Consider the following 230,686-nt stretch of genomic DNA (forward strand, 5'->3'; position numbering starts at 1 on the left):
TGTTCGGCAACAGCGAAGTCGTCGCGAGCGAGCCGAAGTTCGTGGTCCTGCGGGCGGTCAAGCAGGATCGCCCGCGGCCCATGTGACCTGCCCGGGGCACTGCCCCCGGCGGTGGCCGGGGGCGTCCTACACTCTGGCGCGTGAGCAGCCAGGTGGAGGACGGAAGCGGTGGCGGTCGCTACCGCCGCGAGGACGTGGCCCGGGCGGCGGGCGTCAAGGTGCGCAACCTGCGCTACTACCAGGAGCGCGGGTTGCTGCCGCCGCCGCGCCGGGAGGGCCGGATCGCCTGGTACTCCGACGATCACCTGACCCGGCTGCGGCTGATCAGCGATCTGCTGGGGCGCGGTTACACCGTCAAGGGCATCGCCGAGCTCCTGCACGCGTGGGAGCAGGGCGGCGGCCTGTCTCGACTGCTGGGCCTGGAACGGGAGATGACCCGGGACTGGGTGCAGGAGGAGCCGGTGACGATGACCCGGGCCGAGCTGCGGGAGCTGTTCGGGCCGACGGCGACCGCCGCTGACACCCGGCGTGCGGCGGAGCTCGGCTATGTGACGGTCGACGGGGACCTGGTCACGTACCCGAGCCGGCGGTTGCTGGAGGCGACGCTGACGCTGGTGCGGCAGGGGGTGCCGCTCACGGAGATCCTGGATGCCGGCGCGTTCGTGCAGGCGCAGGCGGCGGCGGTCGCGGACCGGTTCGTGGGGCTGTTCCGGCGCTATGTGATCGACGCGGCGGGCTTGGACGGCCTGGAGGGTCTGGAACGACTTTCGGCCACGCAGCTACGGCACATCACGGCGGCCGTGGCGGCCCTGCGACCGGTGGCCGGTGAGGTGGTGACGTCGGAGTTCGCGCGGGCGATGGCCCGGCGGGTGGACGCGGAGGTCGCCGAACTGCTGCGTACGGAGAAGTAGGAGTCGGCTCAAAGGGTGCACTCGCACAACCTTGCCAACCCCCATTGGCACTCTTACATTCAACTCGTCGGTAACAACGGTGCACCGCCGAAATAAGGGACACCCTCATGACCGGTTCCCCCCATTTATCCGACCGTTTCGATCCTTCCGATCCTTCGCATCCCTCCGACCTTTCCGGCGATGATTCCGGCCGCGTCCGCTGGCGGCGGTTCGCCGTTCTGACCCTCCCCGCCGTCGCCGTGACCGCCGGTCTCGGCCTCGCCCTCGCGCAGGGCGTGCTGGCCGCCTCTTTCGCCGTATCGGGACAGCAGTTCAAGGTGTCGGCGAGCAGCCTGGAGGGCGAGGGCTTCGCCCAGTACGGCAGCGTGGACGTCAACGCCCGCGAGGAGCTCATCCCGGTGGCCGTCACCGCCATCAGGGAGGCCAAGCTCCACAGTCTCTGCCAGTCCGTGGTCACCACGCTTCCGGTGATCGGGGACATCTCGCTCAACCTCACCGCCGGTCGCAAGGCCCCGGTGGAGGCGAGCAACCTCTTCGTCGACGCGACCCAGCTCTCGGGCGACGCCGTCTTCAGCAACATCGAGATCGGGCGCGACGCCTCCACCCTCGACAAGGGTCCGGCCGACGCCCAGGGGATGCAGGACCTCTTCGCCCAGCAGGCCGACACGGTCAGCATCACCGATCTCCAGCAGACGGCATGGGCGACGAACGCCGGCACCTTCAAGCTCACCGGGCTCAGCATGAACGTCAGCAAGGGCAAGAAGGAATGCTTCTGAGCCTGCGTCGGCGCTGGCGGCGGTGGCGGCGCAGCAGGCCCTTCTGGGGCGGGCTGTTCGCGATCCTGGCCGGGTCGTGGATCTGCGTCCTGCCGCTGGCACCGCTGAAGATCATGCTCCAGCAGGGGGTGGCGGGGATCCCGTCCGTCCTGATGGGCATCGTGATGATCGTGCTCGGGCTCACCGCCTGGTTCTCTCCGGCTCAGCGCTCACTCGCGGGTGTCCTCACCACCCTGATCGCCACTGCCGCACTGGTCCTGTCGAATCTGGGCGGGTTCCTGATCGGCACCCTGCTCGGCATCCTCGGCGGCGGCCTGATGTTCGCCTGGCAGCCGCACGCCGTCCGCCGCGCCCAGAACGCGGAGTCCGCCCCGGCCGCGCCACCTCCCCCCACCCCGCACCACGATCCCCAAGGAGCACAGCCATGAGCCGTACGCGCACCGCGCTCGCCCTCGGGACGGCCGCCGCCGGAGCCATCGCGCTCGCCTCGGTCACCGCCTCCGCCGCGCCCTTACCCCTGGCCGGGTCGACCACCGTCACCCCGGCCGGGCACGCGTTCCGGGCCACCCTCAGCGGGAAGGCCACCCTCAAGGCCGGTTCGGTCACCGTGACCTGTACGGTCTCCGTCGCCACCGGCAGCGTGCCGGGAGCCCCCGGCAACAACAACCCGGCCGGGCCCGTGTCCGCGCCGATCTCGGCGCCCACCTACAGCTCGTGCACCTCCAGCATGTGGGGGGTGACGCCCACGGTCACCACCAGCGGTGCCTGGTCGGTGTCGATGCAGGACGGCGCCCCGATCAGCGCCACCATGGGCCTGCCGGTCGGCGGTCTGGTGGTCCAGACGAGCGGGCTCGCCTCCTGTACGGTCACCGCCGCCCCCACCGCCCCGGCGTCCGTCGGCGGCACCTGGGCCAACGGCGCTCCGTCGACCCTGACCTTCACGAACGCCTCCGTACCGGTCACGGTCACCGGCGGCTTCGGCTGCCCGACGAGCGCGACCACGTCCACCTTCAACGCGGTCTACAAGGTCGCCGACACCACCGATCCGGCGCAGCAGATCACCGTCGGCCCCTGAGCGGCCCGGCCCGACCGGCCGGCCAGGCCGGCTTCCGGCCCGCCGGCCCCCGGAGGAATCCGGGGGCCGGCGGGCCGCCGTGCGCGGTGCGACCTCGCGCCGCTGCGCCCCGCACCGTCAGCGGTGTGCGGCGAACTCCGTCACCTGCTGGTAGGTGGGCCGGTTCTGCCAGTTGATCTGCGGATGCGCGAGCCCGCCGACCGGGCGCTGCACGATCGAGTCGGCGCACCACTGGTTGCCGGCCGCGCAGGTCCCGTCGGCCGGGTAGACGGCCGCGGGGGTGGCGGCGGCCGCCTGCTTCAGTGTCGTGGCCACGGCGTCGCGGCACGCGGGGAGCGAGCCGCCCCCGCAGTAGACCTGGGACGGCGGATCGGCGACCGGCCGCCCGAGCACCATGCGCAGGTCCTCGTCGGCGTAGCCCCACCAGCCGTACTGGAAGGCCGATCCGGCATGGGACCCGGTGGGCCCGTGGCCCGCGTTGGGTGCCTCGTCGACGGTCAGCGAGGCCCGCAGGGCGTCGTAGAGCGGTGCCCCGAGACCCGGCTCGAACTCGGCCTCGATCAGCAGCGGCCACCAGGCGTCCATGATCCGGACGGCGTCCGCGTGCGCGTACGTCCGGGAACCCTGGGCGGTCTCCTTGCGCTTGGCTCCGCTCGCCTGCCAGGCCTCCAGTTTGCCCATCGCCGCGCTCACCGCCGGATCGGTGACCGGTGCGCTGCGCAGGACGGCGAGCAGCTCGGGCAGCAGGTTCTCGGCCCGCAGGTCGGTGACGGCGGCCTCGGCCATGGCCTGGGTCAGCGTGGCCCGGGTCACCCCGCCCGCCGCGACGAGTGCGCGGACGCGCCGGTCGAGGAGGTCGCCCCGGTGCACGGCGCCCATGCCGAAGCCGGCCGCCCCGTAGTCCTTGGCCTGCTTGTTGTTCCAGCTGATGTAGTAGTCCTGGCCGATGGACCGCGGGTGCTCGGCGAAGGGGGTGTAGGCGGCGGTGTTCGCGGCCGGGTCGAAGCCCTGCCACTCGTACTGCTGCCGGGCGAGCACGGGCAGGGCGGCGTCGACTCCGGGCGCCCGGACCGGGTTCGACCCGCTGTTGTAGTACGCCGCTTCGCGCGAGTCGGCGTAGAACCAGTTGAAGGCGTAGCCGATGTGTTCGGCGGCCTGCTGGAAGGTGCGGGCGTCCTTGACGTAGGAGGGGTCGTTCAGCATCTGGAAGCCGATGATCGAGTCGGCCTCGTGGCGGTACGTGGAGCGCAGCGCCGCGTAGGCGACGGGTTTGCCCGCGACGGTGGCCCGGTGCGTGACGATGCCGTAGTGGGTGCGCCACACCTGCATCCGGTAGGAGCCGTCGGGGGTCGGGTCGGCGACGGACTTCTTCCAGGTGTTGGTGCGCTCCAGCTTCTCCATGGGCGTGCAGGTGCCGCGGTAGAGGTAGTGCGCACTGGCCTTGGTGGGCGCCTGCCCGCCCGGTTCGCACAGCTCCACGGCGAAGGTGTCGGTGATGTCCTGCCCGGCGGAGGTGGCGCTCCACGCGTAGTCCTGGCCGCGGCCGAGCTGGACGTACATGCTGACGCCCGCGAAGGAGGCGCCGCGGGCGCTGATCCCGGGTCCCTGGAGCTCCTGGAGCATGAGGAGCTGGGGTGCGAGGTAGCCGGTCTGCGGGCCGAACACGGCCACCGGGTGGCCGCTCGCGGTGTGCGCTCCGGAAACGAGCAGGGCGTTGGACATGCTCTGCTTGACCGGCTTCGGCGGGTCGGCGGCCTCCTTGGCGGTCGCCGCGCCCGTACGGTCGTACACGAGCTGCTCGGCGACGGCGGATCCGGCGTCCGGGAGCGCCGAGCCCTGCGGGTTCGCGGGCTTCTGGGCGTAGGGGAAGCTCGTACCGTCGTGGACGGTGAGCACGGCCTCGGGGTCGTTGCGCTGGCGGAAGGACTCCCAGACCCGGGTGCCCTCCTCCAGACCGTACTTCTGCTGGGCGGCCAGCAGGGACAGCGCGGCCTGGACCTCGCCGCCTCCGCCGCCGCCGAAGAGGCCGCCGACGACGGAGGCGAGGGCGATCAGGTCGGTGATCCTGAAGGGCTGGATCTCACCGGCGTTGGTGATCGAGTCGATGTGCCCGGTGAGGACGTACTCGCCGGGGAAGTAGCGGCCGCTCTTGGACTGGGTGCGGTAGAGGTTGATGCCGTCCACGTACGCTTGGGCGTCCTCCATCGCGAGGCGTCCGCGCTCGCCCTCCGTGGTGCGGATCCGGTCCACCTGGGCCTGGAGGTCGGCCTCGGTGTACGGGGCCTGCGGCCAGAACTGCTGCTCCAGGCCCTGGTTGGCGAGGGCGCCGCCGGCGAAGGGGGTCAGGTCCCCGCGGCCGACGTGCCGGAAGAGGTCCATCTGCCAGAGGCGGTCCTGGGCCGCGGCATAGCCCGCGCCGAAGGAAGTGCCGTAGCGGGTGGTGCCCTTGATGTGGGGGACGCCGGTCTTCTTGTCGCGGGTGATGGTGACGTCGGGGCGCGGGCTGCTGGTGGACTCGACCTGATCGGCGGGAACTCCGAAGGAGGCGTTGTTGAAGAAGTCGTTGACCTTGGCGTCGGTGAGCCCGGGATAGCCGGCCACCAGGGAGTCGTAGCGGGCCAGTTGGTCCGAGGCGTGGGCCGGCATGGTCCCGAAGGCCTTGTGCAGCAGGATCTGGGTGAGCGTCGCGTTGCCGTTCTGGCCGGGCGGCAGGATGTCGGAGCACTGGTTGCCGCAGTAGTCGGCGACGGGAAGCGGTACGGGGTCGTCGGCGGCGGCCGCGGCCGCGGGGGCGAGGGGGGACACGAGGGCAGCGCCGAGGGCGATCAGCCCGGCGGCGACGGCGGTTCTCATGCGTGCGGTGGGACGTCGCATACGTGCTCCTCCGTGGGGGGCAGGAACCGGTCACGGGGAGGGTACTGGCGGGACTACCACTCAGTAAGATGAATGACCGTCACTTTTTGTGGACGGGGTCCCCGATCGCCCCCGGTGCCGAAAATCCGTTGCCGCTGCGGCGCGGGCGGGCGAAGCTCGCCGACATGGACCAGAGCACCGAACACCAGCCGTCGCAGCCCGCGGCCACCCCGCGCCCGCCGCGACGGGACGTCTCCGACCTCTTCTCCGGCGGCCGCCTCACCGTGATCCCGCGCAAGGCCGCCCGGCGCGAGCAGTTGCTCGCGCACCTCACGGAGACCCTCTTCGCGGTGGGCCAGGACTACACGGAGCCCGAGGTGAACGACGCACTGCGCACCGTGCACGAGGACTGCTCGGCGCTGCGGCGCTATCTGATCACCTCGGGCCGGCTCACGCGGACCCGTGACGGTCGGACCTACCGGCGGTCGGCGATCACCCTGTAGTGGGTCGTCAACCGCCCGTCGTCACCGATCACATGGAAGGCGACGGCCGGCGGCTCGTCGAGGTGCACGTGCTCGGAGGACCCGGTCGGCGCCTCCCACGGAAGCCGCAGCGTGGAGACCACCCCGGGCGCGACCAGCACCGGCCGGCCCGCGAAGGTGGTGGCCGCGGCGGTGTGCGCGTGCCCGCACAGGAAAGCGGTCAGGTGCGGGTGGCGCTCCGCGAGGGCGGCGAGCCGCTCCTCCCCGAACTGGCGGATCCCGTCCACGTACGGAGTGTTCAGCGGCACCGGCGGGTGGTGGAAGGCGACCAGGACCGGGGTCTCCGGCGGGGTTTCGGTCAGCACGCCGTCCAGCCAGGCCAGGGTGGACTCCTCCAGGAAGCCGTGGTCCTCGCCGGGGACGGACGAGTCGCACACGGCGAGGACGAATCCGTCGCCGCGCAGCACCTGGTCGACGGGCTCCGTGGAGGGGGACGTCTCCCCCAGCAGTCCGCGGCGGAACGCCGCGCGCTCGTCGTGGTTGCCGGGGCAGACCACCAGGGGGTGGCGCGAGCGCAGCAGCTTGGCGGCCTCCTCGTACTCGGCGTCCGCGGCGTGGTCGGCTATGTCCCCGCTGACGAGTACGGCGTGCAGGTCGTACGGGAGCGCGTCGAGGTACTCCATGACGGCGCGGGTGCGGTCGGCCGCGCGCCGGTCACCGTCGAGATGGACGTCGCTGAGGTGGGCGATCACGATCACGTGCGGTGTCTCCTTCGTCTCTGGTCAAGAGAGGGGTGGACACCCATTCAACATGCCGAACCGCCCTCCGCCCGGGCCGGGTTGTCCCCGGTCAGCGCTCGGTGCGCTGCCGCCGCGCGCGGCGCGTCAGCACCCACCCGGCCGCCGTGAGCGCGACGGCGCTCCCGGCGAGGGGGGCCACGGCGGCTCCGGTGGAGGCGAGCGCACCGCCGGCGGGGGTGGCGTTCGCAGCACCTCCGCCCACAGCGCCTTCGTTCACGGCACCCCCGACCGTGGCGCCCCCGACCGTGGCGCCCCCGACCGTGGCGCCGGCCGAACCGCCGCCTCCGGAAGCAGGGGTGCCGGAGGTGCCGGAAGCGTCGGAGGAACCGGAGGAACCGCCCGCAGCGGCCGAACCGCCGCCGGAGCCTGCTGTCGTACCTCCCGTGGAGCCGGTCGGTCCGGCCGAGCCGTCGCCGCCCGTCGTGGCGTCCGCGAGGGTGACGGTGAGGGTGGCCGCGGCGCTGTGGGCCGTACCGGCGTCATTGGTGAACTCGGCGCGGTAGCGGCGGCCGTTGTCGGCGGCGGCGGCCGTGAAGGTGTACGTCGGCGAGGTCGCGCCCTCCACGGACCGCCAGGTCCGGCCCGCGTCCGTACTGGCCTGCCAGGCGACGGTGGGCCGCGGGGTCCCCTCGGCCTCCGCCGTCAGCGAGACCCGGGTACCGGCCGCGACCGACCGGTCCGCCGGGTTCCTGGTGACGTGAGGGGACGTCACCCGCTCCAGCCGGTCGATCTTCCCCGCGACCGGGTCCGACACGAAGACGACCGCACCACCGGGTGCGACGGCCACGGCCGCGCTGCCCGACTGCGCGTGCATTCCGCGGAGTACGAGCGGCTTCGCCACCTCCTGGAGGTCACGGGTGCGGTGGACGGTGAGCGCTCCGTCGTCGTCGCTGCCCGGCTGCGAGGTGTCCCCCGCGTCCTGCCACACGACGAACGCCTCGTGCATCGTGGCGTCGAAACCCACCGCGCGGGGCATGTCGGTGCCCGCGCCCCGCAGGGTGCCCAGCCGTTCGCCCGTCGCGTCGTGGACGACGACGGTGGTGCCCAGCCCGACCCACACGGCACCGGTCTCGGGATCCACCTCCGTGAAGCCGCCGAACCCTTCACCGGCGGGGAGCGCGACCGTCGCGGTGACCTGGAAGGTGGCCGCGTCGATCCGGTACATCCGGCGGTCGGCCGTGTCCGTGAACCACACCGTGCCGCGCGCCGCGTCGACCGCGAACCCGTCCCCGCCCTCCAGCGTGACGGAGCGCTTCACCACCGCGGTCGCGATGTCGACCTCCGACAGTACGGGGCCCTGCGCGACCAGCACCGTCGAGGGGGTGAGCCCGGCGGTGGCGTGGGTGACGGCCGCACCCGGCACTCACGCGCCCGCCGCGGCGGCGTCGCCGTCCTTCGCGGTACCGATGCCGCGCAGCGGATAGAGGAAGACCGCCCCGTCTCCGGGAAGCGGAGCGAGCAGCTGCCGTACCGCCCGCCGGCCGAGCGCGCCCGTGGGCCCGGGAGCCTGGCCGACGGTGCTGCGCACCCGGCCGTCGGCGGGGTCCAGGACGTGCAGCCCGCTCTCGTTGACGTCGGCCGTCTCGGTCAGGTCGTCCGAACCGACGTACAGCTTCTTCGAGTCCGGGTGCAGCAGCAGGTCACGGGGTTTGCCCGCCGCGCCGAACCGCGCCACCGACCGGTACGCGACGGTGGCCTGCGCTCCTTCGGCCCCCTCGCCCCCGGCCGCCGATACGGGACTTCCGGTGGCGGCCGAGACCAGCACGAGCACCAGGGCGGCGGATGCGGCGCCCGCGCGAGCGGGGGTGAGGGGGTGTCGCGGTGTCATGGCTTCCTCGTCGAAGGGGCGGGAATCTGGCCCGGAGCGGGGTCAGTTGAAGGTCACCGGGACATGGACGTCGTACGTGCGGTTCGCGGAGTTGAAGTGGTCGGCGCGCGTGACGACGGCGCACTCGACCGTCTCGCCGCAGATCTGACCGCCGCCGAGGTCGGCCTTGACGTGGATGGTGACGCTGAAGGTGCCGCCCGGGCCGAACCTGGAGGTGTTGGCCAGGGTCCCGCCGAAGGTGTTGTTGACCCAGTGCGAGGCGCCGGTGGTGCCCGACTGGTCCGAACCGCCCAGGCAGGGGGTGGGCTTGCTCGCGCCCGGTGCGCCGCTGACGGCGCACAGGCTCACGTATATGCCCTTGGCGGGGTTGTAGCCGCTGCCGGTGACGGTGACGTTCTGACCGGCCGCGGCGGCTGTGGACGGCGCGGTGAGGCTGAGGGCGAAGGTGCTCGCACCGTCCGTGACCGTACGCGTCGACGTGGCGGCGGAGGCGGTTCCGGCCGCGCCGACCGCGAGCGCGACGGCGGCGGAGGCGGCGACGGCCGCGCGGACGGCGGTACGGGGCAGGAAGGCAGCACGCATCACTGGAACACCTTTCAGACACGGGAATTCGCAAGAACTGAGGTAAGGCTAACCTAATTTCGATCAAGGCGGCACTCCTGGTTCGCGCCATCTCCCCCGCCATGACGTCCGGTCAACTCGCCTTCCCCGCCGGCCTGTCGGTGGCACCGGACAACAGAACGGCCCGGCCGCGCCGTGCAGCGCGACCGGGCCGTGTCAGGGCACCCCTGGGGGGCAGGTCCTCACCCCCGGTAGGTCTCCAGCAGCCGCAGCCAGACCTCACTGATGGTCGGGAACGACGGAACCGCATGCCACAGGCGCTGGATCGGGACCTCCCCCGCGACCGCGACGGTGGCGGCGTGGATCAGTTCGGCGGCGCCGGGGCCGACGAAGGTGACCCCGAGGAGGACCTCGCGGTCGAGGTCGACGACCATGCGGGCCCGGCCCTTGTAGCCGTCGGCGTACAGACCGGCGCCGGAGACCCCGGACATGTCGTAGTCGACCGCGCGCACCCGGAGCCCGGCCCGTTCGGCCTCGGCCAGGGTCAGGCCCACGGCGGCGGCCTCCGGATCGGTGAAGACCGCCTGCGGGAGGGCGCGGGTGTCGGCGGTCGGCGTGTGCGCGCCCCAGGGCGCGGTGTCCAGCGGGGTGCCGGCCGCGCGGGCGGCGATCACGGCGCCCGTGATCCGGGCCTGGTACTTGCCCTGGTGGGTGAGGAGCGCACGGTGGTTGACGTCCCCGACGGCGTACAGCCAGTCGTGCCCGGGCACCCGGCACGTGTCGTCCACGTCGATCCACCGGCCGGCGGGCAGGCCCACGGTGTCCAGCCCGATGTCCTCGGTCCGCGGCGCGCGGCCCGTCGCCATCAGCAGCTCGTCGCCCTCCAGCATCTCGCCGCCTTCCAGGACCACCCGGACGGGGCCGGTCGAGCCGTCTCGTACGACCGCCTCCACGGACACTCCCGTACGGACCACCGCCCCGGCCTCGCGCAGCGCGTCGGCGACCAGTTCTCCCGCGAAGGGCTCCATCCGCGGCAGCAGCCCGGAGCCGCGCGCGAGGACGGTGACCTGCGAGCCCAGGGCCTGCCAGGCGGTGGCCATCTCGACAGCCACCACCGAGCCGCCCACGATCAGCAGCCGGCCGGGGGCCTCCTGCGCGGAGGTGGCCTCGCGGCTGGTCCAGGGGCGGGCCCCGGCGATTCCGGGGAGGTCCGGGATCACCGCCCGGGTGCCGGTGGCGACGACCACCGCGTGGCGGGCCGACAGGATGTGGTGCTCGCCCTCGGGGCTGGTGACGGCGACCTTGCGGACCCCGTAGAGCCGGCCGTGGCCCCGGTACACGTGGGCGCCGATCGAGTCGATCCAGTCGATCTGGCCCTGGTCCTTCCAGTCACCGGTCCAGTAGTTGCGGTGCGCGAGTACGGCCGCCGTGTCCAGGGGCCCCTGGACCGCCCCGGCGAGGCCCGGCACCCGGCGGGCGTCGGCCCGGGCCAGCGCCGGGCGCAGCAGTGCCTTGCTGGGGATGCAGGCCCAGTACGAGCACTCGCCGCCCACCAGCTCGCTCTCGACGAGCGCCGTGCTCAGCCCGGCGGCGCGGGTCCGGTCGACGATGTTCTCACCGGCCGGTCCTCCACCGAGGACCACTACGTCGTACTCCACCGCTTCCGACACAGGCACCTTCCAAGGGTTCCAGAGGGTCCACCAGGACCCGTGGGAATCCCGGTCAGGGGCTCATGCCCTGTCACTCTACGTGTGCTCTGGAGGACATGCCTGAGATGACGGGCGGCCTCGGCGTGGTGACGCGGCCGCTGTTCCTGCTCGGTCGCCGGTCCGAGGCCGACGCGGCCGCGGGCCCGCGGCGGACCGGCCCGTCCACCCGGTGGCGCCTGGTCGCAAGACGCCGCGGCCATGCCGGGACGCGAGTGAACTGCCGTCCCGTGAACGGCTCCTGCCGGGGAACCCGGAGTCGGGGCACTCTTCCCGCTCGTGCGATGCACAGCCCCGTCAGTCGGCGGCCCGGCGCCTGCCCCGTCGGCGGCGCGGGTACGGAAAGAGCCGTGGCGAGCGTTTGGCGGCCAGGTCCTCGACCCAGCCGAAGGTCAGCACCAGCAGGCCGAGCAACGGAATCGCCACCAGCAGCGTGAACCACGGGCTGGCCAGCAGCCACTGGAGGTTCGTGTAGAAGAAGTGGACGCTCCAGAGGGGGTCGATCAGCGGAACGGCGACCACCAGCGCCGCCTCGTGCCAGAGGTACACGCTGACGGCGCGTGCGTTGAGCAGGCGGACCAGGCCGTTCCAGCGTTCGAGCGGTCTGGGCCACTCCGCCCAGGACGGGCTGACGTGGAGCAGGATGGCGACGAAGCCGAGGGACCACAGGGCCTGGGCGACAGGCCAGGACTCGATGTCGGTCGGTTCGGTGGGATCGACCGGCCGGGTCTGCAGGTACCAGAGGCCGGCCACCATGACCAGCGGTGCGATGGACGGCAGTACGTACTGCGGGATCTTCTTGAGCAGCCCCTCCTGGTGGGCCATGCCGAGGATCCAGCAGGAGCCGAACATGGTGAAGTCGTTGGCGGTCTCCCACACCCGGCTGTAGATGAACTCCTGGTCGGCGAAGAACGTGTTCATGACGATCGTCAGCGCCAGGGGCGTGAACAGCGTCACCACCGGAAACCGTCGCAGTGCCCGGAGCATCAGCGGTGAGAGCAGGACGTACCACAGGTAGGCCCGGAGGTACCACAACGGGACGACGATCTGCGCGGCCCAGGTGTGTTCCACGTGATGGTGGAAGCCGGCCAGCTCGTCCGCGTAGGGCGGGGTGCTCAGCGGCAGGATCCAGAAGCCCAGCTTGGCCCACCACCAGCTGGGGTGGCCCTCGGAGTGGGGGCCCCAGCCGTCGAGAATCTGGAGGGCGATCACGACGGCGCCGAACAGCCACATCGGCGGCAGCAGCCGACGCAGCCGGCTGCGGATCACACCGAGAGCGGGACGGCTGAGCGAGCGGGCCATCAGCGAGCCGGCCAGCGCGAACATCACGCCCATCGACGGGAAGGCGAGGGGCAGCCAGAACCAGCCGAAGTTGTGGTAAAGCACCACGCGGCCCAGCGCCAGCGCTCGCAGAAGGTCGAAATAGAGGTCCCGGCCGCCCTTGCGCTCGGGCGGTGCCTCCGGCTCCGGCTCCTGTCGCAGCACGGCGGGGACCCTCAGCCGGACGGTGTCGCAGGTGCGCCCGAGGTCGATGGGTGCGGTCACGGTCGGGCCTCCACGGGTACGGCGACCTCGCCGGTGCGGCGGAGTTTCTGCCACCGCAGCCGGCCACCGGTCATCGCCGTGATCGCGGACTGCAGCAGGACGATGTACATCAGCTGCCGGTAGACGAGTTGCTGGATCGGCAGGCTGATCAGATGCCAGGGCTTCTCGCCGTCAAGCCGGAAGGCGTACCAGGACAGTGCGGCCTGGAGCAGAATGAAGCCGCCCCAGCTGGTGAGGGTGATCGGGGCGTCCCCGAACAACACGCCGTACAGCAGGAACATGTCGACCAGCGGCGCCAGCAGCGGGGCGACCACGCCGAACAGCACGACGAGCGGCAGCCCGATTCGGCCGAAGCGCCCGGCCGGGCCGCGGGAGGTCACGGCGCCGCGGTGCTTCCACATCGCCTGCATGCTGCCGTAGCTCCAGCGGTACCGCTGGGACCAGAGCTGCTGGAGGCTGGCGGGAGCCTCGGTCCAGGCGCGGGCGCGCTCGGCGTAGACGATCCGCCAGCCGTCGCAGAGCACCGCGATGGTGATGTCGGTGTCCTCGGCGAGGGTGTCGTCGCTCATCCCGCCGACCTGCCGCAGGGCCTCCTTGCGGAAGGCACCGACCGCGCCGGGGATGGTCGGGATGACGCCCAGCATGTCGTACATCCGGCGGTCCAGGTTGTGGCCGAGGACGTACTCGATGTGCTGCCAGGCACCGATCAGGCTCTCACGGTTGCCGACCTTGGCGTTGCCCGCGACCGCGCCGATCGCCGGGTCGCCGAAGGGCTGGACCAGCTCGCGTACGGTGGACGGCTCGAAGACGGTGTCGCCGTCCATCATCACGATGATGTCGTACGAGGCTGCCGCGATGCCGGTGTTGAGCGCGCTGGACTTGCCGCCGTTGACCTGGCGGATCAGCCGGACGAACGGCAGGTCCATCTCCTCGACGATGTCCGCGGTGCCGTCCGTGGAACCGTCGTCGATGACGATCACCTCGATCGGATGGTCGCCGGCGGCCAGGGATTTGAGGGTGTTGGCTATGCACTCCCGCTCGTTGTAGGCCGGGACCAGTACGGTGACCGGCTCGGTCACCGGCGGTCCCCAGGCATCCCGCCGCTTGGAGCGGCGGGCGTGGATCGGTGCGAGAACCAGCATCAGCGCGAACCGGCCGAAGTTGAGGAAGCCGACGAGGGCCAGCAGCGCGACCAGAACCGGCAGCGTGTGCACGGCGAACTGGGTACCCCAGATGAATCCCTTGCCGGCCCACAGCTGGAAACCGTGCACCGGCACGGTGGCGCTGGGGGCGCCGAGCGCCTCGGAGATGGTGGTGAAGCGGTAGCCCTGGGCCTGCAGCTTGTCGATGATCTGTACGAGCGCGGCGATGGTCTGGGTACGGTCGCCACCCGCGTCGTGCAGCAGGATCAGCGCTCCCGCGCCGGGCTTGGACGGCATCGCCGTCTTGACGATCGCATCGACGCCGGGACGCTTCCAGTCGTCGGTGTCGCGGTCGATGAACGCGGTGAGGTAGCCGCGCGCGCCCACGTACTTGATCACCGGGTAGTTCCAGTCGTCCAGCGCCGAGGCGTCGGAGGAGTACGGCGGGCGGAACAGCGCGCTGTGCACGCCCGCGACGCCGGCCAGCGCCAGCTGCGTCTGCGCCAGCTCCCAGCTGACCCGGGCGTGGGACTGGTACACGAGATCGGGGTGGGTGAAGGTGTGCACGCCGAGCTCGTGGCCGCCCGCGACGATCTGCCGGATCAGCTCCGGGTTGCGCGTGGTCATCGCGCCGGTCACGAAGAAGTCCGCACGGATGTCGCGGGCCGCGAGCACCTCGAGGATCTTCGGAGTCCACTCCGGCGAGGGACCGTCGTCGAAGCTCAGGACCGCGGTGCGGTCGGGGATGTGATAGCTCACGGGGTGCTCGTTCCTGGCACCCCGCGCGTCGATGATCGGGCCCCCCTTGAGCAGGTTGTCCGGCACGGTCGTCTTGTCGACCGAGATCGCGATCCGGGAGTCGTGGAACGCCTCGTTGGTGGCGAGGCCGCGCAGGACGAGGAGCGCGAGCAGGCACGCCAGCAGGGACAGCGGCATGAAGAAGCGCAGCGGTGGCGCGGCCAGTCGGCGCGGCCTGAGCAGGGACTGCCGGCGGCGCTGGTGGCGGGACAATGACGCTCCTGGAGATGGGTGGTGCGGACGATCAGGGGTGCTTCGCCGGTCGGCCGGGGGGCGCCGTGCCGCGCGGCGCGGTGGTCACGGCCTTCGATGTGGTCGTCGCGTTCTTCGGCGTGGCGGCCATGGTCTTCGGCGTGGCGGCCGCGGTCTTCGTGGCGGTGGCCGGCGCCTTCGCCTGGGGTGTCGCAGACCGCACGGCCGTCCGGGGCGCGGACGGTGGGGACGACGGGCCGGGCGACAGCGACGGCACGGGTGGGGGCACCGGGGCGGCCGGCCACGAAGGCTGTACGGGTATGCGCATCGGCGGGGCGTCCGCCTGCACACCGATCAGGCTGCTGCCCATGGCGACCGCCAGGACCGCGCCGACCACCGAGACCGGCCAACCGAGACCCCGCAGCAGACGGCCACGCAGACCCGACTGGTCGACGAATACCGGTGCGGGAGCGGACTCGCGAAAATTTGGCTCAGACATGTCAGGCTCCGCCCGGTGCGCCGGTCAGCGGTCGATGGAATTGATGATTGCGCGCACCTCGCGAGGCCTTTCAGCGCAGGGTACGCAGACCGCGGGACAGCAGGGCGAACGCTAGTACACCGGCCTGAATCGAATTTGGCCCGATGTATGCATTTGGAGTGATCTGCTCAGGTGTCGTAATCGGATCGCAATGCCAATGGGACGTACCGATCAGTAGGCGAGACGAGGAGTCGCCGGATAGTGATCGACCGCTTGCGAGACACCCTCCGAACCGGAGCTAAGATTCCCCCTCGCGTGATCAGTCATTTGATCCTCATTTGCAAAAGGGCGTGTCCAGGTACCGCCTCTACGCCCCAAGGAGCCCGTGTGAGCCAGCCCCGCCGCACCTCTCGCAGCCGCGCGTGGACCGCGCTCACGCTGCCCGTGCTCCTGTGCGTACTCGCCGCGTGTTCCGGCGGCCCCGCATCCGGCCGGGGTGCCGATGCCGCGGCCCCCGGCGCCTCGCGGACCCCGTCCGGACCGCCGGGAACCCTGTTCGACAACTTCCACTACAGCGGCCCCGACGACCCCTCGCTCACCGCCAACGGCTGGGAGGTCCGCAACGGCGCGGGCAGCCCGGGAATCAAGGACACCTGGTCCAGCGCCGGCGCCGGCTTCCCCTCCGACGCGACAGCCCAAGGGGGCAGGGTCCTGCAACTGCGGGCCTCCACCGACGGCACCAAGCAGGGCACCAGGCAGGTCGAGGTGCAGAGCACCGGCACCGCCCTCTTCACGGGAACCTACGCCGCTCGGGTCCACCTCAGCGAGAGGCCCACGAGCGGCCGCGACGGCGACCATGTCGTCCAGACCTTCTTTCCCATCTCCTCCGCGGAAGCCTCGGCGGACTACAGCGAACTCGACCACGAATACCTGCCGAACGGCGGCTGGGGTTCGGTGGGTTCGCAACTCGACAACGTCAGCTGGTACAAGGCCGATCCGCCGGACCGCGTCAGCCACACGTCCAAGCAGCACCTTGAGGGCTGGCACATCATGATGATCACCGCCGTGAACGGAAAGGTCACCTATTCCCTGGACGGCAAGGACCTTTTCACCAGCTCCGGCAAGTACGTCCCGCGCGAGAAGATGGACATCCATTTCAGCAACTGGTTCATCGACCTTCCCTTCACCGGCGGTCCGCGCACATGGGACATGAAGGTCAACTGGTTCTACTACAAGGCCGGTGAGGCTGTTTCCCAGGCGGAGGTACAGAAAACGGTGGACGGCTTCTACAGTGCCGGGACCGGCTTCATCAACACCGTGCCGAAGTCCTGACTACGCCGTCGAGGTACCGGAAGATCTGGGCACACCCGGGGCAGTGACACCCGTGTGACCACGTCGGCGATCCGTTGGACGGCGCCACCGGAACAAGGCCGCCCTCCCACGCGCCGGCCGGGTCACTTGCCGACCGACCGCCAGATGCGGTCGGGCAGTTCACGGGCGGCTTCCTCCAGATCGAGGTCCCCCACGGTGAGCCAGCGCCGGACGACGGCGACCACCGGGCCCATGGCGAGGGACTCGATCAGAGCCGGCGAGAGTTCGGCGAGCTCGCCCGACTCCTGGTGCGCCCGGATCCAGAGGGTGATCGGTGTCAGCCGGGCCTCCTGGGTGTCGCGGATCTCGTGCGCGCGGGCCATGCCCTGGCGATCCGCGGTGACGGAATGGATGAGGCGGGCCGCGCGGGGATGGGCCTGTACGAAGTCCAGGTAGGCGAGGACGACGGCCCGGATGCCGGAGCGGGCGTCGGCCGCCTGGAGCAGCGCTGCCGCCAGTTCCTTCAGCAGCTGCTCCAGGGAACGCAGTGCGAGCGCGGCGACCACTCCGTCCAGGCTGCCGAAGTGGTGGTAGATGCTTCCGGAGCTGACCGCGCTGGTACGGGTGATGGCCCCGAGGGTGAGACCGGCTTCCCCGGACGCGGCGTAGAGGCGGAGCGCCGCGTCCAGGACCTGTTCGACGGTGGCTTCGCCGCGTTGTTGCTTCGGCATCGGGCAGGCGTCCTCGGTCTCGTAACGGCGGTGGATCACCTCGATCCTCGCCGGGTTCAGCCTAAAGCACCATTATTGGATTCTTTTCTAGAAAGACTTTCAATTTGCCGAGTGGGGGGCCCACACTGGTCCGGGTCCGGGCCCGGGAATCACGTGCAGGCGGCTCGGCAACGAGGGTGCGGGCGAAGGCGGTTCGGATACCAGGAGGGGGAGACGTGGTGTACCACGTGGAGTTACCGATCGGTGGGGCGGCCGAGCCGCAGGACGTGGTGCGGGTCGAGGTCGTGGAGACCGGCGAGGACGGCCTGGTCCGGGTCGCCCGGCCGGGGCAGGTGATGGCGCGCGCCTCACGGTCGCTGGCGGAGATGGTGACCGGGATCCGGCCGGTGGCACAGAGTTTCGTCGACGGCTTCCGCGGCATACCCCAGGCTCCCGACGAGCTCAACCTGGAGTTCGGGCTGTCGATCTCCGCCGAGGCCGATGTCGTGATATCGAGCACGGCGGCCGAGGCCAACTTCAAGATCTCGCTCACCTGGACCCGTTCCCCGGCCGACGCCCCGGCCGACGCCCCGGCCGCGGGCCCGGCCGCGGACACAACCGCCGGGCCCGCCGGCGACTCCGCTGTCGGCCCCGTCGCGGCGGAGCCGGCGCCGTGACGGAGCCGCAGGCGTCGCAGGGCGTCGGCCCGAAGACCCTCAACGCGGCGGTCCTGCGGATCCGCGACGGGCGCGGGGATCCCGTCGGCCTGGGCTTCCTGATCTCCCCCGAACTCGCGCTGACCTGTGCCCACGTGGTGTCCGCGGCGCTCGGCACGCCGCAGGACGAGGAGCCCTCGCCCGCCTCCCGGATCCGCGTCGACCTGCCCCTGGCGTCCCCCGTCGCCCCGGACGGCGTCGGGGTGACCGCGAGCGTCGAACGCTGGCTGCCGCCGCGCGAGGAGGGCGGCGGGGACATGGCGGTCCTGCGGCTGGACGCCCCGCTGCCCGGCGCCCGCCCCGTGCGGCTGATCGAGGCCGAGCAGGTGTGGGGTCATCCGGTACGGGCCTTCGGCTTCCCCACCGGACGCCCGGGCGGAGTCTGGCACTCCGGGGTCCTGCGGGAGGCGCAGGCCCACGGGTGGATCCAGGCGGACCTGGCCGGCGGAGGCTATCCGGTCTCGCGGGGCTTCAGCGGTACCCCGGTCTGGGACGAGGACCGCGTCGGAGTGGTCGGCATGATCGCCGTCGCCGAGGCGGGCCGGCCGCCGGTCAGTTACCTGATCCCGACGGCCGGCATCCTTCAGGCCTGGCCCGAGCTGCGCCCGCTGACCCTCCCGCCGTCGCCGTTCCGCAGCCTCACGGCCTTCCGGGAGAGCGACGCCCCGCACTTCCACGGCCGGCGGGCCGAGAGCGAAGAGCTGGACCTCGCGCTGGCGGGCGAACCATGGGTGACCATCGTGGGCGCCTCCGGATCCGGCAAGTCGTCCCTGGCCCTGGCCGGGGTCGTCCCCCGGCTCCGGCGTTCGGGGGCCGCGGCGGTCGTCGTACGGCCGACCCACGGCAGCAGTCCGCTGGCCGTCCTCGCGGCCGCGCTGCTGCCGCTGCTGGAACCCGAGCTGTCCGAGACGCAGCGCCTCGCCCGGATCTCCGACCTGACCGGGGTGCTGCGCGGCGGTGGCCTCGCCGATGTCGTGGCCCGGGTGCTCGATCTGTCCGGCAGCCGTCGACTGCTCGTCGTGGTCGACCAGTTCGAGGAACTCCTCGCTCTCGCCGCGGAAGCCGTCGACGAACTGGCCGATGTCCTGTTCGGCGACACCCTGCCGCGGCCGGTCCGGGTGCTCACGACGTTGCGGGCCGACTTCCTGGAGACGGCGCTGGCGCATCCCCGGCTCGGGGCGGTCATCGGCCGACGCGTCCACGCCCTCGGCCCTCTGGGACCCGAGCGGCTGCGCGAGGTCGTGACCGCCCCCGTGGACGCCGTTCCCTCGGTGCGCTACGAGACCGGCCTCGTGGACCGCATCCTGCAGGACACCGGCACCGAGCCGGGCGCACTGCCCCTGCTGGGCTTCGCCCTCGACCTGTTGTGGCGCGAGCAGCGCGGAGGACTGCTCACCTACGAGGCCTACCAGGACCTCGGCGGTGTCACCGGGGCGTTGAGCCTGCACGCCGACCGGGTCTGGGCCGAGTACGTCCCCGAAGCGGACGCGCCGGTCGCCCAGCGGCTGTTCACCCAGCTCATCCGGGTCCCCGTGGGATCACCGGCCGCGACGCGCCGACTGGCCCTGCGCGGCGACCTGAGCGAGGAGCAATGGCAGGTCGCCCAACGGCTCGCCGCCACCCGGCTCCTGGTGACCGGCCGCAGCGCCGAAGGCGGCGAGACGGTCGAGCTCACGCACGAAGCTCTCATCGGCGGCTGGGAGAGACTGGCGCGGTGGGTCGAGAGCGACCGTTCCTTCCTCGTGTGGCGGGAGTCCCTGCGCCATGACATGGACCGCTGGGAGCGGGCGGAGCGGGCCGCCGAACTGCTGCCGACGAAAGTGACCCTCGCGGGTGCCGGGCAGTGGGTACCCCGACGGGCCGGCGATCTGAGCCCCGCCGAACGCGCCTACCTGGAGGCCGGACGCGCCCACCAGCGCTCCCGGGCCCGCCGGGTGCGCGGCGCCTGGTCCGCGGTCTCCTTCATCGTGGTCCTGACCGTCCTGCTCGGATCACTGTTCCTGGTCACACGGCAGGAGAGCCGCGACCGCGACGCGCTCGCCACCTCACGGTCCCTGACCCAGGCGTCCCAGGACGCCGCGGCCACCGACCCCGCCCAGTCCGTGATGCTCGCGCTCGCCGCCTACCGGACCTCTCCGACCCAGGAGGCCCGCAACCAGCTGCTGCGCCTGCACCTGGCGTACGCGGACAAGAGCCGGGTCGTCTCGGGCCTGCTGGGAACGGTACTGAGCATGCAGGGCAGCCTCGACGGCAACGTGGTGCTGGCCACCTCCAAGAACGGCAGGGCGACGCTCTTCACGGGCGTCACCACCGGCCGTATCCGCAGCGCGCAGGTGCCCTCGGTCGGACAGGTGAAGTACCCGTTGGTCTCGGCCGACGGAAAGCGGGCCGGCTACGTCCAGGAGGACGGGGTCGCCGCGTGGTTCCCGGTGCACGCCGACCGTGAGGAGCCGATGGGTGAGCTGCACAAGCTGGCCCCGGCCCCGGCAGCGGCCGTCGGAACGGACAAGGGGCTGGCCCCCACCATGTCGGTGGACGGGACGCTGATCGTCCAGCGGGTGCAGGACCACCTGGTCTGGTGGGATCTGGACAGCGGCGCCATCGCCCGCTCCACGCGTGCGCCCGAGGACCACCCCGACGGCAGTATGGATGACCTGTGGATCGGCGCGGACAACCGGACCCTGCTGCTGCGGCGACACCGAGCGGGCACCAACAACACGACCCTGCTCGCCTACGACCCGGCGACCGAAGCGACGCGTGCCATCGCCGGCGGAGTGGACGTCATCGAGCTCTCCGGAGACAGGACGGCAGCCGTGGCCTGCACCGAGCAGGGTGGCGGCGCGGCGGTGACCCTCCTGCGGATCTCCGACGGCGCCCCACAGGGGAAGCCCTACGTGGAGACGGAAAAGCGGTACAGGTCCGAAATATGCCTTCCGCATGCGGTCGACGCGGACGGCACACGGGGGGCGCTGTGGGCCAACGACTCGCTGCGGCTGGTCGACCTGCCGCGGCAGAAGGTGCTCTCCACCGTCCCCTCGGCCTTCACCAGCGGGTCGAACCTGCTGGCATCGGCCGACGGCAGGCTCTCCCACGTCAAGTGGCAGGACTCCGTGATCACCTACACCGAACTGCCCGTCGGAGAATCAGTACTCCAGGTGGGCCAGCAGATCCTCACCCACGACGGCGGCAGAACGATCAGCCTGCTCGGCGACGGCTCCGCGCTGCAGGTACGGCCCACGGCACCGGGCGCCAACGACCAGCTCATCGCCGAGGCCCCGCGCCGGACGCCGTACCGGAAGCCCGGCAGCACCGACCTCATGAGGCTGAGCAAGGACGGCCGTCTTCTGGCCGACCTGGAGGGGCCCAACGTGGTGTCCGTCCTCGACGCCTCCACCCTGCGCCGGCTGGCCACCATCACCGCGGCCGAGCCGCCGGCCCAGGACACCACGCCATCGATCCTGCGAACGGGCGAGGAACCGGACTTCCGGCACTTCTTCGACGTCGCCGGCAACGTCCTGACGGTATCCGGGACCATGGTCCAGCAGTGGGACGCGCGTACGGGACGGGAACTCGCCCACTACGACGCGAAAGCCCTGCTGCCCACCACGGGATCCGAGCCGCGGACCAACATCGGCCCCTACCCGGCCCCGAACAAGGTCACCGTGACCGTCTGGGGCGACCCGTCGGTCCGCATCGTCGACATCACCACGGGCACCGTCACGGAGACCGTCCGCACCACCGAGGACGTCCTCGCCGTGCAGTTCGACCCCAGCGGCCGCTACTTCGGGCTGATGCGCCGGGGCTCGGTCGTCGAGCTGTGGCGGCGCGACCCGCTGCGCAAGGAGATAGGTCCGCTGCGCAGCACCGCCGAGGACTCCGACACCCCGACCGTCACCCGGTTCCGAGACGGCGACGGCCACTTCCTGATCGCCGCCGACAACGCCGTGCGGACCTACGGCATCGAGGAACGCGCCCTCCTGGAGTCGTACGAATTCGGTCAGCCGCCGAACCCGATCCCGACCTCCGTCTTCGGCTCCGGCATCCGTCCGTACTCCTTCGTGGACGTCTCCAGGGACGCCTCGACGGTGATCTACGCCGACCCCTCCGGCCCCGGCGGTGTCCTGTCGCTCGACCCCGGGGCGTGGCAGCGCGACCTGTGCAAGACCATCGGCAACCGGACGTTCACCGCCGAGGAGCGCAGGGGCCTCCCGGTCCGTGTCCCGGCGCGGCCGGTGTGCCCGGCGGGCTGATGTGCCCGATCCACCGGGCCCGATGGCCCGGCGGATCCTCGGGCCTCGTACCGCGGGCCTCAGGCCTCCGCGGTGCCGGGGGCCCCGCTGCCGGAGCCCTGGGAGCCCTGCTGCTCCGCGGCGATCTTCGCGCGGACCTCGTCCATGTCGAGGGCCCGGGCCTGGCCGATGAGGTCCGTCAGGGCCGCCTCCGGCAGCGCGCCGGGCTGCGCGAAGATGGCCACCTGGTCCCGGACGATCATCAGCGTCGGGATCGAGGTGATCTGGAAGGCCCCGGCCAGCTCCTGCTGCGCCTCGGTGTCCACCTTGGCGAACACGAGGTCGGGATGGGCCTCGGAGGCCCGCTCGTAGACCGGGGCGAACTGCAGGCACGGCCGGCACCAGCCCGCCCAGAAGTCGATCAGCACGAACGGGTTCTCGCTGACCGTCTGGTCGAAGTTTTCCTTGGTGAGCTCGACTGTAGCCACGGTGTCCAGACCTCCTGATTGAGCCGTCTGCTCCTTGAACGAACGTCGTGCCTTCCGCATTCCGCCCGCGCGGGGGCGGAGCCGGGACCTCCCCGGACACCGCCTAGAACGGGTGGCCGGCGGGGGTGCTGCGGAGCGTGGTCCAGCGCAGTTCCGTGAAGGCGTCCAGGTTCGCCTCGCCGCCGAAGCGGGCACCGGTGCCGGAGGCTCCGACTCCGCCGAACGGGGCGACGGCCTCGTCGTTCACCGTCTGGTCGTTGACGTGGGCGATCCCGGTCGGGATCCGGTCGGCCAGGTCGAGCCCGCGCGCCGCATCCCGGGTCACGATGCCGAGGGAGAGGCCGTAGGGGCCCGCCGACGCCAGCGCCACCGCCTCCTCCTCCGTCGCGAAGGACCGTACGGGCGCCACCGGACCGAAGACCTCCTCGGTGTAGGCGGGGGTGTCGTCGGCGACGCCGGCCAGCACGGTCGGCCGGTAGAACAGGTCCCGGTGCGTGCCGCCGGCCACGAGCTTGGCCCCCTGCCCGGTGCTGGCCTCCACCAGGGCGTGGACCCGGTCCAGCTGGGCGCGGTCGATCAGCGGGCCCAGGTGGACCCGCTCGCGGAACGGGTCCCCCACGGCCAGTTCCTCGGCGCGCGCGGCGAGCCGCTCGACGTACTCGTCGTAGAGCGAGGCGTGCACGAGGTGGCGCCCCGCGGTCATGCAGATCTGGCCCTGGTGGAAGAAGGAGCCCCAGGAGGCCTGGGCGACGGCGGACTCGATGTCGGCGTCGCGGAGTACGACGAGGGCCGAGTTCCCGCCCAACTCCAGGTGGACTCGCTTGAGGTGACGCCCCGCCAGTTCACCGACGGACCGGCCCGCCGCGGTGGATCCGGTGAAGGACACCACCCGGACGCCCGGGTCGGCGACCACGGCGGCGCCCGTCCCGGCGCCGCCGGGCAGCACCTGCAGCAGCCCGCCCGGCAGCCCGGCCGCGGCGAAGACCGCGGCGAGCGCGAGACCGCCGCAGACGGCGGTGCGCCGGTCCGGCTTGAGCAGCACCGCGTTGCCGAGTGCCAGCGCCGGCGCGACCGAGCGGATCGCCAGGATCAGCGGGGCGTTGAAGGGGGCCACGACCCCGACCACCCCGGCCGGCACCCGGCGGGTGAAGGACAGCCGGGGCGCCTCGCTCGGCAGCACCTGCCCCGCGGGGCGGGAGGCCAGCGCGGCGGCCTCGTAGCACTCCTGCGCGGCGACGTGCAGCTCGAAGTCGGCCTTGCCGGGTATCGAGCCGGACTCGCGGACCAGCCATTCCCGCAGCTCGTCGGCGTGGGCGGCGAACAGGTCCCCGGCGCGGCGCAGCACGGCCGCCCGCTCCGGGTGGGTGGTGCGCGCCCAGTCCCGCTGCGCCGCGCGGGCCCGTACGGCGGCCTCCGCCACATCGGCGGGTGCGGCGAGGTCGATGGTGGCGAGGGTGCGGCCGGTGGCGGGTTCGACGACCGGGGCGGAGCCGCCGGTGAAAGTGGGTCCGTCCTGCCAGAGCGTCGGATCGAGGAGCGGCATGGCGCGGGGCCTCCGGGTGGGGATGGGCGGGGCGGGGGGGGCGGCAGCACGCGCCATCGTGCCAGACCGGAGGCTCCACATCTGTTCAGTTATTGGGCAGTTGACGCCGAGCGGTGACCGGAAACGATCGACGCCCGGGGGGCACCGGCCCGGGTCAGCGCTCCAGGACGAGGGCGATGCCCTGCCCGACGCCGATGCACAGGGCCGCCATGCCGGTGCCGGATCCCGCCGCCGCCAGCTGGTGCGCCACGGAACCCGCCAGCCGGGCGCCCGAGGCGCCGAGCGGGTGGCCGATCGCGATGGCGCCGCCCCGCGGGTTGACCACGGCCGGGTCGAGCTCCGGCCAGGCCGCCAGGCAGCCCAACGCCTGTGCGGCGAAAGCCTCGTTCAGCTCGAAGGCGGTCAGATCGGCGAGCCCGCGGCCGGACTTGGCGAGCGCCCGCTGGACGGCGTCCACCGGGCCCAGTCCGAAGAGCTGGGGCTCGATTCCGGTGACGGCGGACGCGCTGATCCGGGCGAGCGGCTCCCGGCCGGTGGCCGCCAGGCCCGCCTCGTCGGTCAACAGCAGTGCGGCGGCTCCGTCGTTGAGCGGGGAGGCGTTGCCGGCCGTGACCGTGCCCGTGCCGTCCGTGCGGAAGGCCGGCTTCAGGCGGGCCAGCGCCTCCGGAGTGGAACCCTCCCGGATGCACTCGTCCCGCACCAGGTCCGCGCCGGGGTACGGGACGACCTCGCCGTCGTAGAGCCCGGCGGACCAGGCGGCCGCCGCCTTGCGGTGGCTCTCCAGGGCGAAGGCGTCCTGCGCCTCGCGGGTGATGCCGTGCTTGTCCGCGACGAGTTCGGCGCCCTCGCCGAGCGAGCCGGTCCACTCCTCGGGCATGCGCGGGTTGGTCATGCGCCAGCCCAGGGTGGTGGACCACATCTGCTGGTGCCCGGCCGGGAAGGCCCGCTCCGGCTTCTGCACGACCCAGGGGGCGCGGCTCATCGACTCGACGCCGCCCGCGATGGCCACGGAGGCGTCACCGAGCGCGATGGCGCGGGCGGCCTGGATCACGGCTTCGAGGCCGGAGCCGCACAGCCGGTTGACGGTGACCCCGGGGACGCTCACCGGCAGCCCGGCCAGCAGCACCGCCATGCGGGCCACGTCCCGGTTGTCCTCGCCCGCGCCGTTGGCGTCGCCGAAGACGACGTCGTCGATGCGGGCCGGGTCGAGGTCCGGCGTACGCTCCACCAGCGCGCGCACGACGTGCGCGGCCAGGTCGTCCGGCCGGACCCCGGCGAGGGCGCCGCCGAACTTGCCGATCGGGGTGCGGACGGCGTCGACGACGTAGACGTCGCGGACGGTGCGGATGCTCATGGGGTCTCTCCTGCGCGGATCCGTACGGGCGGTGGCGCGTCGGTGCCGGTGTGGACACCGGGGCACGCCGCCGGGCACGCCCGGTGGGGCGCGCCCGCAGTCTCCGTCCGTACGTCACCGCCTGTCAACGGCCCTCCAGGGGCGGCCCGGCTTCCGGCCCCGCGCCCCGGGCCGTCCGGGCACCGTCAGGTCGACTCCCGGTGGATGGCGGCCGCCGCCATCAGGTCGTGCCGCTCCGTGACCTCCGACGGCTCGCGCACCGCGTGGTCCACCAGCGAGGCCAGGTGGGCGCCGGTCGGCATCTCCAGGCGGACCGTGCTCAGCCGGGGCCGCAGCAGCCGCCCTATGAGCAGGTCGTCGGCGCCGATCACGGCGACGTCCTCGGGGACGCGGAGCCCCTCGTCCTGGAGGGCGCGCATCAGCAGCATCGCGTACTCGTCGTTGTACGCGAACGCCGCGTCCAGCCCGAGCCCGCGCCAGCGGGCGGCGAGATCCGCGGCCGATTCCTCGGAGTAGGCCATCGGGAGGGCCACGACCTCGGCGCCCGGCACCGAGCGGGCGCCCGCGAGGCGGGGCACGGAGAACAGCTCCAGGCCCTCCTCCTCCGGAACGACCACCCCGATCCGTGCGCGCCCGCGCTCGACGAGATGGGCGGCGGCCCGGACGCCGACCTCCTGCTGGTCCATGACGAGGGCGTGCGCCCCGGGTACGCCGACAGGCCCCATCGTGATCACCGCGCGGGCTCCGGCCCGCTTGAGGGTGGCGACGTTGCGCGCGGAGAGGGAGATCTCGCCGAGGGAGATCACGGCCACCGGGCGCAGCTCCGCCCAGGCCCGCACGGCCTCGTCGCCGCTGAGCCCGAGGCTCCCGTACTGCACCACGGTGTAGTCGAGGCGGCGCAGCGCCCACTGGAGTTCGTTGAGGAAGGTGCTGTAGAGCGGCCCGATCGGCACGTGGGAGGTGGGCAGCAGCACGATCCTCGTGTGTCCGGCGCGCAGACTCCGGGCGGCGGCGTGCGGGACGTAACCGAGCTCCTCGGCGGCCTCGCGGACCTTGCGGCGGGTCGGCTCGCTGATGCGTACGGCTTCCGCGTTGTTCAGCACGTACGAGACCGTCGCGCGCGAGACCCCGGCGAGGCGGGCCACGTCGGCGCTCGTGGGAACGGGGGGCGGCGGCGGGGCGGCCGATCCGGAGGCCGGGGCGGGAGGCTTCGGCGTTTTCGATGACTGAGACATTGCCGTGGCATCCTTCCAGACCGATTGCGCCCGAGGGCTAGCGGATGGCCGGAAACGAATGCTACACAGTGGTTACACGAGTCATTGACACGTGTAACCACTGCGTCACATCCCACAACGTCCGATGTGTCGACGCCGTACCCCGCCGTGCCGCCGTCCTGTCGCGCTCCGTCGCACCCCCGCCGTCGCGACGGGGCGGCGCGCACTCCCGCGTATCCCTGCGCGCCCCACCGCGCCTCCCCCTCCCCTCATCCGCCCGCATCTGCCCAGGAGGGCATCGTGGCCCTTTCCTCCCCCGGCGCCGACTCCGCCGCCGCCACCACCGGCGCGAGCCCGGAACCCGACACCGCGCCCGCGGGCGGCGCCGGACCCGGCCCCGCACGCCGCGGTCTGCTGCCCCTGCTGCTCCTCGGCAACAGCGCCATGTACGCCCTCTACATCGGCGTGGCCGGCGTCCTGCTCGCGCTCCAGGTCGAGGACATCGATCCGGCGAACAAAGTGGCGAACTTCGGCCTGATCGCGGGGGTCTCGGCGATCTTCGCCACGGTCTTCAACCCCGTCGCGGGCGCCCTGTCCGACCGCAGCGGACGGCGCAACCCCTGGATCCTCGGCGGTGGACTCGCCGCCGTACCGGCGATGTTCCTGCTGGGCCTAGCCGATACGATCCTGCTGATCACGATCGCCTGGTGCCTCGGGCAGGCCGTCATGAACGTCTACCAGGCGGCCATCACCTCCGTGGTCCCCGACCGGGTGCCCCTGGACGCCCGCGGCAAGGCCTCCGCGGCCGTCGGACTCGGCCTGCCCTTCGGCTCCACCCTCGGCGCACTCATCGGGGCCGCCTTCTCCGAGGACTACCGCACCGGATACCTCGTCTTCGGCGCGCTGGTGGCGGGCGCCGCCGTGCTCTTCACCGCCTGCGGCCGCGAGCAGCGGCTCCCGGCCCGCGCCCCGATGCCCGTCAGGGAACAGTTCGCCGCCTTCACCAGCGCGCTGCGCGACCACGACTTCCGGTGGGCCTTCATCGGGCGGGCGCTGCTCGTCCTCGGCTACTTCGCGGTGAGCGGGTACCAGCTCTACATCCTGCAGGACCACACCGTGCTGCCCGACGGCATGAAGCCGGAGGCCGCGGTGGCGGTGCTGATGCCGCTGACGAGCGTGGCGATGGTCGTCTCCACGATCCTCGGCGGGTACCTGTCGGACCGGTTCGACCGCCGCAAGCTCTTCGTCGGCGCCTCCGCGCTGCTGTCGGCCGTCGCGCTCGTCATCCCGGCCGTGTCGACCAGCTGGACGGCGATGCTGTGCTTCGCCGCGGTCAACGGGCTGGCGTTCGGGTGCTACATGGCGGTGGACACCGCCCTGGTGACCATGGTGCTGCCCAAGGCCGAGGACGCCGCCCGCGACATGGGCGTGCTCAACATCGCCAACGCCGGGCCGCAGATCATCGCGCCGTTCGTCGCCTCGGTGATCGTCTCGTTCAGCGGCGGGTACACCGCGCTGTTCGCCGTCGCGGCCGTGCTGGCCGTGGCGGGAGCCCTGGCCGTGAAGCCGATCCGCAGCGTGCGCTGACGTACCGCGTACCGCGTACCGCGCACCGCGTACCGACGCGCTGACGTACCGGCCGGCGCTCCGCACCGGCGACCCGCACCTTCCACCCCTCGACCGACATCCACCACCGAGAAAGGCACACCGTGCACCTGCACACCCAGACCTGGGGCGAGGGCGACCGCGTCGCCCTGCTGATCCACGGCATCATGGCCGACCACCGGACCTGGCGCCGGGTCGGCCCCGCCCTCGCCGACCACGGCTACCGCGTCATCGCCGTGGACCTGCGGGGCCACGGCGCCAGCGGCCGTGGCGAGTACAGCCCCGAGCTCTTCGCGGACGACGTGGTCGAGACCCTCCCGGCCGGCGCCGAACTCGCCATCGGCCACTCCCTCGGCGGCCTGACCCTGTCGCTCGCCGTGGACCGGCTGCGGCCGGCCCGGGCCGTGTTCTCCGACCCCGCGTTCCACCTGGCCGCCCCGGCCGAGGGCTTCGGCCCCGAGCTCCTCGCGCAGTTCAAGACGGCGACCAAGGAGCAGATCCGGGCGATGAGTCCGCGGTGGGACGAGGTGGACGTGGACATCGAGCTGGAGACCCTCGCGGTGTGGGACGAGCGGACCGCGCTGAGCCTCGCGCCGCTGGCCGGCGCCGACCTGATGCCGGCCGCACCGGTTGTCCCCTCCCTCGTCCAGCTCGCCGACCCGAGCACCCTGATCACGCGGGAGCGGGCGCAACTGCTCAAGAGCCGCGGTTTCGAGGTGCGTTCGGTCGCCGGAGCGGGACACACCATCCACCGGGACGACTTCGACGCCTTCATGGCCTCGTTGGAGGGCTGGCTCTAGAAACCCCCGGCCACTCCCCGTTACGGTCTTCCTACCGACCGGTAATGGGGAGTGGTACGCGATGTCCGAGTCAGCTGTTCCGACGGCCTCCGGCCTGGTCGACATGGTCGGCGCACTCGCCGAAGGGACCGTGTCGGCGCGGCGGTTGACCGAGGAGGCACTGCACCGGATCGCCGCGGCCCAGCCGGAGCTCAACGCCTTCCGGACCGTACGCGCCGAGGCCGCGCTCGCGGAGGCGGACGCGGCGGACCGGCGGCTGGCCGCGGGCGAGCGGCTGCCGCTGCTGGGCGTACCGCTGGCGGTCAAGGACGACATGGACGTGACCGGGGAGCCGACGGCCTTCGGCTGCGCGGGAGCCTTCGCCCCGAAGACCGCCGACAGCGAGGCGGTACGACGGCTGCGAGCGGCCGGCGCCGTGATCGTCGGCAAGACGCAGACCCCCGAGTTGGGACAGTGGCCCTTCACCGAGGGCGAGGCCTTCGGCCGGACCCGCAACCCGTGGAACCCGGCCTACACGCCCGGCGGCTCCTCGGGCGGCTCGGCGGCCGCCGTGGCGGCGGGCCTGGTCCCGGCCGCCCTGGGCTCGGACGGGGCCGGATCCGTCCGGATCCCCGCGGCCTGGACCCATCTGGTGGGTGTGAAACCCCAGCGGGGGCGCATCTCCACCTGGCCGGAGCCGGAGTCCTTCCACGGGCTCACGGTCAACGGCGTGCTGGCCCGCACCGTCGCCGACGCGGCGCTCCTGCTGGACGCCGCGAGCGGCCCGCACCCCGAGGACCTGCACCGCCCGGCACGCATCTGCGCCGTCGAGGCGGTCCGCCGCACGCCCCGCCGGCTGCGCATCGCCCTCTCCTTCGCGATGGCCTTCACGGCAACGCCCAAGTCCCTGGATCCTGAGGTCCGTTCCGCCGTGGAGCGGCTGGCCGCGCGGCTTGAGTCGCTGGGCCACGAGGTGATCCCGGAGGACCCGCGCTACGGCCCGATCGGTCTGACCTTCGTACCCCGGGCGACCAGCGGCGTACGGGACTGGGTGGCGCGGGTGCCCGATCCCGCGCTGCTGGACCCGCGCACGCACGAGGCCGTACGGACGGGCCGCGCCCTGGGCGGGCTCGCGCTGCGGGCCTCCCGGCGGGCGGAGACGGTCCTGCGGAGGCGGGTCGGCGAGGTCTTCGGCCGCTTCGACGTGGTGCTGACCCCGACGACGGCGACCCCGCCCCTGCGGATCGGGGCGCTGGCCGGGCTGGGGGCCATGGCCACGGACCGGGCGATGATCGCGGCCTGCCCGTACGCGTGGACGTGGAACGTGCTGGGCTGGCCGGGGGTGAACATCCCGGCGGGCCTCACGGCCGGCGGACTGCCGATGGGGGCCCAACTGCTGGGTCCGGCCGACTCGGAGCCGCTGCTGCTGGGGCTGGCCGCGCAGGTGGAGGCGGCGGAGGACTGGGCGGCGCTGCGCCCGGGCCGGTAGCGGCCGGGGCGGACGGTCGCGGGTGGTGTCCGGTGGGGCGCCGCCCCGTCCCTTCATGTAAGTTCCCATAAGGAACTAACAAGCGCCGAACCAGCAGGCACCACATCACCGGAAGGGGCGACACGACCCATGGCTCAGCAGACGTGGACGGCCGTTGACCACTACTTCGACGGACTCCTGGTCGAGGAGGACGAGGCCCTGCTCTCCGCGGCCGCCGCCACCGAGGCCGCCGACCTGCCCGCCCATCAGGTGGCCCCCAACCAGGGCAAGCTGCTGAACCTCCTCGCCCGCGTCCGCGGCGCCCGCCGCATCCTGGAGATCGGCACCCTGGGCGGCTACAGCACGATCTGGCTGGCCCGTGCGCTCCCGGCCGACGGGCAGTTGGTCACGCTGGAGGTCGACGAGCGGTGTGCCGACGTCGCGGCCGCCAACATCTCCCGGGCCGGACTGGACCAGGTGGTCGAGATCCGCCGCGGCCGCGCCGTCGACCTGCTGCCGGGACTCGCCGGCGAAGCGCCGTTCGACCTGGTCTTCATCGACGCCGACAAGCCGTCCAACCCCGAATACCTGGAGTGGGCCCTCAAGCTCACCCGGCCGGGCAGCCTCATCATCGGCGACAACGTCGTCCGTGACGGCGCCGTCGTCGACGCGGACAGTTCCGACCCCCGCGTCCAGGGCGTGCGCCGCTTCACCGAACTCATCGCCGGGCACCCGCGGTTGACCGCCACCGCCCTGCAGACGGTCGGCAGCAAGGGCTACGACGGGCTCGTCCTGGCCCTGGTCACCGGCTGACCCGTGGCGCGGGCGCGCGTGCCCGCCTCCTCCACCACCACGACCGCAAGCAGTAGCCTCACCCGGATGACGGCACTTTCCCACCACAGCAACGGCCACACCGAGCAGCCCGGGCAGGGCGGAGCCACCGCCACCACGGAAGCCGATCCGCACGCCATCGGCCCCGTGCGGACCGAGTACGCCCCGGACCCCGACGGCGATCCCGACCCCGGCGAGATCGTCTGGACCTGGGTCCCCTTCGAGGAGAACGACGGGCGCGGCAAGGACCGTCCCGTGCTGGTCGTGGCCCGGGAGGCGGGCGGGCGGACCCTGCTCGCCGTACAGCTGTCGAGCAAGCGGCACGACCACGACCGGGAGTGGGTGCCGATCGGGACGGGGCCGTGGGACGGCGCCGGGCGCGAGTCCTGGGTGGACGTGGACCGGGTGCTCCGGGTGCACGAGTCGGGGATGCGCCGCGAGGCCTGCGCGCTCGACCGCCGCCGCTTCGACCTGGTCGTGGACCGGCTGCGCGAGCGCTACGGCTGGCAATGACCCGTGTCCGGACGGCGGCCGTGCTCGCGGCCGCCGTCGGGGTCCCGCCCCACCGTGTCCCTGGCCCGGAGGGTCGTGGTGATCTCCTAGGGTGAGGCCCGTACGCGGACACAGGGAGTAGCGGGCATGCGAATAGAACGACACAGGGTGAGCGAGGCCGCCCTGGCGGCGGTGCGCGAGGACTTCGCGAACCGGATGATCTCGGACGTGTACTCCAGGTCCAGGGCCGGCCGGATCGACGCCTACGACTGGTGGGACGTCACCCTGGCGTTCCTCGACGGCCTCGGCGCGTTCTCGGCGGTGACCCCTGACCTCGACACCCCGGAGGCGAAGGCGATCCTGGGCGACGCGGCCGAAACGGCGGCCGGCGTCGTGTCGTTCGCCGCCTACCCGACCGCCCCCTTCCACATCTTCCTCAACTACGTCAACTTCGGCCGCGACTACGATTCGGGGGCGGACGGCAACCCCCAGGCGGTCACCGCGGCGCGCTGGATCGACGCGTTCTGCGTGGCGGTCCTCGCCGACAAGGCCGAACGGCACGGCGAGGCCTTCTACTTCGCCCGCCTGACACCGCAGCGGGCCGGCGGGCCCGGGCTCCCGTCCGTGGAGCTGATCAACGGCCTGCTGGCCTACGTGAACGGGGACCTCGGGGTCGGCGGCCAGAACTTCCCGCCCTCCGCGCAGGAGAAGCTCGCCGCTCTGGATGCCGCGCTCGCCCGGGTCGCCGAGCGACGGGCCGGAGCCCGGGCCGGAACGGGAGGCGGATCCGGAGCCGGGGCTGGAGCCGGGGCTGGAGCCGGGGCTGGAGCCAGGCCAACCGCAGCCGGGGCCGCGGCCGGGGCCGACGTGACCGGGGTGGCCGACCCCGCCACCGGCGCGCTCCGCGCCCTGCGCGCACTGGCCGCCCGGGACCGCGAGGCCTTCGGCGCCGAGCTGACCGCGCTGCTGCTCCCGCACTCCCGCCTGGAGGACCCCCGGGCAGCGCCGCGCACCCTGTTGCCCCTGCTGCCGCTGGCGCTGGCCGCGCTCGGCTACCGCCGCGAGGGCTGGCAGCCGCCCGTCGAGTCGGGGTACCTGCCGCGGGCTCTGGTCACCGGCTTCGAGACCCGGCCGCCGCGGGTGGGCCCGTACGGGCGCGAGCGGCGCCCGGACGCCGTCGCGGCGCTGGCCGCCGGTCCCCTCGTCGTCGAACGCCCCGAGATGCCGCAGTGCGTGGAACACGCCGACTGGCTGGTGCGCGAGCTGTACGAGGCCATCCGCGCGGGGGTCGGGCCCGAGGACCGCGCCCGCCCGGACCGCCCGCTCGACCCCGGGTCCTGGTACGCGGCTCTGCGGCACGCCCTGATCACCGGCAGCCGGGCGGAGCTCGCCCCGCTGGTGCTCAGTGGCCCCAACGCCCTGCAGGAGGACCGTTCCGCGTACGCCTCGTACCGGCAGGCCCTGCACGACTACCTGCGGGGTGAGGACCCCGAGCCCGCCACGGACCGGGCCGTCGCCGACGTCCCGCAGATCGAGGAGTGGGGCTTCCTCCCCCCGCCGGCCGTGCTCTTCTCCCAGCTGGTGGAGGGTGACGAGGAGAGCTTCAACCTGGCCCTGGCCGATGCCCTGGAGGCCCACCGCGACCACCACGCGGTGGGCGACCGGGCCGAGGGCGCGGGGGCCGATGCCGCGGTCTGCTTCGACGTCCTGGCCCTGGCCTGCCATGCCCGCCGCCGGGGCTGGCGGATCCGCGTCTCGTCGCCCTACCTTCCGGAGAGCCTGCTGGGGTCGGCGCGGCCGTTCTGAGCGCCGCGGGCCCCGCCGCCCCCGTACCTCAGGCCGGGAAGGCCCGGTCGAAGGCCTCGCGGGTGGTGGGGTCGCGGTCGAGGATGCCGAACACGACCCGCTCGAAGACTCCGGCGAACCGGTCCGCGAGCAGCCCCCGGAAGGCTTCGGCCACCTGCGCCGGGTCGTTGCGGAACACCCCGCAGCCCCACGCCCCCAGGACCAGCTGCCGGTACCCGTGCAGTACCGCCACCTCCAGTACGCGCTCGGCGCGCCGGGACAGCGCCGCCGGGATCTCGGCGGTCCGCTCGGGCTCCTGCCGGCGGATCGTGCCCGCGTTCGGCGCCGGAGAGGTGAGGAAGCCGACCCGGAACGGGGTCTCCAGCAGCCCGCCGCGGTCGTCCCGGAAGACCGGGACCCCGGGTGAGTGAATCACCCGGTCGGTGTAGAAGGTGCTGCGCTCCGCGCGGTGGACCTCGTAGTACTCCGGGGCTTCGAGCAGCGTCTCGTACAGGGCCGAGGCGCGGCACAGCGCCTCCTCCTGGGCCTTGGCCCCGCGGACGTAACCACCCCCGGGGTTACGGGCCGAGGCGAAGTTCAGGGCCGCGACCGGAGCCGGATCCGGGTGCTCCGGGGTGGCGGTCGCGAGTCTGCGGGCGGCGACCGTGGTGCTCTCGCCCGTGACCTCGACCAGGGTCGCGGCGCCACCGGAAGGGACCTTTCCACCTGGAATGATCAGGTTTGGTCCATATATCCTGGTTCCGGCCTTGGCTTCCGCCAGGGCGGCGGCCAGCGGAACCTGCCGTCCCGACCGCGTCCGGTACCCCCCGGCCGCCAGGATTTCCGCGTTCTCCCGCGCGATCTCGCGCAATCTGCTGCTCACGCGGACATCCTCCGTCCCGCCATTCCCGGCGGCAAAGGATTTTGCGCACCGAGGAGGGGTAGGCACGGGTGATGTCCCGACCGACGACAGGAGACGAGGACCCGGTCATGTCCCAGGACTCATCCGCTCACCCGCCTGAATCCGTTCCCCCACCCGCGTCCGGTCCGCCCCCCGCGCCCTCGCTCAGCGAGACGCAGGCCGAGGACCTGATCCACGGCATCTGTTTCAAGACGGGCCCGCCCCGCCTCATCGGTGCCGAACTCGAATGGCTGGTCATGGACGCCGAGCGCCCGGACCGGCACGTACCTCCCGAGCGGCTGCGGGCGGCCCACGCCGCGGCCCGCGCACTGCCCCTGCACTCCCGGGTGACCGTGGAACCGGGAGGCCAGCTCGAACTCAGCTCGGCCCCCGCCACCTCCCTCACCGGCTGCGTGGACGACCTGCAGGACGACCTCACCGCCGTACGCGCCGCCCTGCTGGCCCAGGGCCTGGTTCTGCGGGGCCTGGGCCGCGACCCCCGCCGTCCGTACCGCCGGCTGCTGAACAGCCCGCGCTACGACGCCATGGAGGCCTACTTCGACCGCACCGGCCCGGCCGGGCGCGCCATGATGTGCGCCTCCGCCTCCGTGCAGGTCTGCGTGGACGCCGGATACGAGGAGCCGGGCGTGCTCGGCCACGGCCGGCGCTGGCGGCTGGCGCACCTGCTGGGCGCGGTCCTGGTGGCCGCCTTCGCCAACTCCCCCGCGCACGAAGGCCCGTACGCCGGCTGGCGGTGTGCCCGCCAGGGGATCTGGAGCGATCTGGACACACGGCGCGCGCTCGCCCCTCCGCTGGACGCGGACCCGCGCACCGCGTGGACCCGGCAGGCCCTGGACACCGAGGTGATGTGCGTCCGGTCCTACGAGGGCGAGGACGAGGGCCGGGGTGCGGGAGGGGGCGACGGCCAGGGGCACTGGGAGATCCCGCCCGGTACGACCTTCCGCGACTGGCTGCGCACGGGCGGGTACCCCTCGCTGCGCCCGCCCACCGCCGAGGACCTGGACTACCACCTGACCACGCTCTTCCCGCCGGTCCGGCCGCGCGGCCACCTGGAACTGCGCATGATCGACGCGCAGTCCGGCGACGACGGCTGGCTGGTCCCGGTGGCCGTCGTGCACGCGCTGTTCGACGACCCGGAGGCCACCGAGACCGCGTACCGGGTGGCCAAGGGGCTGGCCGACTCCTACGGCACCCAGCCCGCGCCCCGCAATCCGCTCTGGCGGTCGGCGGCCCGGCACGGTCTGGCCGACCCGGAGCTCCGGGCGTCCGCGAAGGCCTGTTTCAGGGCCGCCGCCGAGGCCCTGCCCCGGCTCGGCGCGAGCACGCACGTCCGGGACACGGTCGGCGCCTTCACCGAACGCTACGTACTGCGCGGCCGATGTCCGGCCGACGACGAGTCCGCACAGGTGCTCACCGGAAAAGAGGCCCGCCGATGACCACCGAGTCCCCCTCCGCCTCCCCCTCCCTCCTGCGGGAGCGGGCGGCCGCAGCCCTGACCGCGGCGCGCATACGCACGGCCGGCCTCACCGACGCCGTGACCGACGAGGACCTCACCGCGCAGCATTCCCCGCTCATGTCGCCACTGGTCTGGGACCTGGCGCACATCGGGAACCAGGAGGAGCTCTGGCTGCTCCAGCGCGTCGCCGGACGCGCGTCGATGCGCCCCGAGATCGAGCCCCTCTACGACGCCTTCCAGCACCCCCGCGCCGAGCGGCCCAAGCTGCCGCTGCTCGGGCCCGCCGAGGCCCGCCGGTACGCCGCCGAGGTGCGCGGCCGGGTCTTCGACCTGCTGGAGAGAACGCCGCTGGAGGGCAGCACGCTCCTCGACGACGGTTTCGCCTTCGGGATGATCGCCCAGCACGAGCAGCAGCACGACGAGACCATGCTGATCACCCATCAGCTCCGGCGGGGCGCGCCCGTGCTGACCGCCCCGGAACCGGACGGCCCCTGCGAACCGCCGCTCGCCGCCGAAGTCCTCGTACCCGGGGGCCCGTTCACGATGGGCACCTCGGCCGAGCCGTGGTCGCTGGACAACGAACGGCCGGCTCATGTGCGGGACACCAGGCCCTTCTGGATCGACACGGTGCCCGTGACCAATGCCGCGTACCTGGCGTTCATCGCCGACGGCGGCTACCGCGATCCGCGCTGGTGGGCGGCGCCCGGCTGGGAGCAGATCCGCGAGCACTCCATCGAGGCCCCGCTGTTCTGGCACCGTGAGGCCGGACAGTGGCTGCGCCGCCGCTTCGGCGTGATCGAACCGGTGCCGGACGAAGAACCGGTTCTGCATGTCAGCTGGTACGAGGCGGACGCCTACGCCCGCTGGGCGGGGCGGCGGCTGCCCACCGAGACGGAGTGGGAGAAGGCGGCCCGGCACGACCCGGCGACCGGCCGCTCCACCCGCTACCCGTGGGGCGACGCCGACCCCACCCCCGCCCACGCCAACCTCGGGCAGCGGCACCTGCGCCCGGCGCGCGCGGGCAGCTACCCGGCCGGCGCCTCCCCGCTCGGGGTACGCCAGCTGATCGGCGACGTGTGGGAGTGGACCTCCTCCGATTTCCTGCCGTACCCGGGGTTCCGGGCGTTCCCGTACCGGGAGTACTCGGAGGTGTTCTTCGGCCCGGAGCACAAGGTGCTGCGCGGCGGCTCCTTCGCCGTGGACCCGGTGGCCTGCCGGGGCACCTTCCGCAACTGGGACCTTCCGGTGCGGCGGCAGATCTTCGCCGGTTTCCGGACCGCGAGGGACGTCTGATGTGCCGTCATCTCGCTTATCTGGGGCCGGTGGTGACGCTCGGGGAACTGCTGAGCGAGCCGGAGCACTCGCTGGTGCGCCAGTCCTGGGAGCCGCGCCACCAGCGTTCCGGGACGGTCAACGCCGACGGCTTCGGCGTCGGCTGGTACGCGCAGGACGACCCGGTGCCGGCCCGCTACCGGCGGTCCGGGCCCGTCTGGGGCGACCTGACCTTCGCCGATCTCGCCCGGGTGGTCCGGACGGGGGCCGCGCTGGCCGCCGTACGGGACGGCACGGTACCGGGGGCGGACGGGGAGGCGGCGGCCGCTCCGTTCGCGGACGGGCCGTGGCTGTTCAGCCACAACGGCTCGGTGCGGAACTGGCCGGAGTCAGCCGCCCCGCTCGCGGCCGGGCTGCCGCCCGCGGAGCTGCTCCGGCTGGCCGCGCGCACGGACTCGGCGCTGGTCTGGGCGCTGGTCCTGCAACGGCTGCGGTCCGGGGACGACCTGGGCACCGCGCTCGCCGAGCCGGTCCGGGAGCTGGCCTCGGCCGCCCCGGGCTCCCGGCTGAACCTGCTGCTCACGGACGGCGTGACGATCGCCGCGACGGCCTGGGGCGATTCGCTCTGGTACCTGGCCGACGCGCGGTCGCGGCGCACCGTGGTGGCCTCCGAGCCGTACGACGACGACACCCGGTGGCGCGAAGTGCCCGACCGGACCCTGCTGACCGCCACCCGTACCAGGGTCGAACTGACCCCGCTCAAGGAGAACTCCCCGTGAACGACTTTCAGTTGACCCGGACACTCGACGAGCACGCCGCGGAGACGGCGCTGCGTACGGACGTGCTGCACGGGCTGACGCACACCCCGAAGATCCTGCCGCCCAAGTGGTTCTACGACGCCCGGGGCAGTGAGCTCTTCGAGGAGATCACCCGGTTGTCCGAGTACTACCCCACGCGCGCGGAGCGGGAGATCCTGCTGGAGCGGGCACGGGAGATCGCCACCGAGAGCGGCGCCCGCACCCTGGTGGAACTGGGCTCCGGGTCCTCGGAGAAGACCCGGCACCTCATCGAGGCGATGCCCGCGCTGGACACCTACGTACCGGTGGACGTGAGCGAGAGCGCGCTGCGGGGGGCGGCCGAGACGCTGCTGGCGGAGCACCCGGGACTGCGGGTGCACGCCCTGCTGGCCGACTTCACGCGCGCGCTGCGGCTGCCGGAGTCCCCCGGGCCCCGGCTGGTGGTGTTCCTGGGCGGCACGATCGGGAACCTGCTGCCGCCCGAGCGGGCGGTGTTCCTGGCGTCCGTCCGGGCGATGCTGTCGCCCGGGGACGCGCTGCTGATGGGGACGGACCTGGTGAAGGACGAGGCCGTGCTGGTGTCGGCGTACGACGACGCGCGGGGGGTGACCGCCGAGTTCAACAAGAACGTACTGGCGGTCATCAACCGCGAACTGGGGGCGGACTTCCACACGGCCGACTTCGCGCACGTGGCGGTGTGGAACAAGGAGCGGGAGTGGATCGAGATGCGGCTGCGGGCCCGGTCGGAACTGGTGGTGAAAATCCGGGCGCTGGACCTGCTGGTGCCGTTCGCGGCGGGTGAGGAGATCCTGACGGAGATCTCCGCGAAGTTCCGTCAGGAGGGCGTACGCGCGGAGCTGGCGGCGGCCGGACTGGAGCTGACCCAGTGGTGGACGGACGCGGCGGGCCGGTTCGCGCTGTCCCTGTCGGTGGCGGACGGCGTGGCCCGCTGAGCGGGAATGCCCGGTAGCGCGGTCGGGGTGGCGGCCGGGATCCCGGCGACCGCCCGCTGAGCCGCCGCCGCGAGATCCCGCCGGTGCGCGTACCGGCCCGGCGGGATCCGCGGCAGCAGCCTCACCTCGGCCCGCACCCCGCGGGCCCGGGCGATCCGCCACAGCGAGGCGGTCAGCGGGTCGTCGCCGACGAAGGCGGGCGCCCCGGCCGGACTCCCGTCGCACCGCAGGTACGTGAGCCGCAGCGGCTGTACGGGGACCCGCGCGTCGAGGGCCGCCTGGAAGGCCGCCCGGCGGAAGGTGCCCTGGGCGCGCCCGCACCACGTGGAGCCCTCGGGGAAGACGGTGACCCGGTCCCCGGCGAGCAGCGCGCCCGTGATGGTCCCGACGGTGACGGGCAGGGCGCGGATCCGGTCGCGCTCGATGAACAGGGTGCCGGCCTGTCCGGCGAGGCGGCCGAGCACGGGCCAGGCCCGGATGTCGCTCTTGGCCAGCATCCGGCAGGGCAGGGCCGCGGCCACCAGCGGGATGTCCAGCCAGGAGATGTGGTTGGCGACCAGGAGGCGGCCGCCGCCCGGTCCCGGGCTGCCGTGCACGGTGACCCGGATGCCGAAGGCCCGTACGAGCGCGGCCGACCAGACCCGTACCACCGTGTGCCGGGGGCCGGCCGGCAGCAGCCGGACCGGCGGGGCGCCCAGGATCCCCAGCAGGATCAGGGCGACGGCGGCGGTGAGTCTGAGCACCGCCCGGGCAACGCTCGCGGTGGCCCCCTCGTGCCCGGCACAGGCCTCGGGGGTACAGGGCGAGGTGGGCAGCCAGACGCTCATGCGCCCGGGACGAGCGAGCGGAAGTGCTTGAGGTAGCGCGGGTTGGTCCGGCGCAGCGAGAGCAGTACGTACAGGTCGGCGCAGCCGAACCCGGCGTCGAGGGCGGGCTCGCCGCAGACCCAGGCGCCGAGGCGGAGGTAGCCGCGCAGCAGCGGGGGCAGTTCCATGCGGTCGGGGAAGGTGATGCCCTCGGGGCTCCAGGGGAGGTGGGGGGTGACCCGGTACTCCTCGGGGGCGAGGCTGCGGGTGAGCGCGGTCTCCCGGGTGGCGGCGGCCAGGACCCCGCCGTCGGCGAGCGGGATCGAGCAGCAGCCGGCCAGCCAGTTGTGCCCGGTGCGCTCCATGTAGTGGGCGAGGCCGGCCCAGATGAGGGCGATGACGGCGCCGTTGCGGTGGTCGGGGTGGACGCAGGAGCGGCCGACCTCGACCAGGTCGGGGCGGATGGGGGCGAGGGCCGAGAGGTCGAACTCCCCCTCGGAGTAGAGGCGGCCGGCGACCGCGGCACGCTCCGGGGGCAGCAGCCGGTAGGTGCCGACGACCTGCTCGGCCTCCTCGTCGATGACGAGGAGGTGGTCGCAGTACGCGTCGAAGGCGTCGGCGTCGAGGCCGGGCTCGGGCCCGTCCAGGCGGGCACCGAGCTCGCCGGCGAAGACCTGGTGGCGCAGGCGCTGGGCGGCGCGCACCTCGTCCTCGTCACGGGCCAGGCGGACGGCGTAGCGCGGCCCCGGTTCGGAAGGGGCGCCGGACGCCGCGGCGGGGTTCCTGGCGGGGGCGAGGCGGGTGGCGGGCGCGGGCGCGGCGGCGGGCGCGGCGGCGGGTGCGGGGGCCGGCGCCGAGGCGGGGAGGGGGGACGGGGACAGGGGTGCGATCGTCATGGCGGCTCCTGATCCGGGCACGGAGGGCCAGGTCCGCAGGTGCGTGGCCTGGCTCCTTTACTTCTTCCGTGACCGGCTGGATTCGACATGACCGCTCAGCGGCCCGCGGATGTGCGGACGCTGAACTCGGCGGTACCCCCTGCCCCGGCGGTGGCTCAGCGGTCGGAGCTGAGGATCTTGCCGATCTGCTCGGAGGCGGCCTTGGCGGCCTGTCTGGGGTCCCGGCCCGTGAGCACGGCCGTCATGTAGGGCTTGATCGGGTTCTTCGCCTCGACCTCGGCCCAGAGGGCGGAGGTGGGGGTGGCCCGGCCCTGGGCGGCGCCGGGGGCCATGTTGGCCGCACCCTCGTTGCCCTCGACGACGTGCGCGAGGGTGGTCTTGTTGGGTACGTAGCTCATCGTGCGGGCGAGTTCGGTCTGCCACTCCTCGCTGACGAGGGCCGTGATCACGTCCACGGCGGCCTTCCGCTGTCCGGTCCGCGCCGGGATGATCAGGTCGGAGCCACCGGTGAAGACGGCCCCCGGCTTGTCGGAGGTCTTGCCGGGGATCGGGAAGAAGCCGAGCTTGCCCTTCAGGGCGGGGTTGGCCGCCTCGATCTCGGCGGCCTGGCCGGGCGGGGCGATGATCTGGGCGACCCCGCCGCGGGCGAAGACCTGCGACTGCGGGGGCGTCTCCTCGTCGGCGCCCCTGGGGCCGTCGCCGAGGGCCTGGAGCTGCTTGTAGAAGTCCATGCCGGCCAGGGCCTTGTCGTCGTCGAGGGCGCCGACCCACCTGCCGCCGGTCTCGACGGCGAGTTCGCCGCCCTCGTCCCAGACGAAGCCGGCGAGGACGTACCAGTTCTGGCCCGCGAGGTAGATGCCCTGCTGGTCGCCCTTGTCGAGCTTCTGGGTGGCCTGGATCCACTCCTGGCGGTTCTTGGGCGGGGTTTTGATCCCGGCGCTCGCGAAGAGGTCCTTGTGGTAGATGACCACCCGGTTGGCGGCATACCAGGGGACTCCGTACAGGGCGCCGTCGATGGTCGCGGGTTCGGCGAGGCCCTTGAGCCAGTCCTTGCTGCCCCATGTGCGCAGGCCTTCGAGGGTGAGCTCTTCGAGGCCGCCGGTCTCGATGTACTTGGCGACCTGGGTGTTGCCGACCTCGATGACGTCGGCGCTCTCCTTGCCCGTGCCGTCGAGGACGGCGTTGACCTTGTCGCCGATGCCCGTCCATTCCTGGATCCTGACGTTCAGGTCGATGCCGGGGTGCTCCTTCTCGAACGCCGCGGTGAACTTGCCGATGAAGTCCTCCGAGGCACTGCCCTTCATCAGCCAGAGCGTGACCTTCCGCGACCCTCCGGCTGGGTCGGCCGACTGGCTGCAGCCCGTGAGGGCGGTGACGGCCGCGAGGGCGGTGCACGCGGCGAGCAAGCGCATCTTCAAGAGGGTCACCTTCTGGCTCGGTCTCGGATGGCTCGAAATTGGCATAGACCAATAGGCCGGTCAAGGGCCTTTCGCTCACGACTGTTCGCCCAAAGTTCGCGGACCGGGACTTACTGGGGCACCGTAGAACCAGGCAAAGCCACCCACCGTCGGGAGACCTCCATGTCCAATCACACGTACCGGGTGACCGAGATCGTCGGCACCTCCCAGGAGGGCATCGATCAGGCCATCCGCAACGGGATCGCCCGCGCGGGCCAGACCGTGCGGAACCTGGACTGGTTCGAGGTCGTTCAGGTACGCGGTCACATCGAGAACGGGGAGATCGCCCACTACCAGGTGGGGCTCAAGGTCGGCTTCCGCCTCGACGGCGAGGACTGAGCCCCCGCGACGGGCCCCGGAGCCGGAACCGGCACCCCGGCCTTTCGGCTCCCCGGTCCTCCGGCCCTGCGGCCGCCCGGCTCCCCGGTCAGGTCCGGCCGTCCACCTCCTGGGCGGACTCCAGCTCCGGCGCGTCCGCCGCCCAGTCGGCGAGCACCACCCGGAAGCCGGCGGCCCGCGCGGACTGGCAGACGAGCTCGTCGTCGTCGACGAGCATCCGCACCTCCCGGCCCCGGGAGATCCGCCGCAGCACCTCCACCTTGGTCGTGCGGGCCGGCCGCCGGTCCTGGTTTCCGCGCATGAACAGCCGTCCGTCGGGCAGACCGTGCCGGGCGAGCCAGTCGAGCGTGTCCGCGCGGCACCTTTCGGGGCGCCCGGTCAGGTACACCACCTCGCAGTCGGCCGCGCTCTCGACGGCCAGCGCCACCCCGCGCCCGAGCGGCGGATCGGCCGGGGCCGCGGCGAAGAAGCCGGTCCAGTCCCGGGGCCGGCGCTCCAGGAAGTGCTGGCGATGGCCGGTGTCCGCCAGGGTGTTGTCGAGGTCGAAGACGGCCAGCGGCCGGGTGGTGTGCTCACTCATGCCGCCAGCGTAGGAGAGCCGTGCCGGGAATCCTCACGGCCGCCGGACGTTGAGTCCTGTGTGATCCGAAAACTCTCGATACTCGACCGGTCGCGCACCCGTCAGGGCCACCCGGCCCCGCAGGCCCTGCGCGACACCGTGGCGCTGGCCCGGACGGCCGAGGAGCTCGGCTACCACCGCTTCTGGGTCTCGGAGCACCACAGCGTGCCCGGTGTCGCCGGCGCGGCACCGACGGTCCTGGCCGCCGCCGTCGCCGGAGCGACGCACCGGATCCGGGTCGGCACGGGCGGGGTCATGCTGCCCAACCACCAGCCGATGGTGGTGGCGGAGCAGTTCGGGGTCCTGGAGTCGCTGTTCCCCGGCCGGATCGACATGGGCCTCGGCCGTTCGGTCGGCTTCACCAACGGCATCCGGCGGGCGCTGGGCCGCGACACCGGGGACGCCGACCGCTTCGAGGAACAGCTGGCCGAACTGCTCGGCTGGCTCGACGGCACCCAGCGGGCCCACCCCGAGGTCCACGCCCACCCCGCCGAAGGACTGCGCGTCCCGGCCTACGTCCTGGCCACCGGCGAGGGCGCCGGGATCGCCGCGCGGGCCGGGCTGCCGCTGGTGGTGGGCGACCTGCGGGCCCGCGGCCGGGTGGGCGAGATCGTCGACGTGTACCGCAAGGAGTTCCGGCCCTCCGCCCTGGGCGCGGAGCCGTACGTCGTGGTCTCCGGGACGGTGGCGGTCGCCGCGACCACGGAGGAGGCCCGCCGCATCCTGGTCCCGGAGGCCTGGGCCCTCGCGTACTCCCGTACCCGGGGCAGCTTCCCGCCGCTCCGGCCGGCCGAGGAGGTGGAGGCGCTGGAGATGACCCCGAAGGAGCGCGAGCTCTACGCCAGCGCGCTGGCCGGTCACATCCACGGCACGGAGGAGCGGGTGGCGGCGGAGCTGTCGGACGTCGCGGAACGGACCGGCGCGGACGAACTGCTGGTCACCACCTCCACGTACGACCGCAGGGCGCTGCTGGACTCCTACGCGCGGCTGGCCCGGATCGCGGGCCTCTGAGGACGAGCCTCTAAAATAGGACGAATGCACCAGGCCGCCGGTACCCCCGCCCCTCCCCCCAAGCCCCTCGACCCCTGCGTACGGGTCCGGGGCGCCCGGGAGCACAATCTGCGCGGCGTCGACGTGGACATCCCGCGCGACGCGCTGACCGTGTTCACCGGGGTCTCCGGCTCCGGGAAGAGCTCGCTCGCCTTCGGCACGCTCTACGCCGAGGCCCAGCGCCGGTACTTCGAGTCCGTGGCCCCGTACGCACGGCGCCTGATCCACCAGATCGGCGCACCGAAGGTGGACTCCGTCACCGGGCTGCCGCCGGCCGTCTCGCTGGAGCAGCGGCGCTCCTCCCCCGGCTCGCGCTCCTCCGTCGGCACGGTGACCCTGCTGTCCAACTCCCTGCGGATGCTGTACTCGCGCGCCGGGAGCTATCCGCCGGGTGCCGAACGGCTCGACTCCGACGCCTTCTCGCCCAACACCGCCACCGGGGCCTGCCCCGCCTGCCACGGGCTCGGGCGGATCCACCGCACCAGCGAGGAACTCCTCGTCCCCGACCCGGAGCTGTCGATCCGCCAGGGTGCGATCGCCGCCTGGCCGGGCGCCTGGCAGGGCAAGAACCTGCGGGACATCCTGGAGACGCTCGGCCACGACGTGGACCGGCCCTGGCGGGAGCTGCCCGCGAAGGACCGCGAGTGGATCCTGTTCACCGAGGAGCAGCCGGTGGTGACCGTGCACCCGGTGCGGGAGGCCGAGCGGATCCAACGGCCCTACCAGGGCACGTACATGAGCGCCCACCGCTACGTCATGCGGACCTTCGCCGACAGCAAGAGCGCCACCCTGCGGGCCCGCGCCGAGAAGTTCCTCGCCGACTCGCCCTGTCCGGTGTGCGAGGGGCGGCGGCTGCGCCCGGAGGCCCTCGCCGTCACCTTCGCCGGGCGGACCATCGCGGAGCTGGCGGCGCTGGCGCTGACCGACCTGGACGCCGTACTGGCCTCCGCGCCCCTGGACGGGGAGGCGGCGCGGGTGCTCGCCGAGGACCTGCGCTCCCGGATCGGGCCCGTCACGGAGCTGGGGCTCGGCTACCTGAGCCTGGACCGGACCGCGCCGACCCTCTCCGCGGGCGAGCTGCAGCGGCTGCGGCTGGCGACGCAGCTGCGGTCGGGGCTGTTCGGGGTCGTGTACGTACTGGACGAGCCGTCGGCGGGCCTGCACCCGGCCGACACCGAGGCCCTGCTCGGCGTTCTGGACCGGCTGAAGGAGGCCGGGAACACGGTCTTCGTCGTGGAGCACCATCTCGATGTGGTGCGGCACGCGGACTGGCTGGTCGACGTGGGTCCGCTGGCCGGGGAGCACGGCGGGCAGGTGCTGCACAGCGGGCCGCCGCAGGACCTGGCCGGGGTGGCGGGGTCGGCCACGGCCCGGCACCTCTTCGCGGAGCGGGAGCCGGCCGGTGCGCCCAGGCCGGTGCGCCCGGCGACCGGGAAGGTCCGGCTGAGCGGGGTGGACCGGCACAACCTGCGCGGGCTGGAGGCGGAGTTCCCGCTCGGCGTGTTCACGGCCGTGACCGGGGTGTCGGGTTCGGGCAAGTCCACGCTGGTGGGGCAGGTGCTGGCCCGGGAGGTCGGCGAGCGGCTCGGGGAGGCCGACTGTCCCGTGCGGCGGCTGGTGGAGGTGGACCAGAAGCCGATCGGCCGGACACCGCGGTCCAACCTGGCCACGTACACCGGTCTGTTCGACGTGGTGCGCAAGCTCTTCACGGCGGCCCCGCAGGCGCGGGCGCGTGGCTGGAAGGCGGGCCGGTTCTCCTTCAACGTACCGGGCGGCCGGTGCGAGACCTGCCAGGGCGAGGGCTTCGTCTCGGTGGAGCTGCTGTTCCTGCCGAGCACGTACGCCCCGTGCCCCGAGTGTGCGGGGGCCCGCTACAACGCCGAGACCCTGGAGGTCCGGTACGAGGGGCTGGACATCGCGGAGGTACTGGGCCTGACGGTGGAGTCGGCGGCCGCCTTCTTCGCGGAGGTTCCGGCGGCGGCGCGCAGCCTGCGGGCGCTGGAGGAGATCGGGCTGGGCTACCTGCGGCTGGGGCAGCCGGCCACCGAGCTGTCGGGCGGTGAGGCGCAGCGGATCAAGCTGGCGACCGAGCTGCAGCGGCTGCGCCGGGACCACACGCTGTACCTGCTGGACGAGCCGACGACCGGGCTGCATCCGGCCGATGTGCGGGTGCTGCTGAGGCAGTTGCACGGGCTGGTGGACGCCGGGCACTCGGTGGTGGTCGTGGAGCACGACATGGAGGTGGTCGCGGGCGCGGACTGGGTCATCGACCTGGGCCCGGGCGGCGGCGCGGAGGGCGGCCGGGTGGTCGCCGCGGGTACGCCGTCGGAGGTGGCCTCCGCGGCGGGCAGCCGTACGGCTCCGTACCTGGCGCGGGCCCTGGGGGCCGGTCGGCGGGAGGAGGCGCGGGAGCCGTTCGGCCCGGCGCCGGCCGCGGCGCGGCCGCGGCCGGTCGGCGAACCGGGGTGATCCTCGCCCCCGGGGTCAGCGGGGGCCCTTGCGCACCGCCCGCAGCCACTCCTTGTTCATCGCGGCGATCGACGGCAGCGGGATGCCCTTCGGGCAGGCCGTGGCGCACTCGCCGGTCAGGGTGCAGCCGCCGAAGCCCTCCTCGTCCATCCGCGCCACCATGTCCAGGACACGGGTCTCGCGCTCCGGCGAACCCTGCGGGAGGACGTTCAGGTGGTTGACCTTGGCGGAGGTGAAGAGCATCGCGGAGCCGTTGGGGCAGGCCGCCACGCACGCGCCGCAGCCGATGCACTCGGCGTGCTCGAAGGCGAAGTCGGCGTCGGCCTTGGGCACGGCGGTGGCGTGCGCCTCCGGGGCGGCGCCGGTGGGGGCGGTGATGTAGCCGCCGGCCTGGATGATCCGGTCGAAGGCGCCCCGGTCGACGACGAGGTCCTTGACCACCGGGAAGGCTGCGGCCCGCCAGGGCTCGACGTCGATGGTGTCGCCGTCGGCGAACGACCGCATGTGGAGCTGGCAGGTGGTGGTGCGTTCCGGACCGTGGGCGTCGCCGTTGATGACGAGGCTGCAGGCACCGCAGATGCCCTCGCGGCAGTCGTGGTCGAAGGCGATCGGGTCCTCGCCGCGCAGGATGAGGTCCTCGTTGAGGGTGTCGAGCATCTCCAGGAAGGACATGTCCTTCGAGATGCCGTCGACCTCGTAGGAGGCCATGTGGCCGGGGGCGTCGGCGCCGCGCTGGCGCCAGACGCGCAGGGTGAGCTTCATGCGTAGCTCCGCTGGGTGGGGTGGACGTACTCGAAGACGAGGTCTTCCTTGTGCAGGACGGGGGCGGCGCCGGTGCCCTGGTACTCCCAGGCGGCCGCGTATCCGAACTCCTCGTCGCGACGGGCTGCTTCACCGTCGGGGGTCTGGGACTCCTCGCGGAAGTGGCCACCGCAGGATTCGGCGCGGGCGAGCGCGTCGAGGCACATCAGCTCGGCGAGTTCGAGGTAGTCGACGATGCGGTTGGCCTTCTCCAGCGACTGGTTGAACTCCTCGCCGCTGCCCGGGACCTTGATCCGGCGCCAGAACTCCTCGCGGATCTCCGGTATGCGGTCGAGCGCCTTGCGCAGGCCCTCCTCGCTGCGGGCCATGCCGCAGTACTCCCACATCAGTTCGCCGATCTCGCGGTGGAAGGAGTCGGGCGTGCGGTCGCCGTCGACGGCGAGGAGTTTCGCCAGGCAGTCGCGGGTCTCGCGGATCGCCGCCGCGGCCTCGGGGTGGCTGTCGTCCACGGTGTCCTGGTGCGGATGGCGGGCCAGGTAGTCGTTGATCGTGGAGGGGAGCACGAAGTAGCCGTCGGCGAGGCCCTGCATCAGTGCGGAGGCGCCGAGGCGGTTGGCGCCGTGGTCGGAGAAGTTGGCCTCCCCGATGGCGAAGAGGCCGGGCAGGGTGGTCTGGAGGTCGTAGTCGACCCACAGGCCGCCCATCGTGTAGTGGACGGCGGGGTAGATCCGCATGGGGACCTCGTACGGGTTCTCCGCGGTGATCCGCTCGTACATCTCGAAGAGGTTGCCGTACTTCTCGGCGACCCTGTCGCGGCCCATGCGGCTGATGGCGTCGGCGAAGTCGAGGTAGACGCCCTGGCCGCCGGGGCCGACGCCGCGGCCCTCGTCGCAGACGTTCTTGGCGGCGCGGGAGGCGATGTCGCGGGGCACGAGGTTGCCGAAGGAGGGGTAGATCCGCTCCAGGTAGTAGTCGCGCTCCTCCTCGGGGATGTCGGCCGCGGCGCGGGTGTCGCCCTTGGCCTTGGGGACCCAGATGCGTCCGTCGTTGCGCAGGGACTCGCTCATGAGGGTGAGCTTGGACTGGTGGTCCCCGGTGCGCGGGATGCAGGTGGGGTGGATCTGCGTGAAGCAGGGGTTGGCGAAGTACGCGCCGCGCCGGTGCGCCCGCCAGACGGCGGTCGCGTTCGAGTTCATGGCGTTGGTGGAGAGGTAGAAGACGTTGCCGTAGCCGCCGCTGGCCAGGACCACGGCGTCGGCGTAGTACGTGGAGATCTCGCCGGTGACCAGGTCGCGGGCGACGATGCCGCGGGCCACCCCGTCGACGACGATCAGGTCGAGCATCTCGGTGCGGGCGTGCATCTCGACGTTGCCCGCGGCGATCTGCCGGGAGAGTGCCTGGTAGGCGCCGAGCAGGAGCTGCTGGCCCGTCTGGCCGCGGGCGTAGAAGGTGCGGGAGACCTGGACCCCGCCGAAGGAGCGGGTGTCGAGGAGGCCGCCGTACTCGCGGGCGAAGGGGACGCCCTGGGCCACGCACTGGTCGATGATCTCGACGGAGATCTGCGCGAGGCGGTGGACGTTGGACTCGCGGGCGCGGAAGTCGCCGCCCTTGACGGTGTCGTAGAAGAGGCGGTGCACCGAGTCACCGTCGTTGCGGTAGTTCTTGGCGGCGTTGATGCCGCCCTGGGCGGCGATGGAATGGGCGCGGCGCGGGGAATCGCTGAAACAGAACTGGACCACGTGGTAGCCCTGCTCGGCGAGAGTCGCGCCGGCGGCACCGCCCGCCAGGCCGGTGCCGACGACGATCACTGTGTGCTTGCGCCGGTTGGCCGGGTTGACCAGCTTCGCCTCGAAGCGGCGGCGGTCCCAGCGTTCGGCGATGGGGCCCTCGGGGGCCTTGGTGTCGGCGAGGGGCTCGCCGGTGGTGTAGCGGGTGTAGGCGTTGCTCATGTCAGCTCACCACTCCGGTCATGACGGCGACGGGGACGGAGACGAAACCCGCGAAGAGGACGAGGGCCAGGCCGTTGGCCAGGAACTTCAGCGTCCGTTCGCGTCGGGCACTGCCCGCGCCGAGGGTCTGCGCGGCGCTCCAGAAGCCGTGGCGGACGTGCAGGCCGAGGGCTGTCATGGCCACGATGTAGATGGTGTTCCCGTACCAGGTGGAGAAGGTGGACAGGACGTTCTCGTACGGGTGGCCGGACCAGGCGCGCTCGTTGACGGTGAGCGTGGTGAGGTCGAGCAGGTGCCAGACGATGAACAGGCCGAGGATGATGCCGCCCCAGCGCATGGTGCGGGTGGCGTAGCTCGCGCGGCGGCGCTTGTGGGCGTACTTCACCGGGCGGGCCTTGATGTCTCGGCGGCTGAGCTGGTACGCGGACACGGCGTGGGCGACGACCGCGGCGAGCAGTCCGACGCGGACGAGCCACAGGGCCCACTCGTGGTGCAGGAAGGGCGAGCCGAGGGTGCGCAGCCAGTGGGCGTAGCCGTTGAACTCCTCCGGCCCGAAGAAGATCTTGAGGTTTCCGAGCATGTGCACGACGAGGTAGCCGAGCATGATCAGGCCGGACACGGCCATCACGGACTTCTTGCCGACGGAGGAGTCCCAGATCGTGCGTGTGATGGACGGCCGTCGTTCCGTCCGCGTTGCCAGAGCCATGTCCTCGACGGTAGGGAGGGAGGCACCGAAAGGTCCAAGACATGATAGAGCTGATATCGATAGAGAACAGCTATCGAGGGCGCTAGCCTGGGCGGATGCAGTTCCAGCAGCTCCTCTACTTCGTGGCCGTGGCCGAGACCCGGCACTTCACCCGGGCCGCCGAGCGCGTGCATGTGGCCCAGCCCTCGCTCTCGCAGCAGATCAAGGCGCTCGAACGGGAACTCGGGGCCGAGCTGTTCAGCCGCGCCCGGGGCAACATCACGCTCACCGACGCGGGCGAGACGCTGCTGCCGCTGGCCCGGCGGATCCTGGCGGACGCGGACACCGCGCGGCTGGAGGTGCAGGAACTGGCGCAGCTGCGGCGCGGGCGCGTCCGGCTGGGCGCCACGCCCAGCATCTGCACGGGCCTGCTGCCGGACGTACTGCGGGCCTTCCACGACGCGCATCCCGGGATCGAGCTGCTGATCGAGGAGAGCGGCTCGCTCGACCTCGTACGGGAGCTCGCGCGCGGGGCCCTGGACCTGGCCCTGATCGCGCTGCCCCTCCCCCCTTCGGCCCCGGCACTGACGACGGTGGAACTGCTCACGGAGGACCTCGTGGTGGTCTCCTCGGCGGAGCGGCCGGCGCCCGGCGGGGGCGGCGAGCTGACCATCCGGGGGCTGCGGGAGGAGCCGATGGTGATGTTCCGGCACGGCTACGACCTGCGGGAGCTCACGGTGGCGGCCTGCCGGGCGGAGGGCTTCGAGCCGGTCTTCACCGTGGAGGGCGGCGAGATGGACGCGGTCCTGGGCTTCGTCCGGGCCGGGCTCGGCATCGCGGTGGTCCCGGCGATGGTGGTGGAACGCGCCGGCACGGGCCTGCGGGCGACCGCACTGGCCGGCTCTCCGCTGCGCCGCACGATCGCGCTGGCGCACCGCACGGACGTGGCTCCCCCGCGCGCGGCGCGCGAGCTGCAGCAGATGCTGACCGCGTGAGGCTGCCGGGCCCTCGGGCCCGGCGTCTCAGGCGGGGGTGGGCGGGGCGGCGGAAAGGGTGCGGTCGAGGCCGTCGGCGAGCATGCCGAAGGTCAGGTCGGCGTCGGCGACGGCGGCCGGGTGGGCCTCGTCGGCGCTCTGCCCGGCGTCGAGCCGCCGCCAGTTCTCCCGCCCCAGCTCGTGACGGACCGCCACCAGGTGGATGGCCGCCATCCGGGCGGCGAGCGGCGGCACCGACTCCGCCTCCAGGGCGGCCGCGAGCAGCTCGACCTCCCGGTCGCTGTAGTGGGACAGACGGGACTCCAGGCTGGCGGTGGTGAAGAGCAGCCGCTGGAAGGAGAGGACCTCCGGGTGGTCGCAGAGCCCCGTGATCGGGTCCCGCTCGGCGAGGGCCGCCAGGAAGTGCTCGTGCACGGCCGCCACCGGGGTCCGGCCCGCGGGCCGGTCGCGGACGATGCGCGCCACCTCGTCCTGATGGTCGGCGAACCGGTCGAGGAGCAGGTCCTCCTTGGTCGGGAAGTACCGGAAGAGGGTCGGTTTGGACACCTCGGCCGCCGCCGCGACATCCGCCACCGACACGGCGTCGAAGCCCCGCTCCAGGAACAGTTCCAGCGCCGTGGCCGCCAGCTGCATGCGCGTACGGAGCTTCTTGCTCTCGCGCAGACCCGTCGTGTTCTCCATGCGCACAGCGTAGCACGAACGAGAGACCGGGTAATTTTTTTAACCGGGTTGCTTTTTCTGTCGGAAGCCGCTTTCCTTGAGGCATCGACGAGGAGAGGACTTCCGATGAGCCGCACCGATGTACTGATCGCCGGATCCGGCCCCACCGGGCTGACGCTCGCCTGTGCTCTCGCCCAGCGCGGATTCGCCGTCCGCGTCATCGAGCGCCGCACCGCACCGCACCGCGAGTCCCGGGGCAAGGGGCTCCGGGCCGGCAGCATCGCGATCTTCAAGGAGCTCGGCGCGGCCGAACCCCTGATCGCCGCCGGCACCGCGGGGGTGGTCCTGCGCAAGTACTTCGACGGCGAGCACGTCAACGACACCCCGACCCCGGCGGACGCCGGCCTGCTGATCGGCCAGTGGCAGACCGAAGAGGCGCTGCGCGACCGGCTCGCCGCACTGGGCGTGCACGTCGAGTACGGGGCCGAGCTCGTCGGCATCACCCAGGACGAGGAGGGGGTGCGCGTCGAGCTGGCAAACGGCGGCGTGATCGCGGCCCGCTACCTCGCCGGGTGCGACGGGGGGCGCAGCACCACCCGCAAGCTGCTCGGCATCCCCTTCGAGGGGAACGGGGACAAGGAGCCCGCGATGGTCATCGGTGACGTCAGGGCGCCGGGGCTCGGCCGAGACGTCTGGCACCAGTGGTTCACCTCGGAGGGCGGCGGGATGATGCTCTGCCCGATGCCGGGGACGGACTCCTTCCAGCTGCAGGCCTCACCCGAGCAGGACGAGCACGGCGAGCCTCTGCCGCCGTCCCTGGAGAGCTTCCAGCGGATCTTCGACCGGTGCGCCCGGGTGCCGGGCATCCGGCTGGAGGACCCCACCTGGCTCTCCTCCTGGCGGGTCAACGTCCGCATGGCCACACGGGTACGGGAGGGCCGGGTCCTGCTCGCCGGGGATGCCGCGCACGTGCACCCCATAGCCGGCGGGCTGGGCATGAACACCGGTATCGAGGACGCGGCGGCGCTCGGCCGGGCCCTGGCCGCCGCCCTCGCCGGGCCGGACGCCGATGCGGCGCTCGACGCGTACGAGGCGGAGCGGCTGCCGGTGGCCGCGGGGGTCCTGGCCGACACCGCCGAGCGGTACGAGCGGGTCATGGAAGCCGTCCGGACCCCCGGCCGCGGGACGGAGGTCGGCCTGGACTGACGTGGCGCCGGCCGGCGGTGCCGGCCGCGACCGGCCCGCGCGGCCCGTGGCGGCCCGGGCCGCCAGGGGCCCGGGCAGCGGTCAGGAGGGTGTGGGCACGGCGTCCGAGAGGGAGAGCGTGTGGATGCGGTCCGGGGCCCCGGGCCGCGCGTAGTACCAGCCCTGCGCGGTGTCACACCCGAGGGCACGCAGCTGGGCGGCCTGGGCACCGGTCTCCACCCCCTCGACGGTGACGGCGAGTTCGAGGCTGTGCGCCAGGGCGACGATCCCCTCCACGATCTTGACGTCGACCGGGTTGGCGGGCTGCTGCTGCATCCCCTGGGTGAAGGAGCGGTCGAGCTTCAGGACACTGACGGGCAGCCGCCGCAGGTTGGCCAGGTTCGAGTAGCCGGTGCCGAAGTCGTCGAGGGCGATGTCCACGCCGAGGGCGGCGAGTCGGCGCAGCGGTTCCAGGAGTTCGTCGTCGGCCCCTATCAGGGCCGATTCGGTGACCTCCAGGCACAGCGCGCCCGGAGCGAGGCCGGACTTCTCCAGCACCGCCACGGTGTCGGCGACCAGGCCCGGGTGGTGCAGCTGGGTCGGCGAGAGGTTGACGTTGATCCGCAGGGCCGCGCCGCCGTGCTCGCGCTGCCAGATGCGGGCCTGGCGGACGGCCTCCTCCAGGACCCAGCGGCCGAGCGGCACGATCAGCCCGGTCCGTTCGGCGAGCGGGATGAAGCGGTCCGGACCGAGTACCCCGTACTGCGGGTGCGACCAGCGCACCAGCGCCTCGGCCCCGTGCACGCTGCCGTCGCGCATGTGGACCAGCGGCTGGTACTCGATGAAGAACTCGCCCCGTTCCAGTGCCGCGGGCAGGGCGTTGGTCAGGCCGTGGCGGGTGATCGCGCGGGCGTCGGCCTCGGCGTCGGCGAATTCGAAGCGGTTGCCGCCGGCCGCCTTGGCCCGGTACATCGTGATGTCGGCGCTGCGCAGGACCTCCGCCGGGGTGCGTTCCTTGGCCCGGCCCTCGACGATGCCGATGCTGCCCCGGACCGTCAGCTCCCGGCCCTCCAGCCGGATCGGCGAGGACAGGGCGGTCAGGATCCGCACCGCGAGGTCGGTCACCTTCTCCTCGGTGTCGGAGCCGGTGGTCAGGGCGACGAACTCGTCACCGCCGAGCCGGGCGACCACCTCGCCGGGGCCGGTCGCACAGCTCTGCAGCCGGTCGGCGACCTCCACCAGCAGCCGGTCCCCCGCCGAGTGCCCGAGGCTGTCGTTGACCGCCTTGAAACCGTCGAGGTCGAGGTAGCACAGGCCGTAGCGGTCACCGCCGGCCCCGCCGAGGGCCTTCTCCAGCCGCTCGAAGAACAGCGTCCGGTTGGGCAGGCCGGTCAGGGCGTCATGGGTGGCTTCGTAGCGCAGGCGCAGGTTCAGCAGCCGGCGTTCGGTGGTGTCCTCCATCAGCGCCAGCTGGTACTGCGGCTTCCCGTGGGCGTCGCGCAGCAGCGAGACCGTCAGGTTGGTCCAGAGCACGGTCCCGTCGTGCCGGTAGTACGGCTTCTCCACGCGGTAGCTCTCGCGCTCGCCGCGCACCAGCTCGCCGTACATCCGCCAGACGTGCGGGGTGTCGTCGGGGTGTCCCCACTCGCTGACGTTGCGGCTGCGGACGTGTCCCTCCAGGCCGCCGAACATCTGCAGCAGGGTGTCGTTGACCTCCAGGACGTTCCCGTCGAGGTCGGCGATGCCGATCCCCACGGCCGCGCCCTCGAAGACCGCCCGGAAGCGCTCCTCGCTCGCGTGCAGGGCCTGCTGCGCGTCGGTGCGCGCGGTCAGCGCGGAGCGCGCGATGGCCTCCTGCTCCCTGAGGGTGCGCTCGCGCAGGGCGCGGGCGTATCCCGCCGCGATGCCGTGCTGGAGCCGGGCGCAGCGGGAACGGTACTCCTCGGTTCCCTCCACGCCGGAGCCCTCGGGTCCGTCCGGACCGCAGTAGAGCACCAGGTACGACTCGATCACCCCGAGGGTGCCGGCCAGGGCCTCGGGGTCGGTGCAGTGCACGGCGACGAGTTCCGCGCCCACCTGCTGGGCGACGGAGGCGTCGAAGGGCCGGGCGCGCAGGGCCTCGGTGAGCGTGCGGGTGAGGGGTACGAGGTGCCGTTCGAACTCGGTGCGGGTCAGCGAGGTCGCCGTGACCGGGAAGATCGCCCGGCCCCAGATGGTGGCGAAGCGGGCGATCCGGTCCTCGATGCCGCCGTGCGGGGCCGCCGTGGACCCGGTGACCGGTGCCGCGGCGGGCGCCGCGGCGACTTTCGGCGCGCCCGCCGTCTGTGCCGGAAGTCTCACGCCTTGCGTCCCACGCCGCCGAAGCCCGAGAAGGCGTAGGGGTCTTCCGGTGTCTCGCCGTCCTCGCCGTCCTCGGGCCGGTCCGGCCGCCAGTCGGGCATGGACACGAGGCCCGGTTCCAGCATCTCGAACCCGTCGAAGAAGCCGCTGACCTGTTCGCGGGTACGCATGACGAGGGGGTTGCGCATGTCCCGGTAGACGCTCACGGTGCCGTCGGCGACCTCCTGGGTGAGCGGGATCCCCTCGTACGAGGCGTGCGTGAGGATCAGCAGGCTGCCGGGGGCCAGCGCGTCGCGCAGTTCGGCGACGGCGCCGCACGGGTCGTCCGCGTCCTCCAGGAAGTGCAGGACCGCGACGAGCAGCAGGGCGACCGGGCGGCCGAGGTCGAGCAGCCGGCCGACCTCGGGGGCGGCCAGGATCTCCCGGGGCTTGCGCAGGTCGGCGGCGACGATGCCGCTGCGGTCGTCCCCCTCGAGGACGGCGCGGCTGTGCGCGACGGCCACCGGGTCGTGGTCGACGTAGACGACGCGCGCCTGCGGGCTGGCGGCCTGGGCGATCTCGTGGACGTTGCCGAAGGTGGGGATGCCGGAGCCGATGTCGAGGAACTGCGTGACGCCCTCGGCGACGGCGTGCCGGACGGCACGGCGCATGAATGCCCGGTTGGCCTGCATGATCTTGGGCAGTCCCGGGATGAATTCCATGGCGCGGCGAGCGGTCTGGCGGTCGACCTCGAAATTGTGGGACCCGCCCAGGTAGTAATCATAGATGCGGGACACGCTCGGCACCGATATGTCGATGCCTGGCGGGGCCCAGGCGGGGCGCTCCATCGGGGTCTCCAAGCGTTGGTCCTGCGGTCGGCCGTGTGAGGTCGGACTCCTGTCCGAGCCGAATGTACTGATCATTTCCCAACAGGGCGAGCAAAAGCGGAAATTGGCGATCCGTTCTTCGTCACACACCAAAGCCACCGCCGCGCCGGGCGGCGGAATGACCGATACCGACAAGTCCCTTATGGGAATTGGCCGAGAGTCGATCGTGGTCACCACACTACCGACCCACGAGTGGCTCAAACCTCGCTGGTCGGCAGTCCACCCGTTCAGGCGAACCGGGGCTGAGCCTCGCGTGCCCGGGCGGGCGCGGGCCCATGCTCCCGGGGTGAACAGAGCCTGTGCCAGGCGCCTGCTGGCAGTCCCGGTCCTGCTGTGGGCGGCCTTGTCCGTCACGCCGGCCGTGGCTGATAGCCGCGCCTACGCGACGACCGACTCCGGCGACGGCCCGGCCGCCACGGCGGTGGCCGCGGTGGCCGCGGCGGCCGGCGGCAACGACCGCGGACGAGGCCCGCGTGGCGGACATCACGGTGACGACCAGGGCTCCGACCACGGGAAACGCCACGGAAGCCGGCCCGGCGGGGGCCGTCACGGCCACCCCCACTGCCCACCGCCGCCGCCCCCTCCGCCGTGCCCGCCGAAACCGCCGAAGCCCACGCCTCCTCCCGAGCCGACTCCCCCGCCACCGCCCCCACCCTTGCCCACACCGCCCCCGAAGCCCGCACCGCCGAAACCGCCGCCGCCTCCCGCGCCGGCGCCGAAGCCCGTACCGAAGCCGGTCCGGCCGGCGCCGCCCCCGTCGAAGCCGGCGCCCCCGGCACCCCGCGTGGTCAGGGCTCCCGCACCGCCACCACCAGCACCTCCCGCCCCACCGCCACCACCCGCCCCAGAGGTGAAACCCGTACCGCCGAAACCGGTGGCGCGACCCGCCTATCACGCAGCGGCCCGCAAACCCGTCGAGCACCACATCTCGCCGGTGACTTTCACCTTGATGACCGCCGCTCCCGCGGTGCTCGCGATCGTCGCGCTGCGCCCGCGCTAGCGCTTCTTCCGCCCCACCAGTAACCGATTGGGAGTCATCTTGTCGGAATGGCTCGTCCTGTCCATCGCGATGGCCGCGGCCTGTGCCGTGGTGCTGTCCATCGCCTTCTTCAACCACAGGAGGATCGGCGACGACGACGATCCGAACGAGACCCCGGACGTCATCGAGTACATGACGATGATGATCGGGGTGATCTACGCGATCGTGCTGGGTCTGGCGATCGCAGGCGTCTGGGAGGGCCGCGGGGCCGCCCAGGAGTACGTCCGCCAGGAGGCCCAGGCCCTGCACGAGATCAGCGTCCGCTCCGAGGTCTACCCGGCCGAGGTGCGCAAGAGGATCCGGTCCGATGTCGACGCGTACGTGACCTACGTCGTGGACACCGAGTGGAAGCGGATGGCCGAACACGGCGAGCTCACCGAGCGCGGCGGGGAGCTGCTGGAACGCGTCCGCCGGGACGTCACCGACTACGAGCCGCAGACCGACCACGAGGGGCAGGCCTACCAGCCGCTGGTCGACCAGGTCGCGGTGGTCGACGACGCCCGCAGCGCGCGCGGTTCCAGTGCCGGCGCCACCATGCCGGGGGTGGTGTGGTTCGGACTGATCGTCGGCGCCCTGGTGACCGTGGGTCTGATCTTCACCCTGCAGATCAGGCGGTCGTTCCGCGAGATGCTGCTGGCGGGCCTGTTCAGTGCCCTCATCGCGTTCCTGCTGTTCCTGATCTGGGACTTCGACGCGCCGTTCGGGCGGGGCATCTCCGCCACCGCCGAACCGTTCCTCGCCCAGTTCCCCCACCTGGACCTCGGCGGCTAGGCGGCGGCACATGCGCGCGGGCCGCCCGTAAACCGGGGACGGGCCTTCCGTCCCCGGTTCGGCCCACGGCCATGCCCCATTCGCCCGTTCCTGATCGCGGGTCACCGGACCCCGACCTAGCGTGTCGGACATCGAGGCGCACGACCCCCCACGTGCGGAAAACCGTTCCGCGGCTGCTCCTCGGGGATCCGGAGAATCAACCATGGGTGCGATACGTACCTCCGCCACCGCCCTGCTGAGCGCCGGAGCCACGGGCGCCGTCCTTGCGCTCGGCGTCCTCGGCGCGCCTGCCGCGACCGCTGCCGAGGCCCAGCCCATCACCTCGTTCGGCTTCACCCTCACACCGTCGACCGTCGCCCCCGGGGGGCAGACGGTCCTCGCGGTCAGCCGCTGCAACGCCGCCTACGCCACCGCCTCCTCCGGGGTCTTCGACACCGTGAGCATCGCGCGCGGCCAGACCGTACGGGTCACCGTGGACCGGGACGCCCGGCGCGGAGCCGTCTACTCCGTCTCCTTCACCTGCAACGGGGAGACCGGCTCGGCCGATCTGACGATCGCCGGCGGCACCACGAGACCCACCACGAGTTCCACGCGGACCGGCACCGGCACCGGCACCAACACCGGCACGACCCTCTTCCCGACCCCGTCCTCCGCCCTCGGTGTCCGCGGCGGTCTGGGCGGCAGTGTGGCCGGAATGGATCCGCTGGAGCTGGGCGCGGGGGCCGGCCTGTTCCTCGCCGCCGCGGGCGGCACCGTGTTCGCCCTGCGCCGCAGGGGGTCCGGCCGTAGCCACTGACCCCCGCCGGACCTCCCCCGCTACCGCCGATCGCCCCGAGTCCTGATCAGGACTCGGGGCGATCGGCGGTAGCGGGGGATCCGCGTCCGGGGCGACCGGTCAGACCCGGCTGCTGAGCGGACGGCGACGGCGCACCACGTGGGCGCCGGCGCCGATGGCCGCGGCACCGACGAGGCCCGCGCCGATGACGGTCTCGGCGGTGGACGGGCCGAAGGATCCGCCGATGCCGCCCTGCGAGGGGTTGCCCTCAAGGATCGTGAAGCGGTGGGTGGCGATGAGGTTGCTGTCGTTGCACTTGACCGACAGCGTGTGGTGGCCCGGTGAGGCGTGGTTGAAGACCCGGACGGTCGCGAAACCGATCGAGCCCGCGGACAGGTTGGCCGGGGGAAAGTTTCCGGGCGAGGAGACGGTACCGCCGTGACCGCAGCCCGCCGCGCTCACCTGCATCGTGGAACCCTGGTGCACGGAGTACGGGTTGACGGAGATGTTGCTGGGGCCGTTCCCACCCCCGTTCCCACCCCGGCCCCCGGGATCCTGGTTCGCGGCGGCGAATGGGGTACTGAGGCCGATCGCGGCGCAGGCCGCCGCCGCCACGGTAAGAGCGCGCAAGACACGCATGGTGGAACCTCCAGCGGGAAGCGCCCCGGAGCGTCGGCCCCGGATGATCGACGAGAACGCCTCCCACGTCGAACCCTCAGGTCGGCCCGCAATCTCCGCATTTCCGGCTTTGGGCCGCCCGGTTGAGCGACACGCCGAAGCGCGGACGACGCGGCTGACGGATCCGCAGGTCACGACCCGTCAGGCATTTATGTGACGATTACCTGGATGGGCGCACCCCTTCCGGCCCCCTCCGGGTGGCGGCCACCCGTTCGCCCTTCCCCCCTCGCCGTCCTGCCGACTCAGCCTTAGCGTGCGTGAAGTAGGGCGTACAGGGGCGGGACAGGAACGCGGGTCGGGACCCCCGCGTCGGGAAGGGAGAACGATGGGCGACGACGAGACCGGGCAGAAACGCAGACGCTCACCGTGGGGCGCACTCGCCCTGGTCATGCTCACCGGCCTCGCCATGGTGCGAAACGGTGTGAACGTCGGCGACGGGCCGCCGCAGCCCACCGCGGCCTCGGCCGTCGCGGTGACGGCCGACCAGCTGCCTGCGGATCCACCCACGCCCCCGGCGGACATGGAGGTGCTGGAGCACTCGTCGGTCCAGCGCATCCGGATTCCCACGATCAACGTGGACGCGCCGGTGATGACCGTCGGGCTGGACGCGGAGGGCTGGATCGACGCGCCGCCCCCGCAGGACCGCAATCTCGCCGGCTGGTACCTCAACGGCATCTCGCCGGGCCAGCGGGGCTCGGCGGTGATCGTGGGTCACGTGGACAACGCGCAGGGCCCCGCGGTCTTCTACGGGCTCGGCTCGGTGAAGCCGGGCAACCACATCGAGGTGGAGCGGTACGACGGCCGCACGGCGGTGTTCGAGGTCTACGGCGTGGAGGTGTTCTCCAAGCAGGCCTTCCCCGGCGCCCGGGTGTACGGGGACACCGGGCACCCGGAACTCCGGGTGATCACCTGCGGCGGCGGGTACTCGAAGGCCCGCGGCTACGACGGCAACGTGGTCGTCTTCGCCCGCATGGTGCGGACCCGCTGAGCCCGGGAGCATCCGCCGCGGCGGTTCCCGGTCCAGCGGGGCTTTCGAGCGGGGCGGTTCAGCGGGGCGGCAGCACCGGGAGCGTCATCCGGTGTCCCTGTGCGAGCAGTCGGGGCAGGTACGAGGAGATCGCCTGGACGCTCTGCGACCGGTTGCCGCCGGCGTCGTGCGAGAGGACGATCACGCCGGGGGCCGCACCGTCCAGGACCCGGGAGATGATCGTCGGGGTGCCCGGCTCCTTCCAGTCCAGGGTGTCCACGGTCCATGCGAGCGGCTCCATGCCCCACTCGGCCCCGATCTCGAAGGCGGCCCGGTTCCACGCCCCGTAGGGGGCCCGGAACCACAGCGGCGCCTCGCCGACTGCCTGCTGTACGACCTCGCTCGTGCGGCCGATCTCGGAGGCGAGGGCGGGCCGGCTGAGCTGGGGGATGAGCGGGTGGGTCCAGGTGTGGTTGCCGATGACGTGGCCCTCGTCGACCATCCGGCGCAGCAGGTCCCGGTTCTCGGTGGCCATCTCCCCGCAGACGAAGAACATGGCGCGCACACCGTACCGGGCGAGGGTGTCGAGGATGGCGGGGGTGTAGCGGGGGTCCGGGCCGTCGTCGAAGGTGAGCACCATGCCGCCCGACGCGGAGGTGCCGGCGGGGAGTTCCAGGATGGGCCGGGTCCGTACGGCGGGCTTCACGACGGCCGGGCGCGCCGGCGCGCCGGCGGTCATCGGCCGCAGCCGGTACGACTTCTCGGGCAGCGCCCGCGCCCGCAGCCCCGGCGCGCCCGCCGCGGGGGGCGCCCCCGGACCGGCCGGGGCCCCGGACCCGCCCGGTCCCGGCGCCGGGGTACCGGTACCGCTCTCACCCTTCATGCTGAGCAGTCCCGAGGCGGCGGCGACTCCGAGGAAGACGGCGGTACGCAGGACCGTGCGCCGCCCTACTGTCGGCTCGTCATTTTTCATTATTACTACGTATCAACGACATCGCCGAAGTTGTCGAGAGGCACGGACGCGCCCCCTCCCCCTCACCCGGTCGGCGTATTGCGGCTGTGCCCGGTCAGCCGCGGCGGACCAGGGGGAAGGGAAGGGTCTCGCGGATCGTCAGGCCCGTGAGGAACATGACGAGCCGGTCCACGCCGATGCCGAGGCCGCCCGTGGGCGGCATCGCGTACTCCAGGGCGTCCAGGAAGTCGTTGTCCAGTTCCATCGCCTCGGGGTCGCCGCCCGCCGCGAGCAGGGACTGGGCGGTGAGGCGGCGGCGCTGTTCCACCGGGTCGGTCAGCTCCGAGTAGGCGGTGCCCAGTTCGGTGCCGAAGGCGACCAGGTCCCAGCGCTCGGCGAGCCGGGGGTCCCGGCGGTGCTGCCGGGTGAGCGGGGAGACGTCCGTGGGGAAGTCCTTGTAGAAGGTGGGCAGCTTGGTGCGCTCCTCGACGAGGCGCTCGTACATCTCCAGCACCACGTCGCCGCGGGTGTCCTCGGGGGCGTGCGGGACGGACGCCCGGTCGCACAGCCTGCGCAGCACCGCCTCCTCGGTGTCGGCGTCGACCTCCTCGCCGAGGGCCTCGCTGATGGCTCCGTACATGGTCTTGACCGGCCAGGTCCCGGAGATGTCGTGGACGACGAGCTTCCCGTCCGGGCCCGCCTTGTGGGCGATCGGCGACCCGAAGGCGGCGGTCGCGGCCCCCTGGATCAGTTCGCGGGTGAGGTCGAGCATCACGTCGTAGTCGGCGAAGGCCTGGTAGGCCTCCAGCATCGTGAACTCGGGGTTGTGCTTGTAGGAGACACCCTCGTTGCGGAAGGTGCGGCCCATCTCGAAGACCTTCTCCATGCCGCCGACGCACAGCCGCTTGAGGTAGAGCTCGGGCGCGATGCGCAGGTACAGGTCGAGGTCGTAGGCGTTGATGTGGGTGCGGAAGGGCCGGGCGTTGGCGCCGCCGTGGATCTGCTGGAGCATCGGGGTCTCGACCTCCAGGTAGCCGCGGTCGAGGAGCCCCTGGCGCAGGGCCTGCACCGCGCTGGAGCGGGCCCGTACGACGTCCCGGGCCTCGGGGCTGGCGACCAGGTCGAGGTAGCGGCGACGGACCCGGGCCTCGGGGTCGGCGAGGCCCTTGCGCTTGTCGGGGAGGGGGCGCAGGCACTTGCCGGTGAGCTGCCAGGAGCGGACCACAAGGGACGGTTCGCCCGCCTTGCTGGCTCCGGTCTCGCCGCTCACGAGCACGTGGTCGCCGAAGTCGACCTGAGAGGTGAAGGAGTCCAGTACGTCGGCCCCTGCCTCGTCGCGGGTGAGCATCAGCTGGATGTCGCCGGACCAGTCGCGCAGGACGGCGAAGACCACACCGCCGAGGTCGCGTACGAGCATCACGCGCCCGGCGAGGGTGGCCTGTTCACCGGTTCGGGCGCCGGGCGGCAGCACCGGATGGCCGGGGGAACCCCGGTGGGTGGCCTTCAGCTCCGCGACGGTGTGGGTGCGCGCGGGGATGCCCACCGGGTAGGGGTCGGTGCCGGCCGCCCGGATGCGGTCCAGCTTCGCGTGGCGGACGCGGACCTGCTCGGGCAGCCGCTCGGCCGGGACTCCCGGCGCCTCCTGCGTGACGGCGTCCAGGCCGAGGGATTCGATGGAGGGCAGTCCCTCGGTGGTGGTGGGGGCGACGAGGCCCTTGGGGTGGCCGTTGCCCCACAGGGTGCGCAGGCTCGGTACGGAGACGAAGCCCTCGGCGATACCGGAGGCGAGGCTGACCCGGGCGAGCGAGCCGGCGTCCTGGTAGCAGAGGAAGCGCGGGTACCACTCGGGGCCGTACTTGACGTTCGAGCGGTACAGCGCCTCCAGCTGCCACCAGCGGGAGAAGAAGAGCAGCAGCCTGCGCCACAGTTTGAGGACGGGGCCGGCGCCGATCCGGCCGCCCTCCTCGAAGGCGGAGCGGAAGACGGCGAAGTTGAGGGAGATCCGGTGCACGCCGAGGCCGGGAGCGGCGGCGCAGAGCTGGGCGACCATGAACTCCATGACCCCGTTGGGGGCGGTGCGGTCGCGGCGCATCAGGTCGAGGGAGATGCCGTCCTTGCCCCAGGGGACGAAGGAGAGCAGGGCGATCAGTGCGCCCTTGCCGTCGAAGGCCTCGACCAGCAGACAGTCCCCGTCGGCGGGGTCGCCGAGCCGGTCCAGGGCCATGGAGAAGCCGCGCTCGGTCTCGGTGTCGCGCCATTTGTCGGCGCTTTCCACGATCATCCTCATCTCGTCCTCGGAGAGGGCGGAGTGGCGGCGGATGACGGTGGTGGCCCCGGTGCGCCGGACCCGGTTGACGGCCTGGCGGGTGACGCGCATCTCGCGGCCGTCGAGGTCGAAGTGGGCGACGTGCAGGATGGCCTCGTCGCCGAGCTGCAGTGCGCCGAGCCCGGAGCGCCCGTAGGCGGTGGCGCCGTCCTCGGAGGCACCCATGACGGCGGGCTGCCAGCCGTAGCGCCGGGCCACGGCCAGCCAGGCGTCGATGGCGGCGGTCCAGGAGGCGGGGTCGCCGACCGGGTCGCCGCTGGCGAGGCAGACGCCGGCCTCGACGCGGTAGGTGACGCCGGCCTTGCCGTTGGGGGCGAAGACGACGGCCTTGTCGCGCCGGGTGGCGAAGTAGCCGAGGGAGTCGTTGCGGCCGTAGGCGCCGAGGAGGGCGCGGATCCGGGGCTCCTCGTCGCCGTGCAGGGCGGCGGTCAGGCGCTGGGAGCGGAAGAGCGTCATGGCCGCGTTCAGCAGGGCGACGGCGCCGAAGAGGCCGAGCAGGAAGGACAGCGGACGAGGCGGGTGGCCGTCGAACTCCCGGGCCGAGAAGAGACCGCCGAAAACCTCCTTGGCGGCCCAGTCCAGCCACTGGCCCCTGGGCAGCGAACCGGGGAAGAGGGCGACGAGCGCCCAGCCCGCGAGTACGGCGGCGAGCAGGCCGAGGCCGAGCACGAACAGGGCGTGCCACAGTGCCCCGGGCCGGGAGGCGGCGTAGAACTCGTCGCGGGCGGCGATCAGCACGGCCATCGCGGCGACGGCGACGACCATGGAGGAGATGCCGACCCCGTACTCGCCGACGGCCATCTCCAGCACGTCGTCGACGATCAGCAGGGCCAGATAGGTGATGACGATCCACCAGGCGACCTTCTTGCGGGTGCCGAGGGCCGCGGCGAGGAGGAAGAGGAAGACGGCGTAGGCGAGGTTCGCGCTGACCGGTACGACGATCAGGTCGAGGAACCGCACGATGGGGCGCAGGAGCCGCCGCAGTGTGGGGGAGAGCGCGAGCAGGGCGCACAGCAGGCCGAGCGCTCCGAAGAACGCGCCGAACCCGTCGGGCACCCGGTTCAGGAAACGGTTCCGGGTTCCGTGCTTCTCCTCCACGGTGGCACTCATGGTTCGCACTGTAGGGAGGGAGGGGCCGGGGCGCGCGCCGAGCGGAACGGGTCGCCCGGGTGCACGCGCGGCCCTGCCCCGGGCACCGGCCGGGGCACGGCCTATCCTCGGCAGGGTGACGGAGCACGTGAACACGGGATTCGAACGCGGCACCGACGGCCCGAAGGTGATCCTGGCCGGGGTGGACGGTTCGGAGTCCTCGCTGCGGGCCGCGGCCTACGCGGCGGGGCTGGCCCGGCGGCAGAACGCCCTGCTGGCGCTGGTGTACGTCCAGCCGGTGATCCCGGCCGGGGCGGCGCTGGGCGCGCCGGTGGCGGACACCACCGGGGAGATCGCGGAGGGCCTGGTCGCCGAGATCCGCGCGTCGGCGGAGCGGCTCAAGGGCATCTACGAGGTGCGCTGGCAGTTCCACACCTTCCGCGGCGACCCGTACGCCGGCCTGGTGAGCGCGGCGGACGAGCTGATGGCGGACGCGGTCGTGGTCGGCGCCTCCGAGCAGGCGGGCCACCGGATCGTGGGGTCGGTGGCGATTCGCCTGGTCAAGGCGGGCCGCTGGCCCGTCACCGTGGTTCCGTAGCGACTCCGTAGCTACCCGGTCCGCCCGGTCCGCCCGGTCCGCCCGGTCCGCCTGCTCTACCAGCCCATGGTCAGGCCGTCCTTCGCGGCGCCGCGGCTGAGGACGGCCTCGCTGATGGCGTCGCGGGCGCGCTCGTAGTCCTCGCGGCCGGGGTCCTTGGCGAGGGCGTCGGCGAGGTGGACGACCCGGCCCGCGGACAGGTCCATCATCTGCGGCACGAACTCGGCCTTGGTGACCTGCCAGCGCTGCCCGGCCGCGGCCGGCGGGGCGAAGGTGAACCGGCCGATCGAGCCGTAGTTGCCCCGCATGTCGCGGGCGCCCGTGTGGTTGAACATCTCGCCCGCGACCTGGTCTCCCATGCCGTAGACGATCCAGGTCCCGTTGACCTTCTCGTAGGGTTGCGGCACGTGCGCGTGCGTTCCGATGATTGCGTCGATGTCGGGGCGGCCGCCGGTCTGCGAGGCGGTCAGGGCTCTGCCGAGCGAGAGCTGGGTGTCGTCCGGTTCGGTCTCCCACTCCGTGCCCCAGTGCACGCTCACCAGCACCACGTCCGCGCCCGCCTTCCGGGCCGCCCGCGCATCCGCGATGATCTTGTCCTGCTTCATCAGGTTGACCGCCCACGGCTGGCCCTCGGGCAGCGGGTAGCCGTTGGTGTCGTAGGTGTACGCGAGGTGGGCCACCTTGGCGGAGCCCGCCTTGTACATGGTCACGGTCGCGGCCTCGGCGGCCGTGCGGGCCGAACCGGCGTGCTTCAGACCGACCTTGTCGAAGCGGTCCAGTGTGCGGCGCAGTCCCGCGGCCCCGTCGTCGAGGGTGTGGTTCGAGGCCGTGGAGCAGCCGTCGTACCCGGCGTCCTTCAGCCCGTCGGCGACCTCGGGCGGCGACGTGAAGGCCGGATAGCCGGAGAAGGGCCCGCCCTCCTCCCCGTAGACGGTCTCCATGTGGCAGAGGGCGAGGCCGGCCGCGGAGACCACGGGCTTGACCCCGGAGAACATGGGCCTGAAGTCGTACCCGTCGCCGTCGGCGTCGTTCGCCGCACGCTGGATGACGGAGGTGTGCGGCAGTACGTCGCCGCTCGCGACCAGGGTGAAACCCTCGGCGGCGGACGATCCGGCGGCGCTGGAGGGGGCCGGCGGTCCGCCGGAGTCCCCGAGTCGGGCCGGTGCGGGGCTTCCGGTGGCCGAACATCCGGCGGCGGCGGACAGCAGCACGGCCGACAGGAGGGCGAGCACGTGCGGGCGGATTCGCGGCTTCATGCGCCTGCTCCCATTTATACGATTATCTGACATGTGATCACATGTAATCCATATAACTACACGCCGTAAGTCAAGGAACGGATCCGCACCGCGGGCACACGCCCACCCGGACGGCGGACACGGACGAGTGCGGGTGCCTGCCGTTCGCCGCGCCGTTCGACCGTTCACCGACCCGCAGGGCCGCCCGGCGGACGACCGGGGTGCTTGGGCGCAACGCCCGGGCCGGACGGTTCCGGGTCGGCTCCGTGCAGGTCAGGGTGGACGGGTCGCCACCTCCGCGGCCCCCCGCGCATCCCGGAAGGAGCCCCTCGTGCCGCTCTCCCCCACCCTCCCCCGTACGGATCCCGAGGCACTCGCCGTGCTCCAGCGCGACCACGGGCGGGCCCTCTTCGGATTCCTGGTCGGCCTCACGGCAGGAGACGCCCAGCGCGCGGAGGACCTTGTGCAGGAGACCCTCGTACGGCTCTGGCAGCACCCGGAGGCCCTGTCCAGCGGGCACGAATCCATGCGGCCCTGGCTGTTCACGGTGGCCCGGCGGCTCGCGATCGACGCCCGGCGGGCCCGGCTGTCACGGCCCCTGGAGGTGGATCCGGAAGGGCTGGAACACGCACCCGAGCCCCAGGACGCGGTGGCCGGATCGGTCACGGCGATCGACGTCCGGCGGGCCGTGGGATCCCTGGGGCCCGAGCACCGCGAGGTCCTGATGCAGGTCTACTTCCGCGACCGCTCGGTGGCCGAGGCGGCCGCCGAGCTCGGCATCCCGGCCGGAACCGTCAAGTCCCGCACGTACTACGCGCTTCGGGCCCTGAGGAAGGACCTCCAGGGGTACGGGTACGGCCTCGGCGCCTGAGCCGGAGGCGCGGCGAGGGGTCGGGTAACGCCGTGAATGGATGCGGATCGGACATAAAACGCGCCGATTTCGGCATCAGAGCGTGCAAGTTGAGTAAACATCCCCCGCTCCGAGAGCCGCTCGGTGAAGGCTCAGGACCGACGACGGGACGCTCGAAGCGCGGGAGAAGGTGGAACGGTGCAGCCCGAGGGTAGTAACGGCACCAGTGACGGCGGGCTCGCGGTGCCCATGGCCTGGCTGTACGCCGAGTACATCGCCGACGAACTGCTGCGTACGGGCCGGCTCATCCCGGTCAGCACCCTGGAGTTCAGGGCCGGACGGGACACGCTCGCCCTGACGATCTACCTCTCGGACGCGGCCGGCGAGCTCTCCGGCATCCGGGTGGTCTCGCAGCTCGACGAGTGGCTGTCCCTCACGGCGTACGGGCACCCGTGGCGCGACTGGGTGCACACCCGGTTCCTCGCGCTCGGCGAGGAGGCCCGGGAGCGCGGCGACGGCGGGGACCCCGACCTGGAACTGGCCCGGGCGGCGTGGCGCTGGCTGGACAGCACCGAGCTGTTCGCCACCAACCTCGACCCCGGACGGCCCGACCACACCGACATCCCGCCGGGACTGGACGAGAACGCGCGGGTGTGGACCCCGGCCTGGCAACTGGGTCTGCCGCTCGGACACTTGGCGATGCACCTGTTCTGACCGGGCCACGAGCACAGGCACAGGACGCTGAACTCATATGATCAGCGCACTCCTTACCTGGCTTGAAAGGCGCTCATCAGTTCCATGGACAGCAAAGCGATCGAGCACGCGCGGCGGGTGGCGGCGCGGGTGACGGCCGACGCCGATGGCGATGGCTGGAAGGAACACCACTGGGCCGTGGCCCGCTTCCTGTCCGGTTCCCGGACGGCCGTCGAGGAGGAGCGCTGGCGAAAGCAGCTGCACGACTGGAGGGAGCGGATCGTCGCCTCCCTCGCGGCGGACGCCTACGCCGCGGTCGCCGAATCCCAGGACCTCCTCCTGGACTGGCTCCTGACGGAACTCCGGCGCGGCGAAGACGCCCTGGGCTCGCTGCTGGCGCTGTATCCCCTGCCCGGGCCGGAGCGGGAACCGCTCTCCGTCTCCGCCACGCCCGCATCGGAGGTCACCGGCGACGGCCCCGAGTTCTACTTCGCCGACGTCTTCACCTTCGTCACCGACTACCTCGCGGTCATGATCCGCCGTCCCCTCGACGGTACGTCCGCGACCTGGTGTCCGCACTGGTGGGAGCACCCCGAAGCGGGGGCCCGGCTGTCCGCGCTCTGGCTGGCCTGGGAGCACCTGCGCCACGACGCGGCCCTCGGCATGACCACCTGGTGGATCCAGCACGCCGATCCGCACCTGCGGGTCCTGATGGACCCCCGGCAGGGCCCGTTCGCCGCGTGTTCGCCCGAGGGGCACGCGCAGGAACCGCTCGGCCCGCTCCCGGTGGACCCGTACGAACCGACGTAGGCGGCCCGGGACCCCACGACACCGGGCCGTGTCCGGCCTACCCCCGGTCGGCCGGGTCCATCACCAGGCCGGTGAAATCCGCCTCGTTGCGCTCCGCCCGGGTGATGTACCACCGGGCGATGAGCCACATGACCGGATACACGAGCAGGCCGAGCGCCACCCAGACCAGTGGCCCCGACGCGTCGCCCGACAGCGCGAACACCAGGGGCAGGGTTCCGATCAGCGACACCAGCGCCGCCAATGCCCCGAGTGCCGCGCGCAGTTGGCTGCGCATGAGGGCCCGGACGTAGGTGGCCCCGAGGGTGGTCTGCTCGGAGATCTCGGACCGGGCGGGGGTGTGCGCGGGCGGGCGGCGGCGGGCGCCCCGGGGGATCCCGGTGACGGTCTCGCGCCGGGGCGGCGACTGCTGCTGCTCCTCGGGCATGGCGTCGCAGTCTACGCGGCGACCGGCTACTTGAGCAGGCGCGAGAGCCTTCGGTCGGCGAGCGGCTTCCCACCGGTCTGGCAGGTGGGGCAGTACTCCAGCGAGGAGTCGGCGAAGGACACCGAGCGCACGGTGTCCCCGCACACCGGGCACGGCTCACCGGCCCGGCCGTGCACCCGCAGGCCGCTCTTCTTCTCGGCCTTGAGTCGTCCCGCGGCCACCCCGTGGGCCCGGCCGACGGCCTCGCCCAAGGTGCTCCGCACGGCTTCGTAAAGCTGGGTGAGCTGCTCCTCGGTGAAGGAGGAGGCGAGTTTGAACGGCGAGACCCCGGCCGCGTGCAGGATCTCGTCGCTGTAGGCGTTGCCGATGCCCGCGATCACGCTCTGGTCCCGCAGCACGCCCTTGATCTGGCGCCGCTCCCCCGCGAGCAGCGCGGCGAAGGCGTCCCGGTCGAAGGCCTCGGCGAGCGGATCGGGACCGAGGCGGGCGATGCCGGGAACCTCCTGCGGGTCGTGGACCACGTACACGGCGAGGCGCTTCTGGGTGCCGGCCTCGGTGAGGTCGAAGCCGCCCTCGCCGACGAGCCGGACGCGCAGTGCGAGCGGCCCCTTGCCGGGGCGCGGCGGCTGCGCGGGCAGGGTGTCCTGCCAGCGCAGCCAGCCGGCCCGGGCCAGGTGCGTGACGAGGTGGAGCTCCCCGACCGGCAGGGCCAGGAACTTGCCGAACCGGGCCGGGGTGCCGGCCTGCTGCCCTTCGAGGGCGGTCAGCGGCGGGTCGTAGGTCTTGAGCACGCTCACCGCGAGCGGGAGGACACGCTCGACCACCCGCCCGGTGAGGTGCTCGTCGAGATACTCCCGCAGGGCCTCGACCTCGGGCAGCTCCGGCATGGTCCCAGCCTGCCTCCGCCTCAGGCGAAGCGCGAGCTGGGCACCGGGCCGGGCGAGGCGACGCGGTCGCGGGGCGCCGTGAGCCAGCCGTCGCGGACGGCGGTCACGAAGGCCCGGAAGGCCTCGTCCGGGTCGGGCGGGGTCGCTCCGTCGCCCTCGTCCGGGTCGGCGGCGGCCCGCGCGATGTCCCGGGCGATCTCCTCCTCGGGACGCCGGTCGTCCTTCCACGGCGGGGCGACGAACTCACACAGCAGCGTGCTGAAGTCCGCGCTCACCGCGGGCGGATCGGTCCAGCAGGTGGCGTGCTCGGACAGGATCTGACCGTCGGTGCGCGTGTGCAGGGTGCGCAGCAGGTCCGGGTCGGTCGCGTTCAGGTCGTAGGCGACGACGAGGGTGTCCGTACGCGCCGGGTCGTACGGTACGGCGGGCAGCCCCAGCACCTGTGCGGCGGCGAGCCCGAGGATCCGGTCGGACCGGCCGGGCAGCAGCGAGACCGTGGCGGGGCGGCGCCCGGCGGCCTCCAGGGCGAGCGCCAGGCGGGTCAGGCCGTGGCGGCACGTCTCGTAAGTGTCCCCGAGATAGGCGAAGCGGCCGGTCATCCCGGCGTCCCAGCCGTACGGGGAGAGGGTGCCCAGCAGTCCGCCGGTCAGGCCGTAGTGCCAGCCGCGCAGGTCGGCGCCGCCGAGCGGATCGGCATGGCCGGCCTCGCGCTGGGCCCGGCGGGCCCGGTCGGTGCGGTGCAGCCGGTGCGTCTGGCGGTGGTGGGCACCGGCCCACTGCGGGTCCTCGGGCGCGGGGAGGGCGCCGCCGATGCGCGCGGCGGTGTCCAGGTCCCCGGCCAGCAGGGTGTGGTGCACCAGGAGGTAGGTCTCGGGCCAGGCGGGCAGTCCTCGGCCCCGGCCGGAGAGCAGGGCGACGGCTTCGGTGTGCCGGTGCTCGTCCTCCAGGGCGGACACCAGCTCGGCGAGGAGCGGCCGCGAGTCGGGGAGCAGCCGGAGTGCCTCGCGCAGGGGGGCGACGGCGAGGAAGGCTATGCCGTGCTCGACGCAGGCGTAGCCGAAGTCGTAGAGGGCCTGGGGCTCGCCGGGCCGCTTGGCGGCGGCCTTCGCGGCGCCGGCCAGGTCCTTGAACCCGGCTGCTTCGGCCAACGCCCTTGCCGCCTTGGCGAGTTCGGAGATCGGTGCCGTCTCGGCGTGCGGGCGAAGGGACCGCACCGCTCCGGGCAGGTCGTCCTTCTTCAGGAACCGGCGTACTTCATCCATGGTGTTGGTCATCGCCCCCGATCCTCACGGAGCCGCGCCCCGCCCGCAACGGACTTTCCCGGGCGCAGGCCCTGCCACGGGGCCCCGCTCTCGCCGGCTTCCCGGGTGGGCCTCAGCCCATCACGAACTCGCACCAGACGCACTTGCCGCCGCCCCGCGGCTCCACGCCCCAGACGTCCGCCAGGCGGTCCACCAGCATCAGGCCCCGTCCCGAGACGCCCGACTCCCCCGCCTCGCGGCGGCGCGGCAGCGCGCTGGAGCGGTCCTCCACCTCCACCCTCAGTCGGCGCTGGGGGCCCGCCAGGACGCGCAGGGTGACGATCGCCGGGCCGTCCGTGTGCATCAGGGCGTTCACGATCAGCTCGTCCGCGACGAGTTCGATCTCGTCGGCCCGTTCCCGGGCGCCCCACGAGCGGACCGCCGCCCCGATCATGTGCCGGGCCGCCACCAGGGCCTCCGGGTCTCCCGGGGCCACGTGCTGCTGGAGGCGTCCGCCGCCCTCCTGGGCGGCCACCACGTTGCGGTGCAGCAGGAGCAGTGCCATGTCGTCGTCCCCGCCCCGTTCGTCGACGATCTCGCACAGCAGGTCCGCCAGGTGCTGGAGGTCCGCCGGTCCGCGGCGGATGTGGGCGGTCAGGAGCTGGATCCCGTCGTCGAGGTCGGCGCCGGGCTGTTCCACCAGGCCGTCGGTGCACAGCAGGATCGTCTCCCCCGGGTCCAGCTCCACCGTGGTCACCGGGTACTCCAGGCGGCCGAACTCCGCCGAGAGGCCGAGCGGCATCCCGCCCGCCACCGGAAGCCGGTTGCAGTCCCCGTCGCGGGTGCGCAGCAGCGGGTCTATGTGGCCCGCGCGGACCACCTGGAGGACGCCCGTCGAGAGGTCGGCCTCGACGTACGTGCAGGTCGCGAACCGGTCGGTGTCCAGCTCGTGCAGGAAGACGGAGGCCCGGGCCATGACCGTGCCGGGCGAGTGCCCCTCGGCGGCGTAGGCGCGCAGCACGATCCGCAGCTGGCCCATGACGGCCGCGGCGTGCGTGTCGTGGCCCTGGACGTCGCCGATGACGGCGCCGACCCGGCCCCCGGGCAGCGGGATGACGTCGTACCAGTCGCCGCCGATGTCCTGGCCCATCCGGGCGGAGCGGTAGCGTACGGCGATCTCGCCGCCGGCCACCGACGGTATCCGCCGCGGCAGCATGGCCTGCTGGAGGCCCTCGGCCAGGTCGTGCTCCTGCTCCAGCAGCATGGCCCGCTGGAGGCTCTGCGCGATGCTGCTGCCCAGGGCGACGAGCAGGTTGCGCTCCTCCTGGGTGAACCCGTCCTTGTCCTGGTAGAGGAGTCCGATCGCGCCGATCGGGCGGGCCTGGGCGATGAGCGGCAGGTAGGCGGCGGCCGAGATCCGCATGTACGAGATCTTCGCCCAGAGCCCGGGGTAGTCCCGGGCGAATTCCTGCGCCGAGTCGAGGAAGCGCGGCTCCAGCGAGCGGACGACCTCGCTCATCGGGTACTGCTCGTCGACGCGCGTGTAGCGGGTGCCGGGCACGAAGCTGTCCTCCGGGCCCTCGGCGACCAGGTGGATGCGGCCCGCTTCGACGAGGCCCATCACCATGCCCATCGAGCCGAGTCGTTCCAGGCCGTGGGCGTCGCCGATGACGTCGATGACGTCCTGCACGGTCCGGGCGTGCGCGAGGGCGGCGGTGGTGGACTCGACCACCGACGTCTGGCGGCGCCGCTCCTCGTCCAGGCCGAGCCGCTCCGCCGAGTGGCTGAGCTCGTCGGTGGCGTCCCGGACGATGCCGATGATCCGGTACGGGCGGCCGTCCTGGCCGCGCATGACGCGGCCCTGGGTGTGCGTCCAGCGCAGCCGCCCGTCGTGGCAGCGGATCCGGAAGTAGGCACCGTAGCTGTCCTCGCCGCTCTTGAGGGCGGAGGACACGAGGGCGTCGAGCCGGGTCCCTTCGGTGGCGGGGACGCGCGGGTTGAGCGACTCGGGCCGTCCGTCGTACTCGTCGGGAGTCGTGTCGAAAACGTCCAGGGCGGCTTCGTCCATGTGCATGAGACCGGTGACCAGGTCCCAGTCGAAACTGCCCATGCGGTTCAGCGAGAGCGACCGGTCCGGGTGTGCGGGCCAGTCGTCCGGCAGCGATACGGTGGTCGGCACCGATCCACCATGACACACGGGCCGGTCAGGCGCTCTCCAGCGGAGGGGCCTCGACCGGGGGCTGCGGCTGCGGGTCCGCGTCCGGGACCGCGAAGGGGTCGGACGGGCTGTAAGGGGCGTAGGGGTCGGACGGGATGTCCGGGTTGAACGGGTCGACGGGGTCGGCGGGCAGCGGGGCCGTTCCGCCGGGGTCCAGCGGCGGCAGGTCGGCCGGGAACTCCGGGCGATGGGCGGACGGCGGCAGCTGCGGCTGCTCCGGTTCCAGCGGCCGGGTGGACGGGTTCGACGGCGCGGCCGGGTTCTGCGGCGGGTTCCCGCCGGGTGCGCTCTGCGAGGCCTGCGAGTCCTGCGCGCAGTCCGCCGCTCCGGGCTGCGGCGCCGCCGCCGGAGCGTTCGGCGAGGCGGGTGAGGCCGGTGCGGCCTGGCTCGGCGGGCAGGGGTCGCCGGACGCGGATCCGGACGGGGTGACCGGCCCGTCCGGGATGCCGGCGGACGGGTCGTACGGGGGCAGCGCCTTCGGCGTCCGGTCCTGGGCGCCGTCGTCGCCCCGCTTGCGCTCGATCCAGGTGTTGTCGGCGATGTTGACGATCACCAGGCTGTTGATCACGTGGGTGGTGGGTTCGATGACGACGACCTGGTTGGCCTGGTAACCGCTCCACGGGTCGCCCTTGTGCACGGGAGATCCCTTGGCCGTGCGCGGGGAGGCCAGCGGGTTTCCGCAGCCGCAGCGGACCCGGGGCATGCCGTGCTCGTCCACGAGGACGGCGGTGCCGGCCTGGAGGACGGACTGGAAGGCGTCGGCCGCGCCGTCGCGGAAGGCGTGGTTGGTGACCCGGGTGTCGGCTCGCAGGACGACGGGCGTCAGGCCGCGCAGGAACTCGGGGATCTTCTCCTGTTCGATGTCGATCGCGTCGGCGAAGGCACGGGCCTTGCCCTCGTCGTCCGTCAGGAAGCGGACCTGCTGTTCCACGTCGCAGCTGCCGAGCCGCTGGGTTCCTCCGTACAGGCCGGGGGTGGCCGCGTTGACGGTGCGGATGCCCTGGCCGGTCGGGTTGGGCAGCGGGGGCTGCACGGGGGCGGACTCGGCGGTGGCCGAGGAGGCGGTGAAGGGGTTCGGGCCGGCGGACGCCACGGGCTGGAGGTAGACCTCCTGGCTCTCGGCCCCGGGCGCGCCCTTGGGCTCCTGCGGGCTGCCGCAGGCCGCGGCGAGGAGGCCGAGGAGGGCGAAGAGGGCGGCTCCGGCGGGTGCATGACGACGCGATGCCTGACGCGGTGTCGGAAGTGACGGACCGTTCACTTGAATCTCCCTTTCGCCCCGGTTGCTCCCTCTTGTCTGCCGCATCCACGCAGGAGTCGCAACCGGAGCACATCTTGAACATGTTCAAGGAACGGCGTAGGCTCCACACCGTGAGTTGAACGCGTTCAAGGCGTTCGGCCGCGTTTTCGGGGGAGTCCAGGGTGACGGTACTGGTGAACATGATCGTCACCCTGGGCATGATCTACGTGGTCCCGGCCGGCCTTCGGCTCATCCACCCGGCCCGGTTCCTGCGGACGGCCAGGCTCTGGCCGCTCGCGGCCGCACCCGGGGCCCTGTGCCTGTGGCTGCCCCGCGGAGCACCCGCCGCCGCGCTGGCCGCGCTGTACGCGGCGGCCTGCCTGGCCCTCGCCGCCCGGGCCCCGGTCCGGCTGCCGCGCGCCCCCTCCCCCTCCACCGCCCGGCCCGCCCCGTCCGAGATCGCCGTCGCCACCGCGCTGGTCTCGCCGTCGATCGCCGCCACCGCCCTCGTCGCCGAGCGTGCCGGGTACCGGCTCTTCGGCTTCGACCTCGACATCCTGGCGCTGACCGTGCCCCACTTCCACTTCGCCGGATTCACCGCCGCCCTGGTCGCCGGGCTCGTGTGCCGCGCCGTGGGCGGCCGTGCCGGGACCGGCCGCCTCGCGCGCTGGGCCGCGTACAGCGTCCCCGCGGGGACGCTGCTCGTACTTCTCGGCTACTTCGTCGACGACTGGGCCGAGCTGCTGGGCGCGGTGGTCCTGACCGGCGGGATGTGGGCCGTGGCACTGCTCACCTGGCGGGAGATCCGGCCCTCCGGCGCGGACCGGACCGCACGGGCACTGCTCGCCACCTCGGCGGCCGTCCTCGTGGCCACCATGCTGCTCGCCCTGTGGTGGGCGGCCGGCGAGGCCACCGGGATCCCGCACCCCACCCTGACCTGGATGGCCGCCACGCACGGCCTCGGCAACGCCCTCGGATTCGCCCTGTGCTCGGTGCTCGCCTGGCGCCGACTGGGCGCCGACCGCCTCAAGACCGGCACCGGCACCGCCATCAGCACCGGCACCACCGATCGACTGGAGACCTCGCGATGACCCGCCTCATCAGCGCCGGCCAGGACACCGTCAACTACCCCGACCGGGGTGCGACGGCCCACCGGGCGCTGCCCGCCGGATACAACCACCTGCACCACCGCACCCGCCTCGGACACGGCCGGGCCGTCTTCGAGGCCGCCGGCACCGCGGTCACCACCTTCCACGCCCACCGGACCTCCGGCATGCGCGTCCAGGCCGATGTCGGCGCGGTCCGGCCCGGCAGCCGGGTGATCGTCGGGATCGGCCTCGGGCCGCTGCGGATCGATGCTCCGTGCCAGGTGATCTGGACCGCGTACGAGCCCGCCCGCATCGGTTTCGCCTACGGAACCCTGGCCGGGCACCCCGAATGCGGCGAGGAGTCCTTCATCGTGGACATGGACCCCGACGGCACGGTGTGGTTCACGGTCACCGCCTTCAGCCGCCCGAACACCTGGTACACCCGCCTCGCCGGCCCGGTGGTCCCCTTCCTCCAGCTGTCCTACGCCCGCCTGCTCGGTCACCACCTGCGCAAGCTGGCCACCACCGGCTGACGGGTCCGATACTGGAGGGGATGGACTGGTTCACGGCGCCCGGATACTGGCTCGCCCGGCTGGTCTTCCAGCGGGCCCTGGCCGGGGTCTACCTCGTCGCCTTCCTCGGGGCCGCCCTGCAGTTCCGGGCCCTGATCGGGGCGCACGGCATGACGCCCGTACCGCGCTACATACGGTACGTGCCCTTCCGGCGCGCCCCGAGCCTCTTCCAACTGCGCTACTCCGACCGGCTCTTCGCCGGCTGCGCCTGGGGCGGCGCGGCACTGGCCGCGGCCCTGGCCGCCGGGGCCGGGGACGAGGTGCCGCTGGGCGCGGCCATGGCCATGTGGGCCGTGCTGTGGCTGCTCTACCTCTCGATCGTGAACGTGGGGCAGACCTGGTACTCCTTCGGCTGGGAGTCGCTGCTGCTGGAAGTGGGCTTCCTCGCCGTGTTCCTCGGCAACGCGCGGGCCGGTCCGCCCGTGCTGGTGCTGTGGCTGCTGCGCTGGGTGCTCTTCCGCGTGGAATTCGGGGCCGGGCTGATCAAGATCCGCGGGGACCCCTGCTGGCGCAAGCTGACCTGCCTGTACTTCCACCACGAGACGCAGCCGATGGCCGGGCCGCTGAGCTGGTTCTTCCACCATCTGCCGAAACCGCTGCACCGGGTGGAGTGCGCCGCCAACCACGTGACCCAACTCGTCGTCCCGGTCCTGCTGTTCACCCCGCAGCCGGTGGCCTCGTACGCCGCCGGGATCATCATCGCGACGCAGCTGTGGCTGGTGCTCTCGGGTAATTTCGCCTGGCTGAACTGGCTGACGATCACGCTGGCCGTCTCGGCCGTGGACTTCACCGGACTGGTGGGCGCTCCCCCGGCGGCCGCCTCGCGCACGGGTCCGGTGTGGTTCGTGGTCCTGGTGTGCGCGGTGACCGCACTCGTCCTGTTCCTCAGCCGGCACCCGGTGCTCAACATGATCTCGCGCCGTCAGGTGATGAACCGCTCCTTCGACGCGCTGCACCTGGTCAACACCTACGGGGCCTTCGGCTCGGTCGGCCGGGTCCGGATGGAGGTGGTGGTGGAGGGCACCGCGGACCGGGTGCCGCGCGCGGACGGGGACTGGCGCGCGTACGGCTTCAAGGGCAAGCCGGGGGAACCGCGCCGGGTTCCCCGCCAGTTCGCCCCGTACCACCTGCGCCTGGACTGGCTGATGTGGTTCGCCGCGATCTCCCCCGACTACGCGCGGGACTGGTTCGGCCCGTTCGTGGAGCGGCTGCTGGCGGGCGACCGGGACACGCTGCGGCTGCTGCGCGAGAACCCGTTCCCGGACGCCCCGCCCGTTCATGTCCGCGCCCTGCTGTACCGCTACCGGTTCACCACCTGGCGGGAGCTGCGCGAGACGGGGGCCTGGTGGCACCGCACGCTGGTGCGCGAGTACCTCCCGCCGACCCGCCTCGCGGACGCGCACCGCTCAGAGCCCGAGTAGCGCGGCCTCCCGCTCCGCGGAGATGCCGTTGGCCGGCCGGTCGGGGCGCTGCGGGGCGGCCCCGCCGAGCGAGCGCAGCCAGTCCCAGGTGTCGGCCACGGTCTCCTCGACCGGCCGGCACGTCAGGCCGGCCGCCAACGCCTTGGAGACGTTCCCGCGATGTATGTGGTCGTAGGCCTCGCCCTCGGGGACCCAGACCGGGAGCTCGGTCCAGGGTTCCACGCCCGCCTCCAGGAGCCGGGACGGGTCGGTCCAGCGCAGTTCGGCGCCGCCCCCGGTGACGGCCGCGCAGGCGTCGAGGAGGCTGCCCATCGTGGCGTGCCCGGCCGGGCAGACCAGGTTGTACGCGCCCGCGCGCCCCTCCGCTCCGGCGTCCAGGGTCCAGCGTGCGAGGTCGCGTACGTCGATGTACTGGATCGGGAGCGCGCTCGGTCCGGGGGCGAGCACCGGGCCGCCGCGGGCGGTGCGGTTCAGCCACCACGGCAGCCGGCCGACGTTCTCGTAGGGGCCGAGGATCAGCCCGGCGCGAGCCAGCAGGGCGCGGTCCCCGAAGGCGTCGAGGGCGGCGAGTTCACCGCCCCGCTTGTCCTCGGCGTAGGCGTTCGCCCCGGCGTCCGGCGAACCTCCGACCAGCTCGCCGTCCTCGTCGAGGCCGGCCGGAGCGGGGTAGGCGTACACCGAGCGGCTGGAGATGTACGCGTACCGTCCGGCCCGTTCGCGCAGCAGGCGGGTGCTGTCGCGTACCGCGGTGGGGGCACCGCCCCAGGTGTCGACGACCAGGTCCCACTCCCCCGCGCCGAGGGCGGCCAGGCCTCCCGGGGCGGTACGGTCGCCGTGCAGGGCGGAGGTGCCCGGCGGGGGCGCGTGGTGTCCGCGGTGGAAGACGGTCACCTCCCAGCCCCGGGTGAGGGCGTCCTCGGTGATCGCGCGTCCGACGAATTCTGTACCACCCAGCATCAGAAGCTTCATGCGCACCACCCTGCCGGGGCGGGTGGGCCGGCGGAAGCGGTGATCGCCGTCAGCGATGACGCTCAGGGCGTAGCCGGGAGGGGAACTCGGCAGGACCGGGCGGAGACCTCCGGGCACGGCAGCGCCCCCGGTGCGCATAGGCACGAGGGGGCGCTCGGCACCGCTCTGCGGCTAGTCGATACCGGGCAGGATGTGCGCTTCCGCCAGGTCGTCCTCGTAGCCGGCCAGCCGGATCGGGGCGGATCGGGCCCAGACCTCAAGGCTTCCGAGTTCGTCGGTCCGGGCCTTCGCCCGTGTTCCCGTCCGCTCCATGACCGTCGGTTCGGGCTTGGTCTTCTCAGTCACCGCGCACTCCTTTGTGTCGCGCAACCCGGCAAGCGGACCGCGAGCCGGGCAAGGGATGAAAGGTTTCCGGACGCGGTGGCGCCTTGGTGGAGCGCGGCCCGGGTGGGGGCCGTCTTGATGCCCAAGGTTACACATATGAGCGGACCTCCGCTCGATAGGAAGGCAAAATCCGCTGCGCCCTCTTACTTTCGCTCCTAGTTCAGCAAGTCGTGGGCCTGCGGGTACGTGGCGGGTGATCTGCTCGACCCCGGACGCGCGGGGCGTGACGGAGGGGGTCGGCGGTGGCGAGGTCCGAAGTGCCCGAGGGTCAAGTCCCTTACGTCACAAGCGTGCTGGAGCTGATGGAGCTGCTGCGCACCGACCCGGAGGACCAGGGCCTGCGCACCGCGGCCCTGCTGCGCCGCTCGCACCCCTTCGACAAGGAACTGCAGATCGCGGGCCTGGTGCACCGGCTCGGGCGTTTGCTCCGTCTGAGTGACGAGTCGGTTACCGTCGGGGTGGCGGCGGAGTCGATCCGCCCGCTGCTGGGCGAGCGGGTGGCCCGGCTGGTACGACTGCAGTCGCCGCGGCACCGGCCCACCAGTGAACACGGCGGACACGGCGGACACGGCGGACACCGCGACAGCGTCGACGCCGAGGCGGTGGCCACCCTGTGCCAGGCCCGGGACTCGGCCGCGGCGGCCGGCCTGGACGCGGGCGTGCTGGAGGACTGGCAGCCGCTGCTGGAACTGGTCGCCGCCGGTTCCTGCCGGGTCGCACCCTCCGGAAAAGCGCTCGACCCCCTCGGTGCACCGAGGGGGTCGAGAAGGCGCTAGGAGGCTCCGGGGTTACCAGTTCGCCGGGGCGTAGTCCTTGAGGAAGACGCCGAACAGGTCCTCGCCGGCCTCGCCGCGGACGATCGGGTCGTAGACGCGGGCCGCGCCGTCCACCAGGTCGAGCGGGGCGTGGAAGCCCTCCTCGGCCAGGCGCAGCTTGTCGAAGTGCGGGCGCTCGTCGGTGATCCAGCCGGTGTCGACCGAGGTCATCAGGATGCGGTCGGTCTGGAACATCTCCTGGCCGCTGGTCCGCGTCACCATGTTCATCGCGGCCTTGGCGGCATTGGTGTTCGGGTGCCCCGCGCCCTTGTATCCGCGGCTGAAGACACCCTCCATCGCCGAGACGTTGACGATGTGCGCGCGCCCGCTGCCGGCCTTGCGGGCGGCCTCGGCCATGGCCGGCCGCAGTGCGCTGATCAGGATGAACGGCGACGTGTAGTTGCACAGCTGGGTTTCGAGCAGCTCCACCGGGGAGATCTGGTCGATGGTCTGCACCCAGGTGTTGCTGTCGACGACGTCGGGCAGCAGGCCGCCCGCGTCGATCGCGGTCCCGGCGAGGTGCCGCTCCAGGCTGGCGTTGCCGGCGACCAGGGCCAGGTCGGCGACCTTCTGCGCCTCCAGCCCGCTCACGCCGACGGGCAGCGCCGCCAGGCCGTCGACCGCGCCGGAGTTGAAGGCGCCGATGACGTGGTGGGCGGGCAGCTCACCGGCGGGCAGCGGGGCGGACTCCCCCTCGACCAGCGCCGCGTAGGCGCTGGGCAGGCGGCGCACAGTCTGCGTCGCGTTGTTGATCAGGATGTCGAGCGGGCCGGCCGCGGCCACCTGGTCGGCGAGGGCCACGGCCTGGGCCGGGTCGCGCAGGTCGATGCCCACGACCTCCAGGCGGTGCATCCACTCCGCGGAGTCCTCCATCGCCTTGAAGCGGCGGATGGCGTCCTTGGGGAAGCGCGTGGTGATCGTGGTGTGCGCGCCGTCGCGCAGCAGCCGCAGCGCGATGTACATGCCGATCTTGGCCCGGCCGCCGGTGAGCAGCGCGCGCTTGCCGGTGAGGTCGGCGCGGGCCTCCCGCCGGGACCGGTTCTCGGCGGCGCAGCCCGGGCAGAGCTGGTGGTAGAAGTAGTCGACCTCGACGTACCGGGTCTTGCAGACGTAGCAGGAGCGCGGGCGCTGGAGTATCCCGGCGATCCGGCCGGCCTCCGTGACCGAGGAGGGCAGGATGCCCTCGGTCTCGTCGTCGATGCGTTCGGCGGAGCCGGTCGCGGTCGCCTCGGTGACGGCCTTGTCGTTGGCGGTCTTGGCGGCGCGGCGCTCCTGGCGGCGGCGCTGCTTGACCGTCCGGTAGAGGCCGGCGGTGGCACGGCGTACCGTGATCGCGTCGGGGTGGTCGACGTCGAGCTTGTCCAGCTCGTCGAGCACGCTGAGGCAGAGGGCCAGCCGGTCGGGGTCGATACCGGGCCCGTAGGCGTGCCCTTGGTCCTGGCTGTCTTCGGTCACCGTCATCGCCGCTGCCGTTCCTTGATCACTCGTCCGCATCCGCCTGCTGCGGAAGTCCTCAAAAGGGCAACTGTACGGATGCCACGCGCCCGCAGCCAAACCCGTTCCCGGTGGCCTCACCTACCGCGAGCACACCGTCACCGTACGCGGCGAAGCTGCGGCGCCGGGGTGCCTCGGGAGTCGCTCTGCGCCGCCGAAAGGACCACGCTGCGTACTCCCGTACTACGTCGGGAGTATGACCCATCACCCCCTGTGGACGGAGGAATAGCGCAGGTGGGTCGGGCATTGTGGAGCTTATGAGTGCACTGGCGCTGTCGGTCCTGCTCTGCCTCGTGTCCGCCCTGGCGTACGCGGGTGGCGCGATCGTTCAGGAACGGGTCGCGGCGACGACGCCGGACCGCCCGTACGCCCCGCTGCGCCGGGGCGTCTGGTGGGTGGCGGTGGGACTGAACGGCCTCGGTGCACTGCTGCACGTGGCGGCCCTCGCGTACGGTCCGCTGAGCCTGGTCCAGCCGCTGGGCGCGCTCACCATCGTCTTCGCCCTGCCGATGGCCGCCGTCTTCGTACGGCGCCGGGCGGGCGCGGCCGCCTGGCGCGGGGCGGTCCTGGCCACGGTCGGCCTGGCCGGTCTCCTGGCCCTGACCGGCGGGAACGGGCGGGCGGAGCAGTCGCTGGCGACGGACGAGCGGCGCATGCTGCTGATGGTGACGGGGGCGCTGGTGCTGGTGCTGTTCCTGGCGGCGCACCGGATGCACCGGGCGGTGCTGCACAGCGTGCTGCTGGCGGCGGCCGCCGGTACGGCCTTCGGCATGGCCTCGGTGTTCACCAAATCGGTGGCCGAGGACTTCGGGCCGGGCGCGCTGTCCGGGCTGTGGCCCGACCTCGTGGCGATCGCGGCCCTGGCGGCCTTCGGGCTGCTGCTGTCTCAGGCGGCCTACCGGGGGGCCGGGCTGACCGCGCCGCTGGCCACGGTGACGGTGGTCAACCCGGTGGTGGCGGCGACGGTCGGCATCGCCCTGTTCGACGAGGGCTTCCGGTACGGGGCCGCGGGCGCGACGGCGGCGGTGGCCAGCGCCGTGCTCGCGGCGGCCGGCCTGATCCTGCTCACCGTCGTGCCCTCGCACGTGCGCGGGTCAGATGCGGACCCCGTGGCCTCGGAGGTACGCGAGCGGGTCGATGTCGGAGCCGTAGCCGGGTCCCGTGCGCATCTCGAAGTGCAGGTGCGGGCCCGTGGTGTTGCCGGTCGAGCCGGAGCGGCCGATGCGCTGGCCGCCGGAGACCTGCTGACCGGCCTTGACCCCGAGGGCGGAGAGGTGGGCGTACTGGGAGTACCGGCCGTCGGTGTGCCGGATGACGACCTGGTAGCCGTAGGCCCCAGCCCAGCCGGCGGAGACGACCTGGCCGGGTCCCACCGACTTGACGCTGGTGCCGGTCGCCACCGGGAAGTCGACGCCCGTGTGGTAGCCGCTGGACCAGGAGGATCCCGAGACGCGGTACGCGGTGCCGAGGGCGGCGTCGACCGGGGCGGAGAAGCCGCCCGCGGCCGGCTTCTCCTGCGCTGAGGCGGGCTGCGTCACCGGCTTCTCGGCCGGCTTCTCGACCGGCTTGGGCGCGGGCTTCTCGGCGGCCGGTTCCACGGGCTTGACCGGGTCGGCGGTCCGCGGCGGCTTCTCGGGGTCCTGCCGGGGCGGCGGCGGCAGGGCCGGCGCCGTGGTGACCCGCAGGGTGAGCCGCTGACCGGGGAAGATCAGGTTCGGGTTGCCGCCGATGGTGGTCCGGTTGGTCTCGTACAGCGCCTGCCAGCCGCCGTCGACGTGCTGGTCGGTGGCGATCGCGGAGAGCGAGTCGCCGGGCGCGACCACGTACGGGTTCGGCAGGACGGAGGTCCCCGTCGGGCGCGGTGCGCCGCTCTGCTCCGGGGCGGTCCGCGCCGCGGGCACCACGGGGGCCGCCTGCACCACGGGGGACTGCCCCTGCGTCTGCGGGGTGACGGCGGGCGCCGGGCCGCTGCGCGTGAGTCCGGCCCGCTTCCCGCAGTCGGGCCAGGCACCGGGCCCCTGTCCCTTCAGCACCTTCTCCGCGACCGCTATCTGCTGGTCCTTGGTGGCCAGGTCGGCGCGCGGCGCGTAGGCGGTGCCGCCGAAGGCCCGCCAGGTGCTCTGGCTGAACTGGAGGCCGCCGTAGTAGCCGTTGCCGGTGTTGATGCGCCAGTTGTTCGTCGACTCGCAGGCCGCGACCTTGTTCCAGGTGTCCACGGAGGCCCCGTGGGCGACTCCGGCACCGATGAGCGGGAGCGCGATCCCAGCGCCGCCGGCGGTGACGGCCAGCGAGGCCCGGTTGATGCTGCTCGGCTGATACCGGCGGTGCCGGCCCCGTACACCCATGGGAGCCCCCATCGAAGACATCAGGAACCGCACAACCTAACGTCGCGATCAGAGCATGACAAGAGGCGCAACGGGGCGCATGCCAAGGGAACTTGACTGTATCTCCGTGAGCAAAAGATCCAGCGGCGGCCGCGTGGGGGTAGCTTCGGTGTTCCCCGCCCACCGAAGGCACACCGAAGCAAGCAGGAGCGCACCGATGAGCACCAGCACAGCCCAGATCGGCGTCACCGGACTCGCTGTCATGGGCAGCAACCTCGCCCGCAACTTCGCCCGCAACGGATTCACCGTGGCCGTCCACAACCGCACGGCCGTCAAGACCATCGCGCTGGTGGAGGAGTTCGGGCACGAGGGCGCCTTCGTGGCGGCCGGGTCGGCCAAGGAGTTCGTCGACGCGCTGGAGCGCCCCCGGCGCATCGTCGTCATGGTCAAGGCCGGGGAGCCGACCGATGCGGTGATCCGCGAGTTCGCCCCGCTCCTGGAGGAGGGCGACGTCATCATCGACGGCGGGAACGCGCACTTCGAGGACACCCGGCGCCGCGAGCGGGAACTGCGGGAGCAGGGACTGCACTTCGTGGGGGTGGGCATCTCCGGCGGCGAGGAGGGCGCGCTCCTCGGGCCGAGCATCATGCCCGGCGGCTCGGAGGAGTCGTACGCGTCGCTCGGCCCGCTCCTGGAGAAGATCGCGGCGAAGGCCGCCGACGGCACGCCGTGCACCTCGCACGTGGGGCCCGACGGCGCCGGACACTTCGTCAAGATGGTGCACAACGGCATCGAGTACGCCGACATGCAGCTCATCGCCGAGGCCTACCACCTGCTGCGCGAGGTCGCGGGCTACTCCCCCGCGAAGATCGCGGAGACCTTCCGGGCCTGGAACCGGGGGCGGCTGGACTCGTACCTGATCGAGATCACGGCGGAGGTGCTCGCGCACACGGACGCCGCGACCGGGCGCCCGTTCGTCGACATCGTGGCCGACGCCGCCGAGCAGAAGGGCACCGGCCGCTGGACCGTGCAGATCGCCCTCGACCTCGGGGTGCCGGTGTCGGGGATCGCCGAGGCGGTCTTCGCCCGCGCGGTCTCCGGCCACGCGGACCTGCGGACGGCCGCGCGCGGGCTCGCGGGCCCGACGGCCACCGCGCTCGCACCGGAGGCGGCGGAGGCCTTCGCCGCCCAGGTGGAACAGGCCCTGTACGCCTCGAAGATCGTCTCGTACACCCAGGGCTTCCACCAGATCCGGGCCGGCAGCGAGGAGTACGGCTGGAACGTGGACCTGGGCGCCGTGGCCTCGCTGTGGCGCGGCGGCTGCATCATCCGGGCCGCGTTCCTGGACCGGATCCGGTCGGCGTACGACGCCCGGCCGGACCTGCCGAGCCTGCTGGCGGACGCCCACTTCGCCGAGGAGATCGCGGCCGCCCAGGACGGCTGGCGGTCGGTCCTGGCGGCGGCGGTGGGCCAGGGCATCCCGGTGCCGGCCTTCGCGGCGTCACTGGCCTACTACGACGCGCTGCGCGCGGAGCGGCTGCCCGCGGCACTCACCCAGGGGCAGCGGGACTTCTTCGGGGCGCACACCTACCGGCGGACCGACCGCGAGGGCTCGTTCCACACCCTCTGGAGCGGCGACCGCTCCGAGGTCCGCTCGTAGGCCCTCACGCGGTCAGCTGAGGGGCCCGGGCTGCGGGATCGGCGCGGGCCCCGGCGGCGGCGGGACCGGGTCCGGCTCGGGCACCGGCCCGGGCACCGGCGGTACGGGCCGCGGCATGGGCTCGGGGTCGGGGAACGGGCTGGGGCCCGGCGCGGGGTCGGGCCCCGGGACGGGCGGCTGCGTCTCTTCCATGTCTCGTGAATCTCGCTCTCGCACCATACGGCCCACCTTCCCGCGATTGCGCGGGGTACGCCTGCCCTACGCGGCCGAACGCAGCGCGAGGCCCGCGGCCAGGCCCGGAGCCGGGCTGGAGAGTACCGGGACCGGGCTCGTGACCAGGCCCGCGGCCCCGGCCATGGAGGCCTGGGCCAGCACGATGACGTCCGCTCCGGTGACGGAGTCGGCCGCGTCGGCGACGCGGGCGAGGTAGCCGGCGGTGTCCCCGGCCTCGAAGCGCTCCCAGGCCCCGGCGACCAGGTGCGTACGGATCGACACGGGGCGCCCGGCGGCCTCCTCGGCCAGCAGCTCCCCGGTCGGGGCGAGGGTGGACCCGAGGGCGGCCAGTACGGCGATCCGCCTCCCCGCCCGTACCGCGGCGGCCGCCATCGGCCGGTCCACCCGGAGCACCGGGGCGCCGAGCGCCGGCGCCAGGGACTCCGCGATCGCCCCGATGGTCGAGCAGGTGACCAGTACGGGCGTCCCCGGCGGTGCCGCTTCGGCGAGCAGCAGCCCCCGAAGGGCCGGAGCCACCGACTCCGGCCCTTCGGCGCGCGCCCGGTCCAGCTGCTCCGGGACCACCAGGTGCCGCAGTACGGCCCCGGGATGGTTCCGGTCGCGCAGGGCCTCGAAGACCGGGACGTGCACGGGCGAGGTGTGCAGCAGGAGCAGGTCGGTCACCAGAGGTCGGGTGCCGCGGCCAGCTGCGCCTTGGCCGCCGCGACGACCTCGGCGGCCGGCTCGGGCGCCTCGTCGGGATGTTTGGCGGCCCAGCTCGCCGCATACGGGCAGAGCGGTACCACGGGCACCCCCGCGGCGGCGGCGATCCCGTAGAAGGTCCTCACCAGCCCGCCCGCGATGCCGCGGCCCTCGTGCCCGGGATCGACGACGGTGTGCACCGCGACCAGGGCGTGGGGCGCGTCGGCGAGCGCGAAGTACGCGATGTGCCCGACCACCTCACCGTCCTCGACGGCGAGCAGCCGTCCGGCCTCCCGGTCGTCCTGGAACTCGATCGGCATGCTCCCCGACTCCCCTCAGACTGCCACGGCGTGCGGGCTGCGCCGCTGATCCGTACCCGGCACCGGAGCGGACGGATCCGCACCCAGCTCGACGATCCGGTTGTCGCCGTCCACATGCACGACGCGGGGCTCGAACACCCGGGCCTCGGCGTCCTCGACCTGCGCGTAGCTGATGAGGATGACCAGGTCCCCGGGGTGCACCAGATGGGCCGCGGCGCCGTTGATGCCGATGACCCCGGACCCGCGCTCGCCCTCGATGACGTAGGTCTCCAGTCGCGCCCCGTTGGTGATGTCCACGATGTGGACGAGCTCCCCGGGCAGCAGGTCGGCCGCGTCCAGCAGATCGGCGTCGACGGTCACGGAGCCGACGTAGTGCAGGTCGGCCTGGGTGACGGTAGCCCGGTGGATCTTGGACTTGAACATGGTACGAAGCATGAGGAAACTCCCGATGTGTCTGCTCCCTGCCTGCTCATCGCAGGTCAAGGGCGGTCTCCGGAGCCTACAACGATTCGCTGGTTCGGTCAGCTTTCCCCACGTATTTCAGGACTCACGCTGACCCGTTGCTGATCTTTCCGACGCCCCATCAAACAACCCGGAATGCTTCCAGTGGCGTCTGCCGCGCAGTCGAGCCGGGCCTCTCGACCTGGCCGGAAGCGAAGGCGGCCACGACCCATCGTCACGTCCACCCACTCCCCCGCAGCAGAATGTCCGATGCCGATGACGAAACGGACCTGCGCTGGCGCCTTCATCGAGCACTCGAGCACGAACTCTTTCGGGTATTCGCCGTACGGGCAGGAGGCGCACACGTCAGCTGGGAGAGCGGCGCTCCTGCTCCGCTTGCTGCGCCGCGAGACTGCGCAGGACCGCCATATCCCTATTCGGCACGGCCTCCAGCAGCTCCATGAACCAAGGCGCAATCCACGAGGAGTCGCGGTGCAGCCATTCGCCTGACGACAGGTCCGTACCCGGCCTCCAGCTCGGCGACGGCGGCTCGTTGCCCCTGCATGCCGCGGCGATGGCCACAGGCGGCTCGAACTCTTCTGCAGCGCGCCGCCCGAGCTGCGCCGTAACGCCGATCAGCCACCACTGAAACAGCCACTGCGACGGTGAGGATGACTCTACGGCCGCGCGCAGGAGCGCGGAGGCGATGCCAATGGATTCCAGGGCCGCAAGTGCGAGCCCTTCCGGGGGAGCGAGGAAAGGGGCTGTCTCCTCGGTGACCGGAAGCCGGTCCTGCGGGATCCTCAGCTCGAAAGCCTCCGACACCCTCTCGATCTCTGCGTAAGTGTCCTCGGCTAGTTCAGCATCCAGGAACTCCTTGATCCCGCCATAGAAGCTGAGCGGCGTCTCAACCCTCAGGTCCGCGCCGGCCCTGCGCTTCAGTTCGTCCACGAGGCTTGGCCACGGACGCGCGCTGCGCGATCCGAGTTCGGATTCGTACCAGTCTTCTTTCGTATCGTTCGATACGAACAGGACCTGGCGGCTCCCGCCAGGCATCTTGCTAACGTGGTCGATGAGCTCTTCCCAGAGCAGGAAGTCACCGGCCGATCTCAGCGGTGTTTCCTTGCCGGAGTCGGCAAATCCTGGAGGAATCTTATTCGGGAACCGGAAGTTGGTCGCCTCCTCGATTCTTTCGCGCAGGACTTGGTCCTCTGGCTGCTCGCCAACGCCTTCCCCGTAGAGCTCTGCGATGCAGGCGAGGATGGGGTCGGACGCGTCAGCGGTGTTCAAAGCTAGGCTGTGATCGGCCTTGAGCATGTCCAGGTGGCGCTTGAACTCGCGCCGGTAGAGGTCCAAGTGCGCATCGACACTGGTATCCGCTGCCAGTGCCTGGAGCTGGGCTATCTCCTCGTGGGCTCTGGCGTACTTATCGAGCTGGGCGCACACGAGGGTCTTCGCCTCGACGATCGCTTTACGGGCCGCCATAAGCTTCTTGTTCACGTCCGAAGCTGCATCCGCCAGCGCCCTCTTGCGCGACTCCAGGGTGCTGCGGCGACCACGCACGAATTCCAGGCCCACTTGGTAGGGCATCCACAGACGCCCCGCAGCCTGCTCGAGAGCCGACAGAACCTCCTGTCTAGAGGTCTCTGTGTACTCGTACAGGCTGAGCAGGACGTTCGTGTCGAGGACGATGATGCCGTCGTTGAAGAAGGCGCCGCGCTCCGCATCCTCAGACGACGGACCGGGCTGTAGCCAGGCTGCGAACCGCCGCAGTAGTACCGGGTCGCCCGTGGTCTCTTCCAGCTCGGCCATCCTCATCCCTTCGGTGATCGTTTTGGCACAAGCGGCTGGAAGCCGGCGACGGGGCAGGTACGTGCGGCGTTGCCTCTGCTTGTGCAATGCCCCTTCCGGCTCCTGGAGCCGCAAGGGGCAGGTTTCTACAGACCGTCGAATTCAGCAAGCATGACCGTCACCCGGGCCGGGGCTCTGTCGAGAAGGAAGTCGTCCACGAAAGCCACCTCGTGGACACCTCGGTCGTCAGCTACAGCAGCGTCGCGCACGGTGCTGATGCGAGGAGAGTGCAGCAGACTGTCGGCGGCCTCGAACGGGCTCTTGGCGGCGACCCAGACTCGATCCTCGAACAGGACCGCTGGCCCAGTGCCACCCAGGTCATCCACGAACTCCGCGTCACCGGGCGGGAGGTCAGACGCCCAGTTCCGCAGCAGCCCTGCGGCATGGCGGCCTCGTCGGCCGCTCGCGGCGCCTGAACCCTGGAGAACTTCCAGGAGCTCACCGGCCAGCCGCCAGTCCAGCAAACTGTGGTACGCCATGTTCGTATAGTCGCGCAGGCACTGGTAGCACGAACCACGGCAGTCTCGCCCGTGCGCTCCTGCAGCGAAGGCCTTCAGCATCTGCCCTGCAGTCGTCATGAGCTTCTCGAACACGTCCGGTTCGGCGAGATGGGTGCAGTAGCCAGCGCCATTGTCCAACGTGTCAGAGAGGAAAGCGAAGGTACGCGCCTGACTGTTGCCCGCACCAGCGCCGTAGATGCCGGATGCGATCTCGTTGGGCTGCACCTGCAAGAGGGAACCAGCAGCTGTTCGCAGCAGCGCTGCCAGCGAGTACCAAGCCGCCCGCCTGCCCGAACGGTCGTCCGGGAAGCCAGTGCTCTGCGAGACAGCAGTGAGGTTGAGGCGCAACCCGAGGCTCGGGATCTCACCTGCGTTCGGTCCGAGGAGGAACAGATCCGTGTGCTGGGTGGCGCCGATGGCGGTGACAAGCGGCTCTTCGCCGTCTGTGTCCCTCGCCAACCAGGGAAACAGCTCTGCCGCATGGGCTTCCAGGTAGGCACCTGCCCAGTGCGCGGTCGGACGCACCTTCGAGAAGTGGAAGAGCCGGCCGCCGTTGTCGTTGACCGCGTACCGCTCTCCCTTGCCGGAGTGAACGACCAAGCCCGGGGTAGCGATCCTCTGAGGCGCGCCCTGCTCGAGATCCGCAGCAGTGCGCGGGGCGAGCGACCTGGCCCGCCAGGCGAAGTTGCCGTCGAAGTCCCGGGCTTTCCCCGCCGAGTAGAAACCGGCCGGCTCACGCAGCTCAATTTCGCGATAGGACCCGTCAGTGGTTCCACAGGCGCGGCAGGGCTGCGGCGGCGTGTCTTCCTCCACAGGTGCCGCCTGCACGTTCTCGGCCAGGTGGCCGCATGCGCGGCAGATACCGATGAGGACTGGCTCTCCGAGTGGCTCGCCGACGGTCCGGGGGACTCGGCCGGTCGGCTCGAATGCAACGACTCCGGCCGCTGTGTGGACTTGCCCGTCCTTGACCGTTTCGGCGCCAGGCGCGAACTGCGAGACGGCGATGTCCAAGGACCGGTCGACTACTCCTCTTGGAGGCCACGGGTAAGAGCCAGAGGGGCGCTTGGTGTACAGGTAACGGGCTGAGGTGGGGAACCCGAACATCGGAAGGAGTCCGGACTCCGCCAGCCTCTGGCTCAGCTCGTGATGGCCGCGGGGCTCGTCTGCGATCTCGGTGACGTGGTTGACGAGCTCCTCGATGACCCACGTCGCTGCCTGAGCCGGCAGCCAGGTGCCGCGAGTTCGGTCGGCGAGTGCTTCAGCGAGGGCGAGAACGCCGGACTCGTGCGACTTGATCCAGAGGCCCACCGCTTCACTCACCGCTGGCCAGTCCGCGGTGCGGCCGAACTGACCGTGGACGTTGCGGGTCGGGTCGGTCCGTGCACCCTCCCCCGCCGCGCCCTGCACTGCACCCATCGCCCTGCGCAGCACCTCCGCGGCCAGAACACGCTGGTAGATGTCCTTCATATCAGTGGACAGGTAGGGCGGCGGGGTCGGGTCGTTGGTGATGCGCTTGGGGTCTTGGAAGTAGTACTCGTCGTGGCTGCGTCCGCGGCACACTGTGAGCGCGAGCGCGACCGGCGATGTACGCCTGCCCGCCCGGCCGACCCTCTGCTGGTAGTTGAACCTGGTCGGCGGCATGTTAGCCATCAGGACAGCGGACAGCGGGCCGATGTCGACGCCTGCCTCCATCGTGGTGGTGACGGAGAGGACGTCGAGGGTGTCGGGCAGCTCGTGCTCCTTGCCGTCGAGGAATATGCCCTGGAAGCGCGCCTGGCGGGCCTGAGCGTCCAGGCGGTCAGTCTGGCCGGTGAGTTCCGCGGCGTTGAGGCGGAAGTAGCCGAACTGCCTGCGCGCCATCCACGCGTAGTAGTCGGCGTCCGTGCCCTCGAACGGTTCGGACGCAGCCGAAAGGGGCCGTCGGCACTTCGTACAGACTCCGACACCCGGGTGGAGGTGCCGGAGTCGGCAGACGGAGCACGTCCAGGACACCGCACGGCCCCGGCGCAAGGCGACGTGTCCGGGCTGGATGACGTACTGCCTGACCGCATCTCCCCAGATCCGCTCGACAGTCCTGCGGAGGTCGTCCTTGTCGTGCCCCAGGTGGTCGGCTGTGCTGGCCCAGAACTCCCGGAGTCTCTTGGGCGGCTCGTCAGCCGGGCTACGCAGTCCTGCGAAGCGGCGCATGTGGCCGAGCACCCGCAGGCTGGCCCGGGCGAGCGCGGCATCGGATGCCCACTCGGCTTCGAGGGGTGCCTGATCGTCGACAAGGGTGAGCCACCCCAAGCCGAGGGACTCGAAGTCGCGTCCAGCACTGCCGAACAGACCACTGAGCAGCTCGCTGGTGCGGGCTTCACGGATGTCCTGACGGAGCTGCTCCTGCGGTTCGCTCAGGATCAGACTGGATGCGTCACGGACCTTGCCGCCCTTGGCCTCGGGCCATTGGTAGAGAGAGGTCCAGGGCTGCGGCTGGCCACCCCTCACGTACGCCGTCTGCTGCAGGGATGCCTTCGGGCCGCCGGGGTTGATGCCGAGCTCGACCAGCCGCTCCGCGACGACGGCGCCGTGGCTGTCGAGGCTCGGCACGCGGCTCAGGCGGTTGTAGAGCACAGCCTCCTGCACCGGGTCGGGCAGGTCGTCGTCAAGGTCGTCCAGCCCTTCGGATGCCTTCTGGAATTGCGCCCAGGCCTCGTAGGCCTCCGGTTCGCGGGCACGGAGCCGGTCGCGGGCGGCCTTGGCGGTCTCCTTGTCCACCAGGTTGTCAGGGGACTTGCGGTAGAAACCCGAGACGGCTGCGAGGTCGGCGACCGGATCGCCCTGCCCTTCGACCTCCTTGGCGAGCAACAGGCGCAGAAGATCCTGGTAGTGGCGCAGACCCAAGCCCGCGGACAGCTTCGCCGCGTCCTGCCGGCTGTCAGAGAACACCACTGCCTGCCGGTTCGGCAGGAGCGAGAGGATCCCAGTGGTCAGTACCTGGTTCACCTTTTCGAAACCGGTGCGCATGGACCTGACCGGAGTACGCATGCGACGCGGGTCGCTGAGACTGAGCCGTTCGGTTCCGACCTGCTTGAGCTCCCAGTCGTCGCCGCAGTTCGGGCACTGGGTGGGAGCGGCTGGCAGGTGTTCCGCCTTGAACCGGGACTTAACCTTTCTGGACTTCGGAACGCTCGTGTGGAAGGACCATCCGGTGTGGTCACGCTGGTTGCGCAGGCCGCCCGTACGGGGGTCGTAGGCACTGCGCTTGAACGCGAAGCTGGCGCTCATGGTGCCCTTGTCGGAGCTGGAGTCCCACTCCAGCCTCTCCACCACCGGGTCGTCCTTGCGCGGCCAGTAGACAACATAGTTGGATGCGTCAGGTCCGTTGGCGGCGGCGTCGGGCAGAGAATCCAGGTCGGGCAGGTCCGCCAGCAGGCCAGCGTCGAACGGGCGCCCTGCACCGTTATGGAACGCCGTACCCGGTGCGTAACCACCGAGGAATACGTCTCCGCAGCTCTGGCAGTAGAGGAGTTCCAGGACGCGTGCGTTGCAGCTGCAGCGCGACGTGGGGCGGGAGTAGAGCTTGCCGACGGTCCTGTCCACACCTTCCGGGCGTTCAGCATCGGGGCACTGTGGGTCTGAGCAGGCCCAGACTCCGGGAATGTTGCGGAAGAACAAGTGTCCACGCAGCTTGGGAGTACGGGAATTCGCAGAGCGGCGCAGAGCGGTGAGGACCCCGCGCAGCGCCTTGTCCCGCACCCCTGCGGCGGTGGCAGGAAAGAGCCGGGAGGCGACTGCGGTGTCGAAATCGGCGATGAGCCGGTCACCGTCGCGCAGTGCGTTGACGAACGCGTCGCTGGCTCCTGTGGCGGTAAGGAGCCGGTCGGCCTGCACGGGTTCGGCGTCCGGGCCCAGGGCGGCGTACGCCTCGGCATGCTCTGATATGTCGGTACGGGTGTGTGCAGGCAGCACGAGTTGGCCGCCGAGCACCTCGAAGCGGTCACGGTCTACGCCGAAGAATTCCTGCAGGAAATCCAGGTCGCGGGGTGCTTCGAGGGAGGCCGACGCGGCGAGGATGCGGAACTTCTCGGGGTGACGGTCCAGGCCGAGGCGGTGGCGCAGATTGCGCAGGAGGTAGGCAATCTCGGTGCCGGCCGTTCCGCGGTACATGTGGAGCTCGTCGACGACCAGCGTGAAGCGGGCTTCGGGCACCTCCTCCAGCCAGCGGCGCGTCTTGTCGAAGATGGCTGACTCGCGCTCGCGCATCAGCATGACATTGAGCATGCTGTAGTTCGTGATCATGATGTCGGGTGGGGCCTGGATCATGTCCCAGCGGCTGCGCATCTCTCCCCCGTCCAGCCGGGGGATGAAGTAGCGGCCCTCTCCACCAGCCTTCTGCGCCTGTCGGGAGCGCTCTTCGGTGGCCGTGAACTCCTTCCGAAGCGTCTGCACACCGTTGGGCGAAGCGACCTCACCCGGGACGGGAGTGGCACCCGTATAGCGGCCGAAGTAGAAGCGGTGCCCGGGCCGCGACCGGGTGAGCCACTCCCTTACGCCGTCGCTGTCGAGCGCCTTGCGCAGGCGCATCATCTGGTCGTCGACGAGCGCGTTCATGGGGTACAGGACCAAAGCGCGTACGGCCGCGTGGCGCCCAGTTTCACCTGCCCGCTGGGGCTGGTATCCGCCGTCGGGAGAGGACCACCAGCGGTTGGATGGAAGCGCGGCGGCACGCCAGGAAGCGGACTCCCGGACGAGGTCGGCCAGGATGGGCAGCATGAACGACTCCGTCTTACCGGAGCCCGTGCCGGCCGTGACAACAACGTCGCGCCCGTCCCGGACGGCAGCGGCCAGGGCCCGGTGCTGGTGCTCGTACAGGGAGGGGACGCCCTGCAGCAGTCCAAGTTGCACCAGTTCCGCCAGATCGGGGTGGGCCCCTGCTGCCTTCACCGACGCATCGATACCCGCCTCCATCTGGACGTACCGCGGGCGAACCTCCAGCAAAGGGCGCCGCCACGCTCCGCCATCCGTATCGAACAGGTCCTGCCGCTCTCGTTCGAGGTTCTCGTCAGCCAGCCCGAACGGCGTGTTGTAGTAGCGGAAAAGCGCATCCTTCAGGTGGTCGAACGAGGCAAGGATGTCCACGTCCTGGCTGGCGATGCCGAGCTGCTGCGCGCCGGTGTCAGTCATCTGCCTTCTCCCCCAGGTGCTGTCCGAGTGATTCTGCGATCTTGGCGGCTACGGCGTACGGCACGTTGTCGTAGGCAAGGTTCTCCGCCTGCGTGTTGATGCGGGGAGCTAGACCGCAGCACATAACGGCCACCCGCCGCTGCAGGTCAGGCAGGGGATATCCGTAGTCGACGTACAGGGTCCCAAACCTTTCGCGCCCGCAGTACTTCTCAGGCAGCCAGCGCAGTACGTCCGCCGCACGGCCCCGGGATTCCAGCACTAGGTACACCCCTTGCTCGTGGCTGGTCTCGTGCCACTCGCCGGCACGCAGGACCTGGCATACGCGCTTGCTGTCCCGCCGCTTGAGCCGGTACAGCCCCTCGCCCTGGGGCCGCGGGACGGGCCGGTATTCGCGGCTGTCGAGGTCGTACTGTTCCAGCGGCTTCCCGAACTCCGGTGCGGAGGTCAGAGCTCCGGGTCTCAACGGCGGCAGGAGCCGGGCTCCTTGCAATGCAAAGCACGGCGTGTACGCCGCACCGAGCTCAGCCGCCCAGCTGGCGAGCCCCTCTTCGTTGTCGAACTGGATGATCAGCGAATGAGGCAGGGGGATGTCCCTTGCCGGGCGGTCACTGGGCACTCGCAGCAGTTCCAGCAAGCCGCCCTGTACCGCTCGTGCCAGACGGGCGTCGAATGCTGCCGTCCGGCTCCCGGTAAGAACCGCCAGTCCCCTGGCCTTCGGCAGGCGGGTCAGGACGGGCGGGGCCGCGCACCAGCGCCGGTTGCGCCAGTCGATGTCCATGTAGGCCAGGGAGACGGCGTCTCGCAGCCATCGGCCCGGGGCGCCGGGCTCGATGTCCGGGCCGTGCTTGGCCGCCAGCCACCACATCCCCTGCTTGACGTCGGACAGCGAACCGGCTCCTTGCTCGCTCACCCATCGCAGCAGCAAGCTTCCCGTATCGGTCATCGCGCTTCCCGCCTCCCGGCAATCGCCTCTGCCGCCGCTACGTACTCGAGCCATACGGCAGTCCGGCACCGGTCGGCCGCTCTAAGGACGGCATACGCCCAGGCGAAGTCATCCGGCTCCGGCGTGGGAACGGGTATGTCCGACGCTACCGCCAGCGTCCTGACCGACCACCGGGTCGGCGTCCGGTACACCAGCCAGACATAGCCGTCCGGCACATCGACCTCAAGACCGGGTCCGCAGGCGTCCTCGGGCAGGCGTGAGACCATCCACTCCGGAACCGTCTGCTGCCTGACCTGGCGTACGCCGCCCCCGGGGTCGATGAGCACCGCTTCCAGAACGTTCGAACGCACCAGCACGCTCCTCGGGAGGCGGATGCCACCGGGCACCTCAGCCCCGCGGATGACTGCCTCCAGATTCTCTGCATTGCGCAGTTCAGGCTGCGCAGTGCCTTGGCAGGCATATCCGAGCGTGCCACTGCCGGGGGGCAGCCCTTCGTTCAGCCCGTCGTGCAGGGTGAAGAGCTGGCTGCTCTGATCCGTACCTACGCGGTGCTCACCCTCATCCAGCGGAATGACGCATAGCGGGAAGGGCACCCGGGGGTCGGCGCGGAGCTTCTCGCGGTAACCGTCGAGGACTACCTCTACACGGCCGTCAGGGGAAGCACTGGCTGGCAGCAGGAGGTCGGGGGCGCCGCCGCGCAGGAAATGGCCTGCTACTGCTCCACCAATCCGGAATTCGGGAGCGATACGCAGTCCACCGGACAGCACGGCGTGTTGTCGGAGCTGTGGTTCGAGTACGTGTGCGTGTTCTCCGCCCTCGTCGAGGGTGCGGGCAAAAGCAAGCCCGTTGAGGGCACGCACACCTTTGAACAGCTTCCAGCCCGGTACGGGTGCGGGTGCTTCGCGGACGGTGCGGCCCACGAGGGCACTGACCATGGAGCGCACTGCGCCGACCGTGGGATCGGCGGCCAGGATCCAGTGCTCCTCTCCGGGCTCGAAGTACTCCGTACTCACCCACTCCCCCAGGTGGGGGTGCATCCGCAGCAGCACCACTTCCCGCGGCCCCCACTCGAGGACCAGGTCCTCACCCTCCAGGCGCAGGCCATGGTCGAGTTGCTGCCACGATGGCTGCAGAGATTCCAGCCCTCTGTAGACGTGACCGTAGTCCTCACACAGCATGAGCATACGGCCGCCCGCCACAGCCACGCTGGTCTCGCTGATGCCTTCGCACACCTCGGCGAGCCATTCCAACCGCCTGCCGCGGTCTGCAACCATGAGGCGAAGCCCGACACCTCGCCGCCGACGCTCGCGCTCCGGCTCGTGCAGGGTGCCGTCCCAGTCGTGGGCGAGACGCTTAATCAGATCAGCGATCAGCGTATTGTCCACATCGGCAGCACCCGCCAACTCCTCCATGAGTCGTGGCGAGAGTCGCCGATCCCGGCCTGTCGTCCACAAGCGCAGCCGCCGCAGCAGCTCTCGGCTGGAGAGATCGTCGAGGTTGTGCGGCCGCAAACGGGTGGCGGCGAAGAAGCGCGTGAGGGCGTGCCGATCCGAACCCCGGACCAGCGCCTGCGAAATCGGATACCCGATCTTCCAGTAGAACTCGTCGGTGCTGACCGTGCTGGCACCGTACAGACCACCAGTCTTTTCCAACCAGTTGTCGAGCGCCTCCCACATCACCGCGACGTCCTGGAACGCGTGCTCCAGCTTGTTCGCCCGGAAGGTGGAGCGCTGCTCGCTGAACAGCTGGATCCACCGTCCGTAGAAGTTGGTCTTCAACATGCCGTCGGACGAGGCCATCCGGGTAGCCGCCAGCACGGACAGAGCCAGCACTGGCAAGCTCGGCGGCGGGCCCATGGCCCCGCTGCGCGCCCAGATCTCGCACCTCCGCTGGATGCGGCTGAACAGAGGTCTCTCTGGGTCAGTCCAATTCAGCTCGTCAGCGACGGCTTGGGCGAGCCCCATGTCAATGCTGTAACTCTCGGCCAGTTCCCGTTCGGCCTCGTCGTCGATGTACAGCACGGTGCTCTGCAGCGCATACCCCGCACCGAAGAACTCTGCAGAGAGCACCTCGTGCCACTGCTTGTATGCAGTCCCCATCTAGCCTTTCCAGATCCCCACGCACGGCCGCATCCAGTGTGCGGCTGTGCATGCGAAGTCGGCGGCACCCTCAACTGCCGCCCGCACCGGTCCAGCCGCAAGGGGCGCACCTCATCCACTGCGCTTGAAGCTCAAGCTAAAGCTTCAAGAACACTACTGCCGAAGGCTCTTGCTTGATAGGCAAACTACATGGTTCCCACATTGCGGACCTGCGGAAAGGAAGGGACCGCCAATCTTCGCTCGGCGCAGCCGAAGGCGCGTCAGGGAGACCGCCGGGAGCCCCCTCAATGTCATTCCGAGTCCGAGCCGCCTGCTGAGTAGTGCCGGGCGGGCTGTCGCTCATGAGTGGGGGCTTCAGAAGCCGGCTGGCGGCGGTCGCTGGGCCGACCCCAATCTGTCACGCCCCCGAGGTCAGCGCCGTCGGAACGGTTCCGATCTCATGCTGAGTGTTCGCTGACCTCGGCCGCCCATAACAACTCTGTCCTGCAAAGATGTCCAGATGTCGGGCGTTGGACCTGAACATGGTACGAAGCATCGGAAGACTCCCGGATTGCCTGCTCCCTGCCTGCGCGATTGCAGGTCAAGGGCGATGCCCGGAGCCTACAACGATCCGCAAGCCCGGTCAGCTGTCCCCGGGTCTTTCAGGACTCACGCTGACCGCTTGCGCACTCTGGCGGTCTGGGTGCCCACCGGAGCGAAGGCAGTCGGCTGAGCGGCTCGCCGGACACCCCCGGCGACCACCTCGATCAACCCGTCGACGACGAGAACATCTACCCGGGAATCCGGCGGCCCCACGCGGGCGACGACCCTCCAGCGCCCGAGCCGTGGTTCCACGTCCAGCCCGAGCACCATCCGTGGTTTCGGCTCGTCCTCGCCCGAACCGCCGCCGGGCTGACGGGCTTCGCCGGAGACGGAACGGCCACCGCGGAGCCGTCTTGATGGACGGAGACACGACAGCCGGCGCCGCACCGTGGGAGCAACCCCACCTCACCCGGGGGCTCTCTTGGGCATCATGAGGGGTGCACGGCGGCGACCTTCGGAACGGAACGGGAAGGACGAGGCTTCATGGCGCGAAAGCCGCGGAAGTCCGGAACGCAGCACCCGGTGGACAGAATCGTCCTGCCCGTCGAGCGTGGGGCCACGCCGTCGGGCGGCGGCTCGCCCGCCACCCCCGCGTCGCCGGGCCCCCGGCCCCGTACCGAGGTGCCGGCGCCGCAGCGGATCCGGCCCCCGCAGGAGAAGCCGCTCCGACCGGGCAGACCACTCCAGAAACAGACGGAAGGCGTCCGCCCGAAGAAGGAGACTCCGCGCCCGCGCGCACCCAAGGCACCTTCGAGCGTGCCCGTCGCTCGCACACCCCTCCCGGGCTCGGCCATCGACCAGGCGGAGCACCTGCGGAGCGTCATGCGGGAGGGGGACCGGCAACTGCTGCGGCGTGACATCTCGCGGCTCTTCAGGAGCGGGCCCGCGCGGACCGCGAAGGTCATGAAGCACCTCCGGGCCCGGCCGGACCGCCAACTGCTCGTATCGACCGTCCACCAGGCCGCCGAAGACCTCGACGGAGCGCTGGACCTCTACGACCATCTCCGCGTGCGCAGCCTGGAGTACTGCGCCGTCGCGGTGCTCTTCGCCGCCGTGGAAGGGCGCCCCGGACGCCTGCCGGACGTCCTCCGGCAGCTGCGGCGGAGACAGCGGAGCGGGGACGCCGAGCTGCTCCGCTCCGCGACCGCCGTCCTTCCGTACGGTCACACGACCGCCCGGATGGACGAGGCGGTGGCCCGAGTCCTGCAGTACACCTCGTACAAGGTGGCGGCGGAGAGGGAGTTGCACCGCGCCAGGCGGCTGCGGAGGACGGAGCGGGCACAGCGGGAGACCGCCGCGACGTCTCCCGTGCTCGGCGCGGGAGACGGACGGTCGACGTGGTGGCGGCTCCTGCACTGGGTCGTGGCGCTGTTCCGGCAGCGAGCCTAGGCAGGTCCGCTCGACCGGTGGCGGTCGGTCACGTCACCAGCCCTGCTGTACGACACCGAGTACGACCGGCGGCGCGGACGATGCAGGGGCGCCAGGGGCGGCCGACCCGACGGGGGCGGGTGCGCGCTCCCCCTGGCCGGGCGGCGGGGAGACCAGCAGTTCGAGGACTTCGCTCAGCATCCCCTCCAGGTTGCCGAGGAGGCCTCCCTGCAGCCTCTGCCAGCCCTCGGCGTCCTCCTCGCCCACCGCGTACATCCCCGTGTGCTTCAAGAGCACTTCTCCGACCTGGCGGTTCTTCTCCTCCGTCCGCTTCTCGTGTTCCGGGTTGTGGAGGAAGAAGTTGCGCAGTCCGTGCACTTCTCCCAACCGCCCGTCCCACAACGGCTCCGCGAGGGCGGGCAAGGGGAGTTTCGCCACGTACTTCGGGTCCTGCTTGGGGAAACGGACGGATGTGTGGAGGCGTTCGTGGAACACCTTGTCGGCGGCCGCCAGCCAAGCGGTGAAGTCCATGTGGCTCACGGTGATCCGGCGCAGCCGCTGCAGATCGACCGGCGGCGCCGCGTCGAACAGCGCGTAACCGAGCCGGGGCACCGATGCCGCGCAGATCTCCGAGTAGAGCCCGAGGACGGTCTCCACCCGCGCCTCCCAGCGCTCGCGCCGGGAGGGGTCGACCATCGGCCGGCCGGGCACGGCGGCGACGGCGCCGGGGTCGAGCTGCAGCGCGGGCAGCCGTCTCTGCGCCGGGGAGCCGACAGACCTGACGACGCCGCTGCCCAGCTCCGCGAAGTACTCCTCCAGCACGTCCACCCCGCCGATGCGGTGCCGGTCGCCGCCCGCGACGTCGGCCAGCTGCTGGAGCAGTTCGTGGTTGGGGACCAGGTGCAGGGGCGGCTCGGCACGTACCTTCTGCTGCTTGCAGTAGTCCTCCCACCACCGGCCGAAGAGCGTCTGGTCGCTGATCCCCACCGCGTGGAGCCGGATGCCGAGCTCCGTGTGGAGTTCCTCCATCGTCGACACCGGGTCTTCCGTGCCGACGACCGACTCGCCGCTTCGGTCCTCGCTCATCGGCGCCCAGTGCGCACCGTCGCTCACGAGGACGATGAGCTTGTCGTTGTCGGGGACGCCGTGCCGGTAGAGCAGCTCCCCGGCCCGGTGCAGGGCCTTTCCGATGTCGGTGGGCTGGTCACCGTGTTTGAGCAGGGTGACGGCACCGCGCAGCTGCTCCAGACTCCGGTCGCCGGGAGCGGTCGTCACCTCGGCCATGCCGTCCCGGCCGGGGAAGAGAACCTGGGTGGTGAGGTCGAACCGCACGAGGGCGAACCGCGTGACCAGGCCGTCCACCTGGGCCCGTGCGTCGATCATGGTGCGCAGGGCTCTCTTGAGTGCTTCCATCCGGGTCACTCGGAGGTCCCGGCGGATGCGGAAGCCTTCCCGCGCATCGGGGATGTCGTTGGCCCCCATGGAGCCGCTGCAGTCGGCCAGCACCACGATGTCGACAGCGCTCCGCACCCCCGGGGCGAACACGCTGATCTTCGTCTGCGCGCCGATGCTGACCAGTCCGTTCAGCGCCTGACCGGACCGGTCGGCAACGGAGCGCACCCGGAAGGGGTGCCCGTCGACGTCGATCCACTCGTCCGCGTGTCCCTGACCGTCCCCGTGTACGAAGACGTGGCCGGACAGCAGCGTCGAGTTCTGTACGCGCCGGGTCGCCTCGTCCAGGGAGAGTTCGGCCGGTGACTCCAGCTCCACCGCCGCCGGCACCGCCGCTTCCACGGGCCTCAGTTTCCACGGCGCCTCCGCCAGCCCGTACTCCATGGCCAGCTGTTCCGGAACGACCAGTACGTCCTCGGGCAGCTGGGGGACGGGGACCAGCCGTACGGCCACGGACCGGTCGGAGCCGACGCCGCGCGCCAGGAGCACACCCGCGGTCTCCGCCGGGAGCCGGCGCGTGGACAGGGCCAGCCGGTTGCCTGCCACGAGCCCCTGCCCGGTGGCCGTGATCAGCCGCGTGTTGTCCGGCGCAAAACCGGGGAGACTCATTCCCGCTCCAATTGGATGTTGATACCGAGCCGCGTCCGCAGTTCCTGCACCACCGCGCCGCCGGTGCCGATGAACCGGCTGCGCATGTCCTGGGGGACCCGTACGAAGAGGATGTTGCTCTTGCGCCTGTAGTCGGAGAACGTGACGGCATCCGCGAGCTCGTGCTTTCCGGACTGCTGCAGCAGCGTCCGCAGCCGTGCGAAGTGCCCCCGTCCTTCTTCGTGGCTGTCGCGGAACCGCTGCACGTCCTCGCGGCGTGACGCCGCCTGTTCGTCGAGCAGGCGCAGAGCCGTCTGGACGAGGTTGCCGCCGTCCCGGCCGCCGCGGCGCCGCAGATCGTCCTGGAGCCGTACGAACAGGGCGTCGACGGCCCCCATGTCGAGGACGCGCTGGCAGGTGTTGATGAAGATGTGCCGGACGATGCCGATCCGCGGCAGGAACGCCGCCCTGCGTCCGCCGGACCGGTTGCCACGGCGAGCCTGGGAACGCGCCACGGTACCCGCCACGACGAGGGCGACCAGGGCCTCGGGAGCGGAACCGCGCAAGTCCCTGTGGTGCCGGCCGCACAGCGCGAGCCCCTTGCTCCGCGCTCCGTAGATCTGCCACCGCATGACGTGCTCGCCACAGACGCGACGGCCGCAGGCGCGCGCGTCGTCCAGGCCGAGGTGCTCGCAGCGGATGTGACCCGTGGCCGGGCAACCGGGCCGTTCGCAGGCGGGGAAGCGGTCGGCGTGGCAGTCCACGCAGTAGGCCAGCGAGGCGTCCCCGGGGTGCGGCACGAGGTGGTCGTCGCACCACGCCCGCCCCGAACGGCAGCGCGGGCCCCCGCACCAGCCGCGGCCCGGCCGGCCGCACCGGCAGGTGGGTTCGTGCCGGACGCAGGACGCCCGGAGGCTGCCTTCCAGGAAGACCGCGTGGGCGTCGCACACCCGGCCGGGCCTCTCCTTGGTGCCGCAGCCGGTGCAGGTGAACGGGGCGTAGGTGGTCGTTCCGGAGGCCCGGCACGTGTCGCAGACGTACCTGACCCTCGGCGGCTCCAGAACTCCGCGTACGGCGAAGGGGGTCGCCGCGCTGAAGGGTACGGGCGCCGTGGCCGGGCTGAGGAACCAGACCCCGACCTCTCCCTCCTCCCCGAGGTCCAGCCGCACCCGTGGTCCCGACCGGGGGTCGAGCGTCACCAGGACGGGCTCCAGCAGCTCCCACAACGCCATGTAGCCATCGGGCGAGCCGGGCACCTTCCGGTGGGCGCGCAGATCCAGCATGACGGGCACGGCGGCCGCGGCATGTGCCGTGGTCATCGGGTGGCCTCCTCGGTGGCGTCGGTCCTGTCGTCTCCCGCCGGTGCGACCAGCAGGAGCTCCACCGTGCCGCGGCGTTCCTTCGCCTTTCCGGTGTACGTGGTGTCGGTGAGCAGGACGGATCTGACGCCGCCCGGCGGCCGGCCGAGAGTCCGCAGTCCCGCCCGTACCCGCGGACGGTCGGCTTCGGACACGTCCCAGTGCAGGAGCGCGAGACCCGACTCGCCCGCGCTGTTCAGCGCACGACCGGCCGCGGGTTCGTCCCACGACGACAACGGGGTGTCGCAGCTCACCTGCTGGGCGCGCCGCGGGCGCAGCACACGGCGCAGGGCCTTCGCCTCCTCCCGGTCCCGCTGCCGCAACGGCCGGGTGAGGTCGGCCTCGGTGGCGGAGCGGCAGTACGCGCGCAGCGCCTCGACGATCTCGGCGGGTGTCCTGTCCGCACCCGCGACCAGGTCGAGGAGCCGGTCGGCGGACAGACCGGCGTGGGGACCGCGGCGTCCGTCCGAACGGGGTGCCGAGCGGCCGGCCGCCGCGGCCGGCCGGCGCTGCCCCGGCGTCCCGGTGGCGTTCTGCCGGTCCGGTACGGCCCGTGCGGGGGCCAGCTGGCCGGCCAGCCAGACGCGGGCGGCCGAGGTACTGCCCGCCGCACGCTCCAGGTTGGCGGCGCTGACATGGTCCTTGATCAGCCACTCGGGTGACCTCAGCCCCTGCGCCAGCCGGTCGGCCGCGAGCAGGCCGGTGTCCTGCTCGTGCCACCTGGCGAGGAGGTCGTTCTCGTTGCGCACGAAGCCGTCGGAAGACGCGTCGGCGGTGAGTTCCAGACCCAGGAAGATCTGGGAGAGCTCGTGGGGGTGCGTGTCGAGCTGGCGGAAGTACGGCAGGAGTTCGGCGAGCATCGCCGACGCCGCCTGCCCTGCCGTGACCGTGGTGGTCGTGCTCGTCCGAGCACCGTTCGGCTTCGCCGCTCCGCCGGCCGACGACCGCTGCTCGACGTCGAACTGTGCCGCCAGACCGTGGGCGATCGCCCGTGAGCGGTTGCGCTCCAGTACGGGCTGCGGGACGGAGCGCACCCGCTGGCCCGCTCGTTCCAGATCCCGGACCCGCATCGCGATCGCCTGCACGACGAGCGCGTGCGTCATGGCCGAGGAGACGGACATCTGGGCGTCGAAGAGGCGGAGGGCCACGTCGCCCTCCGCCGCCAGGCCGGCCTCACCCAGCGGGTTGACGTCCATCGCCTCAAGCCGGGCCAGCCGCTCGTTGCGCTTCAGCCCCGCCCGCACACGGTCGAGGTGCTGGGGGGAGAAGGAGGCGATGTAGCGCGTCGCGACCTGGTCGGTGGCCCGGGAGAGGCGGGCGGAGCCCCGGGCCGAGGCGTACGCGGGACCGTGGAGCTGGCGTGCGGTCAGGGAGATCAGGGAAGGCGAGTACTCGCGGACCAGGTTGCAGAGGAGTTCGCGCTGCACGTCACTGACCACTTCAAGGGAGTGCAGGTCCGCACACAGCCCTCCCGCCGGATCGTCACCTCCGCCCGGAACCCATCCGCTCGGCACCAGGACACCGCCGGCCTTCTGCGTCTCTCCGGCCAGGACGGCGACGGCCTCGGCCAACGCCCCGGCCACGGCCCTGCGCATGGCCTGGTCGTGCAGGACGACCTGCCCCGTGTCGATCCACACCGCGGCCGCGGCCCGCGGGACGGGACGCAGGGTCAAGGGCACACCGGTGGGCAGGACGGGGAGGCGTGGCGGCTTGGCCAGCAGCCGTGCCGTGATCGCCGCCCGGGTCTCCAGGCCGTACCGGTCCCGGTCACGGGACCGTCCGATCACCGTGTACCCCTTGGCCAACCGCTGCCTGAGCGGTCCCGAACGGTAAAGCGTGACGAGCACGGGAGATCAGACCTCCGGCCTTCGAAGTTCGGCGGACGCGAGCCCGCGTACGGCGGGGATCGCGAGGAACAGCACGACCGTTATCGCGAGCGCCGCGAGCGTGCTGTACAGCAGCGTCTTCGGCCCGGGCTCCCCCCACAGCGCCCCGGCCGCATAGGCGACGGCGAAGGGCAGTCCTATGGTGGACAGCAGCCCGACGGCGAGGCCGCTGCGCCGGGCGCGGGCGGTCTCCACGTAGCGGGCGGCGTCGGCGAGCGCCGTCCCGGCCTGTGCGAGGAGTCCGGGGAGCCGGTGCTGTTCCTGGAAGCGCTCCAGGAGCGTGTTGGCGTTGCCGTGCACGGTGATGTGTGAGGACCACAGCGCCCGCCGCAGTTCGATCTGCTTGCGCTCCAGGTCGAGCAGGCGGCGGGCCTCCGCCTGCCGCGCGGGCAGCCGGGCCAGGGAATTGGCCAGGAAGTTGACGCCCAGCACCTGCCAGCGCCCGAGGAGGAACGCGTCGAGGTAGATGGTGTGCACGAGCGACGCGGCCGTGGGGTGGAAGCCGGCGCCGTCGCCCGAGTCCGGTGAGGTGCCGATGAAGGCCGCGCCGTCCCGTAACACCAGCGCCTGCCAGTCCGCGGAGAGCCGAACCCTCCCGGCGAACAGCCCGTCGTCCTCCGGATCGGGCGGGAAGTGGACGACCGGCGTAGCGGACGCCGACAGCCACAGCCATTGGTCACGGGCGCCCCACGCCGTGTACGGCGGCGGCATCACCTCGGGTAAGGCTCCGTCGTCGAACGTGATGTGCGACAGGACCCATGCCTTGCGCTCGGATTCGAGCAGCCGGACCCCGGCGGGCAGCAGTCCCGCGTACTCCGCGCGCTTGGCCGTCAGGTCGCGGAGCCGCGGAAGGTCGTTCAGCGGATCGCCGGACAGCCGCATGTGCAGGACGACGACGGCCCGCCGGGGCGCGTCCGAGGCCAGGACCTGAGGCAGGCGCAGCATCTCCATCGCCTCCACCACAGGCGCGGCGGGCGTCCCGGCGGGGGCATGGGGGAGAGGGGAAACGCAACGGTGCCAGCGGGAGGGGTGTCCGGTCGCCCCGTAGACGGACTCTCCGACGCGCGGCTCGAAGTACGTCATCCGCCGTTCCCGGTCGGCCACTCCGGTGGCCAAGCGCACCGGCAGGGGACCCTCCGTCCAGTCGGGCGCCGGTGGTCCGTCACCCAGCCCCTCAACATCGAAAACGACACAGGCCGTTGCCCGTTGTACGGACATGAACCCCCCACCGTCGATCCCGGCTCCTGTGATGCATGCTACTGCTGTTCCCGACATCCGTTCTCCGGATCGGGTCGAAGGCGGTCAGTTCGAATCGCTACGCCAACGGCCCGCCGAACCAGACGGGTTGACCCCCTCGGCTGTAGCGCTGTGATCAGCAGGACGGGAACCCTCGGCGCAGGAGGCCGGCATCGCCGGGACGCGGTGCGGACCCGTGCCGAGCGCTTGCCGGCCCGGACCCGGACGCCCGCGCCCGCCGGGCCGTGTGGGGTACAGCGGCGGGCCAAAGGGACGATCGGCGTGCGCGCGTCCCCGGGATGCGGCTGCGGTTTCACTACCTTCGGCATATGACGCACCCTCAGGAGTACGCCCCGAGACGTCAGATTCCAAGCTGGGCCCCCTGGCTTTGCTGGGGCGGTCTGATCATCGGAATCATCCTGATGCTGGTGTACTGGCTGGCCCCGCCCCTGGTCAAACCTGATCCGGGGGCGGAGGTTCAACTGCAGTTCGCCGCGGGCGAGGACCCGATCCGCGAGGCCGTGCTGGAGATCATCGGCGGCAACGGCAGTGACAGGGCCGAGCTCTTCAAGGACGGGCTCCTCCTCGACTGGCAGATGTTCGTCCCGGGGTACACGTTGGCGCTGGCCGCCGTGTTCGGCTTCGGAACCCTCTTCCTCTACCGGAGTGCCTCTCGTACGTGGGCCCGCCGTGCGCTGGCCATCACCGCCGTACCGCTGGTGGCGGACTGCGCGGAGAACCTCTTCCTGTACCTGGGGCTGGAGCGGCTCGACGGCGACCCGGACTGGGCCTTCACCTGGGCCGCCTACTGCGCCCAGGTCAAATGGACGGTCGTCGTCCCGCTGGTCGCCGCGGCCCTGTGGGCGGGCACCACCCTGGCCTTCCGCCTGGTACTGCGCCCCCGGGCCGAGGTACAGGGACCGCAGCCGCCGCATCCGCGTGCCGTCGTACGCAGCGCGCACAAGCTGGCCGACGGGTCCGAGAGCTGGTGGGACGACCCGGACGTGATCGCCCCGCCCGCGGCACCGCACTCCGCCACTCCCCTGGCGGACTGGACAGCCCCGTACACGCCGCCCTCACCGAACGGCGCAGCGCGCCCCGGGCCGAAGGACAGCGCGAAGGCCCGCTGGCACACCAGGGCGCTCCAACTGCCCGGCCGGGAGCCGGCAGAGGTCGGCATCTGCGCGTCCGGCGGCGGGATCCGCTCCGCCTCGGTCGTCCTGGGCGCCCTCCAGGCGCTGCGGGACGCGGGCGTGGTCCGTGCAGCGCGCTACCTGGTGTCCGTGTCGGGCGGCGGTTTCACGGCCGGAGCGTTCCAGCTGGCACTCACCCCGGAACAGCCCAGGGACAAGAAGGGGAAGCCCTTCGTGCGGGCCGATCTCGCCACGCCCGAGGACGTGTTCGCCCCCGGCAGCCCCGAAGAGGACCACGTCCGCCGGCACGCGAAGTACCTCGCGGACAGCCCCAAGGAGAAGCTGCAGGCCGCGGGGACCGTGCTGCGCGGCATGTTCGTCTCCCTCGGGATGCTGGCGCTGATCTTCACCGTGGCGGGCATGTACCTGCACGCCTTCTACTCGTTCGTCCCTCTGACCGACCTCGACAGCCTCCGGCACCCTGATGGCCGGGTCCCGGACTTCAGGCCGTACGCCCACGTCCGGATTCCCGTTCTCGCCCTCATCGCGCTCGCCGGTGTGGTGACCCTGGTCGCCTCGCTCGTCAGGGCGTCCACCGGGAAGTCGCGCCCGGCCTGGGTGCGGAGCACCATCAAGACGATCGTGGCACTGGCTCTGGCGGTCGCCGCGTACACCGTGGTCTTCCCTGCCGTGATCTGGTTCTTCGTATGGCTGGCCGACACGCAGACGCTCCTCCCCAAGGGCGGCCGGGGCGTGTCCCTGCTCGCTGTGCTCACGGCCGCGGCGACATGGCTGGGCGCGCTGTACACCGCGGCCCACAAGTCGGTGAAGAAGCTCAAGCCGGACGGTGACACGGCGGGCATGTTCTCCAAGAGCGGCAAGTCGATCACCGTCCAGAGCAGTACCGGCTGGGTGAAGGCGATCGTCTGCTGGCTGGTGCTGCTCCTGCTCGGCTTCTTCGGTCTCGCGCTTCTCTCCTGGGTCGCCGTATACGCGGGCGAGTGGGACTGGTGGTGGAAGTGGGGCCTGCCGGTCGCCCTGCTCGTCCTGCCGTTCCTCATCGACCAGACCACCTTCAGCCTGCACCCCTTCTACCGGCAGAGACTGGCCGGCGCCTTCGCCGTGCGACGCGCGGTACTGAAGGACGGCTCGGTCGGAGGCCTCCCGTACGACTACAACGCCGAACCGACCAGCCTCAGTACCCATGCCCGGAAGGTGGACCGCTTCCCCCAGGTCATCTTCGCCGCCTCCGCCGCCGTCTCGCTGCGCAACCGCACCGCGCCCGGCCGGCCTGCGGTCCCCTTCACCTTCGCCTCCGACTATGTGGGCGGCCCCGATACCGGCTGGGTGCGCACGTCCACGATGGAGGCGACGGCCCGGCCGCTGATCAGGCGCGACATCACGGTGCAGTCCGCCGTCGCGGTGTCCGGAGCGGCGTTCGCCTCCGCCATGGGTACGCAGACGATGTTCTTCGAGCGGCTGCTCGCGCTGTCCAACCTGCGTCTGGGTACCTGGGTGCCGAACCCCGCCTATCTCGCGGAGCTGGCGAAGTACGGTCCCGACTGGACCATGCCCCGGCTGCCGAGGATGCGGCGGCTCCGCTACCAGTTGCAGGAGCTCGTGGGCCGGTACTCGGACACCAGCCCGATGCTGCTGTGCACCGACGGGGGGCACTTCGACAACCTCGGGCTGGTCGAGATGCTCCGGCTCCGCTGCCGGACGATCTACGTCATCGACTCCAGCGGGGACACGCCGCCGCTGGCCACCACCCTCGCCCAAGCCGTGACCCTCGCCTACGAGGACCTCGGGGTGGTCATCGAGTTCCCGAAGGAGGAGGTGCTCAAGCTGGTGCCGGGCAGCGCCGCGCCGCTCAAGCCGACGGAAGGGATGGCGGCCCTCAACGCGCGGTTCTCCGCGAGCTGTGTGGTGACGGGAACGATCAAGTATCCCGAGCCGGTCCTCTTCGACCCCGACGCTCCCCCCTCCGACGAGGGCACGATCATCTTCGCCAAGGCGAACCTGACTCCGGACATGTCCTACGAGCTGCTGAGTTACGCCCTCAAGGAGAAGGCCTTCCCCCGGCAGGCCACGTTCGACCAATGGTTCGACCATGCCCAGTTCGACGCCTACCGGGCGCTCGGCCACTTCCTCGGCACCGCGGCCGGGAAGGCCGGGAAGGCCGGTAAGGCCGGGGCGGGCGGGAAGCACCGAACCTGACGGCCCAGGTGAGCTCCTTCAGTTCCGCCGGCTCCTCGGCCCCTTCGGCTCCTTCACCCGTCTGCGTCGCTGCACGCGACACCGTCGCACGGGTGGGGCACCGTCGTACGGAGTGCACGGAAGCCCCCCTTCGCGAAGAGGCGCGCATGGATGAGGTCGAGCGGTACGAGCGCTACGTCGGCGGCAGCCCGGAGGCCGAACGGCGGGTCTTCCAGCGACTCGCAGGGGACCTCCTGCGGGTGCAGCTCAAGGTGAAGAAACGCAGCGGTTCCCCCACGCTCGAACGGACCTTCCACGCCAAGGCGGTACTCGGTGTGGAGAACGCCCGTCTGACGTTCCGCGAGGACCTCCCCAAGGCCCTGCGCGCGGGTTTCGCCAGCCCCGGAGCCGAGTATCCCGTCACGGTCCGGCTGTCCAATGCCAGCGGTGTCCGTCAGCCCGACTCCGCGCCCGATCTGCGCGGGGCGGCGCTGCGGGTCGAGGTGGGCTCCGGCGAGACCCACGATCTGCTGATGACCAGCTTCCCGGTCTCCCATGCCCGCGACGCCCGGGAGTTCGTCGCTTTCGCGCGGGCCATGGCGGGCGCCGACACACGGCTCCGCAAGGGCATCGCGCTGTTCGTCACGCTGCCCCTGGCGGTCGGCTGGCCCACGGCCGTCCGCATGCGGCGCAACGTCGTCGCGGGAACCAGGCGCACGGTGTCCAGCCTGGCGCTGGAGACGTACTGGAGTCGCGGCGCGATCCTGTGGGGCGACGCGGGGCCGGTGCGCTATCAGCTGCGGCCCGTCGCGGACGCCCCGGCGGCCCCGGCGGCGGCGCCCTCTGATCCCGATCACCTGCGGCGTGAGCTCTCGCAGCGGCTGCGGCGGACGGACGTCGTCTTCGAGCTCTGCGTCCAGCGCTACGTGGACGCCCGGCGCACCTCCGTCGAGGACGGCGCGGCCGAGTGGAAGGAGGAGGACGCCCCCGTCGTGCCGGTGGCCACACTGGTCGTCCCGCGCCAGGACGTAGACACCGCCGAAGCACGTGCCTGCGCGTCGCGGGTCGACCAGCTGGCGTTCAACCCCTGGCACACCACGGAGGACTTCCGCCCCCTGGGAAACCTCAACCGTGCCCGCAAGCTCGCCTACGAGGCGAGCAGCGCTCACCGCGCGGGCCTCCGCTTCGTGACCGTCGAACCGCGGCGCAACGCAGTGCTCGGGGCACCGCTCCGCGCCGCGTTCCGCGTCGTGAACCGCGTCGTCCCCTGGCACCGGCTGCCCACCCCGCTCGGTCTGCTCAACCTCATGGCCTTCCGGCAGACGTTGCGCCGGGAGAACCTCATCGACACCGAAGCCCACGAGGCCCCGCCCAGGGCCGAGCCGGCGGTGGACGGTCCGCTCAGTGGGGAGCTGCTGGTCAGGCGCAGTTACGACGGCACGTTCAACGATCTGTCGGCCCCGCGGATGGGTGCCGTCGGCGCGACCTTCGGGCGCACCATGCCGCCCGTCTACCGCCCGGACCGGTTCGACACGCCCAATCCCGTCACCGTCAGCAGGGAACTGCTCCAGCGTGACGCGTTCATCCCCGCGACGTCGCTGAACATCATCGCCGCGGCGTGGATCCAGTTCCAGGTGCACGACTGGGTCAAGCACCGGAGGCTTCCGGTCGGTGTCAAGAGCGTGGAGGTGCCGCTGCCGCCCGGTGAGACCTGGCAGAACACCCCGGGCGGACCGCGGGAGAGGGTGATGCGCTTCGGTGCGGACGAACCGGTGAGCGGACCCGGCGGCGAGCGGTCGCCGATCGTGTTCGCCAGCGAGGTCTCGCACTGGTGGGACGGCTCGGAGGTCTACGGCGGTGAACACTTCACCGCGGATCGGCTCCGGGAGGCCGGCGGCGGCGCCGCGCTCCGGCTGGAGGACGGGCACCTGCCGAACGGCTCGGGCGGCGGCCCGCTCACCGGGTTCGCCGACAACTGGTGGCTCGGCCTCAGCGCCATGCACACCCTGTTCGCCCGTGAGCACAACACGGTGTGCGAAGCCCTGCGGCGCGAGTATCCGCGTATGGACGAGGACCGCGTCTACCACACGGCGCGGCTGGTCGTCTCCGCCCTGATCGCGAAGATCCACACGGTCGAGTGGACCCCCGCGATCCTCGCCACCGAGACGCTCGACATCGGCATGAAGACCAACTGGCAGGGGCCGCCGAAGAAGTGGCTCGACCAGCTGGGCGTGTGGCTGCTGGAGGCGAACGGGCGCGACGGCATCCCCAAGACCCTGCCGGACCACCACGGAGCCCCGTACTCCCTCACGGAGGAGTTCGTCACCGTCTACCGGATGCACCCGCTGATCCCCGACGACTACGAACTCGCCGACCACCGGTTCGGCCGCCGGCTCGACACCCTGAGCTTCACCGACCTCCAGGGCGCGGCCGCCGAGCCCCTCATCCGCAAGACCGGCCTGGTGAACACCCTGTACTCGCTGGGCATCGCCCACCCGGGGGCGATCACCCTCCACAACTTCCCGCGCACGCTCCAGGCCTTCGAACGGGACGGTGAGGTGATCGACCTCTCCGTGGTCGACCTGGTGCGCACCCGGCGCCGCGGCGTCCCGCGCTACAACGATTTCCGCGCGGGCCTGCACAAGCCGCGGATCCGGCGGTTCGAGGACCTCTCCTCCGATCCGCGGACGGTCGCCCGGCTCCGGGACGTGTACCGCTCGGTGGACGACATCGACACCGTCGTGGGGCTGTTCGCCGAGAATCCGCCCACGGGCTTCGGCTTCAGCGACACCGCCTTCCGGGTGTTCATCCTGATGGCCAGCCGGCGGCTGCAGAGCGACCGTTTCCTCACGGTCGACTTCCGGCCCGAGGTCTATACGCCCCTCGGCATGGACTGGGTCGAACGGAACGGCATGACGAGCGTCATCCTGCGGCACTGCCCCGAGCTGGCGGGCATCCTGCCGCGCGCGGCCAGTGCGTTCGCACCGTGGCGTCCGGTCCAGCCCGCGCGCAACAACAGCGGCCGCGGCTGAGCGGGGGCAGGCGCCATGTCCACGCCCGGCACCGCGGGCCACCGGGGCCTCGAAGCCCTTCTCTCCCGCCCCCTGTGGGAGACGGTCTTCAAGCGGCGGACCCACCGGGTCAGCCGCGGCGCGTCCGTGCCGGCCGGGTCGATGAGCCACCGCTCCACGCACCGGCCGGAGCCCCTGGGCGAGCTGGAGGAGGCCGTGCTCATCGCCCTCACCGGCGCCTCGGGCCTCACCATGCCCGACCGGCCCTTCGAGGACCCGCGCGATCACACACCCATCATGGCCAAGCCGAACCTGAACATGACGGGGCGGACGGCGGGCAGCCCCGACAACGCGCAGGCCACCCACTTCTTCATGATCAACGACAGTGGCACGTACTACCTGCGGAAGCTGCCGCCGTCCCGGGACCACGCCTTCGACCCCGACACCCTGATCGGCCGCGCGCGCCGGTCGAAGGTACGCGTGCTGGACCACCGCCTGGACGTCGCCGCGGGGATGCGCGATTTCCCGGCGTACCTCGACTCCAACCGGTTCCTGTCCAATCTCCCGGGCACCACCCTGTTCCTGCCGGTGGTCGACCTCTCCCATCAGTACATCAATGCGCTGATGTACCTGCTCACCCAGCCGGAGGGGGCCCGGCCGACAGTCGTCGACGACCGCAACTTCTACCGCCCGGCGGGAGTGCGGAAGTGGGTGAAGAGCGGCTTCCTCAACCCTTCCGTCAAACTGCCGCTCGGTTCCCTGGGGCCCATGCGTACGCAGGTCGAGGCCGACCTGCTGCTGCAGAACATGATGCTGGTCGCGGACGCGATGGGACTCGGTGCCTGGATCCACGCGACGATCAGCCCCCAGATCATGCTGGGCGACCCGAAGTTCTCGCGCACCTACGGCCGGATGCTGGGCTTCGACTTCGCCACGCCGAGGTTCCGTCCCGCCGACATCCTCCGCTGGCAGGTGCCGCTGCCGAAGTACGCCGGGCTGCGAGCCCATCCGGTGGGGCTGCGGGCCGGCGGGGAGCACCTCATCAAGGGCGCCTGCCCGCCCAACTACCCGTCGATGCACGAAGCGGTCGAGTCCGTCGTCCGTTCCAAGTTCGGTGAGGAGGGCGTCTATGCGGACAAGGATCTCTTCGGCCGCATCTACAAGGACGGATACGCGCAGCGCTACCTCGCCGAGGCCAGTGAGTACGACCGGCAGGTGATCGATTGCGCGCGGGACATCTGCGTGTACGTCCACGAGACCCACGGGCGGTTTCCGGCGCACACCGACGCCATCCACGTGCCCGGCATCTGGTTGCAGGCGCACCACGTCGAATCCGAGTACTACGACCGGTTCTTCCAGGACGGCCTCACGGAGAACCATCGCCGGCACGCCTCGCGCTGGGACGACGGATGAGGCGGAGGCGGACCGGACGGGAGCGTACGAGGCGCCGCCGAGGGCGGTAAGGCATCAGGGTGCGAGCGGCCTTCGGAGGTGCCGGGGAGATCGCGGGCGGCCACCTCACCGGCCCCTGGCCGTCGGCGCCGGGATCACGTGATGGGCCTGCCCCGCTACGGTCCGTCACCCGACGGCGTGGTCGACGGTCCCGCGGGACCTCCCGCCCGGCGGCGCCCGCGCGGACGCGGTGTCGGCCGGCCTGAGCGGCTCCGCACACTGCCGAAGGCACGTGGAGGTTGGAAGATGGATGGGTGAGCACCTATCTGGGAGACCTCAGGCGCAGGCTGCTCCGCTCGGCCACGAGCCCCTCCGCTCCCCCTCGGCGTTCCCGCTCAGGACACCGCAGGAAGCACCAGGAGGAACCGGAGCAACAGGACCACCCGGAGCCCGACCCGTCCCGCAGGCGGGCGGCGCGGCGGCCACAGCGTCTTTCCTCGCTCCTGAGCGTGCGGAGCGTGGCCGGCGAGGTGTTCCTGCTCCAGCTGGCCGTGGTGGTCCTGCTCGTCGCCGCCGCGGTTCTGGCGCTCGTGGTGCAGGCCCGGAGCTCGGCCATGCTGGACGCCCGGCACCGTACCCTCGCCGCCGCCGGGACGTTCGCGGAGTCTCCCGGGATCGTCTCCGCCGTGCGCGGCCCCCACCCGAGCGCGGTGCTCCAGCCGAGCGCCCAGGCCGCCGCGAAGATCGCCGGGGTCGACGGCATCAACGTGTACACGCTCGACGGGGTCACCCTCGCCCACAGCGACCCGCGGCAGATCGGCAAGCGCGTCGTCGGCCCCTTCGCCGAGGCCGCGGCCGGCAGGTCCTTCACCGAGACGTTCCCCGGGTCCCTGGGGCAGTCCGTGGTCTCCGTGGTTCCCGTCAAGGACGCCGGGGGCAAGGTCATCGCCGTCGTCTCCTCTCCGGTCACGGTCCAGAACGTCCAGAGCATGGTGAACGGGCAGCTGCCGGTCGTCCTCGGTACCGCGGCCGGGGTGCTCGCCCTGTCCGCGGGCGGGACCGCCCTGGTGAGCCGCCGCCTGCTGCGCCGGACCCACGGCCTGGGGCCGGCCGAGATGACGAGCATGTACGAGCACCACGACGCGGTGCTGCACGCGGTGCGCGAGGGCGTACTGATCATCGGCGGCGGTGGACGGCTGCTGCTCGCCAACGACGAGGCGCGGCGGCTGCTCGATCTGCCGGCGGACGCGGAGGGGCTGCCCGTCACGGACCTGGGACTGGAGGAGGCGATCGCCGAGCTGGCCGCGTCGGGCCGGTCCGCGACCGACGAGCTGCACATGTCGGCCGATCGGCTGCTGGCGGTGAACATCCGGCCCACCGCCCCCTACGGGAAGGCCGGGACCGTCGTCACCCTGCGGGACACCACCGAGCTGCGGGCGCTCGCCGGGCGGGCCGAGGTGGCCCGCGAGCGGCTGAAGCTGCTGTACGACGCGGGGGTGCAGGTCGGCACGACTCTGAACGTGGAGCGCACCGCGGAGGAGCTGGCGGAGGTGGCGGTCCCGCGGTTCGCCGACGTGGTCACGGTCGACCTGCTGGACCCGGTGCTGCGCGGCGAGGAACCTCCCGAGACGATCACGGAGATGCGCCGTACCGCCGCCGTCGGTCTTCAGGGCGACCATCCGCTCTCACCCGTCGGCGAGCTGATCCGGTTCGGGCCCTCCGGCCCGATGGCCGCCGGGCTGGCCGCGGGCCGCGCCGTCCTGGAGGCCGACCTGCGCGTCACCCACCGCTGGCGGGCCCAGCACCAGGGCAACGCCGTGCAGATCCTGGACCGCGGCATCCACTCCCTGATCGTCGTGCCCCTGCGGGCCCGGGGCGTGGTGCTGGGCATGGCCGGCTACTGGCGGGGGCAGGACTCCCCGCCGTTCGACGGGGAGGACGTGTCCTTCGCCGAGGAGCTGACCGCCCGGGCGGCGGTGTCCGTCGACAACGCCCGCCGCTACACCCGCGAGCACAACATGGCCGTGACCCTGCAGCGCAGCCTGCTGCCCCGGGGCGTACCGGAGCAGTCCGCCGTCGAGGTCGCGCACCGCTATCTGGCCGCCCAGGCCGGGGTGGGCGGTGACTGGTTCGACGTCATCCCGCTGCCCGGTACGCGGGTGGCCCTGGTGGTCGGCGACGTGGTCGGGCACGGGCTGCACGCCGCCGCCACCATGGGCCGCCTGCGCACCGCCGTGTACAACTTCTCCACTCTCGACCTGCCGCCGGACGAACTCCTGAGCCACCTGGACGAGCTGGTCGCGCACATCGACACCGACGAGCAGGAGTGGCAGGGGATCACCGGGGCCACGTGCCTGTGCGCCATCTACGATCCCGTCTCGGGTCAGGTGACCGCGGCCACCGCGGGGCATCCGGGCCCCGCTCTGGTCGGCCCCGACGGGACCGTGTCCTTCCCGGAGGTGCCGGTATCCCCGCCGCTGGGGCTGGGCGCGGGGCTGCCCATGGAGACCGTGACGCTCACCCTGCCCGAGGGCTCCCGGCTGGCGCTGTTCACCGACGGGCTGATCGAGGGCCGCGACCGCGATCCGGACGCCGGCCTGGCAGCGCTGCGCGCCGCCCTGTCCGGGCCCGACCGCACCCCGGAGGAAACCTGCACCGCGATCATCGACGCGCTGCTGCCGGCCAGGCCGAGCGACGACGTCGCGCTGCTGGTGGCCCGTACCCGCCGGCTGGATCCGGGGCGGATCGCCGAGTGGGACCTGGCCCCGGAACCGGCGGCGGTGTCCCCGGTGCGCAACGCCTGTTCCCGCCGGCTGGCGGAGTGGGGCCTGGAGGACATCGCCTTCACCACGGAGCTCATCCTCAGCGAGCTGATGACCAACGCCGTCCGCTACGGCAGCGAGCCCATCCGGGTGAGGCTGCTGTACGACCGCAGTCTGGTCTGCGAGGTCTCCGACGGGTCCAGCACCTCCCCGCACCTGCGCCGGGCCGCGGACACCGACGAGGGCGGCCGCGGCCTGTTCCTCGTCGCGCAGTTCGCCGAGCGCTGGGGCACCCGGTACACCGCCCGCGGGAAGATCATCTGGAGCGAGCAGGCGCTTCACGACGGGGCCGCGCCGGCCTCGATGGATCTCGGGGAGGCGCTGCTGGCCGCGTGGGACGACGAGGGGTTCTGAGGACGCGCCGCTACGGCAGCCGCGGGGAAGAGGGCGGACACCAGCCTCGCGGGACTGCGCCGCCGAGGCCGACGAACGTACGCTGGCATCGATCGGTACGCGACCGCCCGTTATGGAGCCTTTGTGCCCGCACCCCGTCTCCGGACAGCCCTCGTCGCCGCCTTCCTGGCCCTCACGACGGCGCCCCTCGGCGCCTGCGGGAACGAGCCCGTCGCCGAGCCCAGGACACCCGCGGTGGCCACCTCGGCCGCGGACGCCGGGGGCATGGGGGCACTGACCGCGGCGGCGAAGAAGGAGGGCTCGCTCAACACGATCGCGCTCCCGCGCGACTGGGCTAACTACGGCGCGCTGATCGACGGCTTCGAGAAGAAGTACGGGATCAAGGTCAACGTGGAGAACCCGGAAGGTACCAGCCAGGACGAGATCAACGCCCTGAAGGAGCGCCGGCGGGACGGCCGCGCCCCCGACGTGATCGACGTGGGCGGCTCGTTCGCGCAGTCGGCGGCCCGGCAGGGCCTGCTCGCTCCGTACGAGGTCGCCGCGTTCGACCGGATCCCCGAGGAACAGAAGGACAAGCACGCGCGCTGGTACAACAACTACGGCGGCTACATCTCGATCGGCTGTGACGCCAAGCGGGTGAAGACCTGCCCCTCGACCTTCGCCGACCTGCGCAAGCCCGAGTACAAGGGCCAGGTCTCGCTCAACGGCGACCCCACCAGGTCCGGCTCCGCCTTCGCCGGCGTGTACGCGGCGGCCCTGGCGAACGGCGGGTCCTTCGACGACATCCAGCCCGGGATCGACTTCTTCGCCGAGCTCAGCAAGAACGGCAATTTCAACCCGGTCGAATCCTCGCCGGACACGATCGCGAAGGGCCAGACCCCGATCAGCATCGACTGGGACTTCCTCAACCTCGGATACGCCGACCAGTTCCGCGAGAAGGGCGCGGACGTCGACTGGCGGACCGCCATCCCCTTCGACGGCAGCTTCGCCGAGTACTACGCGAACGGGGTGAACAAGGACGCCCCGCACCCCGCGGCGGCCCGTCTGTGGCAGGAGTACCTCTTCAGCCCGGAGGGCCAGAACCTCCGGCTCGGCGCCTACGCACGCCCCGTCCTCATGGACGCCATGGCGGCGGACGGCACCCTCGACAAGGCTGCCGCGGAGAATCTGCCGACGGTCGAGGGCACACCGGAGTTCCCGACCGAGGCGCAGCGGGAGAAGGCGCGCGAGACCGTCAACCGCAACTGGCCCACGGCCGTCGCGAGCTGAGCGCGGGGCGGTCCCGGCTCAGGGGCGGACGAGATCGTCGTACGAGTTCTCCGGTACGCCGACACCGGCGAGGATCCTCCGTGCCTCCTGGGCCGTGGGACCGGCGGCGGCGTCGCCGCGCGCGCGGAGGGAGCGGCTGAGGGCGGCGAGGGTTCTGGCTTCGCCGAGTCGGTGGCCGGTCTGCCGGTGGACGGCCAGTGCCTCCCGGCCCAGCCGGACGGCTGCCGCGGACTCCGCCCGCCCCGACCCCGCCAGCTCGCACAGGACGGTCAGGGCCTGGCCCTCCACGACGCGGAAGGCGTGCTCGCGCGCCAGGGCCAGTGCCCGCCCGGCGTGCCGTCGGGCCTCGTCGTCCTGGCCCAGGAGGTGGTGGGTGAGGGCCAGTCCCAGGTGGCCGTCCGCCTCCGTCCTTCTGCTGCGCGCCTCGCCGGCGAGGGCGAGGGCCTGCGTTCCGGCCCGGAGTGCGGCGTCGAACCGTGCCAGTTTCCGGTGGGCGGCGGCGACGGTGTTCATGACTCCGGCCCGGATCCATCGCCGTCCCACCGCATCGACCATGGCGAGGGCGCGCTCGGCCTGTTCCAGCGCCTCACGATGGTGACCGAGTTCCATATTGATCTTCGCGACGGCGTCGAGCATCATCGCGCGCCCGTTGCGGTACCCGCTTCGTCCGTCGTCCGCCGTGCCCGGACCGAGGACGAGGAGGCCGTCGGCCAGCCGCCCCAGCTCCCAGTACACCCCGCCCAGATTCTGCAGCGCCAGGCTGTCGTCGCGCCAGCCGATCTGCGCGTTCCTGCTGATGGCCTGCTCGAGGTGGGCGGCAGCCTCGTGCAGTCGCCCCAGGTCTCGGCAGGTCCCCCCGAGGCCGACCAGCGCCAGCGCTTCGAGGTGGAGGTTGCCCGCTTCACGGACGGTCCGGAGTCCGGCGGTGAAGTGCTCGTGCGCGTCGCCGAGGCGCGCCGTGCTCATCTCCACCAGGCCCCTGCCGCCGAGACCGGCCGCCTCGCCCGTCGCCCAACCGAGCTCGCGGCTGATGTCCCGTACGCGCGCGTGGTGGTACAGGGCCTGCCGGGCGTTCCCCCGGTCCCACTGGATGATGCCGAGGCTGCTGTGCATGGCGGCTTCGCCGTACGGGTCGCCCTCGGCGGTGGCCGCCTCCAGCGCGGTCTGGACGGTGGCCTGCCACGTCGCCCGCGGCAGGTGGAGCCAGAAGTGACCGAACAGCGCGGCGGTCAGGTGCCAGGCCACCGGACGGGGACCGTGCCGGACGGCGTGCTGGACGACGGCGAGGAGGTTCCTGCGCTCCTCCTCCAGCCACTGTGCGGCTCCGGCCGGGGACGGCAGGTGCCGTTCCTCGGCGTGACCGAGCGGTTCGGCCGGTTCGGGGAAGAGCCAGGTTCCCGAGGCCGCACGGGCGGCGTGCACGTACCAGATCAGGAGCCGTTCCAGCGCGGCGTCACGATCCGCCGCGGACTCCTCCGCCCGTGCGCGCTCCTGTGCGTACTCACTCAGGAGATCGTGGAAGCGGTATCGGCCCGCCGTCCCGGATTCGATCAGATGGGCGGCGGCCAGGGCGCCGAGCATGCGCCGGGCCTGCTTCAGAGGTGAGCCCATGAGGGCTGCCGCGGCCTCGGTGCTGAAATCCGACCCGGGGAACAGGCCCAGCAGGCGGAACAGGCGGCGCGCCTCGTGGGTGAGGACGCGGTACGAGGCACAGAAGGCGGCCCTCAGGGGCGAGAGGTCCGCTCCTTCCGGATCCAGTGCCTCCAGCCGGTTGCCCTCGGCCATCTCACCGGCCAGATCGGCCAGGCTCAGTCCCGGATCGCCCGCCAGCCGTGCGGCGGCCACGCGCAGCGCCAGCGGAAGGCCGCCGCAGAGCCGGATCAGTTCGTCGGCCGCGACGGGTTCGGCGCTGAGCCGGGCAGCGCCGAGGGCCTGGCCCAGCAGGGCGCGGGACTCGGCCGGCAGGAGGAGGTCCAACGGCAGGGACCGCGCCCCGTCGCGGACCACGAGGTCGCCGAGCCGGTTGCGGCTGGTGACGACGACGCAGCAGCTGGAGCCGGCCGGGAGCAGCGGCCGGACCTGCTCCGCCGAGGCCGCGTTGTCCAGCACCACGAGCACACGCCGGTCGGCCAGCAGGGTCCGGTACACGCGGGCCTGCGCCTCGTCCTGCGACGGGATCTCCGAGGCCGCGAGCCCCAGGCTCCTGAGCAGGAGCTCAAGGGCCTCGTGGGGCCGGAGCGGCGGGCGATCGTGATCGAACCCGCGCAGGTTCACGAAGATCTGGCCGTCGGGGAAGCGGTCACGCACCTGATGGGCCCAGTGCACGGCCAGAGCGGTCTTGCCGATGCCCGCGGCGCCGCCGATCGCGGAGACGACCACCGTGTTCGCCGCGCGGCGGCGCGGTTCCTCCTCGGACGGAAGCAGTGCGTGCAGACGCGCGAGTTCGTCGGTGCGGCCGGTGAACCCGGCGACGGTGTGCGGGAGTTCGGCCGGGATCGGCCCGGCGCCCGCGGGTCCCGGTCGGGCGGTGCGCAGCGGTGGCGCCGGCCGCGCCGGTGCGGTCGGCACCGGGTCGTTGCGGAGGATGAGCCGGTGGAGCGTCCGCAGCTCCGGCCCCGGAGCGACCCCGAGCTCCTCGGCGAGCCGCTTGCGGAGCTGTTCGTAGTGCTGGAGGGCTTCGGCCGGCATCCCGCAGCGGTGCAGCGCCGTCAGCAGCTGCCCGGCCATCCGTTCGTCGAGCGGGTGGCCGGCCGCCGCCTCGCGCAGCCCCGGGAGGATCTCCCGGTGGCGCGCCCTGCGCAGCTGCACCTCGTGGTATTGCAGCGATGCCTCGATGTGCTCGCTCTCCAGCCTGGCCCGCGTCCCCTGCGCCCATGGGCCCGTCAGCCCGGCCAGCGGTTCACCGCGCCACAGCTCCAGTGCGCGCTCCCACTGCCCGGCCGCTTGCTCGTCGTCGCCGGCCCGCTCCGCGCGGGCCCGGCCGACGAGCTCGCGGAAGCGGTACACGTCCACCCGCTCGACCGGGACCCGCAGCATGTAGCCGCCGGACGCCCGGTCCAGACGCACGCCTGCGGAATCCGCGTCGGCCCGCCGCAGTGCCGCCCGTAGCCGAGTGACATAGCCGTAGAGGACGTTCCGTACGGAAACGGGCGGGCCCTCTCCCCACACCCGGTCGATGAGGGTGTCGATCGGCACGACACGGTTCGCCTCGAAGACGAGCACCGCCCAGACGCAGCGCTGGCGGGGACGACCGAGATCGACGTCCTGGCCGGCCGCCTCGGCGTGTACCGGCCCCAGTAACCGGATCTCCACCGGTCTGTCCCTCCGTCAGTACGCCATGGGGTGACCGTGCAAGAACCCAGTCCCCCGGTTCGGCCATACTCCCGGCCCCATGACCTGCACGTCCAGGTTTCCTCAACATTCCGTGATCTTCCGGTCGGCAAGCTGACGGCATCGCTCGGACCCGTGCGACACGAACTGCCGTCCGCCGGTCCCGGGGGGAACCGGCGGGCGGCGCCCCCGCCCGCGGGGAGGTACCGGCGATGCCCTCGCACCGCACGCCCGCCCGCACCACGGACAGCAAGGAGAGCACTGTGCGCCGCGTCCACCCGCCGAACCACACCCCGCCGGACCCGCCGACTCCCCCGCACCCGCCCGCCCGTTCACCCGCTCCGCGGAACTGGACCGGCCCGGCGCTCATGGTCGTCAGCGTGTCCGCCGGAGCCTGCGCCGTCCTCCATATGCTCGCCCAGGTCCTCAAGGCCGCGGGCGACGCCGCCGGTGCGCTGGCCGCCGTCCCTGCGGGTGGCCTCCTCACCGGCATCGCCGTGCAGCTCCTGCGCAAGCGGTCCTGACCCGCCCGGGTGTGGCGCCGCGCGGGCGGCGTCACGTCAACGCCGCCTCCAGCGACCGTCGCAGCGCTTCGGGCGAGGTGAACACATGTCCCTGGAGGCCGAGTCGGCGGGCCGCCCGTACGTTCTCGGGCCGGTCGTCGACGAACAGGATCTCCCCGGGCGGCAGTCCGAGCTCGCGGATGCACCACTCGTAGGCGGCGGGTTCGGGTTTGGCGCTGCCGATCCGGCAGGAGAGGCCGCGGACCCGGAACCGCTCCAGCCACGGCTGGGTGGCCTCGAACCGGGCGGCCAGGTCCTCGGGGATGTTGGAGAGGAGGCCGAGCACGATCCCCCGGTCGGCGAGGTGGCCGAGCAGGTCCACGGTGCGCTGGTCGATCTCGCCCCAGCCGGCGAGGTCGGCGGCGGTCAGCTCCTCGGTCAGCCTCCGGTCCGGCGGGATGCCCAGGTGCGCGCAGACCGCCTGCCAGTAGCCGGGCCCGGTGACCTCGCCTCGGTCGTACGGGGGCCGCTGCGACCAGTAGGCCGCCCAGAAGCGGTCGGGGTCGGCGCCGGCCGTGCGTTCCAAGGCGGCCATGGACTCGGGTGACTGGACCCGCGCGATGACACCGAACAGGTCGAAGAGGACGGCTTTCATCTTTCGGTACCTCACGTTCCAGGGTTCAGGGAGCGGGGACGGCGTCCGTGCGCCGGGAGTCGCGGGGGCCGGACACGCCCCCCGGGTCGGGAGCGTTGCGGCGCAGCCACAGGCTCAGTACGCCGCAGACGACGGCGAGCAGGAACAGCAGCAGCGGTACCGTCCACACCTCCGCCGTGTCGACGACGGCGCCCAGCAGCGGCGGGAAGGCCACACCGCCGATCATCGAGGCGGCGATCACATAGGCACCGGCGGCGCCCACGCCGGGCACGGCGCGGTTCAGCCAGGGCAGGCAGGTCGGGAAGATCGGAGCGATCATCAGGCCGACGCCGACGTACGCGTACGGGGCGAGGGCCGGGACCGTCGCCAGGAGGAGGAAGCCGGCCAGGCCGGCGCAGCAGAAGACGAGGATCGACGGCGCCGGCCGGCGCAGGCTGATCGGCGCGGCGACGAACCGGCCGATGGTCATGGCGGCCCAGTAGGCGGAGGTCGCGGTCGCGGCGGTGGCGGCGCCGTATCCGACGGCTTCGAGGTGGGTGGGCTCCCAGCCGCCGACCCCGGTCTCGATGGCGACGTGCAGGACGTAGACGCCGATGAACGCCCCGATGACCGGAAGCACCCGGGCGCCTCCGGCCGGGGCGCCCGCCGTGGGGACGGGGGCGGGCTCCCGGGTGGCCACCCCGCCGAGGGTGACGAGGATCAGCAGGCTGATCAGGCCGGCGCCGACGAAGATCTCCGGGTAGCTGTCCGCCCCGAGCCGGCCGATCAGGGCGGGGCCGGCGATCGCGCCGACGCCGAAGTGCCCGTTCAGCAGGTTGAGCATGGCGGTGCTGCGGTGTCCGAAGCCGACGGCGAAGAGCTGGTTGAGGCCGTAGTCGATGCCGCCGAAGCCCAGACCGATGACGAACGTGCCGACGAGGGCGAGGGCCCAGTCCGCGGAGAAGGCGAAGGCGGCCGCGCCGACGGCCATCAGCACGTAGGAGCCGCCGAGCAGCACGCGGTTGTTCAGGCGGCCCCGCAGGAGGTGGTAGATCAGCACTCCGAGCAGGGCGCCGGCGAAGTGGGCGCTGAGGCTGAGCCCGGCCACGGCCGGGCTGATGCCGAACTCGGCCCGCAGGGCCGGGATGGCGGGGCCGTAGAGCGCCTGGAGGGCGCCGATCACCACGAACGCCAGACACGAGGCGGCGATCGCGACGGTGGTGAGGAGGGGCTTCCCTCCTTCCGGCGGGTCGGCCTCGCGGGTGGCGGTCATGGTTCTCCTCGTCGGTCACGGTCGAATGAACACGGTCGATGTTCATTAAGGGCGGAAGTTCACACCAGCTCCCGCACGCTACACATCTTGGATGTTCGTTTCAACACTTCAGGTGTTCGAAACGCACATCCACGTGAGCGGGCGCCCCCGTATGTGCTAAAAGCAGACACATGAACGTGATGGAGAGGCACAAGTTCGTCGTGGGACTGCTCGTTGAGCAGAACCGCGCGACGGTGGCCGAGCTGGCCCAAGCCACCGGGGCGTCCGAGATGACCATCCGCCGGGACCTGGAAGTCCTGGAGTCCCGGGGAGCCCTGCGCCGCGTGCGCGGCGGCGCGGTGAGCAGCCTGCCCGGCGGCGTCGAGCCCCCCTACGCGATCCGGGCCATGTCGGGAGCGCAGGCCAAGGAGCGGCTCGCGCGCGCCGTGGTCGAACTGCTCACCGACGGCGAGACCGTCGCGCTGGACACGGGCACGACGGCCGTTGCCGTCGCCCGGGCCATGGCGGACCGCCGGCTCACGGTCGCCCCCCTGTCACTGCACGCGGCCTTCGCCCTGTCCGCGCACCCCGGCGTCCAACTGGTGATGCCCGGCGGGCAGGTGCGTCCCGAGGAGCTGTCCTTCTACGGCCACACGCCCGTACAGACCTTCAAGGACCTGTGCTTCGACACGTTCGTCCTGGGCTGCTGCGGGGTCGACCCCGTCCAGGGCGCCACCGCCTACAACCTCGACGACGTGCAGGTGAAGCGGGCGGCGGTCGCCTCGGCCCAGCGCGTGATCCTCGTCGCGACCGCGGACAAGATCGGCCGTACGGCGCTGGGCCGCATCTGCTCCCTGGAGGACGTCGCCCTCGTCGTGACGGACGCCCCCGCGGACTCCCCCGCGATCGAGGTGCTGCGCGACCAGGGGGTCGAGGTGGTCCGTCCCCTGGACGCCTGAGCCCCGGGCCGTGGACGACCTGCGCGCGTATCGGTGGAAGGCCGTGTTCCGACGCCGCTCGGGGGCCCTGGGGCGGGACACTGCTGCCGCGGACCGAACCGAGATCGCACAGGAGGCACCATGCCCTTCATCACCGTCGGCCAGGAGAACACCACCGACATCGACCTGTACTACGAGGACCACGGCAGCGGGCAGCCCGTCGTCCTCATCCACGGCTACCCGCTGGACGGACACTCCTGGGAGAAGCAGCTGCCCGCCCTGCTCGACGCCGGCCACCGCGTCATCACCTACGACCGGCGCGGCTTCGGGCAGTCGTCTCAGCCCACCACCGGCTACGACTACGACACCTTCACCGACGACCTCCACACCCTGATGGAGACCCTCGACCTCACCGACACGATCCTCGTCGGCTTCTCCATGGGCACCGGCGAGGTCGGCCGCTACCTCGGCACCCGCGGTTCCGGACGCGTGGCCAAGGCCGCCTTCCTCGCCGGCCTGGAGCCCTACCTCCTCAAGACCGACGACAACCCCACCGGGGTCGACGGCAGCGTCTTCGAGGGCATCCTCGCCGCCGTCACGAAGGACCGTTACGCCTACTTCACCGACTTCTACCAGGCCTTCTACAACCTCGACGAGAACCTCGGCACGCGTATCAGCGAGGAGACCGTCCGGGCGAACTGGGCCACCGCCGCCGGCGCCTCCGCGTACGCCTCACGGGCCGCCGTCCTCACCTGGACCACCGACTTCCGGGCCGACATCCCCAAGATCGACGTTCCCACCCTGATCCTCCACGGCACCGCGGACCGCATCCTCCCGATCGGGGCCACCGCGGAGCCCTTCCACAAGGCCCTCCCGCACGCCGAATACGTCGCCGTCCAGGGCGCCCCGCACGGTCTCCTGTGGACCCACGGGGAAGAGGTCAACCACGCCCTTCTCGCCTTCATCGGGAAGTAGCCCCCGGCACGGCCGTCCGCCCCGCCCCCGCCCCCGCCCCCGCGGACTCCTCGGGCCGCCACCGCCGAGCCGGCGGGCGGCGGCCCACGGCCGAGCATGATGCAAGAAATTTGCTTTAAGCTGGGCGCATGAGCCGAAAAGCGATGGTCCGCCCGGGAGGCCGCAGCGCGCGGGTCCAGGAGGCGGTCCACACCGCCGTGCGGGAGCTCCAGGCCGAGCTGGGGCGACCGGAGCTGACGATCCCGATGGTGGCCGCGCGGGCCGGCGTCACTCCGTCGACGATCTACCGGCGCTGGGGCGACCTGCAGGAACTGCTCTCGGACGTCGCCGTCGAGCACCTGCGCCCGGACACTCCGCCGCAGGACCACGGCGACCTGCTGGAGGACCTGCGGGGCTGGGCCGGGCAGTTCCTGGAGGAGATGGCCTCGCCGGCGGGACGTGCGTACATCCGCGACGCGCTGCTGGGGGATCCCGACGGCGACAACGCGGGGCTGTGCTCGTCCTACGCGGCGGACCAGATCGCCGTCGTGCTCGGCCGCGCCGCGGAGCGCGGCGAGGACGCCCCGGACGTGGAGACGGTGCTCGACCGGGTCGTGGCACCGATGATGTACCGCATCCTGTTCCGCCCCACCGGCCTCACCGACGCGTACGCGCACCGGCTCGCGGGCGAGGCCGTGCGGGGCTTCGGCGAGCGCGAACCCCGCTGAGCGACCCGCCCCGCACGCCGCGGCGGGTTCAGCCGCCGGCCCGTACGGCGGCGGCGAGCCGGTAGCCGTCCCCCTCCGCGACCACGCGACCGGCGGTCGGCGCGGGGAAGTGCGTACCGAGGACCAGGGCGCCGGTGTCGGCGAGCCGGGCGAGCAGCGCGCGGCGGGTGGCCTCCGCCTGCACGGGGTCGATGTCGACGCAGCTGCCGATCTCCGGACGGGCCAGCTGCACGGGGTGGTGGACGGCGTCCCCGGTGACGAGGGCCCGGGCGCCCGCACTGCTCACCTCGACGGCGATCTGCCCGGGGGTGTGCCCGGGTGCGGGCAGCAGGCGCAGTCCGTCCGCCACCTCGATCCCCTCGGCCGGTACGTCGACCAGGTCGAGCAGGCCCGCCTCCTCGACGGGCACGACGGAGTCGCGGAACATGCCGCGCCGCGCCTCGTCCATGTCGTAGGCGGCCCAGAACTCGTACTCCGCCCTCGACGTCAGGTAGCGCGCGCCCGGGAAGGTCGGCACCCAGGCACCGTCGACCTCACGGGTGTTCCATCCGACGTGGTCGGTGTGCAGATGGGTGAGGATCACCAGATCGACGTTCTCGGGGGTGAACCCGATGTCCGCGAGGCGTGCGAGGTAATCCGTACGGAGCTTGTGCCAGGCGGGGTTGGCCCTCGTCTTGCCGTTGCCGATCCCGGTGTCGACGAGGACGCGCAGACCGTCCACGACCAGCGCGAAGCTGTGGCTGTCGAGGTACAGGACGCCGTCCGGGTCCGCGAAGTCGGGGCGCAGCCAGTCGTGTTCGGCGACCACGCCGGGGGTGGCGGCCGGGAGCAGCCACGGTCCGGTCGCGGGCGGCAGGGGCACCTCGTCGACCCGGTGGACGGTGATGTCCCCGACGGACCAGTGGGCGGCGCCGGAGGGGGCCGGCTCGGTGAACTGTGCGGTGCGCATGCGCGTGTTCCTTCGTCTGCGGAGGACCGGCCAACAACAAAAGCGATTGATTCGCTTTAAGCGACCGTAGGCCCTACCGTGGACTAACGCAAGTCGTTAGCCTTAAGGCGGCGGTGATCATTCCGCCGTTCTCCCTGAAGGAAGGCAGCACATGTCCACCCCGGACCTCACTCCTCCCGAAGCCGCCCGCTGGGCCGCGCGGTCGGGACTTCCGCTCGCGCAGGACCGCCACGCGGAAGTGGCGGCCACCGCCGACCACATCCACGCGGTCGTATCGCTCCTGCGGGAACTGGACTTCGGCGAGACACCGCCCTCCGCGGCGTACCGGGCGGGAGGTGAGCGGCACGATGGAGCCGTATGAGCTGACCGTGGCCGAAGCGGCCGGGGCCGTACGCGACCGGCTGGTCTCGCCGGTCGAACTGGTGGACTCGTCACTGGCACGCCTCGCACGGGTCGAACCGCGCCTGAAGGCCTTCACCACCGTGACGGCGGACCGTGCGCGCGACGCGGCCCGCCGGGCGGAGAACGAGATCGCCCGCGGCAGGCACCGGGGAGCCCTCCACGGGATGCCCGTCGGCCTGAAGGACCTCATCGACGTGGCCGGGACGGCGACCACGGCGAGCTCCCGGGTCCGGGCGGGGCACCGGGCTCGGGCCGACAGCACCGTCGCGGCGCGGCTCGCCTCGGCCGGAGCGGCGCTGGTGGGCAAGACGCACACGCACGAGTTCGCCTACGGCCTGACCACTCCTCAGACGGCCAACGCCTGGAACGCGGACCGGGTGGCCGGCGGCTCCAGCGGCGGCTCCGCCGTGGCCGTCGCCGCGGGGGCGGCCGCCTTCGCCCTGGGGACCGACACCGGCGGATCGATCCGGGTGCCCGCCGCCCTGAACGGGGTCGTGGGACTGAAACCGACGTACGGGCTGGTGCCGCGCCACGGCGTGACCTCACTGTCCTGGTCGCTCGACCACGTGGGCCCCCTGACCCGCACCGTGGAGGACGCGGCACTGGTCCTGGCCGCGCTGGCCGGACACGACCCGCGCGACCCGGCGTCCGTCGCGGCTCCCGTCGCGGCGGCCGGCACGGACCACCGGCCGGGCCCCGCGACGGATCTGACGGGGCTGCGGGTCGGGGTGCCGGGCAACTACTACTTCGACCGGGTGGATCCGGAGGTCGAGAGCGCCGTCCGGCGGGCGATCGGACGGCTGGAGGAGCTCGGCGCCCGGCTCGTCGACGTCGAGATCCCGATGACGCGCTACATCCGGGCGGCCCACTGGGGCCTGATGGTGCCCGAGGCCTCCGCCTACCACGAGCGGACGCTGCGGGCGGTGCCCGACCTGTACGAGGCCGACATCCGGGTCCTCCTGGAGGCGGGCGAGCTCATGACCGCGGGCGACTACCTGCGGGCCCAGCGCGCCCGCACCCTCATGGGGAAGGCCTGGCGGGGCATGCTGGAGGCAGTCGACGTGATCGCCGCACCGACGGTGCCGCTCACCGCCGTGGAGTCCGGCCGGACCAGCGTGGCCTGGGGGGACGGCAGCGTGGAAAGCGTCGCCGACGCGTACGTGCGGCTCTCGGCGCCGGCCAACCTCACGGGTGTTCCCGCGCTGAGCGTGCCCGTCGGCCTGGACTCGGCGGGCCTGCCCATCGGCATGCAGCTCATGGGGAGGCCCTTCGGCGAAGCCGCGGTACTGCGCGCGGGGCACGCCTACGAACGGACCGGCACCGCGCGCGGCCTGGCCCCGGACCCGGCGCCGTAAGCAGGTCATCGCCGAGATCGCAGCCGCGCGGTGAACCAGCCGCGCGGGAGTCGGAGTTGAGCCAGTCACGGCCCGCGGTGGCCGGTGCGTCTGGTGGGGGTGGGGGCTGCTATGTAATGTCACATCGCATGATGCTCTTACGGCGTGCGGTGTCGGCCGCTGCCCTTGTCGCCACCGTCCTTCCCCTGGCAGTCGCCTCGCCCGCGCAGGCGGCCGACGGCTCGTCCGCCTGCCGCGCCTCGGCGTCCGTACCGCTGGACGCCGAGCAGGCGCGGCTCTCGGACGCCCGCACCACGGCCCTCGTCGAACGCGCCGGACTCGGGGAATTCGTCCGGCGGTTCCCCGCCGCCCTGTGCGCGGCCCGCGGCCCCGCCGAGGCCGACCGGCTGGTCGCGGACTGGGGCGAGGCCCTCTGGCAGGCCTCCGTACGGCGGGCCCAGGGACAGCGGCCCGGCGGCGACCTCGCCCCCGGGGACGACCGGCCCCTGTACTGGGCGCGGCTCGGCATGACCGCCGCACTCGCCCGCTGGCAGCCGGAGTTCGCCGCCGACCGGGCCGCCCTCCGCGCCCGCTTCGAGGACGCCTCCCGGGGCCTGACGGACAACGCCTTCCGGTCCGCGCCGGGCGTACGACGCGTCTTCATCAGCGGGTTCGACCCCTTCGGGCTCGACGCCGAGATACGCCGCGCCAACCCTTCGGGGTCGGCGGCGCTCCAGCTCAACGGACGGCGGGTGACCCTCGCCGACGGCAGCCCCGCCGAGATCCGCGCCGTGGTCCTCCCCGTGCGGTACGCCGACTTCGACGCCGGCATGGTGGAGCGGGCGTTCGCCCCGCGGATGGCGGCCGGCCCCGCCTCGGCCGACGTCATCACCACCGTCAGCCAGGGCTACCCCGGCATCTTCACCCTGGAGGACTGGGCGGGGCGGGCGCGGTCCGCCGACCCGTACCCCGACAACGTACGCGCCCTCTCCGGCGGCACCCGCGAGCACCCGGTGACCGCGCCGGGGCTCGGCCCGGGCCCGGAGTTCATCCGCACCACGCTCCCCGCCGACGCGGTCACCGGCTCCGTACAGACCCCGTACCCGGTCCTCCTCAACAGCGACGTGACCGAGATCCCGGCGGGCGGCACGACCCCCGTCGACCGGACCGACGGGCCCACCCCGGGCTCGCGGGCCGTGGCGGGCGGCGGGGGCGGCTACCTGTCCAACGAGGTGGCCTACCGCTCCAACCGGCTGCGCCTCGAACTCGCTCCGCAGCTGCCCGGAGGCCATCTCCACACCCCGGTGCTCACTGGTCTGCCGGCCGACCCCGGGCAGCTGACCGGCCCCGAGTTCGAACGCGCCGAGCGCGCGATCACCGCGGAGGTCCGCGCCGTCCTCGAACACGCCGCCGTGCTGCGGTAGCGGCAGCCCCGCCTGCGGTACGTCCGGCTGCCATGGGGCAGGATGGCAGCCCGTTCCGGATGCGTACACACGCCCGAACGCGGCTTACAGCACGACGAACTGACAGGTGACAAGGTGACGACACACCTCATAGGACGGCCGGCCGCACCCGCCGCCACTCCCCCGGGCCGGCGCGGCGCAGCGGAGGGGGTCCGTTGAACCGGGATCTCCTCCTGCACGACTGGCTGATCGCCGGGATCGCGCTGGCGGCGGGTGCCGCGGCCGGTCTGCTGTTGCGCGCCGTCCTGCGCTGGCTGGGCCGGCACGCCGAGCGGACCAGCTGGCGGGGGGACGACATCATCGTCGACGCGCTGCGCACCGTCGCTCCCGGCGCCGCCCTGATCGCCGGTGCGGCCGTGGCCGCCACGACCCTGCCGCTCACCGCGCGCGTCTCGGGATTCGTGAACCAGTCGCTGACCGCGCTGCTCATCCTCATCGCCACGCTCAGCGCGGCGCGGGTCGTCGCGGGCCTCGTCCAGTCCGTGGCGGGGGCGCGCACGGGGGTGGCCGGGTCGGCGAGCATCTTCGTCAACATCACCCGGATCGTGGTCCTCGTGATGGGCGTCCTCGTCGCCCTGGAGACCCTCGGCGTGTCCATCGCGCCGCTGGTCACCGCCCTCGGCGTGGGTGGCCTGGCGGTGGCTCTGGCCCTCCAGGACACCCTCGCCAACCTCTTCGCCGGCGTGCACATCCTCGCCTCGAAGACCGTGCAGCCCGGTGACTACATCCGGCTCACCAGCGGTGAGGAGGGCTACGTCGTCGACATCAACTGGCGCAACACCGTGGTCCGCAACCTGTCGAACAACCTGGTGATCATCCCCAACGGGCGTCTCGCGCGGACCAACATGACCAACTTCACCCAGCCGGAAGCACAGTTCTCGATCCTGGTGCAGGTGGGCGTGGGCTACGAGAGCGACCTGGAGCACGTCGAGCGGGTGACCCTCGACGTGGTCGGCAAGGTGATGGCCGACGTGGACGGCGCGGACCCCGCCCATGAAGGGGCCGTCCGCTTCCACACGTTCGCGGACTCCCGGATCAACTTCACGGTGATCCTGGGCGTCGGCGAGTTCAGCGACCAGTACCGGATCAAGCACGAGTTCATCAAGCGCCTGCACGAGCGGTTCCGGACGGAAGGCATCTCGATCCCGGCGCCGACACGTACGGTCGCGCTCCACCGGGACGAGGTCCAGGCGTCCCCGGCACCGCACCCGCCGGTCCCGCACCAGCGCGAGGCGCCGCCGTCGATGCTCGCGGACAGCGGACTCTGACCGCTCGGCTCCGGCCCGGGTGCGGAACCGGTAAGCGGTACGTCAAGACCTCGCCAGGCGGGTGACCGCGCCCGCCGCCGTGGGCAGGCTGGACGTGGCGACAGCCGATCGGCCGGCTGCTTCCGCCACATCGGACGGGAGGCATCACATGCCCTGGTACCGACTCCACGACCGTACGGCGCTGTTCGGGGCCCTGGTGGTGCCCCTCCTCGTGGCACTCGCGCTCGTCCCCTTCCGCACCCGGCTCTCCCCGGCGAACGAGGCCCTGGTCCTGGTCGTCGCCGTGGTCGCGATCGCCGCCTGCGGCACGCGGGCCGCCGCGGCCCTGGCCGCGCTCTCGGCGACGGCCTGGTTCGGCCTCCTGCTCCTGGCCAGGCCCTACCAGCGGCTCTCCGTCGCCGGCCGGGACGAGATCCAGACGGCGGTCCTCCTGCTGACCGTCGGGCTGATCGTCGCCCAACTGGCCGTCCGGGCCCGCAGGCTGGAGGCGGCCGTCGTCACCGGGGCCGCGCACCTGTCCAGCCTCCAGGGCACCGCTCGGCTGACCGAGCGGGGCGGCTCGCCGGACGCGGTGGTCGAGTTCGTCCGCCGGGAACTCATCGGCCTGCTGGGTCTGCGCGGCTGCCGTTTCGAGTACGGGACCCTGATCGGGCACCGGCCGCGGCTGGAACACGACGGCGGCCTGTGGCTGCGCCGCGGCGGCGAGGTCACCGGGTACGCCGACTGGCCGGACGGCGAGACCGAACTGCGGGTCATCGGGGGCGGCCACTACTACGGCCGCTTCCTCCTCGACCCCGTGCCCGGCCACCGGCTGCCGCCCGAGGACGCCCGCTCGGTGGCGATCGCGCTGGCCGCGCTGGCGGGCGCCGCGCTGGACACGGCCGGGGTGGCCCACCGCGGCTAGGCCGTCTCTTCCGGATCTTGGCCCGGCCCGGCTCACGTGGCGTGGCGGTGGACGCGGGCGAGCACCAGGACCGTGTCGTCGGTCGGCGGTTCGGGCAGCAGGCCGGCCAGAATGCGGTCCGCCATGTCCTCCAACGACCCCCCGTGGTGGCCGAGTTCGGTGCGCAGGGCGTCGAGCCCGACCTCGATGTCGCGTCCCCGGGCTTCGATGAGGCCGTCCGTGTACAGGGTGAGCGTCGCGCCCTCGGGCAGTTCGATCTCGGTGGTCCCGAACGCGCAGCCGCCGACGCCCAGCGGGACTCCGAGGGCCTCGCCGACGGTCCGCACCGTGCCGTCCGGCCGGAGCACCAGGAGCGGGGGGTGGCCGGCGCTGGCGATGCGGGCGCGTCCACTGCGTGGGTCGTAGACGAGGTAGAGGCAGGTCGCGAGCTCGATCCCGGCTTCCTGGGCACACGCGTCGAGCTCCGTGAGCAGGTCGGCGGGCTCCTCGTCGTGGCGGGCCAGAGCCTTGGTGGTGATACGGAGGTAGCCCATGGCGGCGGCCGCGGACACCCCGTGCCCCATCACGTCGCCCACGACGAGGACGACCCGGCCGTCGGGCAGGTTGATCACGTCGTACCAGTCCCCGCCGACCTCGGTGATCCTGCTGCCGGGCACGTACCGGTGGGCCACGTCCACGTACGGGTTGGCGGCCAGTACCGAGGGCAGCAGGGCCCGCTGCAGGGTGAGGGCGATGTCCTGGACCCGGCTGTAGAGGCGGGCGTTGTCCAGGCAGATCGCGGCGCGCGAGGCGAGTTCGCCGGCCAGGCTGACGTCCTCCTCGGAGAAGGGCGGACGGGCGGCGGACCGGCCGAACATGGCGATGCCCTGGACGGTGCCCCGGGCGATGAGCGGGGCGACGAGGATGCAGGCCACCCCGCTCTCGCCCATGATCTTCGTGCGTGACTCGGTGACGACGGTACGGGCCAGGAACTCCTCGTCCACCACGGCCGAGATGGCGCGGCCGGTGCTCAGCATGTCGTGGATGACGGAGCCCGGCGGATAGCGCACCTTCTCCACCCCGCTCACGAGTTCCACGGCCGGAGCGGGCAGGATCGTCCCGGAGGCGATGCGGCGGGTGAACAGGGGCCGCCCCGGATCGAAGTCCTCGGTCTCGTCCATCCATTCCACGATCTCGACGACGGAGCCGTCGCAGAAGTCCGGCATCGAGGCGTCGACGAGTTCCTGGGCGGTGAGGTTGACGTCCAGGGTGGTCCCGATCCGGGTGGAGGCCCCGTCGAGGAGGGCCAGCCGGCGACGGGCGGCCGTGGCTTCCAGGATGGCCCGTTCCCGGTCCGTCACGTCGATCATCAGCCCGCCCACGCCGGCGTGCGTGCCGACGGCCCGGCTCAGCGGGAAGAAGCTCACGGACCGGACCTGGTCCCGGTCGGGATGCCCGCGCGGGCGCACGCCGACCAGGGTCCCCACGACGGGCGCTCCGCCCCGGGCGACGGCGCGCACCATGCGCTCGTACTCACCGCCGTCGGACATGATCATGATCTCGTCCATGCGCCGGCCCAGGTGGGCCGGGATCGACAGGCCGTCCATGTCGGCGAGCGCCTGGTTGAGGTGGATGTAGCGCAGGTCCTCGTCGACCATGACGAGGCCGATGGGGCAGGTCTCGAAGAGGGCGTCGAGGAAGGCGAGGTTGGTCTTGACCCGGTCGAGTTCGTCGCTGCGGCTCGTCAGGATCATCACCACCGAGGGGCCTGATCCGGTCACGGAGAAGGACCGGAAGCCGCAGTCGAAGGCCGTGCCGTCGCGGTGCCGGGCCGTCAGCCTGCCCCGCCAGTAGCCCTGTGTGCGGCCTTGTTCCGTGAGCCGCGCGCACGATGCGGAGGTGCCGCGGGAGGCATCGGCGAAGAGGAGGGCGCCGGGCCGGGTGAGGACGGCGCCGGGCTCGTACCCGAAGAGGTCACGGGCGCCGGGCCCCCAGTAGCAGACGCGGTCGTGCTCGTCGATGCCGAGGACGGCCACGGGCACGCGCTCCAGCAGCGACCCTGGCTCGGACCAGATCGGGCCGTGGGTCTCATCGCCCCCCGGCCGAGCCGATGGCACGAGACGTCCCCTTCCGCACGCCGTTCTCCCCACATCATCATCCGGACGCGCGGTGCGGGCACCCCGGCCGCCGCGCGACCCCCGAGTGCGGGCACCCGCCGCCGCGCGGACATGCGAAGGCATCGACCGGCATGCACCAGGCCGGAGACACCACCACCTGGCAGATGCCAGGCACTCGGGCCATTTTCCTCTTGGATGATCCACCGTGACGACATGGGCCGGACGGGTCCGATTCCGTGCCAGGAACCAGGTGCCGCCCGGGGAGCGCTCCTGCTTCACTGGCCGTGGCCACCACCCTCCGGACTGCTTGGCGGCTCTCGCAGTCACGGGGTGACCTGGCGCAGGAAGCCCTGCGCGCCGACAGCGGTGTTCGGCGCGCGGGGCTTCGCCCGGCCGGGCCCGCCGCGGCCCACCCGCCGGCGCACCCTTACATCGTGGCGCTGCGCGGGCCCGCGTTTCGACACCCCGGCACCTGCCGGGCCCGCCGGGCTCCAGCATGATCGATGTTCCGCGCCGTTGCGGGAGCGCAGACGCCCGCCCGGCCCTCCAACGATCACGGGAGTCCAGCCCCATGTCCGACATCAGCGTGCGTTCCGTCCGGGACGGGGATTTCGACCGGTGGCGCGCCCTCTACCGCGGCTACGCCGACTTCTACGGGGTGGAGCAGACCGAGGAGGCGGCCGCCACGGTGTGGTCCTGGGTGACCGACCCCGGACACGAGGTCAACGCCCTGGTGGCCGAGGACGCCGAGGGCCGCCTGATGGGCCTCGCCCACTACCGTCCGTTCGCGCGCCCGCTCTCCGCGACGGTCGGCTGCTTCCTCGACGACCTGTTCGTGGCCCCGCAGCACCGCGGCTCGGGCGCCGCCGACCTGCTGCTCGGCGCGCTGCGCGAGCTCGCGGCCGAGCGGGGCTGGAGCGTGGTCCGGTGGATCACCGCCGACGACAACCACCGGGCACGGTCCAAGTACGACCAGGTCGCCACGCGGACCATGTGGGTCACCTACGACATGGCCCCCTGAGCCGCGCCCGCGCCTGCACCGGCGGCTCCTCACCGGGCATCCGGTCGCGCCGCGGCAGCAGCAGCGGGGTGGTCAGGATCAGCAGACCCGCGACCGTGAGGGCGGTGCGCGGGCCGGTGACCTCGGCGAGCAGACCGGCGAGCGCGGTGAGGACGGCGATGGACGCCTGCTGTCCGATCGACCAGGCCGACAGGGTGCGGGCGACGAGATGCTCCGGGGTGTGTTCGAGCCGGTAGGTGGCGAGCACCGGGGTGTACAGGCTCATGTTGACGATGATCGCCAGCTCGACGGCCATCACGGTGACGAGGCCGACGACGCCGGGCCCGACGAAGGCCAGGCCGATCAGCCACACGGCACGCAGGGCGCCGGCGGTCCGCAGGACCCGGTGCCGGCCGTGGCGGGCCACGACCCGGCGGGCCAGTCGCGAGCCGACGAGTCCGCCGAGGCAGGGCGCGGCGAAGGCGAGAGCGTACTGCCAGGGCGGGAAGGCGAGTCGGCGGAGCAGGAGCACGGCCAGCAGCGGCTCGGTGGCCATGATCAGACCGGAGACGAGCATGTTGTTGAGGTAGAGCGCCCGCAGGTCGGGACGGCCCAGGATGTGGCGCCAGCCGTCGAGCAGGGCGCCCGCCCGGCCCGTACTCCTTCCGGCAGGTCGCGGCGCTTCCTCCCGGCCGCGGATCGCGTGGAGGGCCAGCGCCGAGAACAGGTGGCTGAGCGCGTCGGCCGCCACGGTGACGACCGGCCCGAACAGGCCGATCGCCACCCCGCCCAGGGGTGGTCCGACCGCGATGGAGCTCCAGTTCGTGGACTCGAACCGCGCGTTCGCCACGAGCAGGTCGTCCGGGCGGACGAGGGCCTTGAGGTACGCGCCGCCGGCCGCGCTGAAGGCGATCTTGGCCGCGGCGACCACGGCCGAGGCCACGAGGAGCTGGACGAGACCGAGCCACCCGAGGAGGTAGGCGAGCGGGATCGTCGCCATGACCGCGCACCGTGTCAGATCCATCGCGATCATGACCGGGCGCTTGCGGCGGAACTCCACCCACGGCGCGAGCGGCACCGCGATCAGCACGCCGACCGCGGGCCCCACCGCGGACAGCACGGACACCTCACCGGGGCCGGCGTCCAAGGCCAGCACGGCGATCAGCGGCAGCGCCCCGAACCCCAGCCCGGACCCGTAGGCGCTCACCGCGTACGCCGTCCACAGCAGGGCGAACGGCCGCCCCAACCGTCTCCCGCGCATCCCGCCCACCATGCTCAGCGCTCCCCCGAACAAACCCGCGTTGACCCGTGACAGCTAAGCGAGCAGCAGAGCCGCAGGTCAAACAACCGCACTGCCACAAGTGCACAACCACTGGTTGTTCACTACCGTGGATCGACGTGGATCTCGAAGCAGTACGCACCTTCGTCGCGGTCGCGGAGGCCGGGCAGTTCCAGAAGGCCGCCGCCGACCTGTCCCTCACGCAGCAGGCCGTCTCCAAGCGCATCGCCGCGCTGGAGCGCGTCCTCGGCGTGCGGCTGTTCACCCGGGCGCCCCGCGGCGCCGAGCTCACCATCGACGGGCAGGCGTTCCTGCCGCACGCGCACGACGTGCTGCGCGTCGCCGAGCGTGCGGTCGCGTCCGTGCGCCCCGGCCACCGTCCGCTGCGCGTCGACGTGATCGCCTCGCGCGGCGCACAGGCGGGCCTGATGCGCGGCTTCCACCGCGCGTACCCGGACGTCGACCTCGACGTGGTGATGCTGTTCGAGATCGAGACAGCCGTCGCCGCGATCCGGTCCGGTGCGATCGACGCGTCCTTCCGCGCCGTCGCCGCGCCCGGTCGGCCCCTTCCCGAGTGCATCGAGTCCGTCCGGGTGCTCGACGAGCCGCTCCAGCTCCTCACCGGGCCCGCCCACGCGCTCGCGGGCGCCCGGTCGGTGACCGTGGCCCAGCTCGCCGGGCACCGGATCTGGATGCCCGGCATCGTCCCCGGCACCGAGTGGGGCGCCTACTACAAAGACCTCGTCGCCGAGTTCAGCCTCACCATCGAGGCCACGGGCCCCAACTTCGGCTCCGACGCGCTCCTCGACACCATCGCCGACACCCCGGCCCTGGCCACCTTCATGGGCGAGCACACCCGCCTCATCTGGCCCGCCGACCACGGCCTGCGCCGCATTCCGGTGACCGACCCGACGCCCGTGTACCCGCACTCGCTCCTCTGGCACCGCGACAATCCCCACCCGGCCCTGGCCACCCTGCGCGCCCACCTCGCCGCCACGGCGGCCGGCCACGCCGCCACCGGGACCTGGACACCGGACTGGGTGATTCCGCACTGAGAGTCCCCGCGGCCCAGCCCACCGACCCTGATCCGGCAAGATCCGAAAGAGACGGCCTAGTTGTATTGACCCGCATACGTTCACCGGCTGGGTGTCGGTGGCTTGGTTGAGCCTGAGTACCCTCGGCTCGTGGAAGATCGCGAGCAGTATGTGAGGTATCAGCAGGATCGGACCGTGCTGGCATCGATCGGGGCTCATCTTGATCCTCAGATCAGTCAGATCAGCGTGCGGTTGCCTCGGGCCGTGGCTGAGACGGCTGTCGCGGCCTGGGATCGCGAGGAACTGGGTGGGATCGGCGAGGAGAGCCCCGAAGAGTACGAACTGCGTGATGATGCTGCCGAGCTGGCTTTCATCGGCCTGGCGATCTCTTCGCGCGGCGTGTGGGACGGTGAGGAGGTCGTCGTCGACCTGGATGTCGTCCAGATCGCGGCGGCGTTGCGGGCTTCGCGGTAGATCAGGCTGCAGCAGCGGGGGATCGTCCTCCCCACCGGATGCCCTTCTCGCTGCGGATTCGGGCGCGTTCGCGTCGCTGGGCGGCGAGGACGTCGGGGTGGCGGGCGTTCTTGTTGCGCCAGCGCAGGTAGGAGTGAAGGACTCTGGTCTGGGTGGTGTGATTGGGGTGGTGGGAGTTGGCGAGGGTGAACTGACGGAGTGGTCCAAAATGGGCTTCGATGGGGTTGGCCCAGGACGCGTAGGTCGGGGTGAAGCACAGCTCGACCTTGTTGTTCGCCGCCCACCTGCGGATTCTCCAGTTGAGGTGGGCGGAGAGGTTGTCGAGGATCACGTAGATGGGGGCGCCGTCGGGGCGGGCGGCCCGGGTCGTTCTCAATGCGGCCCAGGTGTGGTCGATGCCCTTGCGGCGGCGGTTGATCCCCCACATCTGGTCATCGCCGACCGAGTAGCAGCCGTGGAAGTAGGTGATGCCGTGGGTGCGGCGGTAGGTCGCCGGAAGGCGGTTGGGGTAGCCCTTCTCAGCCCAGCAGGAGCCGGCAGTGGGGCGGATGCCCAGCGGGCCGAACTCGTCGAACGCGAACGTGCGGTCCGGCCGTTCGTTGATCGCGTACTCGATCTGGTCCAGCTTGGCGTCGAAGTCGGGGTCCGGGGATTCCTTCCAGGTCTTCGTGCGCTGGAAGGTGATCCCGCGGCGGGCCGGTAAGCACCGCAGGGCTTCGCGGCCGATCCGGACGGGCCTGGCTATGTTGCGTCGCAGGTGATCGGCGAGCTTGCGGATGGACCAGCGGGTGAAGGGCTTGCCGACCTGGGTCGGGCGGGTAGTGGCCGTCTGGATGACGAAGTCCTCGTCGTCAGGACTGAGCAGGCGGGGACGGCCTCCCGCCCAACGAGGGTCCAGGCATGCGAGCCCGATCTCGTTGAAACGATGAATCACGTCACGAACGGTGTCCTCGTCCGCTTGGACGAGCCTTGCGATGACCGGGACGGTGCTGCCGCCGGCCGAGGCCAGGAGCATCATCGCCCGCCGAAACCGTACCGAGCTGGTACTGCCCCGCCGGACCAAGTGCTGGAGTTTCTGGCCCTCCTGCTCGGTCAGCCTGCGAACCCGAACTGGTTGCGCCATCCCGCCTCCCCATGCTGGTTGGAGAACTCATTTCCAACCAGCACAACGAGCAACCCGGCGAACCTTCCCGGTCACAGCACTAGGCGGGCAGATCCATCAGGAGCAGGGGCTCCGTGGTGGGTTGCGGGGATCCTCCGGCGGGTTCGAGGGTGAGGCCGATCGCGCCCGCGCCCGCGGTGTCGCCGTCGATGAGGACGGTGCCGTCCCGGTGGACGAGACCGGCCGGACGCATGGTGCCGTCGTGCTCCAGCCACAGCTGGTAGGTCGTGCCGGGGACGGGTGCGGGCAGCCCGCCGGCGGTGAAGACCGCCTTGTCGCGCAGGGCCGAGGAGACGACCGTGGCGGAGGCTCCGTTGCTGGTGCGGCCGTGGGCCGCGCGGGCGTCCGGAGCGGCCAGGACCGAGCTGACGTCGTCGAGGTGCTGCTCGATCTGCCGGGCCTGCTGTTCGTAGTGGCGGCTCTCCTGGCTCTGCCAGGCGGCCAGGCCCGCGAACAGGGCCGCGGCGGTCACGCTCGCGGCCACGACGAACAGGCCGGCCTTGCGGCGAAGGCCGCCGCGCGAGCGGACCGGGGAAAGGGTCGTGGAGCCCCTGGGCGGGAGTTGGCGCACTCCGTCGACGGCCGCCAGGGTCCGCGTCTTCATGGAGGCGGGCGGCGGCTGGGCCACGGCGGAGGCCAGCCGGGCGGCGGTGGCCTGGAACTCGGCCACCTCCAGGCGGCACTCCTCGCACCGGGAGAGGTGATCGGTGCACAGCTCGCGTTCGCCGGTGTCCAGGGCGTCCAGCGCGTAGGCGGCGGCGAGGGCGTGGCTGTCGGACGGGCGCCGGTTCATGTGGTCACCCCCATGCAGTCGCGGAGCCGGATCAGTCCGTCGCGCAGGCGCGTCTTGACGGTGGGAAGCGGCGTGTGGAGGACTTCGGCGACCTCGCGGTAGGTCAGACCCTGGTAGTAGGCCATGGTCACCGCCTGGCGCTGGAGTTCGGTGAGGCCGCGCAGGCAACGGCGGACCTGTTCGCTGTCCAGGCGGGTCTCCACCTGCTCGGCCACCTCGTCGAACGCCGTCCGGTGCTCCCGGGCGGCCTGCGCGTGTTCCCGGTCGGCGGACGCCTGGGCGGAGCGGACCCGGTCCACGGCTCTCCGGTGGGCGATGGTGGCGGCCCAGGTGGTGACACTGCCGGAGTCGGGCCGGTAGCGGGCGGCCTGCCGCCACAGGTCGATCATGACCTCCTGGGCGACCTCCTCGGACTGGGCCCGGTCGCGTACGACCTTGATCACGATCCCGAAGACCAGGGGGGCGAGGGCGTCGTACAGCACGGAGAACGCCTCCTTGTCGCCGTGGGCGACCTGCCGCATGACGTCCGGGAGCCCGGTGCGGTCGGTGCGGTCGGTGCGGTCGGTGCGGCCTTCGGTGGGGTCGGGACCGAAGGGGCTCGTCCATCGCATGGTGGTCCTCGGGGGATGGGTCTGAAGGTCCTTCGTAGCGGACGCGCGTACGGACGGGAGGGCGTTCGCGGTCCGGGAGGGCGCGCGGTTCCCTCGTTCGAGGGAACCGCCGGGTCAGCTGTCCCGCCAGGTGATCACTGCGATGACCTGCTTGCCGCGGGGTGAGCGGCTGACGAAGAGGTCCGCGCCGAGGGCCCGGACGATCTGCAGCCCGCGCCCCCGGGTGGTGAGCGCCCCGTGCCCGTCGCCCCGCTGGGGCAGGGAGAGCGAGCCGTCGCTGACGCAGATGCCCGCCCGGCCGCTGTCCAGGCTGATCGTGAGCGCGTACGGGGGCAGGGCGTGCCGGACCGCATTGGTGGCGAGCTCGGAGGCGATCAGCAGGATGTCGCAGGCGGCTTCCTGCGGGCAGCGCACGGGGTGCAGGGCCAGGGTGCGCGCGGCGGTGCGGCGGGCTTCCCCGGCGGCCTGCGGTCCTGACGGCAGTGGGTGGTGCACGGTCCTGGGCCGCGCCGGGCTTGCGATTGCGGTGTCCATGACTGGTCCTCGCTGTGCGAGTGGCCCCGACGGATCCGGATCGAACCGGACCGGGGCCGGGAGCGGGCGGGTTCCGGGGCGGTGACCCCGGAACCCTGTGTGCCGGGCCGGCGCTACGGCGCTACGGCTCTACGGCGCTACCACTTGTTGTGGCAGTTCCAGTGGCCGGGCGTCCAGTGCTTCGCATGGCCCTTGCCCCACCAGCCGTCGTGCCAGTTTCCGTGGTGGTCGCGCCAGCCCTGGTGCCAGGTGCCGTGCTGCCACTTGGTTTCCCAGTGGCCCTTCACCCAGGTGCACCGCTCATGGCGGTCCCACCGGTTGTGGCCGTCGTGGCGGTCCTGACGGTGGTCGCGGTCACGGTCGCGGTCACTAGTGAGCGTCGAGCTCACCGTGGCGGACGCCGCCGGGGCGGCGTTCGCGGTGCCGGCGAGGCCCAGCAGCGACCCGCCGGCCAGCAGCCCGGCGGACGCGGCCCCGACGAGCACACGCCGTGTGCGCAGCGAACCGGTCATCGCACCCACCTCCTTCCCTTCCTCGGACAGTCGCTTCAGCGGCCCCTCCAACCTCAGGAGCCTCACCAGGGATTCGCCACGAACAGGGTGAGGGATTGGAAAAACATCATGAGCGGACAAAGCCCTCTGACGCACACGCGACCTTCAGCCACCGACCAGTACCGCATTTGCTAGGTGAAATCATCAGATCCGCCTTACCTGCCGCCTTATCTGACTGATACATTCCGCAGGCGCAATCCGCACGCCCCACCCCGTCACGGCTGTCCACGACCTGGTTCGACGCCGTGCCGAGCACCTCGGTCGGACCGAAGTCCCGAGAACCGCAACGGATGCGTCGGAGGCCGTGCGGCCATGGCCGCCTCCGGCCGAGATCCACCTCCGAAGGGGAATTACTGATGCGCAAGACGTTTCTTCCGCGGCGCCCGGCCGCCCGAAAGGCACTGGTCGTGGGGGCCCTGCTGGCCCTGGCCGTACCGGGGATCGCGTACGCCAACACGGTCGGCGTGACCGTGAAGACCCCGGGCGCCACCATGGGGCCCGGCTCCGCCTTCTCCGAGATATCCACCAGCGCCGCCTGCAGCAGCGGCCTGATCTCCGGGGGCGGGATCAACCAGGCCATCGGCACCGGCACCTCGTCGAACGGCAACAAGATCAACGGCACCTCGCCGAGCCCCGACGGCAGCACCGAGTACACCGGATCCACCGGCGTGGTCGGCACCGATGTGGCCTACTGGCTCGGCATCGGCGGCAGCGGTGGCGCGGTGAACGCCTCCTTCTCCAGCACGCCGTACGCCATGTGCTTCACCAGCAGCCTGATCAACCACACCCAGGTGGTCATGAACAAGATCGCCGGCCCCACCACCAGCGGGACGGTCGGCCTGGTCACCGCGAGCTGCCCGGCCGGCACCCGCCTGATCGGCGGAGGCGCCCGCATCACCCCGGCGAGCGTCGGCAGCCTCAAGCCCATCGCGAGCTTCCCCACTTTCAACGACTCCGCCCATGCCTTCGGCCAGAAGGCCGCGGCCGACGGCGAGAACAACCCCGACTCCTGGACCGCGGTCGGCTGGAACGGTGGCGGCGGCAACAGCGGCAACACCACCTACGCCTACGCGATCTGCAGCGGCAACAACATCGACATCAGCGGCGCCACCGTCAAGGTCCGCCACAGCGAGGTGAGCGGCCCGACCGCGGCGACCAGCGGCCAGACGGTCACGGCCGGCTGCGGCGGCAACGACGGAAAGCTGGTCGCCGGCGGCGCCGCGATCAGCGGTGGCAACGTCACGACCACCAACTTCACCGGACCCGGCTCCGTCGGCGACCACCTCAACGGCAGCTACCCCAGCACCTCCGGCGGCACCCCGGTCGGCGACGGAACCACCACCGCCGCCTCCTGGACGGCCGTGACCCACACCGGCGGGGTCAGCTCGCCGGGCACCTACTCCGACGCGTGGGCGCTCTGCGCCGACGACGGCGTCTGAACCGCCGGCAGCCGACCACCATCTCCCAAGTACTCTCGTTTGGACCCTCGTTGAGCATTTTCAGATCCAAGACAGCAGTGGCGGCCGGCGTGACCGGTCTGCTGGCAGCCGTACTGGCGGCCGTCCCGGCGACCGCCGATCCGGCCGCGGCGCCGACGCCCTGCGGTGCGGGCGGCACGTTCACCGCCTCCCCTCCGACCTGCACCTACACGGCGGTCGGCACGGACGCCTTCACCGTCCCCGAAGGCGTCAGCGCGGTCACCGTCGACGTGTTCGGAGCCGAGGGCGGCAGCGCGGCCGGCTTCGTCGCCCCCAACCCGCCCAACGAGGGGGCGCCCGGCGGACTCGGCGGCGAGACCCGCGCGACCCTCGCCGTGAGCGCCGGCCAGAACCTCCAGATCACCGTGGGCGGAGCCGGCAGCCCCGGCAGTTCACGGCACGGCGAGTACGCCCGGCCCGGCGGCACCGGCCACGGGGCCGGCGGCGGAGGTGCGCACGGCGGGGGCGGCTCCGGCGGCGGCGCCACCGACGTACGCACCGGCGCCTTCGGCCCGGCCGACCGGATCCTCGTCGCAGGCGGCGGCGGGGGCGCGGGCAACGGCGGACCCCTGCTGCGCGGCGGCAACGGCGGCGGCCCGGCCGGTGAGCCCGGCGGCCACGGCGGCGGCCCGGAGGGATCCGGTGTCGGAGGCGGAGGCGCGACGCAGACCGCGCACGGCACCGGCATCCGCACCTCCCCCCTCGGCGGCCCCGGAATCCCCGGGGGCGACATCGACCCCAACACCGGGCAGCCCAACCCGGGCAGCGGCGGCCCCGGCGGCAACGGAGCTCGCGGCGGCAACGGCGGCGGAGGCGGGGGCGGCGGCTACTTCGGCGGCGGAGGCGGCTCCGGCGGTGGAAACCCGGACAACCTGTACGGGGCCGGCGGCGGGGGCGGCAGCGGCTTCGCGACGCCCTCGGCCACCGGCGTCTCGCTCCTGCCGGGCGTGAACCGCGGCGACGGGAAGGCGGTCGTCTCCTTCCGGTACGGGACCTCGCTCACCGTGGCCACGGACACGGCCGCACCGCTGTTCGGGCACCCCGTGACCCTCGTCGCGACCGCCGCCCCGGCGAATCCGGCCGCGGGCCCGGTGGACGGGACGGTCACCTTCTTCGACGGGACGACGGCGCTGGCGACCGTGCCGCTCGACGGCGGGCAGGCCCGGCTGCGCACGGCCGCGTTCCGGCCCGGCTCCCACGCGATCACCGCGACGTACGGCGGGGACGCGAGCCACACGCCGAGTGCGACGGCGGGACCGTCCGCCGTCACGGTCGGTTTCAGCCTGCCGTGCATCACGACGGCACGCGCCGGCGCCCTGACGGTGGCCGCCGGGCAGGCCCTCTGCATCGCTCCGGGCGGCAGCCAGACGGGCCCGGTCACGGTGGCGCCGGGCGGATCCCTGGCGATCACGGACGCCCGGGTCACGGGCCCCGTGTCCGCCGAAGGCGCCCTGGCCGTCGCCCTCTGCGGCTCGCGCCTCACCGGCCCCGTCTCCGTCACGAAGAGCACCGGCCAGGTCCTGGCCGGCTCGGACGAGGAGTCGGCCACCTGCGGCGGCAACACCTTCCAGGGCCCGCTGACCCTCGAAGGCAACACCGGCGGCCTCCAGGCCTCGGCCAACACGGTCACCGGCCCGGTACGGATCGACGGCAACAGCGGCAGCGGACCGCTGCCCGGCACGGACGTCCCGGCGTTCCGCGCCAACCGGGTCACCGGACCGCTGCGTTGCGAGGGCAACGCACCGGAACTGGTGCACACGGGCACCGTCGTCCAGGGCCCCCGGTCCGGCCAGTGCCGCCCGGACACCCCCTGACGGGTGTCCGCGGCCGATGCCACGAGGCGCCCGGGACGCTCCGTCCCGGGCGCCTCGCCGTTCGGGGCCGGAGCGGCACCGCCTATGCTGCGGGCGTGCCGTCGTACTCCGTGGGCCTCGCCGCCCGACTGCTGCGCGTGAGCCCCGAAACCGTCCGCCGGTGGACCGAGACGGGCCGGCTGCCCGCCGACCGCGCCGCGGACGGTTCCCGGGCCGTCGACGGCGTGGTCCTCGCCGCCTTCGCCGAGGAACGCGCGGCCGGAATGCACCCGTTGCCGCCGGGCACCGCCGCGACCTCCGTACGGAACTCCTTCGCCGGGATCGTCACCGCGGTACGGCTCGACGACGTGGCCGCCCAGGTGGAGATCCAGTCGGGGCCGCACCACGTGGTGTCCGTGGTGACCCGGGAGTCGGTCGAACAGCTCGGCATCACCGTCGGCTCGACCGTCACGGCCCGGGTCAAGTCCACCGAGGTCCACATCGAACTGCCGTAGGACCGGACCGGTGCCCGGTCATCCGCAGCGCAGGGCCGCGTAGAGGTCCAGCTTGTGGTCGAGGCGTGACAGGTCGCGTCCCGTCAGCACCTCCACCCGCTCGATCCGGTAGTGCACGGTGTTCACGTGCAGGTGGAGCGCCTCCGCCGTGCGGGCCCAGGAGCAGTTGTTGGCCAGGAAGACCTCCAGCGTCTCCCGCAGCATCCCGTCCCCGAGCGCCCCCAGGATCCGCGCCCGGTACACGCTCCGCACCTCCGGCGGAATTCCGGCCATCAGCTCTCCGAGGGTGTCGAGCTGCTCGACCCCGCGCACCGGGACCGCCTCGTCGGCCGAGGTGAGCGCGAACCGGGCCTGGCTGAGCGAGGCGCGCAGCGCCTCCAGTCCCTCGGCCCGCGTGCCGAGGCCGAGCCGGAGCTCGGGCTGCGGTTCCCCGCACCGCTGGAGCATCGGCCACACCGCGCGGAGCGCGCCCGCCGCGTCGGTCGCCGAGTCCGGGTCCTCGTACAGCACCGCCACCGACCGCCCCACCGCGTACACGGCGTTCTCCAGGTGGCGCAGGCCCTCGGCCAGAGCGTCGCCCGAGGTCGCCGCCAGAACCCGGTACGTCCCTCCCACGGGCAGCCCGGCGCCCGCGAGCGCCTCCTCCAGGGCTCCGGAGTCGGCCGGGGTGGAGCCCGCGGGCGTCCCCTCCAGCACGCCGACCAGCTCCTGTCCGGCCAGCCGCTCCGCGGCGAGCCGGCGGGTCTGCGCGCCGCAGCTCTGGGCCAGGACCTCGGCGATCTCGTGGAGGACCCGCGGGGGCGCCGCGTCCGGGTCGGGCACGTGCAGCTGCCAGGCGTCGTACGGGGAGCTCTCGGTCTCGATGCGCAGCCAGACCCCGCCGCGCGCGGAGGCGGCCGACGCCTGCCGGGCGGGCAGCTCGGGCGCGGACGGCGTACGGGCGACCGTGCGGCCGCTGGCGGTCAGCAGGTAGCAGGACACCCGGCCGAGGTGCGCGCACGCCCGGTCGAGGAGTTCCTCCGGGCCGGCCCCGGCCTCCACGAGCCGGCTCAGCTCGGCGCGCACGTTCTCGGGGAGTGCGAACAGCCGCGTCGGGCGGCGGCTCAGGTCGCCCCACTGGCGCAGGTACACGGCCTCGGTCACCGCCCGGAAGCTGGTGCGCGCGGGGACGGCCACGAGCGGTACCCGGTGGCTCCGGCACGCGTCGACGACTTCGTCGGGGACCCTGCCGTGGGTCTCCTCCCCCGCCAGCAGCGCCGTGGCTCCGGCGTCGGCGAGCGCGCCGACGAAGCGGTCCGCCTTGCCCGCGTCGCCCTCGGCCCACCACACCAGCCCGCTCAGCACGAGCTCCCCGGGTCCCAGGAAGCGGCCGGGCTCCTCCAGGTCGGTGGCGGTGACGCCGGCGACCTCCTGGCCGAGAAGGGCTTCCTCGCCCCAGAGCAGGCTGAGGCCGAGGCTGTCGAGCTGGAGCAGGTCGAGGACGTGCATGGCGGGGACTCCTTGCGGCGGGCGGATGCCCACATTCGCGAGGTGAATAGAGGCTGAGCCATCGTAAATGCCAGGTGAAGCACCCGGTATACCTCTTGGTTGATCCTCCAGGAGGGAGGGTTGCGGGCTCGTCCGATTCCGTGGCCGGGACCAGTCGTCCCGCACCCGGTCCCGTTGCTTCACTGGCTGAAACCCCCTGTCAGGCCGGAAAGGCTGGTGGCGCGAATTGGATCTCAACACGGTGCTCGACGTGCGCGACGCGCGCCGCCGCGAACCCTGGCGTCCCGGCGACGCCTGGCTCGGCGGCGGCACGTACCTCTTCTCCGAGCCGCAGCCGCACCTCCGCCGCCTCGTCGACCTCTCCCGCATGGGCTGGCCGCCCCTGTCCTGGCAGCCCGACGGCTCCCTCGACATCGCCGCGACCTGCACGATCACCGAGCTCTCGCGGTTCGGCCGGACCCTGCCGACGACGGCCGCCCCGCTCTTCGAGCAGTGCTGCCGGGCGTTCCTGGCCAGTTTCAAGATCTGGAACATGGCGACCGTCGGCGGGAACCTCTGCAACGGCCTGCCCGCCGGTCCGATGGTCTCGCTCACGGCTGGCCTCGACGGCACCGTCTTCCTCCAGGGCCAGGACGGCGCCACCCGCCGGATGCCCGTCACCGAGTTCATCCTCGGCGCCGGCGTGAAGGACCTGCGCGAGGGTGAGCTGCTGCGGTCCGTGCGCCTGCCTCCGAACGCGATGAACTTCCGCACGGCCTTCCGCCAGGCGTCCCTCTACGGACTCGGGCGCTCCGGCGCGCTGGTCATCGGCGCCTGCGACCCCGCCGACGGCTCCCTCGCCGTGACGGTCTCCGCCGCCACCACCCGCCCCTTCCGTTTCTGGTTCGCGCTCCCGCCCACGGCCGCGGAACTGCGCGAGGCGATCGACGGCGCCGTCCGGCCCGACGAGTGGTACGACGACATCCACGGGCTGCCCGCATGGCGGCGCCACATGGCCCTGCGCCTGGCCGAGGAGATCCGCCGCGAGCTCACCACAGAGGACCACCGATGACGTACGAGATCGAGATCAACGAGCGGCGTTTCGACACCGCGCCGCGGGCCGGCCAGTGCCTGCGCACCTATCTGCGCGAGCGCGGCTGGTTCGGCGTGAAGAAGGGCTGCGACCAGGGCGACTGCGGGGCCTGCACGGTCCACGTCGACGGACAGCCGGTGCACAGCTGCCTCTACCCGGCCGTCCGCGCCGAGGGCCGGTCCGTCACCACCGTGGAGGGCCTCGCCCGCTCCGGCGGCGAACTCCACCCGGCGCAGCAGCAGTTCCTGGACGCCCAGGGCTTCCAGTGCGGCTTCTGCACCGCCGGTTTCCTGATGACGACCGCCGCCCTCCAGGCGGAGGAGGGCACCGCCCACGACGACGGCAAGCTCCAGGACCTGCCGCGCGCCTTCAAGGGCAACATCTGCCGCTGTACGGGATACCGCGCCATCGAGGACGCCGTGCGCGGGGTCAGGCACACCGAGGACCCGGAGCCCGGGCAGGCCGTGGGCAGGTCCCTGGGCGCCCCCGCCGGGCCCCTCGTGGTCACCGGCACCGCCCGCTACACCTTCGACGTCGAGGTGCCCGGGCTGCTGCACATGAAGCTGCTGCGCTCCCCGCACCCGCACGCCCGCATCGTCGACATCGACATCAGGGACGCGCTCCAGGTGCCGGGCGTGCACGCGGTCCTCACCCACCACGACTCCCCCGACCGGCTGTACTCGTCCGCCCGTCACGAGCACCCCACCGAGGACCCGATGGACACCCGCGTCCTGGACGACGTGGTGCGCTTCGTCGGGCAGCGCGTGGCGGCCGTCGTCGCCGACAGCGAGCAGGCCGCCGAGGAGGGCTGCCGGCGCGTGGTCGTCACGTACGAGGAGCTGCCGTACGTGATCGACCCGGAGGAGGCCATGCTGCCCGGTGCGCCGGTCCTGCACCCCAAGGGGCCGGAATCGGGGATCTTCCGTGCCGGGAACAACGTGTGCGGCGAGGTCCACAACACGCTCGGCGACATGGCGAAGGGCTACGCGGAGGCGGACGTCGTCTACGAGGAGACCTTCCAGACCCAGCGTGTGCAGCACGCCAGTCTGGAGACCCACGGCAGCGTCGCCTACTTCGAACCCAGGGAGGAGGGCGACGGCGAGCGCATCACCGTCCGGCTCCTCCACGCAGGCGCCGTTCCTGACCAGGCGGGCGCTGTGCGCCCTCTACGACCTGAACGAGGACGAGGTCCGTGTCGTCGCGGGCCGCGTGGGCGGCGGGTTCGGCGGCAAGCAGGAGATGCTGACCGAGGACATCGTGGTCCTCGCCGCCCTGAAGCTGCGCCGGCCGGTGAAACTCGAGTTCACCCGGGCCGAGCAGTTCTACGGGGCCACCACCCGCCACCCCTTCAAGATCACCATCAAGATCGGGGCCAGGGCCGACGGCACCCTCACCGCGCTGCGCATCCGCGTGGTCTCCAACACCGGCGCCTACGGCAACCACGGCCCGGCCGTCATGTTCCACAGCGTGGGCGAGTCCTTCGCCGTCTACAAGGCACCGAACAAGGAGGTCGAGGCGTACTCCGTCTACACCAACGGCGTCCCGGCCGGCGCCTTCCGCGGCTACGGACTGGGCCAGGTGCTCTTCGCCCTCGAATCGGCGATGGACGAACTCGCCCTCCGGCTCGGCATGGACCCGCTCGAACTGCGCGAGAAGAACGTCATCGGCGCCGGCGACCACCTGGTGACCCCGATCGGCCACGAGGAGGACCTGTTCATCGCCTCGTACGGGATGAAGCAGTGCATGGACGTGGTGCGCAAGGCCATCGCCGAGGACCGCAGCCACGAGGACGTCCCCGAGGGCTGGCTCACCGGCACGGGATCGGCGGTCGCCATGATCGCGACCGGGCCGCCCGGCGGCCACTTCGCCGACGCCCGCGTCAGCCTGCTCCGCGACGGTACGTACGACATCGCGGTCGGCACGGCGGAGTTCGGCAACGGCACGACCACCGTCCACAAGCAGATCACGGCCGGTGCGCTGAACACGACGGTGGACCGGATCGCGGTCCGCCAGTCGGACACGGACGTCGTCCGCCACGACACCGGCGCCTTCGGCTCGGCCGGCACGGTGGTCGCGGGCAAGGCGGTGATGCTGGCGGCGAACTCGCTCGCGGAGCGCCTGCTGACCTTCGCCGCCCGGCACACGGGCGTGGCCCGGCACCTGTGCAGGCTGGGTCCCGAGGCCCTCGACTGCGCGGGCCGGACCGTCAGCCTGAAGGAGCTGTACGAGGCCGCGTACGACAAGGGCAGGCTGGAGGAGATGGCCGCGGACGGCCACTGGACCGGCTCCCCGCGCTCGGTCGCCTTCAACGCGCAGTGGTTCCGTCTGGCGGTCGACCCGGACACCGGCGAGATGAAGATCCTGCGCAGTGTGCACGCGGCGGACGCCGGCAAGGTCATGAACCCGATGCAGTGCCGCGGCCAGGTGGAGGGCGGCGTGGCGCAGGCGCTGGGCGCGACCCTCTTCGAGACGGTACGGGTGGACGAGCGCGGCGAGGTCACCACGGCGGCGTTCCGCCGCTACCGGCTCCCGCAGTACGCGGACGTCCCGCGCACGGAGGTCCACTTCATGGAGACCTCGGACGCGATCGGCCCGCTCGGCGCCAAGTCCATGAGCGAGAGCCCCTTCAACCCGGTGGGCCCGGCCTTCGCCAACGCCCTGCGGGACGCGACCGGGGTGCGGTTCACCGAGATGCCGGTGACGAGGGATGTCGCCTGGCAGAAGATGCAAGCCGCGAGGGAGCAGCAGGGCTCATATGCGACTTACATAGTGAGATGAGGGTGGCAGATACGTTTCCTGGATGACGGGATCTGGGAATCCGGCTCGTATGGCCAAACTCATGCTGCACGGAGACCTCGACCGCCCGGCCCTGCTCAGCGTCGCCGACCTGCGCGAATGGCAGCAGCACCGGGCCAAGGTGGTGTTCGGCTGCGTGACGTGGTCGCGAGCGCGGGGCCGGCCTTCGACGCCCGGCGCCGCAAGGACCGGTCGCGCTTCCTGCTGGCGGTCAGCGGCGGGGACGGCCACCACAGCGTCCTCGCCTGGGCCGAGCTGGACGCCGACTTCGGGGGCAGTCCGGTGCTGCTGGCCACCCGCCTGGACGGGGAGGACCTGGACGAGTCCGGGGCCCAGTTGGTGGTCCCCTCCGACCGGTGCGGGGCGCGCTACGTCAGCGCGGTCACGCACGTGTGGTTCGGCGCCCTGGCTGCGCCGGGGATCTGAGCGCGGTGCCGGACGGTGCCGGACCGTGTCAGACGGTGGCGAGGGAGATCTCGGTCGACTTGATCAGCGCCACGACGGAGGAGCCGGGGGCCAGGCCCAGCTCCTGGACGCCGCCGGCGGTGACGGCCGCCGTCAGCCCGCCCCCGTTCACGTTGACGTTCACGGCGGCCATGGCCGGGCCGACGGCGATGTCGGCCACCGTGCCCGTGATCTGGTTACGGATGGAGATGTTCTCGACCGGAGCGGTGGCCAGGGCCACCTCGGTGGCCTTGACCAGCGCCTTCACCGCGGAGCCGGAGGTGATGCGGAGGGCCTTGACCGCTTCGGCGGTGATGGCGGCGGTGATCTCCTGGCCGCCGTCCAGACGGACCTTGACGGTCGCCATGGCCTCGCCGACGGTGACGGCGGTGACGGTGCCCGCGAGCTGGTTGCGGATGCTGAGACTCATGAAGCTTCGACCTCTTGCGTAGGCGCCTCGCGCGGTCCGAGGGGGCCGCACGGGACCGACCGTAGGGCCACCCGGTCCGGTCCGCGCCGATCCCTCTCGTGCCCGCGTGCCAGAACCACCCGACCGGCTTGCCCGGTGCTTCACTGGGGACCATGCCATTCGACCGCTACGGCGTGCTGGCCGGAACCCTGCACAAGCACTTCCGCGACACCCCCGACTCGGAGGGCGCCTGGTTCCACGTCAACCTCCGGGTCGACGCCCCGGACGGGCGGTACAAGTGCGCCGTCGACGTGGACAGCCACGACTCGGCCACCGGCGTGCAGTGGAAGGCGTTCACCGTGGACGCGTCGGCGCTCGGCCCGGTGGCCGCGCTGCCGCCCGGGTTCCACGACCTCGACCGCGCGCCGGGGACCGGAGCACTCGACTACATCCGGCATCCGGCCCTGCTCAGGCGCCAGGACTGGCCCGGGTGGCTGCCCGGCCCGCTGCGCGACCTCCTCGACCGGCTGGTGAAGTCGTCCCCGCCCTGGACCTCGGGCTCCAATCTCGAAGCCGCCGGCGCCTTCGAGCCGATCCTCGGCGTCGGACGGCCGATCCTGGTCTTCGGCGAGCCGTTCGACGCCGGGCTGGGCGTCCACAACGTCCACCAGAACCAGGGCGACGCGTACGGCAGTCAGTGGTGGCCGGAGAACGGCATCTGGCAGGACGGAGCGACCATGACCCGCCGCCCCGACGGCCGTTACGACGTGTTCCTGAACAAGTTCTCCGGCCAGAAGGACCACACGGACGCCGACGGCCACCCGGTCTGAACGGTCTGCACGGTCCGTCCGAGCCGTCGCAGCGGTCTGAACCGGCCGGTGTCCACTCGCGGTCCGGGCCTGTGGTCCGGGCCCCGCGGAAATCCGCCCCGGTCCGCCGGGAACCCCGGGCTCCCCCCGTCCGACTACTCCCGAGTGGAGGGCGGATCCTCGCCTTCCCGCGCTGCGGAGGAGGCGTGTGATGGGCGGGCTCGATGTGCGCATGCGGGAGGTCGTGTGCCGGCACGGCCGGGTGGAGGCCGTCTCCGACGTCGATCTGGAGATCGCCGCCGGTGAACGCGTGGCCCTGACCGGTACCAACGGCTCGGGCAAGACGACGCTGCTGCGCGCCGTCCTCGGTCTGCACCGTCAGACGACGGGCTCGATCCGGGTCGGCGGCCGGGAGGGCCGCTCGCCCGCCGAGTGGGCCTGGCGGCGCCGGGCCTGCGCCTGGATCCCGCAGAAGCCGGCCGCCGGCCGCTTCCCCCTGCTCGGAGCCGAACTGCTGGCAGGGAGCAACGCGCCGGCGGAGGCGGCCGAGGCCGCGGAGCGGCTCGGTGTGGCTCCGCTCGTCGGGCGGCCCCTGCACACCCTCTCCGGCGGCCAGCTGCAGCGGATGTACCTGGCGAGGGCGATCGGATGCATCGCCGCGGGGGCCGAGTTGCTCCTGGCCGACGAGCCCACCGCCGCCCTCGACTTCGACGGGCAGTCGGAAGCGGCGGACGTCCTCACCTCCCTGCCGGTGACCCTCATCGTGGTGACGCACGACCGGGCGCTGGCGGACCGCTGCGACCGCGTACTGGAGATGGCCGCGGGCCACCTGCGGGAGGTCCGGTGAACCTGGCCACCGCCGACCTCGGCGAACTCCTTCAACTGCTGCCGGTGCAACGGGCCGGCGTGGCCCTGCTGCTGGCCGCGATCGGCCTGCCCGTCATCGGTGTGGTCATCGTCGGCCTCGACATCATGCCGGTGCGGTTCGCGATGATGCACGTGGCCCTGCTGGGCATCGCCGTCGGGCTGCTCACCGGACTCGACCCCATGCTGTGCGCGCTGGTGGCGTGCGCGCTGGCCGGTGCGGGCGTGGCCCCGCTCGCCCGGACCCCGGACGGCCTGTCGGGGGCGATGGGCCTGCTGATGAGCCTGGCCATCGCGGCGGCGCTGCTGCTGCTGGCCGTGTCGGGGGTCAACGCCTCTGGCGCTTTCGCCCTGTTGTGGGGGTCGATCCTGTCGGTCGGCTCGGCCGACCTCGTCGTCCTGGGCGTCCTGGCCGTCGTCGTACCGGGCCTCTTCTGGTGGCGGCGGCGCGAGATCGGCCTGCTGCTGTACGACCGTGAGCTCGCCCAGTGTTCCGGCGTACCGGTGCGGGCGCTGACAGCCGCACTGCTGGTGCTGGTCGCCATCGCAGTCGCCGGGGCGATCAAACTGACCGGCGCTCTGCTCGTCGACGCACTGACCCTGCTGCCCGCACTCGCCGCGCGCCGCCTGGGCGGCTCACTGAAGTCGATCACCCTCTGGGCGGTCGGCATCGGCGTGGCGGTGAACCTGACGGGGTTCCTGCTGGCCCTGTGGCTGGACTGGCCGCCCGGTCCGGTCCTCGTCCTGACCGCGGGGGCACTGGTCCTCGCGGTGCATTTCATACCCGAACGGAGAATCAGCTCATGGCGCGCACCCGCGTCCGTATCCCTTCCCTCCTCGCACTGAGCGCGGCACTCTGCCTGACCGCCGCCTGCGGGAACACCCCCTCACCCCAGGACGCGAAGTCCGAGGACGGCCCGCGGCCGAAGGCCGGAAAGCCGGTCGTGGTCGTCACCACCACCTGGGAGGGCGCCTTCGCGAAGGCCGCGGGCGCCGAGGACGTCAAGGTGATCGTGCCGCAGTCCGTGCACCACGCCCCGGACTACGACCCCAAGCCGTCGGACCTCGCCGCCGTGGCCAAGGCCGACTTCGTGCTGTACGCGCCCTTCGAGCCGTACGCCGCGAAGATCAAGGAGGCCGCGGGCTCCAAGGCGAAGCTGGTCGAGGTGAACCTCGACAACGACCCGGAGAAGGCCGCGGCCGAAGTCAGCAGGCTGGGCGGGCTCTTCGGCACCGAGGACGCCGCCACGCGGTGGAAGGCGGGCTTCGACACCGAGTACACGAAGCTGAACAAGGAGGTCCAGGCGGGCTGGCCCGGCGGCCGCAGCCCGTCGGTGGTGACCCAGGTCTTCACCGCGTGGTCGGCGAAGCTCGCGGGCGCCACCCCGGTGGGCACGTACGGGCCCGAGGCCGTGACCCCGGCGCAGCTGGCCGAACTCGCGGCGAAGAAGCCGGAGCTGGTACTGGACAACGCGCACATGTCCACCGGCACGGTGCTGCCCGACTCCGGCGCCAAGCAGGTGAAGATCGTCAACTATCCGGGTGAGGACCTGGACCTGCTGGCGGTCTACCGCAACGCCGCGGCCGAACTGAAGAAGGCCATGGGCGCGTCCTGACGGGCCGCCCCCGAGCAGCCCCGCGGAAACCGGCCGGTGCCGGGTGTACCGGCTCCCCCTCCGCGGGGCGCTCCGCCGGCCCGCGCCTCTGGTCCGGGACCGGGATCAGCGGCCCGGCCCGGGTGGGCGGGCTTCGTCCGTGCGGCGGGGCCCGGCGGCGGGAAGCTGCCGCCGGGCCCCGTCCCCTCAGCCCGCCTGTGCGAGCGGCGGGGGCGTCGTGGCGGTCGCCGCGAGGCGCTCGCGCAGGGCCGCGCGGTCCGGTTTGCCGGCCGCGGTCAGGGGGAGTTCGGCGAGCAGGAGCAGCCGCTCGGGGTGCTTGCCCCGTTCCAGCCCGCGCCGGGTGAGGTGGACGCCGAGCGAGGCGAGCGTGAGGGGCTGCCCGCCGCGCGGCACCACGCAGGCCGCCAGCCGCTCCCCCATCAGCGGGTCCGGGACGCCGACGCAGGCCACGTCCCGCACCTGGGGGTGCGCGGTGAGTTCGCGTTCCACCTCCGCCGGGCTGATGTTGGCACCGCCGCGGATGACGATGTCCTTCAGGCGGCCGACGATGTGCAGGACGTTGTCGGAGTCCAGGTATCCGAGGTCACCGGTGCGGACCCAGCCGTCGGGCGTACGGTAGCGGGCGTCCAGGTCGGGCGCGCCCACGTAGCACAGCGGGGTCATCGGTCCGCGCGAGACGATCTCGCCGACGGCGCCGTCCGGCAGCGGTGCGTGCGTGTCGGGGTCGGCGATGCGGATCTCGGCGACCCGGGGGTCGGGATGGCCGGCGACGACCCCGGACCCGTCGGTGGGCGGCACCGTGGTGCCGAGCCCGGTGTGGCAGTTGACGCCGTCCGCGGAGCCGTAGAGGTTCACCACGGGACAGCCGAAGGCCTTGGCCGCGGCGGCCGCGGTGGTCTCGTCGAGCGGCGCCCCGCCGAGGACCAGCGCGGTGGGGGCGGGCAGCTCCTCCTCCGTCCCGTCGAGGCGTTCGAGCATCATGCGGACCATGGTGGGCACGCCGAGGATGTGCGTCGGGTGGTGTTCGCGTACCGCCGCGATCGCCGCTTCGGGGGTGAAGTGGTCGAGCAGGACGAGCGTGCCGCCGTGCCGGGCGAGGGTGACGGCGGTGCCGTTGGACCCGAAGGCGGAGGCCAGGGGTACGAGGAAGAGGCAGCTCGGCGGGGTGCGGTCCGGGATGAGGGAGGCGAGGAAGTTCCCGCGTCCGCCGGCCAGCGCGTTGTGCGAGTACGCGATCATCTTCGGCTCGGCCTCGGAGCCGGAGGACACGAGGATGCGGGCCGCGCTGTCGGGGTCGGGGCGGGCGGGGACGAATCCGCTGGGGTCGGAGCGCAGCAGCGCGGACAGCTGAATCGTTCCTTCAGGCGCGGCTCCGGGCCCGGCGGCGATGACGTGGCGCAGCGCCGGGAGCGCCCCGGCGAGCGTGCTCAGATCCGCCGCGTGACGGAAGTCCCGGTGCTCGGTGGCCGCTATGACGGCGACGGCCTCGGCGCGGCGCAGCAGGCACTCGGCTTCGAGGACGCCCCGGCCCACCGGGAACGGGAGCGCGATCGCGCCGAGCGCGGCGAGCGCGAGATCGGCGATGACGGCGAAGCGGTTGCTGGGGAGTTGTACGCCGACCACGTCGCCCGGGCCGATCCCGAGTTCCCGCAGGCCGGTGGCCAGACATCGGACCTTGCGGTCCAGCGCGGTGTAGCAGAGCTTTCCCTTGGCGTCGATGACGGCCGTGCGGTGCAGGTCGGCGATCTGCCGGGCCCGGAAGAGGCTGTAGAGGTCGAGGTCGGGGCAGGTCCCGTCGACCACCCAGGACCGGCGGAGTTCGGCGGGCAGCAGGTCGTGCAGTACGAGCCTGTGGGCGGTCATGCGAAGCTCCAGGGGTCGGGGACTGCGGGGGCGCCGTGCGCGTCCCGGCTGATCGAGCCGGTGAAGCGCGGATCGTGGTGCAGGTCGGACAGCTCGGTGGTGACCGCGGTGGCGGTCAGCCCGTGCTCGTGCAGCCGGGCGACGGCCTCGGCGGTGGGCAGGCCGCTCAGGTCGTGGGCGGCCGCGGCGCACGCATCGGAGTCGGTGGGGGCGAGCCAGCCGTCCGCCGTCGGCCGCGGGAGCCGGAATCCGGCCGGTTGCCGGGGGTTCTCGCCACGGGCCGCGCGGCGCAGGGCCGGCGCGGTCAGCGTGTCGGCCGCGCCGAGCAGGGAGGAGTCCACCCGTACGCCGTGGCCGGTGCGTTCGCGCAGCAGCAGACCGGCGAGGACCGCCTCGGCGCCGATCAGTCCGCCCAGTACGTCGAGCAGGGTCATCAGCGAGGGCGCCGGGGTCTCGCCCTCGGGGCGGACGGCCTCACCGACGCCCGTACGGGCCTGGACCATGAAGTCGGTACCCATGGGGGCGTCCCCGATCCGGTCGGCCCAGCCGCTGGTGTACGCGTAGACGAGCGCGGGATTGACCCGTGCGAGGTCCTCGGAGTCGAGGCCGAGCTCGGCGGCCTTGCCCGGAGCCCAGTTGTGCAGGAAGACGTCGGCCCCGGCCGCCAGCTCGCGCAGCCGGCGGCGGTCCGCCTCCCTCTTGATGTCGATCTCGACGGCCCGCTTGCCCCGGTTGAGGGCGAGCCAGCGCGCCGAGATCCCGGAGCAGGCCGGGGGCATGCCGCGCAGCGGGTCGCCGCCCGGCGGTTCGATCCGGATCACGTCGGCGCCGAGGAGCCCGAGCAGATGCGCCGCGAGCGGTGCCTGGATGCGGCGGCCCGCCTCCAGCACGGTCAGCCCGGCCAGCGGCCCGCCGGAGTGTGCCGCTCCCGGCAGCCGGTGCGACCTGGCGGTGAGACGTCCGGTGGCCGTCGGTGCCAGGGACCAGGGGGCGGCGCCCTCGTGCTCGGCGGCCCGTTCGGCGAGCGGGCGCAGGGCGCACACCTCGGTGCCGTAGGCGGCCGCGGCCCGGCGGATCCGCTCCCAGGTGTGGGACCGGGCGGTGAGGTGGAGGGCTGCCGGGAAGGGGGCACAGGCGGTGGCGTAGCGGAACTGGAAGGGCCGCCAGCCGGCTCTCAGGGCCTCGGCCGGCGCCTCCAGCGCCTTCCAGAAGGCCGCCCAGGCGCCCGGATCGAGCGTCTCCAGTTCGAAGAGGACGCCGTCGGCGGAGGTGAACGGGGGTCCTCCGGGAGCGAGTTCGGCGGCCTCTCCCTCGTCGGCCCCGGCGGCGGCGAGGTACTGGGAGACCGCGAGCAGACCGGCGCGGTCCGCACCGGTGGTGACCGCGCGCGCGGAGCCGCCGCGGGCCTGGCCCACGAGAGCCGCGAGCAGCCCCTGTACGGCCAGGACTCCGGTCGCGGTGGCCGCGTAGTCGACGGCGAGGCCGCGCGGGCTGCCGTCGCGCCGGCCGTGCACGGCCATGATGCCGGTGGCGGCCTGGACCGTGGCCTCGTCGGCGAGCCCGCTCGCGGGGTCCGCCCAGGTGACGGTCGCGTGCGCCGGGTCGAAACCGCCGCCGACGAGCGTGGTGCCGCCGGTACCGGGGGTGCCGGTGGTGCCGGTGGACGCCTCGCCCTGCGCGCCGAGCAGCCGCAGGTGGTCGGCGACGACGCTCGCGATCTGCGGGGGCCCCGAGGTGTCGAAGCGCAGTGTGTCGAGCGGCCGGACCGTCTGCGTGGTTGCTGGTGACGCCATGCCTCTCCTCTCCTGGCGCGGCGGTGGCCGGCGCCCGGGACTTGCCGAATCTGGGGAACCCGGGAGCGTCCGCACCCGACCAGTTCCACGGACAGGGAGTCGGGCGGCCGTTCCCGCGAGTTCCCGCGAGTTCCCGGGCATGAGGAGGAAAGAAGTGACGGATTCAGGCACGGACCACACCTCGGTCAGACAACAGGACGCCGAGGGCCATGAGTTGAGGGACCGCATCGACCGGTTCGTCCGCACCCGGGTGATCCCCCGGGAGGCCGTACTGGACGGGGGTGGACCCGCTGCGGCCCAGACGCTGGCCGAACTGCGCGGCCGGGCACAGGCCGAGGGCCTGTGGGCGCTGCCCCTGCCCGTGGAACTGGGCGGCGGCGGCCTGGGGTTGCGGGCGTACGCCGCGACGGCCGAGGCGGAGGGGGCCAGTGAACACGGCCCGGCCGCGCTGGGATCCGCCCCGCTGCTCGACGTGACGATGCTGGCTCGGCACGGTGGGCCAGCGGTCCGCGAGGCGTACCTGAAAGCCCTGGTCGCCGGGGAGATACGGACCTGCTACGCCATGACCGAGCCGGACGTGCCCGGCACCGACCCCTTCCGGACCGGTACCCGGGCCGAGCGCGGGCCGGACGGCGGCTGGATCGTCACCGGCCGCAAGTGGTTCACCTCGGGAGCCGCGGGCGCCGACCTGGTGACGGTCATGGCCCGCACCCACGGCGGCGACGGTGACCGCGAGGGGCTGACGTTGCTGCTCGTACCCACCGCCTCGGCAGGCTTCCGCGTCGTACGCGAACTCCCCGTCCTCGGCGCGGGCGGCCAGTACGAGATCGAACTCGACCGGGTCCGGGTCCCCGCCGACCACGTCCTCGGCGAGCCCGGAGACGCGCTCGCCATCGCCGGTGAGCGGCTGCAGCTCGGCCGCACCCTGCGCTGCCTGCGGTGGCTCGGCCAGGCCCAGCGCGCCTTCGACCTCATGTGCGAGCGGGCCGCCACGCGCAGCGGGTCCCGCGGGCCCCTCGCCGACCAGCAGCTGGTCCAGAGCCACGTCTTCGACGCCCTGCTCGCCCTGCGCACCACCCGCCCCCTGGTGCACGAGGCGGTGGCTCTGATCGACGCCGGGCGCGACGCGCGTACGGAGGTGGGGCTCGCCAAGGTCGCGGCCGCGCGGATGCTCCAGCAGGTCACGGACTCCGCCATCCAGATCCATGGCGCCGCAGGACTCGGCCCGGACACCCCGCTGCCCGGACTCTTCCGCACCGGCCGAGCGGCCCGCATCCTCGACGGCCCGGACGAGCTGCACATCACCTCCGTGGCCCGCCGGATCCTGCGCGACCACCCACGCCCCGGCGTCGCCCCGGAGGCTTAGGAGGTGTGCGGCGTGATGTCATGGACGGTCCCGGACGAGTGACCGGGCCGTGGAGGACTCCCGCGGGCGCGTCGGCCGAGACGATTCCCGGTGGGTCGTTCCGGGGAGAGCCGCCGCGGAGCGGTCCGACCGCTGTCGGAGGGCCCTGGCAGCATCGGTGTCATGACCTTGATCCGTACCACCCCGCCGCGGCCGGTCGACGTCACGGCGGTCTTCCCCCAACTCGCCGCACTGGCACGCCCGGCGACCCGGTTGCACCCCCGTCCGGGCGCGCCGACGCCCTGCGACAGCTCGATCGGCGGGCCCTTGCTGTGGCCCGCCGACGAGCCGTGGCCGCACTGCGACGCCGGGCACGAGGGAGGCAGCCACTCGCTGGCCGCGATACGGGTGGAGCAGAGCGTGCGGGCGAGAGTGGCGGCGCACCCGGCGGGGACACCCGGTGTTCGCGACCACACGCCGCAGGAGCGGGCGGTCCTGGAGCAGATCGACTGGGACGCCGAGCAGCCCGACGGCCCGGTCCCCATGCTGCCCGTGGCCCAGTTGTACGTGCGTGACGTCCCCGTGCTGCGCCCGCCCGGTGAGGCCGATCTGCTCCAGGTGCTGTGGTGCCCCCTCGACCACCCGGAGATGTACATGCCCAGGACCGCGGTGTTCTGGCGGTCCGCGGCCGACGTCACCGACATCCTCGCCTCACCCCCGGAACCACTCGACGTGGGGATGGAGGAATACGTGCCCGAGCCGTGCGTGCTCGCGCCGGAGCAGATCACCGAGTACCCCAACTCCCTGGAGCTGAGCGAGGAGCTGCGAGGGCAACTGGGAGACTGGAGCAGGTGGCAGGCGGCCGGCGCCGGCCTGGACAGCTCCTGGGCTCCGTACCCGACGTCGTTCTACCGCAGCGATCTCTCCGTCGCCCCCGGCTGGAAGGCCGGCGGCTGGCCCCAGTGGGGCTACACCGATCCCGCCCCCCGGCAGTGCCCCGCCTGCGACACCGCGATGGAACCGCTGCTGAGCATCGACACGTTCGAATGGGATGACGGGACCCGCAGCTGGATCCCGTACGAGGACCGGGCCGCCGAGTTCTCGGGCGACGACCGCCACCACGACATGTGGCGACCGACCAGGGTCCAGATAGGCAGCGGCTACAAACAGCAGCTCTACGTCTGCCCGGCGGCGCCGGAGCATCCCCACATCGAGCTGATGCAGTAGCCGTTCGGACGGCGGTCGGGTGGCCCGGAGCCCGCCCGACCCGGGACCGGCTCCGGCTGCTCGCGGTCGGCGGCGCCTTCGCCGTGCCCGCCGTCATCGCCGACGCGCTGAACGAACGTCGTCACCGCCGTGGTGCTCACGGTGTACGGACGCGCCACCGCGGACACAGCCTGTTCCGGTCGCGCAATGACCGCTCACAGCTCCGGGAACGGCAGGGTGTCGTCCATCACCTGCAGCAACTTCCGAGCAGGCGCCGCCTCTTCCGGCCGTACGGCGGTGGCGACACCCTCGATGACTGACCATGCTTCCCAGCAGGTCCAGCAACTCGGCCTTGCACGCCATGTGCGGGGACCCGACCAGTTCGAGAAGGAACGGGACCGTGGGGGCTGTCGCCTCGCCAACGACGAACCCCAGCGCACAGATGGCATCCCCCAGGTCATCGATGGCGATGCGGGCCGTGTCCTCATCCCCATGGGCGATCCGGGACAGCAGAGGGGGAATGCCGCCGGCCGCAGCCCCCGTCCCGTCGCGCAGCTCTCCCCAGCGGACCCGGGAGACGTTCCTCAACAGACTTCCCACGCCGTGCTCCTCAGCAGATTCTCGTCCCCACCCTTGCGCCGATCAGTCCGTCGGGCAGAGCCTCGTCCTCCAACAACGCGCTCAGCGCGGAGGCGTGTGCGGCGAAGGCGGGCCCTGACTGCTTCGCGTTCCGGGTGATCGCAGTCGTTCCCGAAGAGCAGCACCATCCGCCTGCCCCCGCCCCCTGCTACCCCACATCGCCCCGAACCGTGCCCGCAGGACGGAACTCTCCCCGCGGCGGGGGTCGAACGCAAGCAGCAAGTCCAGCAGCTGACACCCCCGGCCCGGGGGCAGTGACACACCTGCCCCGCACCGGATGACGGGACAGCTCTTAAGCTCACTGGTCTGGTGTCGATCCGAGGAGGTGGCCGAGTTGGCCGCGGTGGTGCTGGTTCACGGTCTGTATCACCGTCCTGAGCACTTCGCCGTGCCGGCGCAACGGTTGCGGACGGCGGGAGTCGAGGTCGTCGTTCCCGAGCTCCACCGGGGCTCACTGCCCGCTGACACACACGCCGTCCAGGCCGCCGTCGACGCACTGCCGGAGCCCCCGCTCGTTCTCGGCCACTCCTACGGAGGGTCGGTGATCACAGGGGTCCGCGGAGCGGGGCACCTGGTCTATCTGGCCGCCTTCGTGCCGGACACCGGCGAGAGCGCGGCCGGGCTGGGCGGTGCGTCCCCGCAGCTCCGGGACGCGATCATCCCCGAGCCCGACGGTGCGACCAGCCTCCACCCCGACCTGGCCATCGACACCCTCTACGGCGACTGCCCCGAACCCCTCGCCACCCGTGCGGTCGGCCTACTGCGTGCGCAAGCCCCCGGCTGCGGACGAGGAGTCCCGGAACACCACAGCTGGAAACACACCCCCTCCACCTACGTCGTCTGCGCACAAGACCGGGCCATCGACCCGGGCGTCCAGCGGAAGATGGCCCGGCGCTGCACTCACGTGCGCGAGTGGCGGACGGGCCACTCCCCGTTCGTGGGGCAGCCCGATCTCATCGTGGACCTCCTGCTGGAACTGCTCCCCAGCCTCCGTGGGCTTCCGCGTGAGCGGCCGCGCGTGGCGTCAGCGGGCGAACTTTTCGATGGCCGCCGGGGTGACGGGGGTGAAGAAGTTGACGAGGTTGCCGTCGGGGTCGCGGAACAGCAGCGACCGGTTGCCCCAGGGCATCGTGGTGGGCTCGTTGACGAAGTCGGTGACGAAACCGGTCAGGTTCTGGTGAACGCGGTCCACGTCGTCGACGAGGAACTCGGTGATCACGCTGTGATTGTCCGCCGGGCGGGCAGAGCCCGGGGCGAACAGCGGGACGGTGCGGGTGCCGGCGATCGCGAGGGTGGCGCCCGCGGTCCGGAGTTCGGCGAAGTCCTCGGTGGCCCACGTCGCCCGCGCCCCTGTGGCTCGCTCGTAGAAGTCGACGAGGCGTGCGACGTCGCTGGTGATGATGCGGATCGAGACGAAGTCCATGGGAATCTCCTTGGCTGTGCTGGAGGCGTGCTCGTCGCAGGCTAGGAGAAATAGAGGACAGAATCGGTCCTGTATTCGCGTTAGGCTGCCACCATGCCTCGACCAACCGGCCGCGTGCTGACACTCCTGGAGCTGCTGCAGTCGGGCGGCACCCGGACGGTGGCCGAACTCGCCGACCGGCTCGGCGTCGAAGGGCGCACCGTGCGCCGGTATGTGGACCAACTGATCGACCTCGGCGTGCCCGTGGAATCGGTGCGCGGCCGCTACGGCGGGTACCGGATGGCTCCCGGGTACCGCCTGCCTCCGCTCATGCTCAGCGACGACGAGGCGCTGGCCGTGGTGCTCGGCCTGGTCGCCGGCCGCCGAGCAGGGCTGACGACGGCGGAGCGCACGGCGAGCGAGACGGCGTCGGCGAAGATCCGGCGGGTGCTGCCCAAGCACATCGCCCGTCGGCTCGACACACTCCTGGAAGCTCTCGCCTTCACGGAGCAGCCCGGCGAGTTCGACACCCCGGACGCCGGGGTCCTGCTCACGATCGCCGATGCGGTGCGCCACCACCGGCCGGTCTCGATCCGCTACACCGACCGTGACGGACGGCGCAGCGAGCGCACGCTGCACGCGTACGGGATCGTCGCCCATGCGGGCCGGTGGTACGTCACGGGCAAGGACGCCCGGATCGGCGAGGACCGAACCTTCCGGTTCGATCGCATCGCGGACGCGCGGACCCTGCCCGGCTCATTCGAAGCGCCAGCGGGTCCCGGTCCGGAACAGCGCGTGCTGTCAGGGTTCGCCACGGCCGAGTACCGGCATGAGGTGACCTTGCGGATCCACGGGACAGTGGAGCAGATCCGCGCCCGCCTTCCGGCCAGCGTCGCGAGCCTGGAGGAGTACGAGTCCGCGGCCGGCGGGGACCGCGCGGCCGAGCGCTGGCTGCGCGTCGAGCTGCGGGCGGAGCGGCTCGACTGGTTGCCCCCGGTACTCGCCTCACTCGACCGGCCGTTCGTCATCGAGGGCCCCGATGAACTCCGCGACCTCGTCATCGCGCTCGCCGATCGCCTCACGTCCTACGCCGCCGAACCTGACCGACAAGACTCCCCCTAGACGTGGGTGATGTCGACGATCCCGTGTACGGCGGCGAGGGCGAGGGCCAGGAAGAAGTCGCCCCAGACGAGCTCGTGCCGGACGGCCAGGTCCTTCGCCGCGTCGTAGCAGCCGTCCAGCAGCATCCCCGGCGGGCGCCCGGAGTCCGGGCCGGTGACGTGGTTTTCCGCGAGGCGGTGCAGGATCGCCTCGGCCCGGTACGCGTACGCACCCGCGCGGGGGCCGGGCACACGGGCGAGTTTCAGCAGGGCGACCGCTGTGATCGCGGCGGCCGAGGTGTCCAGCGGCCCGTCCGGGCGGGCGGCGTCGGCCGCCGGGACGAGCCCGCCGGCCGGGGACCCGGCCCCCGCCGCCAGGAGTTCGGCCGTTTCGGCGAGCCGGGCCGGTGCGCCGGGCACCGCCAGCTCCGGGCGCAGCAGGGCGTCGGCCGCGGCCAGGAGGAGCCAGGCCCGGCCCCGGCTCCAGCCCGGCGGCGGGTCCGCGCAGGGCCGCCAGCCCGTGGCCGCGTCGAAGCGCAGGGCGGGCCGCAGCGTGAGGTCCTGGCCCGCGCCGAGGCAGAGGTCGAGGTGGCGGTGGAGGTGGGCGGCGGCCACGGCGGCACCCTGTGTCCCTGCCCACGACCCGGCCCCGGTCCCAGATCCGGTCCCCGCTCCAGCCCCGGCCAGCAGGGGTACCGTCCCCGGCACGCCGTCCACGCGGGCGAGCAGACGGGGTCCGCCGAGTGCGTCTCCCCAGGGCACGAGCCCGAGTTCGCGGTCGTAGGCCGACAGGACGGCCCGGGCGCCGCGGCCTTGGAGCTCGGCGGCCTCGGCGTCGTCCCCGGCGGGAGCGGTCCCGTACCAGATGATCAGGCCGCGGGTGGCGGTGTCGGCCTCCACCCACGGTGCGAGCCGGGCCGTGCACGCGGCGGCGGCGCGGCGGTCGGCCGCGGCGCCGGTGTACCGCGCCCGCAGCCACAGCAGCCCGGCCCAGAACCCGCCGGTCCACGAACCGCGGCCGGTGGTCGTCCACCGCCCGCCGTCCGGCTCGGCGTACAGCGGGAAACGGGGGCCCACCGCCTCGGCGGTCACCGCCACCCGTTCCATGACGGCCGCGAGGGCCGGGCCGAGCCCGGCTTCGCCCGTGCTCATGCCGCGGCCTCCCGCCGGTCCCGTACGGCCCACAGGAAGGCGACGGCGCCCGCCGCCGCGAACTCCGCCGCCACGAGCAGCCAGCCCGGTCCGTAGCGTCCGCTCTGCGCGAGCTGGCCGAACAGGGGCGGGCCCACAGCGAATCCGCCGAAGAACCCGGCCGCGACCAGCGCCGAGTCCTGTCCGGCCCGGCCGGGGGCGGCCCGCTGCATCACCAGCACCATCGAGACCGCGTTGCCGGAGACCGCGAACACGCCGACGGCGATCGCCCCGGCCCATACCAGCGGGCCCGCCGCCGGCGCGGCCGCCAGCAGCACCGCCGCGCCCAGCGCCCCGCAGGCCAGCCATCCCGGGAGCCACTCGGCCCGCCCGGGCCGGGCCGCCTTCGACCATCCCACCCGGCCCGCGATCCCCGCCACGCCCAGTACGGCGACCAGCGCGGCGGCCGCTGTCGGGCCCATGCCCAGCCGCTGCGCCCCGAAGAGGGCGAGATAGGTGTTGACCGAGGCGATTCCGGCGCCGAGGAACAGCGAGAAGACCGCCAGCCAGGCCACCATCCCGCGTGGCACGAGCGATGTACGGGGCCCCGCGGGCGGCGCGGCGGGGTCGGCGGGCAGGACGCGCAGAGCCCACAGCCCGGCGAGCAGGGCTGCGCCGGCGCCGGTCCAGACCGCGCCCCGCCAGCCGATGCCGCCCGCGAGGAGCGCAAGCGGCAGCCCGGCCGCGAACGCACCGAGCTGGACCCCGGACTGTTTGAGCCCGGTCACCGCGCCCCGCCGCGCGGGCGGGACGGCGCGCAGCACGGCCTTGTTGGTGGCGGGGTTGGCCAGTGCCTGCGGTACGCCGCCCAGTGCGACGGCGCCGAGCAGCAGTGCGGCACCGGGCGCGGCGCCGATCAGGGCGAGGGCCGCCGCGGAGACGAGCAGCAGGGCCACCAGTGAGCGCCGCGGACCGATGCGGTCCACGATCCGGCCGCCCGCCGGGGACAGGACGGCGGCGGTCCCGAAACCGATCGTGGTGGTGAGCCCCAACACGGCCGGGGAAACGCCGAGTTCGGTCACCAGGCGCGGCCCCAGCGCCCCGAGGAGGAACAGCTGCAGCATCGAGAACGCCATGGCGCAGGTGAGCAGTACGGTCAACTGCCGTCCCGCCGCGCCGCTCTGCTCCGCCGACGATGCGGTCGCCGTCCCCTCCACCGTCACGAAGTCTCCCTTCCAAGGACGTTGAACTCTTCGACCGAGCGGGTAGGCAGTCGGATGGAGCGACGGGCAGGTTCCCTCCCTCCGTTGTGCCCTGCACCACACGAGGCGGACGGCCCGGCCATGACAAGCTGGGACGCGGGAACTTGTCCGGAAGTGCGCACCCTGATGTGCGGCTCGGGAGGCCGGTGCAAGGATGAGCCCTCCATGAACCCGGTCCGCTGTTTGCGCGCGCTACGGGCTGCGATGTTCGCAGCCCTCTGCGTGCTGCTCGCGGCGACCGGGCACCTGCTCATGTCGGGTACGGCCGTGCCCTGGTGGGCCCTGTCCGTCGCGTTTCCCGGCACGGCGGCGACGGCCTGGGCCCTCGCCGGCCGTGAACGAGGGCTGCTCGCGGTGACGACCGCGGCGGTCGCCGTCCAGGCGGTGCTGCACGCCTGCTTCTCCCTGTCCCAGTCCCTGGCCGCGCCGGCCGCGGCTGCCGCACCGCACGGATCCGGGTCGATGCGGATGCAGGCTCAGATGCAGTTGCAGATGCAGATGTCGCCGATGCCGTGGATGCCGTGGATGCCGCAGCGGCCCGGCGCCGGCATGCCGGAAGCCTCCGCCCACGCGCACCACGCCCTGCACGGGGCGGCGGAGGCCGCGACCGGCCCGACCGGCGGGCCACTGCCGGGCGGCTTGCACGAGGCGCTCGCCATGTCTCCGGCCGGCATGCTGGCCGCGCACCTGCTGGCCGCCGTGCTCTGCGGGCTGTGGCTCGCCCACGGCGAGCGGGCCGTCTTCAGCGTGGTGCGCGCCGTCGCCGTCCGCCTGTGGACTCCGCTGCGCCTGCTGCTCCGTACCGCGGTGCCCGCGCGGCGGCCACCCGTCCGGGTCCGCCGGGGGCACGGGCACCGTGCGCCGCGCCGCCTCCTCCTCGCCCACGCCATCACCTCACGGGGTCCGCCGACGGGAACCGCTGTCCTCTGACAGCCGGTTCCCCGAGCCGCAACCGCGACCGCGACAGCCGCGACAGCCTTCGCGCCCGCACACCCGCGCCTCGGGCCTGGGCCATGCCTTCCGGCAGGCCGCACCCCTCACCGGACCCGCCGACGGCGGCACCGGACTCCTTTTGCCCGTAAGGACCTTGTGGCGATGACTGCTGCCCTGACGACCCCTTCCTGTACCCCCGCCGGCCGGTCGGCGGCCCGGCGTACTCCCGACTCCGACGCGGCGGTGACCCGGCTGGCGCTGGACGCCCGCGACGGCGATCCCGTGAAGACCGACCGGTTCGTCCGCGCGCTCCACCGCGACGTCTGGCGGTATGTGGCCTATCTCAGCGCCGACACCCAGGCGGCCGACGACCTCACCCAGGACGTCTTCCTGCGTGCGCTGGCGAGCCTGCACCGGTTCGAGGGCCGTTCCTCCGCACGCACCTGGCTGCTGTCCATCGCCCGCCGTACGGTCGTGGACAGCCTGCGTCACGCGGCCGCCCGGCCCAGACTGTCGGACCGCTGCGACTGGCAGACGGCGGCCGAGCAGACCCAGCCGTACGACGTGCCGGGCTTCGAGGACGGCATCGCCCTGGCGGAACTGCTCGCCGTGATCCCGTCCGAGCGCCGGGAGGCCCTGGTCCTGACCCAGTTGCTGGGCCTGTCCTACGCCGAGGCGGCCACGGCCGTCGGCTGCCCGATCGGTACGGTCCGCTCCCGCGTCGCCCGTGCCCGTACTTCCCTGATCGAGCTCCTGTCGGACACCCGTACGACCGAACCCGCGCCGGAGCCCGCGGCTCCGCGGCACGACCGGAGCGGCGAGCGGGTGCTCACGGCGGCCCCGGCGCTCGCCTGATCCTCCGGACCCGGAGGGGGCGTGCGGGAGGGCCGGGGGCGGCGTGTGCGCCTCCGGCCCTCCCGCCTTCGGCGGACGCGCCGAAGGGCGCGGCATGCGACGAACAGAGCGCATCGGTGCGAGAGTTGGAGCGAACAGCCCGTACGGCCGACCAACGGCACTCCAGCGCCCGGCCTGCCGCGTCCCGTCGGCCCCCGCGCCCGCGTGGGGGCACGGCCGACGCCCCGCATCGGGCGCGCGGACGGCACGCGGGCACCCCCGACGGCACCCGGGCATGACGGGGCACGGCGGCGCCATCCGGCCGGGCGGGCGGACGCGCCGCAAGATATCAGCCTTCCACGGGGTTGCCGGGATGTTTATCCGATGGTGATGTCCTACGGCCTCGGCACCGCGCCCGGCACTAGCGTCCCGTGACACCCCGGGAATGCGGGTGCGCACCGCACAGCACGTGCGGACTTTCCTGCCCCGCCACCCCCTCCCGGCCCTTGGAGCGAGGAGGCACTGTGCCGTCATTGCGGCGGAGATCCATCAGCAGTTTGTCGGTGGCCACGCGATACACGATCGGAAGCGGCCTGGTCATCACCGCCCTTGCCCTCACCCTGATCGCGCTGCTGATACCCGTGAACAGTTTCGGCAGCCGGCCCACGGCCGCCGTGGCCGGCCCGGCGGGCGACGACGACGGCGGCGGAACGTTGAGCACCGCCTACGGACCGCTGACCGCCGCGGACCGGGACTTCATCCGCAAGGTCCGGCTCGCCGGGCTCTGGGAGCTGCCCGCGGGCCGCCAGGCCCAGCAGCGCGGGTCCCGTCCTGCGATCAAGACGGCCGGGCAGCACCTCATCGACGGTCACACCGAGCTGGACCGACAGGTCATCCAGGTCGGCCAGGCCCTCGGTGTCGACCTGCCCAACCAGCCCTCCGCACAGCAGCAGGACTGGCTGGGCCAGATGAACCGGGCACGCGGCGAGGAGTACGAACGACTGTTCGCTCAACTGCTGCGCGCAGCCCACGGAAAGGTGTTCGCCCTGGTGGCCCAGATCCGGGGACAGACCAAGAACTCCATGGTCCGGGCCCTCGCCACGTCCGCCAACAACACGGTTCTGGACCACATCACGGTCCTCGAAGACACCGGACTCGTCGACTTCGACGCGCTTTCCAACAATGTCCAACCGACGAAGTGAAGTGATCGCATGAGTAAAAAGGGCCACAAACGCTCACGCTTGTCGAACAAGGTCCTTGGCGTGATATCCGCGCTCGTACTCGGCGGTGGCGGCGTCGCCGTCGTCGCCGGGAACGCGTCCGCTGGCCAGGACAAGGCGGGGGGCATGACGTCCACCATCGACTGCCCCGACGTGGGAGAGAAGCTCACCGCGGTCCCCGAACAGGCCAAGCCCGAGGTCGACGCGAACCTCGCCAAGCTGGACGACCAGGTCGCCGACGCCTACAAGCAGCTCGCCGCCGGGAAGGCGAAGGGCGACGCCGCCCTGCTCGGTGACCTGAAGCAGAAGCGGGACAAGACCATTGCGGGCGTGGCCGACGCGATCGGCCGCGCCGGCCAACGCCCCAACGAGATCCAGGGCTTGGCCGCGTGCACGATGAAGCAGACGGCTGCCGCGGACGACGGCGCGGCAGCGGCCGCGAGCAAGGGCGAGCAGGGCGCGGCCGCCCAGGCAGCCGCGCAGAAGGGTGGTCCGGCGAAGAACGACTTCGTCAACATCACCAAGATCAAGCCGAACGTGAAGAACCCCGCGCAGGCCGGAAACGCTTCGAGGGGTTCCTTCACCTCGCAGTGCGGCCGCAACGAGGAGAAGCACTTCAACCCCGACAACGTCATCGTCGCCCCCGGTGTCTCCAACGGCGCCCACCACATGCACGACTACGTGGGCAACAAGACCACCGACGCCTTCTCCTCGAACAACAGCCTCGCCGCGTCCGGCACCACCTGCAGCAACGGGGACCAGTCCACTTACTACTGGCCCGTGCTGCGGTTGCGCGACGGCAGGGTGGAGAAGGACGCCAAGGCGCCCGGCGGCGGCCAGGACGGCAACGTCGGCACCATCCTCCAGCCGAAGCAGGTGTCGATCACCTTCAAGGGCAGCCCGGTCGGCAAGGTCACGGCGATGCCCCGCTTCATGCGCGTCATCACCGGTGACGCCAAGGCCTTCACCAACGGCAACGGCAACGCCAACGCCTCCTGGAGCTGCACGGGATTCGAGAACCGTCAGCTGAAGGACAAGTACCCGGTCTGCCCGAAGGGCAGTGACGTGGTGCGCACCTTCAATTTCCAGAGCTGCTTCGACGGCAAGAACGTCGACAGCGCCAACCACCGCACGCACGTGGCCTTCGCGGACAAGAACGGCCGCTGCCCGAACGGCTTCAAGGCCATGCCGCAGCTGGTGTTGCGCCTCACCTACGGGGTGGCCCCGGGTGCCCGGTTCGCCGTGGACAGCTTCCCCGAGCAGCTCCACAAGCCGGCGACCGACCACGGCGACTTCATCAACGTGATGTCGAACGGCCTGATGAACAAGGCCGTGAACTGCATCAACAACGGGCAGAACTGCCGCTGACCCCCGCAGCGGGAGCTCCCCCTCCGCTCCCGGGCCGGACTCGCCTCTCCCCCATCCCGGCGTCCGGCCCGGGAAGGTGTTGGCCCGAAGCCGACTTCGGGCCAACACCGCACGTATATGTACGCCGCCGCCGAGTCCCGGCGGCGTACGCATGTGACGAGCCCGGCCCACGGAGTACCACACGGTACGCGTGGGCCGGGCTCGTCACATGCGTACGGTACGAGGGACCTGCCCGCCCGGCCCGGCCGGCGGCTCACCGAACGGCACGGCACGGGGCCGGTCCGGAACCGGTCCGGGCCCCGCGGCCGGCGAACGGCACGACCCGGCGCGACCTCGTACGCACGACACACGGTCCGGTTCGTCGGGCCGGGGCCCGGCCAGGCCCGGCCCCCGGCTCCCCAGTCCGCAGCCCGCAGCCCGCAGCCCGCAGCCCGCAGCCCGCAGCCCGCGGTACATGGACACAAAACAGCCCGGCCCGGTCCCGTGTACACGGGACCGGGCCGGGCTGTCGGCGGTTCAGAGGCCGTTGACGCGTGCCATCCGTCCGACGACCAAGGGGGTGAAGTCGGCCTGGATCACGCGGGCGGCCCTGCGGCCCACCCGGGAGTGCTGGCGGCGGACCTGGGCCATCAGCCGGCGGCTGCGCAGGGCCATCTCCAGCTCGAACCGGGTACGGGGGTCCCTCAGTCCGGTGCCGAAGAGCTTCTCCAGCTGACGCATGCGGTACCGCACGGTCTGCGGGTGCACACTCAGGGCCTTGGCGGCCTCGGGGGCTCCGCCGCCCTCCAGCCAGGCGAGCAGCGTCACCTCCAGCCGCTCGCTCTGGCGGGGGGTCAGGTCGGCCAGCGGCCGCAGCCACCGGGCGGCCAGCGCGTGGGCCAGGGGCTCGTCCTGAAGGAGCAACAAGGTCGAGAGGTGGTCGTCCACGAAGACGGGCCTGGTCTCCAGGCCGGGTCGGGCCGGTGTCAGCGCGGCCAGGCGGAGCGCCCAGCGCAGCGAGGAGGCAGTGTCGCGGAGCGGAACGGCGTGGCCCACCGCCGCGAACCGGCCGCGCAGCAGGTGTTCCAGCGGGGCGCGGTTGTCCGGGTCGGGGCTGGGGACGAGCAGGCACGGACGGCCCGCGAACACGCCGACGAGGCAGTGGTCCAGTACGGCGGCGAGTTGCTGGGTCTCGCCGGGCGTGGCGGGCACGATGGCCCGTACGGCGAGCGGAAGGGGCCATCCGGCCGCCTCCGCGAGCTCACTGAGGGACATCTCTGACGCGTCCCTGTCATCCGTGAGCGTTTTGAAGAGGTCGTGCCGCGCCCGGTCGCTCTCGCGGACGCCTTCGTGCCGGGCGTCGTGCCGGCTTTCCTGTCGGGCTTCACGCAGACCCGCGCGCCGGGCCTCTCGCAGACCGTCGTCGCGGACCTCGCGAATGCCTTCGTCGCGGACCTCGCGGAGACCTCGGTGACGGACCTCGTGACGCGCCTCGCGGAGGCCTTCGTGCCGGCCTTCGTGGGTGACGTCGCATTCGCCCCTGGCCGCGAGCCCGACCTCGATCCCTTGCTCGACCTTGCTGTCGAACTGGCCCTCGGTCTTGACCTGGTTCTCGATCTTGTCCTCGCTCTCGGCCTGTTCATCGTGCTCGTCCGGTGCTTGTTCCCGGGGCTGTTCCTGGTAGCCGAGGACGGTGAGGAGAGCCTCTTCCACCCGCTGCCGGAACAACTCGTCATCAATGGCATCGTTGTCATCGATAAGTGCGGAAAATTCCGGAATTCCATGCAGAAGCTCCTCCACTATCTCGCCGGCCAGCGCAGGCAGTTCCCTGCGCAGGACGCGCGTCCACTCGCCACGCGGGCGGGACCAGATGCGGTTCAGAAGTTCACACATCGTTTTCCTCGTTCGTGCCGGGGTGAGGCTTGTCAGGGGAAGAGCGGCAAGCCCGCCGAGGTTGCCTCCAACGCCAACATGCGCGTCTGACGCATGAGTTGCGGCCCTCGTACTCCCTCCTGGAGAGGTCCGAACACTTACCGTCCCGCCCCTTTGCCGATTCTTTGCCGTTGGGGACGCGTAGATGACGGGCGGCGCGGTGGCCTGTCGCAACCTCCGCTGGAGGGGAATCTTCCGGTGTTGTTCGGAGCACCGGAGACGCGGTGCGAGAAATTATCACGTTTCGATAAATCCTGTGGAGCTGCTGTGCAGCTCCACGATGCTGCTGCACTCCGGCCCCAAGTTCCCTCGGCCGGCGCGGAGTTTCACAGCGCTGCCGGGTACGACGACAACGACCCCCGGGTACCGAGCGCCAGGTGGAGTGCTCGGATGCCTAGGCGCACAGGAGACCTGGATGCCCCTGCCCCAGCCTCGAATGCCCAGCTCACACAGGGCACGCCGCAAGAACCGCCATGCCTCGGCTGCGGCTGCGGTTGCCGGAAGGAGGGCCCTCCGGCGGCCCTCCCTCCTTCCCAAGGAAGGCAGGCTGAGCCCCGGCGTGCTCTGCGCCGTCGGCGCGGCCATCGTGCTTCTCACCGTGGCTGCCCGCGCGGGCGCCTTCACCCAACTATGGGCCTTCCTCGATTTCGGAGCGGGCGTGCTCTCGCTCGTCTCGCTCACCGCCACCGTCCTTTGGGGACTGGCCGCGACCGACCGGGTCGTCCTCGGTTCGGGGCACCGGCTGCTCGCCCAGGGCGCGCACCGCGGCCTGGCCGTGTCAGGGCTCCTTTTCCTCGCCCTGCACATCTGGATCAAGGTCGCGGGACAGCGGACGACCGCGGCGTCCGCGGCCGTGCCGTTCACGGACGCCACCCGGCCCGTCCTGGTCGGGCTCGGCAGTCTGGCCGGATACCTCTTCATTGCGGTGGCCATCTCCGGCGCGGTGCGCAGCGTGTTCAACACCAGGAGCGGCTCGGCGTGGTGGCGGGTCCTGCACTTCGGCGCCTATCCGGCCTGGGGCGCCTCACTGGTGCACGGCCTGAAGTCGGGCCGCGCGGCCGCCCCCTGGGTCACCTCCGCGTACGCGCTGGCCCTGCTCGGCATCGTGGGTGTGCTCGTGTTCCGGGTCAGGAGCCGGATGCGCGAAGCGGCCGTCTTCGTGCCGCCCGTCCCCCAGCCCGTGGCGCCGGAGCCCGTCAAGGGCGGCGTGCCCCGACAGAGGCGCGGCTCACGTCCCGCGGCGGCCGCCGTGACCGCGAACCAGGCCCAGCCGCCCCGGCCCGAGCGACCGGCCCTCAATAACCGACCGCCCCTGAGCAACGAACCTCCGCGCACCGCCGTCTACGCGCCGAGCCGCGCCCGCGCAACAGCTGACGCCGAGACGCTCATCAGCCGGGATCAGTGGCTGTGAGCGGTGAGCCGCGCCCCAGCCTCGGCTGCGTGGGCGCTCCCCGGCTGCTGGCCGGGCTCGACCAGGCCGCGCGGCTCGACCGCGTGGCCCATCTGACGACACACGGCCAGATGCCCCGCTACCGACCGGAGGAGCTCGTCGACCTCGCCGAGAACATCGACCTCCGCGGTCGCGGCGGCGCGGGCTTCCCGTTCGCCAAGAAACTGCGCTCCGTGATGCGGTCGGCCCGCGCCGGGGACGGACAGACCGCCGTCGTCGTCAACGGCAGTGAGGGCGAGCCGAGTTGCCTCAAGGACACCGCGCTGCTGCTGCACACCCCCCATCTGGTGCTCGACGGGGCCCTGCTGGCCGCCGCCGCGCTGAACTCCGAGGACGTCGTGGTGGGCGTCACCCGGAGGGACGTGGAGCAGTCCCTGCGTCAGGCCGTCGCCGAGCGCGGCCCGGCAGGACGCCGGGTGCAGGTCACGCTGCTCCCCGAGCGCTTCGTGACCGGCGAGAGCACGGCGCACGTGAACGGCCTCAACGGCGGGCCGACGCTGCCGTCCGGCCAGAAGGTGCGCACCAGCGACCGGGGCCTGAACGGCGTGCCCACCCTGTTCTCCAACACCGAGACCTTCGCCCAGCTGGCCGTCGCCGCCCGGCTCGGCGCGCTGGACTTCCGTGCGACCGGCCTGCCCAGCGAGCCGGGCACCATCATGCTGACGGTCGCGGGCAACACGGTCGTCGAGACGCCGAGCGGAGCCGCGCTCTCCTACATCCTGGAACTGTGCGGCACCGATCCGGGCCAGGGCGTCCTGGTCGGCGGGTTTCACGGCAAATGGCTCACTCCGGCAAACGCACGTGCGGCCGAGATATCGCGCGAGTCCCTCGACCGGCTCGGCGCACGGCTGGGGGCGGGGGCGGTGATGCCGCTGCCCATGGACACCTGCCCGGCCGGCGAAGTGGCACGCGTGACCCGTTGGCTGGCCAAGGAGTCGGCCGGCCAGTGCGGCCCGTGCGTACGCGGGCTGCCCGCCATCGCCGACGTACTGGACGAGGCCATCCGGGGCGGGGGCAAACCCGCCCTGGAGATGCTGGAGCTCCGGATGAAGGCGGTGCTCAAACGCGGCGCGTGCAGCCATCCGGACGGCACCTCGAACTTCGTCGCCTCGGCGCTCAGGACCTTCCCGGACGAGTTCCGCGACCACGCGCTCGGCAGCGGCTGCGGCAGACGGGTGCTGGGCGCCCTTCCGCTGTACGAGGACGACGAGAGCCCGGAGCGGCTCCTGGTCGACTGGACCCTCTGCAGGGGCCACGGGCTGTGCGTGGACGTCCTGCCCGATGTGGTCCGCCTGGACCTGGACGGCTTCCCCGCGGAGGCGTCCATGGTCGTACCCCGCGCGCAGCGGCAGAAGGCGCTACGCGCGGTACGGCGCTGCCCGGCCCTCGCGCTGCGCATCCAGGACTGAACCAATACCCCGGGTTCAATGTTGGCGCGATCTGACAAATTCCCGGGGATATCCGCTTCCAACCCTCCCGGCCCCGTATCAATTACCGGGGGCAAGGAAACGCGGAACCGAACCTGAAGGAGAGATCGTGAAGATTACGCGTCGTGAGATATTCGCCGGGTCGGCGGTCGCTGTACTGATGATGACAACAGCCGCATGCGGAAGCTCCGACAATTACGGGGGAAAGGCGCCTGCAGTACAGCCGGTGGGCGACAGCAAACAGGTCGGATCCGGATACGGAGACCCCTACGGAAGCGGCGCCGGAAGCGGCTCGGGAGCCGTCCCGGCGGGCGGGGCCGACAAGAGCGGGCCGGCCGGACAGCTGAAGGTGAGCGAGATCCAGGGCCTGGGATCCGGGGTCACCGACAGCGAGGGCATGACGCTCTACCGGTTCGACAAGGACACGCCGAAGCCCCCCAAGTCCAACTGTGAGGGAGACTGCGCCGGGGTCTGGCCCGCGGTGGCCGCGAACGACGCCTCCGTCAGCGCGGGCATCGACGCCGCACTCCTCGGCTCCGTCGAACGATCCGACGGAACCAAGCAGCTCACGCTCGCCGGATGGCCCGTGTACCGCTACGCCAAGGACGCCAAGGCGGGCGACGCGCTCGGCGAGGGAGTCGGCGGCACCTGGCACGTACTGGGCCCGGGCGGGAAGCCGGCCAAGGCGGGCAAGGGCACCGAAGGCGGAGCGCAGAAGGAGGAGAAGGCCGATAAGTCGGACGCGGCGGCGAAGGGCGGCGAACTCACCGCCGTACAGAACCCCGAACTCGGAACCCTCGTCGAGGACGCGGAGGGCAAGACGCTCTACCGCTTCGACAAGGACAGCGCCTGGCCGATGAAGATCGGCTGCGTGGACGCCTGCACGGACACCTGGAAGCCCGCCAAGCCCGTCGACAAGGACAAGGTAAACGGAATCGCCCCCGAATTGATTGGGAAGGTGAAGCGGCCCGACGGAACCGAGCAATTGACGATCGACTGCTGGCCGGTCTACTCCTTTACCGGAGACAAGGAGCCGGGAGACACCACCGGGCACAACAACAAGGGCCTCTGGTTCGCCATCACCGACAAGGGAAAGAAGGCGAAGGTCGTCGGCTAGGGGCCTGCCCCCGTCCCGCCGCTCCGCCCCCGAATCGCGTGGTGCCCGGGTACCTCCCCACCCGGGCACCACGAACCCTCCCCGATCAGCCTGAGAGGTCGCCATGCCGTCCACCGCCCGCCGGATCCGGCGGATCCGCCCGTCACTCCCGGCCGTCGCGGCGGTATGCGTCGCCGCGCTGCTGTGCGGGGGCTGCTCCTCGAAGGCGGCGGCGCAGCACACCCCGGCCGGGTCCGCGAAGACCGCGGCGGCGGGGCCCGCGACCTCCCTCGAACAGATCGCCACGGCTATCGGCTGCACCGCCGAAGTGAACGTGGAGGCCGAGGAGTTGCGCCAGGGCGGCTGTCAGGCCGGAGAGGTCGTCTACCGCATGGCCACCTTCACCGCTCAGGAGGGACTGCGGTCCTGGCTCACCGAGGCCCGGATGTACGGAGGCCGCTACCTGGTCGGGGACCGATGGGTCGTCACCGCGCCGAAGGAGGAGGCCCTGACCGCGCTGCGCGGACGGCTGGGCGGCTCCCTGGAGTCCGGTGACACGCACGGTGGGGCACACGCCGAGACGCCCGGCGCCGCGCCCGGTGAGACGCCCGCCGATACGCCCGCCGATACGCCCGCCGATACGCCGGGCGCGACACACGAGGGCGGCCACGACGGCGGCCAGGGTGGCGGCCACTGAGGACGCCTCCGCATCGCTCACATGTCGGCCCCCGGTCACGACCGGGGGCCGACTGCGGCGTGTCGGCCACGTGTCCTGTTACCGGCTCGTCCATGAGGAGCACAGAGCACGAACCCTCGGGATGATTCGGCCGGGCGCCGCGTGCAACAAGGTGGACGCGTAAGCGACTTCACCGAAAGGAACGGCTCAGTGCGCCTGAAACGCTTCGCACCGCTGCTCGCCGCCGCCGGTCTCATCGCGACCTCCGTGCCCCTGCTGACCGCGACCCAGGCCTCCGCCGCCCCCGCCGCGGATCACCTTCGGCAGAAACCCGCCTGGCACCGCTGCAGCCCCGAGCTGCCGGCCTCGTACGAGTGCGCGACGCTCAAGGTCCCGCTCGACTACCGGCGTCCCGACGGGCGCACGATCGACCTCGCCATATCCCGGATCAAGAGCGAGAACCCGGCCAAGCGGCACGGCGCCATGCTGCTGAACCCCGGCGGGCCGGGCGGCTCCGGCCTCGACCTGCCGCTGCTGATGAGCGAGATGATGCCGAAGGACGTACGGGAGAGCTACGACCTCATCGGCTTCGACCCGCGCGGCGTGGGCGCCAGCAGCCCGATCACCTGCGGACTGACCGACACCGAGCAGAACTTCAACCGCCCCTACCGCCCGGAGACCTTCGGCTCCGACGTGACCTGGGCGCGTACCGTCGCCGACAAGTGCCGTGAGAAGGCCGGTTCGGTACTTCCCTACATCACCACCCGCAACACGGCCCGGGACATGGACACGATCCGCGCGGTCCTCGGCGAGCGCAAGCTCTCCTACCTGGGCTACTCGTACGGGACCTACCTCGGCGCGGTCTACTCGCAGATGTTCCCGGACCGCACGGACCGCTTCGTGCTCGACAGCGGCGTGGACCCGCAGCGGATCTGGCGCGGCATGATCCAGGTCTGGGCCACCGAGGCCGAGCCCGCCTTCGCGCGGTGGACGCAGTGGGCGGCGCAGCGGTCGGCGGAGTACGCACTGGGCGACACCCCGCAGGCCGTGTCCGAGACGTTCTGGGGGCTTGTGGCGCGCGCCGACAAGGAGCCGTTCGAGTTCGAGGGCATGAAGGTCGACGGGGACATGATCCGCTCCGCGCGCGCGACGTTCTTCTACCCGGCGCAGGCCACCCCGCTGGTCGTGGCGCTGAAGGCCGCGGCCGAGGGCAGGCCGCTGCCTTCGGGCTCGGACCCGAAGGCGCTGAAGGGGCTGCTGAGCGGCGGCGCGGCGGCCGAGCCCGCCTCGGACAACGGCACCGCGGTGTTCTGGGCCGTGGCGTGCGGGGACACCGGCAGCTGGCCGCGCTACGCCGAGCAGTACGAGCGCGACGCGGTGAAGGACAAGGCCAGGTACCCGCTGTACGGGGACTTCGCGTCCAACATCAAGCCGTGCGCCTTCTGGGACCGGCCGGTCGAGGCGGCCACGCCGATGCACAAGAAGGCGAACGTGCTGACGGTGCAGAACGAGTGGGACTCCCAGACCCCGCTGGTCAGCGGCCAGGGCCTGCACAAGGCCCTCGGGGGCTCGCGGATGGTGCTGGCGGCGGGCGGTGAGGGCCACGGCGTGTACCTCTTCGACGCGGCCTCCTGCGCCAACGCCCCGGTCAACGCGTACCTGACCACGGGCAGGCTGCCCGCCCAGGACGTGACCTGCCAGAACCCGCCGGCCGCCTCGGCCGAGCGGCGGGAATCGGCGGCGCCGTCGAAGCGGCTGCCGCTCCCGTCCGCCCCCGGACGGTTCTGACGCCGGGCGGGCACGCCCTCAGCTCGTGAGGGACGCCTCCGCGGCCGCCTTGATGCGGCGGCCGAAGTCGGGGGCGTCCTTGCGGGCCGCGCCGAGCGCGAGGCCGACGAGCAGCTTGCCGAGGCCGTGGCCTTCGAGGGTGTTGAAGATGCGGACGCGGGTGCGGCCGCCGGGGAGGGCCTGGAGGTCGTAACCGCCCTCCGCCGTGACGAGGTTGCGGCTCTGCTCCGTCCACCGGATCAGGTGCGGCGGTTCCAGGCCGACGATGCGGAACTCACGGCCGGTCTTCATCCCTGCGTCCTTGACCGTGCTGCGGAAGACCGTGCCGAGGGCCGTGGGGCCGTCCGGGGTCTTGGTGATCTCCTGGACGCGCGGGCTGAACTCGGGGTCGTGCCGCCCGTCGGCGAGATAGGCGAACACCGCCTCCACCGGTCGGTCGATCTCGACACTCGCCTCGAACTGTCCGGACATACGGGCTCCTCGGTACGGCTACCCGGTCCACGATCGCAGACGGGCACCCTACGCGCGCGCCGACGGCCCCGCGGCCGGTTCCTCGTCCTGGGCGGCCGGCCCGGCCTGGGCGGCCACGCCCGCCCGGCTGCCCCGCAGCGGGGTCAGCAGCCCGCCGCCGAGGATCAGCAGGCACAGCGCCCCGCCCGCCAGGCTGACCGCCGGGACCCCGTGGCGGGCGGCCAGCAGCGTGAGCACGGCCGCGCCCACCGGGCCCGAGGCGTTGTGCACGGTCCAGAAGGCGGAGGTGACCCGGCCGAGCAGGTGGTCCGGGGTGACCTCCTGGCGCAGGGTCATGGTGCAGATCCCGCCCAGGGTGATCCCGAACATGAAGACGGCGGCCAGTGCGGCGATCACCGGCACGCTGCGGCTGACGCCCGTCACCGTCACCCCGACCGCGATCATCGCGATCGAGGCGAGCCAGCACGTGCCGAAGCCGAGGACGCGGCGCAGCCGCCCCGCGCACAGGGCCGCGGCGACGGACCCGGCCCCGCTGACGGCGATCACGTAGCCGAGGGTGGCCGCGTCCCGGCCGAGGTCGTGCTGGACCCGGTAGATCAGCAGGTCGGTGGCGCCCATGGTGACGAAGGTCAGCAGGGTGAGCTGGACGGTGAGCGGGCGCAGCAGGGGGTGGCTCCACAGGAAGCGGAAGCCGACCACGAACATCTCCCGGAGCACCCCCGTGCGGTCGCCGGTGCTCGTGCCGGTGGCGGTGCTCGCGCCGGTCCCGCCCCCGGCCGGGCGGGCGGTGAACCGTACCCAGCCCAGGCTCGCGGCGGAGACCAGGAAGGTCGCCCCGTCCAGGGCCAGCGCCCGGTCCGCGCCCACTCCGGCCGTGAGGAATCCGGCCAGCACCGGCCCGAGCAGGGACCCGAGGGCGAAGGTGCCCATCAGCCGTCCGTTGGCGGCCGTGAGGTCCCGCGTACGCACCAGATTGGGGATGGCCGTCACGTACGCGACGTCGAACAGCGTCTTCAGCACGGCGGCCAGCGCGGTCAGCACGTACAGCAGCCAGAGCTGCGGCCCGGCGGCCCACCAGACGAGCGGGACCGCGCCGAACAGCACGGCGCGCACCAGATCGCAGACGATCATGAGCTTGCGGCGGTCGACCCGGTCCACGACGTACCCGGCGAACACGCCCGTACCGATGGCGGTGGCGCCGGAGACGACGGTGACCATGCCCATCTGGACGAGGGAACCGGTGGCGTCGAGGACGAGCAGGGGCAGGGCGAGCAGCGATACGGACCCGCCGAGGACGGACAGGGCCTGGCCGAGCCAGAAGACGTTGAAGGATGTGTTCCGTCGCAGTGGCGGTATCGAATCGTGCGTTCCGGACTTCCCCGAGATGGTCCCGCTCCCCCGTGCCGTGCGGCCGCCGTCGTGGTCGGCCGAGAAGTGCGAGGTTAATCGACCCCGGCAGGGCTTCGTCCTTGTTTTTCGCGCGGGGTGAATGAGGTGCGGGGTGCGGGGCAGGCGCCGTACGGCAGGAGCAAGGGCGACGAGGGAACCCCCTCCGCCTGTCCTGTGCCTACCGAAGGAGTTGTTTTCGCGTGACTGAGCATGTGTGGAGTTACACGTCGACCTCGGGCCACCTGGCCGGCACCGATCTGACGGGCTACAAGGTCGAGGCGACCGACGGCAGCGTCGGCAAGGTCGACAAGCACTCCGACGAGGTCGGTGACGCCTATCTGGTGGTGGACACCGGAGTCTGGATCTTCGGCAAGGAGGTCCTGCTCCCGGCCGGCACCGTCGTGCGGATCGATCCCGACGACCGGAAGATCTTCGTCGACCGCACGAAGGAACAGATCAAGGACGCCCCCGAGTTCCACCGGGACAAGCACCTCGGTGACCGCGGCTACCACGAGGAGCTCGGCACCTACTACGGCATCGGCGGCCCCTTCGGCGGCCCCGCTGTCTGACCCGCGGGGCCCGGCTCACCCGGCCTAGCCGAGCAGGGCGTACACCGTGGACGCCGTGGCCGCCGGGTCCTCGGCGCCCTCGGGGGTCAGGGTGATGTCGGCGAAGGCCATGCGCTTGCCGAGCTTGGTCACCCGTACGCGGATCAGTACGTCCGTCCCGACCACCGGCCGCTGGAAGCTGGTGGACTGCTGGACGGTGGTCATCGGACCGTAGGCGCCGCGGGCGGCGGAGATGGCGATGACGGTGGCCGTGTCGGCGGCCGCCATCATGGCCTGGCCCGAGAGGCCGCCGCCGTCCCGGGCCAGCTCGTCGGACCAGGGCAGCCGCAGTACGGCGTGCCGCTCCCCGGTCTCCTCGACGGTCAGTCCGAGGGCGAGCACCCAGGGGGCGAAGTTGTCGCCAAGGATCTTGTCTGCGTCTGCGGGTGAGATCGTCACCGGGCGATTGTGGCGGTCCCGGCGGACCACCACAATCCCCTTTCGGTCAGAGGCCGGCGGCCAGTTCCGTGCCCTGCTTGATGGCCCGCTTGGCGTCGAGCTCGGCGGCCACGTCGGCGCCGCCGATCAGGTGGGCCTCGACGCCGGCGGCGCGCAGGGCCTCGTACAGGTCGCGGCGCGGTTCCTGGCCGGTGCACAGGACCACCGTGTCGGCGGGCACGAGCCGCTGCTCGCCGTCGACGGTGATGTGCAGGCCCTCGTCGTCGATGCGGTCGTACGTGGCCCCCGCGACGGAGACGACGCCCCGGTGCTTGAGCTCCGCGCGGTGGATCCAGCCGGTGGTGGTACCGAGGTCCTTGCCGACCTTGGTGGCCTTGCGCTGGAGGAGGTGGACCCGGCGCGGCGGCGCGGGGCGCTCGGGGGCGGTGAGCCCGCCGGGGCCGGCGTACGCGGTGTCCACGCCCCAGTGGCGGAAGTAGACGTCGGGGTCCTGGGAGGCGCCCTCGCCGCTGTCGGTGAGGAACTCGGCGACGTCGAAGCCGATGCCGCCGGCGCCGACGACGGCGACGCGCTCGCCGACGGGTGCGCCGTCGCGCAGTACGTCGAGGTAGCTGACGACGTTGGGGTGGTCCACGCCCTCGATGTCGGGGGTGCGGGGGGTGACGCCGGTGGCGACGACGACCTCGTCGTAGCCCTGGAGGGTCTCCACGTCGGCGCGGGTGTTCAGGCGGACCTCGACGCCGGACTCGACGAGCTGGGTGCCGAAGTAGCGGATGGTCTCCTCGAACTCCTCCTTGCCGGGGATGCGGCGGGCGACGTCGAGCTGGCCGCCGATGTGACCGGAGGCCTCGAAGAGGGTGACGGCGTGGCCGCGGCCCGCGGCGGAGACGGAGCAGGCGAGGCCGGCCGGACCGGCGCCGACGACGGCGACGCGCTTCCTCGTCCTCGTCGGGGACAGGACGAGCTCGGTCTCGTGGCAGGCGCGCGGGTTGACCAGGCAGCTGGTGATCTTGCCGCTGAAGGTGTGGTCGAGGCAGGCCTGGTTGCAGCCGATGCAGGTGTTGATGGTCTCGGAGCGGCCGGCCGCGGCCTTGGCCACGAAGTCGGCGTCGGCGAGGAAGGGGCGGGCCAGGGAGACCAGGTCGGCGCGGCCGTCGGCGAGCAGCTCCTCGGCGATCTCCGGGGTGTTGATGCGGTTGCTGGTGACGAGGGGGACGCTCACCGCGCCCATCAGCCGCTTGGTGACCCAGGTGTAGGCGCCGCGCGGGACGGAGGTGGCGATGGTGGGGATGCGGGCCTCGTGCCAGCCGATGCCGGTGTTGATGATGGTGGCGCCGGCCGCCTCGATCTCCTTGGCGAGGTGGACGACCTCGTCGAGGGTGGAGCCGCCGGGGATGAGGTCCAGCATGGAGAGGCGGTAGATCAGGATGAAGTCCTCGCCGACGGCGGCGCGGGTGCGGCGGACGATCTCCAGCGGGAAGCGGACGCGGTTCTCGTACGCGCCGCCCCAGCGGTCGGTGCGCCGGTTCGTGGCGGCGGCGATGAACTCGTTGACGAGGTAGCCCTCGGAGCCCATGATCTCGACGCCGTCGTAGCCCGCGAGCTTGGCGAGGCGGGCGGCGCGGACGAAGTCCTCGACGGTGCGCTCGACCTCGGCGTCGCTGAGCTCGTTGGGGACGAAGGGGCTGATGGGGGCCTGGATGGCGCTGGGGGCGACCAGGTCCTTGTGGTAGGCGTAGCGGCCGAAGTGGAGGATCTGCATCGCGATCTTCCCGCCCTCGGCGTGCACGGCCTCGGTGATCACCCGGTGCTCGGCGGCCTCGTCCTCGGTGGTGAGGCGGGAGCCTCCCTCGAAGGGGCGGCCGGCGTCGTTCGGGGAGATGCCGCCGGTGACGATCAGGCCGGCGCCGCCCCGGGCGCGCTCGGCGTAGAAGGCGGCGAGCCGCTCGAAGCCGCCCTGGTGCTCTTCGAGGCCGGTGTGCATCGAGCCCATGATCACGCGGTTCGGCAGGGTGGTGAAGCCGAGGTCCAGGGGGCTCAGCAGGTGCGGGTACCGGCTCTGGGAAGTCATGAGGGGCGCCTCCTCGCGCGGGGGTGATGCACCTGTTCTAGCGAGGCGGGGCAGGTTTTGCAACTAAGTGCATAACCAAAGCGGGCGAGCGCACGGCTTCCGCCCCCGCAATCCCGGGCGCCTGGGCCGCGGGCACCCCGGACCCCTGTGGCACAGTTCACGCCGCGGCACCGGCCGTGCCGGGCCGACAGGACGCGGGCGCGGCACCAGTGGCAAGACGATCCCCGCAAGGGAACGATCGCGATGACCGCTGACTTCCGCGTGCTGGACGGTCGGCACCAGCTCCGGTACCAGATCGGGCACGGCGCCATGGGGCAGGTCTGGCACTGCTACGACCTGGAGCTGGAACGGCACGTCGCGCTCAAGACCATCCACGGCGGCGCTGGCGCATCTGTACCCCACTCTGCTGGACGTGCTCGGCAGCGAGGCTCCCCCGACCGCCGCGGCGCACCACGCGCTCGTCCGCATCCGCCGGACCGGCTGAACGGCGGTGGGGAGGGTGCTGCAGCAGGCCCCCCTCCCCACCGGCCGTCAGGCGCGGTGCAGGCGGACCGTCACGATCTGGAAGGGGCGCAGGGTGAGCGGGACGGTGTTCTCCGGGGTGACCACGCCCACCGCCGTGCCCGTCAGGGGGCGTTCGAGGAGGTCGCTCTCCACGGCCGCCGCCACGGGGAAGTCCGCGGTGAGGGTGGCCCGGGCGCGGCCGCCCAGGGACTCGTAGAGGCGGACGATCACGTCACCGCTGCGGTCCTCGGCCAGCTTGACCGCCTCGACCACCACCGCGTCCTCGTCGACGGCGACCAGCGGGGCGACCGGGCCCGCGCCGCGGACCACCCGCTCGGGCAGGTTCAGGGCGTGGCCCTCGCGGACCGCGTCCCCGATCCCGGCGCCGGGCGCCAGCGAGAACCGCAGGGTGTGGGAGCCCTGGTCCGTCTCCGGGTCCGGGTAGCGCGGGGCGCGCAGCAGGGAGAGCCGCACCGTGGTGGTCTGGCCGCCGTCGGCCCGTACGTCCCGGGTCACGTCGTGCCCGTACGTGGAGTCGTTGAGCAGGGCCACCCCCCAGCCGGGCTCCTCTGCGTGGATCCAGCGGTGGGCGCAGATCTCGAACTTGGCCGCCTCCCAGGAGGTGTTGGTGTGGGTGGCCCGGTGGACGTGTCCGAACTGGGTCTCGGAGGCGGTCCGTTCCGCCTTCACGTCCAGCGGGAAGGCGGCCTTGAGGAACTTCTCCGTCTCGTGCCAGTCCACGTCCGTGACGATGTCGACCGTCCTGGCCCCGGCCCGCAGGGTGATCTGCTGGACCGCCCGCGACCGCCCGAAGGAGCGGGTCACGCGTACGGTCGCCGACCGCGGGCCGCTCCCGGTGACCTCCAGCCGGTCCAGCTCGACGAGGTCGGTGACCCGGTTGCGGTAGAACTCGTCGATGTCCCAGGCGTCCCACATGTTCGGGAAATCGGGGTGGATCTGGAGCAGATTCGCCGCGGCGCCCGGCGCGACGCTCTCGCGGCGCGCCTCCAGGTCGTAGACGGAGACGATCAGGCCGCGGCCGTCGATCTCCACCAGCAGCCGGCCGTTGGCGAGGATGTGCCCGCCGCCGTGCCGCTCCTCGGCCGTGACCGGCTCCCCCGCCCCGGCCGGGCGGCCCGCTCCCCCGGCCGGGACCCCGCGCCGGGCGTGCGGGGCGCAGTTGAAGACGAGCTCCACGGCGCCCTGGCCCGCCAGTGCCTGCTGCGCGGCGAGGGTGATCCCGCGGAGCTCCTCGCGTACCGCCCCGTACGTCTCGCGTGCCTCGCGGTGCACCCAGGCGATGGACGAGCCGGGGAGGATGTCGTGGAACTGGTGGAGCAGCACCGTCTTCCAGACCCGCTCCAGGTCCTGGTACGGGTACGCGTACCCCTCGATCCGCACCGCGGCCGTCGCCGCCCACAGTTCGGCCTCGCGCAGCAGTGACTCGCTGCGCCGGTTGCCCTGCTTGGTCTTGGCCTGGGAGGTGTAGGTGCCGCGGTGCAGCTCCAGGTACAGCTCACCGGCCCAGACGGGCGCGTCCCCGTACTCGGCGTGGGCCTTCTCGAAGAAGGCGTCCGGGCGCTCGATCCGGACCTTCGGGGAGCCTTCCAGGTCGCGCTGGCGGCGGGCGCGGGCGAGGTGCTCGCGGGTGGGGCCGCCTCCGCCGTCGCCCCAGCCGAAGGGGACGAGCGAGCGCGAACCGTGGCCCTTCTCGCGGTAGTTGCGGGCGGCGTGGGCCAGCTGGGCGCCGCCGAGATCGGAGTTGTAGGTGTCGACGGGCGGGAAGTGCGTGAAGACGCGCGTGCCGTCGATGCCCTCCCACCAGAAGGTGTGGTGGGGGAACTTGTTGGTCTGGGACCAGCAGATCTTCTGGGTCAGGAACCACTTGGAGCCGGAGAGCTTGACGATCTGCGGCATCGCGGCGGTGTAGCCGAAGGAGTCGGGGAGCCAGACGTTCTGCGTCTCGATGCCGAACTCGTCGAGGAAGAACTTCTTGCCGTAGAGGAACTGGCGGACCATGGCCTCGCCGCCGACCATGTTGGTGTCGGACTCCACCCACATGCCGCCGACCGGTACGAACTGACCCTCCGCGATCTTCTTCTTGATCCGTTCGAACAGCTCGGGCCGGTAGGTCTTGATCCAGTCGAGCTGCTGCGCCTGCGACATCGCGAAGACGAACTCGGGGTGCTGGTCCATCAGGCCGACCATGTTGGAGGCGGTGCGCGCGACCTTGCGGACCGTCTCGCGCAGCGGCCACAGCCACGCCGAGTCGATGTGGGCGTGGCCGACCGCGCTGATCCGGTGCGCGGAGGCGTTGGCCGGGGCGGCGAGCACCCCGGCCAGACACCCGCGGGCGGCGGCCGCCGTACCGGGCACGTCGCCGAGGTCGAGGGCGTCCAGCGCCGCGCCGAGGGCCCGCAGGATCTCGTGCCGGCGGGCGTCCGCGGTGTCGAGCTGGGTCATCAGGTCGTAGAGCACCTCCAGGTCCTGGACCAGCTCCCAGACCTCGGCCTCGAAGACGGTGAGCTCCATCCGGGCGAGCCGGTACAGGGGCTGGTCGCCGCTGGTCGGCAGGTCCCCCTCGTACGTGGCCGCGTGGTCGACCAGGACCGGGTTGGAGGCGGCCTCGACGTACCACTCGACCCGCTCGCCGCCCTCGGCGCGGTCGGCCACGCGCACCCAGTCGTTGTACGGGTTGAGCGCCTTGACCTCGCCGCCGTCGGCCCGGTGGACCAGGCCCTCGCACTGGAAGCCGGGCATCATCCGGTCGAAGCCGAGGTCGAGGACGGCTTCCACCGTGCGGCCGGCCCAGTCCGCGGGGACCGTACCGGTGACCTTGAACCAGGTGGTGCCCCAGGCCGGGCCCCACGGGTCGCCGATCGCGCAGGGCTCGTAGCCGGCCGCGAGCCCTTCGGCGACGGGGACGGGCTCGCCGGGGGCCTCCCAGCGCTCGACGGTCAGCGGGACCGCGCGGGAGTGGACGGCGGGCCTGACGCGCTCCGTGAGAACCCGGCGGAGGCGGTGTTCGGTGATGCTGCGGTCGTCGTGCATGACGGCTGCTCCAGGGAGGGTGGTCGGTACGGACGTAACGGCACGGGCGTATCGGTACGCAGGGCACGCGGGCCGGCTCAGGTCTTGACGGCTCCCTCGCCCACGCCCTTGAAGAAGAAACGCTGGAGGGCGAAGAAGAGGAGCATCATCGGGAGGAGCGCCGCCATCGCGCCGGCGGCGACGAGGCGCTGGTCGTTGACGGTGGTGGCGCCGGCCAGGGTCTTGAGGCCGAGCTGGAGGGTGTAGTTGTCGCTGTTCGTGAGGACCAGCAGGGGCCACAGGAAGTCGTCCCACGCGCCCATGAAGCTGGTGATGCAGACGACGGCGAGGGCGCCCTTGGCGGCGGGGAGGAAGACCCGGGTGAAGCGGGTCCATTCGCCCGCCCCGTCCAGGACCGCGGCCTCCTCGACCTCCCTGGGCACGGCGAGGAAGGCCGCCCGCATGACCATGATGTTGAGGACGGAGACCGCGCCGGGGAGCCAGACGCCGATGAGGGTGTCGACCAGGCCCATCTCGCGGACGGTGAGGAACATCGAGATCATCACGGACTCGAAGGGGAACATCAGGGTGGCCACCAGCACGGTGAAGACGACCTGGCGGCCCTTCCAGGCGGCCCGGGAGAGGGCGTAGCCGCCCATCGACGCGAAGAGCATGTTCGAGGTGATCGCGAGGACGGCGACGGTGAGGGTGTTGCCGGCGTACCGCGCCAGCGGGAAGGACTCGGCGACCCGGACGTAGTTGTCGAGGGTGGGCCGCGCGGGCAGCACGCCGTCGTACACGTTCTCGGTGCGGCCGCGTATCGAGGTCAGGAACTGCCAGACGATCGGGCCCAGCATGACCACGAGCATCAGCACCAGCGTGGCGTACCGCCCGGCCAGGCCGATCCGGCGGCGCCTGCGGGCGGCGGCGGTGCTCCGGGCGGGGGACGGCGTGCCGCTCATCGCTCGTCCCCCTTCGACAGACGGCGGCCCAGCAGGCTGAAGACCAGGGTCAGGAGGAACAGCAGGATGGAGATGGCGGAGGCGTAGCCGGTCTCGCCGGAGAAGCCGAGGCCGACCTGGCGGATCAGGAAGGGCAGGGTGCGGGCGCCGCCGCCGGGGCCGCCGCTCTCGCCGCCGAGTATGTAGATCTCGGTGAACACGCGGAGCGCCGAGATGGCGGAGAGGGTGCCGACGAGCAGCATCATCGGCTTCACCTGGGGCACGGTGATGCTGAAGAAGCGGCGGACGGGGCCCGCGCCGTCGATCGAGGCCGCTTCGTGGAGGGTGGCGGGGACGTTCCCGAGGGCCGCCAGGTAGAAGACCATGTAGTAGCCGAGGCCCTTCCACACGGTCACGATCATCGCGGAGACGAGCAGCATCGCGGAGTCCGTCAGGAACGGGACCGGCTCGGACACGAGGTGCAGCCGCCGGAAGACGGTGTTGACGAGGCCGTCGCTGCGCAGCACCCACTGCCACATCAGCCCGACGACCACGGCGGAGGCGATCACCGGGGTGTAGAAGGCGGAGCGGAAGAAGCCGATGCCGGGGATCTTCGCCTGGACGAGGACCGCGAGGGCCAGCGGCAGGAGGACCAGGCAGGGGACGACGACCACGAGGTAGAGCACGCTGTTGCCGGTCGCGACCCAGAAGTCGGGGTCGGCGAAGGCCCGCCGGTAGTTGTCGAGGCCGACGAAGCTGCCGCCGCGCAGGATCTGGGCGTCGGTGAGGGAGAGGACGACGGTGTTGACGAACGGCCAGAGGCTGAACAGCGTCACCATCACCAGGCCGGGCGCGAGGAACAGGTAGGGGGTCCACCACGCGCGGTGGGGCAGCCCGGTCTCCGCCTCCATGGCCCGCAGGGCGCGCCGCCGCCGCGCCGTTCCGCGACGCCGTTCGCGTGCCGTGCCGCCGCCCCGGACCCGGGACTCGCCGGCGGCGCCGGCGGCGCCGGTCACTTCGCGGCCGCGGCGGCGAGGAGCTTGTTCGCCTCTTCCTGGGCCTTCCGCACGGCTGTCCGGGGGTCCTGTTCGCCCTTGATGGCCTTCTGCATCTCGCGTACGACGGCGTCACCGACCTGGTTGGTCCACTGGACGGGGGTGTTGGCGTCGAGCGCGGCGGTCTTCAGCTGGTCGGCGCCGACCGCGCGGGCGAGGGTCTCCGCGTCCTTGCCGTCACCCTTGTCGGAGAAGAACGGGTCGGCGAGGCCCTGGGCGTTGGACGGGTAGATGGTGGCCTTGCGGGAGAACTCCACCTGGTTCGGGCCGTTGGTGACCCACTTGGCGAACTCGAGGGCCGCGTCCGGGTGTGCGGTGTCCTTCTTGATGCCGAGCGACTGGGCGTAGATGCCGATGTGGCCGAGCTCGCCGGTGACGGCCCCGGCGACCTGGGTCTTGGCGTAGATCTGCGGGGCGTTCTGCTTGATGTCCTTGACGAAGCCCGGGGAGCCCGGACCGAAGACGATCTTGCCGCCGCCGTAGAGCTGGTTGATGTCGTCCGACTTGAGCAGGGACTCCTTGGGCATGGCGCCCTTGGCGTACAGGTCCTTCATCCGCTCCACCCACCGGACGGCCTTGTCCGTGTCGAAGGTGAACCGGTCCCGCTTCTCGCTGAGGATCGGGATGCCCATCTTCTGCCAGTCCCCGGGCAGCCGGCCCTTGGGGTCGGCCATGAAGGCGGAGTACCGGCCGCCGGACGAGGCGGCGATCCGCTCGGCGTAGTCGAAGAACTGCTCCACGCCGGTCGGCGGCGCGGCCGGATCCAGGCCGGCCTTCTCGAAGAGCTCTCTGTTGTAGGTGAGAATCTCCGGGGTCACGTACCAGGGGTACGCGTACACGCTGTCGCCCTTGCCGGGCAGTTTGAACTGCTCCCAGGCGCCCGGCACGTACTCCTTGGCCGCCCCGCCGTCGAGGCCGGCCACGTCGGCGAGCATGCCGCGGTCGCCGAGGAGCTGGAAGGAGTCGGTGGAGAGGTTGACCACGTCGGGTAAGGCTCCGGCCTGGGCGTCCGCGACGAGCTTCTCGTTGTAGCCGTCGCCGGGGACGTCCTCCCACTTGACCTCGACGTCGGGGTACCGCTTCTCGAAGGCGTCGATGACCCCCTGTACGTAGGCGGTGAAGGTGGGCTTCAGCTGGAGGGTCCGGAAGGTGATCTCCCCGGCCACCCGGCCCGTCCGCTGCGCCTCCTTCGCGTCGGCGCCGCCGCCGCTCAGGCCGCACGCGGCGCTCGACATGAGGGTTCCCGTCGCCAGCAGGGCAACGGCAATACGGGTCGGGTTCGAACGGGTCATCGTCGCCGCCTTTGCAGAAGTCCGGCCTCGTCGCCGGAGGCGGTGCCCACGGTCGTCCGAAAGCAAGACCTCGTCAATGAGGCCGGAAGACGGCTGGCCGGTGACGCATTGGTGCCGAATGGCACGACCGTCCGGAACACACCTCGGAGGCATCGCTCGCCACCACTCCGAACTGGCCTAATGCGCTTTAGTACAAAGACGGTCGGGGATGGTATCGATTCGATAACGAAGCCGCCTGAGCGTCACATCTGACGTCAAGTCGACGGTTCGGGCCGGTCCGCACTAATGCGCTTTACCCGCACTGCGCGAAACCGCTTTACCCGGCTCCCTCGGAGTCACTTGGGCTTGTTGCGGTAGATACGGCGGCCGGCCAGGTGCGTGGTGACCGTCTCGCCCCGCCACAGCTTCCGGTCGCCGTCCATCTCGTCCGGAGCGGGCCACCGGCCGCGGCTGATGTCCGAGCGGATGCTGTCGGGCTGCAGGCCGGACGCCTCGGCGATCTCGACGACGGTGTACCGGCGGGTCGGTTCGAGCGGCGTGGCTTCCCGGGTGTGGTGCTCGCCGAAGAACCGGGCGATAGCCTCCGGGTCGAACTCGATGGTCCTGCCGCGCTTGCCGATGGCGGCCGGCCACCCGGGGTGCCGTCCCCATCGGGGATTCTCCGACAGGTAGCGGGCGCTCATGCCGTAGTGCCCGGCTATCTCCGCGTACGTGACGCCCGTGCGGCCCTCGGGAGGGACGGGGGCGCCGTTCGCCCCGCGGGAGGGGGTGACGGCCGGCCGGGCGGCCTGCTCGCCGGGGTGCGGCCGCGGCCGGACCTGGTCCGAGCCGGTCTCCGCGACGGTGAGGACGACCGTGCGGCCGTCCGGGTCGGTCAGCGTGTGCCGGCCCGGCGGCAGGAACCCGGCGCCGTTCGGCGGGGCGGTGAGCCCGAGGCGCAGGTACCCGGTCTCCGGGCGGCGCGCGGCGGGGTAGAGCTCCAGGACACCGCCGTCGGCGAGCGTCGCCGCGTAGTGCTCCGGCCCGCTGCCGTGCCGCTCGCGCACGAGGTCGAGGCCGAGGCCCCGGTAGAAGTCGCGGCAGGCGTCGAGCCGGGTCGTGTAGATCACGGCGAGTTCGAGGATCATGCTGGCGCTCCTGGTGTGTGATGACTGCGGGCGGACGGTCGACCCCGGCCCACTGCTCGCAACAGCGCGCCCTTCCAGGGCACTTGACCGCCTCGCCGCCGTACGGCAACCAGAACCCCCGTTCACGGCCGCACACTTGACTGCTCCACCCACGCGGCGCGACACGCGGCGACAAGGAAGGTCATCTTAAATTCCTACCACGACTGCGTACGCTGTCCCCATGACCGACACGACCCCGTCCGACCAGCAAGTGTTCGCTGACCTGCGCGTCTTGACCGCCGAATACGTGAGCGCGGTCCGTGCGCTCCTCGCCGGGATCGAGACGCCGGTCGCACGGGAACGGGCCGCACGGCTGTTCACCGATCAGCTGCTGCCCGATGTGGCGAAGGCGGTCAAGGCCATCCGCACCGCCGCCGTGGGCGAGCTGCGGCAGGGGCGCACCCTCAGGGAAGTGTCGGGACTGATAGGCCTGTCCGTGCCCCGGGTCGACCAACTGCTCAAGGGGAAGTGAGAAGTCGCCGTGCCCCTTCGGATGAAGCTCGCCGCGATCACGCTCGACTGCGCCGATCCCCAGGCCCTGGCCGTCTTCTACGCCCGGGCCACCGGCTTCGAGCCGCACCCGGGGTCGGACAGCGACTTCGCCGGAGTCACCCGCGAGGACGGACTGTTCCTCGGCTTCCAGCGGGTGGACGACTACCGGGCTCCGCAGTGGCCGGACCGGTTCCCGCCCCAGCAGTCGCACCTCGACTTCGCGGTGGACGACCTCGACGAGGCCGAGGCCGTGCTGGTGGAGCTGGGCGCGGGCAAGCCGGATCACCAGCCGGGCGGCGACAGGTGGCGGGTCCTCACCGACCCGGCCGGACACCCGTTCTGCCTGACCCTGGGCTGACGTCAGGCGGTCCGGCGGTCCTGGAGCGGCACGGGGCGGGCGGGTCCGCCCCCGGGACGGCCGTTCAGCCGGCGTCCGCCTTGGGTGCGCAGCGCATGCCGATGTAGCAGCAGGGTGTGCCGTCCACGAGCGTGGCGAAGACGACGGGCGTCCAGTCGCCGCCGGAGGACGGGCCGGCGCCGGAGGCGGAGCCGGCCCCGCTCTGGCAGGACCGCTTCCGGATGGTCCTCGACTCCGCCTTCCGGGAGGACAGCGTGAATCTGGAGCACGTGGCACAGCGGTTGGCGATGAGCCCGCGCACCCTCCAGCGGAGGCTGGGCGAGCTCGGCACGACCTGGCGCGAGGAGGTCGAGGCGGTGCGCCAGGAGCACACCATGGAGCTTCTGCGCGCGACCGATCTGCCGCTCCGCTCGGTCGCGGCCCAGGTCGGCTACAGCGACATGCGCGCGCTGCGCCGGGCGGTGCGCCGGTCGGAGGGGCGGGCGCCCCGGGACATCCGCAACGAGGCGGGCCTCGCGCCGACGCCGATGGGCGCCGACGCGGGCACCTGACCCGACGCCGGCGGCCCGTCCGGTCACTTCATCGGGTACCGGGTCTTCTCGGCGAGCTTGCCGTCCTTGAAGCAGAAGCGGAACACGGTCTCCTGGCCGTTCTCGGCCGCGCCGCTGGACATGTACCAGGAGCAGGAGCTGCCCTCCGGCTCGACCGGCCCGCCCTCCTTGAGGGCGACCTTGACGAAGGTGTCGCCCGACGGGAGCTTGCCGCGGACCTCGCTCTCGGCGTCCCCGGTCTTCACGGCTTCGTAGACCGCGGGGTCGACCAGGGTCTTGTCGGCTATGTCGAGGATCTTCCCCAGGCCGAAGACGACGGCCACGAGGAGGCCCACGCCGACCACCAGCGCCACCGCGCACCCGATCAGACAGCCCTTGCGCTGCGCCACGCCCGTTCCTCCATGTCGTTCGCGTCCGGCGTCGGTCGCCTGGACGCTCACACCCTCGCAAGGGGCGGGGCCCGCGGGCTGTCCTCGAAAGTCGTCGCCCGTCGCAACGATCGTCGTTCGAGGTCGGACCCGCGCTGCCGTGTATACAGGGAGGAGAGCGACTGTCCGGCGAAGCGAGAGGAACCCATGGTGAGTGAGCAGACCATCGAGCCGCTGATCGTCGTCGGCGTGGACGGGTCGAACCATTCCAAGGAGGCGCTGCGCTGGGCGGTCGCCCAGGCCGCGATGACGGGCGCCCGGGTGCACGCCGTCATGGCCTGGGAGTGGAACCGCAATCCGTTCGCCATCGGCCCGACGGCCGCCGAGACCGTCGACGCGGAGGCGGTGACGGCCGAGGAGGCGGCCCGCCGGAAGCTGGCGGACACGGTCGCCGCGGCCGTCGGCACCTCGCCCGGGGTGCCGGTGTTCCGGCGCGTCGAACAGGGCTCCCCGGCGCAGGTCCTGGTCGACGCCTCGAAGGAGGCGGACCTGATGGTGGTCGGCACCCGCGGGTACGGGGGCTTCAAGGGCGCGCTGCTGGGGTCGGTGAGCCAGCAGGTCGTGCAGTACTCCGCGGGCACGGTCGTCCTCGTCCGCGAGGGCGCGGACGAGAACGACTGACGCCCCCGCTGCCCGGAGTCCTCACACCGGTCGGCCCGCGTGCGCGAGGCCGGTCCCCCTGAGTCCTCGGGCCGTACGCGGCTCAGGTACCGGGGGCCACCAGGTCCCGGGGGTCCGTGTTGGCCCCGCAGAGGATGACGGCGACCCGGTCGCCCGGCGGCCGCGGCGCGGCGCGCAGTGCCGCAGCCGCGGTGGCCGCGCCCGCCTCGACCACGATCCGGTGCTCCTCCCAGAGCGCGCGCCGGGCGGCCGTGATCTCGGTGTCGGAGACGAGGACCGAGGTCACGTTCTCCTCCTGCGCGGCGGCCAGCGCGTCCGCCGAGACCCGGGTGGCCCCCAGGGAGTCGGCGGCGACCGATTCCACGGCCACGTCCACGACCCGGCCCGCCGCGAGGGCCGCGTTCAGGGCCCGGCAGTTCTCCGGCTCGACCGCGACCACCCGTACGCCGTGCTCGCGCGCGGCCGTGGCGACCCCGGCGAACAGTCCGCCGCCGCCGACCGCGACGACCACCGTGTCCAGCCCGGGCAGGGCGGCCCGGATCTCCTCCAGCAGGGTTCCGGCGCCCGCCGCGATGAGCGGGTGGTCGTAGGCGTGGCTGCTCAGTGCCCCGCTCTCGGCGGCGAACTCCTGGCAGGCGGCCAGCGCCTGGGCGTACCGGTCGCCGACGAGCCGCACCTCGGCCCCGTACCCGCGCAGCCGTTCCACCTTCACCCGCGGGGCGTTGGCGGGCAGGAAGACGGTCGCGGGCACGGACAGCGCGCGGGCCGCCCAGGCGCAGGCGAGCCCGGCGTTGCCGCCGGAGGCGATGGTGACACCGGCGGCCGGGACGGTGCCGGCCTCGTGGTGGGCCGCGAGGAAGTTGCGGGCGCCGCGCGCCTTGAAGGAGCCGGTGTGCTGGAGGTACTCCAGTGCGTACCAGACTCCCGCTTCGGCCGCGGGCGCCACCGCGACGGGGCGTACCCCGCCGGCGATCCGGTCGGCGGCGGCGCGGACGGCGGCGTGGTCGAGCCGCTGGGCCGGTGCTGCGGGCATGGGCTGTCTCCCCATCAGGTGCGGGTGGTGAACCGGCCGGCCCGGGCGGGTGCGGCGGGCCGGGCGGGTGCGGCGGGCCGGGCGGACTCGATCAGCTGGCGCAGGGCCCCGTAGTAGACCTCGTGGTCCGTCAGGGCGGGCAGGACGTCGGGCAGTCCGCCGGAGAGTACGGGGAACTCCGCCGGATCCAGCGCGGCCAGGGCCGCCCGTGAGGCGGCGGTGGCCGCGGCCGGGTCGCGGTGGTCGACGAAGGCCGCGCTGCCCAGGGTGAGCAGGTACATGCGGCGGTAGACGGTCATCGCCTCGGCGGGTGTCATCCCGGCGGCCACGCTGTCGGCGAGCGAGGGCTCCACGAGCCGGGCCAGCAGCTGCCGCCCGAGCCAGGGCCGGCCGCCGCGCAGCGCCAGCAGTCCGGGGTGGGCGGTGAGCAGCAGGTACAGCGCGCGGAAGCGCTGCTCGGCGGCCTGCGCCCAGTCCGTGCCGGCCGGGACCTCGGGGAGCTGCCCGGCGAGGTGCTCGGTGCACAGGTCGAGCAGGCCGGCGAGGTCGGTGCACCGGCGCTGGACGGTGGCGTGCGAGACCTCCAGCCGGTCGGCGAGGGCGCGGAAGCTCAGGTGCCCGGGCCCCTGCTCGTCGAGGATCCGCAGGGCGGCGACGGCGATGGCCTCCGGGGTCGCACGGTCCAGGGCGGCTGATCTTCTCGGCATGAGATACACCGTAACATACGACGTATCTTCACTTTCGTGTGACATCGATTGCAGCCATATTGCTGGTCATCGGCCGACAATCAGTGACTTGTGTTGACAGTGGGTAATCACCTCGGTGCACTGGGCGCACGACTGCCCCCACGTCAAGGAGACTCCGTGCCGCCTCGCCTGCGTGCGACGCTCCCCTGCCTGACCGCGGCCGCCCTGTTCACCCTCGCGCTCTCCCCCGCCCCGGTGGCGGCCGAGCCCCGGGCGACCTCGGACACCCCGCTCGCGCTCACCCCACCCATGGGCTGGAACAACTGGGCGCACTACATGTGCGACATCGACGAGGCCAAGGTGGTGGCCAACGCCGACGCGCTCGTGTCCACCGGGCTCGCCGCCAAGGGCTACGACACGGTGACCGTCGACGACTGCTGGATGACCAAGAGCCGCGACGCGCAGGGCAGTCTGGTCGTCGACACGGCGAAGTTCCCGCACGGCATGGCCTGGCTCGGCGAGTACCTGCACGCCAAGGGCCTGAAGTTCGGCATCTACGAGGACGCGGGCGCCCTCACCTGCGAGAAGTACCCGGGCAGTGGCTCCCCCCAGGGCGGCGGCGCGGACCACTACGCGCAGGACGCCCGGCAGTTCGCCTCCTGGAAGGTGGACTACGTCAAGATGGACGGCTGCAACCTCTGGGTCCCGGAGGGTGCGACCAAGGAGGAGGCCTACCGCGACGCCTACAACGCCGTCGCGAAGGCCCTGCGGGAGAGCGGCCGGGACATGGTCCTCTCGGCCTCCGCGCCCGCCTACTTCCAGCAGGGCGAATGGGGCGGCTCGGACTGGCACAAGGTCCTCGGCTGGGTCGGCGAGACCGGCCAGCTGTGGCGCGAGGGCAAGGACATCAAGGTCTACAACCCGGCCGCTCCCGCGACCTCGCGGTGGAGCGCGGTCATGGGCAACTACGGGTACAACCGCTGGCTCGGCCGGTACGCGGGCCCCGGCAACTGGAACGACCCCGACTTCCTGATCGCGGGCGCCCCGGGGCTCACGGCCGCCGAGAGCCGCAGCCAGGTCGCCCTGTGGGCCATGATGGCGTCCCCCTTCATCCTGTCGTCCGACGTCTCGAAGCTGACCCCGGCCGGCCTCACGGCCCTCGGCAACACCCGGATGATCCAGCTCGACCAGGACCCGATGGGCCGTCAGGGCTCCGTGGTCTCCTCGAACGCCACCTTCGAGATCCTGGTACGGCCCCTCGCGAACGGCGACCGCGCGGTGGCGGTGCTCAACCGCTCGGCGGCCACCCGTGACATCAGCGTGCCGCTCGACGAGATCGGCCTGACCGACTGCACGGCCGGCGCCCAGGACCTGTGGAGCGGCGCGAGCCGCGATGTCTCCGAGACGCTGACCGGCAAGGTGGCCGGGCACGACACCGGGGTCTGGCGGCTCAGCCCGCGCGGCTGCGCCGAGGCCGTACCGACCGGGCAGATCGTCGGCGACGGTGCCCGGTGCGCCGACGGCGCCAACACCACCGGCGTCGGCGCCGTGGTGATGGCCGCCTGCACCGGGGCCCCCGACCAGCGCTGGACCGTGCGCAAGGACGCGAGCCTGCGGCTGGCCGGCGAATGCCTGTCGGTCGGCGACGACCGCGTCGTGGAGTTGGCCGACTGCGCGGACCGGCCGCAGGACCAGCCCGGCCAGAGCTGGACGCAGCGCCGCGACGGAACCCTCGTCGAGGACGTCAGCGGGATGTGCCTGACGGCGCCCGCGGCCGCGACCCCGGCCGAGCGGCTGCGCCTGGCCGACTGCGGTGACCACCGGGTCGACCAGGCCTGGGCCCTGCCGGTCTGACGGCCCGGGCGACGAACGGATGAGGAACCCGACGCATCGCGGCGGGCGCGGCGCCACGAGCCGCCGCCCGCTCGCCCTCGCCGCTCTTCCCGCGGCGCTGCTGGCACTGATCTGCGCGGGGCCCGCGCCCGGGGCCACCGCCCCGGGCGCGGGGCCGCCCGCACGTGCCGGCGTACGAACCGACGCGCACCCGGGTGCCGCCCGGAGCGCGGGCAGGGCCCGCACCTTCGACGCCGCGCCCGCGCGGGACGCCCTGCGGCGGCTGCTCCCGCGCCACTGGGGGCAGTTCACCCTGGTGCCCGACACGACCGCCGGCGCCGACACCTTCACCGTGTCCGGCACCGCCGGCGCGATCACCGTGCGCGGCAGCACCGGAGGCACCCTGCTCACCGGGGTCGGCTGGTACCTCCAGCACGTCGCCGGGGTCGACATCGGCTGGCCCGGCGACAGCATCGGCATGCTGCCCGCCCGGCTGCCCGCGGTACCCGCACCGGTCACGCGCGGCGCGCAGGTCCCGCACCGGTACGCGCTGAACGACACCGACGACGGGTACTCGGGCCCGTACCGCTCCTTCGAGGAGCACCAGCGGCAGATCGACCTGCTCGCCCTGCACGGCATCAACGAGGTGTTCGTGCAGGTCGGCGCCGAGTATCCGTACTACCGGGCGCTCCAGGGGTTCGGCTACTCCCCCGAGGAGCTGCGGGAGTGGATCCCCGGCCCCGGCCACCAGAGCTGGTGGCTGCTGCAGAACCTGAGCGGATTCGGCGGCCCGGTCACCGAGCGGCTGCTGCGCGAGCGCGCCGAGCTGGGCGGGCGGATCGCCGAGCAGTTGCGCGGGCTCGGCATGACCCCGGTGCTGCCCGGCTACTTCGGCACCGTGCCGCCCGCCTTCGCCGCCCGCAACCCGGGCTCGGCCACGGTGGCGCAGGGCGACTGGGCGGGCTTCGACCGCCCGGACTGGCTGGACCCCTCCTCGCCCGTCTTCCGGAGGCTGGCCGCCGCGTACTACGCCGAGCAGCGCGAGGTGTTCGGGGACAGCACGATGTACCGGATGAGCCCGCTGCACGAGGGCGGGCAGACCGGCTCCGTCGACGTCGGAGCCGCCGCGGGCGCCATCCAGAACGCGCTGCATGCCGCGCACCCGGGCGCGCTCTGGGCGGTGCTGGGCTGGCAGGACGACCCCACCCCGGAGCTGCTGGCCGGGGTGGACACCTCGAAGCTGCTGATCCTGGACGGCCTCTCCGACCGGTACAACCGGCTGGACCGCGAGGCCCGTTGGGGCGGGGCCCCGTACGCCATGGGCACCATCTACAACTTCGGCGGGCACACCACGGTCGGCGCGAACAGCTCCGTGTGGATCGAACGGTTCGGCCCCTGGCGGGACAAGGCGAACAGCGCGCTCGCCGGGATCGCCTACCTGCCGGAGGCCACCGGGACCAATCCGGCCGCCTTCGACCTCTTCACCGATCTGGCCTGGGAGCGCGGGCCGATCGACCAGCGCACGTGGTTCGCCGACTTCGCGTCCCGCCGCTACGGCCGTCCGGACGCCGCCGCGGCCGCCGCCTGGGAGGAGCTGCGCAAGGGGCCGTACAGCACCTCCTCGGGGCTGTGGTCGGAGTCGCAGGACAGCCTGTTCACCGCCCGGCCGAGCCTGACCGCGGCGGGAGCGGCCTACTGGAGCCCCCGGTCCATGCGCTACCCCGCCGGTTCGGTGCGCAGGGCCCTGGACCACCTGCTGAAGGTTGATCCGGCGCTGCGCGGCTCCAGCGCCTACCGCTTCGACCTGGTGGACACGGCCCGGCAGGCCCTCGCCAACCACTCGCGGGTACTGCTGCCGCAGATCAGGGCGGCCTACGAGGCCAAGGACCTGACCCGCTTCCGGGCCCTGACGGCCGAGTGGCAGGACGGCGAGCGGATGCTGGACGCGGTCACCGGGTCCGACCCGGCCTTCCTCCTCGGCACCTGGCTCACCTCCGCACGCTCCCGGGGCGCGGACCGGGCCGAACAGGACCGGTACGAGTACGACGCCCGCTCGCTGCTGAGCGTGTGGGGCCGCCGCAGCACCAGCGAGGGCGGTTTCCTGCACGACTACGCGAACCGCGAGTGGAGCGGCCTGATCTCGGAGCTGTACGCGCCCCGCTGGGCGCGCTACTTCGCTTCGCTGGACGAGGCGCTGGTGAAGAAGGCCGCGCCGCGGGAGATCGACTGGCACGCCGTCGAGGCCGAGTGGGCCGGACGGACCACGCGGCACCCGGACCGGCCGAGCGGCGACCCGTACCGCCTGGCCGCACAGATCGCGGCAGCCCTGCCCCCGGCGGCCTGACGCCCGCTGATCCGCGCCACCGGCGGGCCCGGACCCCGGGCGGGCCGGCGGCGCGGATTCACCGGCCGCTGTTCCGCCCCGCCCGGGCGGCTCCGGCGGCCGCCACGCCGAGGACGGCGACCGAGGCGGCCGAGACCAGCAGGGTCCGCCTGGCTCCGAGCCCGACCACCAGCGGGCCGCCCAGCGCGGTGCCGAGCGGCACCGCGAGCACCGGCATGAAGACCCCGAAGGCGGCGACGATGCCGGTCGTCGTCGGCCGTACCAGGGCGTCCGCGTCGGCGCCGGCGGCGGCGGTGCGGCACGGCGGCGGCACGGGAGTGACCGGGCGCGGGACACTGGCCCTGTGGAGTCAGACCCGAGCCGGTCCGTGCGGACGAGCCGTGCGACGGGCGCCGTCAGCGGGATCGTCGCGGCCGTCGCCGGACTGGCGTCCGCGCAGCTGGCCGCGGCCGCGGGCCGGCCCGAGGCCTCTCCGGTCACGGCCGTCGGCGGAGCCGTGGTCGACCTGACGCCGGTCGCCGTCCGGGAATGGGCCATCCGGCTGTTCGGTACTTCCGACAAGCTGGTGCTGGGCCTCGGCATCCTCGCCGTCCTGGCCGCGGTCGCGGTCGGCACCGGGCTGCTCGCCGTACGCCACCTCCCCGCCGCGATCGCCGTCACGAGCGGGTTCGGGCTGGTGGGGGCGCTGGCCGCGCTCAGCCGGCCGGAGGGATCGTGGCAGGACGCACTGCCCTCGCTGGTGGGCGCACTGGTCTCGGCCGGGGTGCTGTACCTCCTGGTCACGGCCGCAAGGCGGAGCCGCCCGGCCGGCGCCGGCGCCTCGCAGGGCGGGGCCGGGCCGATGGACCGGCGTGGCTTCGGCCGCCTGGTGGTCGCCGTCCTGGCGGCGTCGGCGGGTGTCGGCCTCGGGGCACGGCGTCTGGGTGCGCACGGCAGCGCCGACGCCACCGCCTCCCGGGCCCGCTTCGTCCTCCCCCGGCCCACCCTGCCGGCGCCGCCGGTGCCCGCCGGGGCGGACCTGCGGGTGCCCGGGCTCGGCCCCTTCCTCACCCCGGACGCGGACTTCTACCGGGTGGACACCGCCCTGGTCGTGCCGCGCGTGGACGCCGACACCTGGCGGCTGCGCATCCACGGGGAGGGGGTGACCCGGCCCATGACGCTGGATCTGCGCCGGCTCCTCGCCCGCCCGGTGGTCGAGCACGACATCACCCTCACCTGTGTCTCCAACGAGGTCGGCGGCCCGTACGCGGGCAACGCCCGCTGGCTCGGTGTACGCCTCGGGGACCTGCTGCGCGAGGCGGGGGTGCGGCCCCCGTCCGAGGGCGGGCCCGCCGACCAGCTGGTGGCACGCTCGGTGGACGGCATGACGATCGGCACGCCGGTCGAGACCGTCATGGACGGCCGGGCGGCACTGCTGGCCGTCGGCATGAACGGGCAGCCCCTGCCCTTCGCCCACGGTTTCCCGGTCCGGATGGTCGTACCGGGCCTGTACGGGTACGTCTCCGCCTGCAAGTGGATCGCCGAGCTGCGGCTGACCACCTTCGCCGCCTACGACGCGTACTGGGTGCGCAGGTCCTGGGCCCAGCAGGCGACGGTCAAGACGCAGTCGCGGATCGACACCCCGCGCCCGTACGCCGACCTGGCGCCGGGCCGGGTGGCCGTCGCCGGGGTGGCGTGGGCCCAGCACCGCGGGATCGCCCGGGTGCAGGTACGGGTGGACGGCGGCCCCTGGCAGGAGGCACGGCTCGGGGCGGCGGACGGCGTGGACACCTGGCGGCAGTGGGTGTGGCCGTGGGAGGCGACTCCCGGACAGCACACCCTGGAGGTCCGCGCCACGGACGGCACGGGCGCGGTCCAGACGGGGGTCCGCACCGGGACCGTGCCGGACGGGGCGACGGGCTGGCACGCGGTGGACGTACGCGTCAGGGCCCTGCCCTGACCCTCCTTGTCCCCGGTCAGGCGGGGCGGGCGAGGCGGACGGGCAGGAACCGGACGTTGTTGCTGATGAAGCTGTTCTGGTACGGGAGCTCGGCGTCCGGGACCGCGAGGTCGAGGTCGGGGAAGCGGGTGAAGAGCCGCTCCAGGGCGATCGTGGCCTCCAGCCGGGCGAGCGGGGCGCCGGTGCAGTAGTGGGCGCCGTGGCCGAAGGCGAGGCTGCGGGCGGCAGTGGCGCGGGTGATGTCGAAGCGGTCGGCGTCCGGGCCGTGGAACGACTCGTCGCGGCCCGCCGCGCTGTACCCGGCGAGCACCGGGGTGCCCTGCCGGATGACGGTCCCGTCGACGGTCAGGTCGCGGGTGGGGTAGCGGAAGGGGAACCAGCTGACCGGGGTGTCCCAGCGCAGGGTCTCGTCCACCACGTCCGACCAGGTGGCCTTGCCCTCCAGGACCTGCGCGAGCTGGTCGCGGTGGGCGCACAGGGCCCGGACCGCGTTGACTATGAGGTTGAGGGTGGTCTCGTGGCCCGCGACGAGCATCAGCCGCATGGTGCCGATGAGTTCGAGCTCGGTGAGCCGGTCTCCGTCGTCCGCGCGGGCGGCGATCAGCGCACTGGTGAGGTCCTCGCCGGGTTCCGCGGCGCGGGCGGCCGCGATCGTCGAGGTGAGGGCCATGAGTTCCTGCAGGGAGGCCATCTTCTCGGCCGGGGTGAGGTCGGTGGCGATGACGACCTTGTTGGTCAGATGGTGCAGCCGGCCCCGGTGCTCGGGGTCCACGCCGAGCAGCTCGCAGATGACGTTCATCGGGAGCGGGAGGGCGAAGTGCTCGTACAGGTCGGCGGTCCCGTCGGGGGACGCGGCCGCTGCCCGTCCGAGGTCGTCGAGGAGTCCGGCGGTGAGCTCCTCGACGCGCGGCCGGAGCCGTTCCACCTGGCGGACGGTGAAGGCCTTGCCGACGAGCGCGCGCAGGCGGCGGTGGTCGGCGCCGTCCGCGGTGTGCATGCCCAGGGCGTTGGAGAAGACGCGCAGCGGCCAGTCGGCGGGGATGGTGCCGTCGTGCAGGGCCGGGAAGTGCCGGGCGCCCTTGGCCACTTCGGGGTGGGCGAGGAACTCCTTCAGCGCGTCGTGCCCCAGGACGACCGCCCCGGGGACTCCGCCGGGGAGCACGACCTCCGCCACCGCACCGTGCTCGGCGCGCAGCCGGGCGTTGAGGGCGTGCGGGCAGCCGCCGGCGGGGTCGATGACGTGCGGGGCGCGGGGGCCCTGCGGGGCGGGTGAGATGTGGGACGACAAGCCGGTTCTCCTGACCTGATGGACGGAACTCGGTCAACAGTGCGGCCTGGGGCACGGGTTGGACAAGTCCCGTCCCCGCGCGGCGCTGTCGTCAGAACCAGTTGACGGTCAGGGTGAAGGCGGCTCCCGCGGTGGCTCCGGTGGCATCGCTCGCGGTGGCGGTGACCTGGAAGGCCCCGCTGCCCCAGGGCTTGCCGCCGATCCGGCCGGAGGCGCTGTCGAGGGTCAGGCCCCAGGGCAGACCCGTGGCGGCGTACCGGACCGGGGGCTTCGCCCCGGTGGTGGCGAGCTGGACGGTGCAGGACTGGTTGAACTTGCACGTCTGCGGGCCGGGGTCGGTGAACTTCAGCCCGCCGGGAGTGGGGGTCGGGGTGGGCGTGGGGGTCGGGGTGGGCGTGGGCGTGGGGGTCGGGGTCGGCGTGGGCGTGGGGGTCGGGGTCGGCGTGGGCGTGGGGGTCGGGGTCGGCGTGGGCGTGGTGCCGCAGCCCGGGGTGGCCTCCGGTGGCAGCGGGACCCGCCAGATCTGCGTGTCGTTCTCCGAACCGACGAGCAGGTTTGCGCAGTCGGCGTACGTCACCGTCTCCCCCTGCGACTGGGCCGGGAGGGCGACGTCCGCGAGCTTGGCCCCGGCCGTGTCGTACACCGAGGCGGTGTTGGCGCCCAGCGGCCCACCGCTGCGCAGGGTGTACGAGGCTCCCGTCGGCGAGAAGGCGCCGTCGGTGGCGAACACCGGGCCGGGCCGGACCGCGGTGAGGGTGTTGACCTGGCCGGTCACCGGTGGCAGCGGCGCCTGGTACAGCCGGCCGGCGGCTCCGACGAGCTTGCTGGCGATGGAGAGGCGGCCGGTCACGGGATCGGCGAGCAGGGACTCGGCGTCGTGCCTGCCGTCGGCGTAGGAGAAGCGGTACGTCACGGGTGTGACCGTGGCATCGGTGAGCTGATCGGGCTCGGCGAACCGGTGCACGGTGATCTCCGCGCGCCCGCTGAGGTTGTCCCCGATGTCGCCGACCAGGATCGCCGGGCCGCCGGCCGGGTCCGTGCCGAGCGCCAGGCCTTCCCAGTCGGTGTTGCCGACACCGGCGACGGTGAAGGTGGCCAGCAGCCGGCCGGTGGCGCTGTTGCAGTCGACGGCGAAGACCTGAGGGGTGTTGCCGCTGTCGTTGATGGCGTAGAAGACCCCGGGATGCCGGCGGCTCATGGCCAGGCCGCTGAGTTCGGCGAGGCCGCCGGGGAGGGTGCACTTCTTCTCGGGCGCCGACGCTGCGGCGGCGGCCGCCGGGGGGACGGAGCCGGCGGTGGACGCGGCAGAGGCGGTGGCGGTGGCCGTCCAGGCGAGTACGGGCAGGATCGCGGCGAGGACCGCGGTCGCGAGGGCCGCGGCCCATGGAGGTGTCAGGAGTCGGGACATGCGCACAATGTGAGGGGACATCGGTCGGCGTGCCAGACCCGGCCCCCTCCCGTTCGAGCATCGTTCAATGCCGCGGGGGCATGTCCGGTCAGCGCACCGGCTCCCGGACCGGCGCCTTGTGCCCGGCCTGTGCGATGAACGCGCGGGCCGCCCGGCTGAGCGGCCGCCGGGCGTGGGCGATGCCCACCGGGCGCAGCAGCGGCGGCGTGAAGGAGCGGATCTCGGCCCGGCTCCCGAAGGCCCTCGGCACGACGTCCCGGTACCAGATGAGGGAGCCCCGGCCGTCCGTCACCCCCGTCACCCAGGCGAGCCGCTCGTCGACCTCCAGGGTCGGCAGGGGCCGCACCCCGAGACAGCTGAACATGGCCTCCATCTCGGTGCGCCGGCCGGTCCCCGGAGTGGGCAGCACCATCGGCAGCCCGTCGAGCATGCGCAGGGGCATCGGGTGGGGCAGCCGGGAGCCCAGGGGCGATATCAGCACCACCTCCCGCTCCTGGATGAAGTGGGTGGAGAGCTCCTTGTCGACGGGCAGGTCCACCAGGGCCAGCTCCGCGCGCCCCTGGGTCACCTCCTCGACCAGGTCCTCCCTGCTGCCGTGCTGCCGGAGCCGGACGTCGACGGCCGGGTGCCGTCCGGTGAAGCCCGCGATCAGGTCGGTGGCCAGGTCGAGGGCGAGGGTGGGGGTGGTGACCAGCGTCAGGACCGCCCGGGCGTCCCCGCCGTGCGGGGTCCCGATGTCGTCGATGGCCTCCACCGCGTTGAGCACGGTCCGGGCCAGCCGGACGACCCGGGCCCCCTCCGGCGTGAGGTCCACCCCCCTTCCCCGGCGGGCCAGGAGCTCGACGCCGAGATCGCGCTCCATCGCCTGCACGGCCCGCGACAGCGCGGACTGGGCGACGAACACGGAGGCGGCGGCCCCGGTGATGGACCGGCAGTCGGCGACGGCGACGAGGTAGCGGAGCTGCGCGAGGGTGGGGGTCATGACCGGACGGTAACCGCGTGCGGCTGTACCTGTAAGGGCCCGTCGGGTGAACAACTGACCGTGTCCGGTGTGCCGGTCATGCCCGGTCGGCGGTGAGGCATGCCGGGGCGGCATGCCCGCGAGGACTCGGTACGCGGGCCCGCGCGGCGGGGGCGGCCCGGCCGGGCGGAGAACGCCGCAGGCCACCGGCTCGGCCGGGGGGTGCCGGGGCCCCGCCCGGGCGGGATTCCGGGTGGCACGTGTAGGCCGACGGCGCGAAGCATCGTATTCCGCATGGCTGTTGACAGTGCACGGTGGCCCCCGCACGATGCAACGCGGCATGCGGGTGTTTGACCATGGTTCAAGCCCGCCGTACCCGCGGTGGGTGCCCCGGCCGGTGTGCGCGTGACCGCCGCGCTCCCCCTCCTTCCGCCCTGCCCCGCACCGCCGTTGCACGGCTCGTCGGTTCCCCGGCACCACGGCACCTCGGCACCTCGGCACCACGGAACGTCGGTCGACCCGCCCGCCGTCGGCCCTCCTTCCGTCCCGCACCGCGCCCTGTCACGCCCTGTCACGCCCTGTCACGCCCTGTCACGCCCTGTCACTCAGCATTGGAAGAGGAGCGCCCGTGACCCCCCACCACCCGCAGCCCGCCGCCACCCGTGACCTGGTCGTCGCCGTCAGTCCCTTCGAGGAGCCCCACCCGGCCGTCGTGACCGCCGCCGAACGCGCCGGAGCCCTCGGCCTGCTCGACCTCGGCCGGGACGCGGGCGCCGCGCGGCGCGCCTTCGCGGAGCTGGCCCGCCGGCTCGGTGACGGGGCCCGGTACGGGGTGCGGGTGCCGGCCGGCTGCCCGCTGGGCCCCGGGGAGCTGTCCGCCGCGGTGGACACCGTGCTGCTCGCCGACCCCGCCTCGCACACCGCCGAGTGGGTGGCCGCATGGGCCGCGGCGGCCGGGCGGCCCCGGGTGTGGGCCGAGGTCACGGATGCGGCCGAGGCCGTGACGGCCGTGACCGCCGGGGCGGACGCCCTCGTCGCCAAGGGGCACGAGGGGGGCGGCCGGGTGGGCCCGGCCACCACCTTCGTCCTGCTCCAGCAGCTCCTGGGCGACCCCGCTGTCCGGGTACCCGTCCGGGCCTGCGGCGGGATCGGCCCGCACACGGCGGCCGCGGCCGTCGCGGGCGGGGCCGCCGGGGTGCTGCTCGACGTACAACTGGCGCTGACCACCGAGGGCGAGGCCGGGCTCCCGGAGGAAGTCACCGCCGCGCTGCGGTCGATGGACGGTTCCGAGACCCGGTCGGCCGACGGGTACCGGGTGTTCGCCCGGCCCGACCTGCCCCCGCCCGACGGGCCCGTGCCCGCCCTGCTCGGCGCCCGCGACCTGCGCACCCAGCTGCTGCCCGTCGGCCAGGACGGGGCCTCGGCGGCCCGGCTGGCCACGCGGTACCGGACCACGGGAGGCGTCCTGCAGGCCGTCCGGGCGGCCGTCGCCGGGCACCTGGAAGCGGCGGTCCGGTCCCGGCCCCTGGTGCGGCCGCTCCCCGTCGCGCAGGGCCCGATGACACGGGTGAGCGACCAGGCGGCCTTCGCCGCGGCGGTGGCCGCCGCGGGCGGGGTCCCGTACCTCGCGCTCGCGGTGATGGAAGGCCCGGACGTACGCCGGCTGCTGGCGGAGACGGCCGAGCGGCTCGGGGACCTCCCCTGGGGCGTGGGCCTGCTCGGCTTCGCCCCGCCCGAGCTGCGACAGGAGCAGCTGGCGGCCGTGAACGCGGCACGCCCGCCGTTCGCGATCATCGCCGGCGGCACCCCAGCGCAGGCGGCCTCGCTGGAGGCCGCCGGGATCCGGACCCACCTGCACGTGCCCTCGCCCGGCCTGCTGGAGCGCTACCTCGCCGAGGGCGCCCGGCGGTTCGTCTTCGAGGGGCTGGAGTGCGGTGGGCACGTCGGTCCGCGCGCCTCCTTCCCGCTGTGGGAGGAGCAGATCGAGCGGCTGCTGGCCTGCCCCGAACCCGAGGCCCTGGACCTGCTGTTCGCGGGCGGGATCCACGACGAACGGTCCGCCGCGATGGCGGTGGCGGCCGCGGCCCCGCTGGCCGACCGGGGCGCACGGGTCGGGCTGCTGATGGGCACCGCCTACCTGTTCACCGAGGAGGCCGTGGCGGCGGGCGCGGTTCGGCCGGGCTTCCAGCGGGCGGCGGTGGAGTGCACGGACACCGTGCTGCTGCACACCGCGCCCGGCCATGCCACCCGGTGCGCGGCCACCCCGTACGCCACGGCCTTCGAGGCGACCCGGCGGCGTCTGGCGGACAGCGGCATCGAGCCGCGCACGATGTGGGAGGAGCTGGAGCGGCTGAACCTGGGGCGGCTGCGGATCGCCAGCAAGGGCCTGCGCAGAGGCGCCGACGGGGACGGTGCGCTTGAGGCCGTGCCCGAGGAACAGCAGCGGACCGACGGGCTGTTCATGCTGGGGCAGGCCGCCACCCTGCGCACGGCCACCACCACGATCGCCGCCCTGCACGCACAGGTCACCGAGGGGGCCACCGCGCTGCTGGAGCGCCGGGCCCGCGAATTCGCCGGCCCGGGGTCCTCGGCGCGGCAGGCGCCGCGGGCCGCCGACCCGCTCGACATCGCCATCGTCGGGATGGCCTGCGCCTACCCCGGCGCCCCCGACCTCGCCGCCTACTGGGCCATGGTCCTCGCCGGGACGGACGCCGTCACCGAGGTGCCGGCGGAGCGCTGGGACCCGGCGCTCTACTACGACGCCGACCCCGCCCGGGCCGGTGAGCGCAGTCCCTCCCGCTGGGGCGGCTTCCTCGGCCCGGTGCCCTTCGACGCCCTCGCGCACGGCATCCCGCCCGCCTCGCTCGCCGGGATCGAGCCCGTGCAGCTGCTGGCCCTGGAGATCTCGGCGCGGGCCCTCGGGGACGCGGGATACGGCAGGGACCGCGCCTTCGACCGCTCCCGGACCTCGGTGGTCTTCGGCGCGGAGGCCGGTACGGAACTCGCCGGCGCCTACGGGCTGCGCGCCCTGCACCCCGCCTACCTGGGGGAGCTCCCGGCCGGGTTGGACGAGCAGCTGCCACGCCTCACCGAGGACTCCTTCCCCGGGATCCTCGCCAACGTCATCGCCGGGCGCGTCGCCAACCGCCTCGACCTGGGCGGCGCGAACTGCACGGTCGACGCCGCCTGCGCCTCCTCGCTCGCCGCGCTGGACCTGGCCTGCCGCCAACTGCGCGATCACGACAGCGACATGGTGCTGTGCGGCGGAGCCGATGTGCACAACGGGATCAACGACTACCTGATGTTCGCCTCCGTCCGCGCCCTGTCGCCCGGCGGCCGCTGCCGGCCCTTCGACGCGGCCGCGGACGGGATCGCGCTCGGCGAGGGCGTGGGCGCGCTCGTCCTGAAGCGGCTCGCGGACGCGGAACGCGACGGCGACCGCGTGTACGCCGTGATCAAGGCCGTGGGCGCCGCCAGTGACGGCCGTTCCCTCGGCCTGACCGCGCCCCGGCCGGAAGGCCAGCGGCGGGCCCTGGAGCGGGCGTACTCCCGGGCCGGCATCACCCCCGCCCAGGTGGGCCTGATCGAGGCGCACGGCACGGGCACGGTCGTCGGGGACAGCACCGAACTGGCCGTGCTGAGCGAGCTGTTCACCGCGTCCGGGGCCGAACCCGGTTCCTGCGCGCTGGGTTCCGTGAAGTCGCAGCTCGGGCACACCAAGTGCGCGGCCGGGCTGGCCGGGCTGATCAAGGCGGCCCGGGCGGTCCACACGGGCGTGCGGCCCCCGACCCTGCACATCGACACGCCCAACCCGGCCTGGCGGGAGGAGAGCAGCCCGTTCTCCTTCGACGCCGAGGCCCGGCCCTGGCCGGTGCCCGCGGAGCGGCGGATCGCCGGGGTGAGCGCCTTCGGCTTCGGCGGCACCAACTACCACGCGGTGCTGGCCGGTCACGGCGGCTCGGCGGAGCCCCGGCAGGGGCTGGAGGAGTGGCCGGCGGAGCTGTTCTGCTTCCGCGGCGAGGACCGGCGGGCGGTGGGCCGGGCCATGGCCCGGCTCGCGGCGCGGCTGGAGGAGAACGACGCGGCCGGGCGGCCCTGGGCCCTGCGGGACCTCGCGGCGGAGACGGCCGCGCCCCCCGGCCGGGTCGTGGTGGCGGTCGTCGCCGCCGACCTGGACGAACTGGCGGCCCGCCTGGAGCGGGCCCGCGCCTTCACCCCGGGCGCGGGGGTCCACGTACGGGAGGAGGGGGCCGCGGAGCCGGGCGAGGTGGCGTTCCTCTTCCCCGGCCAGGGCAGCCAGCGCCCGCGCATGCTCGCCGACCTCTTCACGGCCTTCCCCGCCCTGCGCGCCCTGCTGGACTCGGCACCGCCCCCGGTGGTGTCGACGATGTTCCCTCCGGCGGCGTTCACCGCCGAGGGGCGGGCGGCCCAGCGGGCGGCGGTCACCGACACCCGCGTGGCGCAGCCGGCCCTCGGCCTGGCGGGGGCGGCGGCCCATCTGCTGCTCGGCGAGCTCGGCGTACGGCCGGACTGCGTGGCCGGGCACTCGTACGGGGAGCTGACCGCCCTGTGGGCGGCCGGGGCCTACGACACGGAGGGCCTGCTGCGGCTGAGCGCGCGCCGGGCCGAGGCGATCGTGACGGCCGCGGGCGCGGATCCCGGATCGATGGCGGCGGTGTCTGCCGCGCCACACGAGGTACGGGAGATCGCGGACCGCGCCGGGTGCGTGGTGGCGAACCACAACGCACCCCGGCAGTGCGTGATCTCCGGCCCGACGGCGGCCGTGTCCACGGCGGTGGCGGCCCTGCGCGAGGCGGGTTTCGCGGCCGAACCCCTGCCCGTGGCCTGCGCCTTCCACAGTCGGGTGGTCGCGGGTGCGGCGGCATCGCTCACCGTGGAGCTGGCGGCGACGGCGGTCACGGCCCCGCAGATCCCGGTCTGGTCGAACACGACGGCGGACCGGTATCCGGGGACACCGGAAGAGGTACGAAGCCTTGCCGCGCGCCAGGTGGCGGAGCCGGTCCGGTTCGTGGAGCAGGTGGAGGCCATGTACGCGGCCGGTGTCCGGACCTTCGTGGAGGCGGGGCCCGGGCGGGTCCTGTCCGGTCTGGTCGGCCGAATCCTGCACGGGCGACCGCACACGGTGGTCCCGCTGGACGTACCGGGCGAGCACGGCCTGGTCCGGCTGGTGACCGCCTTGGCCGAACTGCTCGCGGCGGGCGTGCCGGTGGTGCCGCGGGCCCTCTTCCGCGAACGCACCTCCCGCCTCCCGGACCACGCCCCGCGGCGCCCGGGCTGGCTGGTCGACGGCCACCTGGTCCGCACCGCGGACGGCGAGCCCGTCCCGGGCGGCCTGCGCCCGGCCCGCCGGGTGCGCCCCGCGGTGGCGGACCCCGGTACGGCGGGCACGGCGGCGGTGGCCGGCACCGGTCTCCGGGAGGAGGCGGTGCTGGAGTACCTGCGCGGCACCCGCGAGCTGGTGGCGGCCCAACGGGACGTCCTGCTCGGCTTCCTGGGCGCCGGGGCAGGCCCGGGCTCCGAGGGGGCCGGGATGGTGCCGGGGCGATCCCCGCAGGGCGCCGAACGCACCGCCGCCGCGCCGTCCGGCCCCGAGCCCCGTTCGGCGTCCGGGGAGACGCCCCGGCGCGCGCCCGGCCCCGGCGGAGCCGCCCCCGCCGCTCCCGCCCCCGCGTCACAAGGCCCCCGCACCGCCGAGGAGGTCATGGACCTCGTCCTGGAGATCGTCCACACCCGCACCGGATACCCCCGGGACATGCTCGACCCCGCGCTGGACCTCGAAGCGGACCTCTCCATCGACTCCATCAAGCGGGTGGAGATCATCGGTGCCCTCGCCGACCGCATCGGACTCCCCCAGGACCCGGGCGGCGGCTCCGCCGAGTCCGCCGTCGAGGAGCTGTCCCGGATCAAGACCCTGCACGGCATCGTCGCCTGGATCACCTCCCGCGCACCCGCGACAGTCTCCGCACCGGCCACACCCTCCGGCCCCGCCGCACCCCCCGGCCCCGCCGCGCCCACGATCGGGCGGCTCCAGGTGGACCTGCTGCCCGTAGCGGCGCCCGGCGGCGACCCCCAGTGCCTGCGCGGCCTGCGCATCGGGGTCGTCGACGACGGCCAGGCCATCGCGTCCGCCCTCGTCGCGGTCCTGGACGCACTCGGCGCCGAGCCCACCGTCCTGAACCTGGCCGAGCCCGGCTTCGACGGCCTCGTCGACCTCTCCGCGCTGCGGACCACCACCGACCCGGTGCTGCCCGACGCCTTCCCGGGGCTGCGGGAGGCGCTGACGACCGGAACCCCGCGGCTGCTGCTCGTGACCGGGCCCGGCACCCCCGGTGCCGGTCTGCACGGGTTCGCCCGCAGCGCGGCCCTCGAATTCCCCGGCACGCTGGTCCGCGCCGTGGACATCCACCCCAAGGAGGACCCGGAGCGCATCGCGGCGCAGCTCGTCGCGGAACTGAGCAGTCCCGGCACCGCCGGAGGCAGCGGCGGAAGCGGCAACGGCAACGGCGGCAGCGACGACGGAAGCCCCGTCGCCTCCATCGGGTACACCGCCGAGGGAACCCGCGTGGCCCGCCTCCCCGTGCCCGCTCCCCTGCGCGCGTCCGGCGGTCCACCGCCCCTGGAGCGGGGCTCGGTGGTCCTGCTCACGGGCGGCGCCCGGGGGATCACCGCCCGCACCGCGCTCGCCCTGGCCCGCGCCACCGGATGCCATGTGGAACTGGTCGGCCGCACCCCCGAACCGGCCGCCGAGGCCGACGGGTTCGGGCAGGCGCAGGACCGGGTCGCGCTGCGCGCGGCCCTGATCGCCGCGGGGCTGCGCACGCCCGCGGAGATCGAGGCCGCGGCCTCGCGGATCCTCGCCGAACGCGAGGTGCGGGCCACCCTGGCCGCCCTCGGCACCGCGGCGGCCTCCGTCCGCTACCACTGCGCGGACGTCACCGACGAGCGGGCCGTCCGGGCCGTCGTGGCGGACGTACGGGAGCGCCACGGCCGCCTCGACGGCATCGTGCACGGCGCCGGCGTACTGCGGGACGGGCTGCTGCGCGACAAGCAACCGGCCGACTTCGGCGCGGTGTTCACCACGAAGGTGGCCGGGGCCCGCCACCTGGCCGCCGCGGCGGCCGAGCACGGGGACGGTCCCGCGCCCCGGTTCCTCGCGCTGTTCGGCAGCGTCGCCGGGGTGTACGGCAACCGCGGCCAGTGCGACTACGCCGCGGCCAACGACGCCCTCGACGGCCTCGCGCACACCTGGGCCGCGTCCTTCCCGGGCCGGGTGCTGTCCGTCGACTGGGGTCCCTGGGCGGCGGAGGCGGGCGGGATGGTCACGCCCGAGCTGGAGCGTGCGTACGTCCGGCGCGGGATCCCGCTCATCGCGCCGGACGCGGGTGCCGCCGCGTTCCTCGACGAACTGGCGTACGGGAGCGACGTCCAGGTGGTCCTGATGGCGCAGGAGGTTCGGGGCGATGCGTGACGGAGAGCGGAGCGGCCCCCGCCCGGCCGATGCGGCGATCGTCGGGATGGGCGCGGTGTTCCCGGGGGCCGGCGATCTGGCCGCGTACCGGCGCAACCTGCTCGCCGGTACGGACTGCATCGGCGAGGTCCCGCCGGGGCGCTGGGACCCCGAGGTGTACTACGACCCGCAGAGCGCCACCGGACCCGTGGCGGGCGACCGGTTCTACTGCCGGCGCGGCGGTTTCGTCGACGGTCTCGCCGCCTTCGACCCGACCCGGTTCGGGATCATGCCGACGGCCGTGGAGGGAGCCGAGCCGGATCAGATGCTGGCCCTCCACGCGACGGCCGAGGCGATCGCCGACGCGGGCGGCGAGGCCCGGCTGCCCGCCGACCGGTCGCGGATCGGGGTGGTGCTGGGGCGCGGCGGGTTCATGGGGGTGGCCACCGCGCGGCTCGACCAACGGGTGCGTACCGCACACCAGTTGGCGCAGACCCTGCGGGAGCTGGCGCCGGAGCTGGGTGAGGGGCGGGTCGCTGCGGTGCGCTCCGCGTTCCAGGAGGCGCTGGGGCCGGAGCGGCCGGACGCGTCGATCGGGCTGGTGCCGAGCTTCACCGCCGCCCGGACCGCGAACCGGCTGGACTTCCGCGGCCCGGCCTACACCCTGGACGCGGCCTGCGCCTCCTCCCTGCTGGCGGTGGACCAGGCGGTGGGGCTGCTGGCAGCCGGGCGCTGCGACGCGGTGGTCGCGGGGGCGGTCCACCACTGCCACATCGCGACGCTGTGGAGCGTGTTCACCCAGCTCCGGGCGCTCAGCCCGAGCGAGCGGATCCGGCCCTTCGACCGCCGGGCCGACGGAACCCTGCTGTCCGAGGGCACCGGGGTCGTGCTGCTGAAGCGGCTGGCGGACGCGGAACGCGACGGCGACCGCGTGTACGCGGTGATCCGCGGCACGGGCGTGGCCGGGGACGGCCGTGCCGCGAGCCTCATGAGCCCGCTGGTGGCGGGCCAGGTGCAGGCCCTGGAGCGGGCCTGGCGGGAGGCCGGCCTGGATCCCCGGGCGCCGGGCGCGCTGGGGCTGCTGGAGGCGCACGGGACGGGTACCCCGGTCGGTGACGCCGCCGAACTGGACACCCTGGCGCGGGTCTTCGGTCCGCCCGAGCCCGGGGGAGGAGGCGGGATCGGCTTCGGCTCGGTGAAGTCGATGCTCGGACACACCATGCAGGCCTCGGGCATGGCCGGGCTGATCAAGGCCGCGCTCGCCGTGTACGAGGGGGTGCTGCCGCCGACACTGCACATCGAGGAGCCGCACCCGGACCTGGCCCGGACCCGGATGCGGCCGGTGGGCGCGGCCGAGCCGTGGGAGCGCGGGCCGGGGCCGCGCCGGGCCGGAGTCAACGCGTTCGGCTTCGGCGGGATCAACGCCCATGTGGTGCTGGAGGAGGCCCCGACGGCCTCGCGCCCGGCCCCCGCCCCGCGCCAGGCCCCCGCCCCGGCTCCGGCTCCCGCCCCGGCTGCCGCTCCGGTCTCCGGCCCCGGCCGGGTGGCGCCGGGGCGTCGTTTCCTGCCGCTGGGGGACCCGGCCGCGCCGGTCGGTCCGGCCGCGGGGGCCGACGTACTCCTGATCGGTGCGGACACTCCGGCGCAGCTCTCGGCCCGGCTGGCGGCGGCCGCCCCGGTGTCCGGCGGTGACGGGCCCGTCCGGCTCGCGGTGGTCGGGCCCACGCCCCAGCGGCTCGCGCTGGCCGCCAAGGTGGTGGCGCGCGGCCGGCCGTGGCGGGGGCGCGGGGACGTGTGGTTCACCCCGCAGCCGCTGGGCGGGCGCGTGGCCTTCCTCTTTCCCGGCCTGGAGCCGGAGTTCGCGCCCGTGGTGGACGACGTGGCCGCGCGGCTCGCGCTCGCGGCGCCCCGGCTCACCCGCGGCGCCTCGCTCGTGGAGCGGGCCCTCGACGCGATCGCGACGGGCCGCTTCTTCGCCCGCGTCCTGCCCGAACTGGGCATCGGGGCCGATGTGCTGGCGGGTCACAGCCTGGGCGAGTGGGCGGCGATGGTGGCCGCCGGCATGTACCCGCGGGAGGCGGCCGACACCTTCCTCGACTCACTGCGGCCGGGTGATCTCCGGGTCCCGGATCTCGTCTACGCGGCCCTGGGCTGCGGCGCGGCGCGGGCGCGGGCCGCGCTCCACGATCTGGACCGGGTGGTGGTCAGCCACGACAACTGTCCGCACCAGTCGGTGATATGCGGGAATCCTGCGCACGTGGCCGCCGCCGTGGCGCGGTTGCGCGGTGACGGTGTGCTGGGCCAGGAGCTGCCGTTCCGTTCGGGTTTCCACACCCCGATGTGGGAGCCGTATCTGGGGCAGGTGCGCGCCGCCTTCGACCGGCTGCCGCTGCGGCCCGCAGGGCTCCCGGTGTGGTCGGCCACCACGTGCGCGCCGTTCCCGTCGGGACCGCGGGAGGTACGCGACCTGGTCGTACGGCATCTGCTGGAGCCGGTCCGCTTCCGCGAGCTGACGCTGCGGCTGTACGAGGACGAGGGCGTGCGCGCCTTCGTCACGCTCGGCCCGGGAAGCCTGCCGGGCTTCGTCGAGGACACCCTGCGCGAGCGCCCCCACCTCTCGGTCTCCACGTCCTCGCCGCGCCTGCCGGGCCTGGCGGCCCTCCGCCGCACCTGCGCCGCACTCTGGGCCGAGGGGCACGCGCCCCGGTGGGAGCGGCTGGCCGAGGTGGCGGCCGTCGCGGCCCCGGTGCGCTCCCCCGGGCGCGGAATGCCGCTGGACCTCGGGTCCCCGCTGGTCCGCCTCGGCGAGCCGGCCCGGGCCGCACTCGCCGGCCTCCTGGGGACGGCGACGGCGACGGCACCGGACCCGGAACCGGAACCGGCACACCCGGCACCGCCCGGACCCGCGGGCGGCCGGCCCGTGCTGCTGTCCGCCCTGGACGCGGTCCTGGCCGACGCCGGCGCGGCCGCCCGGGCCGTCACCGAGGCCTGGTCGAGGGCAGCACCGGAGGCACCGGCCCCGGCTCCGACCCCGGCGGCCTCGACTCCAACTCCGGCCCCGGCAGCGGGGGATCACACCCTGCGGCTGTCCCTGGCCGCGCTCCCCTGCGTACGGGACCACTGCGTGTACCTCCAGCCCGACGACTGGCCGGAGGACTCCGACCGGTTCCCCGTCGTGCCCATGACCACCATGCTGGAACTGGCGGCCGACGCCGCCCGACGGCACGCCCCGCCCGGACTCGCCGTCATCGGCTACGAGGACGTACGGGCCCTGCGGTGGCTCGCGGTCGAACCGGCCGTCGACGTCGAGGTCACCGTCCGCGGCGACGGGCCCGGCCGGATGCGGGTCGGCCTCGGGGAGTACGCCTCGGTGGTCGTGCTGCTCGGCGAGCGGTACGGGGACCCGCCCGCGCCCGACGGCACGCCGCTGCGCGACCCCGGTCCCGCCCCGGTCAGCGCCGCCGCCCTGTACCGGGACCGGTGGATGTTCCACGGCCCCCGCTTCGCCGGGGTCCACGAGGTGCGCTCCGTCGGCTCGGACGGCATCCACGGGGTCCTGCGGGCCCTGCCCGACCCGGGCGCGCTGCTCGACGCCGCCGGGCAGCTCTTCGGTCACTGGATGCAGCTGCGCCTCCCGGTGGACCGGCTGGTGTTCCCGGCCACCGTGGACCGCATCCGGTTCTACGGCCCGCCGCCGGCCCCGCACGGGCTGATCGCCGCCACCGCCCGGATCCGGGCGGTGCAGGACGTCACCGTGCGCGGCGACATCGAGCTGCGCGGGCCGGGCGGCGCGGTGTGGGCCCGGATCGAGGGGTGGACGTACCGCCGGTTCGGCGCCGACGAGCGGGTCTGGCCGATGAAGTTCACCCCGGAGGTGTGCGGGATCGGCGAGCCCCGGCCCGAGGGCTGGTGCCTGGCCCGGCGACGCTGGAACGATCCCGCCTCGCAGGAGCTGGTGATGCGCCGCTACCTCGGCGCCGCCGAGCGGGCGGCCTACGAGCGGCTCGCGCCGCGCACCCGGGCGCCCTGGCTGCTGGGCCGGATCGCCGCCAAGGACGCGCTGCGGCAGCTGCTGTGGGACGGCGGGGCCGGGCCGGTGTTCCCCGCGGAGGTGCCGATCGGCAACGACCCGGCCGGCCGGCCGCTGGCCGAGTCCCGGCGGACCCGTGGTTTCCGGCTGTCGATCGCCCACAAGGAGCGCGTCGCGGTCGCCCTCGCCCACCCGTCCCGGCCGGTCGGGATCGATGTGGAGCAGGTGACCGCGGACCCGGACGCGCTGATCCGGATCGCCCTCGGGCCGGCCGAACTCCGCCTCGCGGAACGGCTGGCGGCCGAGGGGGGTAGCGGCCTGCCCGCCGCGCTGACCGCCCTCTGGTGTGCCAAGGAGGCCGCCGCCAAGGCGGCCGGGGGCGGGCTGGGCGGCCGGCCGCGGGACTGGCGCGTGGCCGGGGACCCGGATTCCGGCGCGCTGCTCGTGACCTCCCCCGCGGGGGACCCGTACCCGGTCCGCACCACACCGCTCACCGACACCGTGCCCGACCACGTCGTCGCCTGGACCGCTCACCTCGCGGCGCCCCGCCCCGTACCCGTCCCCCTTCCCCTCACGGAGGCCCGTCATGGCAATTGACATCCTCGCCGAGATCACCGGCATGCTCGTGGAGATCGTCGGCGACGAGTACCTGCTCGCGGAGGAGGTCACGATGAAGACGACCTTCAACGAGGATCTCGCCCTGGAGAGCATCGAGTTCGTCGCCCTCGCCGAGCTGCTCCACCATCGCTACGGCGCCGGCGTGGACCTGATGGGCTTCCTCGCCGAGAAGGACATGGACGCCATCCTGGCCATGTCGGTCGGGGAGCTCGTCACCCACATCGGCCGGATCACCCACACTTCCCTGGCGCGGGCCGCGGCGGGGTCCTCCCCCGCTTCGGCCGGCTGAGCCGGTCATGGCCTTCGTCCGCGCGGGCTCCCTGCGCTTCCACGTCCAGCGGCTCCCGGCCACCGCCGGCGCCGCCGCCCCCGACCGGCCCGTCGTGGTGTTCCTGCACGGGCTGGTCGTCGACAACCTCTCCTCCTTCTACTGCCCGCTGGCCCTGCCCGTGGCCCGGTCCGGTCACGAGGTGGTCCTCTACGACCTGCGCGGCCACGGCCGTACCGAGCGTCCGGGGTCCGGCTATGACAGCCGCACCGCCGTACGGGACCTCTTCGCCCTGCTCGGCGCGCTCGGTCTCGGGCGGCGCCCGGTCCACCTGGTCGGCAACAGCTACGGCGGGACCCTCGCCCTGCACGCCGCCCTGGCCCGGCCCGACCTGGTCACCGGGCTCACCCTCCTCGAACCGCCGCTCGGAGGCGCCTGGGTGGAGAACATGGTGGACACCCTGTCGGCCGCCGCGCTGAGCCTGGAGGACAGCGCGGTCCCCACCGAGCTGCTCACCCTGCGGCTGCGCAAGGCGGCCCATCTGACGGCCATCGCCGACGCCCTCCTCAACCGCACCACGCTCATCGACGACATCGCGGCGAGCCGCGTCTTCGCTCCGGCGGACTACGCCCGGCTGCGCTGCCCGGTGCTGGTCGTCTGCGGCGAGCACTCCGAACTGCTGGCGGGCGGGCGGGACGTGGCGAGGCACGCCCCGCACGGTGCGCTGCGGGTCCTGCCGGATCTGGGGCACGACGTCCTGAAGGAGAGCAGCGGGGTCCTGCGGGAGGCCGTGCTCGCCCACCTCGACGCCACGGCCGGTACGGCGACGGCGGCGCGGTGGCCGCGGAGGGGAGCGCTGGTCCCGTGAGGGTGCTGTTCACCGTGCCGCCGCTGGCGGGGCACGTCAATCCGACCGTGGCCGTCGGGGCCGAACTGGCCGCCCGGGGGCACGAGATCGCCTGGACGGGTCCGGCCTCGGCGCTGGCCCGGCTGCTGCCCGCGCAGGCCCGGATCCTGCCCGCCGGGGAGGAGCTGGGCTCCGGCGGGTACGCGGCGCTGCACGAGAGCTGGCGCGATCTGCGCGGGGTCGGCGCGCTGCGGTTCCTGTGGGAGGAGGCGCTGGTGCCGCTGGCCCGGGCGATGGTGCCCGGGGTGGCCCGGGCCGTCCGTGCCTTCGGGCCGGATGTGATGGTCGCCGACCAGCAGGCCCTGGCCGGGCCGCTGGTCGCCCGGCGGCTCGGTGTCCCGTGGGTGACGTCGGCCAGTACCTCGGCCGAGCTGACCGGGCCCTTCGCGGACTTCCCGAAGGTCGGGGAGTGGGTGGCCGGGCAGATCTCGGGCCTGCTCGCGGAGTTCGGCGCGGGGCGGGACCAGGTGCGGGATCCGGGGAGCGGGGCGGGCTGGGACCCGCGGTTCTCGGAGCGGCTGGTGCTGGTCTTCTCCACTCCCGAACTCGTCGGCGCGGCTGCGGACTTCCCGCCCCACTACGCCTTCGTGGGACCTGCCTTCGGGGCCCGTCCGGCGGCGCCCGGATTCCCCTGGCAGCGGCTGGACCCGGCGCGGCGGCGGGTGCTGGTGTCCCTGGGCACCCTCAACCAGGCGGCCGGGGCCCGGTTCTACGGCGCGGTGCTGGGCGCCGCCGAGCGGCTCGCCGAGCAGGTCCAGTTCGTCCTGGCGGCGCCCGCCGCCCTGATCGGGGCCGTACCGGACCACGTCCTGCTCCAGGAGAGCGTCCCGCAACTGGAGCTGCTGCCGCACCTGGACGCGGTGGTCTGCCACGCGGGCCACAACACCGTCTGCGAGGCCCTCGCGCACGGGCTGCCGCTGGTCGTCGCCCCGATCCGGGACGACCAGCCGATCGTGGCCCGGCAGGTGGCCCTGGCCGGGGCCGGTGTCCGGGTGCGGTTCGGGCGGACCCGGGCCGAGGAACTGCGTGACGCGCTCACCGCCGTGCTGGACGACCCCGGCCCCCGCCGGGCCGCCCGGCGGATCCAGGCCTCATTCGCCGCGGCGGGCGGAGCCGCCGCCGCGGCCGACCGGTTGGAGAAACTGCCATGACGCCTCCCCCGCTCTCCCGGGTCCCCTGGACCTCCGTCCTGTTACTGGCCGCCCTCGGCGCGGGCACCGTACGCGCCAGGCGCCGGCTGCGGGCGATCCCGGTGCTGCCGCAGATCCCGCCCCCGGCGGCCGGGGTGCCGCGCGCCGCCGGATGGCGGCTGCTCACGGCCCGCGGGGTCGAGCCGGACGCGGCCACCCTCCTCGCCGCGTGCGCGTACGCCGAAGGGGAGGGCCTGCGGGTGCTGGACCTGCTGCCCGCGGACCTGCCGGCCGAGCGGGCGCTGGGGCTGCTGCGCCTGGTCGACCCGGCCCGGTACCGGCAGGACCGGCTCGCCGCGGGCCGCGGGGCCGGGTTCGCCGTGCTCGCCACCGAGGAGGTGCTGGCCCGGGCCGGGGTGGATCCGGGCGAGCGGCGCCCGGATCCGGCGGAACTCCTGGCACTGACGCGCCGGTTGAAGGAGTACGCCGCCGATGCCACGGGGCTGGCGATCGCCCCCGGCCTCCGCTGTGGCGGGGTCGGGGAGCCCGGGGGGCCGGCGCGGGCCGCCGAGCTGCGGGCCCAGGGGCTGCCGCCGGGGGCGCTGGCCGCCGCGCAGCTCGGCGGGCTGGCGCTGCTGGCGGGGGTCGCCGTGCGCCAGGGCCGGTGGGGCGCCGCGGCGGCCGGGCTGTACTGGCTCCAGCCGTCCCTGGTCCTCGGCGGTCTGCGCTCCCCGCTGCGGCCGGCCGGCCTGGGCCGGGCCACGGCGGCCCGGCCGGCGCGCTCCCTCGCCGCGGGCCTGCGTACGGCCGCGGCGGCCGGCCGGGACACGCCGTCGGACGGCGCGGTGGACGCCGCGCGGGCCGCCGCGTACCGGGAGGACCTGGCGGCGGGCACCGACCGGTTCCTCGAACCGCGCCGGGCGGACTGCCCGTGGTGCGGCTCCGACCGGCTCACCGTCCGGGTCCGGGTGCCCGACCTGCTCCAGGGCAAGCCGGGCCGGTTCACGCTGGAGCGGTGCGGGGAGTGCCGGCACGTCTTCCAGAATCCCCGGCTGAGCCTGGAGGGGCTGGAGTTCTACTACCGGGACTTCTACGACGGGCGTGGCGGCGAGGGCACGGGCGTCGTCTTCGGCACTCAGGGCGCCGCCTACCGGGGGCGCGCCGAGATGCTCCTCCCGCACGCCGACCCGGCGTCCTGGCTCGATGTCGGCACCGGGCACGGCCACTTCTGCAACGCGGCGCGCGAGGTGTGGCCGCGGACCCGGTTCGACGGGCTCGACATGGGCGACGGGGTGCGCGAGGCGGAGCGGCGCGGCTGGGTGGAGAGCGGATACCTGGGCCAGTTCCCGGAGTTCGCCTCGAAGCTGGCGGGCCAGTACGAGGTGGTCAGCATGTACCACTACCTGGAGCACACCCGGGAGCCGCTCGCCGAGCTGGACGCGGCGGCCGCCGTCCTCGCCCCCGGCGGGTTCCTGGCCATCGAGCTGCCCGATCCGGAGTCGCGGATGGCCCGCTTCATCGGGCCGCTGTGGCTGCCCTGGTTCCAGCCCCAGCACCAGCACCTGATGCCCGCCGCCAATCTGCGCGAGGCGCTGGCCGACCGGGGGTTCACGGTGGTCGCGGAGGAGCACGGACCGGCCCACCAGGGCAACGACTTCTTCGGCGCGGTGGCCCTCGCGGCGACGCGGCTGTCCCCGGATCCGGACCGGCCGTGGGGCCCGGGGCCCACGCCGCGCGCCCGGCTGCTCGCCCACGCCGTACGGGTGGTGGCGCTGCCGTGCTTCGCCGCCGCGGTGGCGCTCGACACGGTCCGCTCGGCGGCGGCCCGGCGCACGGACGGCGGGAACGCCTACCGGATGCTGGCCCGCAAGGACGTGCCGTGACGGGCGCGGAACCCGCCGCCCCCGTCACCGCCGACCGCGCCGGAGGCGACCTGGCCCGGCGGGCGACGGCCGATCCGCTGTTCCGGCTGGTCGCCTACGCCCTGGAGGCCGCGCACGGGCGGCAGCCGGCCGCCGTGTGGAGCGCCCCGTACGCCTTCCACCTGGGCTCCCCCGGGCTGGTCGCGGCGGCCGGCTGGCCCACGGCGGCGGCCGCGGCCCCGCGCACCGACGGCCTGGTACGGCTCAGCTCCCTGGGCCATCCCGCGGACGGCTGCGATCTGCCGCTGGCCCTGTCCGGGCCCCCGCCCGAGGCCCCCGCCTGGGCGGCCCGGCCGTACGCGGTGCTGCGGGCGCTGGCCCGGGCCGGGTACGGCGCCGGCGGGACCGACCTGCACGTCCAGGGCTCGCTCACGGGGGCCGCCGGGCTGGCCACGGCGGAGCCCGCGGAGTGCGCGGTGGCGCTGGCGGTGGCCGACGTGCACACGGGGGCGGGTGAGCCGCCGGACCGCGAGCGGCTGGCCCGGCTGCTGGCCGCCGCGCTGCCGGACGGGGACGACGGACTGCGCCGGGCGGTGCTGTTCGCCCGGTCCGGCAGGGCCCTGCTGCTGAGCCCGGAGCCCCGGCGGTGCCGGCGCTACGTCGCCTTCGACCCCGCGGCGTCGGGAGCGCGGCTGGTGCTGGTCGCCGTACGCGGGGAGGCCGCGGACCGGCCGCGGGAGCTGGCGCGGGCCGTGGCCTGCGCCCGCCGGGCCGGTGCGCTGAGCGCCTGGCCGCCCGGGCGGGGGCGGGAGCCGGAACGGAGCGCGCTGGTGCTGCTGCCCCAGGCGCGGCTGGCGGCGGTGCGGGCCGCGGTGGCGGAGGACTTCCGCGACCGGGGGCGGCCCGTACCGCGGTTCCTGAACATCGCCGTGGCCGGTGCGGCCCGGCGCGAGGAATGACCACGCCCCGGGGCCTGACCCGGGCGACACCGAGGAGGAGAACACCCATGCCCACCCTTCGACCCTCACCGGGGGCGCGCGCGAGACGCGGGGCCCCCTGGCCGGCGCTGGTGGCCGGGATCGGCGCGCTCGGCCTGCTGGGCGCCTTCACCGTGGCCAACTCCCAGGCCGCCGTGCCCGGTTCCGCCGCCGCGCCGACCGCGGCCGCCGCGCTGCCGGCGTACGACCACGTCGTGGTCGTCGTGTACGAGAACAAGCAGTACGGAGAGATCATCGGCAGCGCGAACGCCCCGTACATCAACCAGCTGGCGAACGGCGGCGCGAGCCTGACCGGGATGAAGGCGCTGACCCACCCCAGCCAGCCGAACTACTTCAACCTCTTCTCCGGCGCCACGCAGGGCATCACCGGCGACGGCTGCTACACCCCGCAGTCGATGACGGCGCCGAACCTCGGCCAGGAGCTGATCGCGGCCGGGAAGAGCTTCGCGACGTACAACGAGGACCTTCCGGCCGAGGGGTCCACGGCGTGCACGAACGGCCAGTACGCGCAGAAGCACAACCCGTGGTTCGCCTTCAAGAACGTGCCGTTGAACACGGGCAAGACCTGGACGCAGTTCCCCCAGAACAACTTCGCGGCGCTGCCGGACCTCTCTTTCGTGGTCCCCAACCAGTGCAACGACATGCACTCGTGCTCGGTGGGCACGGGTGACACCTGGACCCGCAACAACCTCGACGCCTACGCGCAGTGGGCGAAGGCCAACAACAGCCTGCTGGTGCTGACCTGGGACGAGGACAACTACCTGGGGTCGAACCAGATCGCCACCGTCTTCACGGGCGCGAAGGTCAAGCCCGGCACGTACGCCACGGCCTTCAACCACCACCATCTGCTGCGGACCTTCGAGGACCTCTCCGGCACGGCGACGCACGCGGGCAACGCGGCCAACGTCCAGCCGATCACCGAGGTGTTCGACACCTCGACGGAGCCGACACCGACACCGACGCCCACTCCGACGCCCACCCCGACGCCCACCCCGACTCCGACGCCCACGCCGACCGCGGGCGGTCTGCACCTGGCCAACCCCGGTCCGCAGACCTGCAAGTTCAACCAGTCCTGCACCGTCCAGCTCAGCGCCACCGGCGGCAGACCTCCGGTCCGGTACGCGGCCACCGGCCTGCCCTGGGGTCTGAGCGTCGACGCCGGCTCCGGCCGGATCAGCGGAAAACCGTGGGGCAGCGGCACGGTCCAGATCACCGCGACCGCCACCGACTCCACGGGCACCACCGTCACCGCCGCGTTCCCGCTCACCGTCAACTGGTTCTAGACCGGCCCTGGAGGCTTCCGTGTACCTGTCGACCAGCCGCGCCTCGGACATCGCCGGGGACACCCCGGCCCCGAGGGGCCCCTTGCGGGCCGTCCCCGGCACGGTGTTCGCCCTCGGGCTGGTCAGCCTGGTCACGGACGTCTCCGCGGAGATGGTCACGGCCGTCCTGCCGTTGTACCTGATGGCCGGACTCGGCATGTCCCCGCTCGCGTTCGGCGCCCTGGACGGTCTGCACCAGGGCGCCACCGCGGTGCTCCGCCTCGGGGGCGGGCGGATCGCCGACCGCACCCGGCGCCACAAGCTCGTCGCGGGCACCGGCTACGCGCTCTCCGCCGCCTGCAAGGCGGCCCTGCTCGCCGTCGCCACCCCCTGGTCGGTGGCGGCGGTGCTCGCCGCCGACCGGACCGGCAAGGGCCTGCGCACCGCCCCCCGCGACGCGCTGATCTCGCTGTCCGTCCCGCCCGGCGAGCAGGGCCGGGCCTTCGGGGTGCACCGCGCACTGGACACGGCGGGCGCCCTGCTGGGGCCGCTGGCCGCGTTCGGGGTGCTGTGGGTGGCGGTGGACGGGTACGAGGCCGTCTTCACCGTGAGCTGCTGCGTCGCCGTCCTGGGTGTGGTCCTGCTCGCGCTGTTCGTCCGGGAGGCCCCGGCGCCCGCCGTGGTCCGTGTCCGTGCGGCGCAGCCGCCCGTACGCACCCTGCTGCGCCTGCCCGGCCTGCGGGGCCTGTGTCTGACGGCCGCCGTGCTCGGCCTGTTCACCGTCGGCGACGCCTTCCTCTATCTGCTGCTCCAGCGCCGGCTCGGCCTGTCGGCCGCGTACTTTCCGCTGCTGCCCGTCGGAACGGCGGCCGTGTTCCTGCTGGCCGCGCTGCCCGTGGGCCGGCTCGCCGACCGGCTGGGCCGGCGGCGGGTCTTCCTCGTCGGGCACGCGCTGCTGCTCGGCGCCTGCCTGCTGCTCCTGGCGCCGGTACCGGCCGGGGCGCCGCTGGTCGCCGGTGTGCTCGCGGCGCTCGGCCTGTTCTACGCGGCCACCGACGGGGTGCTGATGGCCGCCGCGGGGCCGCTGCTGCCCGCCGGGCTGCGCACGACCGGGCTGGCGGTGCTCCAGACGGCCCAGGCGCTGGCCCGGTTCGCGGGTTCCCTGCTGTTCGGTTCGGCCTGGACCCTGTGGGGGCCGAGCGCGGCGCTGGGGCTGGCGGCGACGGGGCTGCTGCTGTCGCTGGTGGCGGTCGCCGTGTTCGGCGGGACCCGGGCGGACCGGCCGTCGTAGGGTCGGGGCATGCCGGAAACACAGCGAACTCTCGAAGGCAGGGTGGCCCTCGTGGCCGGGGCGACGCGCGGCGCGGGCCGGGGCATCGCCGTCCAGTTGGGCGCGCAGGGGGCGACCGTGTACGTGTCGGGGCGCAGCACCCGGGGAAGGCGTTCGGAGTACGACCGGCCCGAGACGATCGAGGAGACGGCCGAGCTGGTGACGGCGGCGGGCGGCCGGGGCGTCCCGGTGGTCGCCGACCATCTGGTGGCGGCCGAGGTCGAGGCGCTGGTGGAGCGGATCGACGGGGAACAGGGCCGGCTGGACGTCCTGGTCAATGACATCTGGGGCGGGGAGCTGCTCTTCGAGTGGGAGAGCACCGTCTGGGAGCACGACCTGGACAAGGGGCTGCGGCTGCTGCGGCTGGCGGTGGAGACCCACGCCGTCACCAGCCATTTCGCGGTGCCGTTGCTGCTGCGCGAGCCGGGCGGGCTGGTGGTGGAGATGACGGACGGAACCGCCGAGTACAACGCGGCCAACTACCGCGTGTCGTTCTTCTACGACATCGCCAAGTCCTCGGTGTTGCGGATGGCGTTCGCGCTGGGGCACGAGCTGGGGCCGCGCGGGGCGACGGCGGCGGCGCTGACCCCGGGCTGGCTGCGGTCGGAGATGATGCTGGACCACTTCGGTGTGACGGAGGCGAACTGGCGGGACGCCCTCACGAAGGTCCCGCACTTCGGTATCTCCGAGACCCCGTCGTACGTGGGCCGGGCGGTCGCGGCGCTCGCCGCGGACCCGGAGGTGGCCCGCTGGAACGGCGCGTCGCTCTCCAGCGGGCAGCTCGCGCAGGTCTACGGCTTCACGGACCTGGACGGCAGCCGGCCGGACTGCTGGCGCTACATGGTCGAGGTCCAGGACCCCGACCTTCCCGCGGACACCACGGGCTACCGCTGAGCGGTCCGGGTGAACGGCAGGTCGGCCGGAGCGGTTTCGGCCCGGGGTCCGGCGGCCCGCAGCACGACGTCCAGCACCCGCTCCGGGTCGCAGGCGTAACCTCCGCTGGACCAGGCCGGGTTGGCCTCGACGGCCGCCCATCCCCCGTCGGCCAGCGGGCCGATGTCCACCACCGCGGCCGACGGCAGTGAGCCCTCGGCCGCCGCCAGGAGGTCGGCGGCGAAGGCGCGGGCCTCCGCCGCGCCGGGGTCCAGATCGAGCGGCAGCGGGTCGAGCCGGGGCCCCACCGCGTAGCGGCTGCCGTCGTGCACGGCACCGTCCAGGACGAACAGCCGGTACTCGCGGTCGAACCGGACGATGTCGCTGACCAGCACCGGCAGGTCGTCGTCGAAGGCGTCCGGGCCGGGCAGCCGCGAGCCGTCCGGGTAGATCCGGGCCGGGAAGAACTTGTCGGTCGGCGGTTTGACGAAGGCCGGTCGGCGCAGCCGCCGGGCCTCGGCCAGGGTGACCGCCTCGACCCGGCGGCCGGTCAGCGCGAGCGGCAGACGCGCGAGCCAGTCGGCGGGTGGTTCCAGCGCGGCGACGTCCAGTTCGCGGGCCACCGTGTCGGCCAGCAGCGGTCCTCCGTAGAGGTGGGTGCGTCCGGCGCCCTGCGCGCCGTCGGGCGCGCTCCAGCCCTCCGCGGTCACCGCGCGCAGCCCGCGTCCCGCGGCCGCCTCCGAGAGGCGGCGCCGTGTGTCGGAGGCGCGGGGGGCGAGGAGCAGAACGCGGTCTTGGGTCATGCGGCCCATCCTGCCCCGGTCAGGGACGTGCCGGACAGCGGATTACCGGGCCCGGCGGGCCGCTCGGGGCGGGCCGCGGGGGGGGGGGGGGGCCGCGGGGGGGCGGGCGCGCTGACCACCCGTCATCTGTACGCCGTACGGCGGCCCGTGGCGGGGCGGGCGCCGTGCGCGGCCGCCGCACCGGCCGTACGCAGGCCGCGTACGGTGTTCGCACGGTGCGTTAGGCTGGCGCCATGTCAGCAGACGCGCGTCAGCACCGTCCCACCGCCCCGTCGCCCGCGCTCAGCCGTGCGCAGATCGTCGCGGCGGCCGTGCGACTGCTCGACGCCGAGGGCATCGAGGCGCTGAGCATGCGCCGGCTCGGCACCGGGATGGGCGCCGCCGCCACCTCGCTGTACCGGCACGTGACCGGCAAGGACGAGCTGATCCAGCTGGTCGTGGACGAGGTCTGCGGCGAGCTGGAGGTGCCCGGCGGGGCGACCGCGGCCGAGTGGCGCGACGCCGTCTCCCGCGGCGGCCACAGTCTGCGCGCGATGGCCCTGCGCCACCCCTGGGTGGCCTCGGTGCTCGGCCGGGTGGGGCCGGCCCACCTCGGCCCGAACCTGATGGGCATGTCGGAGCGGATGCTGGGGCTCTTCCGGACCGCCGGCTTCCCCGCGGGCGAGGCGGACCTCGCGATGCAGGCGGTCGTCTCCTACGTGGTCGGCGCCACGACCGCCGAGGCCGCCCACCTCTCCCGGCTCGCGCGCAGCGGGCAGAGCGAGCAGGAGTGGCTGGAGGGCTTGCGCCCGGGCGCCCGGCGGGCCCTCGCCGGACACCCGTCGCCGGCCGGGGAGCACGCGGCGAAGGACGGCCGCCACCCGCGCGAGCGGCGCGAGGCGAACTTCGACTACGGACTCCAGCGGATCCTGGACGGCCTGGAGACGCGGCTCAGCCTCGGCTGAGGTCCTCCGGGGGCGGCGGCAGGCGCAGTTCGCGGTCCTCCCCGAGCGGGGCGAAGAAGCACTCCACGTCCGCGCCGGTCACCTCGGCCAGGGTCGCCGGGGACCAGCGCGGGCTGCGGTCCTTGTCGACGACCTGCGCCCGGATGCCCTCCACCAGGTCGGGCGCGCCCAGCGCGTTGCACGAGACCCGGAACTCCTGGGCCAGCACCCGCTCCAGCGGGCCGAGCCCGGCGGCCCGGCGCAGCGCGGCGAGGGTGACCTTGAGGGCGGTCGGGGACTTGGCCAGGATCGTCCCGGCGGCCTCCTTGGCGGCGGGCTCCCCCTGTCCGAGCAGCCGTTCCACGATCTCCTCGACGGTGGCGGCCGCGTAGCAGCGGTCGATCCAGCCGCGCCGGTCGGCGAGTTCGCCGGGCCCGGGGGCGGCGGCGTACCGCGGGAGCACCTCGTGGGCGGGGGCCCCGGCGAGGGCGGCGGTCAGCTCCGGGAGCCGGTCGGCGGGTACGAAGTGGTCGGCGAGCCCGCACAGCAGCGCGTCGGCGGCGCCGACCGCCGTGCCGGTGAGGGCGAGGTGGGTGCCGAGTTCGCCGGGCGCGCGGCCGAGCAGGTAGGTGCCGCCGACGTCGGGGACGAAGCCGATGCCGGTCTCGGGCATGGCGACGCGGGAGCGTTCGGTGACGATCCGGACCGAGCCGTGGGCGGACACGCCGACGCCGCCGCCCATGGTGATGCCGTCCATGAGGGCGACGTACGGCTTGGGGTAGCGGGCGATGCGGGCGTTGAGCCGGTACTCGTCGCGCCAGAAGCCGGCGGAGGCGGTGTTCCCGGCCTTGGCGTCGTCGTGGATGGCGCGGATGTCCC

The 230,686-nt window shown here is 72.8% G+C and carries 181 protein-coding genes and 4 pseudogenes (2 of these 185 only partly in view); 98 read left to right on the forward strand and 87 right to left on the reverse strand.

From position 1 onward, the window contains the following. The 5 genes from Sspor_RS08760 to Sspor_RS08780 form a co-directional block, all read left to right on the forward strand. On the forward strand, nucleotides 1–86 hold the 3' portion of the coding sequence (locus Sspor_RS08760) for a methyltransferase (RefSeq protein ID WP_202198524.1). Its footprint begins 1,120 nt before the window's first position; only the last 86 of its 1,206 coding nucleotides appear in the window; the start codon falls outside the window, past its left edge; the stop codon is at nucleotides 84–86. Nucleotides 87–140: 54 nt separating this feature from the next. After that, complete coding sequence (locus tag Sspor_RS08765) at nucleotides 141–911, forward strand: MerR family transcriptional regulator (protein ID WP_237403760.1); 771 nt, start codon at nucleotides 141–143, stop codon at nucleotides 909–911. A gap of 218 nt (nucleotides 912–1,129) precedes the next feature. Beyond that, nucleotides 1,130–1,687 (forward strand): DUF6230 family protein, encoded by a 558-nt coding sequence (locus Sspor_RS08770; RefSeq protein ID WP_202203559.1) that lies wholly within the window; start codon nucleotides 1,130–1,132, stop codon nucleotides 1,685–1,687. Further along, on the forward strand, nucleotides 1,678–2,115 hold the full coding sequence (locus Sspor_RS08775) for a DUF6114 domain-containing protein (protein WP_237403761.1): 438 nt from the start codon (nucleotides 1,678–1,680) through the stop codon (nucleotides 2,113–2,115). Before Sspor_RS08770 ends, Sspor_RS08775 begins: the two co-directional genes overlap by 10 nt. After that, nucleotides 2,112–2,762: a hypothetical protein gene (locus Sspor_RS08780; RefSeq protein WP_202198526.1), complete on the forward strand. Its 651-nt coding sequence runs from the start codon at nucleotides 2,112–2,114 to the stop codon at nucleotides 2,760–2,762. The genes Sspor_RS08775 and Sspor_RS08780 overlap by 4 nt, the downstream gene beginning before the upstream one ends. A 117-nt stretch (nucleotides 2,763–2,879) precedes the next feature. Here Sspor_RS08780 and Sspor_RS08785 read toward each other — a convergent pair whose 3' ends face one another. Continuing rightward, complete coding sequence (locus tag Sspor_RS08785) at nucleotides 2,880–5,636, reverse strand: penicillin acylase family protein (protein ID WP_202198527.1); 2,757 nt, start codon at nucleotides 5,634–5,636, stop codon at nucleotides 2,880–2,882. A gap of 164 nt (nucleotides 5,637–5,800) precedes the next feature. Here Sspor_RS08785 and Sspor_RS08790 point away from each other — a divergent pair, with 164 nt between their 5' ends. Continuing rightward, on the forward strand, nucleotides 5,801–6,118 hold the full coding sequence (locus tag Sspor_RS08790; protein WP_202198528.1) for a DUF2087 domain-containing protein: 318 nt from the start codon (nucleotides 5,801–5,803) through the stop codon (nucleotides 6,116–6,118). Here Sspor_RS08790 and Sspor_RS08795 read toward each other — a convergent pair. From Sspor_RS08795 to Sspor_RS08830, 8 genes are all read right to left on the reverse strand, one after another. Further along, on the reverse strand, nucleotides 6,091–6,855 hold the full coding sequence (locus tag Sspor_RS08795; protein WP_202198529.1) for a metallophosphoesterase: 765 nt from the start codon (nucleotides 6,853–6,855) through the stop codon (nucleotides 6,091–6,093). The two genes, Sspor_RS08790 and Sspor_RS08795, sit on opposite strands and share 28 nt — an antisense overlap. A gap of 91 nt (nucleotides 6,856–6,946) precedes the next feature. After that, nucleotides 6,947–8,260, reverse strand: a complete 1,314-nt coding sequence (locus tag Sspor_RS08800; RefSeq protein ID WP_202198530.1) for a DUF8696 domain-containing protein — start codon at nucleotides 8,258–8,260, stop codon at nucleotides 6,947–6,949. Further along, a complete protein-coding gene (locus tag Sspor_RS08805) occupies nucleotides 8,261–8,725 on the reverse strand; it encodes a hypothetical protein (protein WP_202198531.1) in 465 nt (154 codons plus the stop codon). Between the two features lie 42 nt (nucleotides 8,726–8,767). Next, nucleotides 8,768–9,307: a hypothetical protein gene (locus Sspor_RS08810; protein ID WP_202198532.1), complete on the reverse strand. Its 540-nt coding sequence runs from the start codon at nucleotides 9,305–9,307 to the stop codon at nucleotides 8,768–8,770. A gap of 221 nt (nucleotides 9,308–9,528) precedes the next feature. Continuing rightward, entirely contained in the window at nucleotides 9,529–10,956 is a 1,428-nt protein-coding gene (locus Sspor_RS08815; protein WP_372499845.1) for a dihydrolipoyl dehydrogenase family protein, read from the reverse strand. 333 nt (nucleotides 10,957–11,289) lie between these two features. After that, a complete protein-coding gene (locus tag Sspor_RS08820) occupies nucleotides 11,290–12,537 on the reverse strand; it encodes an acyltransferase family protein (protein ID WP_202198534.1) in 1,248 nt (415 codons plus the stop codon). Continuing rightward, nucleotides 12,534–14,627 (reverse strand): bifunctional polysaccharide deacetylase/glycosyltransferase family 2 protein, encoded by a 2,094-nt coding sequence (locus Sspor_RS08825; protein ID WP_506005370.1) that lies wholly within the window; start codon nucleotides 14,625–14,627, stop codon nucleotides 12,534–12,536. Before Sspor_RS08825 ends, Sspor_RS08820 begins: the two co-directional genes overlap by 4 nt. A 94-nt stretch (nucleotides 14,628–14,721) precedes the next feature. After that, nucleotides 14,722–15,168: a hypothetical protein gene (locus tag Sspor_RS08830; protein ID WP_202198535.1), complete on the reverse strand. Its 447-nt coding sequence runs from the start codon at nucleotides 15,166–15,168 to the stop codon at nucleotides 14,722–14,724. A gap of 366 nt (nucleotides 15,169–15,534) precedes the next feature. Between Sspor_RS08830 and Sspor_RS08835 the strand changes: the two genes are divergently transcribed. After that, nucleotides 15,535–16,479: a glycoside hydrolase family 16 protein gene (locus Sspor_RS08835; protein WP_202198536.1), complete on the forward strand. Its 945-nt coding sequence runs from the start codon at nucleotides 15,535–15,537 to the stop codon at nucleotides 16,477–16,479. A gap of 122 nt (nucleotides 16,480–16,601) precedes the next feature. Here Sspor_RS08835 and Sspor_RS08840 read toward each other — a convergent pair whose 3' ends face one another. Beyond that, entirely contained in the window at nucleotides 16,602–17,189 is a 588-nt protein-coding gene (locus tag Sspor_RS08840) for a TetR/AcrR family transcriptional regulator (protein WP_202203561.1), read from the reverse strand. 227 nt (nucleotides 17,190–17,416) lie between these two features. Here Sspor_RS08840 and Sspor_RS08845 point away from each other — a divergent pair, with 227 nt between their 5' ends. Together Sspor_RS08845 and Sspor_RS08850 are read left to right on the forward strand one after the other, a co-directional pair. After that, nucleotides 17,417–17,845, forward strand: coding sequence for a CU044_2847 family protein (locus Sspor_RS08845; protein WP_237403762.1), 429 nt, complete (start codon nucleotides 17,417–17,419; stop codon nucleotides 17,843–17,845). Next, nucleotides 17,842–22,134, forward strand: a complete 4,293-nt coding sequence (locus tag Sspor_RS08850; protein ID WP_202198537.1) for a S1 family peptidase — start codon at nucleotides 17,842–17,844, stop codon at nucleotides 22,132–22,134. Before Sspor_RS08845 ends, Sspor_RS08850 begins: the two co-directional genes overlap by 4 nt. Nucleotides 22,135–22,193: 59 nt before the next feature. Here the strand turns inward: Sspor_RS08850 and Sspor_RS08855 are convergent, their stop codons facing one another. The 4 genes from Sspor_RS08855 to Sspor_RS08870 all read right to left on the reverse strand — a co-directional run bounded on the left by Sspor_RS08855 (nucleotide 22,194) and on the right by Sspor_RS08870 (nucleotide 26,733). After that, entirely contained in the window at nucleotides 22,194–22,601 is a 408-nt protein-coding gene (locus Sspor_RS08855) for a thioredoxin family protein (protein WP_202198538.1), read from the reverse strand. 103 nt (nucleotides 22,602–22,704) lie between these two features. Continuing rightward, nucleotides 22,705–24,144, reverse strand: coding sequence for an aldehyde dehydrogenase family protein (locus tag Sspor_RS08860; protein ID WP_202198539.1), 1,440 nt, complete (start codon nucleotides 24,142–24,144; stop codon nucleotides 22,705–22,707). 154 nt (nucleotides 24,145–24,298) lie between these two features. Continuing rightward, a complete protein-coding gene (locus Sspor_RS08865; protein WP_202198540.1) occupies nucleotides 24,299–25,498 on the reverse strand; it encodes a thiolase family protein in 1,200 nt (399 codons plus the stop codon). 185 nt (nucleotides 25,499–25,683) lie between these two features. Beyond that, complete coding sequence (locus tag Sspor_RS08870; protein WP_202198541.1) at nucleotides 25,684–26,733, reverse strand: LacI family DNA-binding transcriptional regulator; 1,050 nt, start codon at nucleotides 26,731–26,733, stop codon at nucleotides 25,684–25,686. Nucleotides 26,734–27,012: 279 nt separating this feature from the next. On the opposite strand from Sspor_RS08870, the gene Sspor_RS08875 reads away from it, so the two are divergent. The 6 genes from Sspor_RS08875 (at nucleotide 27,013) to Sspor_RS08900 (ending at nucleotide 33,693) form a co-directional block, all read left to right on the forward strand. Then, on the forward strand, nucleotides 27,013–28,299 hold the full coding sequence (locus tag Sspor_RS08875; RefSeq protein ID WP_202198542.1) for an MFS transporter: 1,287 nt from the start codon (nucleotides 27,013–27,015) through the stop codon (nucleotides 28,297–28,299). A 122-nt stretch (nucleotides 28,300–28,421) separates the two neighbouring features. After that, the gene (locus tag Sspor_RS08880; RefSeq protein ID WP_202198543.1) at nucleotides 28,422–29,117 is read left to right on the forward strand and encodes an alpha/beta fold hydrolase; all 696 of its coding nucleotides are present in this window, start codon (nucleotides 28,422–28,424) and stop codon (nucleotides 29,115–29,117) included. 61 nt (nucleotides 29,118–29,178) lie between these two features. Then, nucleotides 29,179–30,585 (forward strand): amidase, encoded by a 1,407-nt coding sequence (locus Sspor_RS08885; RefSeq protein ID WP_202198544.1) that lies wholly within the window; start codon nucleotides 29,179–29,181, stop codon nucleotides 30,583–30,585. Nucleotides 30,586–30,714: 129 nt separating this feature from the next. After that, nucleotides 30,715–31,377 (forward strand): O-methyltransferase, encoded by a 663-nt coding sequence (locus Sspor_RS08890; RefSeq protein ID WP_202198545.1) that lies wholly within the window; start codon nucleotides 30,715–30,717, stop codon nucleotides 31,375–31,377. Between the two features lie 66 nt (nucleotides 31,378–31,443). After that, entirely contained in the window at nucleotides 31,444–31,908 is a 465-nt protein-coding gene (locus Sspor_RS08895; protein WP_202198546.1) for a type II toxin-antitoxin system PemK/MazF family toxin, read from the forward strand. A gap of 126 nt (nucleotides 31,909–32,034) precedes the next feature. Next, a complete protein-coding gene (locus tag Sspor_RS08900; RefSeq protein WP_202198547.1) occupies nucleotides 32,035–33,693 on the forward strand; it encodes an immunity 49 family protein in 1,659 nt (552 codons plus the stop codon). Between the two features lie 28 nt (nucleotides 33,694–33,721). Here Sspor_RS08900 and Sspor_RS08905 read toward each other — a convergent pair whose 3' ends face one another. Further along, complete coding sequence (locus tag Sspor_RS08905; RefSeq protein ID WP_202198548.1) at nucleotides 33,722–34,555, reverse strand: TIGR02452 family protein; 834 nt, start codon at nucleotides 34,553–34,555, stop codon at nucleotides 33,722–33,724. Between the two features lie 107 nt (nucleotides 34,556–34,662). On the opposite strand from Sspor_RS08905, the gene egtA reads away from it, so the two are divergent. From egtA to egtD, 4 genes are read left to right on the forward strand one after another with little or no spacing between them, the layout of a single operon-like run. After that, nucleotides 34,663–36,030 carry an ergothioneine biosynthesis glutamate--cysteine ligase EgtA gene (gene egtA, locus Sspor_RS08910; RefSeq protein ID WP_202198549.1) on the forward strand — a complete coding sequence of 456 codons (1,368 nt, stop codon included), beginning with the start codon at nucleotides 34,663–34,665 and terminating at the stop codon, nucleotides 36,028–36,030. Further along, a complete protein-coding gene (gene egtB, locus Sspor_RS08915; RefSeq protein WP_202198550.1) occupies nucleotides 36,027–37,343 on the forward strand; it encodes an ergothioneine biosynthesis protein EgtB in 1,317 nt (438 codons plus the stop codon). Before egtA ends, egtB begins: the two co-directional genes overlap by 4 nt. Continuing rightward, nucleotides 37,343–38,101, forward strand: a complete 759-nt coding sequence (egtC, locus tag Sspor_RS08920; protein ID WP_202198551.1) for an ergothioneine biosynthesis protein EgtC — start codon at nucleotides 37,343–37,345, stop codon at nucleotides 38,099–38,101. The genes egtB and egtC overlap by 1 nt, the downstream gene beginning before the upstream one ends. After that, a complete protein-coding gene (egtD, locus tag Sspor_RS08925) occupies nucleotides 38,098–39,072 on the forward strand; it encodes an L-histidine N(alpha)-methyltransferase (protein ID WP_202198552.1) in 975 nt (324 codons plus the stop codon). Before egtC ends, egtD begins: the two co-directional genes overlap by 4 nt. Here egtD and Sspor_RS08930 read toward each other — a convergent pair. The 3 genes from Sspor_RS08930 to Sspor_RS08940 all read right to left on the reverse strand — a co-directional run bounded on the left by Sspor_RS08930 (nucleotide 38,955) and on the right by Sspor_RS08940 (nucleotide 42,192). Then, nucleotides 38,955–39,899 carry a lysophospholipid acyltransferase family protein gene (locus Sspor_RS08930; RefSeq protein ID WP_202198553.1) on the reverse strand — a complete coding sequence of 315 codons (945 nt, stop codon included), beginning with the start codon at nucleotides 39,897–39,899 and terminating at the stop codon, nucleotides 38,955–38,957. The two genes, egtD and Sspor_RS08930, sit on opposite strands and share 118 nt — an antisense overlap. Beyond that, nucleotides 39,896–40,774 carry a GNAT family N-acetyltransferase gene (locus Sspor_RS08935; RefSeq protein ID WP_202198554.1) on the reverse strand — a complete coding sequence of 293 codons (879 nt, stop codon included), beginning with the start codon at nucleotides 40,772–40,774 and terminating at the stop codon, nucleotides 39,896–39,898. Before Sspor_RS08935 ends, Sspor_RS08930 begins: the two co-directional genes overlap by 4 nt. Before the next feature lie 155 nt (nucleotides 40,775–40,929). After that, a complete protein-coding gene (locus Sspor_RS08940; RefSeq protein WP_237403763.1) occupies nucleotides 40,930–42,192 on the reverse strand; it encodes an extracellular solute-binding protein in 1,263 nt (420 codons plus the stop codon). A 162-nt stretch (nucleotides 42,193–42,354) separates the two neighbouring features. Between Sspor_RS08940 and Sspor_RS08945 the strand changes: the two genes are divergently transcribed. Beyond that, nucleotides 42,355–42,570: a dodecin gene (locus Sspor_RS08945; RefSeq protein WP_136231115.1), complete on the forward strand. Its 216-nt coding sequence runs from the start codon at nucleotides 42,355–42,357 to the stop codon at nucleotides 42,568–42,570. A gap of 88 nt (nucleotides 42,571–42,658) precedes the next feature. Here the strand turns inward: Sspor_RS08945 and Sspor_RS08950 are convergent, their stop codons facing one another. Then, nucleotides 42,659–43,150, reverse strand: a complete 492-nt coding sequence (locus Sspor_RS08950; protein ID WP_202198555.1) for a phosphatase domain-containing protein — start codon at nucleotides 43,148–43,150, stop codon at nucleotides 42,659–42,661. 60 nt (nucleotides 43,151–43,210) lie between these two features. Between Sspor_RS08950 and Sspor_RS08955 the strand changes: the two genes are divergently transcribed. After that, nucleotides 43,211–44,200 carry an LLM class flavin-dependent oxidoreductase gene (locus tag Sspor_RS08955; RefSeq protein WP_237403764.1) on the forward strand — a complete coding sequence of 330 codons (990 nt, stop codon included), beginning with the start codon at nucleotides 43,211–43,213 and terminating at the stop codon, nucleotides 44,198–44,200. 24 nt (nucleotides 44,201–44,224) lie between these two features. Next, entirely contained in the window at nucleotides 44,225–46,708 is a 2,484-nt protein-coding gene (locus Sspor_RS08960) for an excinuclease ABC subunit UvrA (protein WP_237403765.1), read from the forward strand. 15 nt (nucleotides 46,709–46,723) lie between these two features. Here the strand turns inward: Sspor_RS08960 and Sspor_RS08965 are convergent, their stop codons facing one another. Genes Sspor_RS08965 through Sspor_RS08975 form a run of 3 tightly spaced genes read right to left on the reverse strand, consistent with a single transcriptional unit; the run spans nucleotide 46,724 to nucleotide 50,125 of the window. Beyond that, on the reverse strand, nucleotides 46,724–47,470 hold the full coding sequence (locus Sspor_RS08965; protein ID WP_202198557.1) for a succinate dehydrogenase/fumarate reductase iron-sulfur subunit: 747 nt from the start codon (nucleotides 47,468–47,470) through the stop codon (nucleotides 46,724–46,726). Continuing rightward, nucleotides 47,467–49,419 (reverse strand): fumarate reductase/succinate dehydrogenase flavoprotein subunit, encoded by a 1,953-nt coding sequence (locus Sspor_RS08970; RefSeq protein ID WP_202198558.1) that lies wholly within the window; start codon nucleotides 49,417–49,419, stop codon nucleotides 47,467–47,469. Before Sspor_RS08970 ends, Sspor_RS08965 begins: the two co-directional genes overlap by 4 nt. A gap of 1 nt (nucleotide 49,420) precedes the next feature. Then, on the reverse strand, nucleotides 49,421–50,125 hold the full coding sequence (locus tag Sspor_RS08975) for a succinate dehydrogenase (protein ID WP_202198559.1): 705 nt from the start codon (nucleotides 50,123–50,125) through the stop codon (nucleotides 49,421–49,423). Nucleotides 50,126–50,220: 95 nt separating this feature from the next. On the opposite strand from Sspor_RS08975, the gene Sspor_RS08980 reads away from it, so the two are divergent. Continuing rightward, nucleotides 50,221–51,099 carry a LysR family transcriptional regulator gene (locus Sspor_RS08980; protein WP_202198560.1) on the forward strand — a complete coding sequence of 293 codons (879 nt, stop codon included), beginning with the start codon at nucleotides 50,221–50,223 and terminating at the stop codon, nucleotides 51,097–51,099. 27 nt (nucleotides 51,100–51,126) lie between these two features. Here Sspor_RS08980 and Sspor_RS08985 read toward each other — a convergent pair whose 3' ends face one another. Beyond that, the gene (locus Sspor_RS08985; protein ID WP_202198561.1) at nucleotides 51,127–51,780 is read right to left on the reverse strand and encodes a TetR/AcrR family transcriptional regulator; all 654 of its coding nucleotides are present in this window, start codon (nucleotides 51,778–51,780) and stop codon (nucleotides 51,127–51,129) included. A gap of 105 nt (nucleotides 51,781–51,885) precedes the next feature. Here Sspor_RS08985 and Sspor_RS08990 point away from each other — a divergent pair, with 105 nt between their 5' ends. Further along, nucleotides 51,886–52,965 carry an FAD-dependent monooxygenase gene (locus Sspor_RS08990; protein ID WP_202198562.1) on the forward strand — a complete coding sequence of 360 codons (1,080 nt, stop codon included), beginning with the start codon at nucleotides 51,886–51,888 and terminating at the stop codon, nucleotides 52,963–52,965. Between the two features lie 81 nt (nucleotides 52,966–53,046). Here Sspor_RS08990 and Sspor_RS08995 read toward each other — a convergent pair whose 3' ends face one another. Both Sspor_RS08995 and Sspor_RS09000 read right to left on the reverse strand, forming a co-directional pair. Beyond that, entirely contained in the window at nucleotides 53,047–55,284 is a 2,238-nt protein-coding gene (locus Sspor_RS08995; protein ID WP_372499800.1) for a putative bifunctional diguanylate cyclase/phosphodiesterase, read from the reverse strand. Then, nucleotides 55,281–56,111 carry an SAM-dependent methyltransferase gene (locus Sspor_RS09000; RefSeq protein ID WP_202203564.1) on the reverse strand — a complete coding sequence of 277 codons (831 nt, stop codon included), beginning with the start codon at nucleotides 56,109–56,111 and terminating at the stop codon, nucleotides 55,281–55,283. Before Sspor_RS09000 ends, Sspor_RS08995 begins: the two co-directional genes overlap by 4 nt. Before the next feature lie 1,078 nt (nucleotides 56,112–57,189). Between Sspor_RS09000 and Sspor_RS09005 the strand changes: the two genes are divergently transcribed. Further along, nucleotides 57,190–57,960, forward strand: a complete 771-nt coding sequence (locus tag Sspor_RS09005; protein ID WP_202198563.1) for a bestrophin-like domain — start codon at nucleotides 57,190–57,192, stop codon at nucleotides 57,958–57,960. Between the two features lie 202 nt (nucleotides 57,961–58,162). Further along, nucleotides 58,163–58,756, forward strand: a complete 594-nt coding sequence (locus Sspor_RS09010) for a hypothetical protein (RefSeq protein ID WP_202198564.1) — start codon at nucleotides 58,163–58,165, stop codon at nucleotides 58,754–58,756. Between the two features lie 99 nt (nucleotides 58,757–58,855). Here Sspor_RS09010 and Sspor_RS09015 read toward each other — a convergent pair whose 3' ends face one another. Further along, the gene (locus Sspor_RS09015) at nucleotides 58,856–59,374 is read right to left on the reverse strand and encodes a hypothetical protein (RefSeq protein ID WP_202198565.1); all 519 of its coding nucleotides are present in this window, start codon (nucleotides 59,372–59,374) and stop codon (nucleotides 58,856–58,858) included. A gap of 364 nt (nucleotides 59,375–59,738) precedes the next feature. On the opposite strand from Sspor_RS09015, the gene Sspor_RS09020 reads away from it, so the two are divergent. Continuing rightward, nucleotides 59,739–60,401: a class F sortase gene (locus Sspor_RS09020; RefSeq protein ID WP_202198566.1), complete on the forward strand. Its 663-nt coding sequence runs from the start codon at nucleotides 59,739–59,741 to the stop codon at nucleotides 60,399–60,401. Nucleotides 60,402–60,459: 58 nt separating this feature from the next. On the opposite strand, the gene Sspor_RS09025 is transcribed toward Sspor_RS09020, so the two are convergent. Together Sspor_RS09025 and lysX are read right to left on the reverse strand one after the other, a co-directional pair. Then, nucleotides 60,460–61,353: a polysaccharide deacetylase family protein gene (locus Sspor_RS09025; RefSeq protein WP_202198567.1), complete on the reverse strand. Its 894-nt coding sequence runs from the start codon at nucleotides 61,351–61,353 to the stop codon at nucleotides 60,460–60,462. 94 nt (nucleotides 61,354–61,447) lie between these two features. Next, nucleotides 61,448–64,768: a bifunctional lysylphosphatidylglycerol synthetase/lysine--tRNA ligase LysX gene (gene lysX, locus Sspor_RS09030; protein ID WP_202198568.1), complete on the reverse strand. Its 3,321-nt coding sequence runs from the start codon at nucleotides 64,766–64,768 to the stop codon at nucleotides 61,448–61,450. Nucleotides 64,769–64,883: 115 nt separating this feature from the next. Here lysX and Sspor_RS09035 point away from each other — a divergent pair, with 115 nt between their 5' ends. Further along, nucleotides 64,884–65,345, forward strand: a complete 462-nt coding sequence (locus Sspor_RS09035; protein WP_237403766.1) for a universal stress protein — start codon at nucleotides 64,884–64,886, stop codon at nucleotides 65,343–65,345. Between the two features lie 56 nt (nucleotides 65,346–65,401). Here Sspor_RS09035 and Sspor_RS09040 read toward each other — a convergent pair whose 3' ends face one another. Continuing rightward, the gene (locus Sspor_RS09040; RefSeq protein WP_202198570.1) at nucleotides 65,402–66,601 is read right to left on the reverse strand and encodes a CapA family protein; all 1,200 of its coding nucleotides are present in this window, start codon (nucleotides 66,599–66,601) and stop codon (nucleotides 65,402–65,404) included. A 310-nt stretch (nucleotides 66,602–66,911) separates the two neighbouring features. Here Sspor_RS09040 and Sspor_RS09045 point away from each other — a divergent pair, with 310 nt between their 5' ends. The 3 genes from Sspor_RS09045 (at nucleotide 66,912) to Sspor_RS09055 (ending at nucleotide 68,933) form a co-directional block, all read left to right on the forward strand. Next, complete coding sequence (locus Sspor_RS09045) at nucleotides 66,912–67,451, forward strand: sigma-70 family RNA polymerase sigma factor (RefSeq protein ID WP_202198571.1); 540 nt, start codon at nucleotides 66,912–66,914, stop codon at nucleotides 67,449–67,451. Nucleotides 67,452–67,679: 228 nt separating this feature from the next. Continuing rightward, the gene (locus tag Sspor_RS09050) at nucleotides 67,680–68,144 is read left to right on the forward strand and encodes a hypothetical protein (protein WP_051773767.1); all 465 of its coding nucleotides are present in this window, start codon (nucleotides 67,680–67,682) and stop codon (nucleotides 68,142–68,144) included. An 84-nt stretch (nucleotides 68,145–68,228) separates the two neighbouring features. Next, nucleotides 68,229–68,933, forward strand: a complete 705-nt coding sequence (locus tag Sspor_RS09055; protein ID WP_202198572.1) for a DUF4913 domain-containing protein — start codon at nucleotides 68,229–68,231, stop codon at nucleotides 68,931–68,933. Between the two features lie 37 nt (nucleotides 68,934–68,970). Here Sspor_RS09055 and Sspor_RS09060 read toward each other — a convergent pair whose 3' ends face one another. The 5 genes from Sspor_RS09060 to Sspor_RS09080 all read right to left on the reverse strand — a co-directional run bounded on the left by Sspor_RS09060 (nucleotide 68,971) and on the right by Sspor_RS09080 (nucleotide 74,961). Then, nucleotides 68,971–69,357, reverse strand: a complete 387-nt coding sequence (locus Sspor_RS09060; RefSeq protein ID WP_202198573.1) for a hypothetical protein — start codon at nucleotides 69,355–69,357, stop codon at nucleotides 68,971–68,973. Nucleotides 69,358–69,383: 26 nt separating this feature from the next. Continuing rightward, nucleotides 69,384–70,244, reverse strand: coding sequence for an Fpg/Nei family DNA glycosylase (locus tag Sspor_RS09065; protein ID WP_202198574.1), 861 nt, complete (start codon nucleotides 70,242–70,244; stop codon nucleotides 69,384–69,386). Between the two features lie 20 nt (nucleotides 70,245–70,264). Further along, nucleotides 70,265–71,518 (reverse strand): hypothetical protein, encoded by a 1,254-nt coding sequence (locus Sspor_RS09070; RefSeq protein WP_202198575.1) that lies wholly within the window; start codon nucleotides 71,516–71,518, stop codon nucleotides 70,265–70,267. Nucleotides 71,519–71,618: 100 nt separating this feature from the next. After that, complete coding sequence (locus Sspor_RS09075) at nucleotides 71,619–73,682, reverse strand: SpoIIE family protein phosphatase (protein WP_237403767.1); 2,064 nt, start codon at nucleotides 73,680–73,682, stop codon at nucleotides 71,619–71,621. A 7-nt stretch (nucleotides 73,683–73,689) separates the two neighbouring features. Next, nucleotides 73,690–74,961, reverse strand: a complete 1,272-nt coding sequence (locus Sspor_RS09080) for a DUF6777 domain-containing protein (protein ID WP_202198576.1) — start codon at nucleotides 74,959–74,961, stop codon at nucleotides 73,690–73,692. A 161-nt stretch (nucleotides 74,962–75,122) separates the two neighbouring features. On the opposite strand from Sspor_RS09080, the gene Sspor_RS09085 reads away from it, so the two are divergent. The 3 genes from Sspor_RS09085 to Sspor_RS09095 are packed head-to-tail and all read left to right on the forward strand — an operon-like array spanning nucleotide 75,123 to nucleotide 78,021. Next, nucleotides 75,123–76,031, forward strand: coding sequence for a YndJ family protein (locus Sspor_RS09085; RefSeq protein WP_202198577.1), 909 nt, complete (start codon nucleotides 75,123–75,125; stop codon nucleotides 76,029–76,031). Beyond that, nucleotides 76,028–76,561 (forward strand): DUF1990 domain-containing protein, encoded by a 534-nt coding sequence (locus tag Sspor_RS09090; RefSeq protein WP_202198578.1) that lies wholly within the window; start codon nucleotides 76,028–76,030, stop codon nucleotides 76,559–76,561. Before Sspor_RS09085 ends, Sspor_RS09090 begins: the two co-directional genes overlap by 4 nt. 20 nt (nucleotides 76,562–76,581) lie before the next feature. Then, nucleotides 76,582–78,021, forward strand: coding sequence for a lipase maturation factor family protein (locus Sspor_RS09095; RefSeq protein ID WP_202198579.1), 1,440 nt, complete (start codon nucleotides 76,582–76,584; stop codon nucleotides 78,019–78,021). Here the strand turns inward: Sspor_RS09095 and Sspor_RS09100 are convergent. Together Sspor_RS09100 and Sspor_RS09105 are read right to left on the reverse strand one after the other, a co-directional pair. Further along, nucleotides 78,007–78,990 carry an NAD-dependent epimerase/dehydratase family protein gene (locus Sspor_RS09100; protein WP_202198580.1) on the reverse strand — a complete coding sequence of 328 codons (984 nt, stop codon included), beginning with the start codon at nucleotides 78,988–78,990 and terminating at the stop codon, nucleotides 78,007–78,009. The two genes, Sspor_RS09095 and Sspor_RS09100, sit on opposite strands and share 15 nt — an antisense overlap. Nucleotides 78,991–79,161: 171 nt before the next feature. Beyond that, a complete protein-coding gene (locus Sspor_RS09105; protein ID WP_202204138.1) occupies nucleotides 79,162–79,335 on the reverse strand; it encodes a hypothetical protein in 174 nt (57 codons plus the stop codon). 329 nt (nucleotides 79,336–79,664) lie between these two features. Between Sspor_RS09105 and Sspor_RS09110 the strand changes: the two genes are divergently transcribed. Beyond that, entirely contained in the window at nucleotides 79,665–80,150 is a 486-nt protein-coding gene (locus Sspor_RS09110) for a metal-dependent phosphohydrolase (protein WP_202198581.1), read from the forward strand. 12 nt (nucleotides 80,151–80,162) lie between these two features. On the opposite strand, the gene Sspor_RS09115 is transcribed toward Sspor_RS09110, so the two are convergent. Further along, nucleotides 80,163–81,650, reverse strand: coding sequence for an SDR family NAD(P)-dependent oxidoreductase (locus Sspor_RS09115; protein WP_202198582.1), 1,488 nt, complete (start codon nucleotides 81,648–81,650; stop codon nucleotides 80,163–80,165). Nucleotides 81,651–81,940: 290 nt separating this feature from the next. On the opposite strand from Sspor_RS09115, the pseudogene Sspor_RS40450 reads away from it, so the two are divergent. Continuing rightward, nucleotides 81,941–82,888: pseudogene (locus tag Sspor_RS40450) on the forward strand (DMT family transporter); the annotation flags it as partial. Here the strand turns inward: Sspor_RS40450 and Sspor_RS09130 are convergent. Continuing rightward, on the reverse strand, nucleotides 82,778–84,028 hold the full coding sequence (locus tag Sspor_RS09130) for a transglycosylase family protein (protein WP_237403768.1): 1,251 nt from the start codon (nucleotides 84,026–84,028) through the stop codon (nucleotides 82,778–82,780). The pseudogene Sspor_RS40450 and the gene Sspor_RS09130 overlap by 111 nt on opposite strands. A gap of 196 nt (nucleotides 84,029–84,224) precedes the next feature. On the opposite strand from Sspor_RS09130, the gene gnd reads away from it, so the two are divergent. Further along, nucleotides 84,225–85,667 (forward strand): NADP-dependent phosphogluconate dehydrogenase, encoded by a 1,443-nt coding sequence (gene gnd, locus Sspor_RS09135; protein ID WP_202198584.1) that lies wholly within the window; start codon nucleotides 84,225–84,227, stop codon nucleotides 85,665–85,667. A gap of 258 nt (nucleotides 85,668–85,925) precedes the next feature. Here gnd and Sspor_RS09140 read toward each other — a convergent pair whose 3' ends face one another. The 7 genes from Sspor_RS09140 to Sspor_RS09170 all read right to left on the reverse strand — a co-directional run bounded on the left by Sspor_RS09140 (nucleotide 85,926) and on the right by Sspor_RS09170 (nucleotide 97,899). Beyond that, a complete protein-coding gene (locus tag Sspor_RS09140) occupies nucleotides 85,926–86,564 on the reverse strand; it encodes an aspartate/glutamate racemase family protein (protein WP_372499799.1) in 639 nt (212 codons plus the stop codon). After that, entirely contained in the window at nucleotides 86,561–86,902 is a 342-nt protein-coding gene (locus Sspor_RS09145; RefSeq protein ID WP_202198585.1) for a GNAT family N-acetyltransferase, read from the reverse strand. The genes Sspor_RS09140 and Sspor_RS09145 overlap by 4 nt, the downstream gene beginning before the upstream one ends. A gap of 15 nt (nucleotides 86,903–86,917) precedes the next feature. Further along, a complete protein-coding gene (panD, locus tag Sspor_RS09150) occupies nucleotides 86,918–87,337 on the reverse strand; it encodes an aspartate 1-decarboxylase (protein ID WP_030011425.1) in 420 nt (139 codons plus the stop codon). A 372-nt stretch (nucleotides 87,338–87,709) separates the two neighbouring features. Continuing rightward, nucleotides 87,710–89,155 carry a PIN-like domain-containing protein gene (locus Sspor_RS09155; protein ID WP_202198586.1) on the reverse strand — a complete coding sequence of 482 codons (1,446 nt, stop codon included), beginning with the start codon at nucleotides 89,153–89,155 and terminating at the stop codon, nucleotides 87,710–87,712. A 125-nt stretch (nucleotides 89,156–89,280) separates the two neighbouring features. After that, nucleotides 89,281–94,857 (reverse strand): DEAD/DEAH box helicase, encoded by a 5,577-nt coding sequence (locus Sspor_RS09160; protein WP_202198587.1) that lies wholly within the window; start codon nucleotides 94,855–94,857, stop codon nucleotides 89,281–89,283. Beyond that, entirely contained in the window at nucleotides 94,850–95,800 is a 951-nt protein-coding gene (locus Sspor_RS09165) for a hypothetical protein (protein ID WP_202198588.1), read from the reverse strand. Before Sspor_RS09165 ends, Sspor_RS09160 begins: the two co-directional genes overlap by 8 nt. Continuing rightward, nucleotides 95,797–97,899, reverse strand: coding sequence for a hypothetical protein (locus Sspor_RS09170; RefSeq protein ID WP_202198589.1), 2,103 nt, complete (start codon nucleotides 97,897–97,899; stop codon nucleotides 95,797–95,799). The genes Sspor_RS09165 and Sspor_RS09170 overlap by 4 nt, the downstream gene beginning before the upstream one ends. 1,338 nt (nucleotides 97,900–99,237) lie before the next feature. Between Sspor_RS09170 and Sspor_RS09175 the strand changes: the two genes are divergently transcribed. Continuing rightward, nucleotides 99,238–99,870 (forward strand): hypothetical protein, encoded by a 633-nt coding sequence (locus Sspor_RS09175; protein ID WP_202198590.1) that lies wholly within the window; start codon nucleotides 99,238–99,240, stop codon nucleotides 99,868–99,870. Between the two features lie 33 nt (nucleotides 99,871–99,903). On the opposite strand, the gene Sspor_RS09180 is transcribed toward Sspor_RS09175, so the two are convergent. From Sspor_RS09180 to Sspor_RS09195, 4 genes are all read right to left on the reverse strand, one after another. After that, on the reverse strand, nucleotides 99,904–101,910 hold the full coding sequence (locus Sspor_RS09180) for a vWA domain-containing protein (protein WP_202198591.1): 2,007 nt from the start codon (nucleotides 101,908–101,910) through the stop codon (nucleotides 99,904–99,906). Then, entirely contained in the window at nucleotides 101,907–103,208 is a 1,302-nt protein-coding gene (locus tag Sspor_RS09185) for a KH domain-containing protein (RefSeq protein ID WP_202198592.1), read from the reverse strand. Before Sspor_RS09185 ends, Sspor_RS09180 begins: the two co-directional genes overlap by 4 nt. After that, on the reverse strand, nucleotides 103,205–105,034 hold the full coding sequence (locus Sspor_RS09190; protein WP_237403769.1) for a hypothetical protein: 1,830 nt from the start codon (nucleotides 105,032–105,034) through the stop codon (nucleotides 103,205–103,207). The genes Sspor_RS09185 and Sspor_RS09190 overlap by 4 nt, the downstream gene beginning before the upstream one ends. Before the next feature lie 66 nt (nucleotides 105,035–105,100). Beyond that, nucleotides 105,101–106,084, reverse strand: a complete 984-nt coding sequence (locus Sspor_RS09195; protein ID WP_237403770.1) for a hypothetical protein — start codon at nucleotides 106,082–106,084, stop codon at nucleotides 105,101–105,103. A 614-nt stretch (nucleotides 106,085–106,698) separates the two neighbouring features. Here Sspor_RS09195 and Sspor_RS09200 point away from each other — a divergent pair. The 5 genes from Sspor_RS09200 to Sspor_RS09220 all read left to right on the forward strand — a co-directional run bounded on the left by Sspor_RS09200 (nucleotide 106,699) and on the right by Sspor_RS09220 (nucleotide 118,546). Next, nucleotides 106,699–109,719: a hypothetical protein gene (locus Sspor_RS09200; RefSeq protein WP_202198595.1), complete on the forward strand. Its 3,021-nt coding sequence runs from the start codon at nucleotides 106,699–106,701 to the stop codon at nucleotides 109,717–109,719. A gap of 146 nt (nucleotides 109,720–109,865) precedes the next feature. Further along, a complete protein-coding gene (locus Sspor_RS09205) occupies nucleotides 109,866–112,730 on the forward strand; it encodes a peroxidase family protein (RefSeq protein WP_202198596.1) in 2,865 nt (954 codons plus the stop codon). 15 nt (nucleotides 112,731–112,745) lie between these two features. Continuing rightward, complete coding sequence (locus tag Sspor_RS09210) at nucleotides 112,746–114,122, forward strand: hypothetical protein (RefSeq protein WP_202198597.1); 1,377 nt, start codon at nucleotides 112,746–112,748, stop codon at nucleotides 114,120–114,122. Nucleotides 114,123–114,610: 488 nt separating this feature from the next. After that, on the forward strand, nucleotides 114,611–117,277 hold the full coding sequence (locus tag Sspor_RS09215; protein ID WP_202198598.1) for a SpoIIE family protein phosphatase: 2,667 nt from the start codon (nucleotides 114,611–114,613) through the stop codon (nucleotides 117,275–117,277). Between the two features lie 123 nt (nucleotides 117,278–117,400). Further along, entirely contained in the window at nucleotides 117,401–118,546 is a 1,146-nt protein-coding gene (locus tag Sspor_RS09220; protein ID WP_202198599.1) for an ABC transporter substrate-binding protein, read from the forward strand. A gap of 18 nt (nucleotides 118,547–118,564) precedes the next feature. Here Sspor_RS09220 and Sspor_RS09225 read toward each other — a convergent pair whose 3' ends face one another. After that, nucleotides 118,565–121,858 carry an AfsR/SARP family transcriptional regulator gene (locus Sspor_RS09225; RefSeq protein ID WP_202198600.1) on the reverse strand — a complete coding sequence of 1,098 codons (3,294 nt, stop codon included), beginning with the start codon at nucleotides 121,856–121,858 and terminating at the stop codon, nucleotides 118,565–118,567. A 230-nt stretch (nucleotides 121,859–122,088) separates the two neighbouring features. Between Sspor_RS09225 and Sspor_RS09230 the strand changes: the two genes are divergently transcribed. Then, nucleotides 122,089–122,400: a hypothetical protein gene (locus tag Sspor_RS09230; RefSeq protein WP_202198601.1), complete on the forward strand. Its 312-nt coding sequence runs from the start codon at nucleotides 122,089–122,091 to the stop codon at nucleotides 122,398–122,400. Between the two features lie 31 nt (nucleotides 122,401–122,431). On the opposite strand, the gene Sspor_RS09235 is transcribed toward Sspor_RS09230, so the two are convergent. Next, nucleotides 122,432–123,034, reverse strand: a complete 603-nt coding sequence (locus Sspor_RS09235) for an HAD family hydrolase (protein WP_202198602.1) — start codon at nucleotides 123,032–123,034, stop codon at nucleotides 122,432–122,434. 25 nt (nucleotides 123,035–123,059) lie between these two features. Continuing rightward, nucleotides 123,060–124,286: an MFS transporter gene (locus tag Sspor_RS09240; RefSeq protein WP_202198603.1), complete on the reverse strand. Its 1,227-nt coding sequence runs from the start codon at nucleotides 124,284–124,286 to the stop codon at nucleotides 123,060–123,062. Nucleotides 124,287–124,456: 170 nt separating this feature from the next. On the opposite strand from Sspor_RS09240, the gene Sspor_RS09245 reads away from it, so the two are divergent. From Sspor_RS09245 to Sspor_RS09255, 3 genes are all read left to right on the forward strand, one after another. After that, nucleotides 124,457–125,224 (forward strand): DeoR/GlpR family DNA-binding transcription regulator, encoded by a 768-nt coding sequence (locus Sspor_RS09245; protein WP_202198604.1) that lies wholly within the window; start codon nucleotides 124,457–124,459, stop codon nucleotides 125,222–125,224. A gap of 120 nt (nucleotides 125,225–125,344) precedes the next feature. Next, nucleotides 125,345–126,178, forward strand: a complete 834-nt coding sequence (locus Sspor_RS09250; protein WP_202198605.1) for an alpha/beta fold hydrolase — start codon at nucleotides 125,345–125,347, stop codon at nucleotides 126,176–126,178. A 128-nt stretch (nucleotides 126,179–126,306) separates the two neighbouring features. Beyond that, a complete protein-coding gene (locus tag Sspor_RS09255; protein WP_202198606.1) occupies nucleotides 126,307–126,885 on the forward strand; it encodes a TetR/AcrR family transcriptional regulator in 579 nt (192 codons plus the stop codon). A gap of 28 nt (nucleotides 126,886–126,913) precedes the next feature. Here the strand turns inward: Sspor_RS09255 and Sspor_RS09260 are convergent, their stop codons facing one another. Continuing rightward, nucleotides 126,914–127,834, reverse strand: coding sequence for an MBL fold metallo-hydrolase (locus tag Sspor_RS09260; protein WP_202198607.1), 921 nt, complete (start codon nucleotides 127,832–127,834; stop codon nucleotides 126,914–126,916). 151 nt (nucleotides 127,835–127,985) lie between these two features. Between Sspor_RS09260 and Sspor_RS09265 the strand changes: the two genes are divergently transcribed. From Sspor_RS09265 to Sspor_RS09285, 5 genes are all read left to right on the forward strand, one after another. After that, nucleotides 127,986–128,195, forward strand: coding sequence for a hypothetical protein (locus tag Sspor_RS09265; RefSeq protein WP_202198608.1), 210 nt, complete (start codon nucleotides 127,986–127,988; stop codon nucleotides 128,193–128,195). After that, nucleotides 128,182–129,591, forward strand: a complete 1,410-nt coding sequence (locus Sspor_RS09270) for an amidase (RefSeq protein ID WP_202198609.1) — start codon at nucleotides 128,182–128,184, stop codon at nucleotides 129,589–129,591. The genes Sspor_RS09265 and Sspor_RS09270 overlap by 14 nt, the downstream gene beginning before the upstream one ends. 128 nt (nucleotides 129,592–129,719) lie before the next feature. After that, the gene (locus tag Sspor_RS09275) at nucleotides 129,720–130,994 is read left to right on the forward strand and encodes a PA0049 C-terminal domain-containing protein (protein ID WP_202198610.1); all 1,275 of its coding nucleotides are present in this window, start codon (nucleotides 129,720–129,722) and stop codon (nucleotides 130,992–130,994) included. Nucleotides 130,995–131,188: 194 nt separating this feature from the next. Beyond that, nucleotides 131,189–132,301 (forward strand): mechanosensitive ion channel family protein, encoded by a 1,113-nt coding sequence (locus Sspor_RS09280; protein ID WP_202198611.1) that lies wholly within the window; start codon nucleotides 131,189–131,191, stop codon nucleotides 132,299–132,301. 148 nt (nucleotides 132,302–132,449) lie between these two features. Beyond that, nucleotides 132,450–133,205, forward strand: a complete 756-nt coding sequence (locus tag Sspor_RS09285) for a DUF4118 domain-containing protein (RefSeq protein ID WP_202198612.1) — start codon at nucleotides 132,450–132,452, stop codon at nucleotides 133,203–133,205. Nucleotides 133,206–133,237: 32 nt separating this feature from the next. Here Sspor_RS09285 and Sspor_RS09290 read toward each other — a convergent pair whose 3' ends face one another. Next, a complete protein-coding gene (locus Sspor_RS09290; RefSeq protein WP_202198613.1) occupies nucleotides 133,238–135,301 on the reverse strand; it encodes a SpoIIE family protein phosphatase in 2,064 nt (687 codons plus the stop codon). A gap of 323 nt (nucleotides 135,302–135,624) precedes the next feature. Continuing rightward, nucleotides 135,625–135,765, reverse strand: coding sequence for a hypothetical protein (locus tag Sspor_RS09295; protein ID WP_202198614.1), 141 nt, complete (start codon nucleotides 135,763–135,765; stop codon nucleotides 135,625–135,627). 107 nt (nucleotides 135,766–135,872) lie between these two features. Between Sspor_RS09295 and Sspor_RS09300 the strand changes: the two genes are divergently transcribed. Continuing rightward, nucleotides 135,873–136,322, forward strand: coding sequence for a GNAT family N-acetyltransferase (locus tag Sspor_RS09300; RefSeq protein WP_202198615.1), 450 nt, complete (start codon nucleotides 135,873–135,875; stop codon nucleotides 136,320–136,322). Here Sspor_RS09300 and Sspor_RS09305 read toward each other — a convergent pair. After that, entirely contained in the window at nucleotides 136,300–137,562 is a 1,263-nt protein-coding gene (locus Sspor_RS09305) for an MFS transporter (protein WP_202198616.1), read from the reverse strand. The genes Sspor_RS09300 and Sspor_RS09305 overlap by 23 nt on opposite strands. A 137-nt stretch (nucleotides 137,563–137,699) precedes the next feature. Here Sspor_RS09305 and Sspor_RS09310 point away from each other — a divergent pair, with 137 nt between their 5' ends. Together Sspor_RS09310 and Sspor_RS09315 are read left to right on the forward strand one after the other, a co-directional pair. Continuing rightward, nucleotides 137,700–138,635, forward strand: coding sequence for a LysR family transcriptional regulator (locus Sspor_RS09310; RefSeq protein ID WP_202198617.1), 936 nt, complete (start codon nucleotides 137,700–137,702; stop codon nucleotides 138,633–138,635). 129 nt (nucleotides 138,636–138,764) lie between these two features. Continuing rightward, nucleotides 138,765–139,088, forward strand: a complete 324-nt coding sequence (locus Sspor_RS09315; RefSeq protein WP_202198618.1) for a hypothetical protein — start codon at nucleotides 138,765–138,767, stop codon at nucleotides 139,086–139,088. A 1-nt stretch (nucleotide 139,089) separates the two neighbouring features. On the opposite strand, the gene Sspor_RS09320 is transcribed toward Sspor_RS09315, so the two are convergent. The 5 genes from Sspor_RS09320 to Sspor_RS09340 all read right to left on the reverse strand — a co-directional run bounded on the left by Sspor_RS09320 (nucleotide 139,090) and on the right by Sspor_RS09340 (nucleotide 142,700). Then, nucleotides 139,090–140,211 carry an IS630 family transposase gene (locus tag Sspor_RS09320; RefSeq protein ID WP_202198619.1) on the reverse strand — a complete coding sequence of 374 codons (1,122 nt, stop codon included), beginning with the start codon at nucleotides 140,209–140,211 and terminating at the stop codon, nucleotides 139,090–139,092. A gap of 79 nt (nucleotides 140,212–140,290) precedes the next feature. Further along, nucleotides 140,291–141,043, reverse strand: a complete 753-nt coding sequence (locus Sspor_RS09325; protein ID WP_202198620.1) for an anti-sigma factor — start codon at nucleotides 141,041–141,043, stop codon at nucleotides 140,291–140,293. Continuing rightward, nucleotides 141,040–141,654 (reverse strand): ECF RNA polymerase sigma factor SigK, encoded by a 615-nt coding sequence (sigK, locus tag Sspor_RS09330; protein WP_202198621.1) that lies wholly within the window; start codon nucleotides 141,652–141,654, stop codon nucleotides 141,040–141,042. Before sigK ends, Sspor_RS09325 begins: the two co-directional genes overlap by 4 nt. A gap of 114 nt (nucleotides 141,655–141,768) precedes the next feature. Next, entirely contained in the window at nucleotides 141,769–142,188 is a 420-nt protein-coding gene (locus tag Sspor_RS09335) for an ATP-binding protein (RefSeq protein ID WP_202198622.1), read from the reverse strand. 137 nt (nucleotides 142,189–142,325) lie between these two features. Then, on the reverse strand, nucleotides 142,326–142,700 hold the full coding sequence (locus Sspor_RS09340; RefSeq protein WP_202198623.1) for a hypothetical protein: 375 nt from the start codon (nucleotides 142,698–142,700) through the stop codon (nucleotides 142,326–142,328). Between the two features lie 395 nt (nucleotides 142,701–143,095). Here Sspor_RS09340 and Sspor_RS09345 point away from each other — a divergent pair, with 395 nt between their 5' ends. From Sspor_RS09345 to Sspor_RS09355, 3 genes are all read left to right on the forward strand, one after another. Beyond that, a complete protein-coding gene (locus Sspor_RS09345) occupies nucleotides 143,096–144,178 on the forward strand; it encodes a hypothetical protein (RefSeq protein WP_202198624.1) in 1,083 nt (360 codons plus the stop codon). A gap of 50 nt (nucleotides 144,179–144,228) precedes the next feature. After that, on the forward strand, nucleotides 144,229–146,031 hold the full coding sequence (locus Sspor_RS09350) for an Ig-like domain-containing protein (protein ID WP_202198625.1): 1,803 nt from the start codon (nucleotides 144,229–144,231) through the stop codon (nucleotides 146,029–146,031). A 95-nt stretch (nucleotides 146,032–146,126) separates the two neighbouring features. After that, complete coding sequence (locus Sspor_RS09355) at nucleotides 146,127–146,525, forward strand: TOBE domain-containing protein (protein WP_202198626.1); 399 nt, start codon at nucleotides 146,127–146,129, stop codon at nucleotides 146,523–146,525. A gap of 18 nt (nucleotides 146,526–146,543) precedes the next feature. Here Sspor_RS09355 and Sspor_RS09360 read toward each other — a convergent pair whose 3' ends face one another. Further along, nucleotides 146,544–148,013 (reverse strand): PucR family transcriptional regulator, encoded by a 1,470-nt coding sequence (locus Sspor_RS09360; protein WP_202198627.1) that lies wholly within the window; start codon nucleotides 148,011–148,013, stop codon nucleotides 146,544–146,546. 226 nt (nucleotides 148,014–148,239) lie between these two features. Here Sspor_RS09360 and Sspor_RS09365 point away from each other — a divergent pair, with 226 nt between their 5' ends. The 3 genes and pseudogenes from Sspor_RS09365 to Sspor_RS09375 all read left to right on the forward strand — a co-directional run bounded on the left by Sspor_RS09365 (nucleotide 148,240) and on the right by Sspor_RS09375 (nucleotide 152,307). Then, the gene (locus Sspor_RS09365) at nucleotides 148,240–149,064 is read left to right on the forward strand and encodes an FAD binding domain-containing protein (protein ID WP_202198628.1); all 825 of its coding nucleotides are present in this window, start codon (nucleotides 148,240–148,242) and stop codon (nucleotides 149,062–149,064) included. Continuing rightward, nucleotides 149,061–151,863, forward strand: a pseudogene (locus Sspor_RS09370) (molybdopterin-dependent oxidoreductase). The gene Sspor_RS09365 and the pseudogene Sspor_RS09370 overlap by 4 nt, the downstream one beginning before the upstream one ends. Before the next feature lie 22 nt (nucleotides 151,864–151,885). Beyond that, nucleotides 151,886–152,307 (forward strand): annotated as a pseudogene (locus tag Sspor_RS09375) (molybdopterin-dependent oxidoreductase). Nucleotides 152,308–152,335: 28 nt separating this feature from the next. Here the strand turns inward: Sspor_RS09375 and Sspor_RS09380 are convergent. Then, nucleotides 152,336–152,755 (reverse strand): TOBE domain-containing protein, encoded by a 420-nt coding sequence (locus tag Sspor_RS09380; protein WP_202198629.1) that lies wholly within the window; start codon nucleotides 152,753–152,755, stop codon nucleotides 152,336–152,338. 152 nt (nucleotides 152,756–152,907) lie between these two features. Here Sspor_RS09380 and Sspor_RS09385 point away from each other — a divergent pair, with 152 nt between their 5' ends. The 4 genes from Sspor_RS09385 (at nucleotide 152,908) to Sspor_RS09400 (ending at nucleotide 156,023) form a co-directional block, all read left to right on the forward strand. After that, entirely contained in the window at nucleotides 152,908–153,564 is a 657-nt protein-coding gene (locus Sspor_RS09385; protein ID WP_202198630.1) for a DUF2278 family protein, read from the forward strand. A gap of 190 nt (nucleotides 153,565–153,754) precedes the next feature. Further along, the gene (locus Sspor_RS09390; protein ID WP_202198631.1) at nucleotides 153,755–154,390 is read left to right on the forward strand and encodes a metal ABC transporter ATP-binding protein; all 636 of its coding nucleotides are present in this window, start codon (nucleotides 153,755–153,757) and stop codon (nucleotides 154,388–154,390) included. Beyond that, entirely contained in the window at nucleotides 154,387–155,253 is an 867-nt protein-coding gene (locus tag Sspor_RS09395; RefSeq protein ID WP_202198632.1) for a metal ABC transporter permease, read from the forward strand. The genes Sspor_RS09390 and Sspor_RS09395 overlap by 4 nt, the downstream gene beginning before the upstream one ends. Next, nucleotides 155,211–156,023 (forward strand): metal ABC transporter solute-binding protein, Zn/Mn family, encoded by an 813-nt coding sequence (locus Sspor_RS09400; protein ID WP_202198633.1) that lies wholly within the window; start codon nucleotides 155,211–155,213, stop codon nucleotides 156,021–156,023. Before Sspor_RS09395 ends, Sspor_RS09400 begins: the two co-directional genes overlap by 43 nt. 186 nt (nucleotides 156,024–156,209) lie before the next feature. Here Sspor_RS09400 and Sspor_RS09405 read toward each other — a convergent pair whose 3' ends face one another. Both Sspor_RS09405 and Sspor_RS09410 read right to left on the reverse strand, forming a co-directional pair. Continuing rightward, nucleotides 156,210–157,886, reverse strand: a complete 1,677-nt coding sequence (locus tag Sspor_RS09405) for a class I adenylate-forming enzyme family protein (RefSeq protein ID WP_202198634.1) — start codon at nucleotides 157,884–157,886, stop codon at nucleotides 156,210–156,212. Continuing rightward, complete coding sequence (locus tag Sspor_RS09410; RefSeq protein WP_202198635.1) at nucleotides 157,883–159,679, reverse strand: CoA transferase; 1,797 nt, start codon at nucleotides 159,677–159,679, stop codon at nucleotides 157,883–157,885. The genes Sspor_RS09405 and Sspor_RS09410 overlap by 4 nt, the downstream gene beginning before the upstream one ends. A gap of 154 nt (nucleotides 159,680–159,833) precedes the next feature. Between Sspor_RS09410 and Sspor_RS09415 the strand changes: the two genes are divergently transcribed. From Sspor_RS09415 to Sspor_RS09425, 3 genes and pseudogenes are all read left to right on the forward strand, one after another. Beyond that, nucleotides 159,834–161,045 carry an acyl-CoA dehydrogenase family protein gene (locus Sspor_RS09415; RefSeq protein WP_237403771.1) on the forward strand — a complete coding sequence of 404 codons (1,212 nt, stop codon included), beginning with the start codon at nucleotides 159,834–159,836 and terminating at the stop codon, nucleotides 161,043–161,045. A 162-nt stretch (nucleotides 161,046–161,207) separates the two neighbouring features. Beyond that, nucleotides 161,208–162,251 carry a hypothetical protein gene (locus Sspor_RS09420; RefSeq protein ID WP_372499798.1) on the forward strand — a complete coding sequence of 348 codons (1,044 nt, stop codon included), beginning with the start codon at nucleotides 161,208–161,210 and terminating at the stop codon, nucleotides 162,249–162,251. A 952-nt stretch (nucleotides 162,252–163,203) separates the two neighbouring features. Further along, a pseudogene (locus tag Sspor_RS09425) lies at nucleotides 163,204–163,866 on the forward strand (alpha/beta hydrolase); the annotation flags it as partial. Nucleotides 163,867–163,893: 27 nt separating this feature from the next. Here Sspor_RS09425 and Sspor_RS09430 read toward each other — a convergent pair. Further along, on the reverse strand, nucleotides 163,894–164,292 hold the full coding sequence (locus Sspor_RS09430; protein WP_202198637.1) for a VOC family protein: 399 nt from the start codon (nucleotides 164,290–164,292) through the stop codon (nucleotides 163,894–163,896). A 93-nt stretch (nucleotides 164,293–164,385) separates the two neighbouring features. Between Sspor_RS09430 and Sspor_RS09435 the strand changes: the two genes are divergently transcribed. Then, nucleotides 164,386–165,393 (forward strand): helix-turn-helix transcriptional regulator, encoded by a 1,008-nt coding sequence (locus Sspor_RS09435; RefSeq protein WP_202198638.1) that lies wholly within the window; start codon nucleotides 164,386–164,388, stop codon nucleotides 165,391–165,393. Here the strand turns inward: Sspor_RS09435 and Sspor_RS09440 are convergent. Continuing rightward, the gene (locus Sspor_RS09440; RefSeq protein WP_202198639.1) at nucleotides 165,390–166,523 is read right to left on the reverse strand and encodes a sugar ABC transporter permease; all 1,134 of its coding nucleotides are present in this window, start codon (nucleotides 166,521–166,523) and stop codon (nucleotides 165,390–165,392) included. The genes Sspor_RS09435 and Sspor_RS09440 overlap by 4 nt on opposite strands. Then, nucleotides 166,520–167,725 carry an MFS transporter gene (locus Sspor_RS09445; protein ID WP_373318757.1) on the reverse strand — a complete coding sequence of 402 codons (1,206 nt, stop codon included), beginning with the start codon at nucleotides 167,723–167,725 and terminating at the stop codon, nucleotides 166,520–166,522. The genes Sspor_RS09440 and Sspor_RS09445 overlap by 4 nt, the downstream gene beginning before the upstream one ends. A 243-nt stretch (nucleotides 167,726–167,968) precedes the next feature. Between Sspor_RS09445 and Sspor_RS09450 the strand changes: the two genes are divergently transcribed. From Sspor_RS09450 to Sspor_RS09465, 4 genes are all read left to right on the forward strand, one after another. Continuing rightward, complete coding sequence (locus Sspor_RS09450; protein ID WP_237403772.1) at nucleotides 167,969–168,694, forward strand: hypothetical protein; 726 nt, start codon at nucleotides 167,969–167,971, stop codon at nucleotides 168,692–168,694. Nucleotides 168,695–168,859: 165 nt separating this feature from the next. Next, entirely contained in the window at nucleotides 168,860–169,552 is a 693-nt protein-coding gene (locus Sspor_RS09455) for a sigma-70 family RNA polymerase sigma factor (RefSeq protein WP_202198641.1), read from the forward strand. A gap of 542 nt (nucleotides 169,553–170,094) precedes the next feature. Then, the gene (locus Sspor_RS09460; RefSeq protein ID WP_237403773.1) at nucleotides 170,095–170,733 is read left to right on the forward strand and encodes a DUF4142 domain-containing protein; all 639 of its coding nucleotides are present in this window, start codon (nucleotides 170,095–170,097) and stop codon (nucleotides 170,731–170,733) included. 9 nt (nucleotides 170,734–170,742) lie between these two features. Beyond that, nucleotides 170,743–172,119, forward strand: coding sequence for a DUF1996 domain-containing protein (locus Sspor_RS09465; RefSeq protein ID WP_202198643.1), 1,377 nt, complete (start codon nucleotides 170,743–170,745; stop codon nucleotides 172,117–172,119). 516 nt (nucleotides 172,120–172,635) lie between these two features. Here Sspor_RS09465 and Sspor_RS40455 read toward each other — a convergent pair. After that, nucleotides 172,636–173,373 (reverse strand): PucR family transcriptional regulator, encoded by a 738-nt coding sequence (locus Sspor_RS40455; protein ID WP_237403774.1) that lies wholly within the window; start codon nucleotides 173,371–173,373, stop codon nucleotides 172,636–172,638. 42 nt (nucleotides 173,374–173,415) lie between these two features. Here Sspor_RS40455 and Sspor_RS40460 point away from each other — a divergent pair, with 42 nt between their 5' ends. The 6 genes from Sspor_RS40460 (at nucleotide 173,416) to Sspor_RS09495 (ending at nucleotide 180,467) form a co-directional block, all read left to right on the forward strand. Continuing rightward, on the forward strand, nucleotides 173,416–174,081 hold the full coding sequence (locus Sspor_RS40460) for a hypothetical protein (RefSeq protein ID WP_237403775.1): 666 nt from the start codon (nucleotides 173,416–173,418) through the stop codon (nucleotides 174,079–174,081). Between the two features lie 508 nt (nucleotides 174,082–174,589). After that, nucleotides 174,590–175,441 (forward strand): hypothetical protein, encoded by an 852-nt coding sequence (locus Sspor_RS09475; protein ID WP_202198645.1) that lies wholly within the window; start codon nucleotides 174,590–174,592, stop codon nucleotides 175,439–175,441. Next, nucleotides 175,438–176,889 (forward strand): NADH-quinone oxidoreductase subunit NuoF family protein, encoded by a 1,452-nt coding sequence (locus Sspor_RS09480; RefSeq protein WP_237403776.1) that lies wholly within the window; start codon nucleotides 175,438–175,440, stop codon nucleotides 176,887–176,889. The genes Sspor_RS09475 and Sspor_RS09480 overlap by 4 nt, the downstream gene beginning before the upstream one ends. Nucleotides 176,890–177,016: 127 nt before the next feature. Beyond that, entirely contained in the window at nucleotides 177,017–178,024 is a 1,008-nt protein-coding gene (locus Sspor_RS09485; protein ID WP_308296176.1) for an SCO0930 family lipoprotein, read from the forward strand. Between the two features lie 103 nt (nucleotides 178,025–178,127). After that, the gene (locus Sspor_RS09490; RefSeq protein ID WP_202198647.1) at nucleotides 178,128–178,700 is read left to right on the forward strand and encodes a hypothetical protein; all 573 of its coding nucleotides are present in this window, start codon (nucleotides 178,128–178,130) and stop codon (nucleotides 178,698–178,700) included. A 189-nt stretch (nucleotides 178,701–178,889) separates the two neighbouring features. Then, a complete protein-coding gene (locus Sspor_RS09495) occupies nucleotides 178,890–180,467 on the forward strand; it encodes an alpha/beta hydrolase (protein WP_202198648.1) in 1,578 nt (525 codons plus the stop codon). Nucleotides 180,468–180,485: 18 nt separating this feature from the next. Here the strand turns inward: Sspor_RS09495 and Sspor_RS09500 are convergent, their stop codons facing one another. Next, the gene (locus tag Sspor_RS09500) at nucleotides 180,486–180,938 is read right to left on the reverse strand and encodes an SRPBCC family protein (RefSeq protein WP_202198649.1); all 453 of its coding nucleotides are present in this window, start codon (nucleotides 180,936–180,938) and stop codon (nucleotides 180,486–180,488) included. Between the two features lie 48 nt (nucleotides 180,939–180,986). Continuing rightward, nucleotides 180,987–182,324, reverse strand: coding sequence for an MFS transporter (locus Sspor_RS09505; protein ID WP_373318898.1), 1,338 nt, complete (start codon nucleotides 182,322–182,324; stop codon nucleotides 180,987–180,989). A 203-nt stretch (nucleotides 182,325–182,527) separates the two neighbouring features. On the opposite strand from Sspor_RS09505, the gene Sspor_RS09510 reads away from it, so the two are divergent. Continuing rightward, the gene (locus tag Sspor_RS09510; RefSeq protein WP_202198650.1) at nucleotides 182,528–182,896 is read left to right on the forward strand and encodes a PRC-barrel domain-containing protein; all 369 of its coding nucleotides are present in this window, start codon (nucleotides 182,528–182,530) and stop codon (nucleotides 182,894–182,896) included. Between the two features lie 24 nt (nucleotides 182,897–182,920). On the opposite strand, the gene Sspor_RS09515 is transcribed toward Sspor_RS09510, so the two are convergent. The 7 genes from Sspor_RS09515 to Sspor_RS41325 form a co-directional block, all read right to left on the reverse strand. Then, a complete protein-coding gene (locus tag Sspor_RS09515; protein WP_202198651.1) occupies nucleotides 182,921–183,334 on the reverse strand; it encodes a PaaI family thioesterase in 414 nt (137 codons plus the stop codon). Nucleotides 183,335–183,380: 46 nt separating this feature from the next. After that, nucleotides 183,381–185,405: an NADPH-dependent 2,4-dienoyl-CoA reductase gene (locus tag Sspor_RS09520; RefSeq protein WP_202198652.1), complete on the reverse strand. Its 2,025-nt coding sequence runs from the start codon at nucleotides 185,403–185,405 to the stop codon at nucleotides 183,381–183,383. 531 nt (nucleotides 185,406–185,936) lie between these two features. Next, nucleotides 185,937–188,960, reverse strand: coding sequence for an alpha-mannosidase (locus Sspor_RS09525; protein ID WP_202198653.1), 3,024 nt, complete (start codon nucleotides 188,958–188,960; stop codon nucleotides 185,937–185,939). Nucleotides 188,961–189,037: 77 nt separating this feature from the next. Continuing rightward, nucleotides 189,038–189,901, reverse strand: a complete 864-nt coding sequence (locus Sspor_RS09530) for a carbohydrate ABC transporter permease (RefSeq protein ID WP_202198654.1) — start codon at nucleotides 189,899–189,901, stop codon at nucleotides 189,038–189,040. Then, the gene (locus Sspor_RS09535) at nucleotides 189,898–190,791 is read right to left on the reverse strand and encodes a carbohydrate ABC transporter permease (RefSeq protein WP_202203571.1); all 894 of its coding nucleotides are present in this window, start codon (nucleotides 190,789–190,791) and stop codon (nucleotides 189,898–189,900) included. The genes Sspor_RS09530 and Sspor_RS09535 overlap by 4 nt, the downstream gene beginning before the upstream one ends. 101 nt (nucleotides 190,792–190,892) lie before the next feature. Continuing rightward, nucleotides 190,893–192,227, reverse strand: coding sequence for an ABC transporter substrate-binding protein (locus tag Sspor_RS09540; protein ID WP_237403777.1), 1,335 nt, complete (start codon nucleotides 192,225–192,227; stop codon nucleotides 190,893–190,895). 335 nt (nucleotides 192,228–192,562) lie between these two features. After that, on the reverse strand, nucleotides 192,563–193,354 hold the full coding sequence (locus Sspor_RS41325; protein WP_308445534.1) for a VOC family protein: 792 nt from the start codon (nucleotides 193,352–193,354) through the stop codon (nucleotides 192,563–192,565). A 220-nt stretch (nucleotides 193,355–193,574) separates the two neighbouring features. Between Sspor_RS41325 and Sspor_RS09550 the strand changes: the two genes are divergently transcribed. The 3 genes from Sspor_RS09550 (at nucleotide 193,575) to Sspor_RS09560 (ending at nucleotide 194,794) form a co-directional block, all read left to right on the forward strand. After that, nucleotides 193,575–193,865: a hypothetical protein gene (locus Sspor_RS09550; protein ID WP_202198655.1), complete on the forward strand. Its 291-nt coding sequence runs from the start codon at nucleotides 193,575–193,577 to the stop codon at nucleotides 193,863–193,865. A 9-nt stretch (nucleotides 193,866–193,874) separates the two neighbouring features. Next, complete coding sequence (locus tag Sspor_RS09555; protein WP_202198656.1) at nucleotides 193,875–194,243, forward strand: VOC family protein; 369 nt, start codon at nucleotides 193,875–193,877, stop codon at nucleotides 194,241–194,243. A gap of 131 nt (nucleotides 194,244–194,374) precedes the next feature. Then, the gene (locus Sspor_RS09560; protein ID WP_202198657.1) at nucleotides 194,375–194,794 is read left to right on the forward strand and encodes a helix-turn-helix domain-containing protein; all 420 of its coding nucleotides are present in this window, start codon (nucleotides 194,375–194,377) and stop codon (nucleotides 194,792–194,794) included. Nucleotides 194,795–194,817: 23 nt separating this feature from the next. Here the strand turns inward: Sspor_RS09560 and Sspor_RS09565 are convergent, their stop codons facing one another. Next, on the reverse strand, nucleotides 194,818–195,183 hold the full coding sequence (locus Sspor_RS09565; protein WP_202198658.1) for a hypothetical protein: 366 nt from the start codon (nucleotides 195,181–195,183) through the stop codon (nucleotides 194,818–194,820). 189 nt (nucleotides 195,184–195,372) lie between these two features. Between Sspor_RS09565 and Sspor_RS09570 the strand changes: the two genes are divergently transcribed. Beyond that, nucleotides 195,373–195,843 (forward strand): universal stress protein, encoded by a 471-nt coding sequence (locus Sspor_RS09570; protein WP_237403778.1) that lies wholly within the window; start codon nucleotides 195,373–195,375, stop codon nucleotides 195,841–195,843. An 82-nt stretch (nucleotides 195,844–195,925) separates the two neighbouring features. Here Sspor_RS09570 and Sspor_RS09575 read toward each other — a convergent pair whose 3' ends face one another. Then, nucleotides 195,926–196,876 carry a serine/threonine dehydratase gene (locus tag Sspor_RS09575; RefSeq protein ID WP_202198660.1) on the reverse strand — a complete coding sequence of 317 codons (951 nt, stop codon included), beginning with the start codon at nucleotides 196,874–196,876 and terminating at the stop codon, nucleotides 195,926–195,928. Between the two features lie 14 nt (nucleotides 196,877–196,890). Continuing rightward, nucleotides 196,891–197,583: a TetR/AcrR family transcriptional regulator gene (locus Sspor_RS09580; RefSeq protein ID WP_202198661.1), complete on the reverse strand. Its 693-nt coding sequence runs from the start codon at nucleotides 197,581–197,583 to the stop codon at nucleotides 196,891–196,893. A gap of 156 nt (nucleotides 197,584–197,739) precedes the next feature. Between Sspor_RS09580 and Sspor_RS09585 the strand changes: the two genes are divergently transcribed. Then, nucleotides 197,740–199,416 carry a ricin-type beta-trefoil lectin domain protein gene (locus tag Sspor_RS09585; RefSeq protein ID WP_237403779.1) on the forward strand — a complete coding sequence of 559 codons (1,677 nt, stop codon included), beginning with the start codon at nucleotides 197,740–197,742 and terminating at the stop codon, nucleotides 199,414–199,416. Nucleotides 199,417–199,435: 19 nt separating this feature from the next. Further along, entirely contained in the window at nucleotides 199,436–201,739 is a 2,304-nt protein-coding gene (locus Sspor_RS09590) for an alpha-N-acetylglucosaminidase (protein WP_202198662.1), read from the forward strand. 58 nt (nucleotides 201,740–201,797) lie between these two features. On the opposite strand, the gene Sspor_RS09595 is transcribed toward Sspor_RS09590, so the two are convergent. After that, nucleotides 201,798–202,052 carry a hypothetical protein gene (locus tag Sspor_RS09595; protein ID WP_202198663.1) on the reverse strand — a complete coding sequence of 85 codons (255 nt, stop codon included), beginning with the start codon at nucleotides 202,050–202,052 and terminating at the stop codon, nucleotides 201,798–201,800. A gap of 30 nt (nucleotides 202,053–202,082) precedes the next feature. Between Sspor_RS09595 and Sspor_RS09600 the strand changes: the two genes are divergently transcribed. Then, nucleotides 202,083–203,678: a molybdopterin-dependent oxidoreductase gene (locus tag Sspor_RS09600; protein ID WP_237403780.1), complete on the forward strand. Its 1,596-nt coding sequence runs from the start codon at nucleotides 202,083–202,085 to the stop codon at nucleotides 203,676–203,678. A 16-nt stretch (nucleotides 203,679–203,694) separates the two neighbouring features. Here the strand turns inward: Sspor_RS09600 and Sspor_RS09605 are convergent, their stop codons facing one another. The 3 genes from Sspor_RS09605 to Sspor_RS09615 all read right to left on the reverse strand — a co-directional run bounded on the left by Sspor_RS09605 (nucleotide 203,695) and on the right by Sspor_RS09615 (nucleotide 207,356). Continuing rightward, entirely contained in the window at nucleotides 203,695–204,966 is a 1,272-nt protein-coding gene (locus tag Sspor_RS09605) for a cytochrome P450 family protein (RefSeq protein ID WP_237403781.1), read from the reverse strand. Nucleotides 204,967–205,057: 91 nt separating this feature from the next. Then, nucleotides 205,058–206,374, reverse strand: coding sequence for an Ig domain-containing protein (locus Sspor_RS40465; RefSeq protein ID WP_237403782.1), 1,317 nt, complete (start codon nucleotides 206,372–206,374; stop codon nucleotides 205,058–205,060). An 88-nt stretch (nucleotides 206,375–206,462) separates the two neighbouring features. Beyond that, on the reverse strand, nucleotides 206,463–207,356 hold the full coding sequence (locus Sspor_RS09615) for a LysR family transcriptional regulator (protein WP_202198664.1): 894 nt from the start codon (nucleotides 207,354–207,356) through the stop codon (nucleotides 206,463–206,465). A gap of 607 nt (nucleotides 207,357–207,963) precedes the next feature. Between Sspor_RS09615 and Sspor_RS09620 the strand changes: the two genes are divergently transcribed. The 10 genes from Sspor_RS09620 to Sspor_RS09665 are packed head-to-tail and all read left to right on the forward strand — an operon-like array spanning nucleotide 207,964 to nucleotide 228,102. Next, nucleotides 207,964–214,824 (forward strand): type I polyketide synthase, encoded by a 6,861-nt coding sequence (locus tag Sspor_RS09620; protein ID WP_237403783.1) that lies wholly within the window; start codon nucleotides 207,964–207,966, stop codon nucleotides 214,822–214,824. Then, nucleotides 214,817–219,430: a type I polyketide synthase gene (locus Sspor_RS09625; RefSeq protein ID WP_202198665.1), complete on the forward strand. Its 4,614-nt coding sequence runs from the start codon at nucleotides 214,817–214,819 to the stop codon at nucleotides 219,428–219,430. Before Sspor_RS09620 ends, Sspor_RS09625 begins: the two co-directional genes overlap by 8 nt. Further along, nucleotides 219,420–219,740 (forward strand): acyl carrier protein, encoded by a 321-nt coding sequence (locus Sspor_RS09630; protein WP_202198666.1) that lies wholly within the window; start codon nucleotides 219,420–219,422, stop codon nucleotides 219,738–219,740. The genes Sspor_RS09625 and Sspor_RS09630 overlap by 11 nt, the downstream gene beginning before the upstream one ends. Before the next feature lie 7 nt (nucleotides 219,741–219,747). Continuing rightward, complete coding sequence (locus Sspor_RS09635) at nucleotides 219,748–220,587, forward strand: alpha/beta fold hydrolase (RefSeq protein WP_202198667.1); 840 nt, start codon at nucleotides 219,748–219,750, stop codon at nucleotides 220,585–220,587. 2 nt (nucleotides 220,588–220,589) lie between these two features. Continuing rightward, entirely contained in the window at nucleotides 220,590–221,777 is a 1,188-nt protein-coding gene (locus tag Sspor_RS09640; protein ID WP_202203577.1) for a glycosyltransferase, read from the forward strand. Further along, the gene (locus tag Sspor_RS09645) at nucleotides 221,774–223,639 is read left to right on the forward strand and encodes a class I SAM-dependent methyltransferase (protein WP_202198668.1); all 1,866 of its coding nucleotides are present in this window, start codon (nucleotides 221,774–221,776) and stop codon (nucleotides 223,637–223,639) included. The genes Sspor_RS09640 and Sspor_RS09645 overlap by 4 nt, the downstream gene beginning before the upstream one ends. Next, on the forward strand, nucleotides 223,636–224,577 hold the full coding sequence (locus Sspor_RS09650) for a galactokinase (RefSeq protein ID WP_202198669.1): 942 nt from the start codon (nucleotides 223,636–223,638) through the stop codon (nucleotides 224,575–224,577). The genes Sspor_RS09645 and Sspor_RS09650 overlap by 4 nt, the downstream gene beginning before the upstream one ends. 47 nt (nucleotides 224,578–224,624) lie before the next feature. Next, the gene (locus Sspor_RS09655; RefSeq protein ID WP_202198670.1) at nucleotides 224,625–225,899 is read left to right on the forward strand and encodes an alkaline phosphatase family protein; all 1,275 of its coding nucleotides are present in this window, start codon (nucleotides 224,625–224,627) and stop codon (nucleotides 225,897–225,899) included. Nucleotides 225,900–225,918: 19 nt separating this feature from the next. After that, the gene (locus tag Sspor_RS09660) at nucleotides 225,919–227,169 is read left to right on the forward strand and encodes an MFS transporter (protein ID WP_202198671.1); all 1,251 of its coding nucleotides are present in this window, start codon (nucleotides 225,919–225,921) and stop codon (nucleotides 227,167–227,169) included. A 9-nt stretch (nucleotides 227,170–227,178) separates the two neighbouring features. After that, nucleotides 227,179–228,102 (forward strand): SDR family oxidoreductase, encoded by a 924-nt coding sequence (locus Sspor_RS09665; RefSeq protein WP_202198672.1) that lies wholly within the window; start codon nucleotides 227,179–227,181, stop codon nucleotides 228,100–228,102. Here the strand turns inward: Sspor_RS09665 and Sspor_RS09670 are convergent. Then, nucleotides 228,093–228,884, reverse strand: coding sequence for an ATP-grasp domain-containing protein (locus Sspor_RS09670; RefSeq protein ID WP_202198673.1), 792 nt, complete (start codon nucleotides 228,882–228,884; stop codon nucleotides 228,093–228,095). The two genes, Sspor_RS09665 and Sspor_RS09670, sit on opposite strands and share 10 nt — an antisense overlap. Nucleotides 228,885–229,117: 233 nt before the next feature. On the opposite strand from Sspor_RS09670, the gene Sspor_RS09675 reads away from it, so the two are divergent. Further along, nucleotides 229,118–229,828 carry a TetR/AcrR family transcriptional regulator gene (locus Sspor_RS09675; RefSeq protein WP_202198674.1) on the forward strand — a complete coding sequence of 237 codons (711 nt, stop codon included), beginning with the start codon at nucleotides 229,118–229,120 and terminating at the stop codon, nucleotides 229,826–229,828. On the opposite strand, the gene Sspor_RS09680 is transcribed toward Sspor_RS09675, so the two are convergent. After that, nucleotides 229,815–230,686, reverse strand: partial view of an enoyl-CoA hydratase/isomerase family protein gene (locus tag Sspor_RS09680; protein WP_373318761.1) — the 3' portion only. The gene runs 412 nt beyond the window's last position; the window shows 872 of its 1,284 coding nt (coding positions 413–1,284); its start codon lies off the right edge, out of view; the stop codon is at nucleotides 229,815–229,817. The genes Sspor_RS09675 and Sspor_RS09680 overlap by 14 nt on opposite strands.

This window comes from Streptomyces spororaveus, assembly GCF_016755875.1.
In the GTDB taxonomy this organism is placed as follows: Bacteria; Actinomycetota; Actinomycetes; order Streptomycetales; family Streptomycetaceae; genus Streptomyces; species Streptomyces spororaveus.

Excerpts from the sequence above, each read along its gene's own strand:
- Sspor_RS09270 (WP_202198609.1), top strand. The coding sequence starts at position 128,182 with ATGGAGCCGTATGAGCTGACCGTGGCCGAAGCGGCCGGGGCCGTACGC.
- Sspor_RS09210 (WP_202198597.1), top strand. The coding sequence starts at position 112,746 with ATGTCCACGCCCGGCACCGCGGGCCACCGGGGCCTCGAAGCCCTTCTC.
- Sspor_RS09325 (WP_202198620.1), bottom strand. The coding sequence starts at position 141,043 with ATGAACCGGCGCCCGTCCGACAGCCACGCCCTCGCCGCCGCCTACGCG.
- Sspor_RS08950 (WP_202198555.1), bottom strand. The coding sequence starts at position 43,150 with ATGAGTGAGCACACCACCCGGCCGCTGGCCGTCTTCGACCTCGACAAC.
- Sspor_RS08930 (WP_202198553.1), bottom strand. The coding sequence starts at position 39,899 with ATGAGCGTCTGGCTGCCCACCTCGCCCTGTACCCCCGAGGCCTGTGCC.
- Sspor_RS08805 (WP_202198531.1), bottom strand. The coding sequence starts at position 8,725 with ATGACACCGCGACACCCCCTCACCCCCGCTCGCGCGGGCGCCGCATCC.
- Sspor_RS09010 (WP_202198564.1), top strand. The coding sequence starts at position 58,163 with ATGGGTGCGATACGTACCTCCGCCACCGCCCTGCTGAGCGCCGGAGCC.
- Sspor_RS09340 (WP_202198623.1), bottom strand. The coding sequence starts at position 142,700 with ATGACCGGTTCGCTGCGCACACGGCGTGTGCTCGTCGGGGCCGCGTCC.
- Sspor_RS09235 (WP_202198602.1), bottom strand. The coding sequence starts at position 123,034 with ATGAAAGCCGTCCTCTTCGACCTGTTCGGTGTCATCGCGCGGGTCCAG.
- Sspor_RS09205 (WP_202198596.1), top strand. The coding sequence starts at position 109,866 with ATGGATGAGGTCGAGCGGTACGAGCGCTACGTCGGCGGCAGCCCGGAG.
- egtC (WP_202198551.1), top strand. The coding sequence starts at position 37,343 with ATGTGCCGTCATCTCGCTTATCTGGGGCCGGTGGTGACGCTCGGGGAA.
- Sspor_RS09455 (WP_202198641.1), top strand. The coding sequence starts at position 168,860 with ATGACTGCTGCCCTGACGACCCCTTCCTGTACCCCCGCCGGCCGGTCG.
- Sspor_RS09160 (WP_202198587.1), bottom strand. The coding sequence starts at position 94,857 with ATGACTGACACCGGCGCGCAGCAGCTCGGCATCGCCAGCCAGGACGTG.
- Sspor_RS09430 (WP_202198637.1), bottom strand. The coding sequence starts at position 164,292 with ATGGACTTCGTCTCGATCCGCATCATCACCAGCGACGTCGCACGCCTC.
- Sspor_RS09050 (WP_051773767.1), top strand. The coding sequence starts at position 67,680 with ATGGCCTGGCTGTACGCCGAGTACATCGCCGACGAACTGCTGCGTACG.
- Sspor_RS40465 (WP_237403782.1), bottom strand. The coding sequence starts at position 206,374 with ATGTCCCGACTCCTGACACCTCCATGGGCCGCGGCCCTCGCGACCGCG.
- Sspor_RS09580 (WP_202198661.1), bottom strand. The coding sequence starts at position 197,583 with ATGCCGAGAAGATCAGCCGCCCTGGACCGTGCGACCCCGGAGGCCATC.
- Sspor_RS09300 (WP_202198615.1), top strand. The coding sequence starts at position 135,873 with ATGTCCGACATCAGCGTGCGTTCCGTCCGGGACGGGGATTTCGACCGG.
- Sspor_RS09645 (WP_202198668.1), top strand. The coding sequence starts at position 221,774 with ATGACGCCTCCCCCGCTCTCCCGGGTCCCCTGGACCTCCGTCCTGTTA.
- egtB (WP_202198550.1), top strand. The coding sequence starts at position 36,027 with ATGACCACCGAGTCCCCCTCCGCCTCCCCCTCCCTCCTGCGGGAGCGG.
- Sspor_RS09575 (WP_202198660.1), bottom strand. The coding sequence starts at position 196,876 with ATGCCCGCAGCACCGGCCCAGCGGCTCGACCACGCCGCCGTCCGCGCC.
- Sspor_RS08970 (WP_202198558.1), bottom strand. The coding sequence starts at position 49,419 with ATGAGCAACGCCTACACCCGCTACACCACCGGCGAGCCCCTCGCCGAC.
- Sspor_RS09250 (WP_202198605.1), top strand. The coding sequence starts at position 125,345 with ATGCCCTTCATCACCGTCGGCCAGGAGAACACCACCGACATCGACCTG.
- Sspor_RS09020 (WP_202198566.1), top strand. The coding sequence starts at position 59,739 with ATGGGCGACGACGAGACCGGGCAGAAACGCAGACGCTCACCGTGGGGC.
- Sspor_RS08775 (WP_237403761.1), top strand. The coding sequence starts at position 1,678 with ATGCTTCTGAGCCTGCGTCGGCGCTGGCGGCGGTGGCGGCGCAGCAGG.
- Sspor_RS08990 (WP_202198562.1), top strand. The coding sequence starts at position 51,886 with ATGAGCCGCACCGATGTACTGATCGCCGGATCCGGCCCCACCGGGCTG.
- Sspor_RS09675 (WP_202198674.1), top strand. The coding sequence starts at position 229,118 with ATGTCAGCAGACGCGCGTCAGCACCGTCCCACCGCCCCGTCGCCCGCG.
- Sspor_RS09185 (WP_202198592.1), bottom strand. The coding sequence starts at position 103,208 with ATGACCACGGCACATGCCGCGGCCGCCGTGCCCGTCATGCTGGATCTG.
- Sspor_RS09305 (WP_202198616.1), bottom strand. The coding sequence starts at position 137,562 with ATGCGCGGGAGACGGTTGGGGCGGCCGTTCGCCCTGCTGTGGACGGCG.
- Sspor_RS09130 (WP_237403768.1), bottom strand. The coding sequence starts at position 84,028 with ATGGGTGTACGGGGCCGGCACCGCCGGTATCAGCCGAGCAGCATCAAC.
- Sspor_RS09540 (WP_237403777.1), bottom strand. The coding sequence starts at position 192,227 with ATGACCCGTTCGAACCCGACCCGTATTGCCGTTGCCCTGCTGGCGACG.
- Sspor_RS09520 (WP_202198652.1), bottom strand. The coding sequence starts at position 185,405 with ATGACTTCCCAGAGCCGGTACCCGCACCTGCTGAGCCCCCTGGACCTC.
- Sspor_RS09260 (WP_202198607.1), bottom strand. The coding sequence starts at position 127,834 with ATGCGCACCGCACAGTTCACCGAGCCGGCCCCCTCCGGCGCCGCCCAC.
- Sspor_RS09535 (WP_202203571.1), bottom strand. The coding sequence starts at position 190,791 with ATGGAGGCGGAGACCGGGCTGCCCCACCGCGCGTGGTGGACCCCCTAC.
- panD (WP_030011425.1), bottom strand. The coding sequence starts at position 87,337 with ATGCTTCGTACCATGTTCAAGTCCAAGATCCACCGGGCTACCGTCACC.
- Sspor_RS09410 (WP_202198635.1), bottom strand. The coding sequence starts at position 159,679 with ATGGCGTCACCAGCAACCACGCAGACGGTCCGGCCGCTCGACACACTG.
- Sspor_RS08865 (WP_202198540.1), bottom strand. The coding sequence starts at position 25,498 with ATGAGCATCCGCACCGTCCGCGACGTCTACGTCGTCGACGCCGTCCGC.
- Sspor_RS09245 (WP_202198604.1), top strand. The coding sequence starts at position 124,457 with ATGAACGTGATGGAGAGGCACAAGTTCGTCGTGGGACTGCTCGTTGAG.
- Sspor_RS09170 (WP_202198589.1), bottom strand. The coding sequence starts at position 97,899 with ATGGGGACTGCATACAAGCAGTGGCACGAGGTGCTCTCTGCAGAGTTC.
- Sspor_RS09380 (WP_202198629.1), bottom strand. The coding sequence starts at position 152,755 with ATGAGTCTCAGCATCCGCAACCAGCTCGCGGGCACCGTCACCGCCGTC.
- Sspor_RS09345 (WP_202198624.1), top strand. The coding sequence starts at position 143,096 with ATGCGCAAGACGTTTCTTCCGCGGCGCCCGGCCGCCCGAAAGGCACTG.
- Sspor_RS09550 (WP_202198655.1), top strand. The coding sequence starts at position 193,575 with ATGACCGACACGACCCCGTCCGACCAGCAAGTGTTCGCTGACCTGCGC.
- Sspor_RS09065 (WP_202198574.1), bottom strand. The coding sequence starts at position 70,244 with ATGCCGGAGCTGCCCGAGGTCGAGGCCCTGCGGGAGTATCTCGACGAG.
- Sspor_RS08975 (WP_202198559.1), bottom strand. The coding sequence starts at position 50,125 with ATGGCTCTGGCAACGCGGACGGAACGACGGCCGTCCATCACACGCACG.
- Sspor_RS09670 (WP_202198673.1), bottom strand. The coding sequence starts at position 228,884 with ATGACCCAAGACCGCGTTCTGCTCCTCGCCCCCCGCGCCTCCGACACA.
- Sspor_RS08960 (WP_237403765.1), top strand. The coding sequence starts at position 44,225 with ATGCACCAGGCCGCCGGTACCCCCGCCCCTCCCCCCAAGCCCCTCGAC.
- Sspor_RS08785 (WP_202198527.1), bottom strand. The coding sequence starts at position 5,636 with ATGCGACGTCCCACCGCACGCATGAGAACCGCCGTCGCCGCCGGGCTG.
- Sspor_RS09390 (WP_202198631.1), top strand. The coding sequence starts at position 153,755 with ATGGGCGGGCTCGATGTGCGCATGCGGGAGGTCGTGTGCCGGCACGGC.
- Sspor_RS09265 (WP_202198608.1), top strand. The coding sequence starts at position 127,986 with ATGTCCACCCCGGACCTCACTCCTCCCGAAGCCGCCCGCTGGGCCGCG.
- Sspor_RS09500 (WP_202198649.1), bottom strand. The coding sequence starts at position 180,938 with ATGTCCGGACAGTTCGAGGCGAGTGTCGAGATCGACCGACCGGTGGAG.
- Sspor_RS09590 (WP_202198662.1), top strand. The coding sequence starts at position 199,436 with ATGAGGAACCCGACGCATCGCGGCGGGCGCGGCGCCACGAGCCGCCGC.
- Sspor_RS09530 (WP_202198654.1), bottom strand. The coding sequence starts at position 189,901 with ATGAGCGGCACGCCGTCCCCCGCCCGGAGCACCGCCGCCGCCCGCAGG.
- Sspor_RS08945 (WP_136231115.1), top strand. The coding sequence starts at position 42,355 with ATGTCCAATCACACGTACCGGGTGACCGAGATCGTCGGCACCTCCCAG.
- gnd (WP_202198584.1), top strand. The coding sequence starts at position 84,225 with ATGAGCACCAGCACAGCCCAGATCGGCGTCACCGGACTCGCTGTCATG.
- Sspor_RS08980 (WP_202198560.1), top strand. The coding sequence starts at position 50,221 with ATGCAGTTCCAGCAGCTCCTCTACTTCGTGGCCGTGGCCGAGACCCGG.
- Sspor_RS09055 (WP_202198572.1), top strand. The coding sequence starts at position 68,229 with ATGGACAGCAAAGCGATCGAGCACGCGCGGCGGGTGGCGGCGCGGGTG.
- Sspor_RS09155 (WP_202198586.1), bottom strand. The coding sequence starts at position 89,155 with ATGGCCGAGCTGGAAGAGACCACGGGCGACCCGGTACTACTGCGGCGG.
- Sspor_RS09615 (WP_202198664.1), bottom strand. The coding sequence starts at position 207,356 with ATGACCCCCACCCTCGCGCAGCTCCGCTACCTCGTCGCCGTCGCCGAC.
- Sspor_RS08830 (WP_202198535.1), bottom strand. The coding sequence starts at position 15,168 with ATGTCTGAGCCAAATTTTCGCGAGTCCGCTCCCGCACCGGTATTCGTC.
- Sspor_RS09070 (WP_202198575.1), bottom strand. The coding sequence starts at position 71,518 with ATGACCAACACCATGGATGAAGTACGCCGGTTCCTGAAGAAGGACGAC.
- Sspor_RS09285 (WP_202198612.1), top strand. The coding sequence starts at position 132,450 with ATGCCCTGGTACCGACTCCACGACCGTACGGCGCTGTTCGGGGCCCTG.
- Sspor_RS09180 (WP_202198591.1), bottom strand. The coding sequence starts at position 101,910 with ATGAGTCTCCCCGGTTTTGCGCCGGACAACACGCGGCTGATCACGGCC.
- Sspor_RS09490 (WP_202198647.1), top strand. The coding sequence starts at position 178,128 with ATGCCGTCCACCGCCCGCCGGATCCGGCGGATCCGCCCGTCACTCCCG.
- sigK (WP_202198621.1), bottom strand. The coding sequence starts at position 141,654 with ATGCGATGGACGAGCCCCTTCGGTCCCGACCCCACCGAAGGCCGCACC.
- Sspor_RS40455 (WP_237403774.1), bottom strand. The coding sequence starts at position 173,373 with ATGTCCCTCAGTGAGCTCGCGGAGGCGGCCGGATGGCCCCTTCCGCTC.
- Sspor_RS09665 (WP_202198672.1), top strand. The coding sequence starts at position 227,179 with ATGCCGGAAACACAGCGAACTCTCGAAGGCAGGGTGGCCCTCGTGGCC.
- Sspor_RS09320 (WP_202198619.1), bottom strand. The coding sequence starts at position 140,211 with ATGGCGCAACCAGTTCGGGTTCGCAGGCTGACCGAGCAGGAGGGCCAG.
- Sspor_RS09230 (WP_202198601.1), top strand. The coding sequence starts at position 122,089 with ATGCCCTCGCACCGCACGCCCGCCCGCACCACGGACAGCAAGGAGAGC.
- Sspor_RS09630 (WP_202198666.1), top strand. The coding sequence starts at position 219,420 with ATGGCAATTGACATCCTCGCCGAGATCACCGGCATGCTCGTGGAGATC.
- Sspor_RS09240 (WP_202198603.1), bottom strand. The coding sequence starts at position 124,286 with ATGACCGCCACCCGCGAGGCCGACCCGCCGGAAGGAGGGAAGCCCCTC.
- Sspor_RS08870 (WP_202198541.1), bottom strand. The coding sequence starts at position 26,733 with ATGTCTCAGTCATCGAAAACGCCGAAGCCTCCCGCCCCGGCCTCCGGA.
- Sspor_RS09385 (WP_202198630.1), top strand. The coding sequence starts at position 152,908 with ATGCCATTCGACCGCTACGGCGTGCTGGCCGGAACCCTGCACAAGCAC.
- Sspor_RS09435 (WP_202198638.1), top strand. The coding sequence starts at position 164,386 with ATGCCTCGACCAACCGGCCGCGTGCTGACACTCCTGGAGCTGCTGCAG.
- Sspor_RS08895 (WP_202198546.1), top strand. The coding sequence starts at position 31,444 with ATGACGGCACTTTCCCACCACAGCAACGGCCACACCGAGCAGCCCGGG.
- Sspor_RS09115 (WP_202198582.1), bottom strand. The coding sequence starts at position 81,650 with ATGACGGTGACCGAAGACAGCCAGGACCAAGGGCACGCCTACGGGCCC.
- Sspor_RS09000 (WP_202203564.1), bottom strand. The coding sequence starts at position 56,111 with ATGGAGCGCCCCGCCTGGGCCCCGCCAGGCATCGACATATCGGTGCCG.
- Sspor_RS09465 (WP_202198643.1), top strand. The coding sequence starts at position 170,743 with ATGAGTAAAAAGGGCCACAAACGCTCACGCTTGTCGAACAAGGTCCTT.
- Sspor_RS09360 (WP_202198627.1), bottom strand. The coding sequence starts at position 148,013 with ATGCACGTCCTCGACCTGCTCCAGCTCGACAGCCTCGGCCTCAGCCTG.
- Sspor_RS08810 (WP_202198532.1), bottom strand. The coding sequence starts at position 9,307 with ATGCGTGCTGCCTTCCTGCCCCGTACCGCCGTCCGCGCGGCCGTCGCC.
- Sspor_RS09450 (WP_237403772.1), top strand. The coding sequence starts at position 167,969 with ATGTTCGCAGCCCTCTGCGTGCTGCTCGCGGCGACCGGGCACCTGCTC.
- Sspor_RS09635 (WP_202198667.1), top strand. The coding sequence starts at position 219,748 with ATGGCCTTCGTCCGCGCGGGCTCCCTGCGCTTCCACGTCCAGCGGCTC.
- Sspor_RS09525 (WP_202198653.1), bottom strand. The coding sequence starts at position 188,960 with ATGCACGACGACCGCAGCATCACCGAACACCGCCTCCGCCGGGTTCTC.
- Sspor_RS09655 (WP_202198670.1), top strand. The coding sequence starts at position 224,625 with ATGCCCACCCTTCGACCCTCACCGGGGGCGCGCGCGAGACGCGGGGCC.
- Sspor_RS09440 (WP_202198639.1), bottom strand. The coding sequence starts at position 166,523 with ATGAGCACGGGCGAAGCCGGGCTCGGCCCGGCCCTCGCGGCCGTCATG.
- Sspor_RS09275 (WP_202198610.1), top strand. The coding sequence starts at position 129,720 with ATGATGCTCTTACGGCGTGCGGTGTCGGCCGCTGCCCTTGTCGCCACC.
- Sspor_RS09195 (WP_237403770.1), bottom strand. The coding sequence starts at position 106,084 with ATGGAGATGCTGCGCCTGCCTCAGGTCCTGGCCTCGGACGCGCCCCGG.
- Sspor_RS08900 (WP_202198547.1), top strand. The coding sequence starts at position 32,035 with ATGCGAATAGAACGACACAGGGTGAGCGAGGCCGCCCTGGCGGCGGTG.
- Sspor_RS09060 (WP_202198573.1), bottom strand. The coding sequence starts at position 69,357 with ATGCCCGAGGAGCAGCAGCAGTCGCCGCCCCGGCGCGAGACCGTCACC.
- Sspor_RS09405 (WP_202198634.1), bottom strand. The coding sequence starts at position 157,886 with ATGACCGCCCACAGGCTCGTACTGCACGACCTGCTGCCCGCCGAACTC.
- Sspor_RS08985 (WP_202198561.1), bottom strand. The coding sequence starts at position 51,780 with ATGGAGAACACGACGGGTCTGCGCGAGAGCAAGAAGCTCCGTACGCGC.
- Sspor_RS09145 (WP_202198585.1), bottom strand. The coding sequence starts at position 86,902 with ATGCCGATCGAGTTCCAGGACGACCGGGAGGCCGGACGGCTGCTCGCC.
- Sspor_RS08790 (WP_202198528.1), top strand. The coding sequence starts at position 5,801 with ATGGACCAGAGCACCGAACACCAGCCGTCGCAGCCCGCGGCCACCCCG.
- Sspor_RS09100 (WP_202198580.1), bottom strand. The coding sequence starts at position 78,990 with ATGAAGCTTCTGATGCTGGGTGGTACAGAATTCGTCGGACGCGCGATC.
- Sspor_RS41325 (WP_308445534.1), bottom strand. The coding sequence starts at position 193,354 with ATGATCCTCGAACTCGCCGTGATCTACACGACCCGGCTCGACGCCTGC.
- Sspor_RS08885 (WP_202198544.1), top strand. The coding sequence starts at position 29,179 with ATGTCCGAGTCAGCTGTTCCGACGGCCTCCGGCCTGGTCGACATGGTC.
- Sspor_RS09095 (WP_202198579.1), top strand. The coding sequence starts at position 76,582 with ATGGACTGGTTCACGGCGCCCGGATACTGGCTCGCCCGGCTGGTCTTC.
- Sspor_RS08965 (WP_202198557.1), bottom strand. The coding sequence starts at position 47,470 with ATGAAGCTCACCCTGCGCGTCTGGCGCCAGCGCGGCGCCGACGCCCCC.
- Sspor_RS09025 (WP_202198567.1), bottom strand. The coding sequence starts at position 61,353 with ATGAAAAATGACGAGCCGACAGTAGGGCGGCGCACGGTCCTGCGTACC.
- lysX (WP_202198568.1), bottom strand. The coding sequence starts at position 64,768 with ATGAGTGCCACCGTGGAGGAGAAGCACGGAACCCGGAACCGTTTCCTG.
- Sspor_RS09040 (WP_202198570.1), bottom strand. The coding sequence starts at position 66,601 with ATGAAGCCGCGAATCCGCCCGCACGTGCTCGCCCTCCTGTCGGCCGTG.
- Sspor_RS08840 (WP_202203561.1), bottom strand. The coding sequence starts at position 17,189 with ATGCCGAAGCAACAACGCGGCGAAGCCACCGTCGAACAGGTCCTGGAC.
- Sspor_RS09625 (WP_202198665.1), top strand. The coding sequence starts at position 214,817 with ATGCGTGACGGAGAGCGGAGCGGCCCCCGCCCGGCCGATGCGGCGATC.
- Sspor_RS09420 (WP_372499798.1), top strand. The coding sequence starts at position 161,208 with ATGACCTTGATCCGTACCACCCCGCCGCGGCCGGTCGACGTCACGGCG.
- Sspor_RS09165 (WP_202198588.1), bottom strand. The coding sequence starts at position 95,800 with ATGACCGATACGGGAAGCTTGCTGCTGCGATGGGTGAGCGAGCAAGGA.
- Sspor_RS09335 (WP_202198622.1), bottom strand. The coding sequence starts at position 142,188 with ATGGACACCGCAATCGCAAGCCCGGCGCGGCCCAGGACCGTGCACCAC.
- Sspor_RS08860 (WP_202198539.1), bottom strand. The coding sequence starts at position 24,144 with ATGCCGCTCCTCGATCCGACGCTCTGGCAGGACGGACCCACTTTCACC.
- Sspor_RS09090 (WP_202198578.1), top strand. The coding sequence starts at position 76,028 with ATGACCCGCCTCATCAGCGCCGGCCAGGACACCGTCAACTACCCCGAC.
- Sspor_RS08890 (WP_202198545.1), top strand. The coding sequence starts at position 30,715 with ATGGCTCAGCAGACGTGGACGGCCGTTGACCACTACTTCGACGGACTC.
- Sspor_RS08780 (WP_202198526.1), top strand. The coding sequence starts at position 2,112 with ATGAGCCGTACGCGCACCGCGCTCGCCCTCGGGACGGCCGCCGCCGGA.
- Sspor_RS09200 (WP_202198595.1), top strand. The coding sequence starts at position 106,699 with ATGACGCACCCTCAGGAGTACGCCCCGAGACGTCAGATTCCAAGCTGG.
- Sspor_RS09255 (WP_202198606.1), top strand. The coding sequence starts at position 126,307 with ATGAGCCGAAAAGCGATGGTCCGCCCGGGAGGCCGCAGCGCGCGGGTC.
- egtA (WP_202198549.1), top strand. The coding sequence starts at position 34,663 with ATGTCCCAGGACTCATCCGCTCACCCGCCTGAATCCGTTCCCCCACCC.
- Sspor_RS08935 (WP_202198554.1), bottom strand. The coding sequence starts at position 40,774 with ATGACGATCGCACCCCTGTCCCCGTCCCCCCTCCCCGCCTCGGCGCCG.
- Sspor_RS09015 (WP_202198565.1), bottom strand. The coding sequence starts at position 59,374 with ATGCGTGTCTTGCGCGCTCTTACCGTGGCGGCGGCGGCCTGCGCCGCG.
- Sspor_RS09400 (WP_202198633.1), top strand. The coding sequence starts at position 155,211 with ATGGCGCGCACCCGCGTCCGTATCCCTTCCCTCCTCGCACTGAGCGCG.